Source organism: Olivibacter jilunii, assembly GCF_900607235.1.
In the GTDB taxonomy this organism is placed as follows: Bacteria; Bacteroidota; Bacteroidia; order Sphingobacteriales; family Sphingobacteriaceae; genus Olivibacter; species Olivibacter oleidegradans.
In genome coordinates, this window is record NZ_LR027848.1 from 826,940 (window position 1) to 1,057,625 (window position 230,686).

Genomic DNA, 230,686 nt, shown 5'->3' on the forward strand with positions numbered 1-230,686 from the left:
GGGCGCTTCTCTTTCCGCTTCTGCAATGCACTACAACGGGTTTATCCTTGCTGATTTTATCTTTCTCGATTAAGACTTGAGCAAGTGGAATATTTTCGCCTTTCAGATTGGATGTTTCATATTCGAACTCCTCACGTACATCTATCAGTTGAAAATCTTCATTCCGATCAATCTTCTCCTTTAGCTCCTCGACGGTTATTTCTTTCATGATCTATCTTTTTAAGAATTAATACTTGTAATCGTCAAAGCTAGGGAATTTGTTTAACTTTATTACCAAACTTAGTTAAACTTTCTTGTATACAGGAATCGGTCTACCGGTAATTTGCTTGCCTATGATATTGATCGATCTAATGACAAGTGACATTTAGGTAATTTACTAAGGAGATTAAAATTATTGCAATATTTATGTATAAAACAACAACCCCTTTGAATAAGCTTTCCTTCGTTCTCTTTTTAGTGTTGGGAGCTTGCGCCAGTCAGAAGAAAGAGCGTATTGTTAGTGTCGATCAACAAGAGGTCCATCGAATTATTTCGACGTTAGCAGATGATCGATTGAAAGGCAGGGCCGTGTTTACTCCTGAAATAGAGGAAGCCGCAACTTTTATTGAAGGGGAATTCAAAAAGGCAGGGCTACAGCCATTGAAGGCAAATGAAAATGACTTTTTACAGCGCTTTCAGGCCACTCAAATAAAACCTTCTCTTTGTGAGATTTTGTTAGACGGAAAGGAGCTGGACAGTGACGCCGGTTTTGTTCTAAGCGACCAGGCGGGTCTTAACTGGAATACCGATCCGGAAGTGCGGATTTTGTCCATAAGTGCCAGCGACAACTTTCGAAAGAAATATAAGGAGATTTCACAGCAAGATATCAATGCCATCGTTTGTGTTGACGAGAGTTTTGTAAAGGAATTTAATTATTTGAAACAGCATGCTGATAACGGGAGAATCTTATTAAATACCGATCAGAAGAAAAAAGGTTCACTTGTTTTTGTACTAAGCAAGGAACAGCCTAAGTCCTTTCGAATTAACTATACGGGTACGGTGGAGAATAAGGGACTCGCTAATGTAGTTGGTGTGCTGCCCGGGAGATCAAAACCCAACGAGTTTGTTATCTTCTCAGGGCATTATGATCACATCGGTATCCTAAAACCGATTGACCGGGATTCTATTGCAAATGGAGCCGACGATGATGCATCGGGAGTCACCGCGGTAATCAGTTTGGCAAATATTTTTGCCAAGCAAAAAGATAATGAACGAACATTGATCTTCGCTGCTTTTACAGCTGAGGAATCGGGTGGTTATGGCTCACAATATTTTTCTAAACAGCTTAATCCGGATCATGTTGTGGCCATGATAAATATTGAGATGATTGGAAAGGATGCTAAGTTTGGGGCTAATTCCATGTATCTCACCGGCTTTGAGAAATCCGATTTGGGTAAGATTCTCCAGAGAAATGTGAAGGGGACGGGTTTTTCTTTTTATCCGGACCCTTATCCTGAACAGAACCTTTTTTATAGAAGTGATAACGCGACCTTGGCAGCGCTCGGCGTTCCCGCACATACAGTTTCTACGGTTCAAATAGATAAGGATAATTACTATCACACCGTGAAAGATGAATTAGAAACTTTAGATATTAAGAACATTGTTTCCTCTATTAATGCTGTTGCGTTAGGTGCGAGATCAATTATAGCAGGAAAGGAAACGCCCACGAGGCTGGAGCCGTTAAAGAATTAAAGATCTTCTGCTATGAGCAGGTAGTCGGTTTGGAAATGAATTTCAAAGAAGCCGTCTGCTATGGTCTTGTATGCCTGATCGTGTTTTTTTTCCAACCCCTCTGTATGGAAAATAGCATCGCTGGCAAGTATGTAGACGTTTTCGCTCGCTGCCTTCCACTTTTTGAAACCAGATTTAATCGCGAAGATTTTCTGCTTACCGTTGATAAAAACCAGGTTGATAAGAGAAGCGAATTGTTGGAATAGATCCATCGAAAAGTCTTGTGAGATGATATTGACTGCATGATACCCTTTTTCAACAAGATAATTTAATGCGTCTTTTTTAAAAGAGGAAGGGTTTCCGAAAAGCATGGTAACTCCATCTTGTTCGATCCTGTGCTCGTCATTTGTAATGACAACATCGATATGAATGTCGTTTCTCGATAGCCATTGCGCACTGTCTTTATTAGCGATAACTGTTGGTGCCCATTCCAATAACTGTCCAAGAAGTTCATAGCTTAGATCGGAAAAAAATTCCACTATTAAGGCAGGTTCCTGCTTCTCTTTTACTATATGGTGGGAGGACATATTAGTGGAATTAAAAAGTTCTATGTTTGGGAAGGATGATAAGACCGTTTTAAAGTCCGTAGAGATTATTTCACGCTACGGACTTTTATAATATCTATTGATTTAGCACTTCTACAATCGGACTGCCTATACTTCCATTTGGCTCTTGAATATGTAAGAGACCAGCCACTGTAGCAGCGATATCTGTCATTTCAGTAATACGATTGGTTGCGCCGTGTTTGATTCCCCAACCCATCCATACCAAGGGTATATGCGAGTCGTAAGGATTCCAGTTGCCATGGGTCGTACCGGTAGACTTGGCTGATCCGCTATACCATTGTGGCTCAAGGACAATTTGAATCGCGCCGCTCCGCTTATAGTTATAACCGTTAATAATGCGTTCTTTTATTCGCGATGGTATAGCGGCTTCTGATACCTTGTCCATTTCTGCTACAAAAGCAACGCCCTCTAAATTCCGTAGGTATTTTACCGCTTCGTCACAAATTGCTTGCCGATCAAGATTTCTTTCATTGATAAGCGTGTTATTTAAATGAACCTGATAATTTGATAAGCTGATAACCAATTTGTCCGTATTAAACTTCGCTTTTAACTGTTCATTCAATCCTTGCTGTGCTGTTTTGGAATTGAAATACCCGCCATTACCTTGTTGGTCCATGAAGTACTGAGGATTATGGGCGGCACCATGGTCGGCCGTTAAAAATACAGTATATTGCCCTTGTCCAACGGTTTTGTCGAGGTAACTAAAGAAGTCTTCCAAATCTTTATCAAGACGGAGGTAGTTGTCTTCAACCTCTATTGAATTTACAGCGAATTGATGGCCTATTTTATCGGGAGATGATATGCTGATTGCTAAAAAATCAGTAAAACCGCCGGGATTGTTTCCCAATTCTTCATTGCTAATAGCGGCTTTTGCCAAATCGAGTGTCAACGTATTTCCATAAGGTGTCGTAGCAACCAAGCCTATTCCATTTTCTTTAAGCAGTTGAGACGTTTTAACAGGGAAAGTTGGTGATTGAGTACCTTTAAACTTTCCTTCATACGGATTATTGTCTTCAATGCTCTGTTTATAGGTTTCAATAGGGTATAACGTATTCCAGTCTTGTTTTAAATACTTTTCCGCAAGTTTTTGTTTGTTGAAATCTTTCACCCATTTAGGCAAGTCAGTCATATAGTATGAGCTACTGATCCAGTCGCCACTATTATCAAACCAATAAGCAGCATCAGCAAAATGGCCGGCTGGTAAAATAGCACCTCGATCTTTTATAGCAATTCCAATCACCTTAGAACGGAAATTGGAGGCTAATTTAAGTTCATCCGTTATGGTGGATGCCAGTAGGTTCCTTGGCGACATCTTGCCAGCTGCATTACCAACGGCTGTTCCTAATGGGATAACCGTTTCATCTTCCGTGCAATACATGCTTTTTCCTGTAGCTTGTATGATAAAGTCGTTCCCGGCAATTCCGTGGATAGCAGGTGTTGTACCGGTGTAAACCGAGCTGTGTCCGATGGCGGTAACGGTCGGGATATAATTAATATAGGTGTTTTCGCAGGAAAAACCGTTGTTTAACATGCGTTTAAAGCCGCCTTCACCATAGCGGTCGTAATATCGATATAAGTAATCCCAGCGCATTTGGTCCACCATAATCCCTACTACCAATTTAGGTCGATCTACTTCTTTGGATGTTTTTTGTTGGGCTTGCGCACTGTATAAGCTGATACAACAGCATAAAATTAAGAGTCGTTTAAATATCATATTTCAATTACTGTTTGTTTGCCGCCAAAATCGTAAATAAAGTTTTGAATTAACAACTTTGCGTGTGATTTTTCTGTTATACTAGGTTCGAAAGAATGATAAAGGGATCGGTCCCGACCGGCAGGCTCATCATCGCTAAATGAAAAAAGGCATCTGCCTGTTTAGGAGATGCCTTTTTTCTATTTGAATTTTTTAAACTAATAACCGAACGGGTTCTTCTAGCAGTGATTTAACAGTTTGCAAGAAAGCGGCCCCTGTAGCACCGTCTACTACACGGTGGTCACAGCTTAAAGTAATCTTCATGATGTTACCTGGGACAACCGCACCGTTTTTAACCACCGGTACCTGTTGTATGCCGCCAATGGCTAATATACAAGAGTCAGGTGGATTAATGATGGCGGTAAATTCGTCGACGCCGAACATACCCAGATTAGAAACCGTAAAGGTAGAGCCTTCCCAGTCTTTCGGCTGTAGTTTTTTGGCTTTAGCACGTTGTGCAAAATCTTTCACTTCAGCCGATATATGTGATAATGTCTTTCCATCAGCGAAACGGACCACAGGAACTAATAAGCCTTCGTCCACCGCAATAGCGACACCAATATTAACGTGCTCATTATAGCGAATTTTATCGCCCAACCAAGAAGAGTTAACATTAGGATGTTGTTTTAGCGCAACGGCAACAGCTTTGATGACTAAATCGTTGAAAGACACCTTAACAGGAGCAACTTCGTTGATTTTATTCCGTGCGGAAATAGCGCTATCCATGTCAACTTTCACTGTTACATAGAAATGTGGAGCAGTAAATAAGCTTTCCGAAAGACGTTTAGCAATCGTTTTACGCATTTGAGTCACAGGCTTTTCGGTAAACCGCTCTTCTCCGATAAATTGCGGAATAGTAACAGACTTACTTTCGGCGCTTGGAGCAGCAGCCGGTGCTTCAGTCTTTTGTTTAGCAGCAGGCGTGAAGGATTCGACATCCTTTTTGATGATACGGCCATTCTCTGCCGAACCTTTCAGTTCATTTAAATCAATACCTTTTTCTTTCGCAATTTTTCGCGCTAAAGGAGAAGCTTTAACTCGGGACGAGTCAGAAGAAGTAACTTCTTTGCTTTCCGCTTGGCTTGGCTCGTTTGCTGCGCTAGTTGACGCTTCTTCTTTTTTAGGAGCTTCTTGTTTCTTCGGTTTACTGCTTTTCTGTTTAAGCAAAGGCGTTACATCGGTACCTTCTTTTCCTACAATGGCAATAATATCATTAACTTTTGCTGCCTGACCTTTTTCTACTCCGATGTACAGTAAGGTGCCTTCAGCATAAGCAGTAACTTCCATGGTTGCTTTGTCCGTTTCTACGTCGGCAATTACATCATCACTTTTAATCTTGTCGCCAACCTTGAAATGCCATTCTGCAATTACGCCTTCGGTCATTGTATCACTCAGCAATGGCATAGTGATTACCGTTGCACCTAATGATTCAGCACTTACTTCTTCACCTTCATCTTCTGTTTCTTCCTGTGCCGGAGCCTCTTCTTCTTTTTTATCTTCTTTAGTTGAAGGCGAAGCGCCGCCATTACCATTAAGTAATGCCTGATAATCTTCTCCTTCTTCTCCTAATACGGCAATTACAGCATCGATAGGAACTGCTTCGCCTTCCTTAGGACCTATATATAATAGTGTGCCTTCCTGATAGGATTCAAAATCCATGGTAGCCTTATCGGTTTCAACCTCAGCAATTAAATCTCCTGAGCTAACCTTATCGCCTACCTTTTTATGCCATTTTGCAATTACACCTTCTGTCATGGTGTCGCTCATTTTAGGCATTCGAACTACTTCAGCCATAATATTATCTGGGGTTTTTTATCTATTTAAATTATTAAGATTGCACTCTTGTTAATCCATAATATATGGATAATCGTTCTGCACATACACGTCTGTATATAGCTCTTCCGGGTTTGGATACTCAGACTCCTCAGCAAATTTAACCGCTTCATCAACAATACGTTTTACTTCGGCTTCCTCCTGATCAAACCATTGCTCATCGGCATACTTATTCTCTATAATGGCGTGCTTAACCGCGGCAATTGGATCGCGCTCTTTATATTGTTCTAATTCTTCTTTTGTACGGTATTTGGCAGGATCCGACATAGAGTGTCCCTTATAACGATAGGTGCGAATCTCCAAAAACGTTGGTCCTTCCCCTTTTCTGGCACGCTGAACGGCTTCGTCCATTGCATTATGAACTGCTACAACGTCCATACCATCAACCGGAGCGCTTGGCATATCAAAGCCTAAGCCCATTTTATAAATGTCAATCATGTTAGTCGTCCGCTTAACGGAAGTACCCATCGCATAACCGTTATTTTCGCAAACGAAGATTACCGGAAGCTTCCAAAGCATTGCCATATTAAAGGTCTCGTTTAAAGACCCTTGTCTTACAGCTCCGTCTCCCATGTAACAAACGCAAACATTATCTGTACCATTGTATTTTTCGGCAAAAGCAAGACCTGCACCTAATGGTATTTGTCCTCCTACGATACCATGGCCCCCCGCGAAATTGTTTTCCTTATCAAAAAAGTGCATTGATCCACCCTTTCCTTTCGAACAACCCGTTACTTTCCCGAATAACTCTGCCATAGCCGCATTGGCGCTCATGCCTTTGGCAAGGGCATGGGCATGGTCACGATAAGCAGTGATCATGGAGTCCTCTTTACGAAGAACTGACATGGCACCTGCAACAACGGCTTCCTGTCCAATATATAAATGGCAAAAGCCTCTTATTTTTTGTTGACCGTAAAGTTGACCTGCTTTTTCCTCAAACTTACGCATAAGTAACATCGACTTATACCACTCTAGATATGTTTCTTTTGTTATTGGTGTTGAACTCATCGCTTTATGTTCGTGTACTTAATTTACTGGAAGGCAAATCTAATCAATTGTTGCGATATTCACAGAATGTACGTGAGAGAAAGTGAATTATTATTTGTTTTTCTCCTCCTTTTTTTATTCGCCTGTATGGTATATAGTACACATGTCAAAAAAATGTTAAAATTGTGTTTGCTTTTTTTGACAAAATAAAAGTTTTCATTTAGATTTGCGACACACCTGTTTTAGTGCATGGATAAACTTTTACATTAAAAAACAACATTGTTAACCTTAAACGGATAGTCAATCAAGCCAATGGGGGATAAGAATGACCTTCCTGTAAGTAAATTAACGCAGATGAAGACTGCATGTGCTCATGCAAGCTTCATTAACTGGAAAAATTTTATTCAAATGAAAAAAACGCTTTTGGTAGTATGCATACTGCTAGGTGCTCTGTCACTAAACCTTCAGGCCCAAACCTTAACTGAAAAAAATAATTCACCCGAAGATCCGGATAATTTAGCCAAAGAGTATTTCTCCCAAATAATGGGGATTGCTGCTTCAGCAACCACCAATACAAAGCTTTATCAGTTTGTTTATGATTGGATTGGCACACCCTATCGATTAGGAGGTAAAACAAAAAAGGGCATTGATTGTTCCAAGTTTGCCTACGAGCTATACGAAAAGGTGTTTAATACGTCGATCGGAAATAATTCAAGAAATATTTATACACAAGTTGATCCCATCAACAAAAATGAACTGAAGCCCGGCGACCTGGTGTTCTTCAAAATAAGAAGTAGAAGTATTACACATGTTGGCGTTTATTTGGGTGACAGGAAATTTGCGCACGCTTCTACCAGCAGAGGCGTTATGATTAGCAATCTTGATGAAGCTTATTGGAAGCGCTATTATTTCAATGGCGGCCGTATGAGCTTGAAAGCACAGAATGAGAATGCGTCGGAAGAGGAAGACGTTCTTCATTTAAATTAGCAATCGATTTTTCTAGAATCAGTCGGCTTGGCCTAATTCCACTGTTAGTAGTTTTCTATTTAGTGATTGCTCATTGGCTTATCACCTCAATTAGCCAAACGCGAGTTGGTGAGTGATGAACAAATGCGCATATCCATCCCTTTTACCTTAAAAAAAAATTTACTACTTTTATGCACAGGAATAATGCTATGGCAAGCGAAAAAATATTGATTTTAGACAAGGACCAGATTCAGAAAAAAATTACAAGAATTGCTTATCAGATTTTAGAAGATAACTTTGAAGAAAAAGAGATTGTTCTAGCGGGTGTTGCCGAAAGAGGATATGTTTTGGCCCGTCGCTTAAAAGAAGAACTAGCAAAAATTTCATTGGCGGTCGATGTCAAGCTTATCAACATTTCATTAAATAAAGTCAGTTCTACCCTGCAAGCAGAAACCGATATTTCGGTAAGTGAGGCGAAAGATAAAGTGGTAATATTGGTGGACGATGTATTGAATAGTGGGCGGACTTTAGCCTATGGTTTGGGTGTTTTTTTGAATGTTCCCTTAAAGAAGCTGAGAACGGCGGTTCTAATTGATAGAAGCCATCATAAATTCCCTGTTATAAGCGACTTCTCCGGGCACAAATTATCTACCATTCTTAATGAGCATGTTTCTGTGACACTCGAAGGTTTTGAAAACGAACAGGACGCTGCGTACCTGCATTAGATGAGTGCCCTCGGTAGGCTTCCGCCAGCAGTTGAAGGACCCTGGCGTCAACCCTTAATGCATAAGCAATATTTTATTTTTAAAGGCTATTGATCTTTAAAGTCATCCCTGGTTTGATAGATGAGCCATTTAAATTGTTCATTGCTTTTATATTATTGACAGTGGCTCCTCTGTATTTTTGGGCGATTCCGGAAAGTGTATCTCCTCTTTTAACTTTATAGGTTACGTAATTAACGGATTTTCTTTCCAAGCTCGTTTTTTTCCCTGCTGCATAACCCGGTTCGGAGATCTTTAAACGCTGTCCCGGAACAATGGCATTTCTCCTCAACCTATTCCAAACCTTCAAGTCCTGTACCTCGACTTGATATTTATTGGCAATTGAGCTTAAGCTTTCACCTCTTCTTACGCGATGATAAATAGCTTTTCTATCGGTGTTAGATGCTGTAATAACTTTTGCAGGAGCATCGGTCGGTGTATTTAAAGCTGCATACAAGCTGGCATAAGCGGTTTTATCTACCGCAGGGACGACTAAACGCTTCGGAGCCTCCGGTGTACCATTGATGATGCTCTTTTTATAGGCCGGATTTAGCGTGATCAATTGGTTCAGGTCGAGGTTTAACGCCTCTGCAATGCCTGATAATGGAATAAACTTATCGATCAAAATGACGTCGGTACCTTTCTCCGCTGTAAGGGCAGATCCGCTCCCGGAGGGTGTTGCAATTCCTAATACTTCATAGTTGTTTAGCACGAAGGTCATGGCAATAAAAGCGGGCACATAATTACGTGTTTCCTGGGGAAGATATTTTCGCACGGTCCAAAAATCAGGTTTTTCAATACCTGAGCGTTGTATCGCTCTGGCTACATTTCCTTTTCCGCAATTATAGGATGCTATTGCAAGTTGCCAATCGCCAAATTCGTTGTAAGCATCTTTTAGATAAGCCGCCGCTGCATAAGTCGCGGCATAGGGGTCTTTCCGTTCATCAACGTAGTTGTCTATATTTAAATTAAACGCTTTTGCCGTAGCAAACATAAATTGCCAAGGACCGGTTGCGCCCACCCTTGAGACCGCATGTGGATTTAAAGCTGATTCAATGATAGATAAATACTTTATTTCCTGTGGCAAATCCGTCTCTGCAAATACTTTCTCGTAAATGGGAAAATAGTACTGCGCTAACTCAAGCATTTTAGAAAGATGGTTTTTATAGCGCGGTGCCGTATAAGCATCTATATAAGATTGGACATAGCTATTGTACGTTAAGGGGATTACCTTTTGCAAAGTGTCCAGTTGCTTTTTTATATTTTGAGGGGCGAGATACCAGGAGAGATCGTGAGGGTGGGAATTTTTCCTGAGTGTAGAATCTTCGCTAGATAGAACATTCGAAGAGGCACTTAATTTCGAAGGTTCGTCGGTATCTTTGCTTGTTGTTGCCTGCGTCAATTGAACGCAAAATAGCATACCTACGGCAAATGCCGAAAATCTTTTCAATATCATGTCTTATATTTAAGGCTGTTGATTATCAAATCAGTTCATTATTGCTAAATACGTTAACATATTTTGAGCCACGCTCAAAAGAGGTTTGATAATAATTTCTTAAACAACGTTTTAATCAGCTCACTTAGTATAGTAAGTTGATTTTTTTTTGAAATAATAATAAAAAAAGCTGCTGCAACATGCTATATGTTACAACAGCTTATCCTTTATAAGAATGAGGGATTATTGTTTTTCCTCTTTAACTTCATCTTTCGTGGTTCCGGCTTGGCCCTCTTTAAATTCTCTCACACCGCGTCCTAATCCACGCATCAACTCAGGAATTTTCTTTCCACCAAATAATAATAACAAAGCAAGAACGATAATTGCTATTTCAGGCCCACCAATACCCAGTAACAAAATTGTGTTTAACATAACTCAATATTTAAAATCTTTATTCAATGACTACATTGTAGTTTTTATTCTTTCCTCAATATACGTAATCGTCTTACGTCCAGTTTACAAACTTATGTAAAAATGCTTAGATAAACAATTTTTTATCGTTTATCATTTCACCACTTGTATGGCTAATTTCCCGCTAACCAACTACTTGGGTTGATAGGCGAAGTTCCTTGCCACAGTTCAAAGTGTAAATCGGAAGTTCCTTCCGTCGCATCTACAGCTACTGTGCCAATTGTTTGTTTTACAGAAACCTTCTGATTTCTGGAAACACTGACCGTTTTCATGTTTTGATAGACAGTGAAGTAATTACCATGACGTATAATAACAGTATATTGATTTTGGAGTTGCACGATTGATGTTACAACACCATCAAATACGGCCCGTACGGCGGCACCTGCTGCTGTACGAATGGTTAAGCCGTTACTATTAACTTTAACACCTTTTCCATAAGTATATTGTCCGTAACCTTGCGTTACCGATCCGGAAGCTACCGGCCAGGGGAGTCGCCCACGATTACCTGTGAAATCTGCTGCTAATTTAGCCGCCTCTGGTGTTGACAAGAGCGCCTCTTTGTCGGTTTTTCTAGCGGTTGGCTCCGGAGCCTTCGCATTAGGGTTTTTCTTCGCCAACTCTGCTGCTCGTCGTCTTTCTTCTTCTTCTGCCTTTCGCCGAGCTTCTTCGATCTCTCTTCGGATAGCCGCCTGTATGGCACGTGCTAAACGCGCATCTTCCTGCTGCTTCTTATTCAGCTCTTGCTTATATTCTTTTTCCTTCTTGGTAAGATCGTTAAGCACTTTTGATTTAACAGATTTTTGGCCGTCGAGCGCTTGCTTCTCTTTTTCCTGGTCGCTCAGAAGTACTACTTTCTCCTTTTTATTACTCGCCAATTCGGCAATTTTTTGCTCAATACTTTTCTGCGTTTCCTCTATCTCCTTTGCTTGTTTTTTCCGGGAATCGCTGAATTGCTGAAGGTATTTAAGGCGCTTATACGCTTGATTAAAGTCGTTAGAAGCAAAAATGAACATCAATTTATTGTAAGCGCTCGAGTTGCGAAACGCAAACTGTACCATGGACGCATATCCTTTTTTGAGCTTCGCCAATTCATTCTGCAAGGAGCGGATCGTATTGGTATTTTTGGCTATCTGGCTCTCTATTAAATTGACTTCGCTATTAATCGTTTTGATTTTTTTCACCCGTAGGTTGATTTGGGCGTTAAGGGCATTTACCTGTTTGAGCGATAATGACTTGTCTTTTGATGTAGAACGTAAAGTTTGATTCAATAATTCTATTTCACGTGTAAGGGCCTCCCGCTGCTTTTTCAACTGTGCGCTCGACTGTGCCCAACTAGATAGGCCTATCCCCATAAATAACAGCAAACAGCATATTGACTTTATCCGAATCATTCTCTTCTTCAAATCATTGATGATGTATTACATTACATCGTTATTTTAACGTATTTATTGCCAACGAAAGTACTAAAATATTTTTATCTCGATAAACATTTGTTGATTAACGTATTCCACTTAAGGGCTTATATTTTGACGGAATAGTGAATGGCATCTCTACGGCCTCATTCAAAGCAATACGATTGTACTTTAGCTGTAATTCCAGTTTTACAGCGGATGAATTAGCGGTTAAACGAATATCCTTAGGTACCGGATGTTTGCCTATTAATGCAAAATCAGAATAATCCGTATTTACTTGGTGTTCCTGATTGTAAGTGCTTAAACTACAATTAGTGACCCTGAAATTGTCATCTGTTCTTACTAAGAAATTTAAATCATTTTTAAAGCCACTTAGTAAATAACCTAAATCTCCTTTTTTTGCCTCGTTCGAATAAGTCAACGCTTGATCAATCATATTGCCTACCATCATAGCCTGTAGATTACCATAAGTAATCTCTTCGGAGGCAAATTGATGTAAAAAGGCAAAGGGTTCGTCGATGTAGGTTCCGTTGATACGATTCATCATTCGAAAGCGGGTCGGCGTGATTAATACGCGAGCAGCCTCGATTCCAAAGACGGTGGTAATAGATATCCATATCGCTTCCTGGTTTTTTATCTTGATATTTAAGGTTGCATCATAGTTGTCTTTATTGATGGCAACGGCCGATTTTGCTTTAGCACTGAAGGTGTTGAAGCTCAATTGATTGTCAAGGATACCATTCACCAATACCCGATTATCCAAGGTGATCCGACTTTCTTCTTTGGTTGCGTCGACTATTACTTTTTTGCTTTTGCAAGCGACGATCAGCAAGCTAGCCGATAAAACCGTCAAAATGGATAGCTTTCGCAAATTTGAATGGTTAAAAGGCATTACTCAATATACTTTTTAGCATCGATCTTTTTAGTTAAAAGCTCCACATTTTCCCCCGTAGTTTCCCCGGTGGCTTTTGCTTCCTTCCATTTGGAAACGGCTTTTTCGATGTTACCCAGTTTAAACAATATATCACCATAATGTTCAAGGAGCGCAAAGGACTTTTCCCCTGAATTGGTGATTGCTTTTTCGATCCATTTTAAAGCTTCAGCGTAATTGCCTTGTTGAAACAGCACCCACGCGTACGTGTCTTGAAACGTCGGATTATTAGGCTCTAATTCGTTTGACTTTCTCGACATCTTAGCGGCCGCTTCTAAATTGGTTTTTCGAAGCGATAAATAGTAGGCGTAATTATTAAGCGTTCCCACGTTGTTGCTATCAATGGCAAGCGCCTCCTCATAGGCTTGATCGGACTCTGCAAACATATCCAAGGCGTGATAGGTGTCACCTAAGCTGCTATATACTTGCGTAAGCAACGGGGTGTTTTTCTCGTCAACATAATTAAGCGCGGCTTCAAAACAACTTCTTGCATCCGTATATTTCTTCTCCATAAAGAAAGCATGCCCCGAAAAAAACTGAGTTAAAGGCTGTTGCGGAAACAATGCAGAGGCTTTATAAGCATGTGCCAAAGCCTCTTTTTGCATACCTAAGCTGAGCTCTATCTGTAATAGTTGCTCCCAAATGGTATTCACCCGGCTGTTGATATCGATCGCTTTGAGATATTGTTCCCGAGCTTCCTTCAGTTGTTTTTGTTGGGCTAATATATCTCCATATAAAGCAAAAGCACGTGCATCCGTTGGATAGCTTATCGTTAATGTATTCGCTAAATCGCGAACGATAGGTGCCATTTCATTACTCTTCGGGTCAGACATGAGACTGATCAATAGGCGCATTTTCCCTTCGAAATCCATCCGTTCACTGGCAAAAGCCATTCGAAGCTCCCGAGTGGATTTTTCCTCATCTTTCAAATTGTGATAGGCATCCGCTTTACTTAAAGAAATGTAAGGATCGCCGGGGATACGTGCATGTCCTTCGTCCAAGACCTTAATAGCTTCCTTGGGCTTGTTAAGCTTTAAGTATAAGTTGGCTAAGAGTAGATATCCTTTTGTACTATCCGGTTCCTTTTCGATAATAGAGGTGACTTCTTCGATGGCCTTTTTGGGTTGTTTTTGTTTTAAGTATATCTCCTGCCGCGCAATAATGATGTTATCATCCTTTCCGAACTTTTGCTCTATTTCATGGTAAGCCTGTAGTGATTTGTCAAGCTCATTATTAAGGAAAAGGGCGTAAGCACGATCATAGAAGTACTCTTTCTTTTCGGGTTTGATGCGAATCAGCTGGTCAAAAATAGGAGGGAGGGAGTTAAAATCCTCCATCCGTTTGTAAATGTCTGCCAACAAAACCCAATACCACTCATTATCTGGCTTTAGTGTTGTTGCTTTTTTTGCATGGATGGCAGCGTCACCTAGATTTTTATCTTCCAACTCTAATCGGGCTAATTCGAAATAAGCAGCATCGTTGCTGTCGTCTAGCTTTAACAACTTGTGAAGTGTAGTTTGCGCTAGGTCAATATCTCCTCGGGCCTTTTCGTTGAGCGCCTGGTAATATAAATCCTTTACCTGACTGCTGTCTGTCGCTGTTTGCGCAAGTACCTGTTGTCCACTTATTAATAAAAGGCATATAAACCAGTATATTTTATTCTTTAAAATCATCTTACAATTGTTGTTTTAAATCGTACTCGTTTCACAATAGTCGGCCAAGTAGGGAAGTGCCTATATCCGGACTTCTCCTTTCATCGCTTTAACGCTATCGCAAAGGTTGGGCCATTATCTTCGCTTATAGCCTAATAATTGTTTAAGCTGTGGCCCCTCTTTTAAGTATATACCGATTAAGAAGAGCAAAAGCAATCCGTTACCGATTATTAGGTTCCTTCCAAATACGTAGAAAGATAACCAACTCAAAATAATTGCACATACAATATACGTCAAATTTTTAAATGTATGATAGGGAATTGGGTAATTTTTTTGTCCTAAAACATAAGAAAGAATCATCATGCAGGCATAGGTTATCATCGTAATCCAAGCTGACGCGATAAAGCCGTAAGAGGGAATAAAAACCAAATTCAACACAATAGTAACAATAGCTCCGGTACCTGAAATATAAAGACCATATTTTGTTTGATCAGATAATTTATACCAAATAGATAAACTCATATATACACCTAAGAAAATATATCCTAGTAAAAGGATTGGAACAATTGATAATCCTTTCCAATTTTCCATACTTGTTGTAAGAGAGGACCCGGCTATAAAATATTTTAAAATCTCAATATTGGCTACTAAACCAAACATGCCTATTGCCATGGCAATAACGAAATAATCCATAATGATGGCATAAGTTTGACCTGAATTTTTTTCTTTTGCTTGACTAAAGAAAAACGGCTCGGCACCTAAGCGAAATGCCTGGATGAAAATACTCAAAAATACGGCTAGTTTTGCCGACAATCCGTAGATACCGACTTGCGTTTCGGCGATATCATCCGGTAATAATTGTCCTAAAAATACTTTATCAAGGTTTTCATTTATAATAAATGAAAAGTTGGCAATCAAAATAGGGAAACTATAAGAAAACATTTCTCGCGCTAACGGGCCATTGAATCGTAATTTCAGTTTGAGCAATTCCGGGATCATGAGTAATAGTGTGACCGCGCTAGCGATTAGATTGGATAGGAAGACATAACCAACCCATTGGGGATGATACCAAGTAGAAAAGTATGGAGCAATGGATAGATCTGTCTTAATGGCCCAAGGAATGAAAACGATAAAAAATAAATTAGAGGATACAAAAATGAAAATGTTAAATAACTTAATCATTCCATATCTTAGCGGGCGTCCGTCTGCTCTGATTTTTGCGAACGGAATAACAGCGATAGCATCTAATACTAAGATAAGTGCAAAATACGTGATATACCTCGATAGATCTGGGTCCGATATATTCATAAAGTGCGCTATTTCCTGCTTAAAAAGCAGCACTAGGAGAAGGAAACATAAACTGATAGCAAGAATTATCAGAAAGGTATTATTGTAAACAGCCTGCTTATTATCCTCTTTTTTTTGAATGTAGCGGAAAAAAGTGGTTTCCATTCCAAAGGCAAGTAATGCGTTCAATAGCGAAGCATAACTATACATCGTGGTAAAAATCCCGAAGACGGCTGTGGATAGTTTTCTTGAAAATAAAGGTGTAAGGATAAAATTGACTAAACGAGCTATAATCGTACTTAAACCATAGATCATGGTTTGCCCGGCAAATTTTCGTAGTGTAGACAATTTTTGTTGACAGTTAAAATGTTAACGCTTAAGAATTTCGAAATTGTTATAGTTTTTCAGTTCACCTGAATTAATTTCAACTTTTTCGACAACAGCATGTTCCGGTCCCTCATGGCACCACTCTAAGAAATTCTCCAATCCGAAATCATCTCCTTCTGCTTCTATATAAACACTTCCGTCGGGTAAATTCTTGACAAAGCCGGTGACTTTTAACTGATTGGCAACGGCTTTAGTTGCTGCTCTGAAAAAGACTCCCTGTACTTTTCCGAAAACGGTAATATTTAAATGCTTCATTGGCACTGATACTTCTTAAGGACAGTCGAAACTGTATGTTACAAATGTGCAATTTTTTTGTAAATCAACTTGTCTCTTTTCCATAGGATTAATTATGCCGAATAGCAATTAACAGAAAATGAATGCTTTAGATTAAGGGCGTAACGGTTGAGTTTTCGCTCAGTTTTAGCCCTTGCGCGTGACTGATGAGGTTAAGGCCAGGTTTTTTGCCCTTTTCTAGACTGCCGTATTGGTGATCAATACCTAAGTATTTGGCGCCATTAAGCGTTGCCCACTTTAAGGTATCCTCAAGTTTTAAATGCGGGAAATGAGCGTGCAGTGTTAAAAGCTCCGATAAAATGCATAACTTATCGTTAGAAGCTAAACTGTCTGTGCCTAGCGTAATGGGACTGTCCTGATTCAGAAATAGGTCGATTTTTGGCAGCCTGTTTTCGATATACAGATTGGCATTAGGGCATAGACACCAGGTCACGTTTCCTGCAAAACGATCCACAAAAAAAATATCTTTCATGTTTGTGTACGTGTTATGAACAAACATAACGGGTTGCCGCTTTGGTAATAGAGGAACGATGGTTTGAATAGAATCCCTGGCTTGCGCCTTGAAGAAGCCAATATCTCGGTTTAACTTTCGATAAAAATCAATAAATTGCCCTGACTTATAGCGATAAAGCTTGTTCTCCTCTTCGCTTTCCTGATTGTGGATACTGAGCAGATTGGTTTCGGGTTTATGAAGTTGTTTTAAAAACCTGAAAATTTCTTTACATACCGAATAAGGGGCATGCGGTGTGATGGAGGACGGTAGCCCGTCGAATGATTCACAGAGCGCTAAGCCATCTCTAAACACTTCTTGCGCTTTTTCCGGTTCAAAGCACAGAATTTCTATAAAGGTATGGTAATAAAGGCTGCTTTTCTCCTTTGTTTCTTTTGAAATAGCAAGGTTTGCAATATCACCAACCGCCACAATACCATTCCTTTTCATTTCCGAGTCGGCAGATTGCATGGCCTTTACAACTTCCTTCTCGTTTGCATTCCGTTGCCCAATAACAGCTTCGATGAAAGGAATTAGCCCAGTGCCTTTGGCGAATTTACCCTTCAGATGGGAAAGTTCTAAATGACAGTGCGTGTTGATAAATCCCGGAGTAATAATACCCTTATGTTTCGTAATGGTTTTATCCGATATTTCTTTTGCTCCTGATTCATAAACACCTATAATTTCACCGTTCTCGTCCACCCCAATGATACCATTATGAATGGGTTTTGCAGAAACGGGAAGAATATAGTCTGCCGAGTAATAATTTACCATGACATCTGAGGTTCACTAAAAATATGAAGAATTCGTCTACTTTTTTTAATAATTACGGGCAATGTTAGCAAAAAATATGAAACTAACGAAATTTGTTTCACGCTTTAACACACTTGTATAACAAAGGATTATATGTTTTTGTGTTAAAAAAGCGGTATATTTGCACCGTGAAAAACATGGGAAAGAAAGTAGATATCAGATCGTTAAGCCTTGAACAGTTGAAGGAAAGTTTACTCGCTTTAGGCGAGCAAAGTTTTCGTGCAAAGCAAATTTTTGAGTGGTTATGGATGAAGTCGTGCGTAGATTTCGATAATATGACCAATCTTAGCAAAAAGTTACGCGATTCGCTGAAAGAGAATTTTATAATCAACGCTGTTCGCATCGATAAATCCCAATACAGTGCTGATAAAACCATAAAGAGCACGTTTAAGCTTTTTGACAATAATATTATTGAAGGTGTTTTAATCCCTACTCCCGACCGGATGACTGCCTGCGTCAGCTCCCAGGTGGGTTGCAGTTTAACATGCAAATTCTGTGCAACGGGGTATATGGATAGAAAGCGGAACTTAAATGCAGACGAAATTTACGATCAAGTTGTTTTAATCAATAAACAGGCAGAAGAAAACTATTCGATCCCCCTAAGTAATATTGTTTATATGGGAATGGGTGAGCCGCTACTTAATTATGCCAATGTTTTAAAATCTATCGAACGGATTACAGCTCCTGATGGACTGAATATGGCAGCAAAAAGGATAACTGTTTCAACTGCCGGAATAGCCAAAATGATTAAGAAGTTGGGAGACGATCAAGTGAAATTTAATTTAGCCCTCTCCCTTCATGCAGCGAATGACGCAAAAAGAAATGAAATCATGCCGATTAATGAGCAGAATTCGTTAAAGGCATTGGCCGAAGCGCTAAAATATTATTTTGCCAAGACAAAAAATCCCGTTACTTACGAATATATCGTTTTTAACAATTTTAACGACGAATTGGAAGATGCAGCAGAATTGGCGTCCTTCTGCAAACACCTGCCTTGTAAAGTTAACATCATTGAATATAATCCCATCGCCTTTGCAGATTTCGAGAATGCGGAAGGGGATAAAATTGATCGCTTTGCGGCGTTTCTTAGAAAAAGAGGTATAACCACCAATGTCAGAAGAAGCCGGGGCAAAGACATTGACGCTGCATGTGGACAGTTAGCTGTTAAAGAAAAACAAGAACAATTGATGTAAGCTTAAAGCTTCGAGAGAAAGTTTTAACTAACCGATGGCCAAAGCTGATACGATCATGTATTAATAGCTGCGCATACAAAATAGTAAGGTTGTCAAAGCGGGAAGCCAAGTGCGATTGATGGTCTTATGGCATTAATTATAGCCTATGATGATCCGGTATTTTCAAGCCCTTGTCTCATTACTATATCCCGAATTATGTGCGGGCTGTAAGCGATCGCTGTATGAACATGAATCGCTTATTTGCACCCATTGTCTCTATCATTTACCAATTACAAATTTCCATCTCGATCCGGCAAATGCTGCAAGCAAACAATTGTGGGGTCGGGTTCCGTTACAGGCGGTTTCTTCTTATCTTTATTATGTAAAAGGATCCACTGTTCAAAACATACTGCACCATTTAAAGTACTTCAATAAACCGGAAATAGGAAATATGCTGGGTAAACGGTATGGCGAACTGTTATACTGCTCCACTTTTCGGCATGTTGATCTCATCGTTCCGGTACCTTTGCATCCTAAAAAGCTAAAGAAAAGAGGATACAATCAAAGTGAGTTTTTTGCAAAAGGACTGAGCGAAAGCTTTAAAGTTCCGATAGAAACAGGAAATCTAATTCGACATACTCGCACAGAATCACAAACAACAAAAAGACGTTATGAACGTTACGAGAACATGAAAGAAATATTTGAAGTACTTAAACCTCAAACCTTTCAAGACAAACATATCTTGCTGGTGGATGATGTGCTAACAACAGGTGCTACCATTGAAGCCTGCGCTTATAAACTCTTGGAAATAGCTGGTGTACGTGTTAGTGTAGTGACGCTAGCCTATACCAAATAAACGTGATGGAGTTCTTCGGTCTATCATTAGAATAACATTATACTTTCTTCGTATTAACCATACTATTAATAAGGGGTTGAAAAAGGGTTGATAAGGAGTTAACAAAGGGTTAGTAAAGGTTTTATCTAGGTTAATCCCCCACTAATTCTTTATTATTACTAAATGAATACTTATTTAATGGTAAGATATGTATTGATTAATGTCGAAGTTAAGCCAACAAAAACGGGCATTCACATTGAATGCCCGTTTGTTAATTTTACGACAGATGATCTTACTGTCTATTTATATAAAGGAAATTTTGCCATTAATTGAAGCACTTCTTCATGAACCGCATCAAGCACGGCTTCGTCTTCCGGCGCGTTAATAACGCGATCAATGAATTCAACGATTTGTACCATTTCGGTTTCTTTCAGTCCTCTAGTTGTTATGGCCGCTGTTCCCATACGGATACCTGATGTAACAAACGGTGATTTGTCATCAAACGGCACCATGTTTTTGTTCGTCGTAATACCGGCTTCGCCTAATGCAGCTTCCGCTGCTTTGCCGCTGATTCCTTTGTTTCTTAAGTCAATCAACATGGAGTGGTTATCTGTACCACCTGAAATAATTTGATAACCTTTGCTAACGAAGGCATCTGCCATTGCCGAAGCGTTTTTCTTTACTTGCAAGATATAACTCATATAATCGTCGCTTAGTGCTTCACCAAAAGCCACGGCTTTAGCGGCGATGATATGCTCTAAAGGACCGCCTTGCGTACCGGGAAAAACAGCCATATCTAAAAGGGAAGACATCATTCTTATTTCACCTTTAGGAGTTTTTAAACCCCAAGGATTTTCAAAGTCTTTACCCATCATAATCATACCGCCGCGAGGTCCTCTCAGGGTTTTATGTGTCGTGGTCGTGACGATATGGCAATGCGGAAGTGGGTCCGTCAAGAGTCCACGAGCAATTAAACCGGCTGGATGTGAGATGTCAGCTACTACTAAAGCACCGATTTTATCAGCTACCTGACGAATAAAGGCATAATCCCAGTCGCGTGAATAAGCAGAAGCTCCAACAATAATTGCTTTTGGTTGTTCTCTTAACGCCGTTTCTTCTAAGGCTTTATAATCGATTAGGCCGGTTTCTTTGTCGACACCATAAAAATGAGCTTCATATAATTTACCGGAAAAATTTACCGGGGAACCATGCGTCAGATGTCCTCCATGGGAAAGATCGAACCCTAAAATTTTATCGCCCGGTTTAAGTATCGCTAAAAATACGGCGGCATTGGCCTGCGCTCCCGAATGCGGTTGTACGTTAACCCATTCGGCATTGAAAAGCTGTTTTGCGCGGTCGATCGCTATTTGTTCAATTTCGTCAACTACTTCGCAGCCACCATAATAACGCTTGCCCGGTAGTCCTTCTGCATATTTATTCGTTAATACAGAACCGGCTGCTTCCATGACCTGTTTGCTTACAAAATTTTCTGAAGCGATTAACTCAATACCTTCTTCCTGGCGTTGTAATTCTTCATTAATCAGCTCAAATATGATGTTATCTCTTTCCATTAAATATTGATATAAGTATCAGTTTTAGATAGTTGCGCAAAGATAGGGAAAATGTAGAGAATTGATAAGTGCTTTGTGCATTTATTAGCAGTTAGCTAGTTAACCACCGGCATTACCCTTTAGGTCTTAAATCTTACACCATAAACCCTATAGCTTACACCGCTTGTGCTTTCTCTTGTACCCAAAAATTGTTATATCCCAAACCTAATTGTATCTCGAGAATCTGCTGTTGAAGCATTTCCAGTATGGCTAAAAAGTTGTATACAAAATGAACCCTATTTTCAGAGTGCTGTTGAATGGCCTTAAAATCTAACTTTTGATTGATGGTTAATAGTGAGGCAATGGTTTTTTTCTGTTGTTCAATCGTATACGGATATTGTACAACAGTATGTTTTACTTCATTCGATTTGTTTAGATACGCATTCATTAATCGATCATAAACTTTCATTAATTTATATAGATCGAATGAATTCAATTCTTCTCCCGGCTCCGCCTCATTGGCTGCAATTTTGAGATTAAATGCAATGTTGCCACGCTTTTCAACCATGAAACGGTTATCTTCCAACGCTTTTAGATCTTCACAAACCGTTTTGAATTTTTTATATTCTATAAGTTTTTGTACAAGGTCTTTCTTGAGGTCAATTTCATTGCCGTCTTCATCTATTTCAGGCCGTGGTAATAGCATTTTGGCCTTAATCCGCATCAGGGTAGCAGCAACAAAGATAAATTCGCTCGCCAATTCCATGTTCAGGGCATTCATGTGGTGTATATAGCCCAAGAAATCATCTGTAATTTTAGCAATCGAAATTTCGTGTATATTAAGTTCGTCCCGCTCAATGAAAAATAGCAAAAGGTCAAAAGGACCTTCGAATTGTGGAAGCTTTATCTCAAAACCCTCTGTTTGCATGGTTCCAAAGGTACGCTTTTATTAAATATAAATTGTAACGTAGAGTAAGTGCGTTTAAAAGGAACCTTTTTATTAATCTATTTTTTTAGTATCTGTTCTTTATGCTTGATCATAAAGAACCAAACAATCAAGGCTTATGCAGGCTACCTTGCAGCTGATTGCAAAGTATCCATAGCGCGTATTGGAGCCGTTTCACTTCCTCAATCCGCTTGCATATTGCAAAATGAACAGTCGTGCAAATACTTTGCTGCTCGTTGCGTCGGTATCCTCCAAGGCCGTTTTTCCCAACACACTGGCTATATATAAGGCTAAAAACTAGTACGTTCGGTTAAAAGTAAAAGCCCATCGTTCTACTAAAGTGCCGCCTCCAAAATTTACAGTCAGCGCTGGGAGGCACTACCGTTCCTGTAAATTTTGAAGCGGCGAGCTTTCTTTGCTTCTTTTCTTTCGCGGAGAAAGAAAGAAGTTAAAATAAACGTTCTTTTAATATAAACACCTTTATGTTATAAGCGAAACCGACCAACGAGAATTCACCGAAGGTAATCTCTGGTATTAGACTTAAAGATTGATTTAGACAAAAATGAAATGTATAGCTGAAAAACAAAGCGAGTAGTTGCTTGTTGGTGAAAAATGAGCGGAACTAGCGGAAAGCTGAGATGGAACAGATCAGGAACAAAAAAAGCAGTACATAGCTAAATTGAATATTTATCCTTTACTTTGTAAACGTTTTGTTATTACCGTAATTTTGTATTTACAGGCAGAGAATGAGGACTGATTGCAGGACAAATTCTTTCAGAACCTATTTTAATATGGATTTTGAACCAGGAACGTTGCTAAAAAACATAAATAGCCCCGCCGATTTAAAAAAGCTCAGTGAGTCGGATTTAGAGAATGTTTGTAAAGAGCTACGTCAATATATTATTGATGTTGTATCTGTTTATGGCGGACATTTTGCCGCTAGTTTAGGGGTGGTGGAGTTGACGGTGGCGCTGCATTATGTACTCAATACGCCCTATGACCAATTGGTTTGGGATGTCGGCCATCAAGCCTATGGACATAAAATCCTTACCGGAAGACGAGATGTGTTTCACACCAATCGCGTATATAATGGTATCAGTGGGTTTCCTAAACGTAGTGAAAGTGAATATGATACCTTCGGCGTAGGGCATTCTTCCACTTCTATATCTGCTGCGTTAGGGATGGCGGTAGCTTCTCATTACAAGGGGGAAAATGATCGTCAGCACGTTGCGGTAATTGGTGACGGCTCTATGACAGCCGGTATGGCATTCGAAGCACTGAATCATGCCGGCATAGAGAAATCTAACTTGCTCGTCATTTTGAATGATAATTGCATGGCCATCGATCCAAATGTTGGTGCGCTAAAGGAATACTTAACGGATATTACAGTTTCAAAGCCTTATAACCGCTTTCGCGATGATATTGCTGCAGTTTTAAGTAAGATCTCCCAAATAGGGCCTGATGCGCTTGGTTTAGCCAAAAAGATAGAGAAGAGCGTTAAAGGGACTTTACTGAAAAATAGTAATCTTTTTGAATCATTAAAATTCAGATACTTCGGTCCGGTTGATGGGCACGATGTAAAACGCTTAGTTAAAATTATTGATGAACTTAGGGATATACCGGGGCCTAAACTTTTACATTGCATCACGGTAAAGGGAAAAGGTTTTGCCTTGGCGGAAAAAGATCAAACTAAATGGCACGCGCCAGGCCTATTCGATAAAATTACAGGCGAAATCAAGAAAACAGTTAGCGACAAGCCTGTAGCACCAAAATATCAAGATGTTTTCGGTCACACCTTGGTTGAACTGGCCGAGAAAAACGAAAAAATCATGGGCATTACACCGGCAATGCCTTCGGGTTCTTCCATGAATATTATGATGAAGGCTATGCCCGATAGAGCGTTTGATGTAGGTATTGCCGAACAGCACGCGGTTACTTTTTCCGCCGGTTTGGCAACCCAAGGAATGGTGCCTTTTTGTAACATATATTCAACATTTATGCAGCGGGCCTATGATCAGGTGATACATGATGTGGCTTTGCAAAATCTAAATGTCGTTTTTTGTCTCGACCGGGCAGGTATTGCGGGTGCCGATGGTCCTACGCACCACGGTGCGTATGATTTGGCATATATGCGTTGTATACCAAATATGAAGGTAGCTGCGCCTATGAATGAGGAGGAGTTGCGCAATTTAATGTACACCGCACAAATCGAAGATATGGGGCCTTTTGTGATCCGTTATCCCCGCGGACAAGGTGTCGTGCCTGATTGGAGAAGGCCTTTTAAAGAAATAACCATAGGGAAAGGACGAAAAATTTGTGACGGAGAAGATTTGGCGATATTAAGCATCGGGCATATCGGTAATGAGGTGGTAAAAGCTACCGTATCGCTTAACTCTGATGGGATTTTTCCTGCACATTACGATTTAAGATTTGTAAAGCCCTTGGATGAAGAGCTGCTGCATGAAGTGTTTCGAAAATTCAGTAAAGTAATCACAGTAGAAGACGGATGTATACAAGGAGGCATGGGAAGTGCTGTGCTCGAATTTATGGCAGATCATGGTTATCAGTCGAAAGTCGTTCGTTTGGGAATCCCCGATGAGTTTATCGAGCATGGCGAACAGAATCAGCTTTGGGCAGAGTGTGGTTATGATGCTCAACATATTATTTTGAACGCAAAGCAACTTTCCGAAGGTCGGAAAACCAATACCATGGCGGGGTAGGGAATTAGTTAGTAGCTTATAGCCTTTAGGCATTAAGTAATGGCCATGGAACCACGAAAACGTTAATAATAAAAACTGAAACTAATAAAGGGCTGATGGCCGATTTCTGAGAGCTGACCCGCTCTAAACCGACGCTAACAGCTAAAAACTATATATGTACAGAACACATACTTGCGGACAGTTAACATTAGCAGATTTAGGAAAAAAAATTACATTATGCGGATGGGTACAAAAGTCGAGAGATCTGGGAGGCATGACCTTCATCGATATGCGCGACCGATATGGCGTTACTCAACTGGCATTTAATGCTGATGACGATGAGGCCCTGCGTGCAAGGGCTCGGGAGTTGGGGAGAGAATATGTAATACAGGTAAAGGGAACGGTAATTGAGCGTTCCAGCAAAAACTTAAAGATCTCTACGGGAGAAATCGAAATAAAGGTAGCAGACTTGGCTGTACTGAATGCTGCGAAATTGCCACCATTTTTGATCGAAGATGAAACCGATGGCGGTGATGACCTTCGGATGAAATATCGTTATCTTGATTTACGACGTAATCCGGTACGCAATAATTTGGTGCTACGACACCAAATGGCACAGGCTGTTCGCTCTTTTCTTGATCAACAAGGTTTTTTGGAAGTCGAAACACCGGTGCTTATTAAGTCTACCCCTGAAGGTGCGCGCGATTTCGTGGTGCCAAGCCGGATGAATGAGGGACAATTCTATGCCTTACCGCAGTCGCCACAAACGTTTAAGCAGCTGCTGATGGTGTCGGGTTTTGATCGCTATTTCCAGATTGTAAAATGTTTTCGAGATGAGGATTTAAGGGCCGACCGACAGCCTGAGTTCACCCAGATCGACTGCGAGATGGCTTTTGTAGAGCAAGAGGATATCTTGAATTTGTTTGAAGAGCTAATAAGTTACCTCTTTAAAAAAGTTAAAAATGTAGAAATTGGTAAGCTTCCGCGCATGACCTATGCGGATGCTATGCGTTTATATGGTTCCGATAAACCCGATACACGCTTTGGGATGCAATTTGTAGAATTGAATCCGGTGTTGCAGGGCGCGGGTTTTCCGGTTTTTGACAATGCGGAATTAGTCGTTGGTATTAAAGCGGAAGGGTGTGCTTCTTATACCAGAAAACAAATTGATGCGCTCACCGATTTTGTAAAACGGCCGCAAATAGGAGCTACGGGATTGGTTTATCTTCGATATAATGAGGATGGATCGTTAAAGTCTTCGGTAGACAAGTTTTTTAGCCAGGAGCAATTACAGGCCTGGGCGAAAGCGATGGATGCTAATGTAGGGGATTTAATATTGGTAATGGCAGGAGATGCTGATAAAACGCGGAAACAGCTGAATGAGCTTCGTTTAGAATTGGGAAACCAGCTGGGACTTCGTGATAAGAATAAGTTTTCCGCCCTATGGGTTGTTGACTTTCCGTTATTGGAATGGGATGATGATACCAAGCGCTATCATGCGATGCATCATCCTTTTACTTCGCCAAAACCCGAGGATATAGCCTTACTGGATACTGCGCCTGGTGAAGTGCGGGCCAATGCCTATGATATGGTAATCAATGGAACAGAAGTAGGAGGCGGATCAATTCGTATCTTCGAAAAAGATTTACAGCAACTGATGTTCAAACATCTCGGTTTTACACAGGAAGAGGCGCAGACGCAATTTGGGTTCTTGATGGATGCATTTACTTATGGCGCACCTCCACATGGGGGCATTGCCTTTGGTTTTGATAGATTAGTTTCCATTTTTGCAGGCCTTGATTCTATCCGCGATGTTATTGCGTTTCCGAAAAATAATGCAGGAAGAGATGTAATGATCGATTCTCCAAGCAGTATTTCGCAGGAACAGCTTGATGAATTGAAGATAGAAATAAGCGCTAAGGCTTAGGGTAAAAGGTATAGGGTACTTACACCGCTAACCCTATACCTAAAGACCTTAAAAAGGTAGATCGTCATCCTTATTCTCATTGAAATCAACAGTGGTGGAATTTGGGTCACTGCTGTGGTCTGTATTGCTTGTTTTTTCGCCATTGCCGGGCGATTCAAAATCGCTTTTCCTTCCCAACATGGTGAAATTTTCTGCAACAATTTCGGTCGTATAACGTTTTACTCCTTCGCGATCCTCGTACGATCGGGTTCGCAATTTTCCTTCTATATAGACCAATTTCCCCTTTTGTAAATATTTAGCTGCAACATCTGCAAGACCCCTCCACATTACAATATTATGCCACTCGGTTTGTTCGACTTTTCTTCCATCTTTATTAAAGGTTTCCGATGTTGCCAAGGGAAAACTCGCAACAGATACATTGCCTTCTAAATGGCGAACCTCGGGATCCTTGCCTAAGTGTCCAACCAGAATAACTTTGTTAATTCCTGACATAGCTTATAAGTGTTAGTTGTTGCAAATAATATGGTCTCTTAAAAATGTGAAAATTAATTTAGGTTTAGCTAATGTATCTAAATCTTTTATAAAAACATAATTCCAGACCTTTTTTTTCGTCTTCAAGTGATTGAAATTTTTAATCTCTATGAAGGAAGCGTAAATATTCTGATGACTAAGCACATGTTTCTTTGGCGTGCTGATTACTTCTAATTCGCAGTCGCTGCCAAACAACTGTCGGAAAATCGAGGTTTCCTTCAATTGTACCAAATCTATCGCTATAGGATATTCTATTAATGGAAACTCATACATGTTCTCCCAAATATCTTTTGATCCTCGTTTTTGCATGGCAATCTTATCCTGATCTCTTACTATGAAATAGTAAAAGTATCTGTCTCGTGATGCTTTTCCTTTTATTTTAACAGGTAAGAAATTTACTTTGTTTTCACGCAAGGCATAACAACCGATGCTAATAGGGCAAACAGCACAGTTAGGCGACTGGGGTTTGCATTGGAGCGCCCCGAATTCCATGATCGCTTGGTTATAAACAGAAGCGTTGGCCTTGTCGAGCATCTCTTCTGCGATTTTGCTGAACAGCTTTTTCCCTTTTCCTGTATTAATCGCTTCACTTATACCAAAGTATCTTGCCAATACACGGAATACATTTCCGTCTAAAACAGCCTTTGGTTCATTAGAAGAAAAGGAAGCAATTGCGGCGGCAGTATATTCGCCAATGCCAGGTAATTTTATTAGGGAGTTATATTCTTTTGGAAAAATGCCGTCATATTGTTGCATGATTGTTTGAGCGGCTTTATGCATATTTCTTGCTCTAGAGTAATATCCTAGGCCTTGCCACAATCGCAGGATCTCACCTTCAGCTGCTTCAGCAAAGTCGCGAACCGTAGGATAGGCTGCAACAAAGCGGTTAAAGTAAGGAAGCCCTTGTTCCACACGTGTTTGTTGAAGGATGATTTCCGAAAGCCAGATAATATAAGGGTCCGTGGTATTACGCCAAGGAAGATCTCGTTTATTTTGATGATACCACTGAATAATCTCTTGTGAAAATAACATGAGGCAAAGGTAGTAAATAGGTTTTAGGCATAAGGTATTAGGTATTAGGCATTAGGTATTAGGCATTAGAATGTCAAAGTTAACGGCTAACCACTAATCAGCTAACACCTAAAGGCTAACAGCTAGTTTTAAGTATTAAGTTGTAAGTAATAGGTATGACCCAGGTATTAGGCATTAGGGTTTAGGGTATAAGGTAGGAGGTGTAAGGTATTAGGCATTAGGTTTTAGGGGTTAGAACGTCAAAGCGAACTGCTAACCACTAATCCCTAACAGCTGACACCTAAAGGCTAACAGCTAACCCCTAAAGGCTAACCGCTACCACCTAACCGCTAATACCTTATAAATTAGCCGTATAGTTTAATTTTTTACCTTAAAGGCTTCGCTGACAGATATTTTACATAAAAATTAACGTTTTATTTTTGTAAATCATTTAAAAGCAATACTTTTGCATCCCCAAATCGATTGATCGGGTGGTAGTTAAAGAACAAACAATTAGAAGAATATAACATGACTAAAGCAGAAATTATCGCAGAGATTTCTAACAAGACAGGTTTAGAAAAAGTAGATGTACAGGAAACTGTTGAAGCATTTTTCAAAGTAGTAAAAGGAGCTATGGTGGGTGGCGAGAATGTTTACGTTAGAGGATTCGGTAGCTTCGTTGTAAAAAAGAGAGCTAAAAAAACTGCTCGTAACATTTCAAAAAACACAGCTATTATTATTCCGGAACACTTCGTTCCTAGCTTTAAACCAGCAAAAGTTTTTGTTGAGAAAGTAAAAAACGGCAATAAATAATCTGCTTTATTCGGATATATTAATAATCATGCATAAAACGAAACAAATAATAGTCATTGCGCTTGTAGTAGTACTGATGGGAGTATTGATGGCGCAACCTATTAAGGGTTTGGTTAAGCGTGATAAAGCCGAACAAGAACAGCAAACAAATACAAGTACGGAGACCGAAGCTATCAATCTAGCTTCGGTCTCCAGTGTTGCAAAGCAAGGGCTGAACGCCTCTTTGGTAAAAGAGATTACCGATCTCGAAGCGGCTTTGTCGGCCAGTAGTGGAGAAGAGCGCATAAATTTATTAAAGAAATTAGCAGGTCATTGGGACGATCTTGCAAAACCTGCTCCCTTGGGTTTCTCATACGAGGAAATCGGTAAATTAGAATCTACATACGATAATTGGTTAAAAGCCGGAGATGCCTTTACGGCTGCTTATGAAAATTTGCAGGATACACTTGTTGCTCCTGCATTAATAGAACACGCACAGCAGGCTTATCAAAAGGCGCTAGATTTAAATCCTAAAAGCTTAGACGCTAAAACCGGTTTGGGAACTGCCATTGTAAATAAAGGCGGGGCGCCTATGCAAGGTATTGCAATGTTAATGGAGGTTGTTAAAGAGGATCCTCAAAACCTAAAAGCAAATATGAGCTTAGGGATGTTCTCTATGCGCTCTCGTCAGTTTGATAAAGCCGTGAATCGATTTAAAACGGTAATTGAAATTCAACCAAGTGCTGAAGCCTGGTTTTACCTGGCTACAAGTTATGAAAATATTGGCTTGAAGGCCGAAGCTATCAAAGCTTTTCAACAAAGCAAAGCTATAGCGGCGGATCCAAGCTTATCGCAGTTCATAGACCGTAAGGTTGATGAATTGAGCAAGTAATTAAAATAATTTATTAAAACATTTAAAAAATTAAGCTATGCCAAGCGGAAAAAAAAGAAAAAGACATAAAATGGCTACTCATAAACGTAAGAAACGTTTAAGAAAAAACAGACATAAGAAAAAATAAGCGCATCTAGGCGTGCCAGTATTCGGTAGCCTGCATCTCAAGACCTGAGGTGCAGGCTATTGTGATTGTTGGCTTTTTTTTTCATTCGTAGACGGGAATATCGTTTATGTAATGTCTGTTTTTTTATTGAACAATCTTATGGTTTAACCGAAAGAATAAGGGTTTACCACCTGGATAGCTATCCATCACGCCCTTTGTATTCTTTCTAAAAGAAAGTAGCTGTTGGTAAAGGAATTAATAGTAGATTCTTCCCCGGAAACGGGGACAACTATTGCTTTACTACAGGATAAACAGCTTGTTGAGTTAAATAAAGAACAGGTAAATAATAATTATGCTGTTGGCGACATCTATTTGGGCAGAATAAAGAAAATAATGCCCGGGTTGAATGCTGCTTTTGTAGATGTAGGCTACTCGAAGGATGCTTTTTTGCATTATTTGGATCTAGGGCCACAGGTACAGTCACTCATTAAGCTTACCAAGCTAGTAAAGAATGGCAGCTATAAAGATAAGCTGCTCAATAGTTTAAAACTAGAAAAGGATATCAATAAAGCAGGCAAAATTTCTGAGATCCTAAGTCGTAACATGTTGTTGCCGGTACAGATTGCAAAAGAGCCAATCTCAACCAAAGGGCCGCGTTTAAGTTCCGATTTATCCATCGCAGGAAGGTTTGTCGTTTTGGTACCTTTTTCTGACGCGGTTTCGATTTCGAAAAAAATTAAAAGTAACACCGAGCGAAACCGACTTAAAAAGATTGTTGAGGGAATCAAACCTCAGAATTTTGGCGTTATTATCCGTACCGTTTCGGAAGGAAAAGGAGTTGCTGAATTGGAGAAAGACCTCCGGGATTTAATCACCAAGTGGGAATCCTTCACGAAACGTCTTGCTTCTACTGATCCTGCGAAAAAAATATTGGGTGAAATGGATCGGACATCCACCATTTTGCGCGATATATTAACAGACGAGTTTTCTCATATCTATATCAATGATCCGATTATTTACGAGGAGACGAAGTCTTACATTCAGGAGATTTCTCCTGATTTGGAAAAGATAGTAAAGCTGTACAAACACAAGGATCCGATCTTTGAACACTTCGGTATAGAGAAACAGATTAAAGCCGCATTTGGTAAAATTGTTAATCTGCAGGGAGGGGCTTATTTGGTTATCGAACATACGGAAGCACTGCATGTTATTGACGTGAATAGCGGAAACCGAACGGCCAACAAAGAGAATCAGGAGGACAATGCCCTCTTGGTGAATAAGGAGGCCGCCAAAGAAATAGCCCGTCAGCTTCGTCTACGTGATATGGGAGGAATCGTGGTTGTCGATTTTATCGATATGCACAAGCCAACCAACAGGAAGGAGTTGCACGACTATTTAAAGGAATGTATGGGCAACGATCGCGCTAAACATACTATTCTCCCGCCAAGTAAATTTGGATTGGTGCAGATTACAAGGCAACGTGTTCGTCCTGAAATGACAGTGGTTACTAATGAGAAATGTCCGGCCTGTGGAGGTACCGGCGAAATTCGAGCCAGTATCGTATTAATGGATGATATTGAGAGTAATTTAAGTTATGTTTTAAACGAACAAAACGAGAAGAATATTACGCTCTGCGTTCACCCATATATTGAAGCCTTCATTAAGAAAGGCTTTATGTCCAGACGCTTGAAATGGTTTTTCCGGTACGGTAAATGGATCAAAGTAAAGGCTATTTCGTCTTACTTTATGAATGAATTCCACTTCTTAAACGCCAAAGAAGAAGAAATAAAACTATAAAGAAAAAGCCTTGCTGATTAGCAAGGCTTTTTCTTTATAGTTTTCAGCCGTCGGCTATCGGCTTCCAGCTAAATAATAAATATAAAGTTGACGGCTGAATGCTGATAGCCGAAAGCTAATAGCTATCTTTAATCCCTGCATTCGGTTTAATTGATTATTAACAAAAATAAAGCTGATAGCTAAAGCTGCCAGCTCACAGCTAAATATGGCAAAAGCGAAAACAGTATATTTCTGTCAAAATTGTGGATACGAATCGGCTAAATGGCTTGGTAAATGTCCTTCCTGCAATCAATGGAATACTTTTGTAGAAGAACTGGTTGAAAAGGGTGGGAATAAAGTGCCTGACTGGAGAAGTGGCAGCGTTGTGTCGGGGGAAAGAAAACCCAATAAAGCCGCTGTTATTCATGAGATCAACTATGAGGAAGAGGCGAGACTGAAGACCCCTGACAATGAAATGAACCGGGTGCTAGGCGGTGGGGTTGTACCTGGATCATTGGTGCTAATAGGAGGGGAGCCAGGTATCGGTAAATCAACATTAATGCTGCAACTTGCTTTAACCATACCAGGTATAAAGACATTATATGTTTCGGGAGAGGAAAGCGAACAACAGATCAAAATGCGAGCAGAGAGGCTACTCCAATCCTCAAAGGCGGATTGCTATATTCTCACGGAAACCTCTACTCAAAATATATTTAAGCAGATTGCGTCTGTAGAACCACATTTAGTTATTATCGATTCCATCCAAACCTTACATTCTTCACAGATCGAATCGACGCCTGGCAGCGTGTCACAGGTAAGGGAATGCACGGCTGAACTATTGCGCTTTGCCAAGGAATCTTCCACGCCCGTATTTATTGTGGGCCATATTACTAAAGACGGTGCAATTGCGGGACCAAAAGTGCTCGAACATATGGTAGATACTGTTTTACAATTTGAAGGAGATCGGCATCATATGTATCGGATTCTGCGGGCCGTAAAGAACCGATTCGGTTCGTCTTCGGAGTTGGGGATATACGAAATGGTTCATAATGGATTAAGGGAGGTTTCCAACCCATCTGAGATTTTGCTTTCACAGCGTGAATTTCCTATAAGTGGCGTCACCATAGCCGCTATGCTCGAAGGGATACGGCCTATGCTAATCGAAGTACAGGCACTGGTGGGAAATTCTGCCTATGGTACACCTCAACGCTCGTCAACCGGATTTGATACGAGAAGAATGAACATGTTGCTGGCGGTTCTGGAAAAGCGATTTGGCTTCCGGTTGAGCACGCAGGACGTGTTCTTAAATATAGCTGGCGGATTGCGTGTGGAAGATCCGGCCATTGATCTTGCAGTAATTGTGGCCATTCTTTCTTCGCAGCAGGATATCGCCGTCCCTACGCATATTGCCTTTGCCGGCGAAGTAGGGCTTTCGGGTGAAATTCGAGCAGTAAATCGAATCGAACAGCGAATCGCTGAAGCAGAAAAGCTTGGCTTTGAAGAGATTTATATATCAAAATACAACAACAAAGGCTTAGATACTTCAAAATATAACATTAAAATTAACTGGATGGCTAAAGTAGAAGAGATTTTTCAGGCAATATTTGGCTAGCCTACAAGATTTTTACACAATATTTTGAGTGTAAATTTTACACATGAGTTAAAAATGCTATTTTTGCTTGGGATGACTCTTTTTAAGATAATAAATATTATTGTTTTGTTGGGTTTCGTAAATACGATTACGTATTTTCCTACCTATGTGAACGATAATTTTTTTTATCAGAAGCAAGCTTTTCATGACAAGAAGCTACAGGATTTTGATGGCGACACCCTATTGGAATGTTTCTTTGACGATGTCCTCGATATACCTATGTCAGGAAAGGATGTAAGTCCGACCATTTTTTACAAAAACTACAATTTTTTAACCATTATAATATCCATATCGATTAAGATCTTGGATAGCTTTATTTTAGCGATCAAGCCGATTATAACTTCGCTGGTCAGTAGTGAAAATTACTTTGTATCAAAAGTTACCCCTTTATTAGGCTATTATATATTCTTATTTAGGCTGAAACCCTTTTAGCCCTGTTGTACCCATATCTATAGAAAATTAAATCAGGAGCCAAAATATAGGTATCCTGCCATTGCCTTTTTAGGCACGAACAACAGTCAACTAAAACAAAATACATCCTTAGAATATATTAATGAACAGATTTTATATAGGTTTATACGGTGTTGCTTTATCCGCTGCTATAGCATGCACATCAAGTAAAGGAAATAGTGATCAATCAGAAGAAAAGCGTTCGGTACCCTATACGCAACTAAAGGCCGTGGATACGATGTTATATACCGATTACGTTGCTGATATACAAGCGGTGCGAAACGTAGAGGTACGTTCCAAAATACAAGGCTTTTTAGATAAGATATTTGTCGATGAAGGGGCCTTGGTGCAAGCGGGGCAGATTTTATTTAAGATTAACGACGATGAGCAACGTGCGGATGTGTCCAAAGCACAAGCTCTTTTAAACAATGCAACCGCAGATGCGAAGACAGTGGCACTCGAACTGGAACGTGTTAAGACGTTGGTGAAGAAAAATATTATCACGAAGACAGACCTTGATGTCGCTCAAGCGCAATTAAAGGCAGCTGAGGCGAGAGTTCAGGAAGCTCGATCTGATTTACAACGGGCGCAGACACAATTGGGCTATACCAGTATCCGAGCTCCGTTCACGGGAAGGATCGATCGCATTCCACTCAAAGTGGGAAGTTTATTGAGTGAAGGAGCCTTATTGACCAGCGTTTCTGATTTGGATGAGGTATATGCTTATTTTACGATATCGGAAACGGAGTATCTACAGAATATAGCTAGGAAGTCACCGGAAAACAGTATATTATCTAAGGAAGTCAGACTTACATTAGCCGATGGACAGCACTATCCTCATATGGGAAAAATAGAGCTTGCCGAATCCGAGTTTGAAGAGCAAACGGGCACCATTTCACTTAGAGCTAGATTTCCCAACCCGGATAGGATATTAAAACATGGTGCCACCGGAAAAATACAGTTGCCGACAAAAATCACCGAATCTATCATTGTTCCTCAAAAATCGGTCTTTGAGATCCAAGATCGCGCCTATGTCTATGTGCTGGATACAGCGAATACAGTCAAAATGACAAATATTGAGCTAGGAACACGTTTTGGCCATTTTTATTTAATTCGCTCAGGACTTAAAGCCGGACAAAAAATTGTGTTCGAAGGTACGCAAAGCCTTACGGATGGTGTGGCTATCGAACCTCGTGAAGTTTCACTCGATAGCCTATTACACAGTCCGAGTCAAGGATTACAATAAATTATTTTGTTGCTTTAAGATACGTATCATGTTTGAAATTTTCATAAAACGACCGGTGCTATCACTGGTCATATCACTATTTATTACATTACTCGGGCTCCTATCGCTCTTTACGCTACCCGTTACGCAGTTCCCTGACATTGTGCCACCATCCGTCGTGGTAAATGCCAATTATACCGGAGCGAACGCGGAAGTAAGTACGAATGCCGTTGCTATCCCTTTAGAAAAAGCCATAAATGGCGTTCCTGGGATGACCTATATGTCTTCGGTTTCTACCAATAATGGTAATACTCTTATACAAGTGTATTTTGAGGTGGGAACAGATCCGGATATTGCTGCCGTAAACGTGCAAAATCGCGTAACCACCGTTTTAGACGAATTGCCGGAAGAAGTTATCAAAGCCGGGGTTACCACCGAAAAGGAAGTAAACAGTATGTTGATGTATCTCAACATCTACAGCGATGACGAAACGGCGGATGAGCGATTTATATACAACTTTACGGATATCAATATCTTAAAAGAATTGAAGCGTATCCAGGGAGTGGGGCGGGCCGAAATTATGGGCTTTAAAGATTATGCGATGCGGGTTTGGTTGAAGCCGGATCGACTCACTGCTTATCGCGTCTCAAGTGAAGATGTTATTAAAGCCATTCGGGCACAGAACGTGGAAGCAGCGCCCGGGCAAACCGGAATCGGGTCGGATAAGAGTGTTAACATGCAGCAGTATGTACTCCGCTACCCCGGTAAATTTGATCGCCCCGAACAGTACGAGAATATTCCACTACGCGCAAATCCGGACGGTTCGATTTTGCGTTTGAGAGATGTGGCAGATGTTGAATTTGGGTCTTTGGAATATGAGATGGCGTCCAAAGCTGATGGCCGTCCGTCAGCCTCTATCATGATTAAACAATTGCCGGGTTCCAACGCCAGCGAAGTTATTGATGCCATTAAGGCTAAAATGGAGGAACTTAAGGGCACTACCTTTCCTCCGGGTATGAAGTACGCGATGGGTTACGATGTGTCGCGATTCTTAGACGCTTCTATCAATGAAGTACTGCATACGCTTGTGGAAGCCTTTATTTTGGTGTTTTTGGTCGTGTTTATTTTTCTACAGGATTTTCGATCCACTTTGGTGCCGGCACTGGCTGTTCCGGTCTGTTTGATCGGAGCCTTATTCTGTATGCAAATGCTCGGATTTTCGATCAACTTATTAACCCTCTTTGCACTCGTGTTGGCGATTGGTATCGTGGTGGATAACGCCATTGTGGTGGTGGAGGCTGTGTATGTAAAAATGGAAGAAGAGCACATGCAACCCATGGAGGCGACGTTGGCGGCCATGAGGGAAATCAGCGGGGCAATTATTGCGATTACGTTGGTGATGTCTGCCGTATTTGTACCGGTGGCATTCCTCTCCGGCCCGGTAGGTGTTTTTTATCGACAGTTTTCTTTAACGCTGGCCGGATCTATTCTTATTTCAGGAATCAATGCGCTTACCTTAACACCGGCCCTTTGCGCTATCATTTTAAGATCGCCACACGATCGGCCTGAACCTAGAGGGGCCTTGGCAACCTTCTTTAGGAAATTTAATAGCGTCTATAACAGCATATCCGGAAGGTATGCCGGTCTTATCAGTCGTATCGCCGGTAGGCGCGTCATAACGCTGGTTATATTAGTAGTTTCATTCATAGCCACTTGGGGTATTTCCTCTGTTCTACCTTCCGGATTTATACCTACGGAAGATCAGGGAATGATTTACGTGAACGTTACGACGCCGCCAGGTGCAACCGTTCAGCGAACGGAGGCCGTATTGGATGAAGTAGATGCTATTGCTCGGCAAATGGAATCCGTCGAAAGTGTTTCGACGCTTGCCGGTTACAGTTTGGTAAATGAAGTTACCGGTGCTTCTTATGGGATGGGGATGATTAACCTCAAACGTTGGGAAGAGCGGAAGGAATCGGTTAGTGATATGGTAGAGCGCATGAAGAAAGAAACTGCTAAGATAACCGATGCGGAGATCGAATTTTTCCCACCGCCAACCGTCCCCGGCTTCGGTAACTCAAGCGGTTTTGAGCTACGGGTGCTAGATCGAAGCGGCAGTGATGATCTGGGCAAGTTGTCTGATGTGTTGAACACTTTTATGGACAACCTGAAGAAAGCTCCCGAGGTGGGTAGTGCGTTTACCAGTTTTGATCCCAATTTCCCTCAATATATGATTAACGTCGATTATGATGTAGCGGCTAAAAAGGGGATAAGTGTGGAGAACGCGATGTCAACCTTACAAACACTGATGGGCAGCTTCTATACCTCCAACTTTATCAAGTTTGGGCAAATGTATAAAGTAATGGTACAGGCAGGCCCGGGTTATCGGGAAAAGCCTGAAGATGTTTTGCGGTTGTTCCTTAAAAATGAAGCGGGAGAAATGGTGCCCTTTTCTAGTTTCATAAAAATGGAACGGATATACGGACCGGAGCAGCTAACCCGTTATAACATGTTTACCTCGGCCATGATCAATGGGGATGCAGCGCCCGGATATAGTAGCGGTGACGTAATTGCAGCGGTTGAACGCGTTGCTGCCGAAAGCTTACCGCGTGGATTTGAGATCGAATGGTCGGGTATGACACGCGAGCAGATCCTGTCCGGAAATCAAGCAATCTACGTGTTCGCTTTGTGTTTATTATTTGTTTATCTACTGTTATGTGCTCAATATGAAAGTTTCTTACTGCCCTTACCGGTTATTTTAAGTTTGCCGGCAGGGGTCTTCGGTGCTTTCCTATTTTTGAAGTTGCTTGGATTGGAGAACAATATCTATGCACAAGTTGCCTTAATTATGTTGATCGGTTTGTTAGGTAAGAATGCGATACTTATTATTGAGTATGCGATTTTGAAGCATAAGCAGGGCGCATCAATCTTAAATGCGGCTATCGAGGGATCTGTTGCGCGCTTACGTCCTATTTTAATGACCTCATTTGCCTTCGTAGCAGGATTAATTCCGTTGGCGATGGCTTCCGGGGCAGGGGCTTTGGGAAATAGATCAATCGGTACAACGGCAATCGGAGGGATGATTATAGGTACATTGGCCGGTGTTATTGTCATTCCCGGGCTATATGTGCTATTTGCTTCCATGAAAAAACAGAAAAAGGCTAAGAAAGTAAGTGGTATTGCAGTAGCTGTACTGGGTATTTTATTGCTTTCATCCTGTGGAGTGCAGAAGGAAACGGAGTTAACCCATCGAAAAGTTCCGGCACACTACCTCGGAAAAAATCAGACCGATACGCTCGCTAATGATAGCACCTCCATGGCAACCATCTCTTGGAGAACTTTTTTTCAAGATGAGTATTTGCTAAGGCTCATCGATACGGCTTTAGCCAATAATCCGGACATGCAGCAAGCTCTCTATCGCGTTGAAATGGCACGTGCCAATATGCGTTTGCGTAAAAATGCCTTATTCCCTTCCATCGATGCGGTTGCGGAGGCGGGACTTCGCAAATATGGATTTTATACCATGGACGGAATCGGTAACTACGACACCAATTTCTCTAATAATTTGAAAGATGACGAACGAGTGCCAGACCCCGTGCCGGACTATTTTCTAGGTTTACGTGCCTCTTGGGAAATCGATATATGGGGCAAGCTGAAGAACCGAAAGAAAGCTGCTTTTGCTCGTTTCCTAGCATCTTATGAAGGGAGAAAATTAGTACAAACGCAGCTAATAGCAGAAATCGCCGCTGCTTACTTCGAACTGTTGGCCTTGGATAATGAATTGGATATCCTCGAGAAGAATATTGCCTTACAACAAGAATCGTACGAGTTGGTGCAGGTGCAAAAAGAAGGTGGCCGGGCAACAGAATTAGGTGTGCAGCAGATGAGAGCCATTTTGATGAACTCAAAGAGTAGAAAAGAGACCGTTTTGCAACAGATAAATTCGAAGGAAAATTATTTGAATTTCTTATGCGGGCGCTTTTCTTCACCAATTGAGCGCAAGCGGGAGGAGTTAGATGCTTATCCTTTAGCAAGTGCTGTTCGGGTGGGACTTCCGGCAAAAATGTTAGCCTTGCGTCCGGACATACGGGCGGCAGAATTGAATTTACTAGCTGCGAAAGGAGATGTTAAAGCCGCCCGTGCAGCGTTTTTACCGTCGCTCAACTTTTCTCCTTATTTCGGATTTCAGGCATTTGATTTGTCTAAGCTATTTGTTACCTCGCCAAGTTCAATTGCGTATGGGTTGCTTGGAGGGTTAACGGCACCTATATTTAATCAACGCATGATTCGCTCTAATTATGAACAGGAATTAGCAAATAAAGGTATCGAATATCAGGAGTATGAGAAAACAGTGCTAAAGGCTTGGCAAGAAGTTGAAACAGAACTCAATGCGCAGAGACATCTGATAGCAAGGCGATCCTTTAACCAACATGAAGTAGATGCTCTCCGTTTGGCCGTTGACGCTTCTTCTGAATTGTTTAAAGCAGGGAGAGCAAACTATTTGGATGTTATTACCTCACAACGAAATGTACTGGATGCAGAAATCACTTTGAATAGTACCTATTTGGAATACCTCCAGTCAATTGTTAATTTATACAAAGCTTTAGGGGGTGGGTGGCAATAGCTGTCGGTAATCAGATATCAGCAGTCGGCTGTAAGCTGATTTCTGACGGCTGAAAGCTTAAGCAAATAAAAAGAAAACCCCGGCAATCGCCGGGGTTTTCTTTTTATTTGCTTAAATACATCGATTTCTCGGCGTATAGATGTCTGAAATAAGGATCGTCCAGATCTTTGATAAAGCGAATCGCTTCACCGGTAGAGCGCATTTCGGGCCCCAGCTGTTTATCAACATCCGGAAATTTATCAAAGGAGAATACAGGCTCCTTAATCGCATAACCTTCCAGTTTTCGCTCAATTTTGAAATCGCTTAGCTTATTTTTTCCAAGCATTACTTTGGTAGCGATATTGATATAAGGAACGTCATAAGCTTTGGCTATAAAAGGAACAGTACGTGAAGCCCTTGGATTGGCTTCAATTACATACACCTTACCGTCTTTTATAGCAAACTGAATATTCAGCAAGCCCTTTACGTTTAACGCCTTTGCAATTTTTCTTGAATATTCATCCATTTTCTCCTGAACAGCTGTTGACAAGCTAAAGGGAGGCAATACAGCACTTGAATCGCCGGAGTGGATGCCTGCCGGTTCGATATGCTCCATCATACCGATGATATGCACTTCTTCGCCGTCACAGATGGAATCGGATTCCGCTTCTTCTGCGCGATCAAGGAAATGGTCGATCAGTACCCTGTTTCCAGGCATATTTTTCATGATTTTGATAACCGCTTTTTCCAGCTCCTCATCATTAATCACAATACTCATTCCCTGCCCGCCAAGCACATAACTTGGCCGTACTAACACAGGATAGCCTACTTCGTTGGCAACTTTAAGTGCCTCCTCTGCGTTTTCAGCTACTCCATATTTAGGATACGGAATATCCAAATCCTTCAGTAAGTCAGAAAAACGTCCACGGTCTTCCGCTAAGTCCATATCTTCAAAAGAAGTTCCGATAATGCGGATTCCTGTTTCCTTTAGCTTTTCGGCCATCTTCAGCGCTGTTTGGCCACCAAGCTGCACGATGATACCCTCTGGCTTTTCTAAATCGATAATTTCCCGAACATGCTCCCAGAAGACAGGTTCAAAATAAAGCTTGTCGGCTATATTGAAGTCTGTTGATACCGTTTCCGGGTTACAGTTCACCATGATAGCCTCGTATCCCGCCTCTTTGGAAGCCAATAAGCCATGTACACAAGAGTAATCGAATTCAATCCCTTGTCCGATTCGATTTGGCCCTGAACCCAGTACGATAATTTTCTTTTTATCGCTCGGGATAGACTCATTCTCTTCTTCAAAGGTAGAGTAATAGTAAGGTGTGGCAGCTTGAAACTCAGCAGCACAAGTATCCACCATTTTATAGACACGCTTAATACCTAGCTCTCTCCGGCGGTTGTAAACATCATCTTCACTTACATTGCCCAATAACCAAGCGATTTGCCCGTCAGAGAATCCTTTTTGCTTCAATGTTAAAAAGAAATCTTTCGGTATATTAGATAACGAATAACGTTTTAGTTCCGTTTCCAGTTCAACAAGTTCCTGGATTTGAACCAAGAACCATTTGTCGATATGCGTAGCTTTTCTAATAGACTCCAAAGGAACGCCCATCTCAAAGGCATCCTTAATATGGAAGAGACGGCCGCTGCTTGGATGCTCCAAGCTATGCATAATTTCTTCCAAGTTTCGTAACTGTCTACCATCAGCACCTAACCCTAAACGGTTGGTTTCCAAACTTTGACATGCCTTTTGTAAGGCCTCAATAAAGGTGCGACCAATGGCCATTACTTCACCTACCGATTTCATTTGCAATCCTAGTTCCCGGTTGGCTCCTTTGAACTTCGCAAAGTTCCAACGCGGTGATTTTACGATTACGTAGTCTAAAGTAGGTTCAAAATAGGCAGATGTCGTTTTCGTGATCTGGTTTTCCAGCTCATCCAAATTATATCCGATAGCTAATTTGGCTGCAATTTTCGCAATTGGATAACCGGTAGCTTTTGAAGCCAAAGCCGACGAACGCGAAACGCGTGGATTAATTTCAATCGCTATGATGTCCTCATTTTCGGGGTTAACAGAGAACTGTACATTACATCCACCGGCAAAATTACCGATCGCACGCATCATCTTAATTGCTTGATTGCGCATCTCCTGATAGCAAGTATCACTCAATGTCATCGCGGGAGCTACCGTTATGGAGTCGCCCGTATGGATACCCATTGGATCGAAATTCTCAATAGAACAAATAATGATGACATTATCTTTATTGTCGCGCAGGAGCTCCAACTCGTATTCCTTCCATCCTAAAACCGCTTGTTCTACCAGCACTTCATGTGTAGGGGAGGCTTGGAGCCCACGGCTAAGAGCCGCTTCAAAATCTTCTTTTTTATGCACAAACCCTCCGCCGGTTCCGCCCAAGGTATAGCTGGGACGAATCACCAAAGGAAAGCCGATTTGTTGGGCAGCTTCTTTACCTTCGAGGAAGGAGTTGGCAATTTTTGATTTTGCTACGCCGACACCAATTTCAATCATTAGCTGACGGAAGGCTTCTCGATTTTCTGTTTTTTCAATGGCTGCAACATCTACACCAATTACTTGTACACCGTACTTTTCCCAGATACCGCGGTTGGAAGCTTCGATACATAGATTAAGCGCTGTTTGCCCGCCCATGGTGGGTAGCACGGCATCGATCTGACGTTCCTGAAGGATTTTTTCAATACTGTCAACGGTAAGGGGTAATAGGTAAACGTGGTCTGCGATGACCTTATCGGTCATGATCGTTGCGGGGTTCGAATTAATAATGGAAACTTCAATACCTTCCTCTTTCAATGAAAGAGCTGCTTGAGAACCCGAATAGTCAAACTCACAGGCCTGTCCGATAATAATTGGGCCCGAACCGATAATCAGCACCGAGCGAATGGAGGTGTTTTTTGGCATTTTATATGTTCAAAAGTATTAGTTATCAAAAAGAACGTTTGATAAAACAGTTTGGGAAGCTCTATGATTGTGAAGATTATTCCGACTGCTTTGTCGGAGTGCAAAGATAGGACTTTTTTGGTTTATAATTTGAAAAAAATGTAAAAAATATAAAGGCTTTTTCTTTATCCTATTTTTTTAGAATCTATTCTTTTGCTTGATCATAAAAACCAAATCCAAGAGCGCATATGTGGCAACTTGTATTGCAAAGCATTTTTCGTTAAATTTGAATATTCAATTTTATATTATGACGAATCTTAGTATTACTGATAAGCTACAGCAGCTTCCGCAAGATATGCGGCAGGAGGCAGAAGATTTTATCGATTTCTTACTGGAGAAAGTTAGCCGAATCCCTGACCATGTAAAAGAAGGTGTTCAAAAAGGACAGTTGGACGTGCAGGAAGGAAATTTAAAATCTCATGAAGAAGTAATGAATAAGTACAAAAGGTATTTATGAAATACACTGTTTATTGGACAGAAACTGCCGATAGCACCTTAGATTGTATCCTTCAAATGTCGAGAATAAATTTGGGTTTACTTCTGCTAGAAAACTAATGAAGGAGGTTGAAAGACATGTAGAATTAATAAAAGAGAATCCCTTCCTATTTAGAATTTCTCATCTTGAAAATGTAAGGAAGTGTGTAATATCGAAGCAAACGTCCTTATTTTATGAAATAAGACCTAATAATCATATATACCTCTTATATTATTGGGATAATAGACAAGAACCATTTATCGTTGATTAGTCTTTAATATTACGCAGCAATTGCTTTCCCAAATTGTACAAACCTCTTTATTAGAATGGTTTGCTGTTGTCACAGCTTTCCTTTGTTTTGTTCCCTAATTTTCGATGACTAGAAAGGTGCTGCAAAATTGGTCAATGTGGGTTGTAGTGGATATTTTATTCCGCTTTTTGTTTATAAAAATTATACCTTAACTGCGTTATTATACGGAATTTTAGCATTTACAGCCTGGCAGGGCTATTTTGATTGGAAGCGTACATGGATGATAGTAAACAACTCATAAAAATTGCGGTAGTAGGTCCGGAATCTACCGGGAAATCGCAGATTTCGACCTATTTAGCCAAGCTATACGGTACCATTTGCGTACCGGAATATTCGAGAGAGTATTGTCGAAACCTGAACCGGGAATACACGCTGCAAGATGAATTGAATATTTTTTATGGTCAGATCGCTTTAGAGCGAAGCTTGGAACCGTTGGCCTTTAATCATTTATTGATTTGCGATACAACATTTTTGACAGTAAAGGTATGGTGCGATTACCTTTTTGGCGATACACCGGAGGAGGTGAAATCTGCACTAAAAAATCATTCCTATGATTTTTATTTATTAATGGATATCGATTTACCTTGGGAGGACGATCCGTTGCGGGATTTTCCTGAACCTGAACAGCGGCAGTATTTCCTACAAGTATGGAAAAATGAGCTGACAGAACTAAAGGCCAAATACCAACTGATATCCGGCCTTGGTGAAGAACGTTTTTTGAATGCCAAGAAAGCTCTTGACAGCTTTCTACTTTAAGCGTTATGCTCCTTTCTAGGAAATAAGAGTGAAGCGATCACACTGATTGCTAAAATCCCAATGATTATGTACAACGAATGTGCTGTGGTGAATCCCCACGCCTCCAACCAATGGTGTCCAAGCATTTTTCCACCGATAAATATCAGTAGGAACGCAAGACCTACTTTTAGATAATGGAACTTATGAATGATATTTACCAATAGGAAGAACATAGACCGTAATCCAAGAATGGCGAATATATTCGAAAAGAATACAATATAGGGATCTTTGGTAACAGCAAAGATAGCAGGGATGGAGTCGACCGCGAATATTAAATCGGTAAATTCAATAACTAATAAGACTAAAAAGAGCGGTGTAATAAATTTTTTCCCGTTTTCTCTGTGGAAAAAGTTGTGTCCGACAAATTCTGGGTAGACCGAAAAATAGCGGGATGCAAAACGGACAACTTTATGGTTTTTCGGGTCGATTTCCTCTTCTTCATTTCTATTTAGGTACATGGTAATTCCGGTATATACAAGGAAAACGCCAAATACATACAGGATCCACTCAAAGCGATTAATAAGGGAGGCGCCCAAAAATATAAACAAAAAGCGCAATAAGATTGCCCCTACAATTCCCCATACCAGCACGCGATGATAAAATTTGGGAGGAACGCCGAATGAGGTGAAAATTAATACCATTACAAAGATATTGTCAACGGAAAGTGCGTATTCAACGACATAACCGGTGAGATACTCAAGGGCTAGGTTCTTCTTATATATTTCAAGGCTCGCGGCAAAATTTTCCGGTAACAGTTTAATATTGTGGAGATGTCGGCGCGTGACTTCCTGAAGATGGTCAAAATCTTGTATGTCATGTAGCTTATCGCCCCAGAACCGGAGAATTATATAAAAGCCTAAAGCAAACGCCACCCAAACACTACTCATAATCGCCGCTTCTTTAAAAGATACTTCATGATCTTTTTTATTGAAGAGCCCCAGATCAATAGCCAGCATCAGGATAATAAAAAGCAGAAAGCCAAAGAAAAACACTAATTCGTTCGCCATGGTTATTTATTTCTCTCAGTTGTAAATCGTACCAATTGTTCCAATCCCGTTTTATATTCGCTTTCGGGAAATGCTTCTAGTATGTTGAATGCCTCTGCTTGGTAGCTTAGCATTTTTTCCCGGGCATAGGCTAAGCCACCACTATTTCGTACAAATTCTATAACTTCCATTACTTTTTTTTGATCTTCGTTGTGATTTTTAACAAGATTAATGATCGTTCTCTTCTTTTCTTTGCTGGTATTGTTCAGTGCATAAATTAACGGTAGCGTAAGTTTTTTCTCCTTGATATCGATTCCGAGCGGTTTGCCCACATCATCAAAACCGAAGTCAAAAAGATCGTCTTTAATTTGGAAGGCAATACCAACCTTTTCCCCAAAGTCATGCATTTTGGTGACAAGTTCGCTTGGGGCATTGGTAGATGCCGCTCCACATGCACAACAGGAAGCAATTAACGATGCGGTTTTTTGCCGAATAACTTCAAAATAAACGCCTTCGTCAATATCAAGTCGGCGAGCTTTTTCCATTTGCAGTAATTCGCCCTCACTCATTTCGGTTACGGCCTCGTTTAAAATTCGAAGAAACTCAAAATCCTGGTTTTTTACGGATAAGGAAAGCCCTTTGCTTAAAAGAAAATCACCTACTAAAACCGCTATTTTGTTTTTCCAAAGTGCATTAACCGAAAAAAATCCTCTTCGCTGATACGAATTATCGACCACATCATCATGTACCAGCGTGGCTGTATGAACGAGTTCGACTAACGCAGCCCCTCGATGTGTAGACTCATTGATTCCGCCGCATGCGCCTGCCGCGAAAAAAACAAACATGGGCCGCATTTGTTTGCCTTTTCTCTTCACGATGTAATGCGTAATTCTATCAAGCAAGGGTACCGAGCTACGCATAGATTCTTTAAACTTTATTTCAAAATCATCGAGCTCGGTAGCTATCGGTTTCTTAATTTCCTCAAGTTTTAGCATGCATTTTTTTTTGTTAAGGTCGTCTAAAGGATTGTTTAGTCTGTCATATTGAGCTTTAATCGAACATCGCCACCCTTAGACACCTTTCATTATTGGCCTTTCCAGAAACGTGACAAACATAGTGAAAAATCGCTAGATTTATGTGATGGGGTGTAAGGTATAGGGTGTAAGGTTTAAGGTGGAGGGTATAAGGTGTAAGGTATACGGTATAGGGCGGTGTAAGGCGTAAGCTATAAGCTATAAGTTATAAGCTTTAAGTGTTAGCTATGGGGGAGGTATGGGGATTAAGGTTAAACCTTATGCCTCAAGCCTCTTATCCTTCAAAGACTTGTTTGCGCCAAATTTTTGCTTCGGTGGCTACTTGTTTATATCGATTTGCAATGCTTGAAAATAGCAAGGTTTCTTTAGTGCCCAAGGCAAGGTAACCTAGCGGAGCTAGGCTATCATCAAATAAACTGAAAACCTGGTTCTGAAGATAACTGTTGAAATAAATTAATACGTTACGGCAGGAAATTAGCTGAAACTCGTTGAATGAGCCGTCAGAGACTAGATTATGTTGACTGAAAATAATTTTCTCCGACAATTCCTGATTTAGTATGGCATGATGGTAATTGGCTGTATAGTAAGTTGAGAAATCCTGAAACCCTCCGGAAAGTATATAATTTTCCGAGTATAGCTTCATGCTTTTCAAATTAAATATCCCTTCCTTCGCTTCTTCCAATACCGCCGGATTAAGATCGGTTGCATAAATTAAAGACTTATGCAATAGATTGGCTTCTTTTAACAAAATGGCTATGGAATAGGCCTCTTCACCGGTAGAGCAGCCCGCTACCCATACGCGTATAAAGGGATAAGTCCCCAGCGTAGGTATGATTTGAGCGCGTAGAAATTTATAAAATTCCGCATCGCGGAACATCTCAGTGACGTTAACAGTAATTCCCTCAACAAAGCGCTTTAAATAAGTCTTGTCTACTTTTAAGCGATAACGCATTTCGGCGAAGCTAGGGAATCGGTCTCGTGTAAAAAGTCGGTTAACCTGACGCTTTAAGGAAGCTCTGCTATAATTGCGAAAGTCGTAGCCATGTATCTCTAGCAGATCATTAATTAGGGTTTCTAAGTCGGTATCTTCGATCGCTGGAAATTGCCACATATTATTGTAAATGTTTTCGAATCACCATAGTTAACTCATCAATGTCAATCGGCTTAGAAATATAGTCGTTCGCCCCTGCATCTAGGCACTTTTCCCTGTCGTGGCTCATTGCTTGGGCGGTGACAGCTATCACCGGAATATCTTTGATAGGTTCAGTTTTCCTGATCCGCGATGTAGCCTCGTATCCATCAAGATCGGGCATCATCATATCCATCAAAACCAGTTTTATATCCTTATTCTCTTTAAGAAAAGTTAAGCCTTCTTCAGCGCTGCTCGCAGTAATGGCCGTATAACCTCTTGATTTTAAAACAGCACTTAAGGCCAGAATGTTTAACGGTTCGTCATCAATGATGAGTATTTTGCCTCGGTTTATTGGTAGAGCCATACGCGCAACAAGGAAATTAATTGATCAATATCTATAGGTTTTGAAATATAGTCAGACGCACCGGCAGCAATACATTTCTCCCGATCGCCCATCATGGCTTTCGCCGTTACGGCTAATATGGGTAGATTTTTGAATCGGGATTCCTGCCTAATGCGCGTGGTAGTCTCGTAGCCATCCATTTCAGGCATCATCATATCCATCAAAACGATATCCACTTTATCAGCATGAGCATGCAAAGTCTGTAGCGCCTCTTTTCCATTTTCTGCGGCTAGTACATTTATTTTATATCGCTCCAGTGCCTTGGTCAAAGAAAATATATTTCGGATATCATCATCTGCGATAAGCACCGTCTTGTTATTTAGTACTTCGGTCAGTGTGCTGTTCAGTTTTAGTTTTTCCTTCTTTGGCGTGTCATTAGACTCCTCCACAAGATGCAGAAATAGCGCTACTTCATCCAGTATCCTTTCATAAGAATGCGCGGTTTTTACCACAATGGAATCTGCATATTGTTTGATCTTAATTTCTTCTGATGGCGAAAGTTGCTTGCCGGTAAAAATAATGACCGGTAAATTTTCCATCCCCGCGTCCGACTTGATGGTCTCAAGTGTTTTATAAGCTTGCGCATCGGGGATACCCATGTCTAAGATGACACAATCGGCCTCGTGACTTTTCAAACGGTTAACGCCGGAATGAATATCCTTGCTGATATCCGTTTTGACGTCAAAGCTTTCCAAATAATGTGCAAGCGCCTGTGCATGTTTTAGGTTATCTTCAATAATTAAGACCTTTCGCGGGCCGGCCGATAACGCTTTTTCCACGCGATTAAAGATCTGGCCTATTTGTTCCAGCGCCATCGGTTTCCTGATGAAATCAATGGCCCCTTTTGTGATACTTTCTCGTTTCACTTCATGGGAAGACATAATATGAACGGGAATATGGCGCGTAGCAGGGTTACTTTTGATCTCCTCCATTACCTGCCAACCATTTTTTACCGGTAATTCGATATCCAAAAGGATGGCTCTCGGCATATATTTTTCAGCAAGCTCGATCCCTAAATCACCTCTTACCGTTGTAACAACCTTGTAATCGTTTTTATGGGAGAAGTCTACTAAAGCACGCGCAAAATTGGTGTCGTCTTCAATAATCAATAAGACGTTATCACCGTCGTTAATTTGGTCACGATCGTCGGTGAGCTCGTTCGGTATTATTGGACTTAGGAAGGGTACCGGTGGCGTGGAAATCTTTTCGTAAGTTATCTTTTTATCATTATTTTTCTCAGCTTCCCGGTGAACTAAAGGAACTTCTTCCACCACCGTTTTTTCTTCCACCGGTTTAGCGACTGGAATGCTGACAATAAACTCACTGCCTTTAGTCACTTCGCTATTAATATACAGCGAGCCGCCCAGTAGTTTAGCCAGTTCTTTACTAATCGATAAGCCAAGGCCGGTGCCGCCAAATTTGCGCCGCGTAGAGCCGTCTGCTTGTTGAAAGGCCTCGAAAACCAGTTGATGTTTTTCTTTTGGTATACCGATTCCCGTATCGCGCACCGCAAAGTTTAAATACCCTTCCTTTTCTTTATTCGGATATACACTTAAGGTCACCGAACCTTTGGCCGTAAATTTAAGCGCGTTGGAAATCAGGTTTCTTAATATTTGTTGTAACCGGAGATTGTCCGTTTGAATTTTGCTAAAGGTTGTTTTATCGCAGTCAAATTTGAGTTCGAGGCCTTTATCAACAGCCATAGGACCGAATAAATTTTGCAGATCATTGATCATATCGGCAAGTGATACGTCTTCATAGGAAAGGGTCATCTTTCCGGCCTCGATTTTAGATAGATCTAGAATCTCGTCAATTAGCGTTAAAAGGCCATTTCCGGAAGTTTGAATGACCTTAGCATATTCAATTTGATCTTCCAGTAAATTTCCTTCGTTGTTTTCGCTGAGTAAGCGGGAAAGCAATAAGATCGAATTAAGTGGGGTACGAAGTTCATGCGACATATTAGCTAAAAACTCCGATTTATACTTCGTGCTTAACGCTAGGTCTTCTGCCTTTTTTTGTATTTCCAAGTTCCGCTCCAGGATCATCTGATTTTTTTCTTCCAACGCCTGCGATTTGATTTCGAGTTCCTGGTTGCTTTCCAACAATTCTTCTTGCTGTACCCTTAATTCCTCTTCAGAAGCTTGTAATTTATTTGCCTGTGCTTCCAACTCAACATTTAGATTTTCGAGTTCGGTTTGTTGCGCCTGTAGTTCTTCCGCTTGTGCTTGCGTTTCTTCCAACAATTCTTTCAAGCGGATTCGACTCTTAATAGCATGGATAGCTGCACCTACGTTGGTAGCAATACGGTTGGCAAAAGCAACTGCCGCTTCCGGTATGGTGTTGATTGATGCAATTTCTATTATACCTTCTACTTCTTTTTCATGAATCAAAGGAATAATTAACACCCATTGGGGCTTAGCCGTACCTAAGCTGGTTCGGATTTGAAGATATTCATCGGGTAATTGCTCCAATAAAACGCTTCTCTTTTCTGCGATCACTTTTCCAAGAAGAGTTTCTCCAATGGTGATCTGCTGTGGTAGTTGCGATCGGTCAGCTACGCCAATGCTGCTGATCAGCTCGAAATTTTTTCCATATTCACCTATGTAGTAAGTGCCTAAGGCAGCATCCAAATAATCAACTAAAGCCTTTAAGACGTCTAAACCGAATTCCTTCAGTTCGGATCGGCCTATAAGCAAGCCATTTACGACGCTTTCACCTGTCTGTAGCCATAACTCAGTTTTGTCTTTTTTCGAATGTCGTTCCAGCGAGTTTCTCATGTTGACGAGGGCGTTACCCAAAACGTCATGAGGGCCCTTGGCTGCAATAGGAATATCGTAATTTTCTTTCCCTATTTCTTCGGCTGCTTTCGCTAGCTCCTGGTTGCTCAGGTCGATTTTCCTGATAGATCGAGCCACAACACCCAAATCGTCTTTGGCAAAGGTAGGCAAAGCGATGTTCGTATAACCCAGGGCAATCTTGCTGGCCGCCTCTTGTAGCTCGAATAAGTGATTTGCGATATTTTTTATAACCAAATAAATAAGCACGATGGCGACTAATACACAGAAAACCAGTATAATACGTGTAAAATTACGGTCGTATATCTCTGACTCATAAACGCTGGACGCACCCGTGCCAATTGACTCAATGGTGGTGTTTAAACGTGCCTTTAATACATCCATCGCCGTAGCCGATATATTCCACCATTCGTTGGCTGTAAAGCGCTCCGGCAATGCTTTAGTATCATGTACTGTTTTAAAGAAAGCTAAAGTGGTATTGAAGGCTTGGCTGGCTTTCAGTTTATCCAAATTTTGCTCACTATAGCGTTTGTCAAGACTTTTAAGCTGGTCGATATAGGATCGAAAAAGCTCGTAGTTCATATTGAATTTTGAGAAATCCAATGTATTCAGCTTGTCGTCAGCATAAGTAAAATAAATATTTAAACGCAGAATTGCGGCATAATTAATCAGCTGAGATAGGATCTCCCGAAGTTCGATTTGCCCTCCCAAGCTTTCATTAAGATTGGCATAATCGGTAGACACCCTACTGAAAACACTGAGTCTTTCGGTAATTTTCTGATAGTTATTGAACGTCTCTTCATAACCCATTTCTCCGCTATTGATGCTTGATCGCCAATGGGGTAATTCATTTATAAATGTATAATTTGCGTAGTCGGCATTTAATCCACTGTCGATGTAGGTATTAAAATGTTGGATTGCTTCATCGGTTTTTAGCTGTTGTACATTAAGTGCGCCTTCATCTTTTGTTTTAAATATCTTATCTAAGCTCAATCGACGTTCTTGCTGTAACTGTTCGATGAGGTTGTCCGCGCTCAGCGCCAGATTGATGCGGGTTATGAAATTATTTGTCCCTTCTATTCGCTCTGTCTTTTCGTTTTCGACAATGAAAAAGAAAAATAACAGGCACATAAGCGGTACAAAACCTAGCAAGGTAAGTTTATAGTTTAGTGGAATCAGGTTAAAACGATTTTTTGTCATCGGTTTTTATTTTTCAGCACAAATTCTAGTTTAATGGCAATCGGAAATAAAAAAATGAACCTTCGTTTAAGCGGCTTTCTACACCGTGCTCGCCATGATGGCGGGCAATAATTTCTTTACATATATAAAGTCCCATGCCCAGGCCTTGAAATTTGTAAGAAGATTCTTCTACTCTATAAAATTTGTCAAATAAATGATTTAGTTTGTCGGATGGTATGCCTATTCCAAAATCGCGCACACCGATTTGGATTTTGTTGTCTTCCGTGAGCGCCGTTTCCAAATATATTTCTTTTGAATTAGGTGAGTATTTGATCGCATTGGTGAGGTAATTGATCAATACTTGTTCTAATCGCATTTCATCAGCAAGTATAGTGCTATCCACTTGGCCAATCCTTTTAAAAGCGTGTTCCGGATACATTTGACTCACATTTTCCAGTGTGTTACTGATTAACTTTTCTATAGAAACCGGCTGAAAATTAAATTTCATCTTTCCGCTCTCTATTTTGGAAATATCCAGTAAGTCGTCAATCAGTTCCCGTAATTTGTTCAGTTGAGCACTTGTTTTCCCGAGATAGGTTTTAAATTTTTCGTTGTTTTTGGCTTCCGGAAGACGCTCCAATAATTGCAAGTATCCCCTCACGCTGGTCAGGGGAGTTTTAAGTTCGTGACTGGCTATGCTAATAAATTCGTCCTTCTTATTCTCGAGCATTTTTCGATGTTCGATTTCTTGTTTAAGTGCTTCTTGCATTTCATGCATCGCTTGCGCTTGTTCAAACAGGCGATAGAAAGTTTTTACTTTTAGAAGCAAAATATCCGGATCAAATGGCTTTGTCAGGTAATCAATCCCGCCGGTTTCATATCCCTGTGTAATAAATTTCTTCTCCGTGTTTACCGCTGATAAGAAGAGTATGGGCGTGTCAACGGTCTTGCTATAGCCGGAAATCAATTCTGCTACCTCAAAACCGTCCATACCAGGCATTTGAACATCTAATATGATCAGCGCGTACGTAGTTTTAAGAACTTTTTTTAGTGCCTCTTCTCCGGATGAAGCAGTGTCAACTTTAAAGTTGTTGGTTTCTAGGAACTTCCGTAAAGAAATCAGATTCTCTTGTTTGTCGTCAACAATTAGTATCATTTCGGTGTTGGCACGATGCTGTTAGCCGTTTGTTTTATTAATATATGTTATAACTACAAGTTTAGTAAATTTTTAGGACAAGCAAAAGGATGGTTGAGTAGTTAATGGTGTGCAGTTAGTAGGGAGTAGTTAGTAGGGAGTGGGGAATAGTAATAGGGGGTATGGGACGTAAGCCCTATTCCCCAACTAACGGGTTCCCTTGTTCACTAACGAGTAGCGAGTAGTTAGTAGTGAGTAGGGAATAGTTAATAGGGAATAGTTAATAGAGGGTATGAGACGTAAGCCGTGTTCCCAACTAACATGTTCCCTTGTTCACTAACGAGTAGTGAGTAGGGAATAGTTAATAGGAGGTATGAGACGCCATGTTCTCAACTAACAGGTTTCCTTGTTCACTAACGAGTTGTGAGTAGTTAATGGTGAGTAGTGAGTAGGGAATAGTTAATAGGAGGTATGAGACGTAAGTCATGTTCCCTACTAACGGGTTCCCTTCTCACTGGCTACCAGCATACGAGCTTACAGCCTATTGCCTACAGCTTCCATCCTATAGAATCAATATCAATACTAAAATAATGATGATGATGGCTCCTACGGATAGATAAACCCCACCGCTGCCTAGGGCACGCGCTCTTTTGTTCATTTCCCGAAGCTCTTTACGGAGTGCTTTGCGCTCTGCCTTTGTCATCGTTGATTTATCCATCGCTTTAATCTCTGCCACGCGCCTTTTCATAGCATTGATCTCTCTAGCCGCTTCTTCTTTAGACACTTCTATTGTTTTAGCATTCTTGTCGTTAGCAAGAGCTGCAATTGGGGTGCTAAATGTGAAAGCTAGCATGAAAACAGTTAATAGTGCATAGATTTTTGATTTCATAAAATTGTTTTTTAGTGAAACTTTGTGCAATTGATTGGGATTATCATTACACTAGTGCATAATAATTAAAGTTAGCAATTTGTTTTACTTATTCGAAAAAAAATCGAGTAAGGAAGGAATGAAAAACAGCTTGAAATAAAATTCTTTAAATAGCGAGAACTGTTCGTCCGGTGGTAACAAACTGTTGTGCATTTCCTTTGGGAAGCGCGAAGGTTCCTGTTAAACTACCGAATGCAGGCAATAAAAGTAACGACTGCTCTAAATGAAAGCAGGGAAGCCGAAGTGTTTGCTTTCCCCTTGCTTTAAGATTGGCCGCGGGATGAACATGACCGGCAATGTTCAGTATTCCTGCCGGAACTTCGGGCAAGGGCGCATGTGAATAGAGGATAAAATCTTCCTGTAAGGTCTCCAAATGGACCTTTAAATTACCCTGTTGGTAATAGGCAAGGGGAAGTATGTCATGATTGCCCTTGATGAGAATAAGCTCTGTATGCGGATATTGGGAGGAAAAATCGACAAAATGAAGCCATGCGGCATTCTCGGAACTGTGAAATAAATCACCCAAAAAAATAATCCGCTTTGTTTCATATTTTTTCAATACATCTTGCAGCAGTTTATAATCCCGGTCGGTTCCCGCTTGTTGCGGTATGATAATGCCGGCTTTCCTAAAATGAGCAGCCTTTCCAAGGTGTATATCAGCAATTACCAAGGTTTGATTTTCAGGAAAGAAAATGCATTTTTCCGCTAATAGATATACCGTTTTATTTTTTATTCGCAGCTCCAATCGGTCTCTCATTCCAGTTGCGCTATAATCTTGTTTAGTCTATCTTCCAACGCCTCATTACTGAAACGTTCCCGGAAGGATTCTGCAAATATAGGAAAAGCAAACGGTGTCAAGCGGTCGGTTTTATTGATGATAATTTTTTGCGAGGTAATGCGATTCAGGGCATTCAATAAGCGATTGTAGTCTAACTGGAAATCAAAAACTTCGTCGTAAGCTTCTCGGAGCAGTAAATTATCGCTTTCATACTCCTCAAACACCTTAAAAAATAAACCTGAATTTGCTTGCAAATGCTTGGTTTTTATCTTTTTTCCCGGAAAGCCTTGAAAAACCAAACCGGCGATACCGGCGATATCCCGAAAACGTTTCCTTGCCAATTCGGTCATGTTGACACTCTGTTGTATATCCTCGCTTAAATTTTCAACAGAAAAAAGACCGTTGGCAATAGCGGTTTTTATATCGATTTCTTGGTCGCTTAATAATTCGAAGCCATAATCGTTGAGGGCAACAGAAAAAGTATATGGTTTTGCCTTTCCTAATCGGTGCGCAATTAAGGCAGCCATGCCCTCGTGAATAAATTTTCCTTCAAAAGGGAAGAAGAACAAATGGTGACCTTCTTTTGTTTCTGTTTGCTCCACTACCAGATACTCATTGCTAGGCAAGGTACTGCGTCTTTGCTGTTCCAGAAAAAGAGGTTTGAGAAAAGAAATTTCCGGTTCTTGGGCTGCGGAGGTTTGCCACTGATCCAAAACGTGGCGAATAGCGAAGGAAAGGTGCGTAGAGAGGGGTAAACGCCCGCCCATCCAAGAAGGAACCAGTCCCTTTTTCTTATTGGACATCCTGACAATCGCTTGCAGGTCTTTTACACGGATCAACTCTAAATTTTTGCCGGCAAACCAAAAGGTATCCCCCGGATTGAGACGCGAAATAAACCATTCCTCAATACTGCCAATATATTTGCCGCTAAGGTATTTAACGGTCATCATTGTGTCGCTTACGATGGCGCCTATACTCAGGCGATGGCGCATGGCCACCTTTTTGCTGACAACCTTATAAACCCCCTCTTCAATCACTACTTTGTGAAACTCATCGTAAGCATCTAGCGTCTTGCCGCCCTGTGTAATCATCAAGAGACATTGCGTAAACTCTTCCCAGCTAATCGATTCAAAACAGTGCGTGCTCTTTATTTCTGAGAAGACTTCCTGCGGCCTGAATCCGTCTGATACGGCTAAGGTTACCAAGTATTGAATCAATACGTCAAAAGAACGGATATAAGGAATGCGATCTTCCATCAATTGATGCTGCTCGGCATAACGGAGGGCTGCCCCCTCCATAATTTCGAGCGAGTGAGTTGGTACGAACCAAATTTTGCTCGTCGCCCCGGGTCGGTGACCACTGCGCCCGGCACGTTGCAAAAAGCGAGCAATCCCTTTGGCGGATCCTACCTGAACCACGGTGTCCACCGGCCGAAAATCCACACCTAAGTCCAGGCTACTGGTACATACCACTGCCTTTAATGTGCCGGCATGCAATGCTTGCTCTACCCATTGTCGGATTTCTTCACTTAGCGATCCGTGATGCAAGGCGAGAATACCGGCTAGATCGGGTTGGAGACGTAGCAATTGCTGATACCAGATCTCGGCTTGAGACCGCGTATTGGTAAAAATTAAGGTCGTATCGCTATTATTAACAATTTCGAGCACCTTGGTGGCCAAGTGGATGCCTAAATGACCGCCCCAAGGAAATTTTTCTAAAACATCCGGGAGTACGGTGGTTATTTGCGTTTTCTTTGGAAGGTTTGCTTTAATAATCACGCCGTCTTGCTTTCCGAGAAGAATTTGTTTGGCTTCCTCTAGGTTCCCAATGGTCGCAGAAATACCCCAAATCTGCAACTGTGGATTAAGGTCCTTCAACTTAGATAGGCCAAGCTCTGTCAGCACACCCCTTTTGCTGCCTAATAACTCGTGCCACTCATCAACTACTACAAATTGGATGCTCTTCAATCGCGACGCATAACCTTTTTGGGCTAGCATCAAATGGATACTCTCGGGAGTAGTGATAAGGACATCGGGACTTTCTTTGATTTGTCGTTGTCTTTCTTTCAGTGTAGTGTCTCCGGTGCGTAGGGCTATATCCAGTTTTAAATCGAGATCATTGTTCACTCGATTGAGCGCCAGTACCATCTCTTGCGATAACGATCGTAGGGGCGTTATCCACAGGCAATATGTTCCACGTGACACTTTCGTTTGGCTTTGCCTAAAGGCCAATAATCGCTCCAAAATACCAAACCACATGGCGTAAGTTTTACCGTAACCGGTTGGGGCATTCAGTAAACCGGAAGCGCCTTTAATTATGGCCTGCCAAGTTTCCTTTTGAAATCGGTGCGGCGACCATCGTTTAAGTTCAAACCATTTTTCAGCTAACACGTTGTTGATTATTGGTTACTCGTTAATTGTTATTGGTTATTCGTTAATAGTTGTTAATTGTAAAATACTATTTCTTTAGACATTGCTTTCCGCTTTAAGCCTTCTGTTGCTTCAGCAAAGCTAATAAATCCGCTTTTGTGTTTGCTTCCTTTGCCGGTTTATCTTTTCGCCAACGGACGATACGCGGAAAACGCAAAGCTATACCCGATTTGTGGCGGGGAGACGAACTGATTCCTTCAAAGGCGAGCTCAAAAACCAATGTTGGTGTTACACTCCTCACGGGGCCAAATTTATCAATGGTATGCCGTTTTATCCAAGCATCAACTTCCAATATCTCTTTGTCTGTCAGTCCTGAATAGGCCTTGGCAAAGGGGACCAGCTCTCCATTATCCCATACGGCAAATGTATAATCGGTATATAAATTTGCCCGTCGTCCATGTCCTCGTTGTCCATATATTAAAACGCCGTCAATCGTATAAGGCTCAACTTTCCATTTCCACCAATTGCCTCTGCGGCGTCCTGTTTCATAAATGCTTTGCTTCCTTTTAAGCATAACTCCTTCACATTGATAAGCCCTCGCCTCTTCACGTGCGCGAGCGACGTCGTGCCACGTATCGCAAGGAATGATGCCGGAAATCAGAAGAGGGATGTCCCGGGGAAGCTTTTCCAAGAGCGTCACTAACAGATTGCGTCGCGTTTCTAATGGCCGGGCGCGAATATCTTCTCCATCGTATTCCAATAGATCATAACAGATCATGATTAAAGGCGCATCAGCGAGTATTTTTTTGCTTAATTGCTTTCGGCCGGTCCGCGTTTGCATCACCGAAAAAGGAAGTACTTTTTCGTCTTTAAAAGGAAGTATCTCACCATCTATCACGGTACCATTCGGTAGTAAATCAGCCAAGGGATGAAATTCCGGAAATTTATCCGTCAATAAGTCTTCACCTCGACTCCATATATATAAACTGCCGTTGCGAACAATGATCTGTCCTCTTATGCCATCGTATTTCCGCTCAATAAACCATTCGTCCGCATTTCCTAAACTTTCAGGGTCTTTATCTAATTGATAAGCTAAATAAAAGGGATACGGTTCAAAACTGCGCTCGTCCTTCGGCATTTCTGTCAAAAGAAGTTGCTGAACGTCCGCCGTAGTGGGGTGCCAATTACCCATCAGTCTATGTGCCATTTCGCTTTCCGGTTTATCAAAAGTTATCGACAAAGCTTTAATGACTAGTTGTTTGGATACACCCATCCGGAAGTTTCCGGTAATCAATTTGTTAAAGACAAAGCGGTGGTTGTTTGGTGTATGCATCCATCTGGAAGAAAGGGCCGCTTCCATCTCTTCGTCGCTAAGATTCTTCAAATCGTGTAAAAAAGCCATCGTTTCGTTTAATGTGTAAGCCTTTGGCTCAAGCGGTGGTGGCAAACACAGTGCGATCGTCTCTGCCAAATCCCCCACTACATGATATGATTCCTCGAAAAGCCAGGCGGGAAGTTGCGATAATTGGATGGCCGCTTGGCGAAGTATGGCCGTTTTAACAAAGCGTCCGGTTGATTTACCCATTAGCAGGTATACACACCATAATAGATCTTGGTTGTGCGCCGACCTGAAGTAACGAACGAGGGCCTCCACTTTTGCATTCGTTGAGGTTGTTCGATCTATTTCTTCGAATAGCTCATTGAATGCTCTCATCCCTGTCCTCCTGCATTAAAAGGTCGTCTTCATACAACGTATCCACTTCTATGGCATTTACATGGTACTGCTCGCGGAGCCACTTGGCGTAAATGGATTTATAACCGTGTGTTACATAGATGTTTTCGGCTTCCGTGGCTGTGATTGCTAAATTTAATTGTGACCAATCTGCATGATCTGATAAGACAAATCCGCGGTTGACATTCCTTCTTCTTCTGGCGCCTCTCAACTGCATCCAACCACTACAATAAGCTACTTCGTACGGTGCAAATTTCTTCATCCAAGAAGAGTGCAAGGCACTTGGAGGCATTACCACGACATAAGGTGCTGGAATTTTTTTTATATCAGCTGATGCATAGGCGACGTTATGCAACCGGTGTCCGTCATCAATTAATCGTTGTTGAATATTTACAATGGCACCATGTGCGTAAATAGGTAAACCGGTTTTTCCGGCAACTTCAATAATACGTTGCGCCTTCCCTAATGAGTAGCCGACCATCAGTGAATTTATGTTGGCTTTTCGATTATTATCGATCCAGTTGAGCATATCCCGTTCTACTTCATAAGCTTCGGGAAAGCGATAAACCGGCAGACCGAAGGTAGACTCCGATACGAAATGGTGGCACTTTACCGGATCAAAGGGGGTAGAGATTCCATCCCTTTCCAGCTTATAGTCGCCCGACACCACCCAAACTTCTCCTTTATAACTAAGACGTATCTGTGCCGATCCAATAATGTGTCCGGCAGGGTGTAAAGAAACTTTGACACCATTTATGTCTATTTCTTCTCCGTAGCCTAAACACTGAATCGACGTCTGGGGTCCAAGTCTTAATTTTAGAAGTGTGGCGCTATCACGATGACAAAGATAATGCTTGCTACCAAAGCGCGCATGGTCTGCGTGGGCGTGTGTTATAATTGCCTTATCAACAGGAAACCATGGGTCAATATAGATAGCTGCCTGCGCACAATAAATTCCTTTGTCGTTAAAAGTAAGCATAATAGCATTTTGAGAAGGCTCTTCTCCTGACATCATTCAAGTACTTCTCCGTTCTATAACAGGTAATAGGGATTAAGGTTTGTATAGAGGAGTATACACTGTTAAGGTATAGGGTGTGAGGTATTTGGGAAGGAAGGTTTAAGGTTCAGGACGTTTTGCGTTAACGAAGGACTTTTACTTTTAACAAAAGGGATTATACCTTAAACCCTAAATATAGCCCCGTGCGTGGTACGACGGCCTCATGACATTGGACGTTAAAAAGATTTAGGATAGCCCTGAGAAAAAATCATGTTGAAATATACCTGCTTTTTCCCTAAGTTTGATGCGTTAAAGAGATATAAAAATCATCGAACGTGAAATTTTTTAAATATCAGGGAGCCGGGAACGATTTCGTTTTAATCGATAATAGGGATCAGCAATTTGATACAAAGGACACTGCCCTAGTGGCACAGCTTTGTGATCGGCGTTTTGGTATTGGTGCTGACGGACTTATGCTTCTCCAGCAGCGGGCCGGGTATGATTTTGAGATGGTGTATTATAATGCTGACGGCAACCCTAGTAGCATGTGTGGCAATGGAGGGCGTTGCATTGTGTCTTTTGCAAAACATTTGGGCATTATTGAAAAGTCAACCCGATTTTTGGCGGTAGACGGGGAGCATGAAGCCACTATAAATGATACGGCCGACTGGGTTAGTTTGAAAATTATAGACGTTGAGCATATTGAAAAAGATGGCGATGACTTTGTCTTAAATACCGGATCACCACATTATGTAAAAGAAGTGGTGGATTTAAAAAATCTCGATGTGTTTGCTGCAGGCCGGACGATTCGATATAACGCCACCTATAAGCAGGCAGGTATTAACGTGAATTTTGTAGAGGCCGTAAATGATGGGTATCAAGTACGCACCTATGAGCGAGGCGTTGAAGATGAAACGCTGGCTTGCGGAACCGGTGTAACGGCTGTAGCGCTCGCTATGGCTTGGCATCATAACCGCTTAGGGACATATAGTACCCCAATCAAAGCCATGGGAGGCGACCTCAATATTCGTTTCACTTATTTAGGAAATGGGGTTTTTAAGGACATTTATCTGGAAGGCCCTGCTAAACTGGTTTTTGAGGGTTTATATCCCGGTAATTCTTAGTCAATTTTCAATTTCTTTGAACAAATAGCCCACCTATTTGTTCCATCGTTAAGAACCAATTATAACGCGTATAGAAATATTGGATAGGTAAGAAGGACATAGGTACGCTGCAACATTGCTAAGTTGCTAATTTAACGAGTCGTATAAGGGAGCAAAAAAGAATCTCACTCTTCCGGAGATTGCGCCGTTTTATATGATAATAACTTATTTTAAAGATTCTATTGTGTGTTTTAAGGTTCTTTAAGGCATAGATTGCTATTTTTTTTAATTTTTTATAATACAAAAATTTTATCCGATGCTTTTTGTAAAAAAAACATAGCTTTTGTTTAAAAAATAGATGATAGATTTTTCATTTTTTTCTTTACTTTTTATTTTATTGATATTTAAAATACAATAAATGTGTATAAAAATGCTTTTTATGTATATTTTATTTTGTGTTTTTGTAACAATTTTTCATTTTTCTTGGATACGAATGTTATTTGAATAATATTTGTTGGAAATTTTTATTCTTTATTGTGTTTTTTACTGAAATCTATCTTTTGTAATGAATAGTTTTTGTGTTTTTGGAATTTTTTATGAAAGTTAGCGCCGTAATTGTGTATTTGAGAAAGGAATTTGTTTTCAGTAGAGCTGCTCAGCGTCGAAAATTTGTTTTAGTAATAAAGCCAGCCGAATAAAGCTGTTGATATTGCTGAAATTGTCTTACATGTTGCTTACGAGGAAGGTAAGCACTATTATATCCAATAATCATTAACCATTCAAACAAACACATGAAACAGAAACTACTCAGTTTCTTTCTTGTTAGCTTGGCTTTATTAGGAAGCCTTTATGCGCAAGAAAGAACGATTCGAGGAAAGGTCACTGCAAAGGACAGTGGCGAACCGCTGCCGGGCGTGTCCGTGATGGCGGTCGGTACATCATCAGGCTCAACAACTAATGAAGAGGGAATTTACTCCATTTCGGTTCCCGCAAATGCGAAAGCATTAATCTTCTCCTACATTGGTTTTGAGAAAGAAACGGTATCTATTGGTAACCAAACAGTGATAGACGTTGAATTATCACAGGATGCCCAGGCATTAAGTGAGGTCGTAGTGACAGCGCTAGGTATTGAACGTAAAAGAAACGAGCTGGGTTATGCCGCTCAGGAAGTGAGAAGCGAAGATATTACCCGCACAAGAGACAATAACTTCACAAATGCGCTTTCCGGAAAGGTGGCAGGTTTGGATATTAAGCAATCCGGTACAATGGGGGGCTCAACAAACGTAGTCATGCGGGGGTATAAGTCATTAACCGGGAATAATCAGGCTTTATTCGTTATTGATGGAGTTCCTGTCAGTAACGTCAACACCAATACTGATTTGCAAGAAGATGCCGATGCCCAGAATCAAGGACGTGGAGGCTACGACTACGGTAACGCCGCTGCTGACATCAATCCCGATGATATTGAGTCCATCAACGTGTTGAAGGGAGCGGCTGCTTCCGCATTATATGGATCTCGCGCATCCAATGGGGTGATTATGATTACCACCAAAAAGGGAAAGAAAAATAGTACCAATATTACGATCAATAGTGGTCTAACTATTGGTAAAATAGATAAAAGCACCTTTGCCAAGTATCAGAAAGAGTACGGAGCGGGATATGTTAACCAGTATAGCGAAGAAGGCTATGCCTCTCCCGATGGAAATTTCTGGTATGAAACCGTATTCGGTAATTCCGGACCGGCTTTGGTAGTACCCTTTACAGAAGATGCCTCTTATGGTGCAGCTTTCGATCCAAATTTGTTGGTATATCAATGGGATGCCTTTGATGAAACCTCGCCAAACTATGGCAAGGCAACTCCTTGGGTAGGTGCGCAAAATGATCCATCTAAATTCTATAAAACCGGTTTAAACTCCATGCAAAGCATCAGTATTGATGGAGGTGGTGATGTAACTACATATAAAGTAGGTTATACCCGAAACGATGAGACCGGTGTTTTGCCTAACAGTAAGATTACCAAGAACATGTTTAATCTTTCCGGATCCCATCAAATTAATGATAAATTAACGGTTAGTGCTACTGCCAATTTTTCTAGAGTAGATGCAATTGGCCGATATGGAACGGGTTATGATGGAAGAAATCCGAATCAGGGTTTCCGTCAGTGGTGGCAGACGAATGTCGATATTAGAGAATTGGAAAGAGCTTACGAGCGAGAGGGAAGAAATGTTACCTGGAATTGGTCGGATATCGACGCAACTGGACCTATTTACTCCAACAATCCTTACTGGGAGCGTTACAAAAACTACCAGAACGACAGTCGTAACCGTTATTTCGGAAGTGCCGTCGTAAACTGGAAGCCTCTGGAATGGATGGATGTAATGGGCCGTGTTACTTTTGATGGATCGAATGAGTTCCAGGAAGAACGCCTGGCAATCGGTGGTGCAGAAGTGCCGGAATACCAACGTTACGATCGTACCTATAGTGAGGCCAATTACGATTTGATGCTTAATTTCCATAAAGATCTGGCAGAAGATTTGACATTTACGGGTTTATTGGGAAGTAACTTGAGAAGAAATTATTTATCGGCTATTCGGGCACAAACGAATGGGGGCTTAGCTTATGAGGGCATTTATTCCCTTTCCAACTCCATTTTCCCGATAGAACCGCCCAAAGAACGGTATGAAAGAATCGGAGTAGACGGTATTTTTGCCAATGCCAACTTCGGTTACAAAGAAACTTATTTTATAGAAGGGTCTATCCGTCGCGATCAGTCAACTACACTTCCAACGGATAACAATGTGTATTGGTACCCCTCTGTTGCCGGTAGTTTCTTGTTTTCAAATTTATTAAAGGATTCCAACTGGCTAGATTACGGTAAATTACGGGTTAATTATGCGGAGGTTGGAAACGACGCATCGGCTTTAAGTTTGTATAATACCTACACCATTAATACACCTTTTAATGGAATTCCTATGGCTTCTATTGCTGAGGAGCTACGTAATTCAAATCTGAAACCGGAACGTACCAAAAGTTTTGAGGTAGGTTTGGAGATGAATTTCTGGGATTCAAGAGTCGGCTTTGATGCCAGTTATTATCGCTCAACCTCCTTTGACCAGATTATGGCCGTAACCGTTTCCTCAGCCACCGGATATGATCGGCGTTGGGTGAATGCGGGTTCTTTACGAAACCAAGGTTTCGAACTGAGTGCTTTTGTAATCCCGGTGCGGACCAACGATTTTTCTTGGACTCTGAATCTGAATTTCGCACGTAACCGCAATAAGATGATCGAGTTGTACGAAGGGAATAACAATTTACAGCTTGGTACCTTCCAAGGTGGTATAACCTTAAATGCCACTTTAGATCAACCCTTTGGTACTTTAAGAGGGGTTGATTATCTATATCTTGATGGACATCATGGTGACCCCGACTATCGCATAGTTGGCGAAGATGGTTACTATCTTACTTCCAGTCCGGATCAAGTGCTAGGCAATATTAATCCCGACTGGTTGGGCGGTATTCAAAACAACTTTAAGTATAAGGATTTTTCATTGTCCTTCTTAATCGATATTAAAAAAGGCGGTAGTTTATTCTCATTGGATCAATATTACGGAATGTCGACCGGGATCTATCCCGAAACGGCTGGATTGAACGATTTAGGCAATCCAAAGCGTTTACCAATCAGTCAAGGAGGTGGCGTTGTGTTGCCAGGGGTTAATCCCGACGGCTCTCCCAACGCAACCCGCGTAGAAGCCTATGACAATTCTGTAACACCTTATGGTTATGCCAATAATCCGCAAGCGGGATTTATTTACGACGCGGGATATATTAAACTTAGAGAAGTTTCGCTTACCTATAGCTTACCTAATAGGTGGCTGGCCAATACCAATTTCTTCAAAGGGATTGACTTTTCTTTAGTGGGCAGAAACCTTTGGTTAATTCATAGTAATGTACCTTATGCAGATCCCGAAGGGGGCTTAAGCTCCGGTAACTTACAGGGTATTCAAAGTGGGGTGTACCCTGCTGTTCGGAATTTTGGATTTAATGTTCGAATGAGGTTCTAATAATATTAAGATCGTATACAGATGAAAAGAATATTCTTATATATTGCGCCCCTAGTTTTGTTAGCTTCGTGCGCAAAAAACCTGGACGACTATAATGTCGATCAGAAAAATCCTGCAGAAGTTTCGCAGGCGCCACTCTTCAGTAATGCACTGAAAGAACTTACGGATGATGTAACTTCTCCGAGCGTTAATATCAATGTGTTTCGGTTTTGGATTCAGCAATGGACTGCCACGACATACCAAGACGAGCCTCGATATAACTTTGTTACCCGAAATATTCCTGAAAATTTTTGGGAGCCGCTTTATCAAGAAGTTTTACATGATCTAAAGCAAGCAAAGACTTATGCAACCGAGGATACGGAAATTGAAGACGTTCAACGGAATAATCAAATAGCTGCTATTGAAATTACTTCTGTTTATGCCTGGACGGTGCTCGTCAATACATGGGGAGATGTACCTTATACAGAGGCTCTTTCCGATATCGGCCAACCAAAATACGATGATGCAGCCACGATTTACGGCGATTTACTGAATAGATTGGATGCGGCGATAGCCATGATAGACCCGAGTGGAGAAGGTTTTGGCAGTGCAGATTTATTGTATGGTGGTGACATGGCCGCTTGGCTGAAGTTTGCGCATAGCTTAAAACTAAAAATGGCCATAACTCTTGCTGATGTAGACGAGCTCAGGGCACGTGAAATCATCACAGCTTCAGCAGCAGCTGCTTTTACGAGCAATGCAGACAATGCCGCCTTTGCCTATGTTTCGGCCTCGCCTAATAATAATCCGGTTTCCAATAATTTGAATTCTCAGTTTACTTCGCGGCAAGATTACGTAGCTGGAGGACCGTTTGTTAATGTATTGAATAGCTTGGAAGATCCAAGGCGCCCATTCTTCTTTACTACCGTTAATGGTGAATATGTTGGTGGAGGAATTGGGTCCAGTAATCAATATTCAACGAACTCCAAGCCAAGTGATAAAGTAATTGCCCCTGATTTCGAAGCACTGCTACTCGATTATTCGGAAGTAGAGTTCATTTTAGCGGAAGCTGCTGCCCGATGGGGCATCGGAGGCACACCAAGCGAGCATTATAACAAAGCGATTGAAGCATCTATCACCTATTGGGGTGGAGACGACCGCGATGTAGCGAACTATTTAGCGCAGCCAGCGGTTGCTTATGCTAGCGCTTCGGGTGATTGGAAAGAAAAGATTGGCGTTCAAAAGTGGTTAGCTTTATATAACCGAGGTTATGATGCCTGGGTAGAATGGAAAAGACTTGATCACCCTCAGCTGGAGCCTGCCTTCCGAGCGGTGGACCCGGGCATTATACCTAACCGACTCACTTATCCGGTGAGCGAACGTACACTGAATGGTACCAACGTAGACGCTGCGGCCTCAAAATTAGGAGGAGATGATGTGGTTCATAAAGTTTTCTGGGATGTGAATTAAGCGTCAATTAGCTATTATAAATTTGAAATGCCTTCCGCAAGGGAGGCATTTTTTGTTATGACGTTTTCCGTCGAAGATTCAATAAATCAAGCGATAAAGAGAAATTGCCAAAATGTTACAATTGAGACTTCTAATATTGTTCTAATGTATCTGAGCCACATTTTTTGTAACATTTTTTTATTTTTTTTGAAAATTTTAAAATAGAAGGAATATTTGCGGTTGAATTTAACATTTTTTAACATCTAGCTAATATTAAAGCTTGTTAGCTACAAGCGAATAGACGAATCTTTTATGTACTTCCAAAGAACATAAGAAGGTTTACTGAGGATACAAAAAGAAGTACTTACGATAGAGGAAATGGATACCCAAGCGAGGGCATACGTACTTATTATTAAACCAGGTGAATAGATTCTATTCAGCCAATCTTTTCTCTTTTATTTAATTGCTTATAATACCCTATTTTATATTTTAACTAAAATCAAACACATGAAACAAAAACTACTAAGTTTTTTTCTGGCGTCATTTCTGCTCTTGGGAGTGGCTTATGCGCAGGAGAGAACGATTAGAGGAAAGGTGACTTCTTCAGCAGGAGAAGCTTTACCTGCAGTGTCCGTGATTGTCACGGGTACAACTACCGGTACACAAACCAATGCAGAAGGTAATTTTAGCCTGAATGTACCCGACGGAGCAAGTTCCATCACCGTATCTTACATTGGATACACTAAACAAGTTATTAACCTAACGCAGTCGAATACTTATAATGTCGTCCTTTCGGAAGATGCTGCGCAGCTGAATGAGGTTGTTGTAACTGCATTAGGTATATCGCGCCAAAAAAAATCCCTTGGTTATTCCGTTCAAGAGATTAAAGGTGAAGATGTTTCCCAAACAAAGCAAACAAACTTTGTGAACAACTTAAATGGTAAAGTAGCAGGGGTACAAGTTGTAGGAGGTAGTGGTAACATGGGTGGATCTGCTAAAATCAGCATTCGTGGCATTAGTTCCATTACAGGAAATAACAATCCGCTTTTTGTGGTAGACGGTATTCCTATGGACAATTCGAACTTTGCTCCAATAAGCGCTACAACGGGTAAGCCAGGAACAAACCAAGCGCGCGGTGCCGGTGGTTATGATTATGGAAATACCATTCAAGACATCAATCCAGATGATATAGAAAGCTATTCCGTATTAAAAGGAGCTGCAGCAACAGCACTATATGGTAGTAGGGCACTAAACGGGGTCATTTTAATTACCACAAAGAAAGGCTCTAAGAAGAAAGGCTTGGGTGTTTCTTACAATTTTAATGCACAGATGGATAAGGTCTATAAGTTGCCTGACTACCAAAATCAATATGGAGGAGGAGCTTGGGATGATGAACTTGGCGGACCACAACCTTTTCAAAGACTATATACACCAAATGGAACTTATCAAGATGAAAATGGCGAACGTTACGATTTATTGGTAGATTATGCGAGAGACGAATCTTGGGGACCGAAATTCGATCCTAATCTGCTTGTAAGACACTATTGGTCGTTTGAAGGTGATGAGGCTGGTGTAAGTGCTCCTTGGGTGGCACACCCCAATAACGTACGCGATTTTTTTGAAACAGGCATGACCTATACAAATAACGTCGCGTTGGACGGTGCTAATGATCAAGGAAGTTTTCGCGTTGCTTATACGAATTTGAGCCAGAACTTTATACTACCTAACTCTAAATTCGAAAAGAATAACATTTCCTTTAATGGTAATTACAATTTCTCTCCCCGCCTTCATGCGGATTTGAGTGCTAATTACGCTGGAACAAAAGCAACCGGTCGTCCGGGAACCGGGTATGACGGCGCTAACGTTATGCAACAGTTCAACAACTTTGGACAGCGCAGCTGGGATATTGAACATATGCGGAACTATGAAAATCCTGATGGTTCTCAACGTACATGGAACAGAAGAGCATACGACGATCCTGCAGCGAATTACACTGACAACCCGTATTGGACACGTTATAAAAACTACCAGAATGATGGAAGGGATCGGTTCTATGGTGTTTTTGGCTTAACTTATGACATCACGGATGAATTGAAGGTAAGTGCCAAAGCGATGACTGATTTTTATACCGATATACGTCAAGAGCGGATCGCCTTTGGATCCAATGCCGTGCCATTTTACTCCCACTACGAACGTTTCAATAAAGAAGAGAACTTCGAAGCCAGAATTAGCTACAATAAGACATTTAACGATTTCAGTGTAAATGCGATGGCGGGTGTTAACAGAAGGGAAAATCAGTATCGTATCAATGGTGGACAAACAGTAGGCGGATTAAACGTAAAAGACTTTTTCAATTTGCGTAACTCTACATCTCCAGCCTTACTCATTGAACAATTGTTTCAAAACCGGATGAATTCGGTGTTCGCCAGTGCCTCATTCGGTTATAAAGATTTTATTTACTTAGATCTTACCGGAAGAAACGACTGGTCTTCAACTTTGCCTGCTAATAATAATTCATTCTTTTATCCGGCAGCATCTGCCTCATTCGTTTTCTCAGAATTGGGATCAATGCGTGACTCCGGTTGGTTAAACTTTGGAAAGTTGCGTTTCGGAGCAGCTAAAGTAGGTAACGATACGGACCCTTATCGTCTGCTGAATATCTTTGAACCGGATCAAAGTATTGGCGACAATCCAAGCTATACGCGTCCATTGCAACTCAATAATCCAAACCTGAAGCCTGAAACGGCGGTTGAATACGAGGCCGGTTTAGAGATGCGCATGTTTGACAACCGTTTTGGATTTGACTTTTCAGCCTACCATAAAACGGCAAAAGACCAAATTATTCCGTTGGCGATTTCACCGACTTCCGGATATTCCAGCAGAATTATTAATGCCGGAAAAATGCAAAATAAAGGTCTAGAATTGGCTATTTACGGTACTCCAATTAAGACAAGCGGTGGTTTCACTTGGGATGCAACTTTCAACATTGCAAGAAACGTTAATAAACTTATAGAGCTGTATACCGATCCGGTAACTGGTGAAAGAGTGACCAATCTAACAATAGGAACAGCACCTTTTATTGCTACCATTAATGCTGAAGAAGGCGAATCCTACGGAAGTATCATGGGAACTAATTTCGTGTACGACGAAAACGGCGATAAGGTTGTATTACCAAATGGATTGTATAAAGTAAGTAATGGTGTAGAAAAAATTGGAAGCATTTTGCCAGATTTTACCGGAGGCTTTATGAATACATTTAGCTACAAAGCCTTTTCTTTAGGCGTAAACTTTGATTTTCAATCAGGTGGAGATGTTTTCTCAATTACGAACCTGTTCGGTAAATCATCGGGTCTTTTTGAAGAGACCGCTGCAAATGGTATCAGAGAAAATGGAATTATCGTACCTGGCGTTAAAGAAGACGGTACCCCTAATGATGTTTCAATTGATGCATATACGCACTTTAATGCAAATGGTGGACAAAGAATTGCTGCTGAGAATGTATATGACGCGAGTTATATTTATCTAAGAGAGGTAAACCTTGGCTACAACTTGCCTAAATCTTTTGTAGAGAAATTGAGATTGCAAAGTGTTCGAGTTGCCTTGACAGGTCGGAATTTATGGCTTATGAAGTCGAATATTCCACATGTTGATCCATCGGCAATTGCTTTATCAACAGGCAATCTTCAAGGTATTGAAGGGGTATCGATGCCTTCTACAAGAACCTTTGGCTTTAATCTAAACGTAACTTTTTAATTGACAGCAAATGAAACGATATAATTATAAAATTGGCTTTCTAGCTATTTTAGGCCTAATAGGACTGGGGTCTTGTACGAAGAGCTTTGAGGAGCTTAATTATGACCCAAACAACGCACATGAGGTCAACCCTGAATATTTGTTATCCTATGCACAGAAAAACGCGATGGATAATACTTGGGATGAATGGCAGAATGGACGTTTTGGTTTACTCTACTCGCAACAGTGGTCGCAACCGGATTATACAGAAGAAAGTAGATATCAAATTAGAACCAATGTTAACTATAATCTTTGGTTGGCATATTACCATGATGTACTTAATAATTTAGAGGAAAGTGTTAAGCAAAACGAGGCAGATTTAATTAGCGGGTCGCCGAATAAATCAGCTATCTCTAAGATATTAAAAAGCTGGGCGTTTCATGTTTTGACAGATATCTATGGAGATATTCCTTATAGCGAAGCCCTTCAAGGAGAGGCTGCGCTTAACCCTAAATATGAATCATCGCAGGTCATATACGCTGATTTGTTAAAAACCTTGCAAGAGCAGGTGAGTATATTGGACGAAAGTCAGCCAAGCTATGGCTCTGGCGATAATATCTACGGAGGTGATGTTCTAAAATGGAAAAAGTTCGCGAACTCGCTTATCGTAAGAATCGCCTTGCGTATGGTAGACAAAGACACACAGGCTGCGAGAAGTGCGATTGAAGCCGCGGTGAGCTCGGGCGTTTTTCAAGGTAATGAAGATAATGCACTCTATCACTATTTAGCAAACGCTCCGAATAACAATCCAATCAACGAAAGTTACAAATCAAGAACGGGCGATTTTTCAGTTTCGAAGACGTTGGTTGACTACATGAAGGAAGTTAATGATCCAAGATTGCCTGTTTATGCAAGTCCTGCAGCCGTAAGCGGTGAATATATTGGTTATGTATATGGATCTTCCACTGTCATTAACGCTAATCAAGTTTCCTTGCCTGGTACACGTATTAGAGCAGCAGAAGAACCTGGAATTTTTATGAGCTATCCTGAAGTAGCTTTTGCTTTAGCTGAAGCAGCAGAAAGAGGTTTTAGTGTAGGGGGAACTGCCGAAGACTTTTATAAAAAAGGGATTACTGCCTCTATGAACTATTGGGGTGTTACGGATGCCAACGCTATTAACCAATATATAGCAGGAAGCCCATATAACAGCAGCGACTGGAAGAATGTGATAGGAGTACAAAAGTGGTTAGCTATGTATATGCAGGGAATTCAAGCATGGTTAGAAAGAATACGTCTTGATATCAAAAAACCTGGTGGGGCCCAATTATTTGTTGCTCCAGTTAGCGGAAGCCTTGATCAAAACGTTGATTTTGTGCCGTACAGAATGACTTATCCGGTTGAAGAGCAAACAAGAAATGCGGTCAATTATAGAGAAGCCGTTTCAAAGATCCCTGGAGGCGTTGATTCTAAAGGCGCTAAACAGTGGTGGATGCCGTAGTCCCCATATTTGTCATGTATAAACAGTGGGGCTTTCTTTAAAACTAAGAAAGCCTCGCTGTTTAAAAATCTTGCATGTTTCATCTAAATCTCTTTTGTCAATTGTACTAATCTCTTAAATTCAGGAGTTTTACAATTGATAAATTAGCTCCGTATAGATGGAGGTTCAATGACCGTTAGTTTTGTTTAAAGACAAGGGAGTTTGATATTTAGTTTGAGATGGGGATAGAGTTTTATATTGCACAAAGTATTCTACTCGTTTTTATTGATAGTATCTAGAACATTCCCTTAGCGGTAATAACAACAATTGGGATGCTATTATTTACAATATTGTTGATTCTAACGCGAACAGATGTTGCCGTTTTACTCAATACGGTTGCACCACTTACCTCGAATGATGTATTCGATAAACCGATTTCTTCAGGCAAATAGTAAATAACGGTTTGCTCTAATGGTCGTACAACAGGTTTGCCAAGTATTTGAAAATCCGCAGGGGCCCTCACTTCAAATTCAAAACCATCTATGGTATCCGTGCAGGAAAAGAATCCCATCTTTCCGCCGTTATTTCCTAGAGATTTTATTGTCACACTTGAGCCAATATTACTTCCAACGATTTGTGAGCCTCCCTTTACATACCATTTTACTGGTATGTTTATAATAAACCCACTTGCACTATATCCGATGGTTTGAGTAGTACCAACGCACATCTCTTCTTCTCCTTCAAACTGAAGAACAGACGTTTTTGTAATTTTCATATTTTTTAGGTAAAGATATGTTGGTTTTGAAACTTGACTTGATGCTCTAAATACGATATAGTTAGAGCATTCGTTCGCTGTAAAGCTCAGATTGACTGTTTTGCTTTGGTTTTTTGGAGTATTCTTTTGCCCTTGTGGAATTTTCCATGATACTACGTTATCATTAGATGTTCTTAATAAAAGTGGCTTCAATGAACAGAGATCTGTTGCGCTGCTCAAATTTAAACTCTTTAACGTGAATATCTCGAGTTCTGGGAAATAGGTTTTGCAATCTACACCCAAAAGACCACAGTCATCGTTGTACCCCTCCATATTGACTGGCACACTAATGGCATAGTTATTACCTTTGACGAAGTTATGCTTAAAGATTATATATGCATTATCTGAGAAGCCTAGCTCAAATTTTATCAGACTGTCACTTTTGCCTCGCGTCACATTCCCAGATATCTTATACAGTGTGTCGATTTTCATCGATCCGGCTGGGGTATAGTTTGGGTTAAACCGATTAATCGTTTTGATGAGTGAAGGAGTTGGTGGAATAACTGCTGCTATTTTTTGAATGGGTTGAAGCTTCGCATCGATTTGCTTATCTTCTTCTTTTGAGCACGACCAAACAAGGACTGAGCCACATGCGTCCAAAACGCTGAAAAATAATTAAGGAAAAAGAAGGAGTACGGCTAAAAAGCCGTGTGTTTTGAGTGCTTAAATCAAACATTAACCTCCGATGGTACCATCCGCTGTGCGGATAGCATGAATGCCATAAAGATAACATACCTGATGAATAAATATAAGTTTATTCAGTCAGTTATTGTCTTATTTTCCGAGGGAAAAATTCGACAGGCTGGTAAAAAAGCATGGTAGCGATAAGCACAGGAAAGGGATCAACAGCTGGGCCCACTTTGTGTCGATGCTGTTCTGCCATATAGGTGGAGCCAGTTCCGTCCATGATATCAGCAAGGGCCTTAGGATCACCACGGGCAATATCAACCACCTGGGTATAGGTCGCGTTCCTTGCAAATCAAGTCTTTCCTATATCAACAGACATCGTAGTTACGAACTCTTCAGGGACTTTTATTATAAAATGCTGGAAGAGTTGTGGCATCGGCACAGTTTCGCCCTTACGGGTCTTAAAAGACTGAAACGGATTGTATATCTGCTGGACGCCACGGTGATTCCCCTGTGCCTGAAGGTGTTCGACTGGGCTACCTACCGTAGCACCAAGGGGCAGTGAAGATGCATACGGTGCTGGATTATGATGGCTGCCTGCCGGTATTCACTGCCATCACCGAAGGAAGTGTCCATGAGATCAATGTGGCAAAAAAGCTTTCTTTTCCCCTCGGGAGCGTCATCGTAATGGACCGGGGATACGTTGATTATAAATGGCTATGTGTTTTGGACAGCAACCGGTGTTTTTTTGTTACCAGGGCAAAAACGAACATGGCCTACCGGATTGTTGAAGATAATACCGAAAAAAGTGCGGGCAATACCTTTATCCTTGCAGACCGGCTTATTACCCTTACTGCCTGGAAGGCTTCAGCGGAATACAGCGGGGAAATGCGCATGGTTGTTTATTTGGACAACACAACGGGGCAGGAATACACCTTTATTAAAAACAATCTCCACTGGAAGGCACAGACCGTGGCTGATATCTATAAAGAAAGATGGCATATCGAAGTGTTCTACAAACACGTAAAACAGCACCTGAAAATAAAATCATTCGTGGGCACAAGCGAAAATGCAGTAAAAATACAACTCTGGACTGCTCTGATTGCTGTGCTGCTCCTAAAATTCTTACAGCAGAAAGCCGGATACAGATGGTATTTGTCCAATCTGGTAACATTTATCAGACTGAATCTCTTTGTTAAAATCGGACTTATAAACTGGCTCAACAATCCTTTCTACGACCAAAAGCAGATTATAGAAATAGGGCAGCTGAAATTATTTGATGGTTAAATTTATGCCAACACCCGGGGATAGTATTCTCTGCTCAACAAAAATATCACCCTCAATAGTAGCGAACCAACAATCTTTTACCTCCAAAATTTATTTTGGACAGGTGTGGAGTAAAGCTTTATGTAGTTTGATTAATTGAAAAAAAATGTTAAATTAGCATCGACAGTGTTCTGTTTAATAATGCCTGTTCCTATTATGATTCGATTAAATACGATATTCTTCAAAATATTTTTTCTTCTTGTTGCGCTTTCTTTTATGATCTCTTGCAACAAAGATAACATCAAAACGACTGATCAAGAAGAAGGTCTAATCGTTGTGTCGTCACCTGGGAAAGTTGGTCAGTATAGTATCATTGACCAAGGCTCTGCGGTTTTGCAACCCACTAAAGTGGGTAGGCAATCTTTATTGGACTGGGAGCATATTAAATACATGCCTACTCCTGCTGGTAAGGAGCCTATTCTCGCTCCTTGGTTTAGCTTGTCACAAGATTATGATAGTAACTACATGCTCGACTTTAAAAAAAGAGACGGATGGGAATTGCTATATAATACTTTTTCAACGGAATACGAAAATCCTTTAGACTTTTTTATACTATATAATAAATATCGTGGTATAATAAGAATGTATAAATATATCGACAATACTGATATTAGTCAAATTAAAGATCTCAATGTCTTGTATAATACAATTAAGATGCATTCAGGAGGGGGGCATACCCTTATTTTTTCCGATCAACTTATTGTTGATCTCAATAAACAATCTAACAGTGTTAGTATTATTGAACCGAAAGAGGTTAAGAACAATAGTTGGTATATTTCTGAGTTTGAAGTAGCTTATGATCCTAATGTAAGCGATTCTCAGATGTTAAATTTTGTAATGGGATTTGGAAAAACAACGCAAAGTACTATTGGGAGACACGATTTTTCAGGAAGTCTGCCTTTAAGATTTAACATACAAAATCAAAGTTTTCCATATGTGGGCGGAGCAGGCGAATTATACCAAATTAACTTGAGGTCAGCTAAGGAGTTGCAGGATGCAAAAAATATTATACCAGAATTTTCTATAGATAGCAACATTCTTGACACTAATGATTCCAAAGAAATCGATCTTTTTAATGCTGTCACTGCGGACAAAAAAATGTCTCAAATGATTAAGGTAGCCACGACTGCTTCTGTTAATAATTTAGTGAATAACGCATTGATCACGACTCCAGTAGTCGGATGTCCTGGGTTTGATTGGAGTAATGGTGTTGGGGAGTTCCCAATTTTTAATGAGTCATTAGGTGTTTTTTACTTGAATAAGATGCCCGAGGTATTTTTTACAAAAACTAGCGGAGAGCTTGCTTATAAGTACCAATTAAACGAAGGCTCATTAGAATATCTTTTTAATCCGTTTGTGAGCAAGTATGCAACGATAGAAAATATAGAACAGGAAATGCTTGCTGTAGAGGATGGAGTTGAGAACGCTTTGATAAGTTCAAAAGTCTATAAAGGGAGACAACTAAGCTCCAATAAAGCCTTGGACGTAGTCGGCGTTAGAGTATCTTTCGATTTGGTACCGAGTAATGGAAGCAGCAAAGTTCATATAATAAAAACTTTTAAGGCTAATATAGTGGACAAATAGGCTTTTTTTTGAGATTTATAGAAATCATGAAAAGGTTGCCGTCAGCGTTTTTGTGTTTTCAGGCAACTCTTGTCAAAGGGGAAATTAATCATGGATAAGTTTAAACAAATGTAGAGATCTTAAAGGAACAACCATTGTGTTTTTGCCGCACTGACTTTAATCTGGCTATCCGTAAAATTGAACAACATAATCGTAATAGAGCTTGCTCTTTCGAAACTTAAATAGTAATACTGGTAGAGTAGATCGGATAGTTGCAGTCGCTCTGAGATTGTTTCTCTTGTTTTATTTAGGATTGCGGAGATGAAAATAAACGGAGCTATCAAGGTATAGGTTTCCAGTGCCTATCACTCAATAGGACCCTACGGAACAGGATAGTGATGATACAAATGGGTTTAGCACTCATCGTGGTTTTTCAGAACACTGCAAACAATGGAGAGATTAAATTCTATCGTTTCGCTCATGATATCCTGTAAACTACCATTATTAAAATTCATTTAGCTATCGAATCGGCTCATTTTTCCGATAGAAGGCTGCGTTTTATTAGTAAAATAGGTTATTTCGATTGCACTATGCCGTATTGAGGTGCTGGAATACGACACAGTGCCATCAAGGTTCGGCATCGTGCTCTTTGATTGATACGTTTTACTATCAAAGATTTGTGTTTCGCTAGTCAAATAAGCCGTCTCGCTTTCAGTTTAATTCGCTTCGCTTATAAAGGACTCTATTTTGCTAATAAAATGTGAAGTTTTAGTGGCGGTTTTCTTTGTGTTCAGGGAGGCGAAGCAAAGAAAAGTAGGAGCTCATTGAAAACATAATAAATCGAATAGCTTCTGACGCTGTTAAAATAGCGTAATTAGCAGTTATTGAATTAACCTTCATCCAATATTTGTGGTAAATAGGAAAGCGATAAAGGAAGTAAGGCGTGAGAAGCGAAGCCTTATTTTATACTGGATCCATCTTGTGAGATCGCAGAAGTGAAGACAAATCGGGAAAAGAAAAAGGAGTTGGAAGATTGGCTGGAAGGAAAAGATTAATCTTCTATACGAAATAATATAGTTAACTCTTGTTACAATTCTTATCTAATTTTAATTTTAGATGATGACTAAACATTGATGATTTGTAATTCTATGTGCTTTTTTAAATAAGTCTATATGATTGAATTTTTTTTCGGATTTTCTTTTTAAAAGTCTATCTTGCAAAGAAGCTAGACTATCCCATAGGCTGGCTTGCGGCCTTATTCTGGGGGTACTCTAAGATAATTGCTTTATCCTTGTGTTGATTCTTTTAGAAAAGATAAGTTTAGGATTTATTAAATAAACAAAATATGAAAAACCTATTTCCAGCTAACATTCTTATTTCTAGCTTGCGTTGCTTTTGTTTTGTTTCAAGGTCTGCAAGTATCAATGCCGAAGTGGCTTAGTTTTAGTTATGGTTAAATACAGTTGATGTCCAGCTCTTTAATCAATCGCTGCTATCGAGAGCATAATAGTCGGAGCTTATACTATTAGATGAACTACTTTGCTGTCGTATTTAAATTATGTGTCTTATGACTATGAAAATGACAGGTGTAAAACAAAGACACTCAAGAGATAGGTAAAGTGTGATTTTAGTGCCTTTTTGAATAACTTTATTTTGCTGATACTAATTTGTAACTTTGGATATTTAATATTTTATGTTATGTTTGATAAAATTAAAATTATGAAAAGATGTTTACCAATAATTCTAGTCTTTACGTTTGTGTTTTCATGTTCTAAGAAAGACTCGTTTGAGAAAGATAGAGACTCGAAACAAGACAGGTCTATTACCTTTGATCAGGCGATGAGCATGATAAAAAGCGGAACAAATGCTGCAACTTCGAACGTCGCGCTTTCAACTACACCAAACACGAAATCAACAACTATAAATTTTCAATCCTTTCAAGGATATGACGCTTGTACTACATCAGAAAAGACCGTTAATGGTATTACTTTCAAATCTACTCAAGGATTCTCTAAGCTTAACGTAAATAATCTTAATCCTCAGACTTATTACTATTTAAGCCTATCTACTTTACACGCCTACTCTGAATCCTTACCTGGGAGTTATGGCAGCGGTATGGCAATTAAGTATCCCTTTAAGCAAGGGTCGATATATAAAATAAAGACTACTCTTGGTGGAACAGATTATGAATGGGGGCAAACTAAAGATATTAGAAGATTTCCGACTTTACAGGCAAGGTTAACCAATAACCCAACAATTATGTCGATTTGTGCAAATTCGGGTCCAATTAATTTGACAGGTTCGTCCGAGCCGACACAGATTTTTCCCGCTATAGCTAAGGGATCTACAAAGGCAGTTGAATTATTATTTACTGCTGATAAATGTTACGATTATCTTTGGCTAAGCGCTCTTCCAAATACTTCTGGAAAATCAAACTCTACAGCAGAACTATGGAACAATATTGTTATCGAAGAACAAAATCAATTTGCAGTTGTAGGACCGGAATCTTTGACCGTTAATCAGGTTGCCACATATTCTGTTGAAGCCTTTTCTTTGCCAATTAACTCAAATTTTACATGGTCTGTTTCCGGCGATTTTCAAATAGTTGGTAGCAACGTGGGACCTTCTGTAGCGATAAAAACAACAGGCTTAGGGGGCGGGGAAATTTCTATAAGTCTTAACGGATGTAATAAAATCGTTTCGAAAGTTTATACCTCACCAATTGTTAATGAAGTTCGGTTGGAGGGGCCTTCATTTCTGTATGAACTTGGAAATTTTTCAACGTTTCAAATTGTAAAAACTGGCTCGTCAGTTAATAGAGTTATTTCGCAGGTCACCTGGACGCCACCTCCTGGCTGCTTTATTCAGGTTACATCAAATACAACAGCTGACATTAGGGCTGGTCAACCGTCACAATCTGATTACTTGATCGTTTCATTTCTAATGGATGGAGTTCCAATCACGTTAAAGAAACCTATAACAATCCAAATATTAAGCCCTAACCCTGGAGATCCAGGTACAACGACTTAGTAAGAATAATTTGTTTAGATCTAGGCGAAATATAAACAAAAGAAGAACTGGTTACATATACAATTTATCTCCTTTTTAGGAAGGGGCCGACTAAAAAGGAGATAAATTTGTCTCCTCATTCCTCGAAGAATTGTGAAGACAGGATTGTCGGTCCTCATGCGGACAACCATCTTAACTATATTTTATCGGCGTTAATTTTCTTATCGACGGCAACAACTGTCTGAAATAGCAAGTAAATGTAACTACTTTCTAAAACTACTTTGCTTTAATTTGTTATTCGCAAAAGAAGTTCTAGCATTTCAATTTGCAACTTATTTGACTATTTTGAGGTACATAGCGTTACAATTCTCATGAAATTTTAATAAGCAATCATTGGATTATTTGTATTCGTGAGTATGAGGATTTTCAATACTTTAATTACCTTGTTTGTTACAATCGCGTTTTTAAGGAAGCTAGTAAAAACGGCGCTACAAGCTTTTTTGCTGAAATTTTATCCTACATTTATGAATAGATAAAAAAAAACCTTGCAAAATATTTTCAATATCTTAATTTTGGTAACTAATTGTCAAATTTTTCTTATAATAACTTAAGTGTAACGTATTGAGATAGATTTACTTAGCCTAATTAGGATGACAAATGTAAGTGAAGAAGAATTGAGTGGATTGATCAACCTATTCTAAAGCCATTTTTCCTGTCTTTTGCGTACACTGAACTCGAATTATTATGATAAGTAGCAATTTGTATATTGTTCAACGGATCAATATCCGGGACCAAGTGAAAGGATATGCCTTGACATCATACTTGATGCGTAAACCTTATCGGGTTCAGCCTAAATATAGTCCAGTTGCTTTATATTTAATCAATTTAATATTTTAACCAAAACACAAAACACATGAAACAAAAACTACTAAGTTTTTTCTTACTGTTTACTCTCTTAATAGGAGCAGTATACGCGCAGGAAAGGAGGGTCAGCGGAAAAGTGTCTGACGAAAACGGACAGCCCCTACCAGGAGTATCAGTGGTAGTGAGCGGTTCAACTATTGGAACCCAGACCAGCAATGATGGAATGTTTTCTTTATCCGTTCCAGCAGGAGCTGTAAGCTTAACTTTCAGTTATATTGGTTACAAAACCTTAGTACAAAGTTTAAGCGCTGGAAACAATTTAGATGTAACGCTAGGTATTAACGCTTCTGAGTTATCGGAAGTTGTGGTTGTTGGTTATGGACAGCAGAGTCGAGCTTTAAGTACTCAAACAGTAGCGTCTGTAAGTTCGGAGTCTTTTAAAAATGTACCTATTCAGACTCCCCAGCAAATTCTACAAGGGCAAGCTGCTGGCGTTAATATGGTGAACTCATCGGGTGTTTTAGGTGCTGAAGCGCAAATTACCATTCGAGGTGGTTCCTCTCTAAGTGCGGGTGGACGTCCGTTGTATGTAATTGACGGTGTACCTCTAAATTCTGCTGGAGCGCAGTATACTCAAGCGCAAGGAGGTGCCTCAGCCCTTAACCCATTGATTAACATCAATCCCAATGATATTGAAAGTATGACGGTATTAAAGGACGCCTCTGCAGTTGCAATCTATGGATCAAGGGGTTCTAACGGGGTCATACTTATTACTACCAAAAAGGGAACTGGGCAAGGTAAAACAAAGATAAATGCGGATTACTTTACAGGGTTCTCCAAGCCAACTTCCTTAGAACCAATGATGAACGCTGATCAGTGGCGTCAATTTCGAACCGATTATTTGACAGCGAATAATGCCTCTGTTCCGCAATTCCCAACGACAAGTTACGATTGGATAGATAATGTTGTTAGAACGGGTCATGTGAATACCGCGAACCTCAGCGCTACTGGAGGAAGTGAAAAGACAACGTTTTTTGTTGGAGGAACGTATTCTACTGAAAGTGGTTATACGATAGGAAACCAAATGGATCGTTTATCTGGACGCATTAATTTAAATCATAAGGTCTCTGATAAAGTGAATTTTGGTGTAAATTATAATCTTTCTCACGTTGATATGGATAGAATTGGGGCAGAGAACAATACTTATGCACCACTTACATCGGCTTATTTGCAATTGCCTTATATTACACCATATGGTCCTGACGGAAAGTTTCAAAACACGGGCTTTATTGCTAATGTAATTGCTATTGAACAGACTGGTATAAATAAAAATTGGTCGGATAGAAGTACTGGTAACGCTTACGCAGAATTGGAAGTTATTGAAGGTTTGAAACTGAAGACCGATTGGGGAATTGATAACTATAAAATTGACGAAAAATATAGAGAGTCAGATTTGCTAACACCTGGTGGTTATGGATATCGTACTAATTATACCGATAATAAATGGTTGACTACCAATACGCTGAATTATAACAAAACTTTTGATGGCAGACACAACATCGGCGCATTGCTAGGTTACAGTTTTGAAAAGGCTACATTGACGCAAATATTTGTGGAAGGAACAGGTTATGCTAGCGATGGGTTGCCTAATGTTGGATCAGCATCAAATCCAGTTTCCGCATCTGAAGAGATTTTTGACTGGGCGCTTGAATCTCAGTTTGCGCGTGTAAACTATAGTTTCGATGATAAGTACTTGTTTGAAGGATCTTTTCGTCGTGATGGTTCCTCGCGGTTTGGACCGAATAAAAAATATGGAAACTTCTATGCTCTATCAGGCGGTTGGGTCATTTCCAATGAAGGTTTTTTCAATAAGGATAATAATATTGCTCAATTCCTGAAATTGACCACTAGTTATGGAACAGCTGGGAATGATAATATAGGTTATTATGATTATCTAGGCACTTTCTTAGCGGGAACCGATGCCAATAGTCAGATTGTTAATTATAATGGTGAGTCTGGGTTAGTTCCAAGCAGGGTTGCAAATCCCAATTTAAGCTGGGAAGAAACGGCTCAGTTCGATGTGGGACTAAGCGGTCGATTCTTCAACGCGATCGATATTCAAATGAATTTTTATAATAAGACATCGCGGGATCTATTGCTTAATGTACCATTACCTTTTACAACAGGATTCGCTAGTGCGTCGCAGAATGTAGGTAAACTAAGAAATAGAGGTTTTGAATTTACAATCAACTCTGAAAATATCAATCGCGATCATTTTACTTGGAGAACCTCTTTTAATATAGCGTTCAACAAGAACACGGTTTTGGAGCTACCTGAAAATAGAGACGAAGACGGAAGAAACTTTTTGGGAACAGGCGAGCAAAGAGCAATTGTAGGACATTCTAAAAATACGTTTTATTTGATACGATATAACGGAATCAACCCGGAAACCGGGGATGCGGAGTGGTTAACAAAAGATGGTACACCTACTACATCACCAACGGCTGCTGATCGGGTGATAGTTGGCAAAGCAGACCCAACGTTTCAAGGTGGTATCACTAATACCTTTACATTCAAAGGTTTTGATTTAACTGCATTTTTTAACTTTACTCAAGGCAATGATGTTTATATCGATGGCTTAGAATTTACTGATAATTTCGGATCAGGTTCCTACAATAAAAGCGTGAAGCTTTTAGACTACTGGAGACAACCTGGCGATCAAGCCTTTGCACCTGCATTGAATAGTGATACAAGAACAACCTATCATCAGCCGTCCACGAAGCAAATGATGGATGGTTCTTATTTGAGACTAAAGACGTTAACCCTAGGATATAACTTGCCAAGCAGTTTTTTGGCAAAAACAAAAATATTCTCGAGTGCGAGAATATATTTCCTCGGTCAGAATTTGTGGACTGTTAAAAGTAAGGATTTTAGAGGTGATCCTGAAATTTCAGCTAATGGAGCTAGTAATTTAACAATAGGTCAAAGTTTCTTTGCACTACCACAGGCAAAATCATACACATTCGGAGTTAATCTTACACTTTAAAATATAAGAACATGAAAATCAGATATATATATTTAACTTTTGCGATGTTGGTTTTCCTTTCAGCATGCGAAAAGAAATTAGACTTGCTTCCGCAACAGGACTTAACAGAAGAACTTGTCTTTAGTAGTCCAGAAACCACTCTAAGCGCCCTTCGGGGAGTATATAGCACAACCCAAACGTTGGAATTTTATGGTTCGATGCCTCAGGTTATTGCTGATTACATGGCGGATAATGTTGATTTTATTGGGACATTTCCAACCCTTCAACAATTAAACGATTTTGCATCTGTATCGACAAATAGTAGTGTTTATGATGTTTGGGAAATACATTATCAGGTAATCACAAGAGCTAATAAGGTAATTGCTAATGTACCAAATGTTGAGGGACTTTCGGACGAATTGAAAGCCCAGTACATCGCTGAAGCGAAGTTCTTAAGAGCACTAGCATATTTTCAGTTAGTGAATTTCTTCGCGCAACCATTTCAAGTCAGTAACGGCAACAACTTAGGTGTTCCGCTCGTTCTGGAAGACTTTACTGGAGAAGTTACCTATCCTTCGCGGAGTTCATTAAATGAAGTCCATGCTCAAATATTAAAGGACTTAGAAGAAGCTGTACCTGCGCTTCCGTCATCCTATGAAAGCGCTTCGGATACGAGGGGAAGAGCTACAAAAGGAGCTGCCTACGCCCTGCTGTCTCGTTTATATCTTTATAGAGAAGAATGGGCTCAGGTGGTTGAAGCTGCCAATAATACACTTGAGCAAGGAATATATGATTTAGCTGCAGATTTTAGCTTCTATAATGGAAATACTAGTGAAGATGTATTCACCATTCAGAATAGTGCAACAGACAATGGTAGAACAGGTGCCGGTGGCTGGGCCTCTTATTATATGCCCGCTTCTGCTGGTGGGCGAGGCGATGCTCCATTCTCTCAAAGTTTAATTCAGGCATTTGAAGCGGAGCCTGGAGATAAGCGTTTCAATTTAAAAATAGAAGGACAAACTGCTGGAATAGACTACTTTTTCAATAACAAATTTCCAGATGCAGTAAACAACAGCGACAACTCTCCTGTTATTAGGACAACGGAAGTTTACCTAAATTTAGCTGAAGCATTGGCGCATTTGAGTACAACCCCAGATGTTCAAGCGATTGATATTTTGAACAATCGTATACGGAGGAGGGCTGGACTTGGTCCTAAATCTGTACTTACGCAGAACGAACTTATTAACGCTCTACTTCTTGAGAGAAGAAAAGAGCTGGCATTTGAAGGACATCGGAGGATGGATATGCTAAGAAACCGACAGAATCTAAGAGGCGGGCAGGCCTCGGCAGCGTTTGGAGCACCAAAAACTATTCTGCCAATCCCTCAAAGAGAGATAGATAATAATCCGAGTTTACAAGGACAACAGAACGAAGGATACTAAATTTAGGAAGCGACTGCAGGGGCATCTCTGTCATTGCAGTCGCCCTATATTTAAATTATTACTTACCTACCTTTGGAATACATGACATATGTATTACCTCTAGCTTAACGCTTCTGCGATTAGGCATGTATCAGAAATAATCGATACTCTGAAAGAAGTAAATTCTAAAAAAACTTGTAAAATATTTTCAAAAGCTTAGTTTTGCTAATAAATTGTTAAATTAGTTTAATAACAGCCCTAATGTTTAGCGTATTGAGATAGATTTACATTAACCTTTTTAGGATTTTAGTATGAAGAACGGAATGTTCATCATGATTGACCTAATCCTATAGCCATATTTCTCTCTCATTTTGCCGGTAAAGGGTTCTATTATACTAAATAGTGCCTAATCTGTTCTTCCGCAGTCTTGTATATGTTGGCGAGTGAATGGATTTGCTTTAATCATCAAATCTGATGAATAAAATATTTACTGATTTCTATATGGATTTAAGTACTATCATTTTATATTTTTAATCAATTTAATTTTTAACCAAAAAGCAAACACATGAAACAAAAACTACTAAGTTTCTTTCTGTTATGTATACTGCTAATAGGCGCAGCGTATGCACAGGATAGGAGAATTAGAGGTAAAGTAACTAATGAAGTTGGAGAACCGCTTCCTGGTGTATCCGTTATTGTGGCGGGGACTACAACTGGTACGCAAACAGATTCGGACGGAAACTATGCTATAACGGTGCCTCCGACAGACGCTAAGCTTATTTTTAGCTACATTGGTTATGCTAGCCAAAATCTGGAAGTTGGGCAACGCTCTATCATCAATGTTACCTTGTCCGGTCAGGATAACTCGTTAGATGAGGTCGTCGTCGTAGCTTACGGTACAGCAAAGAAAGAAGCCATTACCGGTTCAGTTGCCACCATGAATTCGGCTGATATAAGTAAGCGTACCGTTACTAACATAACGAATGCTATTGCAGGTATGGCACCAGGTGTCAATGTCAACTCAGGCAATGGGCAACCAGGTACTGGATCAAATATTCGAATTAGAGGTTTTGGTTCAATATCTGCTTCTAACGCTCCGTTATACGTGGTAGACGGTGCGGTTTTCGATGGCGATATTGGTGATATTAACCCTAATGATATCGAGAATATATCCTTGCTGAAAGATGCATCTGCAACGGCTCTTTACGGTTCGAGAGGAGGTAATGGAGTCATTATTATCACAACGAAAAAAGGGACAGTTCAGGGAACTCAGCTTAATGTGAACCTAAACCAAGGTTTCTCTTCCCGAGGAACACCCGAATATGATAGGGTTGATGCCTACGAATACTATCCGTTAATGTGGCAAGCTTTAAGAAACAGCCTGGTGTATCCAACTTCCGGTACCGGGAAGACTCCGGAAGAAGCAGCTCTCCAAGCGAGTAATACTATTCAATCGCAACTCATTTACAATCCGTTTAACGTGCCTAATGATCAAATAGTTGGGACGGATGGAAAGCTTAATCCAAATGCTTCTCTACTTTATAACGATTTCGATTGGTATAAACCGCTTGAAAGAACAGGGAAAAGAACAGACGCCAATATGAGCGTAACGGGTAAATCGGAGAAATCTGATTACTATGTTTCTCTTGGATACCTAAATGATAAAGGGTATATCCTTCAATCAGACTACAGAAGATTTAATGTGCGTCTTAGTGCCAATTCGACTATTAAGTCGTGGTTGAAGACCGGTTTTAATTTAGCTGGGTCCACCTCAGACGGTAACTTAGCGAGTGATGCGTCAACCGACAATGCAAACAGTTATATAAACGCCTTCATGTTTTCTAGATTTATAGGCCCAATTTATCCTGTACGAGCATTCGATGGGGAAGGGAACCCAATCATGAACGAGTTAACAGGGGAGCAGTGGTATGACTACGGTTTCCATCCGGGATCAATTAATAGGCCTCAAGGAGCATATCCTGGACGCCACGTGATTTATGAAACCCAGTTGAACGAAAAACTAAATAGAAGGAATTTGATAAGTGGTAGAGGTTATGTAGAAATTAAATTTTTAAAAGACTTTACGTTTAGACCTTCAATTAGTGTCGATATCAGAGAGAATCATAATACGACCTTCTGGAATAATTTGGTTGGGGACGGCGCTTCTTACAATGGATACTCCTATAAGTTATCATCTACAACCAGATCCTACACGTTTAACCAAATTGTTTCTTATGATAAGGTGGTTGGCAAACATAGTATAAATGCTTTGGCAGGTCACGAAAATTATGATTATGATTATCGTTCCTTAACCGCAACCAAAACCGGGATTACTATTGAAGGGAACTCCGAATTTCCAAATTTTGTGACACCCTATGGCGCAGGTGGATATAGGGACACCTATAGAATTGAATCCTACTTGTCGAAGGTGGCCTATAACTATGACTCAAGATACTTTTTTGATGCTTCCTTAAGAAGGGATGGATCTTCGCGATTCGCGAAAGATTCTCGGTGGGGTACGTTTTTCTCATTGGGAGGTTCGTGGTCTATATCCAAAGAGGCATTTATGAGTAATGAGTCTTGGATCGATGATTTAAGGCTGAAAGTGTCCTATGGTCAAGTCGGAAACGACGCAACCTTAAATGCTGACGGTGATCCTACTTATTATAATTACCAATCGTTATATGAGTTAGGATGGAACAATGGTGGACAGCCAGGAGTTATACTTGCAACCCAAGGTAATCCGGCGTTAAAATGGGAATCCTCTAACACCTTGAATACCGGTGTTTCTTTTTCGTTCTTTAATAGTCGGATTTTTGGTGAATTGGAATTTTATAGAAGAGGTTCAAGCAATCTAATCTTTTCTGTACCCTTGGCGTTATCCAATCCAATAAGGAGCGTGTATAGAAATATAGGATCTATGTATAATACTGGTATCGATTTGCAATTGGGAGGTGATATTATACGCTCGAAGAATTTTACTTGGAATATGGTTACCAACTGGTCGACTATCAAGAATAAAATTACCAAAATGCCGGCAGAAACTCCCGTGGTTACCAGCGGTAATAAAAGAAGAGAGGTCGGAAGAGATTTGAACAATTTCTGGTTAAGACAGTATGCGGGCGTAGATCCTGCAGATGGAGCGGCGTTGTATGTGCCTGCTGAAGGGACAACTACGAATTTAAGAACGGTTAATGGTGTTGAATATACAACAAATTATAACAATGCTAAGTTTGACTATTCGGGTAGTGCTATTCCGGATCTAATTGGTTCCATCAACAATACCTTTAGGTATAAAAGCTTTGCTTTATCGTTCCTGATTAACTATCAGATAGGTGGTAAGTTCTACGATAGCAACTATGCTGGCCTAATGGGAATAACTTATGGCGCGGCTTTACATGAAGATATCAAGAATTCATGGACAACACCCGGTCAGATAACAGATATTCCCCGTATAGACATCAACAGTACGACGCAGTTTAATGCCGCTTCAAATCGTTGGTTAATTGATGCATCTTACATTAGTTTTAGAAACGTGAACTTATCCTACACGTTGCCATCTGAATTGACAAAGAAGTTCGACGTCTCGGCACTACGAGTTTTTGTTACTGGAGAAAACTTAGGTCTTATTTCGAAAAGAAAAGGGATGAATCCTACCGAATCGTTTGATGGTTCAAATAACACGACATATTTGCCTAGTAGAATATTTAGTGTTGGAGTAAACGTTTCGTTATAATTATTAAAAAGAAAGACATGAAAAAATACTTAATATTGTCATTATTGTTCGTATTCATCATTAGTAGTTGTAGTAAAGATTACCTTGATACTAAACCGACCGATAAGGTTGATGGCGAGTCTGTCTTCAATACGGTCGAAAACGCAAGCAAATTGCTAAACGGCATTTATCGGTTGATGTTTGAGAGAACAGAGGAAGTAACCTCAAACCAGCAAAATAAACCCGGAGTAGGCGGCATTCTATTGAATATCGACTTTATGGGCGAGGATTTAGGGATTTCTAATAACAATTGGTTCTCTTCGGAAGCATCTTGGAATGCACATCGGGTTGATAATAATATCGTGCCTCAGTATGTATATAGAACATTCTATCGAATCATAGGTAACGCAAATTATATTATTGACAATGTAGATGCGGCTGTCGGAACAGAAAGTGAAAAGGCGAGAGTTAAATCAGAAGCTATTACATTAAGAGCATATGCCTACTCATATTTAGTGCAGTTTTTTGGAAAACGATATGATGCGAATGCGAAGCCAAATTCGCAAGCTGGTGTACCACTACCCCTATCAACTAAAGACAACGATATGCCTCGTGCTACTGTTGAGGAGGTTTACGCAGCCATTGTAAAAGACTTGGAAGATGTTATTGCCCTGAACGTGACAACGCGCACAAATAAATCACATGCCAATGCGCTAGTTGCTAAAGCGTTAAGAGCCAGAGTGGCACTTACGATGCAAGACTATCCTAACGCTATAAAGTATGCAAAAGAAGTGATTGATGCTGGTGAATTTCCATTAATGTCAGAGGCGGCTTATCTTTCGGGATTCAATAATGCACCCAATTTGAGCGAAGTAATGTGGGCATCCATGCCTACTGAAGATCAAGGAGACACCTTCGGGTCGTTCTTTGGCCAAATTGCCTACAATGCCAATACTTCTTTTATGCGCGCAAATCCTAAACGAATAAATTCAGCTCTTTATAGTCAAATAGCAGCGACGGATGTTCGTAAAAAGCTGTGGGAGCCAACACCTACTGCCGATAATTTTCCTTTGCCATCAACTGCCTTTGCCAGGCAGCCTTACATGAGTCGGAAATTTGCAGTTAAAGTTGTCGGTGGCCCTTCACTAGGCGATGTGCCTTTATTGAGAAGTGCCGAAATGTACCTAATTCTCGCTGAAGCTTATGCGAGAAATGGTCAAGAAGGCGAAGCTCAAAATACCTTATTTCAGTTGACTTCAGTTCGTGACGCTAATGCTATAAAATCAACAAATTCCGGAGCTGCTCTGATTGAAGAGGTTTTGTTTAACCGACGAATAGAGTTATGGGGCGAAGGTTTTAGATGGCTTGATCTAAAACGGTTGAATTTGCCTTTAAATAGAACCGTTGTGCCAAACTTTGTCTCGGCATCAGTTGCCGGTGTTATGGAGATTCCAGCTGGAGATGTAAGATGGCAGTTTTTAATCCCTAGATCTGAGATGGAAGCAAATCCGAATATCGGAGAACAGAATCCGTAAAACAAAACAGGATTTATTAGTCCCATCAATTGGCTTAGGTTGGTTGATGGGACTTTTTTATGCGCTAATAATTCTCTACAGTTGTATTTAAAGAAGCTTTTCCATAAGTTTGGAGAAACCATAGCAAAATATGCTTTATAAATGTATTGTCATTGACGATGAACCTGATTCGGTAGAAATTATTAATGATTATATTCAGCAAATTCCTGAATTAGTTGTCTTGCAAAGCTATATAGACCCGGTAAAGGCAATGGCTGATATGGCCCAAGGAGATCCCGTGGATTTCGTTTTTATGGATATTGATATGCCTCGCATTTCAGGACTCGAGTTATCAAGAGCGATCCGAAGTAAGACAAATAAGCTTATTTTCACTACAGCGCATACTAAATACGCATTTGAAGCCTTCGAAGTGGAAGCAGATGCTTATTTGTTGAAACCATTTACCTTTGCAAAATTTGCCTTAGCTATCAATAAATTACTCAACGATAACCCTCGAGTTCGAACAGAGGACAATTCAAAGGAGTTTTATGTTAAAACTACGGAAGAACGTAATCGCTTTGTTCGCATAAAATTTGATGAGGTTATTGCGATTGAAAGTGTTAAGAACTATATTAAAATCTATACGACCACAGAGGAGATAATGACTTATCTCACCTTAAAGGAGATAAAGGAGCGTTTTGATGAAACCGATGATTTTATTCAAATACATCGCTCATTTATTATTTCAAAAAATTACATAGAAAAAGTAGAAGGAAGCTTGGTGAAGCTGCCAAAGAACATGCTTATCCCAATTGGCACTTTTTATAAGGATGCCTTTTATGACTACTTGTTGAAAAATACAATAAAGACTGGCCGTAATAACTAAGCCAGCCTTTAAACCAACCAACTAAAACTATTAAATAGATTTTGACTATACCGTCCAAGTAAAAAACTCATCTGTAAAAGTTTCTTTTTTTGCTTGGGTACTTCTCTGTGTCTTTTTAAATAAAAAGATTGTTTTTTTTGTAACTTCGATCTTTTTCATGGCTTTTCTTTTAAAATTGAGAGTTATAGTTGTGATGTCCAAAATTTTTACACGAAAGCCCGTTTAGCTTACACCAAATGAAAAATTATGGATAAACGTATCCCGAATTTTTTTACCAAGTACAAGGTTCATATTATAACTTGGTCAATTTTTATCCTTTACGAAACCATCATTCTTGGATTGGTGTCTGGTAGATTTGCTAAAATTGGATCCTATACGATCCATTATGTGCAGCATATTTTATTATTCTATTTTCATGCTCATTTTGTGCTTCCCCGAGTTTTAAGAACAAAATTTGCTGTATTGGCTTTGCCTGTTGGAATTGCAATTGAAATTGTTGTTTATTTCTTCGTTTTTTTTATCATTGAAAACGCTGCAGCTACACTTCCTGGAATATTTGGCGTTCGGAAAGTAACAATGGCCTGGGCATTGTTTATAAAGGTTTCGTGGCGGTCGCTTTATTTTATAGGCTTTTCTACCGGGTATTATTTTTTGATTAACTTATTAAGAGAGAGAGAACGGACAACCTCTCTCGAACGACAGCGATTAAATCAAATTATAGAGCAGCAGAAAATGGAGAAGGAACTGGCTAATGCACAAAATGCGTATTTAAGGGCTCAGATTAACCCTCACTTTCTTTTCAATACCCTCAATTTTATCTACAATAAAACACGTAAATCGGCTCCGGTGGCTGCAGATGCTATTTTAACTTTATCAGCCATGATGCGTTATGCAGTAGAAAGTAGTGAGGACAAGGGATATATTGCCATTGAAGAAGAAATTGAGCAGGTACATAATCTCATCCACCTACATCGACTTCGCCAAAATCACCAAATATATTTTAACATAGAAGTCGATGAACGAGTTCGCAACATATGGATGATCCCTTTAGTTCTAATTACGCTAACAGAAAACATTTTCAAGCATGGGAATCTATCCTTAGCCAATCATCCTGCAATTTTGAAGATATATACTGACCAAGAAAGTCTGTTAATTGAAACCAAGAATTTAATTAACGCCATACATAATACAAGTGGCTTAAGTAAAGGTCTGGAGAATATAGCCAAAAGACTCGAACATACCTATGGGGACCAGGCCACCTTTACTTATCGCAGTGATGGCAAAAATCATTTTGAAACAAAAGTTCAAATCAAGCTTGCTGTTTTAAACGGTTTTGTTGCGCCAGCAGCTCTTTCAGATAAAATTGGTAAATAATCAGTTCGTGGACGCGTTGATCGGTGGTAAATAGTCGGTTAACGTGCATATGGACTAAATCCCGTATTAGCTGTAAGGATTCGTTTACATTTGTTTGTTTCAGTAGAAGGGAAACTTGTTTTAATAAGGCTTGATAAGCCCTTTCAATTTTTTTTGGCAGGGATATACTCACTTTTTCTCTTTTGAGATGGCTAAATAATTCATTGATGGCTTTAAATCCTTTCATCTCTACCTTAAATTCTTCGGCAAAAGCATCACCGCCATTTTTAATAAAAGCGCTTATTTTCTTAGGATCAACATCTAATTGGTTAAGAAGATCACCCAATAGACGCAATACTAGTCTATAAGAAGTATGCTGATCAATATTGTTTTTGATTAACATGAACGTGTATTCACTATCCTTCCAAAAGCAATGTTCAGCTTGATCGATTGTGGAAACACCGTACCGTTCAATTTCTCTATGATAATTTTTTATTTGTAAATCAGAGATGATGCCACTTTCGATTTCTCGAGATAGGTGTTTGGTCAATTGAAAGATTGCTTCATGAAAGGATGTGGGGTCTGTTAGCTTGAGACGTAATCGTATATGAGGGGAAGGAGCCGAATAACGAATAAAAAACCATTTCGATATGTTAGGTTTAACTTTTTCTAAGTAAGGAGAAATGTTTTCGGTTAACAGCACATTTGAATGCAACGGATGTATATAGATTTCAACGTATAACCAGTCTTGTCCGATCATTGAAATTCGTTGATCAGCATTGATCTTCGTAAGGCCTGTCGAAAAAGTTTTATATCGGTTTGCTGTATTGTGCAAGTGAATGTTCAACTCAGATAAAAAAGGTCGTTTTTGCTTACTTTTGATTGCCGATTTTTTTGGTAACGCGGTTTCCGTGATATACAGTTCCTTTCCGCTTTTTATATATTGTAGTAAGAATTCGAGATCTTCATCTGAATCTGTATTGAATAGCAGGTATTGATCGCTATTTAAACATTTGAAGGTTGAAGGTATTCCCGCTTTTTTTAGGTATTTCTTTAGCGCCCTGATCGGTATAGACTCATTTAAAAAAGTCTCTCCGTCTATTTTCCACATCCGAGGAGAAAACACAAGGTTTTTGTAGTTAACCCGAGGATAATAGTTAAGTTGAGGAAAAATCTTATTTAAATTAATTGTTAGACTGGTAAGCAGGTGCTGATGTTGTATGTCGCATAGAAGACGAAATATCGATAAATCAGATCGTGTATAATTATAGGCGCTAGCTAAACGTGGAACGATACGTTTAGCTAGGCTTTTCGCGCGCAGGACAATTTCATTGCCTTTTACACTAATATAAACATCGTCTAGTCGTAATTGGTGTTCGTTCTCGGTCCACGTGAGCAGAGGTAGCTCATAATGATACAGGTTATCCCGTCTATTAACGCTATCGACCTTCCGCTCGGATTGATAAGCAATGTCAAAAAATATGATTTCGGGATTAGCCTCTTCCTCTATGCGCACGAGCTCTTTACTGTACCGAGTCAAACTGGGATTTTCCAAGGTAAATCGGCCTATAAGTGAATTTGCGGTAGCTCCGCCAGCCTGTTGGATTAAAATTTGGCCGTCTATCTCCTGTATAATTAGGCTAAATGTATTGGGTAATTTAGTGGCATATTTCGGAAGATTGTGCTTCGCTAGTTCTTCCAGCTGAATATCTTCCCCTTTCAAGATCCCATTTAATAAAAACTGATGGAAAGGGGTGTAAGGTATTTGTTCGTTTTCTTGTATCCGACTGCCTTTTAAAAGCTCTATTAATTCGTCTGTGTGAGGCGATGATTCCAATTCATTGTATCCCACACCTAGTTCCGGGTCCAAGGCTTCCAAGAGCGGAACTTCCCGATATTCGAATTTAAGTTGGAAAGCGCGCTTAAAATCTTCCAATGGCTTATGGACGGGTTGGGGTAAATAGTCTTTTATAAAATTGATTGCCTCCGGTATTACTTTAAACTGTTGTGTGCTAAGACTACCTTTAAGTAATGATCGGGTAGCAATTATATAGGGATTTTCTTTAAATTCTTGCCCGTCCAGTCCAACTCGCTTAAAGTAATCCGTACCGATGATATTGGGATGTAGATCAGTCAATAGCAGCTGCAATTCGATGAGCTGAATCAGAAAATCGTCTACAACTGCTAATTCTAGTTCATACTTACTGATGAGATGCTTTACAATTTTTTCTTTGGCAATAGTGGTTTTACATCGCTGCAGTACATCTTCGATAATTGCTTGTTTATCAATCGATGCAATTTCAAAGGTGCCGTCTTCCAAGGTGCTGATGTAACGTAATTGATCGCCGCAGGGGTAAACGGACGTGTTGGCCTGAAAAAATTTGGCGTTCTTATAAAGATTGGGTAGATCGGATAGTAAGGTATCTTTATGAATCCAATTCGTAAACGTATGTAACGTAGGATCTTTCTCAACGATAACTTCGGATCCCTCTCTTTCCAAGGGGACCATCGTGATGGAACCAAAGGGACCAAAAGGTGTGGCCCGGAAGCGTGCCCGATTGAAATACTTCCAGCAAGAAAACCTTACTTTCTCGGGTAGTTTATCATAATCTTCTTTTCTGGTGTCTTTAATCTGCTCATAAAGGTCTTTTGACGAAATTTTAATGGCTTCTTTCAGCTCGTCCCACTTGTCTTCTAAAGTATCTTCATATGAAAAAAGAGGGGTACGGCTAATAACGGTAGGAAGTAGTTTAAGGTCCATATGGATAACGTTTTTTATAAGACGCAGTTTTTATCCAATGGTTACATGGTAAATTAAAAAGCTTGCCTCCCGTAGGGAGGGTAAAAATTAAACCTGCCTGCGGTAGGCAGGAAGGAAAAAGTCAAAACCCCGACGGGCTCATTGATGCGTCAGGATACCTTCGGTGAACTCTCGTTGCGTCGGTTTCGCTTTCATATAGCTAAAGGTGTTTATATTAATTTGATCTCTCTTTACCTTGATGCAAAGAGAGGCAAACATCAAGGCTTTGTAAGCTACCTCGCACCTGATGGCAAAGCACCATTGGCGCGTATTGGAGCCGTTTCACTTCCTCAATCCACTTGGTATTGCGATATGAACAGACGTGTAAATGCTTTGCTGCTCGTTGCTTCGGTATCCTCCAAGGCCATTTTACCCACGCGCAGGGCTATACTTAGGGCTGAAGATAATAATACGTCCGGTTAAAAGTAAAAGCCCTACGTCTAAAACAATGCCGCTTCCTGCCTGCCTGCGATAGGCAGGAAGTGGCGATTTTATTCACTACTTCATTATTTTCAAAGGTGTTCATGGACTCCCTACGGTCGGCTCTTTGCTTCTTTATTTCGCGGACCTTCCCGTTAGGGAAAGCTTGAATGCCTTAAAAAACGAAAACTTAATGAAAAGAAAGAAAGAAGTTAAAATAAACGGTCTTTTTTTAAAGCGAACCCCTTTAATAAGGTAACGAAGCATCAATAACCCCGAAGATGGTCAAAATTCGAAAGCTTAATGCCTATCGCTTAAAGCTTATAGCCTCTATTTAAACGTGATCGACCCATATTTGGAATCAATGCGTACCTGGTTGGACGAATTTTTACCAAAGTAGCCATTATATGTTTTATGGAGTTTGGGGCCTCGTTCACTTGGATCGGGTTCTTCTTTGGTAACAACCGCATCACCCTTGTCAAATCCGCCATAACTAACGTCTACTTGATAGGAAAAATGGGCTGCCGGATCAATACGGATGGTGCTAGAAGAGTAGGCTGCGTCCAGATTGAGCTTTTGGATGCTTTTATCTAATCCGATCTTAAAACCGCCCGAGTACTTAATGTCAACGTTTCCTGAGCTGATGAGCGTGCCAATTTGACTACCTCCGCAGTAGCCGATATTTAATTGTATATTATTGGCTTCACCTAAATCCATGCTGCCGTATTTGAAATCCATCATTGCATCTTTCACGGAAAGAATTTTAGCTGAACCGTAACTGGAATGGACGCGAATATTATTACCCGACAATCTGCCGGCATTTAAGCTGCCGTAGGACACGTCTAAGTCCACATCGCCCGCTAAATCAGGTAGCACAACTGTTCCGTATTTATTGTTAATGGCGAGCGAATTGTTCTTCGGTAGAGAAATAAGGTAGTTAATCTGTACCCCTTTATTGTTCCCGCTGATTATGTTATTCCACCAACTGGATTTCCCTTTATTAATCTGCGTGCTAAGTGAAATATTGTTCGGTGATTTAGTCTCCGATATGGATACACTGTTGATAATTTCTTCGGCTCTACTTCCGGAGGCGTCTATGGCTCTAATCGTTATGTCGACTTTAATTTCGTTCTTTGTCCAAGTTTTTACTTCAACCTTTCCATAGCGGTTATTAATGCTAAGTGGGGTGTTTTTGGAGATGATATAAACTTTTTGTATCGTTTTGCTTTGCTCCACTCCATTTATGGGAGTTGCATTTTCTTGGTCGATTAGTAATCCCTCCTGTTCCCAGTCGATACCTTCTATTTTTCCTGCGATTTTATTAGCCTGTTCTTCCGAAAAGCTAGCGATCCGTTCCGCTTGCTGAACAATTCCTTCTGTATCGATTTCCTTCAGACCTTTCACTAGTTCAGTTGTCATCCGTTCGATCTTCTCGCCTGTGGCTTCCAAGCGGCGAGCTAGCTTATTTTCCTCGTCATTATTTTGTGCCATCAGTTTAAACTGACTTGATACAAGCAAGGCAATGATATACACAGAAATCTTATACCTGTTCATGAGAAGATTTATTTTCTTGTTGATGGATATAATTCAAAATTTCCAATTGCTGATTGAGAACCTCAATTTGCATCTTAAGGTTATTGATCATGGCTTCTAAAGTAAGCTCTTTATTCGGACTTTGATCTAGTTCGGTTTTAAGCTGTTTATAGTTCCGCTGCATCTTATCAATAACTTGAGTGAATTCTTGATATAGCTGCGGGTTTTTCGTAGCCATATTTGATAAAGCATCCCTTTTTTCACTAATTAAGGATGCGTATTCTACTTGCTGTTTCGCCAATATAGGGTCGATTTGACTATAATCCAGACGATTCGATGTGCGTGCTTTGTAAAGCAAAAATGCAGCACTGCATACTAATACAAACATGGCGGCCATCGATATAATGGTTCTAAGACGTAAGGATCTCTCGCGCTTTTTTAGCAAATCTTCCCCCTCGAAAACAGCTGTTATGTTCTCCCAAATCCGATCAGGTGGTAATTCATTATCAAACGCTTTCCTGTTTTCAGAAATGAATTTCTCAATATTTCCCATACCTAACATTTTTTACGAAGCTTCTTTTGGCTAAAGAGCGGCTTCTATTAATTTTCCAAACCCACATTTTTGATGATACTATTTATTTTAATTCTTGAGTATCTCCAATAGTTTTCTTTTTGCTCTTAAAAATTGCGTACGAGATGTGTTCTCGCTTATTTTAAGTATATGTGCTATCTCCTCGTGGTCGTAACCTTCCAGTAAATAAAGGCTTAATACCACGCGATAGCCATCTGCCAGTTGATTGATTGCTTCTTTTACTTGTTCTATTTGAAAACTGTAGTTGTTCTCTTCTATTTCTTCGTCCGCTACATCGTCTATATCACTGATGGATTCGAAAACAACGGTTCTCTTTCTTAGTGCGGAGAGCGATTTATTAACAACAATCTGTTTCATCCATAAGCCGAAGGTGCTTTCTTGTCTAAAGCTGTCCAATCGCTTGAAAGCGTCAATAAATGCATCCTGTAGTACGTCGGCCGCTTCGTCCGCATCGATTACAATACGCAAAGCCGTATTATACATAGCTTTTGAATAAAGCTTGTACAACTTAAACTGAGCTTGCCGATTACCTTTCTTACAGTCGGCAATCAAATCTTCATGCGGGTCGCTATAGCTGACTTCCAATGTAATTGTTTATTGTTCTTTGCCTAATAGACGCAATAGGTTTATAGATGTTGCACGTTGTTTATTTTTTTTAGTGAGTTAAGTAGGGAAGTAGTTGACCGCCTACCGCTTTTTATCGCATCAATTTTCGAGAATACCATCCTTTTTATCTATGTTTGGCTTAATTTCTTAAATCACGGAAAATATAGTGTAAGCGAGTAAATGACAGAAATCATATTAAAAAAGGGTAAGGATAAAGCAGCTTGGCAATTACATCCGTGGATTTTCTCCGGTGCCATCGCGAGGATAGTTGGAAAGCCTGCAAATGGTGATCTGGTGAGCGTTTATAACGATGATCGTGAATTTATTGCCTATGGCTACTACAACGGCGAGTCGCGCGTGGCAATACGTCTTTTGGAATGGGATCCTGCAAAAGAAGTAAATGAAAATTGGTGGAGAGAGCGAATCCAAAAGGCTGTAAAGGCGAGAAATGGTATCTTTAATGAACAGACAAATACAGCCCGGTTGATTTTTAGCGAGGCTGATTTTCTACCTGGATTGATAGCAGATCGTTTTGGCGACTTTATATCTTTACAAATATTAACTAGCGGTATCGAACGCGTTAAATCGATCGTCGTGGATGAATTGCAGAAACTGCTTAATCCAAAAGGAATTTACCAACGCGAAGATGGAGCGGCAAGGGCACATGACGGTTTAGAGGCACAAGGGGGTGTTCTTTTCGGCCAACACCCGCCTGTCTTTGTTGACATTATTGAAAATGGAATACATTATAAAGTGAACATTGCAGAAGGCCAAAAGTCTGGCTTTTATTGTGATCAACGGACCAACCGATTGATTGTAGCTCAACATGCTCCTGGCAAAAAGATACTAGACTGTTTTTGCTATTCAGGCGGATTTAGCTTAAACGCACTTAAAATGGGTGCGTCCCAAGTGTTTAGTGTGGACAGCTCGGCTTTGGCTATCGAGACCTTGATCCAAAATATTAACGAGAATGCCTTCGACAAGTCGAGGCACAAGGCCATTCAAAGTGATGTAAACAAGCAGCTAAAGGCATTTAAAGAGCAGGGCGAAAAGTTTGACCTGGTGATTTTAGACCCGCCCAAGTATGCCCCTTCCAGGAGCAGTTTAGAAAAGGCTTCCCGTGCTTATAAAGAATTGAATAGGTTGGGCTTACTGTTATTATCCAGTGGTGGTTTGCTGGCAACCTTCTCCTGCTCGGGAGCGATGGACATTGACACCTTTAAGCAGGTACTGGCTTGGGCTGCCTTGGACGCCGGCAAAGAGATTCAGTTTATTGATCAGTTCAACCAACCGGAAGATCATCCTATCAGAGCGTCCTTTCCGGAGGGCGAATATCTAAAGGGACTGCTTTGCCGCGTGCTTTAATGGATGTACTTATGGAGTGAATTTACTGGTATTATTGATTATTTTTTGACACATGCGTATCTATTTACTATCTTTTGTTCTTTTCTTTTTTGTTTTTGAAGGCTTTTGTCAATCTAATGAGAGTTTGAAGCCGATTTTTCAAATGATCAATGAAGAAGTACTTCAGCACTCGGAGGCTTATCATAATCTGGAAACATCTACCCTTCGTATAGGGCATCGCCTAACCGGTTCGGAGAACGGTGCCAAGGCTGAGCAATTTGCATATGATCTCTTCAAGTCTTACGGTTTCGACGAGGTATCCTTTCAAACGTTTAAAGCAGAAGGCTGGAGCAGGGGCGCGCTTTCTTTAAAAGTAACCGGTAATGTCGGGGAAAGAGAAATCAAAGCGGTATCCCTTGCGCATGCTCCTAAGAACGCGAGCTTGCATGCAGAAATCGTTGATATGGGCAGTGGCCTCGAGGGAGATTATCTAGTTGACCCGGATAAAGCAAAAGGGAAAATTGTACTAGCTTATTTGGGCGTTTTGCCGGACGCCAACCCACTTGCGAAAAACTTACATCGATCAGAGAAAACAGCCCTTGCCATCAAATACGGGGCAAAAGGTATCATCCTTTATAACACAGTTCCGGGAGGCGTATTACTTACGGGAACCGCCTCGGTGACTGGAAAGCTCATTCCTATTCCGGCTGTTTGTATAGGCTTGGAAGAGGGCTTGGCACTAAAGGATTCGTTGAAAAACAAAGGGCGAGTTAATGCTTCCATCGTAATGACTAATTATGCGGGCCATGTCACGGCACGTAACGTTATTGCGCGTATTAAAGGGGTGGAATTACCCAAAGAAAAGGTTGTGGTTGGCGGACATTTGGATAGCTGGGACCTGGCTACGGGGGCCATTGATAATGGAATAGGTGCGTTTGCAGTAATCGATATGGCCCGTACCTTGAAGAAACTAAACGTAAAACCAAGACGAACCATCGAATTTGTGCTTTTCATGGGTGAGGAGGAAGGCTTACTTGGATCTAAAGCTTATGTGGAGCAAGCGATACGGGATAAAAGTATCGAACACATTCGCTATATGTTGAATTATGACATGACCAATAACCCAAAGAGTTTTCAATCCAGTCTGGAAAGTAGCAGAACGTTGTTTGAGGCCATCGGAAAGCAAGTGCAAGCCATTGATACAACATTCAAAAATAATTTTGAGGGTAGAGCAGGTTTGCATAGTGATCATCAGCCGTTTATGCTGCAAGGGGTGCCTACCGGCGGCGGTGGTGATACGTATCTTAGCAAGGATGTATTAAACTGTTATCATGCGGATTGCGATCATATAAACTTAGTGGATAAACCGGGGCTTATTAATACAGTTCGTTTCGGTGCGATGCTGGCTTATGGCATTGCGGAGGCACCGGTGATTGATACTAAACGCCTTTCCGACGAGGAAGTAAAGGCACTCATGATCGAGAACAAACTGGAAGAACCTTTGCGTATCTCTGGCGATTGGCGATGGCTTGAATAGTTTTAAGTACATCTCACAACCGGCAACTCACAACTATTTTTCGTATAAAACTTTTTATCTAAGTTTGCAGCCGCAATGGGAAAAGATAAATTAAGAAAGTTTGCTGAGATCGCTACGTTTGATAATGTCCTACAGTTAGAGGAAGGAAAGGTGATGAAGGGGCAATGGGCTGAGAAACATTTTGGTAATAATAACCCAATTGTCTTGGAGCTTGCCTGTGGCAAAGGGGAGTATGCTGTAAACCTGGCAAGACTTTTTCCAGAAAAGAACTTTATTGGAATAGACTACAAGGGAAATCGCATATGGCGGGGGGCAAAAACGGCATTGGAAGATAACATTTCAAATGTGGCCTTTTTAAGAATACAAATTGAGACGCTCCTGGATTTTTTTGAAAAAGGGGAAGTAGACGAAATCTGGATAACGTTTCCGGATCCACAACCTCAAAATAGCCGTGAAAAAAAGCGGTTGACGTCCGATAAGTTCTTAAAACGCTATCATTGGGTATTAAAAGAAGGCGGCTATGTCAATCTTAAAACGGATAACGATGGTTTGCATGCCTACACATTCTCCAAAATAGAAGAGCTGGGATTAAAAGTGCACTGTAAAACAGAAGATTTATATCATTCCGAGTTTGTAAACGAGACGCTTACGATCAAAACTTATTACGAGAAAAAATACCTAGCTCACAATAAGAACATCAATTACTTGAAATTTTCTTTTAATTAATGCTAATATCACTGTAAGGGTCAAATTTTACAATATACTATCAGCTTCCTCCCTAAACAGGGATTACCTCAGTGAAATTCCATCGGTCGATTTCGCCTTTAACCTACTGATAAAGGTGTTTAGATTATAAGAACGTTTTTTTTTGTCACTTTCTTCCGCAGAAAGTAACCAAAGACTCATCGCTTGGAACTTTGCTACGATGGTAGTGCCTCAACCTGCAAGCCGCAAACTTCCTAGGCGATATTTCAGCTGAACGAAGAGCTTTTGCGGGCAGCCATAGGGGCCCCGAGTGTCGGATAAACGGCCTTGGAGGATACCGAAGCAACGAGCAGCAAAGCATGTGCACGCCTGTTCATATTGCAGTATCCAAGCGGATTGAGGAAGTGAAACGGCTCCAATACGCGCCAGTGATGCTTTGCAATCAGGTGCAAGGTAGCCTACACCGCCTTGATTTTGCTCAACTTTTATCAAGAAAAGTTGAATAAAAAAACGTTCTTTTTTAAAAGCGAATCCTGTTATTTTTAGGTGTTATATTCGACAGTCATTTAAAATAGTTATAGGAATTGAAAAAGGATGCAACAAAGGTTCACATTGCGACACAATGGTACATTGTATATAAGCGTTAATTTGCCTATGTTTGCAAAGTCAGATCTTATAAGAAACAAATGGAAAAGAAGAAGTTCTCTACCGGGCTATCTCTATGGGTTTTTCTTTGCCTTTGCCCAACGATACTCTTTGCTCAAGATAGCCTTTCTATTATACCAGCACCAACATTTTTACAAGAAAAGCCCGGATACTTTCAATACCCGGAATTAGCGGAGGTCTACGTAAGTCAAGATTTTACAGAAGAAGTTGAATTGCTCCGAACCCATCCCTATATCCATTTTGAAACGCCTCATAAGCTGAAATCCAGGAAAAAGATGCCCGAAAGCGGTATTTTTTTGCTTAAAGCCGAAGCCGAGGATCGCCTGCCCCAACGCGCTTATCAATTGGAGGTAGACACAGGAAAGATAACGATCATAGCCCATGATCGTCAAGGGGTAATACACGCTTTAGCGACACTCACCCAAATTGCTTATACGCAATCAAACGAACGCTTGCTACCGGCTGTTTCCATACAAGACGAACCTGCTTTTGTTTATCGGGGATTAATGCTTGACGTGTCTCGGCATTTTTACCCGATTTCTTTTTTGAAGCGAATGATTGATCTGATGGCCCTATATAAGTTAAACACCTTTCATTGGCATTTAACGGATGGGGCGGGATGGCGTCTGGAAATAAAAAAATATCCTCAACTGACGCAAAAGGCGGCGTGGAGAAATTATCCTCGTTGGAAGGATTGGTGGAATTCGGGACGAAGATACTTGGAAGTGGGAGATCCTAATGCTTCCGGTGGGTACTACACGCAAGAGGAAGCGCGTGATTTTGTAGGCTATGCAGCTGAAAAAGGCATTACCGTAATTCCCGAAATTGAGATGCCCGGGCATAGTGAAGAGGTTTTGGCAACTTTTCCGCAGCTCTCCTGCTCAGGTGAGGCTTATAGAAATGCGGAGTTTTGTATTGGCAATGAGGAGACCTTTTCTTTTATTACTAATGTGTTAGATGAAGTGATGGATATATTTCCTTCTACGTATATCCATATTGGGGGAGATGAAGCAGACAAGAAAGCTTGGAAAAACTGTCCCAAATGCCAAGAACGGATAAAGAGCGATAATCTTCAAAATGAAGAAGGCCTGCAGAGTTATGCGATCAAGCGGGTTGAGGCGTATTTGAAAGACAAGGGGAGAAAACTCATTGGATGGGACGAAATATTGGAGGGGGGCTTGCCCCCGGAAGCGACTGTCATGAGCTGGCGGGGAGAGCAAGGTGGGATTGAGGCGGCAAACGCGGGGCACGATGTGATTATGACGCCCGGCGCTTATCTATATTTCGACTCTTACCAAAGTAATCCAATTGGTCAGCCGGAGGCCATGGGCGGTTTCTTACCTTTAGAGAAGGTGTATTCTTATCATCCCATTCCGGCTGAAATTGCGGCCGATCAACAAAAACATATTTTAGGGGTACAGGCAAATGTCTGGACAGAATACATGCCAACGCAGGAGCAAGTTGAATATATGGTTTTTCCAAGAGCTATAGCGTTGGCAGAAATTGGATGGACACCTGCTGATAAACGGGTTTGGCAAGACTTTAAAAAGCGTTTGCAAAAACATTATTTGCTTTTGCAACGCTTGCATGTCAACTACTATCGACCTTCTTATGATGTTTCCATTGCGAGTAAATATGACATCAATAAGAAAAAGGCAACGGTAACAATTTCTTCTGAGCAATATAGTCCTGAGATAAGATATACGACAGACGGAAGCGAACCAACAATGGCTTCTACGTTATACATTGACTCCTTGTCGCTCGTAAACACAACGACTATTAAGGCAGCTGTTTTTAAAGATTCTGTCCGTTTTGGTAAGGTGGAGGATTTTACAGTTGATATCCATAAGGGAATTGGTAAAAAAATCGTTTACAATAATCAATGGAATGACAAGTATCCGGCAAAGCTGGATAGTAGTTTATTAAATGGGCAATACGGTGGTCTAAGCTACGGTGACGGTGAATGGCAGGGATTTTTAGGTGATTTTGATGTGACACTTGATTTTGAACGACGCGAAGAACTACATGAGATAAAGTTGCGGTTCATGCAGCTTGCAGGGCCAGGGGTTTATATACCGGGCAGTGTGAAAATATTAGCCTCTGATGATGGTAGGCATTTCCGTGAAATGGAAAAAATCGATAACGATGTGCCGACGACCGATCCGTCTTTACGATTTAAGACGTTCAGTTTCGATCTGGAGGGTCGACTTGCGCGTTACATTCGTATTGTAGGCCAAAATAATAGGAAAGGATTTCTGTTTACAGATGAAATTGTGGTTTATTGAGCTAGGACTGAAAGGTCTTATATGGCACCATTGGTGCAAGGCGTAAGGTAAAAGGTCTAGAGGCATAAGCTATAAACCCCGCTTGGTTGTGGTTGTATCTGTCTGCGATAGGGGGAGAATGCAACTAACTTAATAACTCTTTAATATCATCTGCAGTTAGCGATTTTACAAAGCTCTCTTCGGTTGTTATTAGTTGATTGGCTATCGTCTTTTTGCGATCTTGTAAAGCCAGAATTTTTTCTTCTACACTATCTTTTGTGATAAACTTATAAATGAACACGTTTTTCGTTTGTCCTATACGATGCGACCGGTCGATAGCTTGTTGTTCTACAGCCGGATTCCACCAAGGGTCAAGAATAAATACATAATCTGCTTCTATAAGATTTAATCCAACACCTCCCGCTTTAATGGAAATTAGGAAAAGCTTAACTTCCTCGTTATTTCTAAAGTCATTAACCACATCTTCTCGGTTTCTTGTTGAGCCGTCTAAGTAAGCATACCTGATTTTTTTCTTATCAAAATGCCGGCGGAAAATTTCCAGTTGTTTTACAAACTGTGAAAATATAAGCACTTTATGTCCTCTTGATAAGACGCTGTCCAGCGTGTGCACCACGTTCTCGAATTTGCCCGATTCTCCCTCATAGTCCTCGTCCACCATGCGCGGATGATTTGCCAGTTGGCGAAGTTTTGTTAAGCCTTGCAGTACTTGAATCTGTGATTTAACCATTAATTCGTCGAGCGATTGCTCTAGCAGAACGTTGCGATACTCCGATTTAATCTTTTCGTAATACTCGGCCTGTTCATCGCTCATTTTGCAATAAAAGATCTGCTCAGACTTGGGAGGAAGCTCTTGCGCTACCTGATCTTTTGTTCTCCTTAACACAAAGGGTTTGATAATCGCTTGGAGCTTGCGCGCCTTTTCTTCATCCTTTTTCTTCTCAATCGGAATTACAAAGTCGGACTGGAAATGAGCATGACTGCCTAATAATCCTGGGTTTAAAAAAGACATTTGCGACCAGAGATCGCCCACCGAATTCTCAACCGGTGTACCACTGAGCGTTAATCGATATTTGCTTCTTAGTTCTTTTACTGCTTTAAAGGACTTGGAACTTGGATTTTTGATGTTCTGGCTTTCATCCAAAATAATATAATGAAAATAAAATCCCTGTAATAATTCTTCATCGACACGAGCGATGCCATAGGTAGTAATAACGACATCAAATTTTCCAAAATGGTCGTTTACTTTCGGCCTATTGGTACCTGTATGAATTAATATATTTAATGCAGGTGCAAATTTCTCGGCTTCACTCTGCCAATTGTAAATGAGTGAGGTCGGCATGATGATCAGCGAGGTGCCTTGGATGCCTTTCTCTTGTAACTCTTCTCGTTCTTTTTGCAGCAATGCCAGAGTTTGCACCGTTTTTCCTAAACCCATATCATCGGCTAAGCAACCCCCAAAATGATAGTTTTTCAAAAAATGAAACCAGTTATATCCCGCTTTTTGATAACTTCTCAATGAACCTTTAAAATGGAGTGGTTGTGCAATATCGTCGATTTGTTCAAATTCCTGAAGACGCTGCAACTTCCGCTCCATACTAAGCCCTTGGATATTACTTTCACTTAGATCGTTGATTAAGCCAATATGATGTTTTTGAAGCTGAATGCTTCCTTTGTTTGCGGAATAATAAAACAGGTTATTAAATTGAGCAAACCAAGCTTCCGGAATAATCGCTATTTCTCCGGAAGGTAAAATAAACTCCCTCTTTTGATGCAGGATATGGTCTCGCAACTGAATAAAAGGAATTTCATATGGACCAAAGCGAACAATGGCATGAACATCGAACCAATCATTTTCTTCTTTTACTTCCAGATCAATCTTGGTATTACCAAGTAAATATTTCCGGTGGTTTTCTGTTTTTTGCTCGATTTGATAACCCTTATTAATCAAAAAGTCGTGGTTTACGTTAATCCAGTTAATCAATAAGTGGGTGTTAGTGGCGCCGTCGATATGTTCCGGATGTTTTTTTATATTCAGGTTGTTGAAAAGCGGATCCGGTTTTGATAACCCCAAGTTCAAAAGTTCTTGTAAATGGTCTTCCTCCCATTTTAAGGATCGTTTTACCCGATGGAAGGTGTAAAGATCTTCTGATTCTTTGTAATCCATTCGAACGGTAACCTTATGTTCGCTACCGGCATCAAAGGTATACGGGCCATATTTAAATTGCAATTGCGCAAAGGCGTCGCCATTGGCGGTATTAACAATTTTAAGCAAGGGAGATGCCTCATGTTGATAGGTTTTGATATCAAAGCCTTCCGCGTAGACGTGGTGCTTAGTGATCAACGACCGTACAAATCGATCGAAGTAATTATACTCGGTATTTCTGGGGATGCTGATATAACGCTTATTTAGGAAAGGCGATAGTTTTTTTCCGTCTAAATCTTGTTCAAAAGAATATAGCGTTCCTTCTAATAATAGCCAAGCAGGTTCATTGCTGATGATCTGCGCATTTTTGTACATAAAATCAATGCGCAGTCCCTGATACTTTATGGTCGGGAAATAACGTGTTTCTTCCGCATTTCTGCGAAAATGAAACAGTACGGAAGCAGGCTCGGGAGCAATCGTCAGTTTTTCTTCTACGGGCCATCCCTCTTTGCTCATTAGGTAAAGTGGTTTATCGCGGATAAGCTGTAAGATGGCTGCCAGTTTTTTATCTATTTTTGGACGGATATAATCAAATAATTTTTTGTCGAAGATTTTGCTGAAGAATTCGCGTGGGCGAATCGCTTTTTTATGCATCTTTTTGATGAGTTCCGATTGCTCTAGCTCGTCGAGCAGTTTAATGATTTTTAAGTCGTTGTCTTCGAGTGCGGGTGCATACTCGCGAGCGGTATTGCTAAAAATTCGCTGATAGGTAAGTGAAAATTCGCCATTTGGATTTAATTGTACAATGTGCGGCTCAATTAAATAACCCAAAAATTCATGTTGACATAACGAATAAACTAAACTATATGGTTTTTGCGTATCTATTCTTAGCATTATCTGTCGTTAAAAAAGCTTTAAATATAAGGTTTTTAATAATATATTGCGAAATATTGCCCTATTGCTCATGAAATTTTTTCTGTTTTTTTTCTATTTACTGTTAGCTGCCTCCTTGTCCGCCAGGCAGCAAGCAGACGACCTTCATAAAAACGCAATCGTGATTGATTTGCATAATGATGTTCTTTCGGAATCAATTATCACGGGAAAAGATATAACAAAGCGATTGACCAAAGGTCATACGGACTTTCCAAGGTTGAAGAAAGGGGGGGTTGATGTACAATTCTTCTCGGTATGGTGCGACGGGAAAAAATTAAAGCCCTTTCAGTATGCAAATAGGCAAATAGATGCTTTGAATGAACTGATAGAACGGAATACAGACCAAATAATCCTTGCTAAAAGTGTAGGTGATATTTATAAAGGGGTGCAACAAGGTAAAATAGTAGCGATGCTCGGGGTAGAAGGGGGACATATGATTGAAAATCAGCTTAGCAATTTGGATAGCTTATACCGTAGGGGCGTACGCTATTTAACCTTAACATGGAATAATAGTACTGCGTGGGCCTCTTCGGCAGCTGATGAGCGGAAAGGAAAGCGTCGGGGGCTGACAGACTTTGGAAGGCAGGTGGTTAGGCGGATGAACGAATTAGGCATGGTAATTGACTTGTCGCATGTAGGAGAACAGACTTTTTATGATGTACTGAAGATTACGGATAAGCCGGTTTTTGTATCACATAGCGATGTTTATTCCATTAACCCACATTACCGAAACCTGACGGATCAACAGATCAAAGCTATTGCTAAAAATGGCGGGGTTATCGGCGTGAATTTTTATGCGGATTTTTTAGATCCAACTTTTCGCCGGAATGTAAGTTTGCTATATGCAAAGCATATCAGTTCGACGGATAGCCTGCCGGTAAGTATAGATAAAAAATATCGTCTGCTTCCTGTTCAAGTACGGCAACAAGTGGCACCACCGCTATCGCTCGTTGTGGATCATATCAATTATTTGGTACAAGTAGCTGGTATTGACCACGTGGGTATCGGTGCAGACTTTGATGGCATGGACGCTACCCCGGCAGGATTGGCCGATGTAGGTGAATACCCTCATCTAACCGAAGCACTTATTGCATGTGGTTACACCGATGAAATGATTAAAAAAATATGGGGCGGCAACGTGCTGCGTGTACTTCGCGCACAAGAGTGACGATATTATTTGTCGTTTCCTGTATCGCCCTTTTTGAGTCCCGGTTTAAACCGAGGCTTAAAGCCTAAAGGTTTAGCTTCAGTGCTCGCGGCGTTGTGCTCGGTGTCTGTATTCGGATTTGTATGAGGAACCTCAGCTTTTGCTTCGGGAGCCATATTTTTTTTATCCCCCTCAGCACCGGGATTGGATGTTTGTTGCGGTTTTTCCGTAGACGTTTTATTTGTAATACCGGCTTTGAATCTAGGCTTAAATCCCGTTGGCTTCGAAATAGTAGGCGATTCATTATCAGTCGATTTGTCGGACACATCTTTCGCATCTTTTGACTCGCCCTCCACCTTACTTGCTTGGTTTGAGGGGTGGCCAGGTTCTTTCCGCAGGTGTTCGGCTGCTGTTTTATCGGTAAGGCCAGCTTTGAACCTGGGTTTGAAGCCCATGGGTTTGGATAGGTCTTTTGGTTCACCGGTCTTCTGTGTTTCAGAAGGTTCCTCTGTTTTGCCTATTTTTTCAAGTTGCTTAGGCAGCGCAGGTTCTTCTTTTGGTATTGCCGTTTCCTTATTTGTTACGCCAGCTTTAAAACGGGGTTTAAAACCGGACGGCTTATTGACATGGTCGGTAGCTGGCGCTACAGTTGGAGGGGTATCCTCACCCTTTACAGATTGATCTTCTGCATGGTCTTCTTTGGAACGCGTGGTCTGTCCCGGTTTAAATCTAGGTTTGAAACCGGTGGGCGCTTTGCTTGCACTATCCGTATCCGTTTCGGGGTTCGGAGCGGGTTTTGCTTCTCCGGTAGGTGGAGTTGCTTTAAACCGCGGTTTAAAGCCGGTAGGTTTCGCGGCTTGCGGGGATTCTGCTGCAGCAATGGCCTTGTTTTCGTCCAAAGAAGAAGTGCTAATGGGCGCCTGAGATAGGCCAACCTCTTCTTTGAGATGATAGCTTTTCCGTAAGCGGTTAAACCAGAATTTCTTTGTATGGTCGAAGCTCTTTTCGCCCATTAGCTCAAAATGACTTTTGAACTCTCTATACAATTGAGGTTCCACCTTCTCTAATTGGCGAAGGTCTATCCTTTTTTTTATAAAGAAATCTTCGAAAGTCATTCTTTTAGTATTAAGTATCTAGTATCAGGTATCAAGTATCGGGTATCAAGTACCCAAGTATCATTCTGGCTACTTACCTGCCTGCCGGCAGGTGTCTTTTATCTTGATACTACTAATTAAACCATATTATGATACACCGCTTGTACGTCGTCGTCTTCCTCAATCTTATCGATGAGTTTCATCACTTCTGCAGAAGCCTCTTCCGAAACTTCAGTTGTAGAGAGGTTAATGCGCTCTAATTTAGCACTTTTTACGTCAATGCCCTTTTCTTCTAATAGTTTTTGCATATTGCCGAAGTCCTCGAAAGACGTTTGTACTACCACAATGTCGTTTCCTTCTTCGTCTGCTTCGACGTAGAGTTCCTCCAGGCCGCCATCGATTAACTCCAATTCCAGTTCTTCTAAATTCAGGTCTTCTGTCGCCGCAAAACGAAAGATTGACTTGCGTTGAAAGATAAAGTCAAGTGAGCCCGTTTTACCTAAAGAACCGCCTGCTTTAGTGAAATAGCTTCTGATATTAGCCACTGTTCTATTGGTATTGTCAGTGGCTGTTTCGATTAAAATGGGTACTCCATGTGGGCCATAGCCCTCATAAACATGCTCTTCGTAACCTTTGGCGTCTTTCTCAGATGCACGTTTGATCGCAGCTTCTATCCGATCTTTCGGCATGTTGACCGCCTTCGCGTTCTGTATAGCCGTGCGAAGACGTGAGTTGGACTCCGGATGAGGTCCGCTCTCTTTAACAGCGATGGCGATTTCCTTTCCAAGGCGTGTAAATTGGACCGCCATCTTGGCCCAGCGTTTAAATTTTCTTTCTTTTCTAAACTCAAATGCTCTTCCCATATAATGTATATTAAGTGGTTTCTAAATTTTGTTTTAGGTTTTTTATCATCTCCTCTGTCATTGCCTTGAGATTAAATTGTGGGTTCCAGCCCCAATCTTTTCGAGCATATTCATCATTGATGGAAGAAGGCCAGCCATCTGCAATTGCCTGGCGTGGATCATTATTCGAGTAGGAAATGGAAAATTCGGGAACATGTACTTTAATTGCTTCAGCTAATTCCGCCGGCGTGAAACTCAGGCCTGTCAAATTATAACTACTTCGGATTGTTAAATTTTCAGCAGGTGCATCCATTAATTGAAGTGTACCTTGGATTGCATCCTCCATATAAAGCATTGGTAAGCGAGTTTCGGCAGAGAGGAAGCACTCATAGGTTCCTTTACTCAAAGCTTCATGAAAAATGTGAATAGCATAATCCGTAGTGCCTCCGCCCGGAGCAGCCTTCCAGCTTATTAAACCTGGATATCGGATGCTACGAACGTCTAGGCCATATTTATTGAAATAATACTCGCACCAACGTTCACCGGCCTGTTTGCTGAGGCCATATACCGTACTTGGATCCATGATGCAATATTGAGGAGTTTCCTCTTTAGGTGAATGGGGTCCAAAAACAGCGATGGAACTTGGCCAGAACACTTTGTCAACGCGGTATGTTACGGAGAGATCCAATACATTCAGTAGACCGGTCATATTTAAATCCCAGGCCAATTTGGGATTTTGTTCACCAACAGCAGACAACACAGCAGCCAAAAGATAAACTTGTGTTGGTTTGTACTTTTCGAATAGAGATTGCAGTAGTTCTTTGTCAAGAACATTCACAATTTCAAAAGGACCCTGCGATGGGGTATTAGGTTGCCTTATATCTGATGTTACTACACTTTTTTCTCCATATTTTAATCGCAAAGCAGTTGCTAATTCCGTTCCGATTTGCCCGTTAGACCCGATAATGATAATGCTTTCTTCCATCGCCCACAAACTTAGATAAATTGCCTTTCATATGCAACTGAGTAGTGAGGTGTGCAGGGAAATCGCTTTTTAAAAAAGACCGGTTTTTTTATTCAACTTTTCAAACATACGAGTTGAGCAAACCGAAGAACGTAGTGATGAGTTCATGAACACCTTTAAAAATAAACAAGAGTGAATAAATCAAGGCGGTGTAGGCTACTTTGCACCTGATGGCAAAGCATCACTGGCGCGTATTGGAGCCGTTTCACTTCCTCAATCCGCTTGGATACTGCCATATGAGCAGAGGAGCAAATGCTTTGCTGCTCGTTGCGTCGGTATCCTTCAAGGCCGTTTATCCGACACTCGGGGCCCAGTGGCTGCCCGCAAAAGCTCTTCGTTCAGCTGAAATATCGCCTAGGAAGTTTGCGGCTTGCAGGTTGAAGCACCACCATCGTAGCAAAGTTCCAAGCGATGAGTCTTTGGTTACTTTCTGCGGAAGAAAGTGACAAAAAAAACGTTCTTTTGATATGTTAACTATTGTTTGCCTAAAATTTGGTTGCCAATACGCAACTCATGCGATATTTTTTTATACCATCAACGGAGTTGTAAACTTCTACATAAACGAGGTAAATACCCACGGGAAGTCGCTGACCTGTATCGCTAACACCATCCCAAAATAGTGTGCCACTTGTACCAAGTAAATGGTTCCGGTATAAGGTTTTTACCAGCATTCCCTGTTCATTATATAGGTAGACATTCACCATATTACCGCTTTGCTGAAATCGATAATTGATTTGCAATATATCTTCGAATCCGTCATAGTCAGGTGAAAATGTCTTTGAGCTAAGCCAGATAGCGTCATGCTGCTCAGTACGTTGCTGTGAGTTTCTGTATCCCGGTGTAGCATAACCCACCGAAGCCGCTGCGGAAGTGAAATTGCCCGGTTTATTGGTGTCTTCCTCAAAACTTTGTCTTTCCAAAGAAACTCCTTTCGGATTCTTTACCAGTGGATGGTGCATGCCTTCATGATAGTCGAGTCGGTCAATGATCGTTTGGCCGTTTATAATTGCGATTGATCCGCCTGTATTGGGTAATTGAGGCATTGCCGCTATATCAATGAAAGCTGTTGGGTTTTCGGTATAATAATGATCTTTAACGATATTACCATCTTTACTTAGTACCATATATTGTTTAGGGTAAAAGGGTGTCTCTTTGGTCGCAAGAGGTCGGACGTTGATTAGACTATCCTTGTCAATAACGCGAGCGATCTGTAAGCTTTTTAAATCGATGGTTTTTTCCGACCGGTTATACACTTCAACAAACTCCACACCACTGGCTTTTGGATCGGGAAGTATCTCATTGATCAATATATCAAGTGGCTCTACCTGAGCGTGTAGTGTCGCGGTTAGTAAAGACAATAAGGATGAAGCTAATATAAGACAGATCTTATTCATTATCCAGGTTGTGGTTTGGTTTATTTCAGATGAGCTAAGATAAAAAGCTTGGTTGAGGAGGGCAAACGTTCAATCGCTTGACAAGAAGAATGAACGAACTGAACAAGGTGTTTTCGAAAAAATGAACTTTGAAGAAGCTGATCGCTAAAAACATTCCTCTTTTTAACTTTAAAATTCGTATGTTTGAAGGTTAAAAAATAATGATTCATTAAAATTTACTATTAAAACAAAAATTTAAAACAAAACAATGAAAATTGCAGTCGTTGGCGCTACCGGGCTTGTCGGTTCGGAGATGTTAAAAGTTTTAGCAGAGCGCAATTTCCCAGTAACAGAATTGATTCCGGTAGCCTCTGAAAAAAGTAAGGGTAAGGAAATTGAATTCAAGGGAAAGAAGTATAAGGTGGTTACACCCGACGAGGCAATAGACTTGAAGCCGCAAATCGCTTTATTTTCTGCCGGCGGAGGAACGTCGACGGCGTATGCACCTCAATTTGCTGCGGCAGGAATTACTGTAATTGATAACTCATCTGCATGGCGTATGGACCCTACAAAAAAACTGGTCGTTCCGGAAGTGAACGCGCATGTACTCGCATCAGATGATAAAATTATAGCAAATCCAAACTGCTCAACCATTCAGATGGTTGTCGTATTGAAACCTCTTCATGAGAAATATAAAATAAAACGTGTTGTCGTTTCCACCTATCAATCGGTAACAGGAACAGGGGTGAAAGCGGTACAGCAGCTCAACGATGAACGAGCAGGCAAAGATGGAGAAAAGGCTTATCCTTATCAAATTGACCTTAATGTGATTCCTCAGATCGATGTATTCCAAGATAACGGTTACACAAAAGAGGAGATGAAAATGATTAAGGAGACGAATAAGATAATGGGGGATGATAATATCCGCGTGACCGCTACTACGGTGCGCATCCCGGTGATGGGAGGGCATTCTGAATCTGTCAATATTGAATTTGAGAATGACTTTGATTTAAATGAGGTAAGAGATCTACTTGCAAAGCAAACCGGTGTTATCGTCGTGGATGATCCGGCTAATTTGAAGTATCCAATGCCAAAAGACGCTCATGGAAAAGATGAAGTGTTTGTTGGACGTATCCGTAGGGATGAGAGCCAGGAAAAGACACTTAATTTGTGGATTGTGGCGGATAACTTGCGTAAAGGAGCTGCTACCAACGCCGTCCAAATTGCCGAATATTTAGTGAAGCAAGGCTTGGCTTAATGCCAATAGAAAATAAAAATAAAAGGAAGATGCTTGAAAGCCATCTTCCTTTTTTATTTTTGGTGCGTCAGCATAATAAACAAAACAATGAACAAGGCCTTCTTGAGAACCCTTTTTACAATTACCTGTTTGCTTCAATTTATATTTGGAGCCGAAATTGTAACCGCCAATGAAAAGGATACATTGCGTATTATTACCTATAATATTCATCATGCTAACCCACCGTCAAAGCCGGGACTTATCGATTTAGAGGCCATAGCAGCGGTTATTAATCAAAATAAGCCGGATTTAGTTGCTTTACAGGAGGTGGATGTAAATAACCGGCGATCGGGTAAAAACCTGAACGAAGCGGCAGCATTGGGAAGCTTGACAGGGATGCATCATCATTTTGTAAAGGCCATCGACTACGAAGGGGGTGCTTATGGTGTTGCCATACTATCTAAGTGGCCTATACAACAAAAGGATAGCTTAATATTACCAATGGCTGAAGGAAGTAATGGCGAACCTCGCGTACTCGCCATTGTAGCAGTAGAGCCGAAGCCCGGTAAACCGCTTGTGTTTGCCAGCACACATCTAGACCTAAAGGAGCAGAACCGGCTGTTGCAAGCAGAGGCCATCGTTAAGAAATTGAGCACCTATTCTCAACCCGTTATTTTAGGGGGCGATTTTAATGCAAAACCGGAATCCGACGTAATTAATCATTTTGATACCTACTTTTAAAGGAGTAAAACTAGCGGTAGTGCTGCTTTTACAATTCCTGAGGTAAATCCCGATCGGGAAATTGATTTTATTATGTTCAGACCGAAAAAGCGCTTTCAGTCGGTACGGCACGAGGTGATTAAAGAGCCTTATGCCTCCGATCACCTCCCCGTAATGGTTGAATTGACTTATTGAGCGGAAAATAACTAAAGCAAAGATGGTGTTAAGTAATGCTATAAGCATACGATTTTGGTTGATTTTGATCGTTTTTTCATTGACAACTCAATCGTATGCCCAATCCCTGGAACAGAAAATAAATATCGCTTATCAACAGTTTGAAAGTAATCCGAACCTGAAGTATGGAACGGCATCACTTACCGTATTAGACGCTAAAACCGGTTCCGTTATCTTTTCTAAGAACGGAAATACAGGGCTAGCTACAGCCTCCACCCTGAAGACGATCACTTCTGCTGCTGCGTTTTACCTGTTGGGAGCAGATTACACGTATCAAACAGAATTGTACTATACCGGTCAGGTTGTAGATGGTATCTTAAACGGCGATCTAGTTATTAAAGGAAGTGGCGACCCCTCTTTAGGTAGTGACCGATTTGAGCAAACAAAGGAATCCCTGTTGTTAACACAATGGACTCATGCTATTGTGAATGCAGGGATCAAGAAAATAAACGGTAGTATTATCGGTGACGATTTGTTATATGGAGGACAAAAGGCTGGTCCGCGATGGATTTGGCAGGATTTAGGAAGTTATTATGGCGCGGGGATATCTGGGTTAAATTGGCGAGAAAATTTAGTGGACGTTCATATACTCCCGGGCCGACAGGTAGGAGCTGTCACAACCCTGCAGTCGACGGTGCCTAATGTATCGTATTTAAAAATCGTTAATGAATCTACTACGGGTAGCCCCGGTTCGGGAGATAAAGTCTATCCCTACAGTGCACCCTATTCGTCGCTCATATATCTGCGGGGTACTTACGGGATTGATTTAAAAAAGCCTATTCAGATCGCGCTTCCGGATGCCGCTTACGACGCAGCGCTAAGATTACAGTTGAATTTGGAACGCCAAGGTGTAAGCGTACGACAACCTGCTACTAGTGGCAAATTGCTTAAGCTATCGGGAAAGGAAGTGCCATCAGCAGGTAGGACATTGTTTATCCACCAATCTCCAACCTTAAAAGATCTTGTTTATTGGTTCAATCAAAAAAGTATCAATTTGTATGGTGAGGCACTCCTAAAGACGATCGCTCAACAAAAAGGGTCTGTGTTGGACACGGACGACGCGGCTGATACAATGCGCGACTTTTGGGTTAACAAACTAGGATTGGAAAAAGGGTCGATGAGAATATTTGATGGTAGTGGCCTCTCGCCCGAAAATCGTGTCACAACAATGGCCATGGCAAAAATTTTGACCTCTATTAAAAGAGAACCTTGGTTTAGCGACTATTATAAAAGTATCCCTGTTTATAATGGCATGAAGATGAAGAGCGGTACGATTGGCGGTGTACTGGGGTACACTGGATATCAAAAAGCATCTAATGGAACCGAGCTTGTGTTTAGCTTGCTCGTGAACAACTATGAAGGTACCGCTTATAATATGCGACAGCAGATGTTTAGATTACTGAATGCATTGAAGTAGTTAGAAAGTAAAAAGTAAAAAGTAAAAAGTAAAAAGTAAAAAGTAAAAAGTAAATTTTACTAACAACTAACAACTAACAACTAACAACTAACAACTAACAACTAACAACTAACAACTAACAACTAACAACTAACAAACAACTTATAGCCAAAAAATGCTATCTTTGCATCATCATGAGTTATCAACTGCGCGTTTCAATTGATAAGGATTCCGGCTTTTGCTTTGGAGTGGTTTATGCCATTGACATGGCAGAGGAAATCTTGGAAGAGGAGGGATATCTCTATTGTTTGGGGGATATTGTTCATAATGATGAGGAAGTAGCCCGCCTAAAAGCCAAGGGGCTGCGCATCATTTCCCATGAAGATCTACCTAAGCTCCGGAATGAAAAGGTTTTAATCAGAGCGCACGGAGAATCTCCTGAGACCTATAAAATAGCTCTGGAGAATAATATAACCTTGATTGATGCATCTTGTCCTGTGGTGCTAAAATTGCAGAACAGGATTAAGACATCTTACGACGATAAAGAGCGCATTCTCATCTTCGGCAAACATGGACACGCAGAAGTGATTGGCCTGCAAGGTCAGACAAATAATGAAGCAATCGTTTTTCAAGATCTGGAAGAACTTGACGCGCTTGAGTTGCCTGGTAAGTTTACCTTATATAGCCAAACGACAAAAAGTACCGATAAATTTTATCAAATTAAAGATGAGCTGTTAAAGCGGGGATACGAAGTGAAAGCAAATGATACGATTTGCAGACAAGTATCCAATCGTTATGAAGATCTGGCTAAGTTTGCAAAACAATTTAATAGAATTGTTTTTGTGTCGGGCAGAAAATCGTCTAATGGCAAGGTCCTTTATGATGTTTGTCTAAGAAATAATCCAAAAAGTATATTTATCTCTGATCCTGCAGAACTGGATGCTTCTATGTTTGGCCCAAATGAGACTATTGGCGTTTGTGGGGCTACATCAACACCTATGTGGTTAATGCAAAAAGTGAAAGAACAGTTGGAGCGTTTTTAATCGTCCGATCTTTCCATGTATCCCATTATCATATAAAGCTCACATTCATTTTTGATTAAAACCAAAGCGAATACAAATTTGTAATTTTGGGATGGAGTAATGATGCAAAATATGGCACAGGTTTTGGCGTAAAGGTCTAACTTGTCTGCAAGGACAGACTTTTACTTTACCAGTAAATGTTGTGCTGACTGCTCTTGATTGTGTAGGGAGGGATTTAAAACACTAAAATTTACAGATGAAAGCAAAAAAAGGCGTGTTGTTGATTAATCTGGGAACGCCTGATAGTCCTAAGGTACCTGACGTTCGGCGATATCTAGATGAGTTTTTGATGGATGGTCGGGTGATTGATATCGGTGTAATCCAGCGAAATCTCTTGGTACGGGGAATTATTGTTCCTTTCAGGAGTCCAAAGACTGCTAAGTTATACAATGAGATTTGGGATAAGGAAAAAGGTTCCCCACTGCTTTACATCAGTGAAGAACAGGTAGCTTTATTGCGCGAGGAACTGAGCGACGAGTACCAGATTGAACTCGCGATGCGTTACCAAAACCCTTCTATCGAACAGGCATTGGAAAAGCTTCGTTTAGCTATGGTTGACAGTATTCGCGTCATCCCCTTGTTTCCACAGTATGCATCCGCTACCACTGGGTCTGTGATTGAAAAGGTAATGCGCCTAATGAGTACGTGGCCAACCTTTCCGGAAATATCATTTGTCAATCAGTTCTATGATAACGAGTTGATGATCGAAGCTTTTGCCGACAATGGCAGATTAAAGAAACCTGAAACTTTCGATCATGTACTATTTAGCTTTCATGGCTTACCGATTAGGCAATTGAAGAACGTTGACAATTCCGGTAATCACGGTTGTGATGCCCCCAATTGCTGTGCGCAGATAAGCTCAACGAATAAATTTTGCTATGTTGCGCAATGTCATGCAACAGCACGGTTGATTGCGGAAAAGCTTCATATAGCTCCTGAAAAGTACACTGTCTGTTTTCAATCAAGATTAGGAAAGGAGCCGTGGGTTCAGCCCTATACGAGCGATGCGCTGGAGAAACTAGCCCATGAAGGTGCAAAAAGACTGCTGGTTTTCAGTCCGGCATTTGTTGCCGACTGTATAGAAACATTATATGAAATAACCGTAGAATACGGGCAAGAATTTAAGAAGCTAGGTGGAGAACATGTCGAATTGGTGCCAAGCTTAAATACCCATCCAAAATGGATAGAGGCATTAAAACAAATGGTACTCGGCGAGCAGGCAAACATACCCAATATGCAGCTTGGAGAAACAGTTGTGAATAAGTAGGATTTGAATGGGTGTGCCCGATAGGGCCGGAAAGGATTTAAATATGAGACTGATCGTTATTAATGCCTTTATACTGCTTTTAATTGATTTTTATATTTATTATGCACTTCAAAAAAGCACCATTCGATGGGCTAAAGCACGTTTTTTTAAAGCTGTTTGGTGGGGATATAGTATCGCTTTGTTCATTGGTGTTCTGGCGAGCTTATACTTCAGCCTTCCTTTGATTGTTCGATCCATTATATTGGTTGCTTTTTTCTTGACCTTTACCAGTAAGATTTTTTATGTACTAGTCTTGCTTGTAGATGATTTTAGGAGAGGCGGCGTGTGGATGACAAGAAAGATATTTGGCAGAAAAGGTGAATCGGAAGCGACGAAGCTTTCTGCGGAAACCGTTTCAACTAATGCTGATCGTATTAGTCGATCACAATTCCTAACTAGAGCTGGTATTGTTGTTGCTGCTGTGCCCTTTGCCACCTTGAGTTGGGGAATTGCTGTGGGAGGCTATGATTATAGGGTGAGACGACAGAAACTTTATTTGCCGAATTTGCCTAAAGCCTTTCACGGATTAACGATTGGGCAAATATCGGATATCCATTCAGGAAGCTTTTATAATAAAACGGCCGTTCAGGGAGGCATTGATATGCTACTTGCCGAAAAACCGGATGTCATTTTTTTTACCGGCGATTTAGTTAATAATAAGGCCGATGAAATGCGCAATTATCAGGACTTATTTAGTAAAGTGAAGGCACCTTTGGGCGTTTATTCGACATTGGGGAACCACGATTATGGAGATTATTTCTATGGGAAGGAGGATAGCCCCGAGAAACGTAAAAACTTACAGCAGGTGAAGGACATCCATAGGATTATGGGGTGGGATTTACTTTTGAATGAACATAGAAAATTGCGTGTTGATAATGAAGAGATTGGTATATTAGGAGTGGAAAATTGGGGAACCGGCAGATTCCCTAAGTATGGACGAATTGATTTAGCAAAAAAAGGTACGGAAGACCTGCCTGTAAAACTTTTATTATCGCACGATCCGTCCCATTGGCGAGCTCAAGTATTAAATAATAAGGATATCGATGTCATGTTTGCCGGCCACACACACGGTATGCAATTTGGTATTCGAGGAGATCGTTATCAGTGGAGCCCTGCAAAATACGTTTATAAAGAATGGGCGGGACTTTATACAGATGGTAACCAACAACTGTACGTTAATGTGGGGTATGGTTTTTTAGGTTATCCTGGTCGCGTTGGCATTTTGCCTGAAATCACCATTTTTGAACTAGTAAGTGAGTCTCCGGCTGTAACATAATCCTTATTTGCATGTCTTAATAGCAAATCGTTTGAGATTATGTCAGTAAAGATGCCCTATCGAGAAAATATCCGGCTTTCGTTGGAGTCCATTGCTAGCAATAAATTGCGTACTTTTTTGACCGCCTTGATCATAGCAATCGGTATCACCGCCCTGGTAGGCATTCTTACCTCCATTGATGCTATTCAAAACTCATTAAAAGATTCGTTCTCAGCAATGGGAGCCAATTCCTTTAATATTAGGAATAGAGGAATCAACGTACAAATCGGAGGCAGCGGTACAAGACCTAAAGTTTTCAAAAAAATATCCTATCGTGAAGCCTTGGCCTTCCAAAAGAAATTCGATTATGGTGCCATTGTTTCCATTAGCGCCTATGCTTCCAATTTTGCGGTTGTGAAGTACGGGAGCGAACAGTCAAATCCAAACATATCCATATTGGGAGGTGATGATCATTATTTGCAAACCGGGGGGTATAAATTGGAAAGCGGTCGAAACTTTACCCAGCGCGAGTTGGAAACCGGATCCAATGTGGTGATTATCGGGAGTGAAATAAAAAAACGTTTGTTTAAAGAGGGGCAAGACCCCTTGAACAAAATGCTGGTTATCGGTAATGCAAAATATTTAATTATAGGCGTGTTGGAAGACAAAGGATCCAGTGCCGGCATGGGGGCTGATAAGACCTGTATCATCCCCTTGTTGCGTGCGCGAGCTGTAGTGCAGGGGGAAATGCCTTCTTATACTATTACGGTAATGAGTAGCAACGCGCAGGGGATAGACCCAACAATTGGGGAAGCAACCGCTTTATTTAGAAATATTCGTGGATTGGCAGTTACACAGGAAAATAATTTTGAGATCACCAAAAGCGATGCTGTTGCCCAAATACTGGTTAGTAGTCTTACCTATGTCGCCGTGGGGGCCTTTGTGATCGGCATTATTACATTAATAGGTGCTTCCATTGGCTTAATGAATATTATGCTTGTTTCCGTAACCGAGCGTACGCGGGAAATCGGAGTTCGAAAGGCAATCGGCGCCACGCCAAAAGTGATACGAATGCAATTTTTGACGGAAGCGATAGTAATCTGTTTACTTGGAGGGATAGGCGGTATATTGCTCGGTATTTTAATTGGTAATATCGTAGCGGTGGTTGTAGGAACGAGTTTTGTCGTGCCATGGAAATGGATAATAATGGGGATTGTTGTCTGCGTGGGCGTCGGTATGATCTCGGGTTTTTATCCGGCTTCTAAGGCATCAAAACTAGACCCGATCGAGGCGTTACGCTACGAATAAGTGCCGAGAATTAAAAAAACTTGTGAAAAAAAGCAAGTTTATCTATGTTTATCTCATGGAAGAGATAAATTGGCATGATTTTGAAAAAGTAGAACTACGTGTAGGTACGATTGTAACAGCGGAAGACTTTCCGAAAGCTCGAAAGCCGGCTTATAAGTTAACCATTGATTTTGGGTCCGAAATAGGCATTCGAAAAAGCAGCGCGCAAATCACTAAACATTATACAAAAGAAGAATTGCCCGGCAGGCAAATTATTGGTGTTGTAAACTTTCCCAAAAAGCAGATCGCCAATTTTATATCTGAATGCTTAGTTACCGGATTTGCTGACGAAAATGGAGATATTGTTTTATCCACTGTTGCATCAAGGGTACCAAATGGTGCCAAACTGATGTGAGGCTTTAGTAATAGCCTTGTAACACGGAATCTTGAATTTGTTAGTAGTGAATTAATCAACGGATAGTGGCTGGCCGACAGTCTAGCTTAAAACCTGCGGTCGAAAGAGAAGATAAATGAAATATATAAATTTTGAAGATACAAGTGATTCCGTATCGGACGAATTCTTTATGAAGGAAGCTTTGCGCGAAGCCCAGAAAGCTTTTGATGCAGACGAGGTTCCTATTGGAGCCGTCATTGTACATGATGGTAAAATTATAGCGCGGGGGCATAACTTAACAGAAACACTGAATGATGTAACTGCTCATGCAGAAATGCAGGCCTTCACAGCCGCTGCGAATTACATTGGGGGTAAATATTTAAAAGATTGCACCCTCTATGTTACAATAGAACCTTGCGTTATGTGTGCGGGAGCATCCTATTGGTCTCAGATTAAGCGAATCGTTTTTGGCGCACGGGATGAAAAGAGAGGATACGCTACGATTTCAAAAGATATTGTCCATCCGAAAACTACGGTAGTAAGTGGTATTATGGAAGAGACGTGTCGGGAATTAATGCAACGATTTTTTCAGTTGAAAAGACGATAGTCTAAATTGTTAGCTGTGAACAAGGGAGAAGGGAATAGCTGTTCAAAATCCCAATTGATAATCGGACGAGTAAAACATGTTCCCTACTAACATGTTCCCAAGTTCACATCTCTATCTATTGTCATCTCCTTATAAAAACTTAATTCATAAGAACAATTCGGAGCATATATCGTTATATTTGTGTACAACAATCAGAAAATTAAAAAACATAAAATTATGGCTTTTTCACTTCCTGCGTTACCATACGCATCCGATGCATTAGAACCACATATTGATAAAGAAACCATGGAAATTCACCATGGAAAACATCACCAGGCATATGTTGATAATTTAAATAAAGCAATTGCCGGAACTGATGCGGAATCGCTTTCTATTGAAGAAATCATAAAGAATATTTCAAAATATCCTGCTGCGGTTCGAAACAACGGCGGAGGGCACTATAATCACTCCTTATTTTGGACCATATTGTCGCCTGATGCGCAAACTACTCCGAGTGGTGAGTTGGCTACCGCTATTGATGAAACATTTGGTTCTTTTGACGAATTAAAGAAAAAACTTCAGGATGCCGGAGCAACGCGCTTCGGTTCCGGCTGGTCGTGGTTGGTTGTAGATGCCTCCGGAAAGTTGCAGGTAACGTCGACACCAAATCAGGACAGTCCATTGATGGACGTTGCAGAAGTTAAGGGAACACCAATCTTAGGTATTGATGTTTGGGAACATGCCTATTATTTGAAATATCAAAACAAACGCCCTGCTTACTTAGAGGCAATTTTTAATGTTATCTGCTGGAAATCAGTTGGCGAGCGTTACGCCAATGCCAAAAAATAATGGCTCATTTGGATTTTCAAAGATTTAAAAACATGCGAAGAAGCAGTGTTTGCCTAGGCAGCACTGCTTTTTTTAATCGTGAAAGATCGGCACAGTGCTCCGGATTTATGGTTGCACAAAGTTGTTGTCACATCTGCCTGACAGCGATGAATGGCATCGCCAACATAAAACACAAATAAATGAAAGCGATAGTTCTGGACGGAATTAACTTACCCTTAACGATAAAGAATGTAAGTAAGCCTAAACTAAAAGCGAATGAAGTACTCGTAAAGCTTAAAGCTGCGGCACTTAATAGGCGAGATTATTGGATACAAAAGGGACAGTACGCCGGTTTGAAATTCCCTATTATTTTAGGTTCCGATGGTGCAGGAGTCGTAGCAGAGGTGGGGAGCGAATCGGAAAAGGAGTGGATCGGAAAGGAAGTGCTTATCAATCCCTCATTAAATTGGGGCGAAAGCGAAGCCGCACAGTCGACCACATTTCATATTCTCGGACTTCCACAGGACGGTACTTTTGCAGAATACGTAAGCGTGCCGCTCCAAAATTTACATATTATGCCACCTCACCTTACTTTTGAGGAGGCGGCTGCGATACCCTTGGCCGGGTTAACCGCCTGGCGAGCCTTATTCAGTAGAGCGCATCTGAAGAGGGGGGAACGACTACTCCTAGCGGGTGTTGGAGGCGGGGTAGCAAGCTTTGCTTTGCAGTGGGCCGTACTTGCGGGTGCAGAAGTATATGTAACATCAAGCAAGCGGGAAAAAATAAGGAAGGCGCTAGACCTGGGAGCGAAGGCCGGCGCATTGTATACCGATAAAAACTGGGCAAATAAAATACACCCTAACGATGGTTTTGATGTTATAGTAGACAGCGCTATAGGAGAGGGCTTTAATAATTATATCGAGCTTGCGAAACCAGGTGGTAGAATTGTTTTCTACGGTGCTACGGTATCAGGCAATTTACCTGAACTCAATGCGAGAAAAATATTTTGGAAACAACTGAGTATATTGGGTAGTACGATGGGTTCGCCTAAAGATTTTCATGATATGTTGGCATTTGTAAATAAGCATCAGGTAAAGCCTGTTATTGACTCAATTTTTCCTTTAGCGCATGCCGAAGAGGCTGTGAGGAAGATGGATCGTTCGGAACAATTTGGTAAACTGGTACTAAGAGTGGATTAAGTTATAGAAAGATGAAACCGAGATGTAAATAATAATAATAGACACAATGGGCAATTATTATTGACAAGCATTTACATTTTTAGGTGTCAATGAGCCTCGCGGTCGCTTCGGTTATTTACTCGAGCTCTCATTAACCATTAAAAAGAAATAATAGGATGAAAACAATAGGAATGGTTATAAGTGCTTTGTTGCTGAACGTGTTTCTCTCTTGCGCGGGAGAACCCCAACAAAAGCAAGAGAAAAATAAGGTAGTTACACCTTCAGCAAATGCCGGTCTTTTAGATACGGCGACTTTTGCCGCGGGGTGTTTTTGGTGCGTAGAGGCGCAGTTTCAACAGCTTAATGGCGTTGATACAGTTGTCTCCGGTTATACGGGTGGGTATGTTAAGAACCCCTCTTACAAAGAAGTTTGCACGGGTAATACAGGCCATGCAGAGGCCGTGAATATTATTTTCGACCCAAAAGTAATCAGCTTTGATGAGTTGATCGAGGCATTTTTTGTGGCCCATGACCCAACACAACTAAATAGACAGGGAAATGATGTGGGAACGCAATATCGATCAGCCATCTTTTATCATAATCCGCAACAGAAAGAAAAGGCATTGTATTATATCAAAAGATTAGATGAAGAACATGCCTACAACAAACCTATCGTCACAGAGGTGAAACCATACGGTGCTTTCTATATAGCCGAGGATTACCATCAAAATTATTTTAATTTGAATCGGAGCGAAGGATACTGTCAATTTGTAATAGCACCGAAATTGGAAAAATTTGAAAAGGTTTTTAAGAAGAAACTGAAAAACAATAGTGAAGGAATAAAATAATCCATTGTATTAGGTGGCATGAATAAAAAACTGCTCTTGTTGCTTTGCAAAACGCATAAACAATTCGGGAAGGCCGGATAGCGGTCCATGGGGATGGATGAAAAAGAAATTGCGCTCTATGGTGAAATCTTCTATTTCAATAATTTTTAAATGTTTTTCATGCAACTCGCGAGTGATGGCATGAATAGACAAAAAAGCAAAGCTATTACTGTGCAAAAGAAATTGTTTAATACTTTCGGTACTCGCTAAATTAACGTTTATCTGCAAGTCCTGTAGATCTACACCTTTTTCTTTTAAATGTTTAGCGATCACGTCATTTGTTCCTGAACCATTCTCGCGCATAATAAAGTCAAGCCGTGAAAGATCCCTAAATGCGAATGTATCATGCAAAGCAAGCGGATTTTCTGCACGTGTAACTAAAACAATTTCGTCTTTAAAGAGAGGTGTGTATTTCATTGATTTATTTTGTGTTAACCCCTCGATAATTCCGAGATCAATGTTTTTTTTATCGAGCCAATCTTCCACTTGTTGTGTATTGCCGTGTGCCACTTCAATATGTATACCGTCGTAATTGCGATGAAAATTCGCTAATATGAGGGGAATGATGTAGTGCGAAATAGTGGTGCTGGCACCTAATTTTAATTTTCCCGATGTTTCTCCCTTTAACTTATCAATTTCGTACGTAGCTTTATTATATTGCTCAATAATAAGACGAGCATGTTTGTATAGAATGGAGCCTGCGGCAGTTAGTTTAAGCTTGTTGCCACTTCGTTCGAAAAGAGATTGGCCGATTTGTTGTTCCAATTCCTGGATATTTTTACTAACAGCAGGTTGTGATATAAAAAGCTCCGAAGCCGTTTTTGTAAAATTCAATTGCGTAGCGGCAGTGAAAAACACTTTTATTCTGAAATCACACTCCATAAAACAATGTAGATGTCTTGATAATTGTTGGGATTAATCCCGATAAAACTTGTTTATAATTGGAAAGAGCGCTAGACCAAAACCAGCCTAGCCTCTTTTTACATCGTTTTGAAAATAAAATTAAGATAAGATATCCACAATTTTAAGCAAGCTGGGTGTAAGGGAGTCTATATGCTTGATGGCCTTATTGAATGGAGTAAATGCAATGTCACCATTGATAACGCCCGCCATTTCACCTTTACGTCCAGCTAGTAGCGCTTCCACGGCAGCAACGCCTAGACGGCTTGCCAGTACTCGATCCATACAAGTTGGGCTACCTCCACGTTGTATGTGACCCAAAATGGAAACTCTGGTATCATAATTTGGAAAATGTTTCTTCACCAGTTCGGCTATAGCGAAGGCGCCACCTTCTTCGTCACCCTCGGCCACTAATACAATTTTCGAAGATTTATCTTTTCGGCCATGAGCCAACTTTTCCAATAAAGCTTTTGAATTTGTTGCGCTTTCCGGAATTAAAATGGCCTCTGCCCCTGTTCCTATGCCACTACGAAGCGCAATAAGTCCGGAATCACGGCCCATTACCTCAATAATAAATAGGCGATCGTGCGACTCCGCTGTATCTCGGATTTTGTCAACTGCACTGATAACGGTATTGATGGCCGTATCATAACCGATGGTGAAATCGGTTCCTGCTAAATCATTGTCAATAGTGCCTGGAAGCCCCATTACCGGGATGTCGTGTTCCTCAATAAATTTTGCTGCTCCCGTGAACGTTCCATCTCCACCAATAGCGACTAATCCGTCGATTTGGAATTTCCTGATTTGTTCATAAGCCTGTTGACGTCCTTCTACGGTTCGAAATTCTTTACTACGTGCGGTCTTTAAAATAGTTCCGCCTCGTTGAATGATATTGGCTACAGATTTAGCATCCATCGGAAAGATATCTCCATTTACCATACCATCATAACCCCGCTGAATACCGAATACATTTAGATTATAATGCAAACTCGTGCGTACAACAGCACGTATAGCTGCGTTCATGCCCGGCGAATCTCCACCTGAAGTAAATACTGCAATATTTTTGATTGTGCTCATATTAATGTATAGCTGATTTGATTATTACGGACACTATAGCCTTTCTTTATAGGCTTTAATACCTGATTCAAGAAAGTCGATGTAATTTTGGGGATCATAATTCGCTCCTTGCGGAGGAACCAATACATTACCATTGCTGTCTACAATAACATATAAAGGTTGCGAATTGCTGTTGAATTTGGATGCCTGGAAATCGCTCCATTTTTTTCCGATGGTATTGATCTTTTTTTTGCTGTAAGTCGAGATGTATTGTTCGTTTTGCGGCAGCGTAGTCTTATCGTCGACAAACAATTCTGCCATAATAAATTCGTTATTTAAGAGGTTTTTTACGCGGGGATCCGTCCAAACATTTGCTTCCATTTTACGACAATTCACGCAGTTCCAACCAGTGAAATCAATTAAGACAGGCTTGTTTGTTTGTTTAGAAACCTCCAAGGCTTGTTCATAATCATAATAGGGATCAAAGCCTTTCGGAGTTCCACGTTCATGAAAGATCTCTGCATATTTTTTAGGACCGGAGTTTGTGGTAGTATGAGACGAAGCCGATATACCGGTGCTTAAGTCAAAATCTTGAGTAGCACTTGGCGGCAAGAATGCGCTGACTGACTTTAATGGGGCGCCCCACATACCCGGAATCAGATATACGACAAAGGATAGCACCACAATGGCAAAAAATGTACGCAGAACCGATAAATGTGGAACCTCACTGTCGTGTGCAAATTTGATTTTTCCTAATAGGTATAGCCCCATTAAACCAAATATTACGATCCAAAGAGCTAAAAATACTTCTCTATCCAGCCAATTCCAATGGTATGCCAAATCCACATTCGATAAAAATTTAAGAGCAAAGGCTAATTCGAGGAATCCTAATACCACTTTTACGCTATTCAACCAACCTCCGGATTTCGGTAAGGATTTCAACAAGGATGGAAACAAAGCGAACAGCGCAAAGGGAATAGCAAGTGCCAAAGAAAAGCCAAACATCCCAATGGCAGGTCCTAAACGTTCGCCCTTGGAGGCTGCATCTACTAACAAGGTTCCAATTAGCGGGCCCGTGCAAGAGAAAGAAACTAAAGCGAGGCTAAAAGCCATAAAGAAGATGCCAATAAGGCCTCCTTGATCCGATTTAGCGTCTACTTTGTTAACAAATGAGCTGGGAAGGGTAATTTCGAAAGCACCTAAAAAAGATGCAGCAAATACCACTAACAATAAGAAAAACAAGAAATTAAAAATACCATTGGTAGAAAGTGCATTTAAGGCGTCTGATCCAAAAAAAATGGTGACAAGCATTCCCAAGCCAACATAAATAACTATAATAGATAAGCCGTATAGAATAGCTTGTCCTATCGCTTTTGACTTAGACCCAGCTCTCTTCGTAAAAAAGCTAACGGTTAAAGGAAGCATTGGGAATATACAAGGCATTAAAATAGCGGCAAAACCAAAAAGCAAGCCGTTAATGAATATTTGCCAAAGTGAAACGCTATTCGCAGTATCTGTTGAAATTACCGGTTGGGCAGGCAAACCTTTAGTAGGAGTAGCTGCTTGGACTGTATCGGTATTGACGCTTGTATCTTCTGTTATATCAGTAAATTCGATATCATCCAAAGAAATGGTGTCGGTTTGTAACGTAAGCGCAGAGGCTTCGTTCATAAAAAAGCTTAAGAAAATACTAGCTAATGTAATTATAATGAATTTTCTATACATCAGTTTTAGTTTGAAGGCGTGAAATTAGTAATTATTCCTGAGAGGGTGCCAATTTTCAGGTCTCCTTATTGTAAATAAAGTACGGTTAGGTTAAGATGGGATGAAGGAAAGCGGCTTAAGCCACTTTCCCTATTTTATTGGAATATTGAAATTCACTTCATCGGGAGGTAAACATTCCCGATCGTTGCACACCATAAATTCAATGGTCCCTTTAACAGAGGTTGCGGCTTTATTGAGTTTGATTTTTTGTTGAAAGACAACCTCGTTTTCAAAGTATACAACATCCATGTCAAACACCTTCTCGAAGTGGCTTATCCCCTTCGGTTCACTGGTTTTTCCAACAGGGGTGTAATCTGTTGATTTTGTGAAAGTAAAACTGGTAGGCACCGGGCCACCGGGTTTGATGTTTTGAGAGTAAATATGCCAACCTTTATCGATGGTAGCTTTTATTAGAAGCACAGCCTCCGTTTTATTAATCTTTTTAGCAGCATAGGCCCATTTTACCGGCGTTTTAATCTGTGCGGACGCAATTAAGGTGCTGAAAATCAAAATGGCTAAAAATGCACTTAATTTTTTCATTTTAATACAATTTGTCTTTTTAGACGCTGTTGGTCAAAAAGGTTTAACTTATGTGTGAATAGTCGGCCTTGCAAACTATGGAGCGAGGACGGTGCAAACTTATAGAAAAGGAGGGGATTATGCAATTTGGTTACGTCTTCTTCGCCCCAACTTTAGTCAGTTCCGTGATTTCTCTTCTGCATACTTGGCAGGAATCCTCAAATGAACGCAATTTCTTTAATAGCGTGCTCTGTCAACTGGCCGTCAAAATCTACTATAAGTTTTCCTTCTTTGTTTACGTCAATGACTGTGCCGCTTTTGTGTTGTCCTTGCACCAGAAAATTGGCAGGCTCCCCTAATCGGTAAAGAAGGCTTCTGTAACGACTTTTTTGCTGTATTATATGTTTTTCTTTAAGGCGTTGATATTCAGTGCTTAAGTGATAGCAAAGGCTTTGCAGTAAGGTGTTTATTTCAAAATCCTGATTCAGCAGCAGCTTAAGGGAAGAAGCCCTTGCCTGATTGTCACCAAAAACGGTTTGGTTAACATTTAGCGCTATGCCAATAATGGCATGTTTCCAGCTGCTTCCCCGCAGTATATTCTCTATAAGAATTCCTCCAATTTTTTTATCTAGGTAGTAAAGGTCGTTCGGCCATTTTATACGCAGATTTTCGCCCAATATCGGTTGAAGAGTATCCGCAATTGCTAAACTAACGGCGATATTGAGATCGAACTGATCCTTTGGTAAAAGGAAGGTCGGGTTCAATAGAACACTACAAGTTAAGTTTTTACCTGGTTCACTTTTCCAAATATTGCCCGCTTGTCCCTTTCCTGCATACTGCTCTACTGCCATTATTACAGTTCCTTCAGTATATGGCGTAGAATTTGACAGGTTAGATTTAAGATAATCATTAGTTGAATTTACCCGTTGAAGAGTAATAATATTTTCTCCAACAATAAGTCCCAAAAAAGTGTTACTTTGCAAAGTCTTTGTGGCATTAAATGAAAAACTGTTCAAAACTAAAATTTTTTAATGGTAAAAGGTAAAAAGGTTAAAGAATCCACTCATCTCTCGGAGATTATTATACACGGTATCCAAGAGAAGAAAGGTAACGAAATAGTTAGATTAGACCTCCAAAATGTACATAGCTCTGTTTCTGATTATTTTGTAATATGTCATGCCGAATCGACAACCCAAGTGAGGGCGATAGCGAAAAGTGTGGAAGAGGAAGTGTATAAAGCGGTTAAACAAGATCCATGGCGAAAAGAAGGGTTAGATCATGCTGAATGGATTTTGCTGGATTACATAGACGTTGTTGTACATATCTTCAAAACGGATAAAAGGCAATTTTATGCGATAGAAGATTTATGGGGCGATGCAGAACTGAAATATTTTCAAAGTGCATAAGATCCCGAGCTAAATAAACAAAGAGGATAAAACAATTTATGAAAGATAATATGTCAAATCAACCTGGGAAAATAAAGAAAGTTCCGGGGAAGAAAATCAGCCCCAAACCTCCTAAATTCAATATCATGTGGTTATGGATAGCCATGATATTGGGTTTTATTGCTCTTCAGTACGTTTTCACGGGAGAGAGTGCGAAAGAAATTACCTATCAACGATTTGAATCTACCATGTTGAAAGAAGGAGACGTGGAAAAGTTGGTAGCATATAAGCGAAATGAGTTAATTGGTGTTGAGGTTTATATTAAAAAGGATAAACTCAATCAAGAGAAATATAAGGACGTGCGCCCAAAAAATAACGGGCTTAATCTTTCCACCGGTAGTGCGGGACCCCAGTACTTTTTTCAAGATGGATCCTTCGATGCTTTGGAGCGTAAGTTAAACGCTGCACAGCAAGGTGTTCCCGAAAATCAACGGGTGAGTGTTACATTGGAGGAGAGAAATAGTCCTTGGACCGGCTGGTTACTGTCTATCATCCTGCCCTTGGGTCTTGTGATTCTTTTTTGGGTTTTCATTATGCGCCGAATGGGTGGCGGTGCCGGTGGTGCCGGCGGTCAGATTTTCAATATTGGTAAATCGAAGGCACAGCTATTTGATAAAGAATCTCAAGTAAATATTACCTTCAATGACGTGGCGGGATTGGAAGAGGCCAAGCAGGAGGTTATGGAAATTGTAGATTTTCTAAGAAATCCCAAGAAATATACCAATCTCGGAGGAAAGATTCCGAAGGGCGCGCTATTAGTAGGATCTCCAGGAACAGGGAAAACATTGTTGGCTAAGGCTGTTGCAGGAGAGGCGCAAGTACCGTTCTTTTCGTTATCGGGATCAGACTTCGTTGAAATGTTTGTTGGGGTTGGAGCTTCGCGTGTGCGGGATTTATTCAAACAGGCGAAAGATAAGGCCCCTTGCATTATCTTCATCGATGAGATCGATGCGATTGGACGCGCTCGTGGCAAAAATAATATTGTTGGCGGGAATGATGAAAGAGAGAATACACTTAATCAACTATTGGTTGAGATGGATGGATTCGGCACGGATTCGGGTATTATCATCTTAGCTGCAACAAACCGACCGGATGTACTAGACTCGGCTTTATTGAGACCGGGGCGTTTTGATCGACAGATTTCGATCGATAAGCCGGATTTGGTAGGCCGGGAGCAGATATTTAAAGTGCATTTGAAGCCGATTAAACTGGCAGCAGATGTAGAAGCGAAGAAATTATCGGCGCAAACACCTGGTTTTGCAGGGGCAGAAATCGCTAACGTTTGTAATGAAGCCGCGCTTATAGCCGCTCGTAAAAATAAAGAATCGGTTGATATGCAGGATTTCCAAGATGCAATCGATCGGGTTATCGGCGGATTGGAGAAGAAAAATAAAATTATTTCTCCTGAAGAGAAGCGAATTGTCGCTTATCACGAAGCTGGACACGCTATAGCTGGATGGTTCTTGGAACATGCTGATCCTTTGGTTAAGGTATCCATCGTTCCTCGTGGAGTAGCCGCTTTAGGTTATGCCCAATACTTGCCGAAAGAGCAGTTTTTGTATACCACGGAGCAGTTAATTGACGGTATGTGCATGACCATGGGCGGAAGGGTTGCTGAAGATCTTACTTTTGGCAAAATTTCTACAGGGGCGCAGAATGACTTGGAGCGCATTACCAAATTAGCTTATGCAATGGTGGCTGTATATGGTATGAATAATAAGGTTGGTAATATATCGTTTAACGATAGTCAGGAGTCTCAATTCCAAAAACCTTACTCCGAAAAGACGGCGGAGCTTATTGATGAAGAAGTTCGTAAATTGATAAGCGATGTTTATGAGAAAACGCGGCAATTGCTTAGCGAAAAGTCAGGCGGACTGAAGGCCTTAGCAGAAAAGTTATTGGAAAAAGAAATATTATTCCAATCGGATTTAGAGGAAATCTTAGGCAAAAGGCCTTTCGACCACCGTACTACATATGACGAATTTGTGAACGGTGATGAAGGTTCTTCTGATCAACGGAAAGCAGCTGAGGGGCTCATGCATGAAGGTGTAGGGGACAATTCCGGAACCTTCGATAAAACCAAATCCTCCGATGAAAACAGTACAACTGACACGGTGAAATAATCGTTTTACCAAAACTAATATCAAAAGAGACGCAGCTAAGTTGGTTGCGTCTCTTTTTTTATACTACCTAATTGGTTACACAGTCTATCTTCTCTTTCAGGTTTTTAATAAAAAACTTATAACTTGCACTTTAAATAGATGACTATGCAAGAAGCTACTGCGAAGGAAAGATTGTTGAAGAAAATACGAAAAGCGTTGTTGCTAAAGCGGGATAATCCCTACCCTAATTTGGAAGAAGTGCCTCTATATAAAGAGTCTGATGAAGCCATTGAGATTATGTTCGCTCAAAATTTTACAGCCGTTGCCGGTAACTTCGTTTTTTGTGAGGATGAAATCCAACTGATAGAAAGCTTACTTGCCATTACGGAAAAGGAAAATATTAAGCGGATTTATGCTTGGGAGAGCGAGATACAAGAAATACTTGATCGGTATGAATTTCCATTCTTTAGAGGGGACGCGGAGTTTCAAAAAGCAGAAATGGGTATTACGAAATGTGAGGCACTCATTGCACGGTCAGGAAGTATTTTAGTAAGCAATGGCGGTGCTGCAGGAAGAAGATTGAGCATTTATCCTCATGTACATGTCGTAATCGCCTATATGTCGCAACTGGTAATGGATCTAAAGGACGGATTTGAAGTTGTCAAGCGAAAATACGAGCAGATACCTACCATGATCAGTGCAATTACAGGCCCGAGCAGGACTGCCGATATTGAAAAGACCTTAGTTTTAGGAGCTCACGGGCCTAAACAATTATATCTACTATTGTTGGACGACACGATTGAGTCATAACAATATACTAATATTTTTAGCCGTAATACTAAATATATTAGTATATTTGTTTATGGATACAATGCAAAATGAGGAGTATTTTAAGGGTAGGGGAGCTCAAATAAATACACACAATAAGTTTTTTAAAAACAAATATGTTTGTGAGCACATAGAGGGCTTAGATGAGCCTTTTCTGGAAAATACAGCTACTCAGATCATAGAGTCTTATCCTAAACAGATTATAAGTGAGAGTGACAGTCCGGATTTACGCTTTATGAGGTCAATAAATCCTTATCAAGGATGCGAGCACGGGTGCATTTATTGCTATGCTCGGAATGCGCATGAATATTGGGGGTATAGCGCCGGACTGGATTTTGAAAGAAAAATTATTGTAAAACGTAATTGTGCAACCCTCTTAGAGAAGGAGTTTAACGCAAAAGGTTATGTTCCTTCAACCATTATGCTGTCCGGAAATACCGATTGTTATCAGCCGCTGGAGCGCAAACTTAAGCTTACACGATCTTTGCTTTACGTTTTTTTGAAATATAAGCATCCCGTTTCCATTATTAGTAAGAATAACCTGATACTTCGTGATCTGGACATTTTAACTGAACTGGCAAAATGGAAACTGGTACATGTAGCAGTTACGATCAATTCTTTAAATGAGGAATTAAGGCAAAAAATGGAACCTAGAACGGTAACGGCTGCTGGGCGACTGAATGTGATAAAGAAATTGACGGATGCCGGCATCCCGGTCATGTTAATGTGTGCGCCAATTGTACCGGGTTTGAACAGCGACGAAATGCCGGCCCTTATTGAGCAAGCGGCAAAGCATGGAGCCACTGCAGCTTCTTTTACCATTGTAAGACTTAATGGAGCAATCGGGGAGATATTTAAAGATTGGGTTCATAAGGCCTACCCGGATAGGGCTGAAAAAATTTTGCATGGTATTGCTGCGTGTCATGGTGGAAATTTAAATGACAGTCAGTTTGGTAGGCGGATTAGAGGAGAAGGACAACTCGCCGATAGTCTGCATCAGCTATTTAAATTGTCGGTGTCGCGCTTTATGGGTGAAAATAAGCTGACCGAATTACGTAGCGATCTATTCGTTCCAACCAAGGGGAAACAATTAGGATTATTCTAACGATTAATAACAATTTTTTAGTACTTTCAACCCTATTATTTAAGATATGGAGAGTTATATCACAGAAACACCTGTTGCCAGCCTAATTTTTGTTTTTACGCTTATCACCAGTATTTATGCCTTTTCAAATCACGGTGTTCTTGAAAAGTTTATGCTGCATCCATATAGCATAAGTAGGGGAGCGCGAATATATACATTACTTACCAGTGGCATGATTCACCGTGATTGGATGCATTTATTTTTTAACATGTTCACCTTCTCTTTTTTCGGTTTTCAATTAGAAAAAATTTTGGTATCCATCAGCAGCTGGGGACATGTACAATTTGCTTTAATTTATCTGTTGAGCTTGGTTATTAGTGATATAACCACCATTATGAAGCAGAAAAACAATTACAATTACTATAGTTTGGGGGCTTCAGGTGCCATCTGTGGGGTACTTTTTAGTGCTATTCTATTTCAACCCACCTCTTATATAGGTGTGTTTTTTATTCCCATCCCTGCGGTTATTTTTGGTCCCTTGTTTTTATTCTATTGTGTGTGGGCAGCTAAAGTAGGGCGCGATAGCATCAACCATGATGCACACTTTTATGGTGCGATCGTTGGCCTTGTTGTTACGGTATTACTATACCCTCAGGTTATTGGTCACTTTTTCAGCGCCGTAGGACAACTGTTCACTTAGTCGCCATAAGTCTTAGGTAAATCAATTGCTTCACACGGGCGGAATGATCCGTTTTGATCCGCCAAAAATGTCATCGGGTTTTCAGGATCCTTAATGATTTCAAATAAGGTAAAACCCCAAGGTTTCCAGAAATTTTCCAGTACCTGTCCATATGTCTTAGCTTGAAACGTATCAAAGATGGGGCGTGTGTCCATGCCCGCTAGTGGCATAGGTTCGATATAGACGATTTTTTCGGTTGGCAGTATGGCATATTCAGGTAGCCGATTAAAGAGATAAGCAGAATAAAAAAATAAGCCACAAATCTCTTCAAACTGAATGGGATGCAGTTTTTTTCCGGATACTAACTGAAGCTTCCGCTCGTGATATCTATTATTGGCTCCGTTGTCTTGCAAGCAAGCTACAATGCCGAAATTGTTCATTCGTAATGAGAAAACCAATGTGTTAATTTCATCTCGATAACTGAATTTGTCTTCCGGACTGTCTATTTCAAATACGTTGATGCTGAAAGGTAAACTGCCTTCGAATTCCATAGATTTAATCATCGATTGCAGCATAACATGTAGATTGGAAAATTTTTTGGCTAGAACCTGCGAAAAGTTCATCGCTTCACCGCTCATATGCTGTTGCCTGATCCCAATCTGTATTTCATTGAATACAATTCCATAAAGAAGCTTTCCAATCCATTGAAACAATAATTGCTTGTTAAGTTTGATTACTTCCTGATAGCCTCCTAAAAAAGCCGCTTTTACTTCCTCTTCTAACTTTTCCAATCTATCAGAAGTGTCTGCCGAACAAGGCACCTTAAGCTTTTTGTAAGTCGTTATACTTTCGTCGAGCAACTTGAATGGCTTTTCTTCTAAATGATAATGTTGCATCAGCCAGGAAGGGAACACCTGTATTTGTTCTTCGGATGATGTTAACGTTTGCCCACTTAAAAAGCAAGTCTTATTGTCAAACGAAAATTTATGAAAGGGGTAGTATAACATTGTTAAATAGTTAATAGGGAACTTGTTAATAGTTAGTAGGAAATAGAGAACTTGTTAATAGAAATGTTGGATCGAGATAACTAATCATTTTGTCTTCAATATCTGTATAAGTTTTATCAACATTCTCTTTATATGGATAATTTCTTCTTGCAACCGGCTATTTTCAATACAGAAATTTAAGCGCTTAGCAATTTCCAATTGTGTTTCTATCTCAACGATAGATCCTAAGCTAACATATAAAAATTGTATGTATTCCTTAACAAATTGTCTTGCGGCTCCTTCTGCAATATTTGAAGGGATTGATATAGCAGCCCTTCTCATTTGACTGGTAAGGCCAAATTTTTCTTCTTCAGGAAATTTAGCGGTTAATTGATAAATGTTCTGGACAAAGTCCAAAGACTTTTGATATACTAATAAATCTTTATGGGAATTAATTTCATTCATAAGCTAACCTTGAAATGACAGCGCATATCGAAAGAGGAAAGGGCGCTTAAAGCTTTACGCTATTAACCACTCCCTTGTTCCCTATTAACAGCTAACTATATTGCTTATTATAATATTCCTGATAGGCTCCCGAGGTTACGTTATTTAGCCATTCTTCATTTGCTAAATACCAATCAACGGTCTTTTCCAATCCTTCTTCGAACTGTAAGCTAGGCACCCATCCCAAATCTTTTTGCAGTTTTGTGGAATCGATCGCATACCGTAAATCATGGCCTGCACGATCTTTAACGAAAGTGATAAGTTTTGCCGATTCGCCTGCGGGTCGTCCCAACTTCCGATCCATAATGTTACAAAGTAATCGGATCAGATCAATGTTTTTCCATTCATTATGCCCACCAATATTGTAGGTATCGCCGGCCTTTGCTTGGTGGAAAATAACGTCGATGGCACGGGCATGGTCTTCTACCCACAACCAATCCCTAACATTTTCCCCTTTCCCATAAACAGGCACGGGTTTATTGTTTTTTATATTATGAATTGCTAAGGGAATCAGTTTTTCCGGGAAGTGATGGGAACCATAATTGTTTGAACAATTTGAGATGACCGTATTAAGCCCATACGTATCATGATAGGCCCTGACAAAGTGATCGGAGCTTGCCTTTGAAGCAGAGTAAGGTGAGTGTGGGTCGTACTTCGTTTCTTCGGTGAACATACCACTTTCTCCCAAGGCGCCATAGACCTCATCTGTACTAACATGATAAAAACGTTTGCTACTATCACCTTCCCAGTATTTCCGCGCAGCATTCAATAAGTTGACAGTTCCAACGACATTGGTCAGTACAAAATCCAAGGGGTTGCTAATAGAGCGATCTACGTGCGACTCAGCAGCAAGATGGATTACGGCATCCGGTTTGACACGCTCGAACAGCTCATTGATAAATGCAGCGTCAGTAATGTCACCCTTTACGAATTCATAGTTCACCTGATCTTCTATATCCGATAAGTTGGCAAGGTTACCGGCATATGTTAATTTATCGAGGTTAATAATGTGGTATTGCGGATAGTTGTTAACAAAACGTCTTACTACGTGCGATCCAATAAATCCGGCACCTCCTGTTATAATGATATTCATGGTCTTTCTATTAAGTATGTTTGCTAAACACAATTTTATTATCCAAATGGATTTTTCTCTTTTAAATAAACTTCCCAAGCCCAAGCCGAACGCATCATTTCCTCCACATCCAATTCGGCTTTCCACCCCAATTCCGTCAATGATTTAGAGACATCTCCCCACACTTTTTCGATGTCTCCTGCACGGCGTGGGCCAATTTGATAATTCAGTTTTACGCCTGTTGACGATTCGAAGGCCCTGATAATTTCGAGCACGGACAAACCTTTACCCGTACCGATGTTGAATACTTCATAATTGGCTTTGGCCTTATGTTCTTCTAAACGTTTTATGGCCGCTACGTGTGCCTTTGCGAGGTCTACAACATGGATATAATCCCTAATGGCTGATCCATCGGGTGTATCATAGTCATTTCCGAACACGGTAACTTTTTCTCGCTTTCCAATTGCTGTCTGTGTAATGAAGGGTACAAGGTTTTGAGGTACACCTAATGGCAATTCGCCGATTAAAGCACTGGCATGTGCTCCCACAGGATTAAAATAACGTAAAGCAATGATATGATAATTGGCAAAAGCCTTGGCCGTATCGCTTAAGATTTCTTCAGCTACCTGTTTAGTATTACCGTAGGGCGATTCAGCTTTTTGAACCGGTGCGCTTTCGGTTACCGGTAATTCCTTAGGCTGCCCATAAACTGTACAGCTTGAGGAGAATACAAAATTGATATCGCGATCCTTAAATGCATTTAATAGATTGAGTAAAGAAAAGAAATTGTTTCGATAGTACTTGATCGGTTCTTCTACAGATTCGCCAACCGCTTTGCTGGCCGCGAAATGAATGAGTCCGGTGATATCCGGGTTATTCTTTACAAATTCGATTACCTTTTGTTCGTTGCAGAGGTCAAATTCATGAAACTCCGGGCTATTTCCGGTGATGGAAGCTATTTGTTTCAAAACCCCTTTATTAGAATTCGATAAATTATCAATAATAACAGGCGTGTAACCTGCATTTTGTAATTCTACAACGGTATGCGATCCGATATATCCCGTACCGCCGGTAACCAAAATTTTGCTCATATAATCGATTTTAATTAATGCTTGTTATAATACGTAAAATCTTTGTGTTTTATTTCTTTTTCGGGAAGTGATTTAAAATATTTATAAGTCTTTTGCAGACCTTCCTCCCGTCCAATCTTAGGTTCCCATCCTAGAATTTCCTTCGCTTTTGTTATATCGGGTCTTCTTTGTTTAGGATCATCGATCGGTAGGTCACGATAAACTAGTTTCTGATTCGTTCCTGTCAGTCTTATTATTTCTTCACCAAATTGCTTGATGGTTATTTCATCAGGATTTCCTATGTTTACGGGTTGTGTATAATCACTCATTAATAACCGGTAAATGCCATCTATTTGATCGTCCACATAACAAAACGAACGTGTTTGTGAGCCGTCTCCGAATACGGTTAGGTCTTCACCTCGCAAGGCTTGTCCTATAAAAGCAGGTAAAACCCTTCCATCGTTTAGTCGCATACGCGGACCGTAAGTGTTAAATATTCGAACAATCCGTGTATCCAATCCATGAAACGTATGGTAAGCCATGGTAATAGCTTCCTGAAAACGCTTAGCCTCATCATATACCCCGCGAGGACCTACCGGATTTACATTTCCCCAATATTCTTCCGGCTGCGGACTTACCGTAGGATCGCCATATACTTCTGACGTGGATGCTACTAAAATGCGCGATTGTTTAGAACGTGCTAAGCCGAGTAAATTGTGGGTGCCTAAGGAACCGACTTTTAATGTCTGAATTGGAATTTTTAGATAATCAATCGGACTAGCAGGAGATGCGAAATGTAAAATATAATCTAGGCGCCCCGGTACGTAGACAAATTTGGAAACATCATGATTGTAAAACTCAAAATTTTCCAGTTTGAATAAATGCTCGATATTTCGTAAATCCCCGGTTATTAGATTGTCCATTCCGATTACATGGAAATCCTCTTTGATAAAACGATCGCATAAATGTGATCCAAGGAAACCAGCTGCCCCGGTAATTAATATGCGCTTTCTTGACATGCTTTAATAAATGTTTGGAATATTCTTTGGCGAAGATAAACAAATTGAATATAATTGCCGTTTCTTATAAAAAACTATCAGGGCCTTGTCTGTCCTTAAAATGATTCATAATCTTCTAACAGCATGTGGATATTGTATAATTTGGGTATTTTTTTGGGACAGTTTTTTGTGCTCATTGCCGCACCCTTTAATGCGCGGGTTCGGAAATGGAAAGAAGGCCGGCAAGGCTTGTTTAAGTTGATCGCCAGTAAAGTAGACTCATCAAAGAAACACACTTGGTTTCATTTTGCTTCCTTAGGCGAATTTGAGCAAGGCCGCACTGTTTTGGAAGCCTATAGAACACATTTTCCTAACAAGCTAGTGGTAGTTACTTTCTTTTCTCCATCCGGCTACGAGGTGCGAGCTAACTATGCCAAAGCGGATTATGTGTTTTATCTCCCCGCAGACACACCCGCCAATGCCAAGAGGTTTATCGAGCTCATCAATCCAGAAGAAGTGTTCTTCGTAAAGTATGAATTTTGGCACAATTATTTTAAGGCGCTTCATAATCGGCGAATTCCCCTTTATTTAGTTTCGGCTATATTCCGGAAAGGGCAATTTTATTTCACTTGGTATGGCCGACTTTTTAGATCGACTTTGCGCTATGTGACTTTTTATTTCGCTCAAAATCAGGAAAGTGTTGCTTTGCTGCATAGTATTGGTCTTAAAAATGTTTCGTTAACGGGTGACACCCGATTCGATCGCGTGGCGCTCCTCTCGCAGCATAAACGCGAGATAGAGGTTGTTTCCCGTTTTGTTGACGGACATAAAGTTCTAGTGGCGGGGAGTACTTGGTTGCCCGATGAAGAATTGATTATGTCTTTGCGACAGGTTTATCCCGAATGGAAAATAGTGATTGCGCCACATATTGTTGATGCCGCTCATTTAAATGAAATTGATAGCCGATTTAAACAGAGTGTGCGGTTCTCCACGTTAAATAGTAGCGTTCATCCAAAAGATAATGCGAATGCTTTTGTACTAATTATAGACAACATAGGTATGCTCTCCTACTTGTATAGTTATGCAGATGTCGCTTATATTGGTGGTGGTTTCGGCGTTGGAATTCATAATATATTGGAGGCGGCAACTTATGGCGTTCCGGTAATTTTTGGCCCTCACTATCACAAATTTCAAGAAGCAAAAGACCTAATTGCAGCCAAAGCAGCTTTTAGCATTCGCAACTTACAAGAGTTTGTAGCAGTGTTTGAACGTTTGCAAGAAATAGAGATTAGACAGGAGGCGGGGAATCGAGCGTATGGCTATGTACAACAACAGGCTGGTGCTACGGCGAAGATTATCGATTATTTGGCTGGAAATCGAGAGTAGGTCCGTAGTTGGGTGCAGTGGTGGCATTTACTCGACCATTCTTGAAAGTAGAAGGAATAAGGTGCGACTAACAACTGCTAATACATCGGCTCAAATCACTTTCGCTTCTCTGATTTTCCTCCTAAAGAGCTTGCCTGGTAAATATTTACTGGCCCAAATCGCTTTAATTTCACTTCCCGCTATAAATATTTCTTCTTTTTGTTTGTCTAAATGAGGGATCAAGCGTTTCACGAACTCGGATACTGACATTGCTTTGATGTGGACATCATCTTTCTTTTGATATTTTTCACCATTGCCTATTAGTGCTTTTTCGCCCAATGAGGTGTTTACGAAACCAGGGCATACCATACTAATGTGTATGTTGTCGTCGTAGATTTCCGGTCGCAGGGATTCGAAATAACCATGTAATGCATGTTTGGATGCTGCATAAGAAGATCTAAATCGCGTTCCAATTTTTCCCATCAAGCTGCTTATAACTATGATATGCCCTCTGCCCTGTTGTTGCATGGCGGGTAATACCGCTTGGGTTATGGCTACAGGTCCCCAATAATTAATGTCCATAATCTTTTGTGCCACGGATAACTTTGTGTCTATGGCTAAGGCCCGTTGGGTTACACCGGCGGAATGGATCAATGTGTCGATTCTGCCAAATATGCGTAATGCTTCCAGTGCTTTTTCGGGCAGGGAAGTTTCGTCTTCTAAATCAAGAGGTAACACATGGACATTCATGGGATTGCCTTTGCAGGCTGCTTTTACTTGGTATAGCTTGTCTCTCGAACGGGCAGAAATGATAAGCTTAGCGCCTATAGAAGCATAGTACTTGGCCAAGCCTTCTCCTATTCCGGCTGAAGCGCCAATAATCCAAATAACTCGATGACCGGCAGGTATTATATTTTTTTTAGATCTTTTCATGTTCATATCCTTCTTCAATAAAAAGTTCGGAAGCGATGTAATCGGCCATCAATTTTCCTGAAACGGTCAGTTTTAGGCAATCGCGCTCCCTATATATTTTGTTATCTTCTTCAAACTGCTTCGCATTGCTTACAACATAGCCCAGGGCGGCACTTCCGTAGAGACGTTCGAGGTATTCTAGATCGAGCCCCCACATTGTTCGTAAAGAAGTCATGATATACTCATTGATCCGATCGATTTCAGATAATGTCTCGACCTCAGCAGGAACACGCTGATGGTTTATCGATGTTATATACTGCTGGTTGTTATTGATATTCCATTGCCGTTGTAATCCATTGAACGAATGAGCGGAAGGACCTATTCCTAAATAGGGCTTTGATTTCCAGTAATTTGTGTTGTGTTTTGCATAACGACTCGGTAATGCAAAATTTGAAATTTCGTAATGCTCATAAGCATAGCCGTCCAGCGTTTCAATGAGTTGAAGAAATTGTGCTGCCGCCTGTTCATCGTCCATTTTTTTATATTTTCCTACCTTTATGAGATGGGCTAAGGCTGTTTTTGGCTCTACTGTCAAACTGTAAGCAGAGATATGCGGAATGTGAAGCTGTACGAGTTTCTGTATATTGTTTAACCATTTTTCATCGGTTAACAAAGGATAGCCATAAATTAAGTCGGCTGTGATATCTTCAAAACCGGCATCCTGTACTCGCTTTATCGCACTATCGGCTTCTTGAGCAGTATGCGCACGGTTCATCCATTTCAGATCTTCGTCATAGAACGACTGGATACCAATACTGAATCTGTTAATGGAAGTTCTTCGAAAAGCTTCAATCTTTGTTTTGCCTAAGTCGTCCGGATTTGCTTCCAGGGTGATTTCAACCGTATTGCTAATGTCGTAATGGCGACTTGCCTCATCCAGTAAGAAACTGATTTCCGATGCTTCTAAGATCGAAGGCGTGCCTCCGCCAAAATAGATTGTATTAATTCGATCGGTGGGAAGATAGCTCGATTGTAAGCGCAGTTCTTTCGCCATGGCTTCCAACATTTCATTTTTGTACTTGATTGAAGTGCTGAAATGAAAATCACAGTAGTGACATGCTTGTTTGCAAAAAGGTATATGAAAGTAAATACCGCCCATGCCTGCAAAGTTAAGGCAATGGAATGGATTTATTCTTCATCGTTAACTCATTTTATATAGGCTTCTTTTCCGGGATCGTCCAGAAGTAAATAGTAGATTCGCCAACTTTGATTTTTTTCTCAGGCTGCCAATCCCCCATATCAAATTCGTTTGAGACAATACGCGTACCGGGTTTTAATTGTTCCAATAGTTTTGGACGCAGTTTTAAATTGACATAGGGAAGCAGATACAGCGTCACCACGGATGCTTTACTGAAATCCACGTCAAAAAGATCTTGCTGTAGGAACTGAACCTTGTCGCTAACACCTTCTTTCTGTGCATTTCGATTCGCTTCCTTAATTCTATTCGGATCTATATCTACGCCAACACCGGTGGCTCCATACTCTTTAGCTGCCGTAATAACGATCCGGCCGTCTCCGCAACCTAAATCATATATCAAGTCGTTTTTGTTTACCTGGGCAATTTGTAGCATCGCTTCAACAACCGCTGGTTTACTGGCTACGTAAGGAACATCCAAAGATTGTTCTGTCCCGGTCTTCTTAGTAGAACAGGAAAGGAGTCCAAGGCATGTTGATAAAAAAAGTATGATAGCTAGCGGAAGTTTTTCTGCTAACTTCGAACGTTTATTTAAGTCGACAACCATATAATGTGTTAAGGTCTGTGGTAAAAGTTTTGACATAAAGGTACAACAATCGTACCTAATTTCTAATGTATTTTACCTTTTAAGACGCTGTTTCACTTAAACAGCTTCTTGAACGTAGATGCGCAATGCGATCATCGCACTTTGTGATGAAATTGTTATGCATCTGATAGATTTTGAGTAAATGGATTATTACGATTTTTTAATATCTTTGGCGGGCTGTTCTTATTTCATTATCTAAAGCATATAGGTACCGCATACAGGTTAGGGACGTAATTGCCGGGAGCGTGAAATTTCAAAAGATGAATAAGAATCCCCTTGACAAAATCGTTGTTTTGAAAGATACATTGAAAAGACTACGCTATATATCTTTAAAAATTAAATAACATCTGGATGAATATCCACCATTTTATATCACAAGAAAATACGAGTTTTATCAATCCCTTATTTATCTTGTATACTTTCCCCCCAAATAACATAGCTACCCAATTTTGCGTCGTTGTTAATGACGACCCACAAGTTGAGGAATTGTACGGGCAAAATAATGTAAATACTTATCAATAATTATATACAAATGAAATACAAACGTATCCTACTTAAACTTAGCGGAGAAGCTTTAATGGGTAACAAACAGTACGGTATCGATATCGACCGTGTCGCCCAGTACGCACAAGACATAAAAGCTGTCTATGATGAAGGGGTAGAGATTGCAATTGTTATTGGAGGCGGAAACATTTACCGTGGACTGAGTGCAGAAAAAGCAGGGATGGATCGTGTGCAAGCTGACTACATGGGCATGCTGGCCACCGTCATCAACAGCATGGCTTTACAGGATGCGTTAGAAAAGGCTGGCATGAAAACGCGCCTGCTCACAGCGATAAAAATGGAGCAGATTTGCGAGCCGTTTATCCGAAGAAGGGCAGTAAGGCATCTGGAAAAAGGTAGAATCGTAATTTTTGGTGCCGGTACTGGAAACCCATACTTTACTACGGATACGGCGGCTTCTTTAAGAGCTATTGAAATCAATGCGGATGTTGTGTTAAAAGGTACTCGGGTAGACGGTATCTATACTGCCGATCCGGAAAAGGATCCTAATGCAACTAAGTTTGACCAGATTACCTTCCAAGATGTATATAATCAAGGATTGAATGTAATGGATATGACAGCCTTTACTTTATGCCAAGAGAATAAATTGCCGATTATCGTATTTGACATGAACAAAAGTGGCAATTTAGTTCGTTTAGCACAAGGCGAGCTAATAGGTACTTTGGTAAAAGACTAAGGCAGCTTAAAGGAGTGGGATGTAGGGTATAAGGCTTATGGTTAATTTGATAACCTTATGCGTTATGCCCTACATCTTCACCTTTCGTCCTTATTGAAGCAATTCCTTTAAGGCTCGGTCCACTTTATGGAAACCAAATTCGCCCAGGACCTTATCGAAGAGGTTTTTTATTTCTTTGTTTTGTAAGTTTCCGATGCTCCCTTCGTGCGTGTGCTTTACTTCCTTAATGGGTTTAAAAGTCCCTTTTTCTATTGCCAAACCGATGTTTTTATAAGCCTCTCTAAAAGGGACGCCTTGTAACACTTCATGATTCACCACTTCTACACTGAATAAGTAGTTGTATTTTGGATCCTCGAGAATATTTGTATTGACTTTAATATTGCTCAGCATTAAGTGCATCATTTGAAGGCAGTCGTTGATGGATTGAAAGGCAGGAAATAAATTCTCTTTCAGCAACTGCAAGTCTCGATGATATCCCGAAGGAAGATTTGTGGTCATCAAAGCGATTTCATTTGGCAAGGCCTGGATTTTATTGCAGCGAGCTCGGATAAGTTCAAAGACGTCCGGGTTTTTTTTATGGGGCATGATGCTGGATCCTGTGGTCAATTTATCGGGAAAACTAATGAATCCGAAATTTTGATTCATATATAGGCAGGCATCCATGGCCATTTTTGCTAGTGACGCGGCGATTGCACTCATTCCTTGTGCTAAGACTCGTTCTGTCTTTCCACGGCCCATCTGTGCGTATACAACGTTGTAGTTTAAGGTCTCAAAACCCAATAATTCGGTGGTTAATGTTCTGTTCAATGGAAAGGAAGAACCATAGCCTGCTGCGGAACCCAAAGGGTTCTTATTGCATATCTTCCAAGCGGCCAACATAAGCTCCAGATCGTCTACTAAGCTTTCAGCGTAAGCACCAAACCAAAGCCCAAATGAGGAAGGCATAGCAATTTGCAAATGGGTATACCCCGGCATTAACACTTCCCGGTATTGATTACTTAGTTCTATGAGTAGCTCGAATAAAAACTTAGTATTTTCTACAATTTGTTTGATCTCGTTTCTAAAGTAAAGTTTGAGGTCGACCAATACCTGATCGTTTCTTGAACGACCACTGTGTATTTTCTTTCCGGCATCTCCGATACGTTGCGTGAGCAATAGCTCAATCTGAGAGTGAACGTCCTCCACATGCTCATCAATTGTAAAACCACCCGTCTCAATTTCGCGATAAATCTTTTTGAGCTCTTCTTGAATAACCGCTAGTTCGTCTTTTGTCAATAGGCCAATGCTTTCGAGCATCTGCGTATGCGCCAGGGATCCTAATACATCAAAAGGAGCCAAAAATATATCAAGTGCTCGATCGTTTCCTACTGTGAATTTTTCGACCGATTGCTCTACTTCCGTTTCTTTTTGCCAAAGTTTCATATGTAAATAATTTGTCTTTGAAAGGTCATATGAATGTCCAGATTATTTTCATTCGAGTTTGTGTTTTGCAGTCATGGACATTTCATAAGAAATTAAAATTCAAAATTAAAAAGTAAAAAAGCCATTAGCCGAGTGCCAATCTCCGATTGCTGATAACCGAAAGTTAATTGCTAATAGCTAAGACCTTGCTTAGCAAAGCTACATAAAGTTCTATTCCCTCTTCAATTTCGCGAAGATATATAAATTCATCCGCACTATGAGAGCGGGCGGAATCACCGGGACCCATTTTTAAAGACGGCACCGGAATGAGCGCTTGGTCACTCATGGTGGGCGACCCATATGTTTTCCTGCCTAAAGCCACTCCCGCTTTCACAAAAGGATGGTCTTTTGTTATTGATGAAGGATTGAGTCGAGTGGATCTCGGCTGTACATCGCTTGCCACATATTGGCGGATGATAGCCAGTACTTCTTCATTGGAATAAGCATCGGTTGTGCGCACGTCCACTACATAACTGCAGGTTGCCGGGACTACATTATGTTGGGATCCGGCATTGATGACTGTTACACTCATTTTTATAGGGCCGAAGATAGCGGATTCTTTAGGGAATTTATAGGCGCGGAACCACTCAATGTCTTTCATGGCTTTATAGATCGCATTATCGCCTTCTTCTCTTGCTGCATGTCCTGACGCCCCCTGGGCCATGCAGTCAAGTACCATTAGCCCTTTTTCGGCAATGGCGAGATGCATCTCCGTGGGCTCACCTACAATGGCAAAATCTATGGGCTCTAATAAGGGAAATATCAGCTCAATTCCATTCCTTCCTGAGATTTCTTCCTCTGCAGTTGCTGCTATGCATATATTGTAATGGAGTTCTTGTAAAGGATAAAAATGTAAGAAAGTTGCGATGAGAGAGACTAGCGGTCCACCTGCATCGTTACTTCCCAAGCCATATAATTTACCATCGCTTACAGCTGCTTTAAAGGGATCGCGGGAGTAACCTGTATTCGGTTTTACTGTGTCGTGGTGAGAATTTAATAAAATTGTGGGTTTACGCTTGTCATAAAACTGATTGTAAGCCCAAACGTTATTTAACTTCCTATAACAGGGTATATCCCGCTCTTGGAAGAAGCGCTGAATTCGATCTGCTGTCCCGGTTTCTTCCTTGCTGAAAGATGGAATTTCAATTAGGTCTTTCAATAAATTGATGCTATCCCTTATTAATGCGTCCATCTTATTCCTTATATAGCCCGCCGGCCCGTTCCGCAGAGAGCTTAATGCCTTTGATAAAGGCAGAGCTAAAACCGTTATGTTCCATCTCGTTTAGGCCGGCAATTGTGCAGCCTTTTGGTGAGGTTACTTTATCAATTTCGCTTTCCGGATGGCTTTGCATTTGCAATAACAAGTCGGCCGCACCCTTTGCGGTTTGAACAGCCATCTTTAATGCATCGTGGGCATGAAATCCAATTTCAACACCTCCCTGAGAAGCCGCGCGAATACTTCTTAAGAAAAAGGCAATCCCGCAAGCACAAAGCGCAGTGGCAGAGGTCATCAAATCTTCATTGATGGTAACTACAGCACCTACGGTTTCAAATAAGCGAGTGACCTCGTCCATATGCTGCTCGTGTGCATTATCAGAGGCGATACAAGTCATCGATTGTCCAATGGCGATAGCGGTGTTCGGCATCGCCCGTATTACTTGTACAGCATCGCCCAGCTTATGACGGATATCTCGGCAGCTTACGCCTGAAATTACTGAAACAACAAGCTGTTTATCGGCAATTACGGCTCCATTGATTTGTTCCAATACTTGATTTAGTTGCTGAGGGAGAACCGCCAGAACAATGATATTAGCATCAAGAACTGCTTCTCTATTATTGTCCGAAAGCTTAAATCCAAGTTTGGCTTCCTGTGACATATTTCTGATGTTCCTTCTCGTGAGCGTTATATCGGAGGCATTACAATAAGCCTTCGCTATCAGTCCTTTTGCCAAGGATAGGCCGATGTTGCCGCTTCCTATGATGGTAATCTTAGGCATAATGTTCGTGTTGAATTATTTGCGTTAAAAAATGGTTGTTCCTGCTTGCTCATCTGTTAAATCATTCGCATGTTTAATAATTACTTTCTTGACACCTTTTGAAATGGCATCAAAAGCATTATCAAGTTTTGGAATCATGCCGTCGGCAATAATACCTTGCTCCTTTAACATGCTATAATGAGTACGATTAATTTGCGTAATAACGGAGCCTTCGTCTTCTATATCTTTTAATACGCCTCTTTTTTCGAAGCAGTAAATTAGAGAAATATCATAGTTTGAGGCGAGCCCTACGGCTAATGCAGAAGCAATGGTATCGGCATTTGTGTTTAATAACTGACCTTCTCCGTTATGGGTTATAGCGGAAAATACAGGGCATAAGCCGAGTTCGAGCAGACTTTGGATACGCTTGTTATGAATCGAAGTTGGGGTCATATCGCCCGCAAATCCATAATCGATCTCTTTGACAGGGCGTTTAATGGTGCGAATCGTGTTCCCATCTGCTCCACTTAGTCCAATCGCATCGCAGTGGTTCGCTTGTAATAGCGCGACAATGCTTTTGTTTGTCAAGCCGGCATATACCATGGTCACAATTTTCAGCGTTTCGAGATCCGTTATCCGTCTGCCATTGACCATTTTTGCCTCGATGCCTAGATCGCTTGCTAACTTACTGGCAATTTTTCCTCCACCGTGCACTAATATTTTCTTTCCTTTCAAATTGGCAAAAACGTTAGTAAACGCAGATAGCGCGGTTTCATTCTCTACAATATTGCCACCTATTTTTACGATATTTAGTTTTTCCATATGAGGGATTATATAAGTGGCTCTTATAGATTTTCCAATATCCTTTTCAATACAACCTGAGCCGCCCATACGCGATTACCAGCCTCTTGAATAACCAATGAGTCCGGACCGTCTAGTAGGGCTGATGATAATTCCAGATCCCTTCTTACCGGCAAACAATGCATCACTTTTGCATGGTTTGTTACTTTAAGCTTCTCGGGTGTGGGCATCCATTCTCTTCCTGTAACCAGTATTTTGCCATACTCTTGATAGCTCGACCAATTCTTAACATAGACGAAATCAGCGTTTTTTAGAGCCTCATTCTGATTGGTGGTGATTGTAGCCCCGTTTGTAAAGTGCTCATCGAGCTCGTATCCTTCAGGATGGGTAATAGTAAAATCTAACAATCCCTGCTCTTGGGCTTTACACATCCATTCGGAGAATGAATTGGGAACCGCTTGCGGTAATGCTTTAACATGTGGAGCCCAGGTAAGAACAACTTTTGGCTTGGCTGTAACTGTTGAAAATTTACCGTCCACTTCTTTAGACGTGGATGGCGTATGCTCTAAGATCGTAATTAAATCTGTTAAGCTTTGAAGCGGGTGACGTGTAGCACTCTCTAAGCTAACAAGGGGTTTTTTGCAGTAAGTTGAAAATTTATTAAAAAGGTCTTCGCTATAGTCTTCTTTACGATCTTTTAAGCCTGGGAAGGAACGTAAGCCCAAAACATCACAATATTCACCCATTACGGCCGCCGCCTCCCGAATATGTTCAACCGTTGTGCCATCCATCACAACGCCATCCCTGGTTTCAAGCGCCCAGCCATCCTTATCCATATTCATGACCATAACATCCATTCCCAAGTTTATAGCAGCTTTCTGTGTACTAAGTCGTGTGCGTAAACTTGGATTCAGGAAAACAAGTCCGAGCATCTTATGTTCTCCCAATTTGCGATGAGCATTCGGTGCAGCTTTAAGCGCTAATGCTTCTTTGACAATAGTTGATAAATTATCTACATCCGCTACTGAAAAAAATTTCTTCATTGAATCTCTTTTTTAATAGTTGTACGTTTTAAGTTACAGGTTGTCCGTTTTAAGCTTTAGGCACTTACGACGTGAAACTTATTACTTATAACTTCTTAATCTCTCCGATAATGCCTCCAAAAACCTGTCCGCCTCCTTCTTTCCTAAATTCAATGCAGGCAGTAAGCGGATCACATTAGGCTTTGCCTCTCCTGTAAATATATGGTTTTTAAATAATAGATCTTTCTTGACCTGATTTAGCTCTTCCGGAAGCTCGATGCCGATCATTAAACCTTCACCTCTTATTTCTTTGATTTTATCAAATCCCTTTAATTCGCTCATTAAATAGCGTCCAATTTGCAATGCGTTCTGCACGAGTTGTTCCTTCTCCATCGTCTCCAAAACGGCTAAGGCGGCTACGCATGCAAGATGATTCCCCCCGAAAGTGGTACCTAATTCACCAAACCAAGGCTTAATCTTGGGTGAAATGGAAATGGCACCTATCGGGAAGCCATTACCCATACCCTTGGCCATGCTATAAATATCTGCTTGTACGTTTGCATGGTCATGGGAGTAAAATTTTCCGGAGCGTCCGTAGCCGCATTGTACAGAATCAGCAATAAAGATTGCATTATACTGTTCGGTTAAGCTCCGTATTTTCTGAAGGAAGCTGTGGTTGGCTACCCGTATACCACCAACGCCTTGAATTCCTTCAATAATGACGGAAGATATCGCTTCTCCTTGTTCCGCAAAGATTTTTTCAAGTGCGTCTTCGTCATTGAAAGGAAGGAAAATAACATTTTCCGTCTCGTTTACCGGAGCGATAATCTTGGGATTGTCAGTTGCCGAAACCGCTAGTGATGTTCTTCCGTGGAAAGCGCCTTTGAATGCGATCACTTTTTTGCGACCATTGTAAAAAGACGCCAATTTGAGCGCATTCTCATTAGCTTCGGCGCCGGAGTTACATAAAAAAAGCTGGTAATCTTTTTTGTCAGAAACTTTGCCCAGTAGCTCAGCGAGTTGTTTTTGAAGCGGTATCTCAATCGAATTAGAGTAAAAACCTATCTTATTCAGTTGATCTGTTATACGCTGTATATAATGCGGATGGCTATGGCCTATGGAGATAACTGCGTGTCCTCCATATAGGTCTAAGTATTCCCGGCCAGTGGCATCATAAACATAAGAGCCAACTCCTTTTACAATTTCAATGGGATTTATAGGGTATACGTCAAAGAGTTTCATTGCGTTATGAGTATTAAGTTTTACGTTTTAAGCTATCGTGCTACGTATTTTTGTTATGAGCGAAATGAGCATTGCTTTTATCTGATTAATTTCGTCGTTGAGCGATTCAAAAGTTTTTTGTGATAAATAGCCTAAATCATTTGCAAGTAGTAAAAAGTATTCTGTTTCGTTTGCAGATCCTAACGAAATGCTCAAAAAGTGAATAAAATCTTTTTGGGAGGGCCTTCCACATCTTTCTGCAATATTCGCAGGTATAGAAGCTGTAGACCTCCGCAACTGACTGGTTAAACCGTATTGTTCTTCTTTAGGAAAAGCCGCGCTGATTTTATAGATATTAAGAGTAGTTTGATGCGACTTTACCCATACAATCAATTCTTTATAATTTTGCATTTTGAAGTTAAACGTATAACATACTACTTATAACTTATAACTTAAAAACCAACGGCTTTAAGCTTCAATCCAGTCGTTTCCTCCAATCCGAATAGAAGATTCATGTTTTGTACGGCTTGTCCGCTTGCACCTTTTAGAAGATTATCGATGATGGAGATAATCATCAATTTAGTACCATGTTTCTCTAAATGAATCAGTGCTTTATTCGTGTTCACCACTTGTTTTAAATCGATGTTGCCCGGACTTACGTGAGTAAATGGATGACTTGCATAATAGTGGCTATATAAATCTGATGCCTCCTCTATAGATAATGTTGACTCCAAATAAGTACAGGCTAAAATACCTCGGGTAAATGCACCACGTTGTGGCACAAAATTGATTGTTTGATCAAACGAAGATTGCAGTTGAATAAGACTTTCTCCGATCTCATGTAGATGTTGATGCTCGAAAGCCTTATATACGGAAAGGTTATTATTCCTCCAGCTAAAATGGGATGTCGGTGATAAGCTCTGTCCGGCACCGGTAGAGCCGGTTGTTGCATTGATATGTATTTCCGAAGCCAGCAGTCCTTTAGCTGCCAACGGCAGCAAGCCCAATTGAATCGCTGTAGCAAAACAGCCCGGGTTCGCGATATGCTGCGCCGTTTTTATTTTATCCCGTTGAAGCTCGGGTAAACCATAAACAAAGTTTTCCGCCTTTGACTTCAATCTGTAATCCTGGCTCAGATCAATTATCCGAATGGATTCGGCTATCCGGTTTGCCTCTAAAAATTTCCGGGCCGCACCATGACCAACACACAGAAATAAGACATCAATATTTTGGGGAAGCTCATCGGTAAATTTCAGCTCTGTATCGCCAAATAGATCAGTATGCACGGAATGAACCGGGTTCCCTGCGTTACTGTTACTATTGACAAAGGCAACTTCTACATGAGGATGATTAATGAGAACCCTTAAAAGCTCTCCTCCGGTATAGCCGGCTCCGCCAACAATCCCTACTTTTATTTTATTCATATCAGAATAGTTTTGAGTTATAAGTAATACGTTATACGTTTTTTTCTTACTCACTCGATACTTATAACTCATTACTTAAAACTTACAACTTATTAACCTTATGCCATATCATTACTTGATTTCCAAAGATTTTAGAGAATCCCTTTACATCTTCGCCAGTCCATGCATTATTCATCTCTCCATAACTTCCGAACTTACTGGACATTAAATCATGCTTGGATTCCACGCCAATTATATTAAATCGATACGGGTTTAATTCAACGAATACTTGACCACTGACCATTTCCTGTGAGCTTTGCAAAAAGGCTTCAATATCTCTCATAATAGGATCATGAAATTGCCCCTCGTGCATCCAGTTACCATAAAAAGAAGCTAACTGATCTTTCCAACTTAACTGCCATTTCGTAAGTGTGTGTTTTTCAAGTGTATGATGAGCTTTAATAATAACAACCGGTGCTGCCGCTTCAAAACCGACTCTTCCTTTGATGCCAATGATTGTGTCTCCTACGTGTATATCTCTTCCTATTCCGTATGGCTGGGCAATCGACTGCAATTTTTGTATCACTTTTACCGGACCTAGCCGTTCACCGTCAAGTGCTACCGGCTCACCTTTCTCGAATTCGATGGTAATTCTTCTGCTTTCACTTGCTGTCACTTGTGTGGGCCATGCTTCTTCCGGTAATGTTTCATGGGATGTTAAGGTTTCTTTTCCTCCCACTGAAGTGCCCCAAATGCCTTTATTAATCGAGTATTTTGCTTTTTCGGCACTGTAGGTTACACCATGATTATGCAAGTAATCGATTTCAGATTCGCGGCTTAATTTCAAGTCCCTAATAGGTGTTATGATTTCTACGTCCGGAATCAGGATATTAAAGATCATATCGAAACGTACTTGATCATTACCTGCACCAGTACTTCCATGGGCAACGAAGTTTGCGTCGATTTTCTTTACATAGTTTGCAATTGCAGTTGCTTGGCATACACGCTCGGCACTTACCGATAAGGGATAGGTTGCATTTTTTAATACGTTACCGTAGATAAGATACTTTATACTTTCGTTATAATAGTTTTGGGTTTCATCAACTGTAGCATGTGACGCAACACCGAGCTCATAAGCGCGTGCTTCGATCTGTTTAAGTTCATCTTCCGAAAATCCTCCCGTATTGACGATGACGGAATGAACTTCTAAGCCCATATCTTTGGATAGGTAAATGGCACAGAATGAGGTGTCTAATCCTCCACTAAATGCTAATACTACTTTCTTTTTCATTAGAATAATTTATTATTAAACGGAATGAACTCGCTTGCAGTACGCCGGCAAATCCATCTTATAGAATATGATGAGTGAAGGCTCTTATTGGCATAAATGAGCTCCTAACACTCGGTTATACCTGTCTTTTACAGGCTTAGCTTATATTGTAATTACTGTAAGCAGTAACGAATACATCAACTAATCGTACGCTAAAAACAAGGTAGCGATAATTTTGCTCCTTCTTCTCAAACTTAATTCGATACGTTTTAATAAGGAGTGCTTTTTTTGCATCTGTTTCAAACGTTCTTTTGCTTTCGCTTTTTGCTCAATTTTTTGTCGAAGCTCTTTTTCCTTCTCCACAGGGTCCCATAACATAGCTGTGCACATACAATTTTTACGGTCTTTACTCATTAAGATATCGTAATTTACACAACTTTGACAACCTTTCCAAAATTCTTCGTCTTGGGTTAACTCTGAATAGGGGACGGGTTCATACCCCAGCTCCGAATTGATTTTCATTACTGCAAAACCAGTGGTCAGACCAAAGATTTTTGCCTTCGGGTATTTTTCGCGCGATAAGTCAAAAATCCGCTTTTTAATAGCTTTAGCTAACCCTTCTTTTCGGAAAACCGGATTAACGATGAGGCCGGAATTGGCAACATATTCACCATGGCTCCAAGTTTCGATATAACAAAAACCTGCCCAAGTGCCATCTTTATGGAGCGCTATTACAGCTTTTCCCTCAAGCATCTTATTAGCAATATATTCCGGTTTTCGACGTGCAATACCCGTACCGCGTGCTTTGGCAGATTCCGCCATTTCATTGCAAATCTGTTCGGCATATCCGATATGCGATTCATTTGCAGGAATAACAACAAAATTTGAAGTATTCATTGAATGTGAATGACCCAAGAGAACAAAACAATAAAACACATTTTGCTCTACCGTTTGATTTTGATTACCTTTTTGTTAATTGTTTTTGATGGATACAATAACCGGACTCGCTATTGTACTTTTTGTGGAGTGGGTATGCCCTCGAATCAAGCCCGGGGCATAATGGGTCGTCGGACTCTTAAAACAAGTTTGTTGCCAATCGCTTTTATGCACGGGATTACTTGCGCACTTCCTGGATTGGAATGCTTAGCAATATTTATATGCATATTAGCAATATTCATGTTATAAAGAATCTTTCCTTATTTAATAATGGTTGCAAATGTAAAAAATAAAATTTGGTTTATGCAATATTTATTGTATAAAATTAGTAATATTTTATCGATTTTGCTTGGCAGTTTTGATAATGTTATGGCTTGACTCCCATTTTTAGGATTTCTTTAAAGGTGTAAAACGAAGGCTGTGGCGTTATATTCCATTAAAAGGTGTATAGAATGGGATACCTCTTGTAACTGAAAGGCAATATAAGAGGTATCCCATTTTCGGGAGATTACCAGAATCTTACGTAAAGCGCACTAACTAATAGTAAAGTCAATACAATCATAACCATTACGGAAGGTTCTACTTTAAACATTTTAGTGTCTAAAACGAATGCTTTGGGATTAATTTTTGGTCCTGCCAAACTAACAGCGATCATTGCAATAACAGTGAACAGAAACGAAAGGCCCATGCAAATCTGAAAAGGAATTTCATAACCACCGCGCCCGTTTGGATAAGCCGTATATAACAAAGTGTCATTTCCAAACCACGTCGGCGCGTAATTGTTAAAAACTACCGATAAAGCAAAACCCATAATAAGTCCTACGATGGCTGCAGCTCCTGTAGTTCGTTTCCAAAACATACCTAATAAAAACATTGCCAATACACCTGGACTGATAAAACCGGTATATTTTTGAATAAAAGTAAAACCGCCCTCTCCGCCGATTCCAAGCATATCGTCCCACGTGAAGAGAATTGATGCTGCAATCGCGATGATTACGGTAATTTTTCCAACATTGACCAGATTTCTTTCCGACGCATCTTTATTCATATACTTTTTATAGATGTCCATGGTGAAAATAGTGGCTATACTGTTGGCCTTTCCTGCTAACGAAGCAACAATGGCTGCGGTTAAGGCAGCTAATGATAGCCCTTTCATGCCATCAGGCAGAAAACCTAGAATAGCCGAATAGGCATTGTCAGGGTTGAAATGTCCGCCCGGTGCCATTTCTTCCTGCAAAGCGCCATTTTTGTATAGAACATAAGCGGCGATCCCGGGAAGCATAACGATAACCGGCATAAAAAGCTTCAAAAATCCGGCAAAAAGAATTCCCGTACGTGCGGTTTTTAAATCAGCACCCAAAGCGCGTTGGGTAATATATTGATTGCAACCCCAATAATTTAGATTGACAATCCATATCCCTGCTAAGTACATGCCTAAGCCGGGGAGCATAAGGTACTTATTAATTTCCTCCTGGGATGACGAAGCAGTCGGCTTTTCGATAATCATTTTAAAATGCTCCGGCGAATCCTTCATAAGTTGCGAGAAGCCGGCCAATACATCTTTGCCTAAACCAAAATGTTCGCTGACAAGTGTAAGCGCTACATAAGTTGTAGCTACGCCACCAATAATAAGTACCAGCACCTGAATAACGTCCGTAAAACCGATTACGCGCATACCGCCCAGGGTAATTACAACGGCAAAGACCGATAGAGCCAACACAATCGTATGAAAGCTTCCACCGCCGGCCAAATTATTAATAGCTAAAGCTCCTAAGAATAAGATTGACGTTAGATTTACAAAAACATAAAGGAACAACCAGAATACAGCCATGATTAGACTGGTTGTTTCATTGTACCGATTATTTAAAAATTGCGGCATGGTGAAAATCTTGTTTTTCAGATAAACAGGAATGAACCACACGGCTACAATAATAAGAGCCAGGGCCGCGATCCACTCGTAGGCTGCAACAGCAACCCCGACGGTAAATCCATTGCCGCTCATACCGATGAATTGCTCTGCCGATATATTGGAGGCGATAAGCGAAGCGCCAATTGCCCACCAGGTTAACGATCCTTCAGCTAAAAAGTAATCTTTACTACTGGCGTTCGCATTGTTTTTTTTGCGATAAATCCAATATCCATATCCCGCTACTACTACAAAATAGACGAGAAATATGATGTAATCAATTTGTGCAAATTTTCCCATAATGGAGTTAAGGTTAAAAGGTTAGCAAAAAAGGTGGCGAAAAGAGCCGTTCCGCCACCTTTTATTTTATTTTTGGATCTGATAAAACACCTCACTCCATTTCAATTCATTTTCGAATTGACCAAGCTTCGTGTTTTCATCAATTTTTACAAATTCAATACCCGCTATACGTGCAAAATCTTCCAGGTACTCACTTGTTAGATTTTGGCTATAAACGGTATGGTGCGCACCACCGGCATAGATCCAAGCGGTACATGCGGTTTTCATATCCGGTAATGGTTTCCAAAGAACGCGTGCAACCGGTAACTTTGGTATTTCATTTTGTACATCAACTCCTTCTACAACATTCACAATAAGGCGAAACCTGTTTCCCATATCCACTAATGAGGCATTCAATGCCTTTCCGCCTGCTGCATTAAAAACAAGTCGGGCCGGATCTGCCTTTCCGCCAATACCTAAAGGATGAACTTCTAAACGAGGTTTATCTTTTGCTAAGGAAGCGTCTACTTCAAGCATATGTGACCCGAGTACCATTGCATTATCAGGATCGAAGTGATACGTATAGTCTTCCATGAAAGCATTCGCTCCAGGTAGACCCGAAGCCATTACTTTGCAGGCACGAACCAAAGCCGGTGTTTTCCAATCGCCTTCTCCTGCAAAACCATACCCTTGTTGCATAAGCCTTTGGGCGGCAATACCTGGAAGTTGTACTAAACCGTGCAAATCCTCAAAGGTGTCTGTAAATCCTTTATAACCGCCTGCTTCCAGGAAGTTCTTTAAACCGATTTCGATTTTTGCTGCATCTAGTACGTGTTGCCGTTGCGCTCCGCCTTCTTTCGCGTTATCGGCAAGTATATATTCTTCTTCATATACTTTTACCAGTGCTGCAACCGCTTCATCACTTACTTTGTTTATCTCAGCTACTAGATCACCAATGGCATAAGTATTAACCGAGAAACCGAATTTCATTTCTGCTTCCACTTTATCTCCATCGGTTACAGCAACATATCGCATGTTATCGCCAAAGCGAACAAACTTCGCGCCTTGCCAATCGTTCCAAGCGGCGGCGGCCCTAGTCCAGATACCAATCTTTTTGGCAACATCTTCATCCTGCCAGAAGCCGGTCACCACTTTTCTGTTGATCCGCATCCTGGAAACGATGAACCCAAATTCCCGGTCGCCATGTGCACTCTGATTGAGGTTCATGAAATCCATGTCAATACTGTCCCACGGAATATCTCGATTATACTGCGTGTGCAGATGTAAGAGGGGTTTTTTGAGAGCGTTCAATCCCCTGATCCACATTTTTGCCGGAGAGAACGTGTGCATCCAGGTAATAATGCCAATACAATTGGCGTCTTTGTTTGCCTCTGCGATGGTGTTATATATTTCTTCCGAGTTTTTTACAATTGGTTTGTACACAATATTAACCGGAATCAGTGCTTGATCCGTCAAATAATCAGCAATCTTTTTAGCGTGCTCCGCAGCCTGCGCAAGGGTTTCAGGACCGTATAAATCTTGACTTCCTGTTATAAACCAGACGTCAAAAGTTTTTAAATTTAGCATATCTATATTTCGTTGTTCGTTATTTGTTTTGTATCAAGTATCAAGATATTCCTAGAAGTTTTCAGTTTTACGTTTATTGATTTTCCAGCCTTTGTCTGTGGCTTAGGAGCTGGGAAACAGGGGGCTTATTCCCTGTTGTAAATTTAAACTTACCACGTAAAACTCATCACTTAAAACTACTGTTGTCCATAATAAGAATCCGGTCCATGCTTCCGCTCGAAATGTTTTTTGATCAATGAATCTTTAAGGCGTGGCGCATTGGGATTAATCTGTTCCGTTAATAAGGCCATTTGTGCCACCGTTTCCAAGACAGCGCTATTGTACACTGCTTTTTCTGCGGTCTTTCCCCAAGTAAAGGGGGCGTGGTTTCCTACCAAAATCATTTCCACTTCCCGGTAATCCAATCCGTGATCCTTAAAGTGGTTAAGGATCTGAAAGCCTGTTTCATATTCATAATTACCTTTGATCATGTGATCGGCCATGGGCGGAGCACATGGAATATCGGTAGTAAGATGGTCGGCGTGTGTCGTGCCAAATATGGGAATATCCCGCTGACTTTGCGCCCACGCAGTAGCATAAGTAGAATGGGTATGGACAATACCGCCGATATTTTCCCAGTGTTTGTATAATACCGCATGGGTTTTCGTATCAGAAGAGGGTCTCATGTCACCTTCAATGGTATTGCCCTCAAAATCGACAATCACCATGTTTTCGGGACTTAATTTTTCGTAAGGCACACCACTTGGTTTAATGGCAAAAACTCCTTTAGCTCGATCGACAACGCTGACATTGCCAAATGTAAAAAGCACCAGACCTAGTTTAGGAAGCTGCATATTGCTTTCATATGCAGCCTCTCTTATATCTTGATAATTAAAATTAGCCATGAATTTTAAGCGATATGAGTTAATATATTGTCTTTTGAGGTTAACTTCTCTTCAATGAGCATACCCATTTGTGTATACTTTTCGTAGCGTAGTTTATAAATCGCAACTCTTTGCGGATTCGGGTGATATTCAGCGTCAAAGCCTTGGCCCATGGCAGACATAGCCTCTTCTACTTTGGTGTAAATGCCTGCCGCAGTGGCTGCAAACATAGCGGCTCCAATCGCACAAGTTTGTTCCGATCGATGGATTTTTATGGGCATATCCATTACATCAGCCATCATTTGCATGATAAATGGTGCTTTTCTGGCGACACCTCCCATGCCAATTAAGCCTTTAACCGGTACACCTTGTTCATTGAAGCGATCAACAATTTTCTTAGCGCCAAAACAAGTTGCTTCTGCTAATGCTCTAAAGAGCTGCACCGCGTCTGTTCCCAGGTTTAGGTCGAAAAAAGCTCCTTTAAGCGCCTGGTTAGCATCAGGTGTCCGTCTTCCGTTTAGCCAGTCGATTGCAAATTCTTGCTGAATATTAGGTTCGATCTTCTCGGCGAGTTTACTCAGTTGCGGTATAATCTGCTGTTCTAGTTGGTTCGCCAAATCGTCCAATGCCGGATTATCATTTGTTGACAAAAGATTTTTTAGTGGCCACATTAAAAGATTTTTGAACCAGGCATAGGCATCACCAAACGCAGACTGACCGGCCTCCATTCCGAGCATGCCGGGAATGACAGAACCATTTACCTGGCCACAAATACCGCTTACTAAGATGCCATCTACTTCATGGTTCGGAGCCACTAACATATCGCAGGTAGACGTGCCCATTACCTTGCTTAAATAGTATGGCTCAATTTGTCCACCCACAGCTCCCATGTGGGCGTCGAAGGCGCCAATTCCGATCACTACCGATGTGCTGAGTCCGAGTTTTTGCGCCCACTCTTCACATAAATTGCCCGCCTTTTTATCGGCCGTATAGGTATCTGCTGAAATATTGTCGGTAAAGCCATTTAGCAAAGGATCGACAGCAATAAAGAATTCGTTTGGTGGATAACCGTCAAATGACTCGTTCCAAAGGGATTTATGACCGGCCGAGCATACACCTCTTTTTATATGTAGCGCATCTTTGCCACCGGTTAGTAAAAACGGAATCCAATCGCAATGTTCAACCCAAGTGAAAATGTTGTTGGCGATCGCTTTGTCTTTACGTAAAATATGGAGCAACTTCGCCCAAAACCATTCAGAGGAATAGATGCCTCCCACGTATTGCAGGTAGTTTATATCAAATTTTTTGGCGGTTTGATTGATCTCGTCTGCTTCCTTTACGGATGTATGATCTTTCCAGAGTACAAACATTGCGTTTGGATTTTCCTCGAAAGCAGGAAGCAGTGCTAACGGTGTACCTGTTTTATCAACGGCAACTGGTGTTGATCCGGTTGTATCAACTGCGATAGCCTTTACATTGGCTGATATCTGTTCACCACTCTGCTTTAAGCAGTCTTTAATCGTATATTCCAGACCTTCAATATAATCTAAGGGATGTTGCCTAAATTGGTTGATGGAAGGATTACAATATAAACCTTTTTTCCACCGGGGGTAATGATAGATCGAGGAAGCGATCTCTTGTCCATTACGGGCATTCACGAGCACAGATCGCACCGAATCCGTGCCGTAGTCTACTCCGATAACATATGCATTGTCCATATATACTAAAGTGTATTTCGTTCTTTAATTTTTATACCCAGAGAATTACAGTGCTGTGAGTTTACGATACTAATTGGTCAGTCTGTCAATCTCTTCTGCTATTTCGTGTCAAAATAACATTTATTTTTTTAGATAAAAAAATATTATCGAAAAAATGTGCATGAAAAAAATTAAGGGTTAGGTATAAAGTTTAAGAATGAACTTATTTTATCTTTATAGGTTTCCTTATTGAGCTTGTAATAAAATGCACCCTTTTTCGAATTCTCTTTATCCTTATCTTTTTGACGAACTAATAAACCTGTTGACAAAAGTTTTCTATTAAAGTTTCTTTTATCCAATACAATATCATAAACACCCTCATAAAGAGTCAGTATTTGGGGGATAGTAAATTTTTCGGGCAGTAACTCGAAGAGTATTGGATGCAGGGCGGCTTTATAGCGTAATTTTTTCTTCGCATGTTCTACCATGCTATTATGATCAAAGATAAGTTTCGGTATTTCTTTTAGTGGCATCCACTCGGCACGATACTCCTTGCTTAACTGATCTTTGTATTTACGAATGTCAATAAGTGCATAATAAGCAATACTGATTGTTCTCTCAATGGGATCTCGATTGGGTTCGCCAAAGACCTCCATTTGCTCCATATATACATTTTCTAAACCCGTCAATTGCTTCAAGACGCGTGCAGCGGCTTCCTCAGGTGTTTCATTCGGCTCCACGAATCCGCCCATTAAGCTCCATTTATTTTTTTCAGGCTCAAAGCCTCTTTGTATAAGCAGCAATTTAAGACTTTCCCCATCAAATCCAAAGATGATACAGTCTACGGCAACAAGTAGGCGTGTTTGTTTTGAGTATTTCGTCATAATTTAAAGGTAATTAGATCGGTAAGATAATATTCATTTAAGATAATTATCGGCATTCTGTAAAAATTAGTTCCACGTTTGCATTACATGCGATAAAGATAGTCAAATTCCAGTTGCTTTATCAAATTGGTAAAGCAGACAATGTTACAAAGATAATCATTTGTTTAAACGATTAAGTATTCAAAGAAGTGTTTTTTTGACACTTTTTATTAAATGTTCCATTGACATTTAATAAAAAGCTTCTATATTCGTTCCGACCGATTACGCTTAAAACGAATAACCAATATATAAACACATGCAACGAATCAATTTAAAATTCAATTGGCGTAGCGCTTTGATAGTATACATGGCGCTTCTGCTAAGCCATTTGGGGTGGAGCCAACAGAGCACGCAAATTAAAGGGAAGGTAACTGATAAAAAAGGAGAGCCTATACCCGGTATCAGCGTAAGTCTACCAGGCTCGAAAATCGGAACTACAAGTGATCTCAATGGTTTTTATCAAGTTCAAGTACCGGCCTTAATTGGCAAGCTGGTATTTACCAATGTTGGGTATATAAAAAAAGAAGTCCCTTTAGTTTCCGGACAATTCATCTACGACATAACCTTGGAAGAGGATTTACTGGGATTGGAAGAAGTGGTGGTGGTGGGATACGGAACGCAGCGAAAAGCAGACATTACTGGCTCTGTTGCTATTGTGGATGTTGCCGAATCCAAGAAATACTTAACAAATGATATTTCCCAGCTATTACAGGGACGGAGTCCGGGTATTACCGTAAATAGCGATGGACAGCCCGGTGCCAGCCCAAATGTAAGAATTCGAGGCGTAAGCACTTTTGGTAATGCACAGCCGCTATATGTGGTAGACGGTGTTCCTGTGGGCACGTCCATACGTGATTTCAGCCCTAATGATATCGAATCGATGCAGGTCTTAAAGGACGCTTCAGCAGGTGCTATATACGGTTCTATGGCAGCCAACGGAGTGGTGATAATTACAACAAAACAGGGTAAGAAAAATACGCCGTTAAATATTGAGTATAATGGATCCTATGGGGTGGATAAAGTTTGGCAACGTATACCGGTTTTAAAGCGCACCGATTATCAGTTGATTGCCAATGAAGTAAGAACCAATGCCGGGTTACCGCTCATTCCGGGAAATGATCCATCTTCACCACTATTTATTGATAACGTGGATACGGATTGGCAAAAGGAAGGATTAAAAAACGGATCAAGGCAAAACCATAATCTCAATTTTATGGGTGGTGGGGAAAATACGACCTATAACCTTTCTTTCGACTACCTTGGTAATGACGGTACTTTTGTTGGCAATGGACCTAGTTATGATCGGTATACTGCACGCATCAATACAACTGCCAGAAAAGGTATTTTCAAAGTTGGCCAAACTTTTACCTATACACACTCGCACGAAAATACACTTACCTACAATAATACCATATTGACTGGCAGTCGCCCGCCATTGGTGATCGATTTGGTGGAAGCTATTCCAACACAAATGATTTATGATCCTAATAATAAGGGAGGTTTTGGCGGTACGGAGTCGAATATCCATGATGTTATATCGCTTAATGCAATTGCCATCAATAGTTTGTTTGAGAATTATACAGACGTCGATCGCATGTTTGCAACTGCTTATGGAGAGATCGATTTAATAAACAAGAATGGGCATAGCTTACGATATAAATTAAATTTAGGATACGACAAAACACAGGCGCGGGATTACGCTTTTCAACCTGCCTTCGATTTGGGATATTTTTTCCATTCAAATATTTCCAGATTAGACGACGGGCAACGCACCTATACAACGGGCTTGGTAGAGAACACCTTGAATTATGAAAAAAAGTTTGGAAAACATGCGCTCACGGCACTGATCGGGCAAACCTACCAGTATGGATCTGCATTAGTTCGTAGTGGACATTCAGAAGCCTTTACAGAGCCATATTTCCCAATTTTAGACAATGGAAGCAATAAAACGGCCTCCGGCACCATTGACGAAAATGCGCTTTCATCTTATTTAGGCCGTATTACATATAATTACGATGATAAGTACCTCCTGACTGCCAATATCCGTCGAGATGGATCTTCCCGATTTAGTCCTAGCAATAGGTTCGGTTATTTCCCCTCGATTGCTTTGGGATGGAAGTTGACCAATGAACCATTTTTTAAGGTATCGAAGGATATTGTAAGTGACTTAAAGCTGCGAGCGAGTTATGGCAAGCTGGGAAATCAAAATATTGGGGATTACTTATATATGAGCTATATCAATCCGAATATTGTCTACAACTTTAATGGCCAAAAAGTGTTCGGCGGACTTCAAACAAGTTTAGTGTCGCCTGATATCAAATGGGAATCTAAAGTTACCTCCAACATCGGTTTGGATGGTATTTTGCTGAATGGACTAATAGATTTTACCGTAGAATATTATCGCAATAAAACCACTGATATATTGGTTGGTGTTCCTATTCCCGGTTCAACGGGATCGGTTAATAAGGCACCGACAGTTAATACGGGAAGTTTGCAGAATTCAGGGTTTGAGTTTATGGCAGCCTATAATAAAACCCAAGGAGATTTTAATTTTAGTATTGCCGCAAATGTAAGTACAATTAAGAATAAAGTATTGGCTTTGGGTGATAATAATGAACCTATTTATGGTGCTGGCTCCAAAACGGAAATTGGAGGCGAAGTGGGACAGCATTTTGGCTATGTGACGGAAGGTATCTTTCAATCGGTCGAAGAAGTAAATGCGCATGCTTTTCAAAGTGCAGGAACAGCACCCGGAGACCTTAAGTTTAAGGATTTAAATGGAGACCATGTGATTAATGCGGATGACCGAGCCTATCTCGGAAGTGCTATCCCGGGATTAAATTATGGATTGAACTTCACTGCCTCTTACAAAAAAATAGATTTTACCTTATTTGCATCCGGTAGTTCGGGCTTTAAAATCAATAGCAGAATGTACCGAGACCTTATGTTAACGACAGATTATATTAATAGACATGAGGATATTTTGGAGCGTTGGACACCGACAAACACGAACACCGAAATCCCTCGTTTGGTAGCCAATGATCCCAATGGAAACGGACGTGACTCGGATAGAAAGGGCTGGCTGCAAGATGGAACGTATTTACGGATCAACACGGTATCACTGGGCTATACTTTACCTGATAAATTGATCAAGGGCGTTCAACGCTTGCGGGTCTATGCAACGGCGCAAAACTTATATACTTTCCAATCTTACAAAGGATACAATCCTGATTTCACTGCCGGGGTCTTTGAGCCCGGGTTTGATTTTGGTTCCTTTCCGAAGCCAAGAACTTTAATGTTGGGAGTACAAGTTGGGTTTTAATATATAATCAAAATAATTATGAAAAGATATATAATCGCACTGTTTTTATTCTCCATGTTGATGGTTGGATGCGATAAAAAACTAGATCTTAATAGTCAAAAACAAGAACAAGTAGAGACTTATTGGCAAACAGCAGAGCAAGCATCGGCGGGTGTTATCGCCATTTACAATAGTCTGATTCAAGACGGTACCTATATGCGGATGATGCCTGCTCTTACCGATGCAAGAGGAGATGATTTTGTAGGAGACAGCCCCTGGGGCGATTTGGTGCAAACGGGAAAGTTTACGGTTATGTCAACCTCCGGACCAGTAGAGTGGGTTTGGTCGCAATGGTATCAATTGATATACAGGGCAAATCAAGTGCTTACGTTTGTTCCCAAGATTGAGATGGATCAAGCATTGAAGGATCGTCTATTTGGACAAGCTCATTTTTTAAGGGGTTTAGCCTATTTTACCCTAGCAAATACTTATAAGACTGTTCCCGTTATTCTTACACCTCCTGTCGATAGGCAGGATTATTACCCGGCAACAGCCTCTGAAGAGGTTTTATGGCAACAGATTATCGACGACCTTCGTGCTGCAGTAGAGTTGTTACCGATTTCTTATAGTACGGTATCCGGGCCTGATGCCAATCAAACCGGGAGAGTTACGAAGGGCGCTGCAGTGGGAATGCTCGGGAAAGTGTTTCTCTATCGGAAAAATTGGGCAGCAGCGGCTGAGCAATTCCGATTGCTAATAGAAGGGCCAACGCTGAATACCTATCGTTTAATGACTGATTATCGAGATAACTTCAAGCCAACTAACGAAAATAATGCCGAGTCTTTATTTGAAGTCCAATTTGCCGACCCGGAAACGGTTGGAGGAACTGTCTTCAATTACGGAGGAGAGCCGAATGCCAACTGGAAGCAAGTCTCTTCTGTTGGGCATACCTATGCCATGGACGGTTTTGGTTATTCTGACTTTTTGCCTACAAGAGGACTTTATAATGAATTTAAGGAAGAGCGGACAATAGATGGTGAGCTCGATCCCAGACTGCTATCTACCATTGCTTCCTTTGAGCCAGGTGTGTCCGAATTGGCCTATGGGGATGTTTGGAAAAATCCGAAGAGCAATATCTATCCGCGTAAATATACCCATGATGGTATTCCAGGCTATACAAATGAAAATAACGGCGTGGAAAACTCAGGCATTAATTACCGTATTCTTCGGTATGCTGACGTATTACTCATGTATGCGGAAGCGCTGAACGAACTTGGCCAGACAGACCAAGCCTATCCTTATATACAACAAGTAAGAGATCGCGCGAAACTTCCTGATCTGGCGAGTGTAAAGCCGAATATGACACAAGAGCAAATGCGCGATCAAATCGCACATGAACGATTTCTAGAGCTAGCTATTGAGGGAATTCGGATTAATGACATTATCCGATGGGGCTGGTTATATGATCCGGATAAACTTGCCAAACTGAAAGAAAATGATAACGATTTTGACACCTGGCGAGCAGGAAAGGAATACCTTCCCATTCCACAGCGAGAGTTAGATCTTAATAGAAACTTGTTGCCTAATTCGGCAAATTAAAAGGAATAGCTGAATAGGATGGTTTTTAAATGTTTATTTTACATTTATTAATATTTTCCTATCTTAGACGAGCGTATAGCCAATTATTTGTTAGATACCAAAATTGATACCATGAATAAAAAACCACTTATTGCCTTACTGTCCTTGCTGATTTCCAGTACGACATTATGGGCACAAAACCTGGTGAAATTATTGCCGGGGAAAGACACCATTACCATTAATAAACATATCTATGGGCATTTTGCCGAACATTTGGGCCGTTGCATCTACGATGGCATTTATGTAGGCGAGGACAATAAAACCGTTCCACATACCAACGGTGTTCGCAATGATGTGATAGAGGCATTAAAAAAATTAAACATACCAAACCTTCGTTGGCCGGGTGGTTGTTTTGCAGATACCTATCATTGGAAAGATGGTATCGGGCCAAAAGGAAAGCGACCAAGCATCGTAAATACTTGGTGGGGAGGAGTTACTGAGAATAACAGCTTTGGAACGCATGATTTTTTAAATATGTGTGAACTTCTTGGCACCGAACCCTACCTAGCTGGTAATGTAGGTAGTGGGGAAGTACAAGAACTGGCCGATTGGGTACAATACGTCAATTTTGATGGAAAAAGCCCCATGTCCGATCTTCGGAGGGAAAACGGGCGAGACAAACCCTGGAAGGTTAAGTTCTGGGGAGTTGGTAACGAAGCGTGGGGATGCGGGGGCAATATGACGCCGGAGTATTATGCGGATGTATACCGTAAATACGCCACCTTTATGTCAGATTGGACCAATAGCGGCGGGCTGTTTCGTATTGCATCCGGAGCCAACAGCGATAATTATGAATGGACCGAAACGCTTATGAAAAAGATTCCCAAATCTTTGGTCAAGGGCTTAGCATTACATCATTATGCGGTAATTGACTGGCAAAAGAAAGGTTCAGCAACCATGTATACCGATGAACAGTATTTCAAAACGATGAAATCTGCCTGGTTCATGAATGAGCTGGTTGAGAAGCATAGTGCTATCATGGATAAATATGATCCTAAAAAAGAAATCGCGCTTGTTGTTGATGAGTGGGGTGGCTGGTACGAGGTAGAGCCCGGCACTAATCCCGGCTTTTTATATCAACAAAATACCATGAGGGATGCGATGATAGCCGGTATGACGCTCAATATATTCAACAATCATGCAGAACGGGTGCGAATGGCTAATCTGGCGCAAACTGTGAATGTGCTACAAGCGGTTATATTAACCGAAGGTGATAAGATGCTGGTGACTCCGACCTATCATGTTTTGGAAATGTACAAAGTGCATCAGGATGCTAGATTGGTTCCTATTGAAGTAAATAGCCAAGAGCTTTCATTTAACGGCGAATCAATTCCAGCGGTTTCCGCTTCGGCATCCATCGCAGAGGACGGCAATACACATATATCGTTGGTAAACATCGACCCTAAAAACCAGCAAGAAATTACGATCGACTTAAGTGATAGAAAATACAAAAATCTAAACGGACGATTACTTACTTCAAAAAAACTTAGAGATTATAATTCTTTTGAGAATCCAGGCTACATAAAACCAGAAATATTTAAAGGAGCCAAAATGAAAAATAACCAAATTTCGGTCACGCTACCGCCATTCTCTGTGGCCGTCTTAGCGTTAAATTAAAGGTACAAACGAAAGATATATAACATAATGATTCGACGGAAGTTACTGGGAGTATTTATTTTGAGTTGCGCACTCGGCTTAAGTGCGCAAGAAAAGAAATCGTTTACTATCGATATTTCACATCCTACAGGAAACATATCCCCCAATATGTGGGGGGTGTTTTTTGAGGATATTAATTTAGGAGCGGACGGCGGAATCTATGCTGAACTTATAAAGAATAGGTCCTTTGAATTCGCAGATCCTTTTATGGGCTGGAAGAAATTGGGTGAGAAGATCGGAGAGGGAACCTTCTTGGTATTGAATCGAAAAGACAAACCCAATAATCCACGTTTTTTACGGGTTAACACAAGCTTATCATCAGAAAAAGTTGGATTACAAAACGAAGGTTTCCGCGGCATGGGGATTAAGCAGGGACTTCGATATGACTTTAGTGTCTTGTATAAACAAGCTGTACCTGGCATTACTTTACGTTTACAGCTGGTGGATACCTTGGGTGCTGTAATAGGGGAGAGTACGCTTCGTCCGGAAAAAACCGGGACGGATTGGCAAAAGCAGCAGATAAGCTTCCGAGCCGCTAAAACGGAACCAAAAGCGAAACTTGTTCTCTGGTTCGAAGGGAAGGGTACGCTAGATGTAGATATGATTTCGCTTTTCCCGGAAGATACTTGGAAAAACAGACCCGGGGGCTTACGGAAAGATATGGTTCAATTATTGGCGGACATGAAACCGGGTTTTATACGATTTCCCGGTGGGTGTATCGTTGAAGGCAGAGACTTAGCTAATCGTTTTCAATGGAAAAAGACCGTTGGGCCGATTGAGGATCGTAAGCTCATCATCAATCGATGGAATACCGAGTTTAAGCATCGCTTAACACCTGATTATTATCAAAGCTTTGGATTAGGGTTCTTTGAATATTTTCAGTTGGCGGAGGATATCGGGGCCGAGCCATTGCCCATCTTGAACTGCGGTATGGCTTGCCAGTTCAATACGGCCGAGCTGGTTCCAATAGATGAACTGGATGAATATGTACAGGATGCATTGGATCTAATAGAATTTGCTAATGGGGATACCGGCACAAAATGGGGAAAACTGCGTGCCGAAATGGGACATCCGCTGCCCTTCAATTTAAAAATGTTAGGAGTAGGGAATGAAAACTGGGGTCCGCAATATATAGAACGACTTGAAGTCTTCAAAAAAGCCCTTAACGAACGATATCCGAATATTAAGATTGTAGCTAGTTCAGGTACCGATCCCGAAGGCGAACGTTTTGAATTTCTTAATAAGGAGTTAAGACGACTAAAGGTCGATTTTATTGATGAACATTATTATCGCAGTCCCGATTGGTTTTTGACCCATGCTAATCGCTATGACGCTTATGATCGCCAAGGACCAAAAATTTTTGCGGGTGAATATGCTGCCCATACTGATCGGACCGCAGGTACCGGTAACCGAAATAACTGGAAAGCGGCTATTGCCGAAGCAGCATTCCTAACCGGGGTAGAACGAAATGCAGACGTTGTCGGTATGGCTTCTTATGCACCCTTATTCGCTCATGTTGACGGATGGCAATGGACACCTGACCTTATTTGGGTGGATAATTTGCAAGCATACGGTACACCGAACTATCAAGTGCAGAAGCTATACGCTATAAACAAAGGAACTCATGTAATCTCCGTTCGTATGGATAACGTGATTCCTAGTGGTCAGGATGGTCTATATGCGTCCGCGGTACTAGACAGTAAAACCAACGAAGCGATCATTAAGGTGGTAAATCATAACGATTATCCTATCAATGGTAGTTTTAATATACAAACAAAAGAAAATTTAGCAAAAGAAGTAGAACATATTGTGTTGACCGCTGGATTAGCGGAAGAGAATTCCATTCAGCATCCCAATAAAGTCAGCCCGAAAATTGACAAGGTGACGCTTAAAGGGAAAACGATAATCTCCGACTTATCACCCTATTCTTTTCATATCTTCAAAATCAAGATTAAATAGATATGCTAAGCCGGAATCTAATTGTTGTATTTCTCGTGATTACCTGTTCTAGCTATGCACAGCAGCCGGGACAGGTAATCGTACACGATCCGGTGTTGATTTCGGCAGACGATAAATATTATCTCTTTGCTACCGGAGATGGTATTGATGTATGGTCTTCAACCGATTTGGAAAACTGGTCTAAACAGGCACCTGTTTTTCCGGAATCACCGACCTGGGCAAAGCGGGAAGTGCCAACATTTAAAGGGCATATTTGGGCACCTGATATCCATTATTTTAACGGCTTGTACTATCTTTATTATAGTATATCTGCTTTTGGAAAAAACACCTCCTGTATTGGACTAGCGACTAATCCAACTTTAAATCCGCAAGATTCGGGGTTTAAGTGGACGGACCGTGGAAAAGTGATCCAGTCGATACCTGGGAAGACGAATTGGAACGCCATAGATCCCAATCTAGTCTTCGACGAAAGTGGGCATCCATTTCTTGCATTTGGTTCCTTTTGGGACGGTATCAAATTGGTGAGACTAAGTAGAGACGGTATGCGAACGGAGGACGATTTGCTTACTATACCAACACTTGCCAGTAGAAAGATAAATCGCCGGGCACCTAATCCCCCAGCCATAGACAACAATCCAGTTGATGCAGGGGGCAATGCCGTTGAAGCTCCTTTTATCTTTAAACGGGGAGGCTATTATTATCTTTTTGCCTCCATCGATTATTGTTGCAAAGGAGCGGCAAGCACTTATAAAATGATTGTGGGAAGAGCGAAAAAGGTGACAGGACCTTATTTGGACGATCAGGGGAAAGACTTGGCTTCTGCCGGTGGTAAACTCCTTTTGGCGGGCGATAGCCGATGGCATGGCGTCGGGCATAATGCCGTAATAAAGCTTGAAGAAGACGATTATCTCGTTTTTCATGGCTATGACGCTCAGGATCAGGGTAAACCTAAATTAAGAATTGAGAAATTAAAATGGGACAACAAAGGTTGGCCTTTGTTGATTAATAATGAATTATCAAACCAATAGATAGTATAATCATGAGCAAAATAATTTACATTGCTGCAATAGCCGCGGGTCTGTTAAACGGAGCATGCAACCAGCGTACCCAACAATCTGCTGAAACGGCGGATACGGTGAAAGTTGATACAACTTCCGGTTTTAATGCTGAAATTGATGGAAAAGAGGTAAAACTGTATACATTGATAAATGGTAAGGCAAAAGCGGCCATTACCAATTACGGGGCGCGTTTGGTAAGTTTGTTAGTCCCGAATAAAGAAAATACACAAACAGACGTCGTATTAGGCTATGACAAGGCCGAAACTTACAAAGCAAATAAAGCAACTTTTTACGGTGCTATTGTAGGCCGGTATGGAAATCGCATCGCAAAAGGTCAATTTACCCTCAATGGAAAAACGTATCAACTGGAAAAAAATGACGGAGAAAATTCACTGCACGGAGGGACTAATGGTGTATATGATAGGGTATGGGATGCCGAACAGATAGATGAAAAAACACTTAAATTGACTTATCACTCGACCGATGGGGAAGCGGGGTATCCTGGTAACGTTGATATGACGGTGCTTTACTCCCTAAAAGAAAACAATAGCTTGGAAATCGATTATACCGCTACGACCGATAAACCAACTGTTTTAAATTTAACGAACCATGCTTACTTCAATTTAAATGGTGAAGGAGATTCAACCATTTTAGATCATGATTTAACCCTATATGCAGACCAGATTACACCTGTAGACGAAACCCTGATTCCTACCGGTAAATTTATGGACGTTACCGGTACGCCTTTCGATTTTAGAAAAGCGACTCCAATCGGTGCGCGTATCAATGCGGATGATGAGCAGATAGAAAGAGGGAAGGGATATGACCATAATTTTGTGTTGAACAAAAAAGAAGGCTTACAAACAGCTGCTTTGGTATATAGCAAAAAAACAGGGATTGAGATGGAAGTGTTGACTGAAGAGCCGGGCATACAATTTTATAGCGGCAATTTTATGGAGGGAGGACAAAAGATAGGCAAAGACGGGAAAGATTACGGATATCGCTCGGCCTTTTGTCTGGAAACACAACATTTTCCTGATTCACCCAACCAACCAGCTTTTCCTTCCACTGAGTTAAGACCGGGCGAGCCTTACAAGACCAAAACAATCTATAAATTTTCAATTAAATAAGATGATACGATTTAAGCAAATATGCCAGTGGATCAAGTATAGTACATCATTTCTATATTGTCTGGCTTTTATGGCCTGCCAATCGAGCTCGCAGTCGGTGTTGAAGAGCCCTGACGGGAAAATCGTCCTGACTTATAAATTGGATGCGAAAGGAAGACTATGGTATCAGCTCCGTAAAAATGATACCCTGGTGTTAGACTCGTCACGGTTGGGTGTCCTGCTTAGCCAAACTAAGTTTGACGACAAATTACAAGTAACATTTGATTCCGCCTATCACGGAATTAGCGATAACTATGTAATGTACAATGCAAAGAGAAAGCAAAATCATTATGCAGCAAATGGTCTGGTTTTGGAGTTACAAAATGAAGAAGGTCAACATTGCCGCATCATATTTCAATTAGCAAATGATGGCTTAGCTTTCCGTTATTATTTTCCTAACATAAAAGCACTCACCAAGGTTGAAAAAGAATTAACAACTTATCACTTACCAACAGGGTCGAAGGCTTGGTTACAACCTATGGCCGTTGCTAAAACCGGTTGGGAGCATACGAATCCTTCTTATGAGGAACATTATGAGCAGGAAATACCGGTAGGGACGGCGGAAAAAACAGGTGCGGGCTGGATATATCCTTCGCTGTTTAAAAGCGGCAATAACTGGTTACTTATTACAGAATCGGCTTTGGATAGCCAATATTGTGCAACCCATTTAGCCGCGCAATCGCCCAATGGAGTTTATCAAGTGGCTTTTCCTGATTCCAGGGAAGAAATAGTAAACGATGGTATTTTGCCTCGTTCAGATAAAGCGTTCTATTCTCCATGGAGGATTGTTACCGTTGGTAATTTGGCAACCATAATTGAATCTACCTTAGGGACCGACCTTGCTTCGCCCGCGATGGATACCGATTCCTCCTTTATTAAACCCGGTAAGGCCTCGTGGAGCTGGATTAATTCCAAGGACGATTTTATTACCTATGATGAACAAAAGCGGTATATTGATTTTGCGGCAAATATGAAATGGCAATATTGCCTGATTGATGTGAACTGGGATACAAAGATTGGCTACGAAAAAATCGCTGAATTATCGGCGTATGCCAGCCGGAAAGGTGTTGGGCTAATTTTATGGTATAATTCTGCGGGAGACTGGAACACGGTAAAATACACGCCAAAAGATAAATTGTTAACCCATACCGATAGGCAACAGGAGTTTAAGCGTTTAAAGGAAATGGGCATTAAAGGAATCAAGGTCGATTTCTTCGGAGGAGATGGTCAATCAGTTATTCGTTATTATCAAGAAATCTTGGAAGACGCAGCCAGCTACCAATTATTAGTAAACTTTCATGGCGCTACTTTGCCAAGAGGTTGGGCAAGAACCTACCCTCACTTAATGACTACAGAAGCTGTTCGTGGTTTTGAAATGGTCACTTTTGGTCAAGCCGACGCTGATAAAGAAGCAACGCACGCTACCATGCTTCCTTTTACACGCAATGCATTCGATCCGATGGATTTCACACCGATGAATCTTTATAAAATTCAAAGCAGTGTGCAACGCAAAACAAGTAGTGCGTTTGAATTGGCAACAAGTGTACTTTTTCTTTCAGGTATCCAACATTACGCAGAGTCACCGGAAGGAATGAAACATGTATCGGAAGATGTCCAGCATTTTTTACGTGCGTTGCCAAACAGCTGGGATGATGTGAAGTTCATTGATGGGTATCCCGGTAAATATGTAATTATTGCCCGTAAATCAGGCGATAATTGGTATATAGCTGGAATTAATGGAGAAACGCAAGAGAAACAATTGGCGCTTAACTTGTCTTTTATTGATGGAAAGCAAGGAGCGTTATTTACAGATGGGAATGGTTCGGAGCTTATAACACATCAAACTATTACGGCGACAAACAAGCTTCCGATATCGATGAAAGGAAATGGAGGCTTCGTTATGAAGTTTTAGATATTAAATGGAATCGCAAGCGAGGCAACTTAATTTACAAGTTGCCTCTTTTTATTTCATCCACGGCGTAATTAGCAGCTCTCGCTGTCAAGGCCATAAAAGTGAGTGATGGATTCTGGTTACCGGTTGAAGTCATACAGGCCCCATCTGTAACAAATACATTTTTGCAATGATGCAGTTGGTTCCATTTATTTAAAAGGGATGTATCCGGGTCGTTTCCCATGCGCACACCTCCCATGTCGTGAACTTCAAGCCCTGGATTTCTATAACCAATAGCATGTTGATCAACTGTAACAATGTCTTGACAGCCAGCGGTTTCAAGCATTTTTACTCCCTCTTGAAAGAAATCCCGAAGCTGTTTATCATCGTTTTCCGTGTAGGCGATAGATGTTATTAATAAAGGCACTCCCCATTGATCCGATTTATCGTTGCTTAATCGTACATGGTTTTCTTTGATAGGTACCGTTTCTCCTTGCATCATCATGGAAACTACCCATTTTCCAGCCTCCGTAAGCGCCTCTTTGAAAGTGGAGCCGATACCATCTGCCCGCTTGGACCACCCTTCTCTACTTGCACTGAAGGCCACCATATAACCGCGCAAAAAGTCGGTTTCCTGTTTATACACATTTCTAAAAGAGGGCATAAATACTTGGGTGGGCCTGCGACCAAAATAATATTGATCTTCAAAACCGTCTATAGAGGCCGTTATCCTTCCACGATAGTTATGAAAGGCAATGTGCGTTCCCATTAAGCCATTCAGATTGCCAAGACCATTCGGAAATTTACTCGATTTTGAGTTCAATAAAATTAAATTGCTATTTAAAGTTGCGCCATTTACAAATATAATACGGGCTTTGTATAGATGTTCCCGTTTCGTGTCACTTTCAATCGCTTTTACACCAACGGCCTTTCCTGCTTTCTCATCATACAGGATGGAATGTACGACGGTATCTGTTTTAATGGTGAGGTTCCCGGTTTTCTCCGCCCAAGGTAAGGTGGCAGCGTTTGAGCTGAAATAGGCACCAAAAGGGCAACCTCGTTGGCATAGTGAGCGAGCCATACATTTTGTTCTCCCTTGCTCCGTGTGTACTGTTTGCGGAGCCGTCACGTGTGCGCACCTTCCCATAATGACCGGTCTATCGGGAAAATGGCGATTGATTTTACTTTTAATGTATTTTTCAACTGCATTCATTTCAAATGCGGGTAGAACTTCACTGTCAGGAAGGTTGGGAAGCCCGTCTCGATTACCGGAAATACCGACAAATTTTTCTACGTGGCTATACCAGGGAGCCAAGTCGTTATAACGAATAGGCCAATCAACAGCAAATCCGTCGCGTTTTGGGGCTTCGAACTCATAATCGCTCCAGCGTTGGGTTTGCCTTGCCCACAAGAGTGATTTACCGCCCACTTGGTAACCTCGAATCCAATCAAAAGGTTTCTCTTGGATATAAGGATGCAGCGCATCCTGTATATAGAAGTGTTTCGTTGATTCATCAAATGCATAGTGTTTACTGATGGTCGGGTTCTCTTCAATCATGGTGCATGTTTTTGTATTGCCATGTTGAAAATCCCAAGGATCAAGCATCGCAGTGGGGTAATCCCGGACATGTTTTACCATTCGGCTCCGCTCGATAACCAATGTTTTCAGCCCTCTTTCACATAATTCTTTGGCTGCCCAGCCGCCGCTAATACCGGAACCAATGACAATAGCATCAAATGTATATTCCATCTTTGATTTGCAGGTTAAAATTGTCTTCTCATGCAAGCCGGATGCTCGCATCGTTGAAAATAGAGTTTTAATTTTTTATATGAAACCCTTTTTCGAAAAAAAGAGTTTCAGCTACAAATTTTTTACATGGAATGAACAGAGATTACCTTCGGCAAACTCCCGTTGGTTGGTTTCGCTTTTAATATATAGCTGAAGGTGTTTATATTATAAGAACGTTTTCTTTATTCAACTTTTCTTGATAAAAGTTGAGCAAAATCAAGGCTGTGTAGGCTACCTTGCATCTGATGGCAAAGCATCACTGGCGCGTATTGGAGCCGTTTCACTTCCTCAATCCGCTTGGGTAGTGCAACATAAACAGAGGTGCAAATGCTTTGCTGCTCGTTGCATCGGTATCCTTCAAGGCCGTTTTACCCCACACCCGAGGCCTTGTTGGCTGCCCGCAAAAACCCTCCGTTCTATTAAAATATCGCCTAGGAAATTTGCGGTTTGCACGTTGATGCACTACCGTTTGTAGCAAAGTTCCAAGCGATGAGTTTTTGGTTACTTTTTGCGGAAAAAAGTGACAAAAAAACGTTCCTTTTTAAAAGTAAAATCCTTGGTGGAATGAAGGCTAAGGATGTGAAAGCTAACTATTATATTACATTTCCTTTTAAAATAAGGTAATAAATGGTTAATATTTGATCGCCTATTACATGCATATCAAATTATATTTGCTCTTGCTAACAATTGACAATAATAAACCTCCATTTTGCTTAGGGCGATAACTTGTGATACTTGATCAGCGATTTAAGTGGCTTGAGGAGGGTACACTAAATTAATTTATAAATAGCAAAAGGAAATGATCAATACGAACTCGAAGGCCATTACGGTGCTCTCAAAAATGATGTTTGTTTTTTTATTCTTAGTACAGGTGGAAAAAATGGATGCGCAACCAAGCGACTTCTATAAGCAGACGAGCGAAATAGCTCCAATAATTATCCGATATAATCAAGATGTGCACACGATCCTCGATTTTTATTCACCGCGGGCTGCAAACGGATTTTCCTATCAACCGGTTTTGAACTCGCCCCAACAAAGAAAAAGACTGAATGAAATTAATATTCTGTATTTAAATGAACTGACTAAATTTCAGTTTGATAAGCTACAAGTTAATGGACAGGTAGATTACCTCTTATTAAAAAATCAGATAGAGGGTTATCAAGAGGAGCTAAAGGAGGAAGATGCTCAATATCAATCGATCAAACCCTTTATTCCTTTCGCAGATTCCATTTATAACTTAGAGCGTGTAAGGCTGAGGGGTGGCTCAGTGGACGGTGAAAAGATTGCCGGAGAACTGCATGCGCTATCCAAATACTTGGAAACGCGCTTAGAGGAATTATCGAAACAAACTAAAATTGACAAGAGAGAGGCTGAATTTGCACGTGGAGCCGTATCTGCTTTACAGGCAAGATTACAGAATGTTTTCAAGTTTTATAATGATTATGATCCCATGTTTACTTGGTGGGTGCCGCAGACTTACGAACAGCTTGATTCATTATTAGGAAAATACGCAGAAGGATTGGCTGCATTGGGTGAACTAAGGACCACGCAGAAACCCGATCAAAGTGGTATCAAGGGGAATCCGGTTGGTGAGGCAGCGTTGAATAAATTACTACGCCGCGAATATATACCTTACAGTCCACAAGAGCTTATTGAAATTGCAAATCAAGAGTTTGCTTGGTGTGATAAAGAACTATTGAAAGCTTCGGCGGAAATGGGTTTTGGAAGCGATTGGAAAAAAGCACAAGAACAGGTTAAGAATAGTTACGTTCCGGTAGGGCAACAACCGGAGCTGATTATAAAATTGTACAATGATGCCAAGTCATTTATAACGGAACGGGATTGGATTACTTGGCCGGAGCTGGCTGACGAAACTTGGGGGATGATCATGATGACACCGCAAAGACAGTTAGTGAATCCCTTTTTCACAGGAGGAAGAGAAATTAGTATCTCATATCCAACGTCTGGGATGTCATACGAAGATAAGATGATGAGTATGCGTGGCAATAATCCTTATTTCTCTCGAGGTACCGTACAGCACGAACTTATTCCGGGGCATCATTTGCAGTACTTTATGAATAGTCGATATAAGCCTTATAGAAGAGAATTTAGAACACCTTTTTATACAGAAGGGTGGGCCTTATATTGGGAGTTGTTGTTGTATGAAAATGGCTTCGCTAAAACTCCCGAGGAGCGTATAGGTATGTTGTTTTGGCGCATGCACCGTTGTGCCCGTATTATTTTCTCTTTGAATTATCATCTCGGGAAGTGGTCCCCTCAGGAATGCATTGATTTTCTGGTTAATCGTGTTGGCTTTGAACGTGCAAACGCAGAAGGAGAAGTAAGGCGTTCGTTTCAAGGTGGTTATCCTCCTCTTTATCAGGCGGCCTATTTACTTGGAGGAATCCAAATTATGGGTTTAAAGCATGAACTTGTTGACAGTGGAAAGATGACGATGAAGGCATTTCATGATGCGTTTATGCAGGAAAATCAGATGCCTATTGAGATGATGCGGGCAATTCTTACCAATCAAAAATTGTCTAAAGATTTCAAAACAAAATGGAAATTCTATGATTTCAAGTAAAGATAAACTGACTGTCGCCCCCTGCATGACAACAGAAAAAGAAATGCATCAAACGGGCTTTAAACCTTCTTTACGGCTCATTGATGCCACGATGCTTGTTGCAGGCAGCATGATTGGTTCCGGTATCTTTATTGTCAGTGCCGATATTACCCGTCAGACCGGTAGCGCCGGTTGGTTGATGTTTGTTTGGTTTATCACAGGTTTTATGACCCTTACCGCAGCTTTGAGCTATGGAGAACTGAGTGCTATGTTTCCCAAGGCGGGGGGCCAATATATATACTTGAAGGAAGCTTATAATCCACTGATTAGTTTTTTATATGGATGGAGTTTTTTTACAGTTATCCAAACGGCTACCATTGCGGCCGTAGGAGTGGCATTCGCAAAGTTTACCGCTTATCTTCTACCTCAATTCAGTGAAGATTTGGTGATCGCGAATTTTGGCATCCTCCAAATTTCGCCGGCTCAACTTCTCAGTATTGTGATTATTTTCTTGTTGACTTATATTAATACGCGCGGTGTAAGCAATGCTAAATGGGTACAAACGATTATAACGCTAGCTAAAATACTGTCACTGGCGCTTTTAATTATTTTTGGCTTATTAGCCCTTAAGTCAGACGTATGGCAAACAAATTGGTTAAGCGGTTCAACGTGGAACTTGCAGCGATTAAATATAGATGGCTCGATAGAAACATACACAAGCATAGCTGCCTTCGGTGCTATAGCTGCTGCCATGGTCGGATCTATTTTCAGTAGTGATTCTTGGCATAGTGTGGCCTTCATTGCCGGCGAAGTTAAAAATCCGCAACGAAATGTGGGCCTTAGTTTAGCGCTGGGAACCATACTGGTTACCTTGTTATATATGCTCACCAATTTAATGTATACGGGAGTTTTGACCCTTCCGGAGATGGCCGCTTCCGAAAAGGACCGCGTTGCGGTCACCGCTTCTCATATAATCTTTGGGAATGCAGGAACCATGATCATTGCGTTGATGATCATGGTGTCTACTTTCGGTTGTAACAACGGACTGATTATGGCGGGTGCCCGTGTCTATTATTCGATGGCCAAAGAAGGCGCGTTTTTTAAGAAGGTAGGTACCCTAAATAAGCAGGCGGTTCCCGAGGTAGCATTATGGCTGCAGGCTATCATTGCGTCGTTATGGTGTTTAAGCGGTCGCTATGGTGATCTCCTGGATATGATATCCTTTGTTGTGGTACTATTCTATATGTTAACCATAATCGGAATATTCATTTTACGAAAGAAACGGCCCGAACAACCACGACCTTATAAAGCTTTCGGTTATCCGGTTTTGCCGATTATCTATGTTTTAATGGGCTTAAGTTTTTGTATTTTATTGATTATTTATAAACCACAATATACTTGGCCCGGCTTGATCATCACTTTAGCAGGAATTCCGGTTTACTACCTGATAGCAAAGAAACAAATTGTAAAATAGGCCTCATTCTAGAATAAAGAAAGGATTCATATGAACAGAAGTATACTAAGCTTGATCGTATTTTTAACAGTCGCGCTTAGCGGATCGAATGTGTTAGCCCAGGGTACGAAAGAAGATTACAATCGAGCCAATAATTTACGAGAATTAATAAAAGGTAAAACACCTGGCTTAACTTCCAATCCAATATGGATAGATTCAACACACCAAGCTTTCTATTGTGTAACAACAGAAAAAGGTAAGCAGTTTGTGATAGCTGATTGCAGTCAGCAGAAAAAGAGACCTGCATTCGATCATCAGCAACTAGCGCAACAGCTATCAGCTTCAAGCGGCGTACAGGTCGATGCGGAAAATTTGCCCTTGACGCAGTTTAGTTATTCGATAGAGCGGAAGCGATTAACTTTTGCCGCTTATGAAAAGGGCTGGGATTTAGATTTATCTTCGGGAAAAGTGGAAGAAAATAAAGAATTTACAGCACGCTTACAGAACGGGAGAGGATACTGGGGAAAGCGATTTAAAGGTACACAGGATCGTAAGACCTTTTCACCGGACAGCCAATGGGTAGCCTATATAAAAAACTATAATGTGTATATTCAAAGAAGGAAAGGCAACGATAAGGAAGTTCAGTTGAGCTTCGATGGTTCTGCCGGGGAATACTACGATGCTTGGATGGCTTGGTCGCCCGACAGCAAAAAGTTGGCAGCCATGAAGGTCAGGAAGAACGAAGATCATACGCTTTATTTAATTGAGTCGTCTCCTGACGAGCAGCTACAACCTAAGTTACAAACGCGCGATTACCTAAAACCTGGCGATGCATTACCACAGCGTACGCCAACGTTGTTCATCGTCGAGGAAAAAAAAGTAATGGCAATGCCCGCAAGTTTGGTTGAAAACCAATACGATTTATCTTTTCCTGCATGGCGTAAAGATAGCCGTTCGTTTACTGTTGAATACAACCAACGCGGCCATCAGCGTTATCAAATAATTGAAATGGATGCTCAGACCGGCGTAGCAAGAGTGTTGGTGAATGAACAGAGTAAAACTTTTATTGATTATAGCGGAAAGAAATATCGTTATGATGTGGCGGATGGAAAGGAAATTATTTGGACTTCTGAACGCGATGGTTGGAATCATCTGTACCTCTATGATGGTTTATCCGGGAAGATCAAAAATCAAATTACAAAAGGTGAATGGGTGGTTCGGAAAGTCGTTCATGTCGATGAAAAAACGCGACAAATCATTTTTGCCGCTAGTGGTCGGGAAAAAGGACAAGATCCTTATCTTATTCAGTATTATCGCATCAATTTTGATGGAACAGAATTAAAGGCGTTAACGAATGAAAATGCTAATCATGATGCAAGTTTTTCACCGGATCATAACCTGCTTGTTGACCAGTATTCGCGGGTTGATTTAGCTCCTGTTACTTGTATAAGAGATGCGGTTACCGGAAAAGTACTGATGGATTTGGAAAGAGCTGATATCCGCCCATTAATAGCTACTGGATGGAAAATGCCGGAGGTTTTTACATCAAAAGGGCGCGATGGCGAAACAGATATATGGGGCATCATTGTTCGTCCAACTAATTTTGACCCTGATAAACGGTATCCGGTAATAGAATATATTTATGCCGGTCCCCACAGTTCCTTTGTACCAAAAAGTTTTCAGACCCTTGTTCCCTACGGTGCGCAAGAGCTTGCGGAATTGGGCTTTATTGTCGTACAAATAGATGGCATGGGAACGTCCAATCGGTCAAAGGCCTTTCATGACGTTTGTTGGAAGAATTTGAAGGACGCGGGGTTTCCGGATCGTATTGCTTGGATGCGGGCAGCCGCTAAAAAATATCCATACTTAGATTTAAGCCGAGTGGGGGTTTATGGTACCTCCGCAGGTGGACAAAGTTCCGCAGGAGCCTTGCTTTTTCATCCTGAATTCTATAAGGTCGCGGTATCCTCCTGTGGCTGTCACGACAACCGAATGGATAAAATGTGGTGGAATGAGCAATGGATGGGATATCCCATTGGTCCGCACTATGCCGAATCATCCAATGTCGAAAATGCCTATCGCCTTCAGGGAAAGTTAATGCTGATTGTGGGCGAATTGGATGATAATGTTGATCCCTCTTCTACTCTTCAGGTAGTAAACGCCTTAATTAAAGCTAACAAGAACTTTGACTTTTTAATGGTGCCGGGAATGGGACATTCCTCCGGTGGCGATTTTGGAGAACATAAAAGAAGAGATTATTTTGTAAAGCATTTGCTTGGGGTAGAACCACCGGCGTGGTAAGACAATTTAGTAACGATGATGAGTGACGAAGCGTCTCACTGCTTTTTCAATTCATATACGAAGTTTAGCTTCGGTTGCTCTCCAAAATAAGCTACTTCTTGCTCGGCGATTTTCGTAGCGCCGAGCCTGCTGACGGCTATCTGTGAACGAAGATTACCTGCGCCAACTTGAAAGTACACCCGGTTCACAAATTGAAAAGCATAAGCGAGCATCAATTTTTTCACCGCGGGATTTAAGCCTGTACCCCAAAATTGGGTAGCGAGGAAAGTGTAACCGATCTGAATGCTATTATCTTCTTCGTTATAGGAATAAAAACGAGTACTGCCTGCTACGAGGTCTGTTTCCTTATCTATAATTTTAAAGGCTCCCTTACTTTGCATAGCGCCTTCAAAAAATGTACGGAAAATAGTTTCTTGCCACCTATCTTTATTGGGATGTTGTTCCCATACCTTTTTATCCGAAGCGATGGTATATAAATCATCAAAATCGGCTTCTACTAAAGGAACTAACAATGCGCGTTCATTTTCTAAGGGAGTTTGTATTGAAAACATGATGTTACTTTTTATACGAAGGTATATATTAGTGGTTTTGTTTATGTAGTCCAATTTTTAGAAACTGAATAGTCCAGTAATTGATGTCCAAACAGTCTAAAAGTAGGGCAGGGATTACCTTCGGTGAACTCCCATTGGTCGGTTTCGTTTTAGTATATAGATGAAGGTGTTTATATTAAAGGAACATTTTTTTGTCACTTTCTTCCGCAGAAAGTAACCAAAGACTCATCGCTTGGAACTTTGCTACGATGGTAGTGCTTCAACCTGCAAGCCGCAAACTTCCTAGGCGATATTCAGCTGAACGAAGAGCTTTTGCGGGCAGCCATAGGGCCCCGAGTGTCGGATAAACGGCCTTGGAGGATACCGAAGCAACGAGCAGTAAAGCATTTGCACGTCTGTTCATATTGCAGTATCCAAGCGGATTGAGGAAGTGAAACGGCTCCAATACGCGCCAGTGATGCTTTGTCATCAGGTGCAAGGTAGCCTACACTGCCTTGATCTTTGTGTCGGTTTGGATCAAGCCAAAGCGACAAAAAAGTTGATTAATAAAAATGTTCCTTTTTTAAAGGCGAAATCCCTGGTTGAACTATCGAGAAACGTTAAAATAAGCTTACTTTAGGTCAATATTCGGTTTCAATTGAATAAGTGTCTTGTTTACATTTGTGTATTGAAGCAATTTTTTCATAAGCTAAGATATACATGAACAGAGAGATGCATATACCAACGACTGGCATTGACAAAGGGCTTACACGGAGTCTTCTATTTATACCATTTTGTATATTATTGACTTTCATTTGTTATGCGCAAGATCCATGGAAAGCTCTTGCTCAGCGGCCGGAAACTTTAGGGCTCGCCGGTGGGAAGGAGAGCTATCGTACCCAATCATTTAATCTCGTGCTCATTAAGGAATCACAGACGGTTGCGGCCTTGCAACCATTGAACGACTTAGCATTTGACTTCACGCCAGGTGATCGACTGGATTTGCGTAAGGCGGATGGACTTTATCAGTTAGGTGACATTAATTTGCGTTTAAGGCAGGTCGGATCAGTGGAATGGAAAGATTACTCGTCCGCAAAACATCGGAGTAAGGTACAGGCTTTGCCGCAAGCGGGGAAAGTATTAGCGGCGGCTGATTTAAGTTCTACTTTAGGGAATGACGTTCCGATAAAGATTAAGCGTTATTGGGAACAGGTAGATGGAAAGCTGATTCTTCGTTTTGAACTTACTAACAACACGGAACAAGGTGTCGAAATAGGAGCCCTCGGAATTCCCATGATCTTTAATAATATCTTGCACGAGCGAAGTTTGGATGAAGCACACGCAAAAAACGTTTTTTTTGATCCTTATATAGGCATGGATGCAGGGTATCTACAAGTGGCGCGTTTGAGCGGGAAGGGAGAAGCACTGTTGGTGCTTCCCTACGGCAAAACACCGTTTGAAGCCTACAGACCACTGCTAGATGATCCAACCCCGAGGGGCATTACTTTTGAAGGTTTTCACGAATGGACGGTGCATAGTAAAGCTTATGCGGAAAAGGAATGGAAGGGTGTTAGCCAGTGGAATGAACCTACTTCAGTGATCTTAAAGCCGAAGCAAAAATTAAGTTATGGATTGCAATTTGTGTTAGCAGCAGATATTACACAGATCGAGAAAGCCTTAAAAACGAATCACCGACCTCTTGCCGTAGGAATACCCGGTTATGTATTACCACAAGATGTAGACGGAAAATTATTCCTCGATTATGAAGAGAAAATCCAATCGGTTAAAGTATTTCCAGAAGGAGCGCTATCCTTAAACAGAGAAAAGGGACAAAAAGGAAACTTACAATCTTATCGCATTAAAGGAAACAAATGGGGCAGGGCAACTATAAAAATTCATTATGCAGATGGCAATGTGCAAACGATCCATTATAAAGTCATTCGACCTGAAACACAGGTGATGGATTCTATCGGCCACTTTTTGACCACCAAACAGTGGTTTGATCGAGCGAATGACCCTTTTGGGCGGAACCCATCAGTTATTTCATACGATTATGAAGAGCAAAAGCAAGTAACACAAGATCGCCGCGCTTGGGTTGCCGGGTTAAGCGATGAAGGTGGTGCCGGAAGTTGGTTGGAAGCCATTATGAAGCAATTAGTGCAGCCTAACAAGGAAGAACTGCAAAAGTTACAAGCCTTTGCGCACGAAACATTGTGGGGAAATATTCAGCACAGCGAAGGACCTCAGAAGTATGGCGTTAAAAAAAGTGTGTTTTACTATGAGCCGGACTCCATGCCAGCAGGTACTTACGATCCGAATATTAATTATAAAGTTTGGTCGGCCTGGAATAAAAAAGGGGCAGATGATGTTGGCCGATCCTATAATTACCCGCATGTAGCGGCTGCACACTGGGTGCTGTACCGACTGGCTCGGTATCATCAGGGGCTGGTAGATCGCGAAAGTTGGCAATGGTATTTAGATAAGGCTTTTAACACGAGCATGGCCATGGTGAAACAGGCCCCTTATTACGCACAATTTGGCCAGATGGAAGGAACAATATTCCTGCTTATACTACAGGATTTAAAGGCAGAGCATATGTTGGTGGAGGCACAAGAGCTGGAGATAGCTATGAAAGCACGAGCTGACCATTGGCGTACATTAAATTATCCGTTTGGGAGTGAGATGCCGTGGGATTCTACCGGACAAGAGGAGGTATACATGTGGTCCGATTATTTTGGCTATCAAGATAAGGCGGCTGTAACACTAAGTGCGATTATGGCGTATATGCCTACTATGCCACATTGGGCCTATAATGGTAATGCGCGCCGTTATTGGGATTTTCTTTATGGAGGTAAAATAGCGCGCGTTGAGCGGCAGATTCATCACTATGGTTCGGCATTGAATGCGATCCCTGTACTGAAAGCCTATCGTGATCAGCCAGAAAATCTCCGTTTATTGCGTGTGGGCTATGGAGGCCTAATGGGCGCGATAGCTAATATTACGGAGGATGGCTTCGGTCCTTCCGCTTTTCACTCTTACCCGTCTACCTTAGCAAATGATGCCTTATCAGGAGATTACGGTAGTGGTTTCTTTGGCTATGCAATCAATACGTCGAGCTATCTAGTGCGTCATGAAGATTTTGGATGGTTAAGCTTTGGTGGTAACATTAAAGAAGAAAAGGATTGGGTTGTGCTAAAGCCGACTACCGCTGCAAAATCGAAAATATTTATCGCATCGGCCAAGCTCTGGCTAAGCCTCGATGCGGGCCAATTCAGTGAAGTTGCGTACAATGTAAATACAAAAGCTATACGTATTAAGCTTGCTGCTAAAAATGCTTTTACCCCACAGGCCTTTTTGCGATTGAGCCAAGATAGTAAAGTAGCGAGCTATTCTTTGGATAAAAAGCTGGATATCGAAAGGGGCGCTTATCTGATTCCATTGTATAGCGAAGAAACGATATTAACATTGACTGATAACAATAATAACTAAGAAAAACATACTAAGATAATCTATGGTAGGGGCCGCTTCGAAAGAGGCGGTTCCCTTTTTGTTCATATTTGATGATACATTGTTAAAATCTGGTTAATTTCGGATAAATGTCTTATGTAGATTTTTGTGGAAAGCTAAGCGGATGGCTAGTGGCTAATCAATTGTAACGTATTCCATTTTTTTCCGAGAAAAATATCCGGGGGTAAACCCGAAAACTAAAAATTTTGTTTTATGTGTGTTTGACTATCCGCCGTGAGGCGGATGGTCTTTTTAGCTTTAGCGTGAGATGGACAGCATAGTAACAAATCCATACAGACTCTTTGACTGCACTAGGAGCGACGGCTACATAGTGCAGTCTTTATTTATTCATGAGGGCTTCTACCTTTACGGGTCGCCAGGAGAGTAAAATAGAGGATATCCATCCTTTCAGATTACTATTTATTTCCTGAAACTTCGCAGATATGAAAAGCATGTAACAAACTGGTTAAAAATTGAAATGTTCCTGTTAAAATCCGGCAAGTAAGGCTTCTCATTTCATTCTACATTTGAAATATAAATGTTTAAATGACATTTATATACTAACGCTATCCAATTATTTGTTTATCAGAACCGAGGAAATCACTGCGAGATCTAACTTTTGTGTATCCACACGATGTATTAACTATAATTTAAATTTGTATGCAGACAAACTACCAAACCAGTAAAAGGCGTCTCAGTTGGACGTTTTTAATGCTGTTGCTATTTTCCGTAATGCGAGTACAAGCGCAGGAACAGATAACAGGACATGTAAAAGATTCGAGAGGACTTCCATTACCAGACGTGAGTATTGTGCAAGACGGAGAGGGTATCGGTACGAAAACTGATGAATCAGGAAAATTTTTACTCAAGTTACCGAAGCTTGGTGTTAAGTTAATCTTCCGATCTATAGGGTATAAGAATTACGAGCTGGTTGTGACCAACTCAAATAATCTTGAAGTAGTGATGGAAGATGATATCGCCGGGTTAGATGAGGTTATGGTTACGGCCTACGGAACGAGCAAAAAATCGTCCTTTACCGGGTCGGCTACCGTCATTGATGCGAAGCAGCTTGAAAACGTAAACACTTCCAACGTTGCGCAAGGCTTGCAAGGTCTTTCCGCAGGTGTGCAGGTCACAAATACTTCAGGACGACCTGGAGCGAACCCAACTATTAACATACGAGGTATCGGATCATTAACGGCAGAAATGGCGCCCCTATACGTCGTCGATGGAGTTCCTTCCGACGTGAATTTAAATGCTTATTCTCCGTCGGACATCGAGTCTATCACCGTGATGAAAGATGCGGCTGCTACTTCGCTTTATGGTTCAAGAGCGGCAAATGGCGTGATTATGATTACCACGAAACGCGGCGCGAGCGGCAAAGCGAGGGTGAATGCACGGGCCGCTTGGACAACTAGTGATTTTGCCGTGAAGTTTCCTGAACGAGTATCTCCCGCCAAACAATGGGAATTGGCGTGGGAAGGCTTGTACAACGATGCGCGAGATTTTGATGGAAAATCCGATGAAGAAGCGCGAGAGTACGCGAGTAACCGGGTACCTTCTGTATTTTGGAATACGACGCCCCTCTATGATGCGAACGGTAACCTGATCAGGAATTATCGTTCGGGTTGGAACATGGATTACCCCGTGGGTTTGGACGGGAAAATAAAGCCGGAAGCGCAACGCTTATGGGATTTTGATCTGTTTGATGAAGCGTTCAACTATCGTTTAAAGCAAGATTACGGAGTGGATTTTAGCGGGGCAATGGGCGAAAATAATACCTATTATGCCTCCTTTTCCTACCTGAATGATAAGGGCGTTCATATCAGCGACGGTTTTAAACGTTACACTGGAAGAGTGGCCTTGAATTCAAAGATCAACGATTGGTTCAGTATGAGTAACTCCATTATGTTTATGAACAGTGCGGATGTAAACGGTGGCTTTGATGCACGGGTGTTTCGTGTGATGCCAACGGAATATTCAGCCTATTTATGGGACTATGAAACCAATTCATATGCGATAAGTCCTTTTACCGGAAAACCGCAACTAGATGAGGGTGTAGCTAACGGTCGTGCCTGGTGGCCTCGATGGAGTGCCTATGGAGCGTTAACAGAAGCAAAAAATAGCCAAACCGATAATTTACAAACCGTATCTGCTCTTACGTTCCGATTGTTAGACGGGTTAAGCCTGAAAACGACTTATTCGTTCCAACTGATTGACAACTTCTATAGTATGTGGAAAAGTCCTGAACGTGAGAATCAGCTGCTTCCATCAGAAGGTTATGTGCAGCGCGACAACTACCGATCTTATTCGCACACAGTTAATAATGTGTTAACTTATGATAAGACCTTCAATAACTTGCACCATATCAACGTACTCGCTGGGCAGGAAATTTATTCTTATACTACTTCTGGTTCTGGAGTAACCCGCTCAGGACTTGCGCTTCCTTACTTTAAAGAAATCTCACTTGCATCTAATGATCCAACTGCGTGGTCAACCTTTGGACGTTATGGTCTCGCCAGTTTCTTTGGTAAAGCGGAATATGATTTTGATAATCGCTTTTATATATCGAGTAGCATTCGTACTGACGGATCTTCCCGTTTTCATCCTGATCATCGATGGGGACAATTTTATTCTTTAGGTGCTTCTTGGCGTATCTCTGAAGAGTCCTTTATGGAGAATACACAAGACTGGTTACAGAACCTAAAACTGAAAGCCAGTTACGGTGAAGTGGGGAATGATCGCGTAGGAAATTACTATGCTTATCAAGCTTTATACGGGCCAACAAGCTATGTTGGAACTGTCGGTGTACGATTAAATCAGTTAGAGAATGAAAATATAAAATGGGAAACGAATATTCAAACGAATATTGGGTTTGAATTTTCAGTTTTTAACAAACTTTCCGGAAGTGTAGAATATTTCACACGTAAGTCACAAGATCTTTTGTTAAACAGGCCATTGGCCCCTTCTTTAGGAATGGATGCAATTTTAACCAATATTGGAGATGTGCAGAACAAAGGATGGGAGGTAGATCTGAATTATTCAGCCGTCCGAACAAAGGATTTTGATTGGAATGTTTCGTTAAATGCCACTAGCTATAAGAATATAATAACAAGTCTACCAAGCAAAGAGGAGCAATATAGTCAGGGTGTTGCCATTTTTAAATGGAAAGAAGGCGGGTCGCGTTATGATATTTATGCCCCCAGTTTCGCCGGTGTCAACCCCGATAATGGACATAACCAATGGTGGAAATATGAATTTGACGGAAACGGAAATATTATTGGTCAGGAAAAGACAGAAAACTACAATGAAGTGAATGTGAACGAACAACGCATCAATCAGGGTTCTGTATTGCCTGATGTTTTTGGCGCATTCACCAATAATTTTCGATACAAAAGCTTAGATCTTTCCTTTATGCTTTATTATAGCTTCGGTGGTAAGCTATATGATTACAACTACTCAGAAAGTAATGTATTGCGGGAGAATTTTGCCGCCTACGATAATTTGGATCGCCGTTGGCAGAAACCGGGAGATGTAACCGATATCGCGAAGATCTATACGTACCGTACATTTGATGCTTTTGCCAATGCGCGTTACAGCGATCAATATATATTCACTAATAATTTCGTACGCTTGAAAAATGTGATGCTGGGGTATAATTTACCGCAGTCGTTAGTGTCGAAGTGGGGCCTCTCTGCATTAAGAATCTATTTCCGAGGAGATAATCTACTCACCTTTGGCAGTGCAAAAGGCCGTGGTACGGATCCCGAGAACTATGGTAATGGTTTAGTTGGTGTAGTGGATGCTAGTTCAGGTGTTCCTGCATTAAGGAGTTATTCTTTAGGTTTAAACGTGTCTTTTTAAATGAGGCGTAAAAATATAACAAAATGAAATTTATAAATAAAACTTTAATAGGTCTATTGACAACGATGCTATTGCTAAGCACTGGTTGCGAGAAATTCTTGACAGAAGAGCCAACTTCTGATTTGACCAATACAACGGTTCTGCAAGATGTTACCGGTTTGAATTTACTGTTACAAGGTACTTATCGCATGATGCGAGATGGAAACAATGGAAGCAGTGATAATCCAGCGACATCTAGTCCTTTAGGAATTAAATTGTTATCAACCGTTTCAGGTTTGGATATGATGGTCAATCAAGAGCAGGTAGGTAATAATTGGTACTTCTATACTTATAGTAACCAACGTTACGATGCGACTAGCGGTGTCACATCTACGATGTGGACTACCATGTATAGGGTTATCAATAATACCAATATTATCTTAGAGAATGTGGACCAAGCAATAGGAGGGCAGTCAGAGAAGAACGCAATTAAGGGACAGGCCTTGGCTTTACGAGCCCGTTGTTATTTTAATTTGGTTCGTATGTATCAACACACATACATCATTGCTAAGGATAAGCCAGGTGTCCCTCTACAATTAACTTCCGATTTAAATCCAAAAGCGAGAGCAACCGTAGAAGAAGTCTACAATCAAATCATTGCTGATCTAACTAACGCTGAAACTTTATTAATAGACTTTAATCGCCCTAGTATTAATTATTACAATGTTGACGTTGTCAATTTTCTTTTGGCAGAAGTGTATCTTACCATCGAAGACTGGGTTAATGCACAAAAATATGCCAATAGAATCCGTACAAACTATGAATTGATGACGACGGGTGAATATAAAGCAGGCTTTTCTTCACCTAATAAAGAGTGGGTTTTGGGTTATGAACAAGGTTCGCAAGATTACTGGTGGTATGATTCGCCTGCCTGTTGGTTTGATTTTGGACAAAATAATGCGCCTTGGCAGGCCGAACAAATTTTACCATCCAATTATTTTGTTGAGGTAATAATGAAAGATGATCCACGAGCCCTTTTTATTGAAAATCCGTTGTACCCCGGGAAATATGCTGCCACGAAATTCCGGGAATTGCGGGACGAGCCTCCATATGGCCACCTTTACGATTTTCGGGCAGCAGAAATGTATTTGGTAGAAGCAGAAGCAGCAGCAAGACAAAATGATTTACAAACTGCTTTACAAGTGTTAAATACCCTACAGCAAGAACGAGGCGCAGCGGTAACGAGCACCTCGAGTCAAGAAGCGTTAATCGATGCCATTTTACTGGAACGGCGAAAGGAAATGTGGGGGGAAGGTCTTGAATGGTTCGATATTCTGCGCTTGCAATTATCGGTGGAACGGACAAGTGCACAAGGGCATTATCAAAATGTCAGCGTTCCAAAAAACTCCAATAAACTGATTCTCATGATACCTGAAAAAGAAGTGATTAACAACAGATCATTGGAGCAGAATCCAAACCCAAGCCAAGTCCCGGTGTTTGTTCCGTAGTTTGAAAAAGTATATTTTGAGCGTATATCTATCAGTTGTAACATAAAAACAACTGATAGATTTTTATTTGTTAACGGGATAATTATTTACATTCGTCCTAATTTTATCGTCAAATCCAAATACATGTTATGCCTCCAACAACTTTAGAGGAAATCCAAAATTTTGAAGGAAAATATCCAAAACAACTCTGGTATCTCTTTACCGTAGAAATGTGGGAACGCTTTTGCTTTTATGGTATGCGAGGGATATTGGCCCTGTTTATGGTGGATCAATTGGCTTTAAATGATCGGGAAGCGAACCTCAAATATGGTGCTATCCAGGCTTTTGTGTACGCCTTCACTTTTATGGGGGGCATCGTAGCGGATAAAGTCTTAGGTTTTAATAAATCCCTGATTTTTGGCGCTTTGGTAATGATTGCAGGTAGTACTTTAATTGCTATTTCACCAAATCATTTCTTTTATATTGGAATTTCCTTATCTATTATTGGTACAGGCTTTTTTAAACCCAATATTTCTTCGATGGTTGGTCAGCTATACAAACCCACCGACACACGGAGAGACGCTGGTTTTAGTATGTTTTACGCGGGTATTAATATTGGATCGTTTTTGGGCGGTATCCTGTGCGTTTATCTTGGAAAATACGTGAATTGGAGTTCCGCCTTTGCTGCGGCAGGTGGGGTAATGTTGATCGGACTCATTACTTTTCATTTCTCAAAAAAACAATTGGGCCCCATTGGTTTATCGCCGCTGTTACATCAACCAAAAGGAAAACGTAGACGCAATGAAATACTCGTTTATTTTCTAGCCTTACTGGCGATCCCCTGCATCTTGATCATGATTCAAAACACGCAGTATACCGACCTTTTTATGTATACAATCGGTCCGATAGCGCTAATATATTTCTTTTATGAATGGTTCAAACTGTCGGATAAGCGGTTTCGGTACCCTCTGTTAGCGGCACTGATCTTCATTATCGCTTATATTTTCTATATCGCATTCTTTGAGCAAATGGGTGGTTCTTTGAGTTTGTTCGCGGCTAATAATTTAAAACATGAGCTCCTTTTCTTCCAAATCGATCCCAACATGATCAATAATTCATCGGGAGCGCTCTTTATTGTACTTTGTAGCTCGCCCTTGGGAATGTTATGGATTTGGATGGCGAAGAAGAAGATCGAGCCCAATACCTTAATTAAGTTTGGCATCGGATTCTTTTTACTGGCTATCGGATTCTATTTGTTTTTCGCAACTCGGTTTTATGCAAATGAACAGGGTAAAACTTCTTTGAATATTTTTACACTTGCTTGGTTTTTTATCACTTTGAGTGAGCTATGCATAGGTCCAATCGGAATGTCTGTCATCACTAGATTGTCTCCCCAAAAGCTGACGGGTATGATGATGGGACTTTGGTTCCTAGGGAGCGCTTACGGGCAATATGTTGCCGGTTTATTGGGCGCGGATATGTCCATTACCGATGAAAAGGCCTCTTTATATGATAAGTTATTGGCCTATACGGAAGGTTATAAGCAATTAGCCTTATATGCCGTATGGATAGGTATTGGCTTGATACTGATTAACCCCATCATGAAGCGTATGATGCGCGCTAAATCCGGAGGTTAATCAGTCATGTAATCGATCTAAAACTTATAACTAAAGCTGGCAGCGAAGTTGCGGAGCCTCTGTGGGTTAACCGACCAATAACCTATATAATATTCCTTATTGGTGATGTTATTTAGGTTAAAGGATATGCGATAATGTGTTTGGTTATAAAACAGCCCTGCATTGAGTAATACATAACTTGGTAAATCAAATTCGCCCGTTATACTACTATCAATTACCCGATATTTACCAGCATAATTACCTCCGACGCCAACACCGAAATGCTGTAATTTCCCGCTTGTGAACCGATAACTTGCCCATAAATTCGCAAGGTTTTGTGGACCTTGACCTCCAATCGCGCGGCCGGGTTCACTATAAAAATCCGCTTCATCACCTGCTATAACCTCGGTTTTATTGTAACTATATCCAGCAATTAGATTGAGCCCCTGCATGGGGTTGGCATTCACTTCAACCTCAAAGCCCTTACTCTGAACTTTACCTCCCTGTAATGAGTTGTTTACATTAGCGGGATCCGGCGATACCCTATCTGACACCTTAATATTATATACCGATACGGTGGTATTTAAACGTTCATTGAACAAATCGGTTTTTATACCATACTCGAATTGATTAGCCAGCTCAGGTTTAAACGATTTTATGCGCGGATTACTTCCATCGGGATCAGCAACTGAACGAGGGGCTACATTGATAAAAGCGTTCATATAATTGGCAAAAAGGGACACCTTATCCAAAATAGGTTGATAAACTAGGCCAAACTTTGGAGATAATGCTGTCTGGTTAAAATCATCTTCCAGGTCGCTTTTTTCCCCTTTTGAAACGAAATGATCAACCCGTAAGCTTGCCATTGCCGATAGTGCGGGTGTAATGTTCAATACATCGGAGACATACGCACTATACGAACTGTTACTCACATTACTGTTGGCACCCCCCGTGCCTGCTAGAATCTGGTCAACGAAAGCGCGCGAGAGGTAAACAGGTGCAATCGTGTCAGTGGTACCCGGTTTGATATATTCCACTTCTGCTTGTTGTGGGGTAACTTTTCTTACGGCCGCTGTGCCTGAGCCATTATCAATAACATTTCGGCTAAAGTAGTTTAATCCTACCAATAAGCGATTCCGAAGTCCAACAATGTTGAAGTCGCCGTTAAAGTTTTGCTGAATATTGGTTACACTGGTTGTTTGTCTTTCTTTATGAAAAAATTGGTCAAAATACGAATCGCTGATTCCGTCGTCCCAGATATAGGTGTAATAACCATCAGACTTCACAGTCCCTCTTGAAATAGCCGTTTGCGAAGTCCATTGTTCTGATATTTTGTAGAGCATTTGACCCTGTAGATTAAATCGTGGATTTTTAATGGTCATGTCATTATTGGTAAATGATAGATCATTATTCAAGTTAAGTTCTTCGAGCGATTTAAATGGTAGCGGTCCGGTACGGTCTGAATGAAAAAATACAGGTGGAACGGCACGCTCTTCTTCAAGAATTTCTGCCATCAAATGGAAAGACAGTCGATCGTTTACCTCATAAACCAACGATGGAGCTATGAAAAAGGACTTCTTGAAACCCGCATCTTGGAAGCTGTTTTCATCGTGATAGGCTGTATTGATGCGCAGCGCTATTTTTTCTGTTTTACTTAAAGGGGTATTAATATCTGCTGTTACCCTGTTTAGTCCGTAACTTCCCATTTGATAAGTGATCTCACCACCGAATTCATAATATGGTTTCTTGGTGATCGTATTGATCATCCCTCCATAACTGTAGAAGCTGCCGCCGAATAAGGTGGCTGAAGGTCCTTTGATCACTTGTATTTCTTCGATATTGATGGGGTCGAGGTTTCCACTCGTTAAGCCTGGTAAACCATTGTACATAATGGGTTGAGAGTCAAATCCCCTTAATGCAAAGTAAGAGGCTCCATCACCCGCCCGCCCTGTTGATTCCCAAGTACGCGTAATGCCCGGTACATTGCGTAAAGCATCGTCAAAGTTGGTAAGCCCTTGTTCTTTCATCGTCTCTGATGATACGATGCTATATACTTGCGGGTTCTCCAATTTCTTAAGCGGCATTCGTGCAACGTAATTGTCCTTTTTATTTAGATTTTTAGTGGACACAAGCACTTCTTGCAAGGTAGCGGCGTTTTCCGCCAACGAAAAATTTATTGTTAAGGGACTGCCTGGTTTTACCTCGATCGTTTTTTCCTGTTTTTCTAGTCCTACAGAAGTTACTTTAAGCACATAGGACCCAGGAGTAACGCCCTTTATAGAATAACTGCCGAATTTGTCCGTTACCGCTCCGAGGTTAGTACCATTTACGGTGATACTCACCAATTCGGCAGGTTTTCCGTCCGAAGTACGGATGGTACCGTTTATACTGGTGACTTGGGCGAGGGCCGAGCCGTAAGTCCATAAAAAAATAAAAATAAAGAAAGTAAACCTTTGTAGCATGGGTATTTAGATTTTTGGGAGCAAATATATTATTTAAAATAAGTCTAAACAATCTATTTTAAATTATTCTAAATAAATTTTTGTTTCTATATATTTGCGGCCAAATTTTGAATATGATGCGAAAATATTTGGTTGTATGCTTAATGATGACAACCTATTTGTTACCCACTTATGCTCAGACATTACGTATCAATGGTTTTGTGAAAGATAAGAACAGACCGGTGCCCTATGCCAATATATCAATCGCGGATTCATTAAAGACCACTGCTAATACAGAAGGGGAATACAGCTTAACAGTTCATCCTGATTTAACCGCCGTGTTAAAGGTAAGGGCTGTCGGTTATGAGGACTTTTTATTAGCATTAAAACATCTTAAACTAGACACTACGATTACGATCCATTTACAAACGAAAGCCAATCGCTTGAATGAAGTTGTTATCTCTGCTACACGTAAGGCGGAGGAGATTCGTAATATCGTGTCATCAGTAACAGTAGTTTCCAAGAAAAAACTGGAAACCGAAATGGCTATCAACCCGGACTTGAGTAATATATTGGCCAATCAGGTGCCTGGTTTTGCTCCGACGGCACAGACCGGTAATAATGTCGGTCAGAATTTACGAGGGCGCCCTATGTTGGTAATGATAGATGGTGTAAGTCAGTCCTCTCCATTGCGTAATGCAGAGGTTGACATTCGCTCCATTGATCCGTCGGTTCTGCAGCAAATCGAAGTCGTAAAAGGAGCCACAGCTATCTATGGAAATGGTGCAGCAGGAGGTTTAGTTAACTATGTTACCATGGTGCCTGACACTGCCGCTCGTTTTGCCGGTAAGACACAGGTAAACGTTACAGGTTCTTTAATAGATTCAAAAAATTCACTGGGCGGTAGATTAAGTCAGCAGTTTTATGGGAAAATCAATAAGTTCGATTACGTAGTAAGTGGTATGTATGAGCAGACAGGCGAGTATAAAGACGCAGAAGGTGATGTGGTGGGCCCAAACTACAGCCTTGGTGAAACCGATAGCTATAACACCTTCATTAAAATAGGTTTTGAACCTGATACACATCAGCGATTGCAATTCACCTATAATTTATACAGCAGTTTACAAAACAGCAATTTTACACTTATAAATGGAAACATAGCGACGGGACAAAAGGCAACCGGGGTTTTAGGAAAACCTTTGGGAATACCAACAGGGGTGGATTATAACCATAACTTACATTTTGCTTACACAATAGATCACTTATTTCTGAACAGTTCGATGAATATTGATGCTTATTATGAAAAAAGAAAAGATGTGTTTTATGTGTCAATAGGGCGTTTTGATGGAGGGGATGGACAATCTTTAGCAAGCAACGATAAAAAGGGTGCTAGGTTATTTCTACACACACCCATTTTAGTTGGTAAAAGAGCAAAAGCCAATTTGTCTTATGGCTTTGATTTTTTAAAGGATAAAACGGCGCAACCGCTGGTGGATGGAAGAATTTGGGTTCCCACAATGGATATGAACAACCTTGCGCCTTTTGCACAAGCGGACTTCACTTTTTTTAATGATTTAATTCTAAAAACAGGTTTTCGTTACGAAGACGTAAAAATTAAGGTCGATGATTATACAACACTTCGTACAACGAATGCGAGCGGTGAGACACTAACACCGTCTTTTAACGTTGCCGGTGGCAACCTAAAATATGGCACCGGATTGTTTAATGTAGGTTTGAAGTATAATCGACTCAATTTATTTAGTCCTTTTGTGAGCTTCTCCCAGGGCTTCTCTGTTATGGATATTGGCTTAGCTTTAAGAGATGCAAAAGTAAATAGCATCGATAAAATAAATACGGATGCAGTAAAAGTGAATAACTATGAAGCTGGATTTGAAAGTCGATTGGATAATTTAATATTTAGTCTTTCAGCGTACAGGAGTACTTCTCAATTAGGCATTGAAGTGGTTTACGATCCGAATACTGACCTATTTAATACCGTAAGAAGTCCTGAGAAAATCTATGGATTTGAAATAGCCGCAGATTACCTTATTTCTTCGGCTGTCCAACTGGGTGCCAGCTATAGTTATACGGAAGGGAAAAGAGATGTCAATGATAACGGCAAATATAACGATCCCGAAGATATGTACTTAAATGGGAGAAGGATCTCTGCGCCAAAGATAACCGGAAACATTAGCTATAGACCTATTAAAGCGCTAAATTTAACCCTTTATTATACTGGGATTGCCTCAAGGGATCGTTTTGAAAAAAATGTAAAAGGTGCATATAATGGTAATGAAGGCCCGGTGCAGTCGTACAACCTCTTTAGTTTTTCGGGAAATTATCAAGTGAAAAGGAATACCCACATTATGGTTGGAATTGACAATATTTTTAATGAAGACTATTTTCCGGCAAGAGCCCAGTGGTTTATGCAACCGGGATTCTATTCTAAAGGAAGAGGAAGATCTTTTAGTATTGGCTTAGCGGTGAGTTATTAGCATAAAGAGGAGTGTCCGAGAACACTCCTCTTTACAGTTTATTCGATGTTAATTTTGAATACAAATGTAGCTTGCGCCGTTTTTCCTGGCTCATATTCGTAAACTAAGGCCTGTTTCACCGTATATTGGTTGCCTGGAGTCGAATGACCGGGATATTGTCCTATTGAAAAAGTAAAATTTGTGGCATTAAACTCCGAGAAAACTTTTGCGTCATTTCCCCAATTAATAACATTGCCGTTTGCATCGAACCAGTGTCCATAGCCATTGGCGGTCGTCGTCGCATTTAAATTTCCATTGCTCTCCACTGCATAGAATTTAACGCTACTTCCCATTAATTGTGTGATCTTGCCAGGTTGTAGTACAAAAGCTTGGGCAAGAGGAGTTACGTCTATCGAGACGGTCTTACCCGAGTAATTCACAGTATCTCTCGGAAAGCTTACATTATAGGTAAATGTAGTGTCCTTTGGTGTGGCATCCTCTTCTAGATCGATATGATTGATGAGTGTAGTGTTTGTAAACTTAACTTTATACGGCCACTGTTCATCATTGTTTTCGTCTTCATCCCAAGGATGTACTGCATAGGTACTAGGTGCTCCTGTTACAACAAACCATAGCTTTGCACAGTTTTCGGGAATGGTAAAATTCACTGTCTTATTAATACCCTGCTCCATGTTCCCATATACGCGGGCTCCATTAGCTAATAAAGCTACGTAACCGTACCGCCAACCTGCGCGCGAAGCGTCCACCGTATTATACCCTGTCGCATTAGGTAGACCCATGAACGCCGTTGATATTTGTGTTCCGGCAGCGGGTACCTTCAGTGGTATGATATTATAACCGGATGTGCCTGGGCAATGGTCATAAGCAACTTGAAAACTGCCATCGGCAAGTTCATTAAAATTGAAGCTATGAGCTCCAATGTAATTTTTTCCGTTTTCCCGCAAAGCATCTAAGTCCCATGTGGCAAATTTTGCTGCTGCGTCATATAATTCATCGTTTAATTGCGCATTGGAAATACCGGTTATCCGCATATAAGCTTGTATCGGGTCTTCCGGCTGTTGTGCTTCACGCCAGATTCTCCCAATGATGTCAATGCCATGCTTATTTGCCCAATAGTAATGGATGAAATAACTTGCATAACGTTGCCATTCATGATGAATATGCCGATGATAGTTTTGCGTGTAAACGGTGAAATTGTGTGAAGAGAACGCTTCCAACGGATAGCTTTGATAGGCTTGCCATTGCGCGGTCTGTTCCCAAAAACCGTTTCCTCCATTGCCACCAAAACCATATCGGAAACCCGAACCACCGCCTAAATCGCAATGAACCTGATATTGAAAACTATGCCCTATTTCATGAGCGATGGTGGAACCAACGGGTTGTGAGGTGCCCGGACTTATCCAGAGCGCGCCGATTACGTCATCGTAACCGGAACCTGTTGCTAACCATTCGTCTTGGTAATAAAGGAAAATCATCATCTTATATTTGTCGAGATTCGATTTACCCTTACCACGCTCAGCAAATTTTAATACATTGATATTTAAATCATAAAAAGATTCAGCTTTAGTTAGCAAATCATCGATATTGACCCGATATTTAGAGGGAATATCGGTTGAATTTGGATCGTTATCTCCATATTTTGCTCCCCAAAAGACAATGAAGTGTTCTGATTGCCTGCTACGAGGATAACACCAGGTGCTCGTCGTATCATTGAAGTCCATATGTTGGAATTCTTGCGGAATATAAATTGCTAAACTATCGACCTCCTCTCCGGGAACCGGATGAAAAGGATTTTTCTTACATGAAAGAACAGTGGCGAGCATAAGAAGGCAAATGAAAAATGGAACTAGCATAGCTAATCGAAAGTGCCCCACCTTCTCTGAAATGTTGATTTTTTTCATAAATAATAATAAAACTTACGTTAAACTTTGATTTTAATACTTTGGCCAATGTTGATTCTTCCATCCTTGTAGCTTGTGAAGGAAGAAGGATAAAAAGGGGTCATGAACTGTTGTGCATTGCTCATTAATTTAGTGTTACATAATAATAATCACTACTGTTTCGGATTCTGTAGTGCTTGCCTTAGTTTGAACTTAATTTATAATTGGGTATGAGCTCAGTTTATAAATGTTTTGTTGACATTTATTTGCGTTGTACGAAATTAATGACTTGCTGGCAGTTAAAACTAAAAGTATTTTAACCAATAGTAACCATTTATTTGCCAGCTATCTATTTTCGTTTCTATCGAACGTTGGTAGAAAAATAAAATAACTGTTTTAAAGACATTTATTGTTAAAAAAAGACAATAGTCTGTTAATATCTGGATGGTTGTCCATTCGCTAAGACCTTAACTTTGGTTTTTACAGTGTAAAAAGGCCTAAATAGTTGGTTTATGTTTGTTTAATTGATGTGGAAAGCCATCTCTATGGGCAAGAGATGGCTCTTCCTTATTTTTAGAATATAATGGATAAAAAAGAGATTTTTGTTTTCTTTCTACTTCTTTGTTCGCTTAGTGGATTTACGCAAGCGCTAAGGCAGAACTCGCCAAGGACTGGAAATCCCATCATACCGGGTTATTTCGCTGATCCAACTATAAAGAAATGGGGTGATACTTATTATATTTATGCCACGACGGATGGGAACGGCTTCGGATTGGGGCCATCTCAAGTATGGAAATCCAAAGATTTTGTGAACTGGTATATGGAGCCGATGAATTGGCCGAATACACCGATTTATTGGGCGCCGGATGTGAATAAAGCAAGTGATGGCAATTATTATATGTATTATAGCCAACCTTGCGAACTATATGGAGCCTCATCGAATTCGCCAACGGGCCCATGGACTCCGCTATTACCGGGAACCGAGGCAGTGATCCCGAATTATCTTGTACCCAATGTGATTACTTTAGACGGCCAAACCTTTCGGGATGATGATGGTAAAATGTATATGTTTTGGGGTACCTGGGGAATTTATCCGAATAGTGGTTGTGGCATGGGGTTGTTGAATGCCGATATGAAATCTTTTGCGAAAACGGGGATCATTCCAAATACCATTGCAAAAGACTTTTTTGAAGCACCTTTTATGTTTAAGCGAAATGGAATTTATTATTTAATGTACAGCGCTGAACATTGTGAAGATGCAAGTTATAAGGTTCATTATGTAACGAGCAAAGAGGGACCCATGGGCCCTTTTGTATATGGCAAAAACAGTCCGGTATTAGTTACTAATGAAGACGGTACCGTACATGGTCCCGGGCATAACAGTGTATTGCAGGAAGGCGATAATTTTTACATCGTTTACCACCGACATAACAATCCACACAGTGGAGGTGGTTTTCACCGACAAATAGCCGTAGATAAGCTTGAGTTCGACGAAGAGGGAAGTATAAAAAAAGTTGTGCCTACACATCAAGGTATCGGCGCATTGGCAAAAAATACCATTCAAGCCATAAATTTAGCATTTGGTAAACAGATAAGTGCTTCTTCTGTGTATAGCGATGATTTTAGAGCTGACTATGCGGCCGACGATAATAATGGGACGCTCTGGAAAGCCGCCGATAATATGCATGAAGCATGGTGGCAAGTGGATTTAGGAAAAGAAGAATGTATACGGAGCGTCTTAACTCAGTTTGAATACGCTACGTGGTACTATCAATACCTGATGGAATATTCTAACGATGGGCAGCGTTGGAAAGTTTTTGCAGACCGCACCCAAAATACGCAATGGGGTAGCCCGATGAAAGATTACGGCGATGTAAAAGCCCGTTATTTTCGAATCACCATAAAAAACACTCAGTTATCTGGACTTAATAGGGCTATCTGGAACGTAAAGATATTTAGCGAACCTCGTATTGCTTATGAAGAAGGAAAACTGTCGACACCGCAAGCTCCGGTTGGAAAGCAAGAAAGTCTGGGTCTGCTGGTCGACCTAGAGGCAGAAAAATATGCCCTACATACTGCAGATAAAAAGGTGGCTAACAAAGGTGTGTTAGGCGGCCTTTTTCGGGTAAAAAACGGAAGCTACACGATTGATTTGGTGCAGGGAAGAAAAGCTTTTGTTTTTGACGGACAAAGTTATTGGCAATCTGAAATGGCGCTCCCTCCAACCGTAGGAGGAAACAGTAGTTTCACCATCAGCGCATGGATAAATAATCCAAACATCGCGAAAGAAGAACCAATTATTCAATGGGCATCTGGCGGGAGGGACTTGACAAATGCATCATTGGGCTATGGATCCGATCCGGCCGTCGGGGGAGTAGTACATGGGGGGTGGGCTAATTTGGCTTTCAAGGATATCCCAAGTCCTAACAAATGGCATCACGTGGTGCTTGTTTTTGATGGTACGGAAGAGCGATTATATGTCAATGGCAAGTTAGAGAATCGCGGTAACCGCATGCTTTTTCTGGAAAGATCTGCCGATATATTAATTGGAACAGACAGACGTTTACAGCACTTCTTCAGTGGCGCCATTGCTTCGCTAAAAATGTACGACTATGCTTTAACGACGCAAGAGATTGAAAAATTACGGATTAGCGCTAAAAAGAGCGCGTATGTTGGATCGTTTGAAGCGAAAGATTTAGTGTTTGGAAAAGTGAAGACTTGGATAAATAAAGGCTATGGTAAATCAGGAATAGAGCTTCAAAATCAGGACGCTGAACTACTCGCTTACAAAGGGCAAATGGCGGTATACATAAAGAACGGGAGGGACGCGTTGCTTCCTTATTTAAAATCTACGCTTGATAGTTTGGCTTATTATAGCCTTGTTTTGGTATACGCAGATGGTAAACGGAAGACGAAGGATACCTGGGCATTAACGGCCCTCGTGAAACAGCGCGATGGGCTTTATTATTACCATTCGGATAAATGGGAAAAACGAAATGAGCTGAATGCGGAACTCATGAAAATGATTCCCTCAAAAGGCATTTATCTAAAATCGCTTCATTTATTGAATGAGGCTAAAGATGAAAACGAGTTAAAGCGCTGGGCAGATTCCGTGCTGAATCTAAAGCCGGACAAGCAGATTAATCCAACATATACGATTCATCCAAAATGGGTATCGGAGGAACTGGCTTTTATGGAGGTAGACACTTCGCTGGCGAATCGGGGTTATCAATTTAGTTTTCAAAATATAAATAACGACAGTACAAGTACAGCCTGGCAATCAACCACCCACTACCTTGCACAAGATTTGAATAAAACAGAAAAGCGAGCTTTTCGGTTTTTTGTAAAAAACCGTTACGGCTTTGTATGGAGTTCACAACAAATTTCGCTAAAGGATGTCGAAAAAAACCGATTTACTAGTATGCGAGAGGGCTTAGACCTCGAAAAGGATTTTGCCGGTCAGTATAATTGGGATGGTATGGAAGGAGGTTCGGCCGATAGTTTAACGATGCGGCAAGGCCAAGGCGTTGTTGAACTGGCTTCGGCAAAAACAGCTTGGGACGGTAGTAGTAATCGAGGGCCCTTTTTATATAAAAATATATCCGGTAACTTTTTGATGCAACTAAAAGTGAACGATTTGTCCGGTCTACAGCAACGCAAGCCATTGGGTCCAAATGAAGTGGGTTTGATGGTTCGTTATGTGAATGAAGAAAATGAACAGTTATTGCAAAATGGGGTGATGCTTGGTTGGGGAATAGGCAATATTGTAACGGACCTAGACCATAGGAGAAAACAACAGCATAATAATACCGGTTTCGACTTCTATCCTTATCTGCAAATTCAGCGAGAAGGTAGGTTAATCTTTGTTCGGGGAAGTAAAGATGGTAAAATATGGGTTGATTTTCCAGGAAGCCCGTATGTTAAGCCAAAATGGCTTGATAAAGTGCTGCAAGTAGGTCCATATCAAGCTAGTTATTCAGAAAAATATGGTTATGGACGTCTGTCTGATTTTAATTTGTATGAATTTCACTAGTTGTTGCTAATAATACACTTTTTCATCTGTTTTATTGTGGATGGTAGTTGGTTGTTGGTGTAAAATAACTAATAAAATAGCTTTTTTTTGATTTTATGTTAATATTCGGTTTGTTGTAGTTAATTTTTGATAATAATTCGAGGGGTTTATGTAATAGTTTTGTTAAAGTCCAGAAAAAAATAGGTAATAGCAACAAAACCAACACGAATTAATCATGAAAATCAACTATTTAATTGCCTTCATCGTAAGCTTATGGGCTTTTTTAGATGTGCAGGCGCAAACCAAGACATTAAAAGGAGCGGTAGTAGACCAATCCAAGACCCCTATCCCAGGGGTGTCTATTAAATTATCCGGAACTGCGCAAGGCACTTCCACCGATGTAAATGGGGTCTTTACCATCGATTACCGGCCGGGAGCTGTTTTGAAAATTACAGCGCTAGGCTATCGGACGCAAGAGATCACCCTTACTGCGCAATCGGTTTTAAACATTACACTTGAAGAGGATAATCAAACCTTGAATGAAGTAGTTGTAACAGCTTTAGGAATAAAAAGAGAGAAAAGGCAGTTAACCTATAGCACGCAGGAGGTTTCAGGGGCAGATATTGCCAAAACAAAAGAACCGAACCCACTTAATGCATTAACAGGAAGAGTTTCGGGTGTACAGATTACTTCTTCTTCCGGGCAACCGGGAAGCTCCTCGCGTATTGTCATTCGTGGTACGAGTTCATTAACCGGAAATAACGAGGCCTTGATCGTGGTCGATGGGGTTCCTATAAATAATGATCAAACGGCTACAAATGGTAATGGAAGTGGTATCAGTCGTTTCTCAGATATCGATCCGGCCATCATTGAAAGCATTAATGTGCTGAAAGGATCGGCCGCTTCGGCCCTATATGGATCAAGTGCCGCACGTGGTGTAGTTATCGTTACTACCAAAAATGGTAATAAAGAGCAGAAGCCAAGTTTTAATTTTAGCACACAATTTTCGCTTGATAAGGCAATTTATCCACAAGTACAATCGGTTTACGCACAAGGCGATCGCGGAGTGTATTGGAATGGAGTGGATAACGATCAGAAAACAAGCTTGGTTTGGGGCCCCCGCTTGGATACGTTGATGGTAGACGGTAAACCGGTACGTAATGTGAATCCAATGGATGCGTTTTTCCAAACAGGCAAGACCTATACAAATACATTAAGCGTACAAGGGGGAACAGATAAATCTAATTATTTTATGTCTTATTCCTACCTGGATCAGGAAGGTACAATACCAACTACGAACTATAAAAGACATGCGGCCTTTGCTAAATTCAGCAATAAGATCTATGATAATTTTACAGCCACTTTCCAGTTCAATTATGTCGCTACAACGGCGCATAGAACCCCGGAGGGTTACGGTTTAGAAGCACCCTTATGGACCGTGTATACGGCTCCTTTTTCCTGGGACCCTTTGCCTGCTACCAATGACGATGGTACACAACGTGTTTTCCGCTACTCCCGCAATAACCCTTACTGGTCTTTAGAAAATGTATATAATGATGTGCGTGGAAATCGTTTTATCCCAATCGCTACTTTTAATTATACGCCTACAGACTGGTTAACCATTACAGAACGCTTAGGGGCAGATATATACTCCGAGCAATCCAAATACCATGAAGCTCCTAGTATACCGGTGGGAACTACCGGCGTCTTACGCGACCGCAATAATAACTATCGGCAATTCAACCACGATTTGATCGCCGAGGCGCGTAAACAGATAGGAGAAGATCTAGAGGTAAGTATGTTGCTGGGCAATAATGTGTTCGCCACATATGATCAGCTCTATCAATTGGAAGGAACAGGAGGATTTACTGTTGATGATTTTGACAATATCAGTAATACCGAAAATCAGATAAGTACGGAAAATTATAGACGCTTCCGTCGCGTATCTTTTTACGCACAACCCACGGTTGATTACAAAAAAATGTTAACGCTTTCGCTTACGGGACGGATGGAACAAAGTTCCGTGTTTGATAAAGCAAACCGAACCTATTATTATGGATCGGTGTCGGGAGGTTTTGTGTTTTCCGAACTTTTAAAAGAACAAACTCCCTGGCTAAGCTTTGGTAAGTTGCGTGCTTCTTACTCAAAGGTGGGTAATGATAATGTACGTGCATACGCCACTTCGACAGTATACAACACGGCAACTAATTTTCCCTTTAACGGTGTGCCGGGATTTTTAATCAGTGGCGACTTAGGTAACACGAACCTGAAGAATGAAACAACCACCGAGCTTGAAATCGGTCTGGAAACCCAGTTTCTAAAAAATCGCATCGGCTTGGAGTTTAATTATTTTGATCGAGACCATACAGACCTCCTATCGTATATTACCTTAGCGAATTCTACCGGCTATCGCAATTCCTATATCAATGCCGGGAGTATGTATAACAGGGGAATTGAGGCTTTGTTAAATGTAACACCGGTTAAAAGTGAAGATTTTTCCTGGGACTTCACCTTCAACTTCACCAAAATAAAAAACAGGGTAACGGAACTTTATGGCGGTGCCGATCAAGTGCAGATTGGACAGACTTTTGCATTTACCGGTGACCCTTATGGCACGTTCTACGCTCCGGGCTATAGTTACAACGAGGCTGGGCAAAAATTAATAGATGATACCGGCTTACCTGTTATTGGACCGTCCCAAAAAATAGGGAATATTCAACCCGATTGGTTGGCAGGCTTAAACAACAGCTTTACCTATAAAAATTTGAATTTGAGCTTTTTCTTCGATATGCGAAAGGGAGGGGATATTATGAACTCGGATGATCGTTATGGGTTCTTTTATGGCACACCGAAGGCAACCGAGAATCGTGAAGACCGCATAGTGGAAGGAGTGAACATAAATACAGGCCAACCAAATACGGTTACTGTGTCGGCTCAGGATTACTATCAGCGACTGAATGCGATCTATGAAGCGGCTGTGCAGGATGGTACCTATGTAAAACTGCGTAATGTAAACTTAACCTACAATTTTCCTGAAAAATGGATCAAGAAAACACCTTTCCAACGGGCTTCATTAACAGCAACCGGACGGAATTTGTGGATATATGCCCCACATTTTACGGGTTCTGATCCCGAGGTAAATAGTTATGGATCCGGGAACGATGCTTTGGGTTTGTACGGAAATTCTGCCCCAACTTCCAGATCGTATAATTTCACGCTATCCCTTACCTTTTAATTGATTAGAAAGATGAAAAAGTCAATTTCTTATATCATACTCGTTGCATCATGCTTGTTTTCCAGCTGTGAGAAATTTTTGGATGTCAATGAAAATCCGAATGAACCTTCATCGGTACAGGAATCATTGTTATTGCCTGCTATCGAATATAATTTGGTGCACAATGTGGTTGCTGGCTGGGCATCTATTGATGCGGCTCATTTTATGCAGCTGATTGCTTTGAATCAGGCACCACCCAATGTAGGCACTTATTTGTTAAATCCGGCGGATTTGAATGATACCTGGCGTTATACCTATACGGATTGTTTGGAGAATCTTAAATTGATGAAAGAACAGGCGGACGAGAAAGGTAATACCATTTATAGCGGAATAGCCAGTGTTTTAACTGCATATACCCTTGCGTATGCTACCGATATGTGGGGGGATGTCCCCTATTCGCAAGCATTAAATGCTACGGAAACTTTTACACCCGCATATGATAGTCAAGAAATGATCTACAATACGATTCAGAGCTTGTTGGATGAGGGTATTGCCAGTTTACAGACAGCTGGTGGAACACTACCGGGCAACAGGGATTTTTTCTACCAAGGAAATACCACGCAATGGATTAAGGCAGCTTATACCCTAAAGGCCCGTTATTATATGCACCTTACAAAAGCGCCAAATCATACCGCAACTGCGCAGGCTCAATTAGCGTTGAGCGCCTTAGAAAATGGTATGCAAAGTAATGCAGACGATTTGCGTTTAGTGTACGATGGTACAGCGGGCAAAGAGAATAGGTGGTACAGAAATTTTCTGCCCGTTGAGACTATTATTTTATCGTCAAAAACCGTTGATTCATTGGTAAGTCGAAATGATCCGAGAATAACACAACTGATTACCCGCTCAAAGCAGAATAATACCTATTTAGGTCGTGTTATTGGCTCATCTGGTATTGGCTCGCTGGAATCTTATTCTTTAGGCGGCTCATTTTACGCAAGTGCTAATTCGCCGTTAAACCTCATTAATTATCGGGAAGCATTACTGTTGAAAGCGGAAGCTACTTTAATCTTATCAGGAGCAGAGGCAGCAGCACCCATATATCAGCAGGCTATTGAAGCAGATATGGCCCATATTGGTGTTTCGTCTAGCACCGCAATCGCAGCCTATTTAGCAAGCAGAGGAAATATCAATGCTGACAATGCTTTGTCATACATTATGGAAGAGAAAGCCATTGTCAATTTTCTGTCGCCGGAAATTTTCAACGATTGGCGTAGAACGGGTTATCCGGCAATAGATAAAGTGCAAAACGCAGTTTCTGATATTCCACGGAAAATGCTATACCCATTAAATGAGTTGACGAATAATCCGCAACCACAGCATAATGGCGATGCGCTCACGAAGCGTGTTTGGTGGGATGCTCAATAAGTTGTCATTTTTTAGCGTCAAATCTTTGATTTGGCGCTTTTTATTTGAACCAAATGGAAAGAAAATCATTTTTATCAATTGGGCTTATATTACTGTTTGTTAATGCGTCATCCGTTAAAGCGCAAATTTCCACAGAAGGGTATGTACCCTGTCAGGAGATTCCTTATTTGATGAAACAGTTTGAAGCGGATGAAGCAGCCATTTATCGCTTTTATTCTCCCTCAGAAAATGCCCCCCGTTACCGAATGGCAAAGGGCTTGGGATCGCCTGATCGGCAAGCACGATTAAGGGTGTTGAATGAGCAATACCTTAATCAACTGAAGAATGTAGATTTCGATCGATTACCGCAGGAGTGTAAAGTCGATTATTTATTATTTACAAGAGACTTAAAAGAGAAGCAAAATCAATTGGAAAAGCTTACACAGCAGATGGAACAGCTGAAAGGTCTATTTCCCTTCGCAGATAGCATTTTTACATTAGAGCGTTCACGTAGGCGCGGAAATTCACTCGATGCGGCCCGGGTTGCTTCCACTTTTTCGCATATAGCGAAAGCGATTCCTCTGCTTATGAAGAACTTGAGTGATATGCATTTAGAACCCGAACAAATTAGAGCAGCAGGAGAAGAAGCGGATTTGTTGCGGAGGACGGCAGCAAGTATTTTCCAGTTCTATGATGGTTTTGATCCGGCATTTTCGTGGTGGGTGCCCGAGGCATATCATCGTGCTGATAGCATGCTTGTACGTTATGCCGGTGTTTTTCAAAAGAAGCAACAACCAAACAAGATGGGTATTTATACACGCACCCCTATTGGTAGAGAGGAGCTGATGCGACTGCTTCAGCACGAGTTTATTAACTATAGTCCTGACGAACTTTTGGCAATTGCTCATCGGGAGATGGCTTGGTGCCAGGAGGAAATGCTAAAGGCATCTGCAGCATTAGGCTTTGGTAATGATTGGAAAGCTGCTTTGGAAAAAGTGAAAGCAAGTGCTGTACCCGTTGGACAACAACCTGCCGTAATCCGTAAGTTGTATGATGAATCGGTAGATTTCCTTAAAAAAAATGACTTAATTACGATTCCTGAACTTGCCGAGGAAACTTGGGGAATGATTATGATGTCGCCCGAACGTCAAAAGTCAAATGCCTTTTTCACGGGTGGGTGGGAAATTAGTATAACTTACCCAACCAATACAATGGATTTTGGCTTGGCAAGAATGCGCATGCTTGGCAACAATCCTTATTTTTCCCGGGCAACGGTACACCACGAATTAATAGCAGGGCATAATTTAGAATTTTTTATGAATGCCCGTTACCGAACCTATCGGAATTTTGATACACCCTTTTGGATGGAAGGATGGGCTTTATATTGGGAAATGCTGCTGTGGGATAAAGGTTTTGCGCGGACACCGGAAGAACGAATCGGTATGTTATTTTGGCGTAAGTATCGATGTGCTCGGATCATCTTCCAGCTTAACTTTCACTTGGGCAAATGGTCGGCAGAACAATGCGCTGATTTTCTAGTAGACGAAGTTGGACATGAACGGGCCAACGTGGAGAGCGAGCTAAATTGGCCTTTATCAAGGGATAGTCAGGCCTTTCCGCTTTACCAGGTATCTTATTATATCGGCGGATTACAGTTCTATGCGCTCCAGCGAGAAGTCTTGAAATCACACAAGTATACCTTAAAGGAATTTCACGATACCGTGCTCAAATTGAATGCGATGCCGGTGGAGATGATTCGAGCTATCTTGCTTGAAAAGCCTTTAACAAGGGAAAGCAAAACGGTATGGAAATTCTACCAGCACTAAATTAGACGTAAAAAGGCCGTTTTATATTGTAAAACGGCCTTTTTAGGTTGCGAACAGCTAAATTTATTCAATCAATATACCGATATAATAGTTATAAGTATCCACTTCGATATTGTCTTTGTTGGCGCCGGGTAAAGTGACTTCTTTCCAACTTCTGTCTACTTCTATAAATTGATAATCACTGTCCTTTTTACGTATCTTCACCGGCATGGTGAAATCTGCCACATCGGAAATCCAACGTGCGTAGGTCTTACCTTCTTTGAAGCGAAACTCCAGGGTAGGAATGTTCGTGTGTTTAACGTATTGTTCAAAGACAGTGCTTAGGTCGCGACCGGCATGTTGACTGATATAATTGACTACATCTTCGTAATTAACGGTTTGATGATAAAATGTTTTGTTCAATCCTCTTAATATCTGCCGCCATTTCTCGTCGTCATTTATAATGGTACGAATCATATTCAGCAATACACCGCCTTTTGGATACATATCACCTGAACCTTCTTGATTTACTCCATAGGGACCCTGCACCGGACTATCGTTTCGGATACCACTCCGGATTCCATGCACATAAGCTTGTCCCGCCTCTTTTCCATAGTTATAGTCGACAAATAGCGCCTCTGAATAATTGGTAAAACTTTCATGTATCCACATGTCCGCGAGGTCCTTCGAAGTGATGTTGTTTCCAAACCATTCATGCCCACTTTCATGAACAATAATGAAATCCCATTTCATGCCCCAACCGGTATCTGATGCATCGCGGCCGCGATAACCATTGGCGTAGCCATTACCATAAGTAACAGCGCTTTGATGCTCCATGCCGGTGTAAGGTACATCCACGAGCTTATAACTGTCCTCGTAAAAAGGATATGGACCGAACCAGTGTTCAAAAGCCTTCAACATAGGAATTACATTAAGCGGGAAGAACTTTTTAGCTTTCGCTTCGTTTTCTCTCAAAACCCAATAGTTTAAGTCCAGAGGGCCCTTTTCTCCCTGATAAGTATCTTTAAAGTTGACATAGTCGCCAATGTTAACTGAAACACTGTAATTGTTGATCGGGTTGCGTACAAACCAATCGAATTGGGTGTAGCCGTCTTTGCGGTTTGTTTTCTTGATGAGGCGGCCGTTGGAAACATCCGTCAACCCTTTTGGAACGCTCACACTGATTAGCATGCTGTCTACTTCATCCGCTTGATGATCTTTATTAGGCCACCAAACGCTGGCCCCTAGTCCCTGGCAGGCAGTCGCCACCCAAGGTTTACCATTGCTATCCTGAGAGAAAACAAAGCCACCGTCCCATGGAGCTCGTTTAGCAACCTGCGGATTGCCTGAATAAAACACTTGCATTGAATCGACCGAGCCGCGTTTAATATTAGCCGGGAAGTTTACAAATACGGCATTGTAATTACGCGTAAAAGGCATCTCCTGACCATGATAAATGACCTTTTCTACTTTTAAATTGGCAAACAGATCAAACTGTAGCCTGTCGAAGTCCATAGTGGCTTCAAATTTAAAAAGGTTGCTTCCGCTGATGAATTTGTTATCGATATCAACCTTTACGTCTAAGTGATAATACTTGATGTCATAACAAGTACGTAAAGGAGTTAATGTCCCTCTTAGCGAATCTGCCTTTGTAAAGACCGGTTGATCTTTTACCAGTAATTGGGCGGAAGTTACGATAGGCAATAATCCTAATCCAAGGACGTATCCTAATTTTTTATATAGTGTTTTAATCATGATAAAAGTAGTTTTTATTTGTAAGGCCAACGGTAGCCTACAACCTAAAACTTATAACCTAGAACGTACAGCCCACTATCTCCCTCCCGGAGGGCAGTATTGTTTTAAATAATTCGTGTACAAACGCGACAAGTGCGCAGACGTGCCCTCACCTTCCGATATCGAATGGCTGCGGTTCGGATATGACATCAATTGAAACTGTTTATTGTGTTTGACCAACTCATTGATGAGCATTTCAGCATTCTGATAATGTACGTTATCATCGCCTGTGCCGTGAATATATAATAAGTTACCTCGCAAGTTTTTAGCATGCGTAATCGGTGAGCCTTTTACATAATCTGCCTGGCTTTCAGGCGGAACGCCCATGTAGCGTTCTTGATAAATATTGTCGTACATGAGTTGGTTCCCCACAGCGGCTACTGCGATGCCTGTTTTATAAATTTCAGGATATTGAAACAATAAATTCAACGTAGAGGAACCTCCGCCGCTCCATCCCCATACGGCCACGCGAGATGAATCTACAAAATTCCATTTTAAGATTTCTTTAGCCGCCATAGCTTGGTCTCGAATGTTGATAGCACCGATGTTGCGATAAATTGCTTTTCTCCAATCTCTACCTTTAGGTGCGGGAGCCCCACGATTTTCTACGGAAATATAGATGTAACCATCATCTGCCATGCTGCCTTCATATAAACGGTTGAATCCCGCGCCGTAGGTGTCGGTAACGGTTTGTCCGGCTGGTTCGCCATATACGTAAAAAACAACAGGATACCTTTTTGTTGAATCGAACTGGCTTGGCTTAACCATCCAACCATCCATCTCTATGCCGTCTATTGTCGTAACTTTGAAAAATTCGGGCTTAGGCGTGCCTTGAGGTAGACTCCGACGAACCGTTGCGGCCAATCTTTCTTGATGATTTGGCAAACTGACAATTTCTCCTGTAAAATATGTCGTGCTGCTGCTAAATTCATGTTCAGCCAGTTTTCCATTTGGTGAAATACGGTAACTATGGGTGCCCGCTTGATCTGTTGGAGATAGTTGAGTCGCTTTACCGCCCTTTATACTTATTTGATACAGATATTTTTGTGTGGCATTTGCCGGTGAGGCACTGAAGTAGATTTTTTCATTACGTTGATCAATTAAATCTATCCCAATAACATCGTAATCTCCTTTGGTAAGTAAGGCTTCCTTACCGGTCATATCTATTTTATAAATATGTCGCCAACCATCTTTTTCGCTTACCCATAAAAAAGCCTTGCCATCATCGATCCACTCCCAGCCTGTGGGGTCGTCATCATTCCAACGCGATTTAATGTCTATCCAAGCTTGATCCTGCTCCGTATAGATCGTTTTAGTTTTGCCATCTTCAATTGAGCAAAGCATGATATGGCTTTCCTGTTGTTTACGGTCTAACTGTTGGAGAATAAGGGATTGGCCATCCGGGGTCCATTCCATGCGAGGGATGTAATGCTGTACGGGATCGCCGGGAATGTCCATTTTTTTGTTTTCTTTAGTTTTTACATCGACCACATAAATGAAGCAAGCACTTGGATTTTGTCCCGCTTTGGGGTATTCTACCGGGATAGTAAATGAATAAGTGGAGTCTGTTGTATTCAACATCAGGTAGTTGCGAATACTTCTGGCGTCAATTTTCCAATAGGCGATATGTTTGCCGTCGCTTGACCACCGGAATCCATCCCGACAGCCGAATTCTTCTTCATAGGCCCAGTCAAAAGTTCCGTTAATGATGCGGTCGGTCCCATCTTCCGTAAGTTGGCTAATATGATTTGAAGCCAAATCCTCTATATACACATTGTGCTTGCTAACATAAGCAACGCTCGTACCATCAGGGGATAACTTTGCAAACATTAGCGAAGAAGCGGGAAGCCCCTTGCCCAATTGTTTAAGTTCTTTCTTGTTAATATCATAAATCCAATAATCGCCGCGGGTATGATAACGCCAGACCCGTTTTGTATTGGTAAACAACAAGACTTTCCGGCGATCGGCAGAAATACTAAACTGTTTAACTTTCAACGGTGCGCTACTGTCTTGTGGCGTGAGCGCGGAGCCATCTAAAAAAACGGCCGGATGATTGGGATCTAATAACTTAACCTCCAAAACCTGCCCGTCCGAAATTTCATAATATCCGTTACCATCCGGTGTCCATTGTGTTTTTACGCCAGGTTGTGCAAATAAAAAATTAATGGAGAATAAGTTGCTTACAATGAAGCAGATCCATAGTAGGTGGTTTACATGTCTCATGTGTTATATAGCAATTGTTTTTTTAAATAACCGAGTTGTCTTTTCCGTGTTTAAAATAGGGCGTGGGTTCGCTTTACTAACTGCCTCTTAGTTCCTCTATCTCATCAACGGTTTTGGCTAAATAATTTCCTAAGCGTTGGTTACCTGATGAGGTTACCAAATAGTTGTCCTCAATACGGACTCCACCAAAATCAAGGTAGTGCTCCACTGCTTGGTAATTAATAAAGTCTGCTAGCTTATTAGTTGCTTTCCAACGGGCAAATAACTCAGGTATAAAATAAATACCGGGTTCAACGGTCAATACATAGCCTGCTTCCAGTGCTTTGCCTAAACGTAACGATTTTAAACCAAAAGTAGAGGTATCTTTTTTTAATGTGTCGGTATAGCCAACGTATTGTTCTCCTAAATCTTCCATATCATGCACATCAAGTCCCATCATATGACCCGTACCGCATTGGAAGAACAGTGTATGAGCGCCTGCTGACACCGCCTCGGCTGTATCACCCTTAACCAACCCAATTTCTTTTAATCCATTAAATAGTACGGTGCAAGCCTCCAGATGCACGTCAAGGAAACGCACTTGAGGGGCCACCATCGCAGAAGCCTGGTTAAAGGCTTTCAATACAATATTGTAAATTTCTTTCTGCTTCGTACTGAATTGCAGATCGACAGGGAAAGTTCGTGTTAAATCACCCGCATAGCCCATAGCAGTCTCCGCTCCGGAATCGTTCAAGACTAATTGCCCTTTTTTTAGGGTGTTATGCTGCTTATGGTTATGTAGTATTTCGCCATGAACAGATAGAATAGTTGGATAAGCTAATCTGCCGCCACCATTTTGAGCGATTTCCTGGATGGCATTGGCAATCTGCAACTCTTTCATTCCTTCTTTGGCCATCTTCATTGCATGAACGTGCATATCCACCGAAGTATTCACAGCTGATTCGATCTGGGTAATTTCTTCTTTACTTTTGATCGATCTTTGAGCGACTACCGCTTTGATGAAGGGCACGGAAGCTTTTTTTTGCTGTTCAAGAGGGGGGATGCCTAATAAATGTAAGAGCTTAATTTTATTGGTAGGCTGATAGGGGGGGAGATAACGGATGTTGCGGTTTTTTTTTAATGCATGCTGTAAATAATCTTGTAAATCCTTGGTGGGAAGGACAATACTTAAACCGCTTTTTTCACATTTTTCCCGCAAGGTTTCTTGTCGTCCCATCCATATAATTTCGTCGATCGTGAGCTCGTCTCCAAACAATATTTCTTTATTTTCATCTAAATCGATGACAGCTGCGAGCTTGGGCTCCTGAATACCATAGTAATACAAAAACGAACTATCTTGTCTGAAAGGAAAAGCGTTATCCGCGTAATTCATAGGCTGTTCATCATTTCCTAGGAATAGAAGCAGTCCTTCTGAAAATTGATTTTTAAGTTGATTTCTTCGCTGAATATAAATCGATTTTTCGAACATATCTGTATGTAATAGCTGATGGTTTTAACAAAGGTCTTATCTTTTTTGATAATAAAAAGTAATGATGCGCTTTTTTGACAAAGATCGCCCCATATAACGTCAAATTTAAAGCGTATTACCCATCAGCTGTTGATTATACGCCGGTAAAAATCGTAATTTATTTTGGGGATGGCTCTCCCTTTTTTCTCTTATATTATTCATATTTTAACTAGTTGTTTAGATTCCGGCTGTCAGTCATGCCGTTAGCTAACAAGATCCGTTGTTGCTTCTAGGCAAATAATCCGGAGCTAGTTCGAATACGCGTCAATTAACGAATAATAACCGTATTTTAACCTATTTTGTGATAACTCTTGGATTTATGGGTTAAAAATTGGTAAATTCACGTTACCTAATACACCAAACCAACGATGAAGACACTACAATTCACCATTCCAGTAGCGCATGATCGGACTGTTATTGTTCAGGAAGATTGTATGCCGCACTTCTATCCTCATTTACATCGGCATCATGAAGCCCAACTCATGTGGATCCTAGAAGGAAAAGGTACGTTGATTGCTGACAATAGCATGCATCCCTTTCAAGAGAACGACATTTTCTTGCTCGGCGCCAATCAATCGCATGTTTTTAAAAGTAATGCGGAGTACTTTGACGAGGCTCATCCGAAGCAGGTCCGCTCGATTTCCGTGTTCTTCGATCCAAACGGAAAGTTGGCTTCCTTGTTTAACTTGCCGGAGCTTTATATGCTTCAAAGCTTTGTGAAGGATTACGAAAGAGGCTTTAAAGTGCCGAATGAGTATTTTAAAGAAGTGTCAAGGCGCGTATTGCGCTTAAAGGAAGCCAGTCAAATGGATCAGCTTATGCACTTCTTTTATTTGTTGCGTACGTTATGCCATGTATCAAAGCAAGTAAATGCGTTATCGGGCGGTAAAAACTCCTCGATTTCTGAAAATGAAGGTATCCGTATTGGTTCTATTTACAATTACATAGCCCAAAACTTCACGAAGCCAATCACCTTGGAGGAAGTTGCCGATCAGGCAAATTTAACTCCTCAAGCTTTTTGCCGATATTTTAAAAAGCACACAGGAAATACTTTTGTCGCATTTTTAAACGAAATGCGTGTACACGAGGCTTGTAAAAAATTAACACACCATAAATGTGAAAGTATATCCGGCGTTGCCTATAACTGTGGATTCAATAGTATTACGAACTTTAATAGGGTGTTTAAAAGTGTAATTGGTAATTCGCCAAAAGAATACATGGTGAATTTTCAGCGAAACGTACAGTAGAGATACATTCTTTGATTTGGCTATTTACGCGAGGCAAAGTGCCTTGCTAAAAAAGTTAAAATATGCGCATGATTGATTAATACATGGATGGATACCTTTAAATGTTCGTTTTACTTTTGAAAAAAAATAAGAACTATAATGAGTAAAGAACTTTGGAAAGGAATTTATCCTGCATTATTAACTCCATTTAAAGAAAGTGGAGAGATCGATTTTGATATGTTCGGTAAGAATCTGACTGCCCAACTTGAAGGGGGCGTACATGGTTTGATTTTAGCGGGCTCATTAGGTGAAGCCAGTACGTTAACTACACAGGAAAAATACGATTTATTGACATATACCGTTAACTTTGTAACGGGTAAAGACGTTCCTGTTATTTTGGGTATTGCGGAACAAGCTACCGCTGAAGCGATCAAAATCGCCCGGAAAGCAGAGGAATTAGGTGCAGATGGATTGATGGTATTGCCACCTATGCGCTATAAGGCAGATGATAGAGAAACAGTAATTTTTTTCACAACGATAGCGAACAGTACAAGTCTTCCTATCATGGTTTACAACAACCCTGTTGACTATGGTAATCTGGTAACGTTGGATATGTTTGAACAACTGGCTACTGTACCCAATATCCAGGCCGTTAAGGAGTCTACGCGCGATTTGACCAATATCACCCGTATGATCAATCGATTTGGCGGCCGTTTTAAGATTTTAGGTGGAGTTGATACCATTACTACTGAAGCTTTACTAATGGGAGCGGATGGGATTGTGGCCGGCTTAGTGGACGCTTATCCAAAAGAAACGGTTGCGATCTATGATTATGTAAAAGCGGGTAAAATAGAAAAAGCATTAGCTATATTCCGTTGGTTTTTGCCTTTACTAGAGTTAGATATCCATGCCAAACTAGTTCAATACATCAAATTAGCGGCAACGAGTGAGGGTATTAGTAATGAAACCGTGCGTGCACCTCGCCTACCGTTAGTAGGTGAAGAACGCGAACGTATATTGAAAGTTATTGCCGATAGTAAGGTGAATAGGCCAAACTTGGAAACAAAGGGTTCCGGTAGCCTAGTTTAATTATTGAAAGGAAATAGAATGTACACAGAAACACCACAGGAACAAGTCAAGGAATTACTGCACAAGGCAGAAGAAGCATTTCAATACCTAAAAGGAAGAAGCGCAATCGATAGAGCAGGTTTAATGTATGCGATTGCAGCCAAAATAGAGGGATTGGGGACTGAATTGATCGCAACAGCAATGGAAGAGAGCCACCTTCCCGAGGCTCGTCTGATCGGAGAGAAAGCCCGGACTGTCTTTCAATGGAGAAGCTATGCCGATCATATAAAAGATGGCCTATGTTTTGAAGCAAGAATTGATACAGCGATTCCAGACAGAACACCACCGAAGCCGGATTTGCGTAAAATCAAGGTTGGGGTTGGTCCGGTAGTTGTTTTTGGTGCAAGTAATTTCCCCTTTGCTTTTTCGACCGCCGGTGGAGACACGGCGAGCGCTATCGCAGCGGGTTGCCCGGTAATTCTTAAAGCACATCCGGGACATCCCAAGACTTCAGCATTAATGGCGGAGGCTATTTTCGGCGCGATAAAAGAAGAGGGATGGCATGATGGAATTTTTTCCCACATATACGGTAATTCAAACGAGTCGGGGGCTTATCTTGTTCAACATCCTATAGTCAAATCGGTTGCGTTTACGGGCTCTTATGGAGGAGGGAAAGCGTTATTTGATTTGGCTAATCAACGAAAGGAGCCCATACCGGTATTCGCTGAGATGGGTAGTGTAAACCCAGTCTTTGCGCTGCCGGAAAAAATGGCGACTGATCCGCGAGGTTTAGCGAACCAGTATTTAAGTTCGCTAACGCTCGGTGTGGGTCAATTTTGTACCAATCCAGGTGTACTCATCGCTGTCAAGGGGAAAGATCTTGAGACATTTAAAGAAGTTCTCCGCCAAGAAGTTTTAAGTTGCCCTCCAGCGAACATGCTTCATGCAGGTATTGCTAAAGCTTACCATGCCAATAGCGAACGCATGTTAACGGAATCCACCATTCGCGTAATAGGCAAAGCAGAACAAATCGCTGCAGAAGGCCAAGGAGCTGCGCTGCTTGTTGAAACCGACGCGAAAAGCGTTGTAGAAAATGACGCTTTACTTGAAGAGGTGTTTGGTCCTTTCGGATTAATCGTGGCGTGCGAGAGCGAAGAGGAAATGCTGAATATTGCCGATCATATAAAAGGACAGCTAACAATTACTGTGGCTGCCACCGAGGCGGATGCCGTCAGACATAGTAAATTAATAAGTCTTTTACAGGATAAGTGTGGGCGATTGTTGTTTAACGGTATGCCTACCGGCGTAGAGGTATGTATAGCTATGCAGCATGGAGGGCCTTTTCCGGCAACGACAGATGCACGGTTCACCTCCGTTGGATCAGATGCTGTGCAGCGTTTTCTACGTCCCATCTCTTTTCAAAATTGGCCGAACGCACTATTGCCTGATGCCTTGAAAAATGAAAATCCCCTAGGTATTTATCGTACTGTAAATAGCGTATTGACGAAGGACGCTTCTGCGTTGTAAGTTATAAATTTTAAGGAAGGTAGTGGGGCTTTTCAAGCGAATAAAATTAATAGCTAAAATATTTAATTTAACAGCAGCTAATAGCTAAAGGCTAATTGCTACAACAATGAAAAAAACTTTTTTCTGTATAGACGCCCATACCTGTGGCTGCCCGGTACGGCTCGTTGCAGGCGGCGGCCCACTGTTGGAGGGGAATTCCATGATGGAGCGACGTTTGCACTTCATGAAAGAATACGATTGGATTCGGAAGGGGCTGATGTTTGAGCCACGGGGCCATGATATGATGAGTGGAAGTATATTGTATCCACCTTGCGATCCGGCGAATGATATCGGCGTACTATATATAGAAACCAGTGGCTGTTTGCCCATGTGTGGACATGGCACAATCGGGACGGTTACTATTGCTATTGAAGAGGGCTTGGTTGAACCCAAGACACCGGGTAAATTACGTCTCGAAACACCGGCAGGTCTGGTCTTAATTGATTACAAACAAGAAGGTAAACGGGTTAAGTCCGTTAAATTGACGAATGTTAAATCGTTCTTATACGCGGAAGGACTTGAAGTAGTTTGCCCTGATTTAGGGATGATACGTGTTGATGTTTCCTTTGGAGGTAATTTCTATGGTATCATTGATCCACAGGAAAATTTCGAGGACATCAACCGGTTTTCTGCCAGCCAACTCATTTACTACGGTAAAGTAATTCGAAAGCTATTAAATGAAAAGTATCAGTTTATTCATCCGGAGAACAGTAATATTTCGGGTCTAAGCCATATACAATGGACAGGGAGTGTTTTGGATCCTTCGTCGACTGGGCGAAATGCAGTACTTGTAGGAGAGAATGCATTAGATAGGTCTCCATGTGGCACCGGCACTTCTGCACGAATGGCTCAATGGTACGCCAAGGGCAAGCTGAAAAAAGGAGATCGGTTTATTCACGAAAGTTATATCGGGTCAAAATTTCTTGGTACGATCGAGGAAGAGGCGACGATAAATGGAAAACCGGCTATTATACCCAGTGTAGAGGGCTGGGCTTTAATTACAGGATATAATCATATCATCATTGATGATGAGGACCCTTATGCTTTCGGTTTTCAGGTGATTTAAATTCAAAAGTAAAAAGTAAAAATTCAAAAGTAAAAAAGTCTGTTATGCGTTTCAGTTTGGTTCTTGGTAAATTCAAAAAGCCGAGAACGGACAAAGAAAGCTGACAACTAGTATGCTAACACATGGATAAAGAAAATAAGGGGAGTGTTCTGATTATTGGAGGAGGTATTGCTGGATTATGTTCAGCCTATTATCTGTTAAAAGATGGTTGGAAAGTTACGCTTCTAGACAGCGGTGATTTAAAAGACAACTGTTCTTATGGTAACGCCGGAATGCTGGTTCCCAGTCACTTTACACCACTCGCGGCTCCAGGTATTGTGGCGCAGGGAATCAAGTGGATGTTTAACAGCAAGAGCCCATTTTATGTAAAACCGAGTTTGAGTGCTAATCTTATCTCTTGGGGGTTAAAGTTCATTAAACACGCGAATGCTACCCATGTTAACCGTTCTGCACCAAGTATTCGCGACCTAAATCTCCTGAGCAGTAACTTATACGACGAAATGGTGAAAACGGATGAATTCTCCTTTGAATTAGCACATAAAGGAATTCTCATGCTATATAAAACAGAGAAAATGGCAGAGGAAGAAATCCATTTGGCTGAAACGGCGAAAGCACTGGGTTTGGACGTAGAGGCTTTGTCGAAAGAGCAAGTACAATTGTTGGAACCAAATAATAAGCTTGATGTATTGGGCGCGGTACACTATCGTTGCGATGGTCATTTATATCCACAAGCGCTAATGGCGCAGCTTATTGCTTTTGTGAGACAAAAGGGTGCAGTGATACATGAGCACACTACGGTAACGGGTTTTGAATCCGGTATGGGAAAATTGCAGGCCGTTATTGCCGGAAACAAGAAGTTCAGTGCCGATAAATTTGTGATGACCGGAGGCGCTTGGTTGCCGGCAATTGCAAAAAAGGCGGGACTTCGGATTCCGTTAATGCCGGGAAAGGGTTACTCGTTTATGTATAAACCTCAGGAGCATACGTTATCGCATCCATCATTGTTACTCGAAGCGAGGGTGGCCGTAACTCCCATGCATGGTCATATTCGCTTCGGAGGAACCATGGAATTGGCCGCTTTGAACGAAGATATTAACATGAACCGCGTACAGGGCATCGTTGAAGCTATTCCCCGCTACTATCCCGAATTAAAAGTGGCTATGCCGGAGCGAAAAGACGTTTGGTTCGGTTTCCGACCTTGTTCGCCCGATGGCTTACCATACCTCGGGTACACTAAACAGTTAAAGAACTTGATTATAGCCGGAGGGGGTGGAATGATGGGACTTAGCTTAGGGCCTGCCTATGGAAAGGTCGTCTGCGAATTGGCAAATGAGCTGCCAAGTTCATCTGATATATCGCTATTTTCACCCGAACGTTTTGCTTAATTAGCCGTAAACTCACTGGCCCCGTCAGCAAATATCTGAATAGAACTTAATAATCAAATGATCAAAAGAAGCCTGCCTTACTAAGCACAGGCTTTTTTTGATCCTTGTAAGCAATTATTTCGCATTTTTCTTTTCCGTTACTTCATTACGGATGTCTTGAGCTAACGCTTTAGTTTGTTGTAATGCGCCTCTTAATCTTGTGCCAGCGGCCTTATTTCCTTTTTCGTAGAATGCAAGAGCGTCTTTTTCAGCTTGAGCAATAAGTTCTTTCAGTTTAGAGAATTTTTCCATAATACTTATAAATTTTTATGGGTTTATAAAATTAAGTTAATGATTTTGCTAAACTACGTTTTTTTATTAAAATGCAATAGGCTTTTTAAATTTTATTTGCCCCCTAACGCATTTCTCAGTGCAGTTACTTCTGCACTCGTATGTTTTGCTCCCGAAAACAGTTTCTGCGTGTCCGAATTAGCCCCGTAATAATTACTATTGGCTGTTTTATCAAAAGCTATATTAGAACCATTAATACTGATGCCGGCAAAAAGCCCCTTACTTCTCGAATAGGAATAAACTTCTGCGTCCAGTTTATAATCTGTATTGGCGCTCGTACTTCGGCCTACAGGACCTGCCGCAGCCGAAAGATCGCCACCAATGGTAAAGTCTCCGTTCTTAGCATTTGTTAAAGCTTCTTTATGCTTAAATAAAAGCACTAAATCTACTGCTTGCACCCCTGCTTGAAATCCAATACTACCACCGGTAATCGTTACAAATACCGGATCACTCCATTCTCCGGAAGCAAGTTTTACCATTGCAACACCCTTTCCTCGTTTTCCACCTATACCAAATCCTGCGTTGATCATTTTTGGGATAATGACGATTCCCTTTGAGTCTTCCAGCATGGATGCGGGTATACTTTCTTTCATGTTTGTGAAGTCTTCAAAGACACTTGCTGCTTTTTGAATCCGTTCAGCTTCTTTATCTACGATATATGACGAGCTCAGCACGCATATTAGGGCCAATAAAATTGGGGCCGCTATCCATTTTCTAATTATCTTCATACGCTTTATTAACGGTTTACCAATTAAAATAGTGTGCGCTAACTGCTATGGGTTATAAATTTTAAGTTCTATGGGTTTGAGCTTAAAACCTACAACTTATCTTGAAAGGTGGATGCGCTTATATTCCAGTGGAGTAACGCCTTTTTGTTTTTTGAAATGCCGATAGAAATTAGATACATTGTTAAATCCACATTCGAAGCAAATGACTTCCGTTGGTAAAATATTCTCGATCAATAAACGGCAAGCGTGGCTAATCCGAATCTCAATTAGAAAATCGTAATAGCTTTTTCTGGTCATCATTTTGAAGTAGCGACAAAAAGAAGTTACGCTAAGGTTGCTGATCGCCGCGATTTCTTTCAATGTTATCTCCGATTTATAATTACTAAAGGTGTAGGTATAGACTTTATTCAACCGAATGGTGTCGGCTTCATTGGGCGAAGTGAAGGCATGGTATTTATTCGTTATAAGCCTATACTCATCGCTTTCCGCTAATGTTTTTAAAATAGATAACAATAGAATAATACGTTCCAAATTTTCAGCAGTAGCACAATCATGCATTAGCTGTGCAACTTTTTTCTGCGTTTCTCCGTAAAATATCATTCCGCTCTTGGCTTTTTCGTACAATTTTGGAATAAGGTAGGCTTCCGGTATATTAATCCAATCCTTGCCCAGACAATCCGGCAAAAACTGCATAACGATGGCTTCAATATTAAAATTCGGATCTTGTTGAAAATACTCTTCTCGACAGCGCCAGGCATGAGGTAGGTTTTCGCCTAATAAAATAATTTCACCCGAAGAAAAATTGTCTATGTGATCACCAATAAACCGTACACCCTCCCCTTTAATATTGTAGTGCAACTCCAATTCGGGATGGTAATGCCAAACATTACCAAAGTTCGGCATGATATCATGATTGATGCTAAAGGAACTCTCTGATTTTACAGGAACTTTTTTTAAACGAGGTTTCATTGCGTACTTTTTTAACGAGTATCTTATAATATCCGACCAATCTATCACCACTTTATGTCATATGATAACTCGATCCTTAAAGGTATGTAAACAAGTTTGGTTAGCTTGTTATGCTTGTTATAGCATGATTTCCTCAAATGTAAGATGTTTATAGTTTCTATGCAAATATTGTATAGGATGAGGGGAAAATTGTACAACAAAGTGGTTTTACCGAGCCCTATATTTGAATTTCATTTATAGCCGGTGTAAGTCTCTAATAATAAGGAAAGATAGCGGCCATTATAAACTTTTGGGACTTCTGGGGAAGACCCATTGAAATTCATATAGAAGCTGACAATTGCGTTTTTGATGATGACAGTTCTACGAGATATAAGTGTTAATTTTCCAAACAAGATACTTTTTGGAAGCGGATGTTTGAATCAAATAGCATCTGATATTGCGCCTTTAGGCCTAAAGAAGGTACTGATCGTCAGTATAGCACCTTTATTGCCCACTATACAAAGCTTGATCAAGCAATTAGATAACATCGGGATACAAGTTTTTCTTCATACAGGAATAGAACAAGAACCTTCTTTCGATGATTTTAATCAGCTGATAAATAGCTATGTAGCGGAAGATATCGATGGCGTAATAGGTATTGGCGGTGGCAGCGTACTGGATATAGCAAAACTTGCAGCCGTGCAGTTAAAAAGTGATCAAAAGCTGGGAGCGATTGTCGGTAAAAATTTAATTCGAGAGAGACGGATTAAGCTAATCTGTGTACCAACCACTGCGGGTACGGGAAGTGAAGCTTCGCCTAATGCGATTTTTATCGATCCGGTCGACCATCAAAAAAAAGGAATAATCAGCCCTTTTTTGGTACCCGATCTAGTTTGTGTGGATCCTTTATTGACGCATAGCGTACCTGCCGGGGTAACCGCCGCTACCGGGCTTGATGCGCTTACACACTGCTTGGAAGCATATACGAATAAATTTGCTCATCCTTTTATCGATATATACGCTTTAGAAGGAATAAAGTTAATAGCAGCCAATTTAGTAAAGGCTGTTGAGGACGGTAGCCATGAGTTTGCTCGCGCGCAAGTAGCGATGGGAAGCTTATTCGGTGGGATTTGCCTTGGACCGGTCAATACGGCGGCCGTGCACGCCCTGGCTTATCCTTTAGGGACGCGTTTCCAAATAGCGCATGGCTTATCCAATGCGTTACTTCTACCCCATGTGATGACTTTTAACATTCCCGCAGCACCCGATCGTTACGCAGCGGTTGCGCTCGCATTGGGATGTGAAAAGTTAGCCGATGACCGAGGGACTGCTATGGCGGGTGTTGAAAAAATAAAGCAAATTATTCGAGCATGTAATCTTCCGGCTAGATTAAGAGATTTAAATATTCCGGAAACTTCGATACCTCAGTTGGCCGAAGATGCCATGAAAATAACAAGATTATTAGTAAACAATCCAAGGGAAATTACCATAGATGATGCAATATCTATTTATCGCGAGGCTTATTAAACGACTGACGCCTGAATGCCAAAATAGATAGATGTAAACAAAACAAAAGACTGACAGATGAAGACAAAAAAGAAATACCATGGTACCATTGTTCCCTTAGTAACACCCATAAATACAAAATATCAACTTGATAAAGAAGCGGTCGCCCGAATTTTGGAGAATTTAAAACAGTTCAATGCGTCTCCCTTTATTTTGGGTACAACCGGCGAGTCCGCATTGCTGACTAACCAATTGAAACTAGAGTATCTTGAAACAGTTGCCGGTATTCGATCAACTGAACATAAGCTATATGTTGGAATATCATCCAATTCAATGAAGGAAACCATTGATTTTTCGAAACGTTGTTTCGAGTTTGGCGCGGATGCGGTGGTTGCTACGCTTCCATTTTATTACAAGCTATCAGAACGTCAAATAAAGAAGTATTTTCTGCAATTAGCCGATCATGTGGACGGTCCAATGGTTATTTATAATATACCCGCTACCACCCATATGTCTATACCGCTAAATCTATTAGACGAGTTAAGTCTGCACGACAATATCGTAGCTACCAAAGATTCCGAACGATCAGAAGAACGTCTTCAGGAATCATTGTCTCGTTGGGCCGATAGGCCTGATTTTAGTCATCTGCTCGGTTGGGCTGCGAAGTCCGCGTATGCACTTCTACATGGTAGCGACGGTTTGGTACCTAGTACGGGGAATTTAGCGCCTTCCATTTACGACGAAATGTACAAGGCCATTGCTGAAGGCTCCGAAGAGAAAGCATACTATTATCAACGACAATCGGACCTATTGGGCGATCTTTATCAAAAAGGAAGAACCTTAGGCGAATCTCTATGGGCGCTAAAAATCCTGATGCAATCAGTTGGTTTATGTGAACCCCATGTGATGCCGCCGCTTCAAGGGTCATCCACAGAAGAAATCAATCTTTTAAAGGAGTCGTTTCAGCAACTTATTAAGGAAGAAGGAATAAAACTGAATATTTATAATCATGTCTGAGAAGCCAATTATTGGAATTACTATGGGCGATCCGGCTAGTATCGGGCCTGAAATTGCCGTTAAGGCGCTACTATCAAAAAAAGTCTATGATGCATGCCGACCGCTACTGATAGGAAATGCCAACGTATTTCAACATATCATAAATGCATTGGATATTCAGGTTTCAATCCATTCAATACAACATATAGAAGACGCAAAGTTTATTTATGGCCAACTGGATGTATATGATTTGGGACCTGTTGATTTAAATGCGATTCATTTTGGACAAGTGTCGGCTGCGGCGGGAGATGCTGCCTTTCGATCGGTAAAAAAGGTGATTGAATTGGCGATGGACGGTCAGATTGATGCCACGGTGACAGGCCCCATTAATAAAAAATCGATTAGTGAAGCTGGGCATCAATATCCCGGACATACCGAAATCTATGCACATTATACCAATACCAAAAAATATGCGATGCTATTGGTAGAAGAGCAAATGCGCGTTATTCACGTATCAACACACGTTTCCCTCCGTCAAGCCTGTGATCTGGTAAAGAAGGATCGTATTTTAGAGGTGATTGAATTGCTTCAAAACGGGCTGATCAGTTTAGGCTTAAGAAATTTAAAGATCGGTGTGGCCGGCCTTAATCCACATGCAGGCGATTCAGGACTGTTCGGAACGGAAGACGACGAAGAGATTGCCCCTGCTGTAGCGGAGGCAGGGCAGCTTGGATATGATGTGGAGGGGCCTGTACCTGCAGATACCCTGTTTTCCAAGGCCGCTACCGGCTATTACGGAGGAATTGTAGCCATGTATCATGATCAAGGCCATATTCCCTTTAAATTAACCGGATTCAAATGGAATCCTGAAAAGAAGCAGATGGATAGCGTGAAGGGAGTTAATATCACCATGGGATTGCCCATTATTCGCACGTCCGTGGATCACGGTACGGCCTTTGAAATCGCAGGCAAGGGTATTGCCAGTGAGGACGCGATGCTCTTGGCGATCGAAGCAGCAACACAATTAGCATTAAACAAAGTGTCTAGCACATGATTATTGTAATCGCAGATGATTTAACCGGAGCCACTGAATTAGGAGGGGTCGCCCTACGTTATAACCTTCAGGTAGAAATTACGAATCAAATAGACGTTTCTATAACTTCGGGAACCGATCTGTTGGTAATCAATACAGACACGCGGTCAATGGCTATAGAGCAGGCGATGGAGCGGTTGGACAACGTACTGAGATGGATAAAGACGCTTTCCTTTACACATATATTTAAAAAGGTAGATTCTGTATTAAGAGGACATATAGTTGCTGAGCTTACAGCGCAAATGCTTGCTATTGGTGCCAAACGGGCATTATTGCTCCCTGCTAATCCACGGTTAGGCCGGACAATCCGAAAGGGAAAATACTATGTGCAAGATAAACCAATTCATGAGACGGCTTTTTCGTGCGATCCCGAATTTCCTGTTAAAAATGCCAATGTCTTGGAAATGCTTGGAGCGCAAGGAGACGTGCAGATAAAATCATGGAGTGACACGTTACCTGCACATGGCCTTGTTGTAGGCGAAATAGCGACAGAACAGGACATTAGTAAATGGGTACAAATTGCACCGGAGGATACCCTGCTTGCAGGCGGGTCTTCCGCATTTATTGCTTTTCTTGAGCATAAAGCAAAGGCATTAAGGTGCGAACCATTGGAGGGAAATAAGTCATTTACAGGATTCAGGAGACCTTCATTATACATCTGTGGAAGCAATTATGAGAAAAGTATACAAAGAATTAAGGCTTGGCGTATGGTGAATGAACCTGTTTGCTACCTTCCGATCAGTAAACCGGGGGAAAATATGGATGAAGAAGAGCTCTACCGTTGGATGGAACGGGTGAAGGCTGCGCTAATGCATCATCAAAAAGCAATAATCGCCTTTGATAATGAGCTAGTATCCAGTATGCCATTAACTCCAAGCTTCTTAAGGATAAGCATGGCAAAAATGGTCGATCGCCTCTTGAATGAAGTCACCATCCAAGAACTGATAATAGAAGGGGGAGCCACGGCCGGAACGATATTAGCACATCGGCAGATCGGACAATTAAAACCAGTGGAAGAATTAGCTCCAGGGGTAATTCGCTGTAGCATATATAAAGAGCCAAAAATATGGATAACTTTAAAACCGGGTAGTTACAACTGGTATACGCTATAGCACAAATACTAACACTAAAACAACCAACATTATGACAAAAACTGCATTAGGGGCGGTGG

General features: G+C 40.9%; 165 protein-coding genes (2 of these 165 cut by a window edge). 86 read left to right on the forward strand and 79 right to left on the reverse strand.

What is annotated here, in order from left to right; translation table 11 throughout:
* Positions 1-208: the 5' portion of a rhodanese-like domain-containing protein gene (locus E0E36_RS03495; protein ID WP_013664451.1), read on the reverse strand. It extends 107 nt beyond the left edge of the window; only the first 208 of its 315 coding nucleotides appear in the window; the start codon lies at positions 206-208; its stop codon lies off the left edge, out of view.
* A gap of 197 nt (positions 209-405) precedes the next feature.
* On the opposite strand from E0E36_RS03495, the gene E0E36_RS03500 reads away from it, so the two are divergent.
* On the forward strand, positions 406-1,731 hold the full coding sequence (locus E0E36_RS03500) for a M20/M25/M40 family metallo-hydrolase (RefSeq protein ID WP_130854743.1): 1,326 nt from the start codon (positions 406-408) through the stop codon (positions 1,729-1,731).
* Here E0E36_RS03500 and E0E36_RS03505 read toward each other — a convergent pair.
* The 4 genes from E0E36_RS03505 to pdhA all read right to left on the reverse strand — a co-directional run bounded on the left by E0E36_RS03505 (position 1,728) and on the right by pdhA (position 6,930).
* The gene (locus E0E36_RS03505; RefSeq protein WP_013664449.1) at positions 1,728-2,297 is read right to left on the reverse strand and encodes a hypothetical protein; all 570 of its coding nucleotides are present in this window, start codon (positions 2,295-2,297) and stop codon (positions 1,728-1,730) included. The two genes, E0E36_RS03500 and E0E36_RS03505, sit on opposite strands and share 4 nt — an antisense overlap.
* 94 nt (positions 2,298-2,391) lie before the next feature.
* Positions 2,392-4,050, reverse strand: a complete 1,659-nt coding sequence (gene pafA / locus E0E36_RS03510) for an alkaline phosphatase PafA (protein WP_130854744.1) — start codon at positions 4,048-4,050, stop codon at positions 2,392-2,394.
* A 192-nt stretch (positions 4,051-4,242) separates the two neighbouring features.
* Positions 4,243-5,883, reverse strand: a complete 1,641-nt coding sequence (locus tag E0E36_RS03515) for a pyruvate dehydrogenase complex dihydrolipoamide acetyltransferase (protein WP_130854745.1) — start codon at positions 5,881-5,883, stop codon at positions 4,243-4,245.
* A gap of 51 nt (positions 5,884-5,934) precedes the next feature.
* Positions 5,935-6,930 (reverse strand): pyruvate dehydrogenase (acetyl-transferring) E1 component subunit alpha, encoded by a 996-nt coding sequence (pdhA, locus tag E0E36_RS03520; protein WP_013664446.1) that lies wholly within the window; start codon positions 6,928-6,930, stop codon positions 5,935-5,937.
* Between the two features lie 387 nt (positions 6,931-7,317).
* On the opposite strand from pdhA, the gene E0E36_RS03525 reads away from it, so the two are divergent.
* Together E0E36_RS03525 and E0E36_RS03530 are read left to right on the forward strand one after the other, a co-directional pair.
* Complete coding sequence (locus E0E36_RS03525) at positions 7,318-7,896, forward strand: C40 family peptidase (protein WP_041387987.1); 579 nt, start codon at positions 7,318-7,320, stop codon at positions 7,894-7,896.
* Between the two features lie 188 nt (positions 7,897-8,084).
* Complete coding sequence (locus tag E0E36_RS03530) at positions 8,085-8,600, forward strand: phosphoribosyltransferase family protein (protein ID WP_013664444.1); 516 nt, start codon at positions 8,085-8,087, stop codon at positions 8,598-8,600.
* A 79-nt stretch (positions 8,601-8,679) separates the two neighbouring features.
* On the opposite strand, the gene E0E36_RS03535 is transcribed toward E0E36_RS03530, so the two are convergent.
* From E0E36_RS03535 to E0E36_RS03570, 8 genes are all read right to left on the reverse strand, one after another.
* Positions 8,680-10,092 carry a LysM peptidoglycan-binding domain-containing protein gene (locus tag E0E36_RS03535; protein ID WP_013664443.1) on the reverse strand — a complete coding sequence of 471 codons (1,413 nt, stop codon included), beginning with the start codon at positions 10,090-10,092 and terminating at the stop codon, positions 8,680-8,682.
* Positions 10,093-10,314: 222 nt separating this feature from the next.
* Positions 10,315-10,503 carry a Sec-independent protein translocase subunit TatA/TatB gene (locus E0E36_RS03540; protein WP_013664442.1) on the reverse strand — a complete coding sequence of 63 codons (189 nt, stop codon included), beginning with the start codon at positions 10,501-10,503 and terminating at the stop codon, positions 10,315-10,317.
* A 152-nt stretch (positions 10,504-10,655) separates the two neighbouring features.
* Positions 10,656-11,933: a murein hydrolase activator EnvC family protein gene (locus E0E36_RS03545; RefSeq protein ID WP_242627116.1), complete on the reverse strand. Its 1,278-nt coding sequence runs from the start codon at positions 11,931-11,933 to the stop codon at positions 10,656-10,658.
* A gap of 106 nt (positions 11,934-12,039) precedes the next feature.
* On the reverse strand, positions 12,040-12,825 hold the full coding sequence (gene lolB1, locus E0E36_RS03550) for a lipoprotein insertase outer membrane protein LolB1 (protein WP_165446908.1): 786 nt from the start codon (positions 12,823-12,825) through the stop codon (positions 12,040-12,042).
* A gap of 20 nt (positions 12,826-12,845) precedes the next feature.
* The gene (locus E0E36_RS03555) at positions 12,846-14,558 is read right to left on the reverse strand and encodes a tetratricopeptide repeat protein (RefSeq protein WP_130854747.1); all 1,713 of its coding nucleotides are present in this window, start codon (positions 14,556-14,558) and stop codon (positions 12,846-12,848) included.
* Positions 14,559-14,672: 114 nt separating this feature from the next.
* Entirely contained in the window at positions 14,673-16,139 is a 1,467-nt protein-coding gene (locus tag E0E36_RS03560) for a lipopolysaccharide biosynthesis protein (RefSeq protein ID WP_130855145.1), read from the reverse strand.
* A 54-nt stretch (positions 16,140-16,193) separates the two neighbouring features.
* Positions 16,194-16,466, reverse strand: a complete 273-nt coding sequence (locus E0E36_RS03565; protein ID WP_130854748.1) for an acylphosphatase — start codon at positions 16,464-16,466, stop codon at positions 16,194-16,196.
* Between the two features lie 127 nt (positions 16,467-16,593).
* Complete coding sequence (locus E0E36_RS03570) at positions 16,594-17,769, reverse strand: amidohydrolase family protein (RefSeq protein ID WP_130854749.1); 1,176 nt, start codon at positions 17,767-17,769, stop codon at positions 16,594-16,596.
* Positions 17,770-17,945: 176 nt separating this feature from the next.
* On the opposite strand from E0E36_RS03570, the gene rlmN reads away from it, so the two are divergent.
* Both rlmN and E0E36_RS03580 read left to right on the forward strand, forming a co-directional pair.
* Positions 17,946-19,001 (forward strand): dual-specificity RNA methyltransferase RlmN, encoded by a 1,056-nt coding sequence (gene rlmN / locus E0E36_RS03575; protein WP_041387983.1) that lies wholly within the window; start codon positions 17,946-17,948, stop codon positions 18,999-19,001.
* A gap of 145 nt (positions 19,002-19,146) precedes the next feature.
* Positions 19,147-19,836 (forward strand): ComF family protein, encoded by a 690-nt coding sequence (locus E0E36_RS03580; protein ID WP_041387126.1) that lies wholly within the window; start codon positions 19,147-19,149, stop codon positions 19,834-19,836.
* 278 nt (positions 19,837-20,114) lie between these two features.
* Here E0E36_RS03580 and glyA read toward each other — a convergent pair whose 3' ends face one another.
* Positions 20,115-21,386 (reverse strand): serine hydroxymethyltransferase, encoded by a 1,272-nt coding sequence (gene glyA, locus E0E36_RS03585; protein WP_013664432.1) that lies wholly within the window; start codon positions 21,384-21,386, stop codon positions 20,115-20,117.
* Between the two features lie 154 nt (positions 21,387-21,540).
* Positions 21,541-22,293 (reverse strand): segregation and condensation protein A, encoded by a 753-nt coding sequence (locus E0E36_RS03590; protein WP_130854750.1) that lies wholly within the window; start codon positions 22,291-22,293, stop codon positions 21,541-21,543.
* A gap of 809 nt (positions 22,294-23,102) precedes the next feature.
* Between E0E36_RS03590 and dxs the strand changes: the two genes are divergently transcribed.
* Together dxs and aspS are read left to right on the forward strand one after the other, a co-directional pair.
* A complete protein-coding gene (dxs, locus tag E0E36_RS03595; RefSeq protein WP_130854751.1) occupies positions 23,103-25,031 on the forward strand; it encodes a 1-deoxy-D-xylulose-5-phosphate synthase in 1,929 nt (642 codons plus the stop codon).
* A 154-nt stretch (positions 25,032-25,185) separates the two neighbouring features.
* Positions 25,186-26,937: an aspartate--tRNA ligase gene (aspS, locus tag E0E36_RS03600; protein ID WP_130854752.1), complete on the forward strand. Its 1,752-nt coding sequence runs from the start codon at positions 25,186-25,188 to the stop codon at positions 26,935-26,937.
* A 48-nt stretch (positions 26,938-26,985) separates the two neighbouring features.
* Here the strand turns inward: aspS and E0E36_RS03605 are convergent, their stop codons facing one another.
* Together E0E36_RS03605 and mutY are read right to left on the reverse strand one after the other, a co-directional pair.
* Positions 26,986-27,429: a single-stranded DNA-binding protein gene (locus E0E36_RS03605; protein WP_013664428.1), complete on the reverse strand. Its 444-nt coding sequence runs from the start codon at positions 27,427-27,429 to the stop codon at positions 26,986-26,988.
* Between the two features lie 12 nt (positions 27,430-27,441).
* Positions 27,442-28,500 (reverse strand): A/G-specific adenine glycosylase, encoded by a 1,059-nt coding sequence (mutY, locus tag E0E36_RS03610; RefSeq protein WP_130854753.1) that lies wholly within the window; start codon positions 28,498-28,500, stop codon positions 27,442-27,444.
* 507 nt (positions 28,501-29,007) lie between these two features.
* Here mutY and E0E36_RS03615 point away from each other — a divergent pair.
* The 7 genes from E0E36_RS03615 (at position 29,008) to E0E36_RS03645 (ending at position 39,995) form a co-directional block, all read left to right on the forward strand.
* On the forward strand, positions 29,008-29,292 hold the full coding sequence (locus tag E0E36_RS03615) for an HU family DNA-binding protein (RefSeq protein ID WP_013664426.1): 285 nt from the start codon (positions 29,008-29,010) through the stop codon (positions 29,290-29,292).
* 28 nt (positions 29,293-29,320) lie between these two features.
* Positions 29,321-30,163: a tetratricopeptide repeat protein gene (locus E0E36_RS03620; RefSeq protein ID WP_130854754.1), complete on the forward strand. Its 843-nt coding sequence runs from the start codon at positions 29,321-29,323 to the stop codon at positions 30,161-30,163.
* A 349-nt stretch (positions 30,164-30,512) separates the two neighbouring features.
* Entirely contained in the window at positions 30,513-32,066 is a 1,554-nt protein-coding gene (locus E0E36_RS03625; protein WP_013664424.1) for an Rne/Rng family ribonuclease, read from the forward strand.
* Between the two features lie 205 nt (positions 32,067-32,271).
* Positions 32,272-33,657 (forward strand): DNA repair protein RadA, encoded by a 1,386-nt coding sequence (radA, locus tag E0E36_RS03630; RefSeq protein WP_130854755.1) that lies wholly within the window; start codon positions 32,272-32,274, stop codon positions 33,655-33,657.
* A 54-nt stretch (positions 33,658-33,711) separates the two neighbouring features.
* Entirely contained in the window at positions 33,712-34,128 is a 417-nt protein-coding gene (locus tag E0E36_RS03635; RefSeq protein WP_013664422.1) for a hypothetical protein, read from the forward strand.
* Positions 34,129-34,249: 121 nt separating this feature from the next.
* On the forward strand, positions 34,250-35,392 hold the full coding sequence (locus E0E36_RS03640; RefSeq protein ID WP_013664421.1) for an efflux RND transporter periplasmic adaptor subunit: 1,143 nt from the start codon (positions 34,250-34,252) through the stop codon (positions 35,390-35,392).
* Positions 35,393-35,420: 28 nt separating this feature from the next.
* A complete protein-coding gene (locus E0E36_RS03645) occupies positions 35,421-39,995 on the forward strand; it encodes an efflux RND transporter permease subunit (RefSeq protein WP_130854756.1) in 4,575 nt (1,524 codons plus the stop codon).
* A 103-nt stretch (positions 39,996-40,098) separates the two neighbouring features.
* Here the strand turns inward: E0E36_RS03645 and carB are convergent, their stop codons facing one another.
* Positions 40,099-42,915 carry a carbamoyl-phosphate synthase large subunit gene (carB, locus tag E0E36_RS03650; RefSeq protein ID WP_130854757.1) on the reverse strand — a complete coding sequence of 939 codons (2,817 nt, stop codon included), beginning with the start codon at positions 42,913-42,915 and terminating at the stop codon, positions 40,099-40,101.
* Between the two features lie 286 nt (positions 42,916-43,201).
* On the opposite strand from carB, the gene E0E36_RS03655 reads away from it, so the two are divergent.
* On the forward strand, positions 43,202-43,411 hold the full coding sequence (locus E0E36_RS03655; RefSeq protein ID WP_130854758.1) for a DUF2281 domain-containing protein: 210 nt from the start codon (positions 43,202-43,204) through the stop codon (positions 43,409-43,411).
* Positions 43,412-43,955: 544 nt separating this feature from the next.
* The gene (locus E0E36_RS03660) at positions 43,956-44,495 is read left to right on the forward strand and encodes an AAA family ATPase (protein WP_130854759.1); all 540 of its coding nucleotides are present in this window, start codon (positions 43,956-43,958) and stop codon (positions 44,493-44,495) included.
* Here the strand turns inward: E0E36_RS03660 and E0E36_RS03665 are convergent.
* The 11 genes from E0E36_RS03665 to E0E36_RS03715 all read right to left on the reverse strand — a co-directional run bounded on the left by E0E36_RS03665 (position 44,492) and on the right by E0E36_RS03715 (position 60,020).
* Positions 44,492-45,541, reverse strand: coding sequence for a TerC family protein (locus E0E36_RS03665; RefSeq protein ID WP_013664415.1), 1,050 nt, complete (start codon positions 45,539-45,541; stop codon positions 44,492-44,494). The genes E0E36_RS03660 and E0E36_RS03665 overlap by 4 nt on opposite strands.
* Positions 45,542-45,543: 2 nt before the next feature.
* A complete protein-coding gene (locus tag E0E36_RS03670; RefSeq protein WP_013664414.1) occupies positions 45,544-46,515 on the reverse strand; it encodes a polyprenyl synthetase family protein in 972 nt (323 codons plus the stop codon).
* 313 nt (positions 46,516-46,828) lie between these two features.
* Positions 46,829-47,665 carry a CheR family methyltransferase gene (locus tag E0E36_RS03675; RefSeq protein WP_130854760.1) on the reverse strand — a complete coding sequence of 279 codons (837 nt, stop codon included), beginning with the start codon at positions 47,663-47,665 and terminating at the stop codon, positions 46,829-46,831.
* Between the two features lies 1 nt (position 47,666).
* Positions 47,667-48,050: a response regulator gene (locus E0E36_RS03680; protein ID WP_207303710.1), complete on the reverse strand. Its 384-nt coding sequence runs from the start codon at positions 48,048-48,050 to the stop codon at positions 47,667-47,669.
* Positions 48,035-52,084, reverse strand: coding sequence for a response regulator (locus E0E36_RS03685; protein ID WP_130854761.1), 4,050 nt, complete (start codon positions 52,082-52,084; stop codon positions 48,035-48,037). Before E0E36_RS03685 ends, E0E36_RS03680 begins: the two co-directional genes overlap by 16 nt.
* A 25-nt stretch (positions 52,085-52,109) precedes the next feature.
* On the reverse strand, positions 52,110-53,219 hold the full coding sequence (locus E0E36_RS03690; RefSeq protein ID WP_130854762.1) for an ATP-binding response regulator: 1,110 nt from the start codon (positions 53,217-53,219) through the stop codon (positions 52,110-52,112).
* A gap of 541 nt (positions 53,220-53,760) precedes the next feature.
* Complete coding sequence (locus E0E36_RS03695; protein ID WP_013664409.1) at positions 53,761-54,087, reverse strand: hypothetical protein; 327 nt, start codon at positions 54,085-54,087, stop codon at positions 53,761-53,763.
* Positions 54,088-54,232: 145 nt separating this feature from the next.
* Positions 54,233-54,883, reverse strand: coding sequence for a ligase-associated DNA damage response endonuclease PdeM (pdeM, locus tag E0E36_RS03700; RefSeq protein WP_013664408.1), 651 nt, complete (start codon positions 54,881-54,883; stop codon positions 54,233-54,235).
* Positions 54,880-57,294: a ligase-associated DNA damage response DEXH box helicase gene (locus tag E0E36_RS03705; RefSeq protein ID WP_130854763.1), complete on the reverse strand. Its 2,415-nt coding sequence runs from the start codon at positions 57,292-57,294 to the stop codon at positions 54,880-54,882. The genes pdeM and E0E36_RS03705 overlap by 4 nt, the downstream gene beginning before the upstream one ends.
* Before the next feature lie 94 nt (positions 57,295-57,388).
* A complete protein-coding gene (locus E0E36_RS03710) occupies positions 57,389-58,987 on the reverse strand; it encodes an ATP-dependent DNA ligase (RefSeq protein ID WP_130854764.1) in 1,599 nt (532 codons plus the stop codon).
* Positions 58,971-60,020 carry a ligase-associated DNA damage response exonuclease gene (locus E0E36_RS03715; protein ID WP_130854765.1) on the reverse strand — a complete coding sequence of 350 codons (1,050 nt, stop codon included), beginning with the start codon at positions 60,018-60,020 and terminating at the stop codon, positions 58,971-58,973. The genes E0E36_RS03710 and E0E36_RS03715 overlap by 17 nt, the downstream gene beginning before the upstream one ends.
* A 317-nt stretch (positions 60,021-60,337) precedes the next feature.
* Here E0E36_RS03715 and dapF point away from each other — a divergent pair, with 317 nt between their 5' ends.
* The 5 genes from dapF to E0E36_RS03740 all read left to right on the forward strand — a co-directional run bounded on the left by dapF (position 60,338) and on the right by E0E36_RS03740 (position 71,824).
* On the forward strand, positions 60,338-61,126 hold the full coding sequence (gene dapF / locus E0E36_RS03720; protein ID WP_130854766.1) for a diaminopimelate epimerase: 789 nt from the start codon (positions 60,338-60,340) through the stop codon (positions 61,124-61,126).
* A gap of 770 nt (positions 61,127-61,896) precedes the next feature.
* The gene (locus E0E36_RS03725; RefSeq protein ID WP_130854767.1) at positions 61,897-65,166 is read left to right on the forward strand and encodes a SusC/RagA family TonB-linked outer membrane protein; all 3,270 of its coding nucleotides are present in this window, start codon (positions 61,897-61,899) and stop codon (positions 65,164-65,166) included.
* A gap of 21 nt (positions 65,167-65,187) precedes the next feature.
* Positions 65,188-66,615, forward strand: coding sequence for a SusD/RagB family nutrient-binding outer membrane lipoprotein (locus tag E0E36_RS03730; RefSeq protein WP_130854768.1), 1,428 nt, complete (start codon positions 65,188-65,190; stop codon positions 66,613-66,615).
* Positions 66,616-67,101: 486 nt separating this feature from the next.
* Positions 67,102-70,347 carry a SusC/RagA family TonB-linked outer membrane protein gene (locus E0E36_RS03735; RefSeq protein ID WP_130854769.1) on the forward strand — a complete coding sequence of 1,082 codons (3,246 nt, stop codon included), beginning with the start codon at positions 67,102-67,104 and terminating at the stop codon, positions 70,345-70,347.
* Between the two features lie 10 nt (positions 70,348-70,357).
* Positions 70,358-71,824, forward strand: a complete 1,467-nt coding sequence (locus E0E36_RS03740) for a SusD/RagB family nutrient-binding outer membrane lipoprotein (RefSeq protein WP_013664398.1) — start codon at positions 70,358-70,360, stop codon at positions 71,822-71,824.
* Positions 71,825-72,098: 274 nt separating this feature from the next.
* Here E0E36_RS03740 and E0E36_RS03745 read toward each other — a convergent pair whose 3' ends face one another.
* Positions 72,099-73,217: a hypothetical protein gene (locus E0E36_RS03745; RefSeq protein ID WP_130854770.1), complete on the reverse strand. Its 1,119-nt coding sequence runs from the start codon at positions 73,215-73,217 to the stop codon at positions 72,099-72,101.
* 148 nt (positions 73,218-73,365) lie between these two features.
* On the opposite strand from E0E36_RS03745, the gene E0E36_RS03750 reads away from it, so the two are divergent.
* The 10 genes from E0E36_RS03750 (at position 73,366) to E0E36_RS03795 (ending at position 91,941) form a co-directional block, all read left to right on the forward strand.
* Positions 73,366-73,809 (forward strand): DUF4372 domain-containing protein, encoded by a 444-nt coding sequence (locus tag E0E36_RS03750; RefSeq protein ID WP_256377670.1) that lies wholly within the window; start codon positions 73,366-73,368, stop codon positions 73,807-73,809.
* A gap of 2 nt (positions 73,810-73,811) precedes the next feature.
* Complete coding sequence (locus tag E0E36_RS03755; RefSeq protein ID WP_130854772.1) at positions 73,812-74,531, forward strand: IS4 family transposase; 720 nt, start codon at positions 73,812-73,814, stop codon at positions 74,529-74,531.
* Positions 74,532-74,726: 195 nt separating this feature from the next.
* Positions 74,727-76,154, forward strand: coding sequence for a hypothetical protein (locus E0E36_RS03760; protein WP_130854773.1), 1,428 nt, complete (start codon positions 74,727-74,729; stop codon positions 76,152-76,154).
* 1,677 nt (positions 76,155-77,831) lie between these two features.
* Positions 77,832-79,163: a hypothetical protein gene (locus tag E0E36_RS03765; RefSeq protein WP_168204529.1), complete on the forward strand. Its 1,332-nt coding sequence runs from the start codon at positions 77,832-77,834 to the stop codon at positions 79,161-79,163.
* Positions 79,164-80,055: 892 nt separating this feature from the next.
* Complete coding sequence (locus E0E36_RS03770; protein ID WP_130854775.1) at positions 80,056-83,052, forward strand: SusC/RagA family TonB-linked outer membrane protein; 2,997 nt, start codon at positions 80,056-80,058, stop codon at positions 83,050-83,052.
* Positions 83,053-83,063: 11 nt separating this feature from the next.
* A complete protein-coding gene (locus tag E0E36_RS03775) occupies positions 83,064-84,473 on the forward strand; it encodes a RagB/SusD family nutrient uptake outer membrane protein (RefSeq protein WP_130854776.1) in 1,410 nt (469 codons plus the stop codon).
* Between the two features lie 544 nt (positions 84,474-85,017).
* Positions 85,018-88,188, forward strand: coding sequence for a SusC/RagA family TonB-linked outer membrane protein (locus E0E36_RS03780; RefSeq protein ID WP_130854777.1), 3,171 nt, complete (start codon positions 85,018-85,020; stop codon positions 88,186-88,188).
* 17 nt (positions 88,189-88,205) lie between these two features.
* Positions 88,206-89,702, forward strand: coding sequence for a RagB/SusD family nutrient uptake outer membrane protein (locus tag E0E36_RS03785; protein WP_130854778.1), 1,497 nt, complete (start codon positions 88,206-88,208; stop codon positions 89,700-89,702).
* 130 nt (positions 89,703-89,832) lie between these two features.
* Complete coding sequence (locus E0E36_RS03790) at positions 89,833-90,567, forward strand: LytR/AlgR family response regulator transcription factor (protein ID WP_130854779.1); 735 nt, start codon at positions 89,833-89,835, stop codon at positions 90,565-90,567.
* A gap of 246 nt (positions 90,568-90,813) precedes the next feature.
* Positions 90,814-91,941 (forward strand): sensor histidine kinase, encoded by a 1,128-nt coding sequence (locus E0E36_RS03795; protein WP_130854780.1) that lies wholly within the window; start codon positions 90,814-90,816, stop codon positions 91,939-91,941.
* Here E0E36_RS03795 and E0E36_RS03800 read toward each other — a convergent pair.
* Complete coding sequence (locus E0E36_RS03800) at positions 91,877-94,681, reverse strand: lantibiotic dehydratase (protein WP_130854781.1); 2,805 nt, start codon at positions 94,679-94,681, stop codon at positions 91,877-91,879. The two genes, E0E36_RS03795 and E0E36_RS03800, sit on opposite strands and share 65 nt — an antisense overlap.
* A gap of 141 nt (positions 94,682-94,822) precedes the next feature.
* On the opposite strand from E0E36_RS03800, the gene E0E36_RS03805 reads away from it, so the two are divergent.
* Positions 94,823-95,143 carry a hypothetical protein gene (locus E0E36_RS03805; RefSeq protein ID WP_130854782.1) on the forward strand — a complete coding sequence of 107 codons (321 nt, stop codon included), beginning with the start codon at positions 94,823-94,825 and terminating at the stop codon, positions 95,141-95,143.
* Positions 95,144-95,470: 327 nt separating this feature from the next.
* Here E0E36_RS03805 and E0E36_RS03810 read toward each other — a convergent pair whose 3' ends face one another.
* The 3 genes from E0E36_RS03810 to E0E36_RS03820 form a co-directional block, all read right to left on the reverse strand.
* Positions 95,471-96,694 (reverse strand): hypothetical protein, encoded by a 1,224-nt coding sequence (locus E0E36_RS03810; protein WP_130854783.1) that lies wholly within the window; start codon positions 96,692-96,694, stop codon positions 95,471-95,473.
* A complete protein-coding gene (locus E0E36_RS03815) occupies positions 96,681-97,226 on the reverse strand; it encodes a hypothetical protein (protein WP_013664386.1) in 546 nt (181 codons plus the stop codon). The genes E0E36_RS03810 and E0E36_RS03815 overlap by 14 nt, the downstream gene beginning before the upstream one ends.
* A gap of 87 nt (positions 97,227-97,313) precedes the next feature.
* Positions 97,314-97,850: an RNA polymerase sigma factor gene (locus E0E36_RS03820; protein WP_013664385.1), complete on the reverse strand. Its 537-nt coding sequence runs from the start codon at positions 97,848-97,850 to the stop codon at positions 97,314-97,316.
* Between the two features lie 201 nt (positions 97,851-98,051).
* Here E0E36_RS03820 and E0E36_RS03825 point away from each other — a divergent pair, with 201 nt between their 5' ends.
* The 3 genes from E0E36_RS03825 (at position 98,052) to trmB (ending at position 101,478) form a co-directional block, all read left to right on the forward strand.
* Complete coding sequence (locus E0E36_RS03825; RefSeq protein WP_130854784.1) at positions 98,052-99,236, forward strand: class I SAM-dependent rRNA methyltransferase; 1,185 nt, start codon at positions 98,052-98,054, stop codon at positions 99,234-99,236.
* A 52-nt stretch (positions 99,237-99,288) separates the two neighbouring features.
* Positions 99,289-100,752 (forward strand): M20/M25/M40 family metallo-hydrolase, encoded by a 1,464-nt coding sequence (locus tag E0E36_RS03830; RefSeq protein ID WP_130854785.1) that lies wholly within the window; start codon positions 99,289-99,291, stop codon positions 100,750-100,752.
* Between the two features lie 75 nt (positions 100,753-100,827).
* Positions 100,828-101,478: a tRNA (guanosine(46)-N7)-methyltransferase TrmB gene (gene trmB / locus E0E36_RS03835; RefSeq protein WP_130854786.1), complete on the forward strand. Its 651-nt coding sequence runs from the start codon at positions 100,828-100,830 to the stop codon at positions 101,476-101,478.
* A 210-nt stretch (positions 101,479-101,688) separates the two neighbouring features.
* On the opposite strand, the gene E0E36_RS03840 is transcribed toward trmB, so the two are convergent.
* The gene (locus E0E36_RS03840; RefSeq protein WP_130854787.1) at positions 101,689-101,949 is read right to left on the reverse strand and encodes a hypothetical protein; all 261 of its coding nucleotides are present in this window, start codon (positions 101,947-101,949) and stop codon (positions 101,689-101,691) included.
* A 194-nt stretch (positions 101,950-102,143) separates the two neighbouring features.
* Here E0E36_RS03840 and E0E36_RS03845 point away from each other — a divergent pair, with 194 nt between their 5' ends.
* The gene (locus E0E36_RS03845) at positions 102,144-104,408 is read left to right on the forward strand and encodes a glycoside hydrolase family 20 protein (protein ID WP_130854788.1); all 2,265 of its coding nucleotides are present in this window, start codon (positions 102,144-102,146) and stop codon (positions 104,406-104,408) included.
* A gap of 124 nt (positions 104,409-104,532) precedes the next feature.
* Here E0E36_RS03845 and E0E36_RS03850 read toward each other — a convergent pair whose 3' ends face one another.
* Positions 104,533-107,445: a DEAD/DEAH box helicase gene (locus E0E36_RS03850; RefSeq protein ID WP_013664380.1), complete on the reverse strand. Its 2,913-nt coding sequence runs from the start codon at positions 107,443-107,445 to the stop codon at positions 104,533-104,535.
* Positions 107,446-107,515: 70 nt separating this feature from the next.
* Here E0E36_RS03850 and E0E36_RS03855 point away from each other — a divergent pair, with 70 nt between their 5' ends.
* Positions 107,516-108,652 (forward strand): dipeptidase, encoded by a 1,137-nt coding sequence (locus E0E36_RS03855; RefSeq protein WP_130854789.1) that lies wholly within the window; start codon positions 107,516-107,518, stop codon positions 108,650-108,652.
* A gap of 5 nt (positions 108,653-108,657) precedes the next feature.
* On the opposite strand, the gene E0E36_RS03860 is transcribed toward E0E36_RS03855, so the two are convergent.
* The 3 genes from E0E36_RS03860 to E0E36_RS03870 all read right to left on the reverse strand — a co-directional run bounded on the left by E0E36_RS03860 (position 108,658) and on the right by E0E36_RS03870 (position 111,552).
* Entirely contained in the window at positions 108,658-109,746 is a 1,089-nt protein-coding gene (locus tag E0E36_RS03860) for a hypothetical protein (protein WP_130854790.1), read from the reverse strand.
* Positions 109,747-109,862: 116 nt separating this feature from the next.
* Positions 109,863-110,588 (reverse strand): YebC/PmpR family DNA-binding transcriptional regulator, encoded by a 726-nt coding sequence (locus E0E36_RS03865; protein ID WP_013664377.1) that lies wholly within the window; start codon positions 110,586-110,588, stop codon positions 109,863-109,865.
* A gap of 10 nt (positions 110,589-110,598) precedes the next feature.
* Positions 110,599-111,552: an NAD-dependent epimerase/dehydratase family protein gene (locus E0E36_RS03870; protein ID WP_130854791.1), complete on the reverse strand. Its 954-nt coding sequence runs from the start codon at positions 111,550-111,552 to the stop codon at positions 110,599-110,601.
* Between the two features lie 209 nt (positions 111,553-111,761).
* Between E0E36_RS03870 and E0E36_RS03875 the strand changes: the two genes are divergently transcribed.
* A complete protein-coding gene (locus E0E36_RS03875) occupies positions 111,762-112,037 on the forward strand; it encodes a hypothetical protein (protein WP_130854792.1) in 276 nt (91 codons plus the stop codon).
* A gap of 39 nt (positions 112,038-112,076) precedes the next feature.
* Here E0E36_RS03875 and E0E36_RS03880 read toward each other — a convergent pair whose 3' ends face one another.
* Positions 112,077-112,985, reverse strand: coding sequence for a lamin tail domain-containing protein (locus E0E36_RS03880; protein WP_130854793.1), 909 nt, complete (start codon positions 112,983-112,985; stop codon positions 112,077-112,079).
* Positions 112,986-113,232: 247 nt separating this feature from the next.
* On the opposite strand from E0E36_RS03880, the gene E0E36_RS03885 reads away from it, so the two are divergent.
* The 12 genes from E0E36_RS03885 (at position 113,233) to msrA (ending at position 125,315) form a co-directional block, all read left to right on the forward strand.
* A complete protein-coding gene (locus E0E36_RS03885) occupies positions 113,233-114,222 on the forward strand; it encodes an aspartate-semialdehyde dehydrogenase (protein WP_013664373.1) in 990 nt (329 codons plus the stop codon).
* 87 nt (positions 114,223-114,309) lie between these two features.
* A complete protein-coding gene (locus tag E0E36_RS03890) occupies positions 114,310-114,942 on the forward strand; it encodes an endonuclease/exonuclease/phosphatase family protein (RefSeq protein WP_207303711.1) in 633 nt (210 codons plus the stop codon).
* A gap of 196 nt (positions 114,943-115,138) precedes the next feature.
* A complete protein-coding gene (gene dacB, locus E0E36_RS03895; protein WP_130854794.1) occupies positions 115,139-116,572 on the forward strand; it encodes a D-alanyl-D-alanine carboxypeptidase/D-alanyl-D-alanine endopeptidase in 1,434 nt (477 codons plus the stop codon).
* 173 nt (positions 116,573-116,745) lie between these two features.
* Entirely contained in the window at positions 116,746-117,594 is an 849-nt protein-coding gene (locus E0E36_RS03900; RefSeq protein WP_130854795.1) for a 4-hydroxy-3-methylbut-2-enyl diphosphate reductase, read from the forward strand.
* Positions 117,595-117,829: 235 nt separating this feature from the next.
* Positions 117,830-118,900, forward strand: a complete 1,071-nt coding sequence (gene hemH, locus E0E36_RS03905) for a ferrochelatase (protein ID WP_013664369.1) — start codon at positions 117,830-117,832, stop codon at positions 118,898-118,900.
* A gap of 43 nt (positions 118,901-118,943) precedes the next feature.
* A complete protein-coding gene (locus E0E36_RS03910) occupies positions 118,944-120,215 on the forward strand; it encodes a metallophosphoesterase (protein ID WP_242627118.1) in 1,272 nt (423 codons plus the stop codon).
* A 39-nt stretch (positions 120,216-120,254) separates the two neighbouring features.
* Complete coding sequence (locus E0E36_RS03915) at positions 120,255-121,502, forward strand: ABC transporter permease (protein ID WP_013664367.1); 1,248 nt, start codon at positions 120,255-120,257, stop codon at positions 121,500-121,502.
* A gap of 55 nt (positions 121,503-121,557) precedes the next feature.
* Positions 121,558-121,896: a tRNA-binding protein gene (locus E0E36_RS03920; protein ID WP_013664366.1), complete on the forward strand. Its 339-nt coding sequence runs from the start codon at positions 121,558-121,560 to the stop codon at positions 121,894-121,896.
* A gap of 115 nt (positions 121,897-122,011) precedes the next feature.
* Entirely contained in the window at positions 122,012-122,482 is a 471-nt protein-coding gene (locus tag E0E36_RS03925; protein ID WP_013664365.1) for a nucleoside deaminase, read from the forward strand.
* Positions 122,483-122,698: 216 nt separating this feature from the next.
* Entirely contained in the window at positions 122,699-123,310 is a 612-nt protein-coding gene (locus E0E36_RS03930; RefSeq protein ID WP_013664364.1) for a superoxide dismutase, read from the forward strand.
* A 179-nt stretch (positions 123,311-123,489) separates the two neighbouring features.
* Positions 123,490-124,488, forward strand: coding sequence for a zinc-binding dehydrogenase (locus E0E36_RS03935; RefSeq protein ID WP_130854796.1), 999 nt, complete (start codon positions 123,490-123,492; stop codon positions 124,486-124,488).
* A 155-nt stretch (positions 124,489-124,643) separates the two neighbouring features.
* The gene (msrA, locus tag E0E36_RS03940) at positions 124,644-125,315 is read left to right on the forward strand and encodes a peptide-methionine (S)-S-oxide reductase MsrA (RefSeq protein ID WP_130854797.1); all 672 of its coding nucleotides are present in this window, start codon (positions 124,644-124,646) and stop codon (positions 125,313-125,315) included.
* A 9-nt stretch (positions 125,316-125,324) separates the two neighbouring features.
* Here msrA and E0E36_RS03945 read toward each other — a convergent pair whose 3' ends face one another.
* From E0E36_RS03945 to E0E36_RS03965, 5 genes are all read right to left on the reverse strand, one after another.
* On the reverse strand, positions 125,325-126,236 hold the full coding sequence (locus tag E0E36_RS03945) for a LysR family transcriptional regulator (RefSeq protein ID WP_013664361.1): 912 nt from the start codon (positions 126,234-126,236) through the stop codon (positions 125,325-125,327).
* Between the two features lie 120 nt (positions 126,237-126,356).
* Positions 126,357-127,331, reverse strand: a complete 975-nt coding sequence (gene pfkA, locus E0E36_RS03950) for a 6-phosphofructokinase (protein WP_013664360.1) — start codon at positions 127,329-127,331, stop codon at positions 126,357-126,359.
* Between the two features lie 33 nt (positions 127,332-127,364).
* On the reverse strand, positions 127,365-128,981 hold the full coding sequence (locus E0E36_RS03955) for a protein-disulfide reductase DsbD family protein (RefSeq protein ID WP_242627119.1): 1,617 nt from the start codon (positions 128,979-128,981) through the stop codon (positions 127,365-127,367).
* Between the two features lie 183 nt (positions 128,982-129,164).
* Positions 129,165-129,614, reverse strand: a complete 450-nt coding sequence (locus E0E36_RS03960; protein ID WP_013664358.1) for a protein-disulfide reductase DsbD N-terminal domain-containing protein — start codon at positions 129,612-129,614, stop codon at positions 129,165-129,167.
* 197 nt (positions 129,615-129,811) lie between these two features.
* Positions 129,812-130,609, reverse strand: a complete 798-nt coding sequence (locus E0E36_RS03965; RefSeq protein WP_165446911.1) for a biotin--[acetyl-CoA-carboxylase] ligase — start codon at positions 130,607-130,609, stop codon at positions 129,812-129,814.
* Positions 130,610-130,624: 15 nt separating this feature from the next.
* Here E0E36_RS03965 and rsfS point away from each other — a divergent pair, with 15 nt between their 5' ends.
* The 5 genes from rsfS (at position 130,625) to E0E36_RS03990 (ending at position 135,752) form a co-directional block, all read left to right on the forward strand.
* Positions 130,625-130,999, forward strand: a complete 375-nt coding sequence (gene rsfS, locus E0E36_RS03970; RefSeq protein WP_013664356.1) for a ribosome silencing factor — start codon at positions 130,625-130,627, stop codon at positions 130,997-130,999.
* Between the two features lie 38 nt (positions 131,000-131,037).
* Positions 131,038-133,161, forward strand: coding sequence for an ATP-dependent zinc metalloprotease FtsH (ftsH, locus tag E0E36_RS03975; RefSeq protein ID WP_130854800.1), 2,124 nt, complete (start codon positions 131,038-131,040; stop codon positions 133,159-133,161).
* Positions 133,162-133,305: 144 nt separating this feature from the next.
* Positions 133,306-133,950 carry a LutC/YkgG family protein gene (locus E0E36_RS03980; protein WP_013664354.1) on the forward strand — a complete coding sequence of 215 codons (645 nt, stop codon included), beginning with the start codon at positions 133,306-133,308 and terminating at the stop codon, positions 133,948-133,950.
* Positions 133,951-134,002: 52 nt separating this feature from the next.
* The gene (locus tag E0E36_RS03985; RefSeq protein WP_207303713.1) at positions 134,003-135,073 is read left to right on the forward strand and encodes a PA0069 family radical SAM protein; all 1,071 of its coding nucleotides are present in this window, start codon (positions 134,003-134,005) and stop codon (positions 135,071-135,073) included.
* 46 nt (positions 135,074-135,119) lie between these two features.
* The gene (locus E0E36_RS03990; RefSeq protein WP_013664352.1) at positions 135,120-135,752 is read left to right on the forward strand and encodes a rhomboid family intramembrane serine protease; all 633 of its coding nucleotides are present in this window, start codon (positions 135,120-135,122) and stop codon (positions 135,750-135,752) included.
* Here E0E36_RS03990 and E0E36_RS03995 read toward each other — a convergent pair.
* The 5 genes from E0E36_RS03995 to E0E36_RS04015 all read right to left on the reverse strand — a co-directional run bounded on the left by E0E36_RS03995 (position 135,749) and on the right by E0E36_RS04015 (position 140,382).
* On the reverse strand, positions 135,749-136,738 hold the full coding sequence (locus tag E0E36_RS03995) for a hypothetical protein (protein ID WP_130854801.1): 990 nt from the start codon (positions 136,736-136,738) through the stop codon (positions 135,749-135,751). The two genes, E0E36_RS03990 and E0E36_RS03995, sit on opposite strands and share 4 nt — an antisense overlap.
* A gap of 84 nt (positions 136,739-136,822) precedes the next feature.
* The gene (locus E0E36_RS04000) at positions 136,823-137,182 is read right to left on the reverse strand and encodes a four helix bundle protein (RefSeq protein WP_130854802.1); all 360 of its coding nucleotides are present in this window, start codon (positions 137,180-137,182) and stop codon (positions 136,823-136,825) included.
* 91 nt (positions 137,183-137,273) lie between these two features.
* On the reverse strand, positions 137,274-138,314 hold the full coding sequence (gene rfbB, locus E0E36_RS04005; protein ID WP_130854803.1) for a dTDP-glucose 4,6-dehydratase: 1,041 nt from the start codon (positions 138,312-138,314) through the stop codon (positions 137,274-137,276).
* A gap of 38 nt (positions 138,315-138,352) precedes the next feature.
* Entirely contained in the window at positions 138,353-139,384 is a 1,032-nt protein-coding gene (gene galE, locus E0E36_RS04010) for a UDP-glucose 4-epimerase GalE (protein ID WP_130854804.1), read from the reverse strand.
* A 14-nt stretch (positions 139,385-139,398) separates the two neighbouring features.
* Complete coding sequence (locus E0E36_RS04015; RefSeq protein ID WP_130854805.1) at positions 139,399-140,382, reverse strand: UDP-glucuronic acid decarboxylase family protein; 984 nt, start codon at positions 140,380-140,382, stop codon at positions 139,399-139,401.
* Positions 140,383-140,505: 123 nt separating this feature from the next.
* Between E0E36_RS04015 and E0E36_RS04020 the strand changes: the two genes are divergently transcribed.
* Complete coding sequence (locus tag E0E36_RS04020; protein ID WP_130854806.1) at positions 140,506-141,747, forward strand: 3-deoxy-D-manno-octulosonic acid transferase; 1,242 nt, start codon at positions 140,506-140,508, stop codon at positions 141,745-141,747.
* Positions 141,748-141,837: 90 nt separating this feature from the next.
* Here the strand turns inward: E0E36_RS04020 and E0E36_RS04025 are convergent, their stop codons facing one another.
* Genes E0E36_RS04025 through E0E36_RS04035 form a run of 3 tightly spaced genes read right to left on the reverse strand, consistent with a single transcriptional unit; the run spans position 141,838 to position 144,476 of the window.
* Entirely contained in the window at positions 141,838-142,659 is an 822-nt protein-coding gene (locus E0E36_RS04025) for an SDR family NAD(P)-dependent oxidoreductase (RefSeq protein ID WP_130854807.1), read from the reverse strand.
* The gene (hemW, locus tag E0E36_RS04030) at positions 142,646-143,797 is read right to left on the reverse strand and encodes a radical SAM family heme chaperone HemW (RefSeq protein WP_130854808.1); all 1,152 of its coding nucleotides are present in this window, start codon (positions 143,795-143,797) and stop codon (positions 142,646-142,648) included. Before hemW ends, E0E36_RS04025 begins: the two co-directional genes overlap by 14 nt.
* A 52-nt stretch (positions 143,798-143,849) precedes the next feature.
* Positions 143,850-144,476 (reverse strand): SAM-dependent methyltransferase, encoded by a 627-nt coding sequence (locus E0E36_RS04035; RefSeq protein WP_242627120.1) that lies wholly within the window; start codon positions 144,474-144,476, stop codon positions 143,850-143,852.
* Between the two features lie 535 nt (positions 144,477-145,011).
* On the opposite strand from E0E36_RS04035, the gene pyrH reads away from it, so the two are divergent.
* On the forward strand, positions 145,012-145,719 hold the full coding sequence (gene pyrH, locus E0E36_RS04040) for a UMP kinase (RefSeq protein WP_013664341.1): 708 nt from the start codon (positions 145,012-145,014) through the stop codon (positions 145,717-145,719).
* 90 nt (positions 145,720-145,809) lie between these two features.
* Here the strand turns inward: pyrH and argH are convergent, their stop codons facing one another.
* The 15 genes from argH to E0E36_RS04110 all read right to left on the reverse strand — a co-directional run bounded on the left by argH (position 145,810) and on the right by E0E36_RS04110 (position 163,025).
* Positions 145,810-147,141 carry an argininosuccinate lyase gene (gene argH / locus E0E36_RS04045; protein WP_130854809.1) on the reverse strand — a complete coding sequence of 444 codons (1,332 nt, stop codon included), beginning with the start codon at positions 147,139-147,141 and terminating at the stop codon, positions 145,810-145,812.
* A gap of 163 nt (positions 147,142-147,304) precedes the next feature.
* On the reverse strand, positions 147,305-148,372 hold the full coding sequence (locus E0E36_RS04050; RefSeq protein ID WP_130854810.1) for a M20 family metallo-hydrolase: 1,068 nt from the start codon (positions 148,370-148,372) through the stop codon (positions 147,305-147,307).
* 1 nt (position 148,373) lies between these two features.
* Complete coding sequence (gene proC, locus E0E36_RS04055) at positions 148,374-149,177, reverse strand: pyrroline-5-carboxylate reductase (RefSeq protein WP_013664338.1); 804 nt, start codon at positions 149,175-149,177, stop codon at positions 148,374-148,376.
* Positions 149,178-149,201: 24 nt separating this feature from the next.
* A complete protein-coding gene (argB, locus tag E0E36_RS04060) occupies positions 149,202-149,978 on the reverse strand; it encodes an acetylglutamate kinase (RefSeq protein ID WP_041387970.1) in 777 nt (258 codons plus the stop codon).
* Positions 149,979-150,001: 23 nt separating this feature from the next.
* Complete coding sequence (locus E0E36_RS04065) at positions 150,002-151,000, reverse strand: Rossmann-fold NAD(P)-binding domain-containing protein (RefSeq protein ID WP_013664336.1); 999 nt, start codon at positions 150,998-151,000, stop codon at positions 150,002-150,004.
* 81 nt (positions 151,001-151,081) lie between these two features.
* The gene (locus E0E36_RS04070; RefSeq protein ID WP_013664335.1) at positions 151,082-152,221 is read right to left on the reverse strand and encodes an aspartate aminotransferase family protein; all 1,140 of its coding nucleotides are present in this window, start codon (positions 152,219-152,221) and stop codon (positions 151,082-151,084) included.
* A gap of 27 nt (positions 152,222-152,248) precedes the next feature.
* Positions 152,249-152,611, reverse strand: coding sequence for a four helix bundle protein (locus tag E0E36_RS27900; RefSeq protein WP_149105117.1), 363 nt, complete (start codon positions 152,609-152,611; stop codon positions 152,249-152,251).
* Between the two features lie 41 nt (positions 152,612-152,652).
* On the reverse strand, positions 152,653-153,624 hold the full coding sequence (argC, locus tag E0E36_RS04075) for an N-acetyl-gamma-glutamyl-phosphate reductase (protein ID WP_130854811.1): 972 nt from the start codon (positions 153,622-153,624) through the stop codon (positions 152,653-152,655).
* Between the two features lie 82 nt (positions 153,625-153,706).
* Entirely contained in the window at positions 153,707-154,894 is a 1,188-nt protein-coding gene (argG, locus tag E0E36_RS04080; protein WP_130854812.1) for an argininosuccinate synthase, read from the reverse strand.
* 180 nt (positions 154,895-155,074) lie between these two features.
* Positions 155,075-155,770 (reverse strand): N-acetyltransferase, encoded by a 696-nt coding sequence (locus E0E36_RS04085; protein WP_013664331.1) that lies wholly within the window; start codon positions 155,768-155,770, stop codon positions 155,075-155,077.
* Between the two features lie 547 nt (positions 155,771-156,317).
* Positions 156,318-158,015, reverse strand: coding sequence for a sodium:solute symporter family transporter (locus E0E36_RS04090; RefSeq protein WP_130854813.1), 1,698 nt, complete (start codon positions 158,013-158,015; stop codon positions 156,318-156,320).
* Between the two features lie 66 nt (positions 158,016-158,081).
* The gene (araA, locus tag E0E36_RS04095; RefSeq protein WP_130854814.1) at positions 158,082-159,581 is read right to left on the reverse strand and encodes an L-arabinose isomerase; all 1,500 of its coding nucleotides are present in this window, start codon (positions 159,579-159,581) and stop codon (positions 158,082-158,084) included.
* A gap of 176 nt (positions 159,582-159,757) precedes the next feature.
* Positions 159,758-160,465, reverse strand: coding sequence for an L-ribulose-5-phosphate 4-epimerase (locus E0E36_RS04100; protein ID WP_130854815.1), 708 nt, complete (start codon positions 160,463-160,465; stop codon positions 159,758-159,760).
* A 5-nt stretch (positions 160,466-160,470) separates the two neighbouring features.
* Positions 160,471-162,162, reverse strand: a complete 1,692-nt coding sequence (locus tag E0E36_RS04105; RefSeq protein WP_130854816.1) for a ribulokinase — start codon at positions 162,160-162,162, stop codon at positions 160,471-160,473.
* A 170-nt stretch (positions 162,163-162,332) separates the two neighbouring features.
* Positions 162,333-163,025 (reverse strand): NUDIX hydrolase, encoded by a 693-nt coding sequence (locus tag E0E36_RS04110; protein ID WP_013664326.1) that lies wholly within the window; start codon positions 163,023-163,025, stop codon positions 162,333-162,335.
* 295 nt (positions 163,026-163,320) lie between these two features.
* On the opposite strand from E0E36_RS04110, the gene E0E36_RS04115 reads away from it, so the two are divergent.
* From E0E36_RS04115 to E0E36_RS04145, 7 genes are all read left to right on the forward strand, one after another.
* A complete protein-coding gene (locus tag E0E36_RS04115) occupies positions 163,321-166,386 on the forward strand; it encodes a SusC/RagA family TonB-linked outer membrane protein (RefSeq protein WP_207303714.1) in 3,066 nt (1,021 codons plus the stop codon).
* A gap of 18 nt (positions 166,387-166,404) precedes the next feature.
* Entirely contained in the window at positions 166,405-167,964 is a 1,560-nt protein-coding gene (locus E0E36_RS04120) for a RagB/SusD family nutrient uptake outer membrane protein (RefSeq protein ID WP_130854817.1), read from the forward strand.
* Positions 167,965-168,075: 111 nt separating this feature from the next.
* On the forward strand, positions 168,076-169,620 hold the full coding sequence (locus tag E0E36_RS04125) for an alpha-N-arabinofuranosidase (RefSeq protein ID WP_130854818.1): 1,545 nt from the start codon (positions 168,076-168,078) through the stop codon (positions 169,618-169,620).
* 27 nt (positions 169,621-169,647) lie between these two features.
* A complete protein-coding gene (locus E0E36_RS04130; RefSeq protein WP_130854819.1) occupies positions 169,648-171,618 on the forward strand; it encodes an alpha-L-arabinofuranosidase C-terminal domain-containing protein in 1,971 nt (656 codons plus the stop codon).
* A gap of 2 nt (positions 171,619-171,620) precedes the next feature.
* The gene (locus E0E36_RS04135) at positions 171,621-172,646 is read left to right on the forward strand and encodes a family 43 glycosylhydrolase (RefSeq protein WP_130854820.1); all 1,026 of its coding nucleotides are present in this window, start codon (positions 171,621-171,623) and stop codon (positions 172,644-172,646) included.
* 11 nt (positions 172,647-172,657) lie between these two features.
* Positions 172,658-173,806: an aldose epimerase family protein gene (locus E0E36_RS04140; protein WP_130854821.1), complete on the forward strand. Its 1,149-nt coding sequence runs from the start codon at positions 172,658-172,660 to the stop codon at positions 173,804-173,806.
* A gap of 1 nt (position 173,807) precedes the next feature.
* Complete coding sequence (locus E0E36_RS04145) at positions 173,808-175,757, forward strand: glycoside hydrolase family 97 protein (RefSeq protein ID WP_130854822.1); 1,950 nt, start codon at positions 173,808-173,810, stop codon at positions 175,755-175,757.
* Positions 175,758-175,791: 34 nt separating this feature from the next.
* On the opposite strand, the gene E0E36_RS04150 is transcribed toward E0E36_RS04145, so the two are convergent.
* The gene (locus tag E0E36_RS04150) at positions 175,792-177,486 is read right to left on the reverse strand and encodes a GMC oxidoreductase (RefSeq protein WP_130854823.1); all 1,695 of its coding nucleotides are present in this window, start codon (positions 177,484-177,486) and stop codon (positions 175,792-175,794) included.
* Positions 177,487-178,324: 838 nt separating this feature from the next.
* On the opposite strand from E0E36_RS04150, the gene E0E36_RS04155 reads away from it, so the two are divergent.
* Genes E0E36_RS04155 through E0E36_RS04165 form a run of 3 tightly spaced genes read left to right on the forward strand, consistent with a single transcriptional unit; the run spans position 178,325 to position 183,842 of the window.
* Positions 178,325-180,109: a DUF885 family protein gene (locus E0E36_RS04155; RefSeq protein ID WP_130854824.1), complete on the forward strand. Its 1,785-nt coding sequence runs from the start codon at positions 178,325-178,327 to the stop codon at positions 180,107-180,109.
* Positions 180,096-181,562 carry an APC family permease gene (locus E0E36_RS04160; protein ID WP_013664318.1) on the forward strand — a complete coding sequence of 489 codons (1,467 nt, stop codon included), beginning with the start codon at positions 180,096-180,098 and terminating at the stop codon, positions 181,560-181,562. Before E0E36_RS04155 ends, E0E36_RS04160 begins: the two co-directional genes overlap by 14 nt.
* A 30-nt stretch (positions 181,563-181,592) precedes the next feature.
* A complete protein-coding gene (locus E0E36_RS04165; RefSeq protein WP_130854825.1) occupies positions 181,593-183,842 on the forward strand; it encodes a S9 family peptidase in 2,250 nt (749 codons plus the stop codon).
* 35 nt (positions 183,843-183,877) lie between these two features.
* Here the strand turns inward: E0E36_RS04165 and E0E36_RS04170 are convergent, their stop codons facing one another.
* Positions 183,878-184,393 (reverse strand): GNAT family N-acetyltransferase, encoded by a 516-nt coding sequence (locus E0E36_RS04170; RefSeq protein ID WP_130854826.1) that lies wholly within the window; start codon positions 184,391-184,393, stop codon positions 183,878-183,880.
* A 259-nt stretch (positions 184,394-184,652) separates the two neighbouring features.
* On the reverse strand, positions 184,653-184,862 hold the full coding sequence (locus E0E36_RS04175; RefSeq protein WP_130854827.1) for a hypothetical protein: 210 nt from the start codon (positions 184,860-184,862) through the stop codon (positions 184,653-184,655).
* 230 nt (positions 184,863-185,092) lie between these two features.
* Between E0E36_RS04175 and E0E36_RS04180 the strand changes: the two genes are divergently transcribed.
* From E0E36_RS04180 to E0E36_RS04195, 4 genes are all read left to right on the forward strand, one after another.
* Positions 185,093-187,861 carry a DUF5695 domain-containing protein gene (locus tag E0E36_RS04180; protein ID WP_130854828.1) on the forward strand — a complete coding sequence of 923 codons (2,769 nt, stop codon included), beginning with the start codon at positions 185,093-185,095 and terminating at the stop codon, positions 187,859-187,861.
* Between the two features lie 678 nt (positions 187,862-188,539).
* Positions 188,540-191,743, forward strand: coding sequence for a SusC/RagA family TonB-linked outer membrane protein (locus E0E36_RS04185; protein ID WP_130854829.1), 3,204 nt, complete (start codon positions 188,540-188,542; stop codon positions 191,741-191,743).
* Positions 191,744-191,766: 23 nt separating this feature from the next.
* Entirely contained in the window at positions 191,767-193,230 is a 1,464-nt protein-coding gene (locus tag E0E36_RS04190; protein ID WP_130854830.1) for a RagB/SusD family nutrient uptake outer membrane protein, read from the forward strand.
* A 128-nt stretch (positions 193,231-193,358) separates the two neighbouring features.
* Entirely contained in the window at positions 193,359-194,846 is a 1,488-nt protein-coding gene (locus E0E36_RS04195; protein WP_130854831.1) for a peptide MFS transporter, read from the forward strand.
* Positions 194,847-194,863: 17 nt separating this feature from the next.
* On the opposite strand, the gene E0E36_RS04200 is transcribed toward E0E36_RS04195, so the two are convergent.
* Positions 194,864-197,287 carry a TonB-dependent receptor gene (locus tag E0E36_RS04200; RefSeq protein WP_130854832.1) on the reverse strand — a complete coding sequence of 808 codons (2,424 nt, stop codon included), beginning with the start codon at positions 197,285-197,287 and terminating at the stop codon, positions 194,864-194,866.
* Positions 197,288-197,400: 113 nt separating this feature from the next.
* Between E0E36_RS04200 and E0E36_RS04205 the strand changes: the two genes are divergently transcribed.
* Positions 197,401-199,761 (forward strand): TonB-dependent receptor, encoded by a 2,361-nt coding sequence (locus E0E36_RS04205; protein ID WP_130854833.1) that lies wholly within the window; start codon positions 197,401-197,403, stop codon positions 199,759-199,761.
* Between the two features lie 38 nt (positions 199,762-199,799).
* On the opposite strand, the gene E0E36_RS04210 is transcribed toward E0E36_RS04205, so the two are convergent.
* A complete protein-coding gene (locus E0E36_RS04210) occupies positions 199,800-201,662 on the reverse strand; it encodes a DUF4859 domain-containing protein (RefSeq protein ID WP_130854834.1) in 1,863 nt (620 codons plus the stop codon).
* A 562-nt stretch (positions 201,663-202,224) separates the two neighbouring features.
* Between E0E36_RS04210 and E0E36_RS04215 the strand changes: the two genes are divergently transcribed.
* From E0E36_RS04215 to E0E36_RS04230, 4 genes are all read left to right on the forward strand, one after another.
* Positions 202,225-205,674, forward strand: coding sequence for a family 43 glycosylhydrolase (locus tag E0E36_RS04215; RefSeq protein WP_130854835.1), 3,450 nt, complete (start codon positions 202,225-202,227; stop codon positions 205,672-205,674).
* A gap of 214 nt (positions 205,675-205,888) precedes the next feature.
* Positions 205,889-208,888, forward strand: coding sequence for a SusC/RagA family TonB-linked outer membrane protein (locus E0E36_RS04220; RefSeq protein WP_130854836.1), 3,000 nt, complete (start codon positions 205,889-205,891; stop codon positions 208,886-208,888).
* A gap of 12 nt (positions 208,889-208,900) precedes the next feature.
* Positions 208,901-210,295 carry a SusD/RagB family nutrient-binding outer membrane lipoprotein gene (locus E0E36_RS04225; RefSeq protein ID WP_130854837.1) on the forward strand — a complete coding sequence of 465 codons (1,395 nt, stop codon included), beginning with the start codon at positions 208,901-208,903 and terminating at the stop codon, positions 210,293-210,295.
* A 53-nt stretch (positions 210,296-210,348) separates the two neighbouring features.
* Positions 210,349-212,100 carry a DUF885 family protein gene (locus E0E36_RS04230; protein WP_130854838.1) on the forward strand — a complete coding sequence of 584 codons (1,752 nt, stop codon included), beginning with the start codon at positions 210,349-210,351 and terminating at the stop codon, positions 212,098-212,100.
* A 63-nt stretch (positions 212,101-212,163) separates the two neighbouring features.
* On the opposite strand, the gene E0E36_RS04235 is transcribed toward E0E36_RS04230, so the two are convergent.
* From E0E36_RS04235 to E0E36_RS04245, 3 genes are all read right to left on the reverse strand, one after another.
* Positions 212,164-213,834, reverse strand: a complete 1,671-nt coding sequence (locus E0E36_RS04235; RefSeq protein ID WP_130854839.1) for a M1 family metallopeptidase — start codon at positions 213,832-213,834, stop codon at positions 212,164-212,166.
* Positions 213,835-213,909: 75 nt separating this feature from the next.
* A complete protein-coding gene (locus tag E0E36_RS04240) occupies positions 213,910-216,096 on the reverse strand; it encodes a S9 family peptidase (RefSeq protein ID WP_130854840.1) in 2,187 nt (728 codons plus the stop codon).
* A 76-nt stretch (positions 216,097-216,172) separates the two neighbouring features.
* Entirely contained in the window at positions 216,173-217,564 is a 1,392-nt protein-coding gene (locus tag E0E36_RS04245; protein ID WP_130854841.1) for an aminopeptidase P family protein, read from the reverse strand.
* A gap of 407 nt (positions 217,565-217,971) precedes the next feature.
* On the opposite strand from E0E36_RS04245, the gene E0E36_RS04250 reads away from it, so the two are divergent.
* The 5 genes from E0E36_RS04250 to E0E36_RS04270 all read left to right on the forward strand — a co-directional run bounded on the left by E0E36_RS04250 (position 217,972) and on the right by E0E36_RS04270 (position 223,914).
* A complete protein-coding gene (locus tag E0E36_RS04250) occupies positions 217,972-218,850 on the forward strand; it encodes an AraC family transcriptional regulator (RefSeq protein WP_013664291.1) in 879 nt (292 codons plus the stop codon).
* A gap of 138 nt (positions 218,851-218,988) precedes the next feature.
* Positions 218,989-219,918, forward strand: a complete 930-nt coding sequence (locus E0E36_RS04255) for a dihydrodipicolinate synthase family protein (RefSeq protein ID WP_130854842.1) — start codon at positions 218,989-218,991, stop codon at positions 219,916-219,918.
* 18 nt (positions 219,919-219,936) lie between these two features.
* Complete coding sequence (locus tag E0E36_RS04260) at positions 219,937-221,424, forward strand: aldehyde dehydrogenase (NADP(+)) (RefSeq protein WP_130854843.1); 1,488 nt, start codon at positions 219,937-219,939, stop codon at positions 221,422-221,424.
* A gap of 106 nt (positions 221,425-221,530) precedes the next feature.
* On the forward strand, positions 221,531-222,529 hold the full coding sequence (locus E0E36_RS04265; protein ID WP_130854844.1) for a 4-hydroxyproline epimerase: 999 nt from the start codon (positions 221,531-221,533) through the stop codon (positions 222,527-222,529).
* Between the two features lie 122 nt (positions 222,530-222,651).
* Positions 222,652-223,914 carry an NAD(P)/FAD-dependent oxidoreductase gene (locus tag E0E36_RS04270; RefSeq protein WP_130854845.1) on the forward strand — a complete coding sequence of 421 codons (1,263 nt, stop codon included), beginning with the start codon at positions 222,652-222,654 and terminating at the stop codon, positions 223,912-223,914.
* 114 nt (positions 223,915-224,028) lie between these two features.
* Here E0E36_RS04270 and E0E36_RS04275 read toward each other — a convergent pair whose 3' ends face one another.
* The 3 genes from E0E36_RS04275 to E0E36_RS04285 form a co-directional block, all read right to left on the reverse strand.
* On the reverse strand, positions 224,029-224,205 hold the full coding sequence (locus tag E0E36_RS04275) for a hypothetical protein (protein WP_013664286.1): 177 nt from the start codon (positions 224,203-224,205) through the stop codon (positions 224,029-224,031).
* Between the two features lie 92 nt (positions 224,206-224,297).
* Positions 224,298-224,972, reverse strand: a complete 675-nt coding sequence (locus E0E36_RS04280) for a lipid-binding SYLF domain-containing protein (RefSeq protein WP_130854846.1) — start codon at positions 224,970-224,972, stop codon at positions 224,298-224,300.
* 96 nt (positions 224,973-225,068) lie between these two features.
* On the reverse strand, positions 225,069-225,941 hold the full coding sequence (locus tag E0E36_RS04285; RefSeq protein WP_013664284.1) for an AraC family transcriptional regulator: 873 nt from the start codon (positions 225,939-225,941) through the stop codon (positions 225,069-225,071).
* 348 nt (positions 225,942-226,289) lie between these two features.
* On the opposite strand from E0E36_RS04285, the gene E0E36_RS04290 reads away from it, so the two are divergent.
* The 5 genes in view from E0E36_RS04290 to E0E36_RS04310 are tightly spaced (at most 57 nt apart) and all read left to right on the forward strand, a layout consistent with a single transcriptional unit that may run on beyond the window.
* Positions 226,290-227,447, forward strand: a complete 1,158-nt coding sequence (locus E0E36_RS04290) for an iron-containing alcohol dehydrogenase (protein ID WP_130854847.1) — start codon at positions 226,290-226,292, stop codon at positions 227,445-227,447.
* A gap of 57 nt (positions 227,448-227,504) precedes the next feature.
* Positions 227,505-228,443: a dihydrodipicolinate synthase family protein gene (locus tag E0E36_RS04295; RefSeq protein WP_013664282.1), complete on the forward strand. Its 939-nt coding sequence runs from the start codon at positions 227,505-227,507 to the stop codon at positions 228,441-228,443.
* Positions 228,436-229,476 carry a 4-hydroxythreonine-4-phosphate dehydrogenase PdxA gene (pdxA, locus tag E0E36_RS04300; protein WP_130854848.1) on the forward strand — a complete coding sequence of 347 codons (1,041 nt, stop codon included), beginning with the start codon at positions 228,436-228,438 and terminating at the stop codon, positions 229,474-229,476. The genes E0E36_RS04295 and pdxA overlap by 8 nt, the downstream gene beginning before the upstream one ends.
* The gene (locus tag E0E36_RS04305; RefSeq protein ID WP_130854849.1) at positions 229,473-230,627 is read left to right on the forward strand and encodes a four-carbon acid sugar kinase family protein; all 1,155 of its coding nucleotides are present in this window, start codon (positions 229,473-229,475) and stop codon (positions 230,625-230,627) included. The genes pdxA and E0E36_RS04305 overlap by 4 nt, the downstream gene beginning before the upstream one ends.
* 31 nt (positions 230,628-230,658) lie before the next feature.
* Positions 230,659-230,686, forward strand: the start of a protein-coding gene (locus tag E0E36_RS04310; protein WP_130854850.1) for a sodium:solute symporter family protein. The gene runs 1,625 nt beyond the window's last position; 28 of the gene's 1,653 nt are visible here — the first part of the coding sequence; it begins with the start codon at positions 230,659-230,661; its stop codon lies beyond the right edge, outside the window.

Excerpts from the sequence above, each read along its gene's own strand:
- E0E36_RS03500 (WP_130854743.1), top strand. The coding sequence starts at position 406 with ATGTATAAAACAACAACCCCTTTGAATAAGCTTTCCTTCGTTCTCTTT.
- E0E36_RS03505 (WP_013664449.1), bottom strand. The coding sequence starts at position 2,297 with ATGTCCTCCCACCATATAGTAAAAGAGAAGCAGGAACCTGCCTTAATA.
- pafA (WP_130854744.1), bottom strand. The coding sequence starts at position 4,050 with ATGATATTTAAACGACTCTTAATTTTATGCTGTTGTATCAGCTTATAC.
- E0E36_RS03515 (WP_130854745.1), bottom strand. The coding sequence starts at position 5,883 with ATGGCTGAAGTAGTTCGAATGCCTAAAATGAGCGACACCATGACAGAA.
- pdhA (WP_013664446.1), bottom strand. The coding sequence starts at position 6,930 with ATGAGTTCAACACCAATAACAAAAGAAACATATCTAGAGTGGTATAAG.
- E0E36_RS03525 (WP_041387987.1), top strand. The coding sequence starts at position 7,318 with ATGAAAAAAACGCTTTTGGTAGTATGCATACTGCTAGGTGCTCTGTCA.
- E0E36_RS03530 (WP_013664444.1), top strand. The coding sequence starts at position 8,085 with ATGGCAAGCGAAAAAATATTGATTTTAGACAAGGACCAGATTCAGAAA.
- E0E36_RS03535 (WP_013664443.1), bottom strand. The coding sequence starts at position 10,092 with ATGATATTGAAAAGATTTTCGGCATTTGCCGTAGGTATGCTATTTTGC.
- E0E36_RS03540 (WP_013664442.1), bottom strand. The coding sequence starts at position 10,503 with ATGTTAAACACAATTTTGTTACTGGGTATTGGTGGGCCTGAAATAGCA.
- E0E36_RS03545 (WP_242627116.1), bottom strand. The coding sequence starts at position 11,933 with ATGATTCGGATAAAGTCAATATGCTGTTTGCTGTTATTTATGGGGATA.
- E0E36_RS03555 (WP_130854747.1), bottom strand. The coding sequence starts at position 14,558 with ATGATTTTAAAGAATAAAATATACTGGTTTATATGCCTTTTATTAATA.
- E0E36_RS03560 (WP_130855145.1), bottom strand. The coding sequence starts at position 16,139 with ATGATCTATGGTTTAAGTACGATTATAGCTCGTTTAGTCAATTTTATC.
- E0E36_RS03565 (WP_130854748.1), bottom strand. The coding sequence starts at position 16,466 with ATGAAGCATTTAAATATTACCGTTTTCGGAAAAGTACAGGGAGTCTTT.
- E0E36_RS03570 (WP_130854749.1), bottom strand. The coding sequence starts at position 17,769 with ATGGTAAATTATTACTCGGCAGACTATATTCTTCCCGTTTCTGCAAAA.
- rlmN (WP_041387983.1), top strand. The coding sequence starts at position 17,946 with ATGGGAAAGAAAGTAGATATCAGATCGTTAAGCCTTGAACAGTTGAAG.
- E0E36_RS03580 (WP_041387126.1), top strand. The coding sequence starts at position 19,147 with ATGATGATCCGGTATTTTCAAGCCCTTGTCTCATTACTATATCCCGAA.
- glyA (WP_013664432.1), bottom strand. The coding sequence starts at position 21,386 with ATGGAAAGAGATAACATCATATTTGAGCTGATTAATGAAGAATTACAA.
- E0E36_RS03590 (WP_130854750.1), bottom strand. The coding sequence starts at position 22,293 with ATGCAAACAGAGGGTTTTGAGATAAAGCTTCCACAATTCGAAGGTCCT.
- dxs (WP_130854751.1), top strand. The coding sequence starts at position 23,103 with ATGGATTTTGAACCAGGAACGTTGCTAAAAAACATAAATAGCCCCGCC.
- aspS (WP_130854752.1), top strand. The coding sequence starts at position 25,186 with ATGTACAGAACACATACTTGCGGACAGTTAACATTAGCAGATTTAGGA.
- E0E36_RS03605 (WP_013664428.1), bottom strand. The coding sequence starts at position 27,429 with ATGTCAGGAATTAACAAAGTTATTCTGGTTGGACACTTAGGCAAGGAT.
- mutY (WP_130854753.1), bottom strand. The coding sequence starts at position 28,500 with ATGTTATTTTCACAAGAGATTATTCAGTGGTATCATCAAAATAAACGA.
- E0E36_RS03615 (WP_013664426.1), top strand. The coding sequence starts at position 29,008 with ATGACTAAAGCAGAAATTATCGCAGAGATTTCTAACAAGACAGGTTTA.
- E0E36_RS03620 (WP_130854754.1), top strand. The coding sequence starts at position 29,321 with ATGCATAAAACGAAACAAATAATAGTCATTGCGCTTGTAGTAGTACTG.
- radA (WP_130854755.1), top strand. The coding sequence starts at position 32,272 with ATGGCAAAAGCGAAAACAGTATATTTCTGTCAAAATTGTGGATACGAA.
- E0E36_RS03635 (WP_013664422.1), top strand. The coding sequence starts at position 33,712 with ATGCTATTTTTGCTTGGGATGACTCTTTTTAAGATAATAAATATTATT.
- E0E36_RS03640 (WP_013664421.1), top strand. The coding sequence starts at position 34,250 with ATGAACAGATTTTATATAGGTTTATACGGTGTTGCTTTATCCGCTGCT.
- E0E36_RS03645 (WP_130854756.1), top strand. The coding sequence starts at position 35,421 with ATGTTTGAAATTTTCATAAAACGACCGGTGCTATCACTGGTCATATCA.
- carB (WP_130854757.1), bottom strand. The coding sequence starts at position 42,915 with ATGCCAAAAAACACCTCCATTCGCTCGGTGCTGATTATCGGTTCGGGC.
- E0E36_RS03655 (WP_130854758.1), top strand. The coding sequence starts at position 43,202 with ATGACGAATCTTAGTATTACTGATAAGCTACAGCAGCTTCCGCAAGAT.
- E0E36_RS03660 (WP_130854759.1), top strand. The coding sequence starts at position 43,956 with ATGGATGATAGTAAACAACTCATAAAAATTGCGGTAGTAGGTCCGGAA.
- E0E36_RS03665 (WP_013664415.1), bottom strand. The coding sequence starts at position 45,541 with ATGGCGAACGAATTAGTGTTTTTCTTTGGCTTTCTGCTTTTTATTATC.
- E0E36_RS03670 (WP_013664414.1), bottom strand. The coding sequence starts at position 46,515 with ATGCTAAAACTTGAGGAAATTAAGAAACCGATAGCTACCGAGCTCGAT.
- E0E36_RS03675 (WP_130854760.1), bottom strand. The coding sequence starts at position 47,665 with ATGTGGCAATTTCCAGCGATCGAAGATACCGACTTAGAAACCCTAATT.
- E0E36_RS03680 (WP_207303710.1), bottom strand. The coding sequence starts at position 48,050 with ATGGCTCTACCAATAAACCGAGGCAAAATACTCATCATTGATGACGAA.
- E0E36_RS03685 (WP_130854761.1), bottom strand. The coding sequence starts at position 52,084 with ATGACAAAAAATCGTTTTAACCTGATTCCACTAAACTATAAACTTACC.
- E0E36_RS03690 (WP_130854762.1), bottom strand. The coding sequence starts at position 53,219 with ATGATACTAATTGTTGACGACAAACAAGAGAATCTGATTTCTTTACGG.
- E0E36_RS03695 (WP_013664409.1), bottom strand. The coding sequence starts at position 54,087 with ATGAAATCAAAAATCTATGCACTATTAACTGTTTTCATGCTAGCTTTC.
- pdeM (WP_013664408.1), bottom strand. The coding sequence starts at position 54,883 with ATGAGAGACCGATTGGAGCTGCGAATAAAAAATAAAACGGTATATCTA.
- E0E36_RS03710 (WP_130854764.1), bottom strand. The coding sequence starts at position 58,987 with ATGAGAGCATTCAATGAGCTATTCGAAGAAATAGATCGAACAACCTCA.
- E0E36_RS03715 (WP_130854765.1), bottom strand. The coding sequence starts at position 60,020 with ATGATGTCAGGAGAAGAGCCTTCTCAAAATGCTATTATGCTTACTTTT.
- E0E36_RS03725 (WP_130854767.1), top strand. The coding sequence starts at position 61,897 with ATGAAACAGAAACTACTCAGTTTCTTTCTTGTTAGCTTGGCTTTATTA.
- E0E36_RS03730 (WP_130854768.1), top strand. The coding sequence starts at position 65,188 with ATGAAAAGAATATTCTTATATATTGCGCCCCTAGTTTTGTTAGCTTCG.
- E0E36_RS03735 (WP_130854769.1), top strand. The coding sequence starts at position 67,102 with ATGAAACAAAAACTACTAAGTTTTTTTCTGGCGTCATTTCTGCTCTTG.
- E0E36_RS03740 (WP_013664398.1), top strand. The coding sequence starts at position 70,358 with ATGAAACGATATAATTATAAAATTGGCTTTCTAGCTATTTTAGGCCTA.
- E0E36_RS03755 (WP_130854772.1), top strand. The coding sequence starts at position 73,812 with ATGCATACGGTGCTGGATTATGATGGCTGCCTGCCGGTATTCACTGCC.
- E0E36_RS03760 (WP_130854773.1), top strand. The coding sequence starts at position 74,727 with ATGATTCGATTAAATACGATATTCTTCAAAATATTTTTTCTTCTTGTT.
- E0E36_RS03765 (WP_168204529.1), top strand. The coding sequence starts at position 77,832 with ATGTTTGATAAAATTAAAATTATGAAAAGATGTTTACCAATAATTCTA.
- E0E36_RS03770 (WP_130854775.1), top strand. The coding sequence starts at position 80,056 with ATGAAACAAAAACTACTAAGTTTTTTCTTACTGTTTACTCTCTTAATA.
- E0E36_RS03775 (WP_130854776.1), top strand. The coding sequence starts at position 83,064 with ATGAAAATCAGATATATATATTTAACTTTTGCGATGTTGGTTTTCCTT.
- E0E36_RS03780 (WP_130854777.1), top strand. The coding sequence starts at position 85,018 with ATGAAACAAAAACTACTAAGTTTCTTTCTGTTATGTATACTGCTAATA.
- E0E36_RS03785 (WP_130854778.1), top strand. The coding sequence starts at position 88,206 with ATGAAAAAATACTTAATATTGTCATTATTGTTCGTATTCATCATTAGT.
- E0E36_RS03790 (WP_130854779.1), top strand. The coding sequence starts at position 89,833 with ATGCTTTATAAATGTATTGTCATTGACGATGAACCTGATTCGGTAGAA.
- E0E36_RS03795 (WP_130854780.1), top strand. The coding sequence starts at position 90,814 with ATGGATAAACGTATCCCGAATTTTTTTACCAAGTACAAGGTTCATATT.
- E0E36_RS03800 (WP_130854781.1), bottom strand. The coding sequence starts at position 94,681 with ATGGACCTTAAACTACTTCCTACCGTTATTAGCCGTACCCCTCTTTTT.
- E0E36_RS03810 (WP_130854783.1), bottom strand. The coding sequence starts at position 96,694 with ATGAACAGGTATAAGATTTCTGTGTATATCATTGCCTTGCTTGTATCA.
- E0E36_RS03815 (WP_013664386.1), bottom strand. The coding sequence starts at position 97,226 with ATGGGAAATATTGAGAAATTCATTTCTGAAAACAGGAAAGCGTTTGAT.
- E0E36_RS03825 (WP_130854784.1), top strand. The coding sequence starts at position 98,052 with ATGACAGAAATCATATTAAAAAAGGGTAAGGATAAAGCAGCTTGGCAA.
- E0E36_RS03830 (WP_130854785.1), top strand. The coding sequence starts at position 99,289 with ATGCGTATCTATTTACTATCTTTTGTTCTTTTCTTTTTTGTTTTTGAA.
- trmB (WP_130854786.1), top strand. The coding sequence starts at position 100,828 with ATGGGAAAAGATAAATTAAGAAAGTTTGCTGAGATCGCTACGTTTGAT.
- E0E36_RS03845 (WP_130854788.1), top strand. The coding sequence starts at position 102,144 with ATGGAAAAGAAGAAGTTCTCTACCGGGCTATCTCTATGGGTTTTTCTT.
- E0E36_RS03850 (WP_013664380.1), bottom strand. The coding sequence starts at position 107,445 with ATGCTAAGAATAGATACGCAAAAACCATATAGTTTAGTTTATTCGTTA.
- E0E36_RS03855 (WP_130854789.1), top strand. The coding sequence starts at position 107,516 with ATGAAATTTTTTCTGTTTTTTTTCTATTTACTGTTAGCTGCCTCCTTG.
- E0E36_RS03860 (WP_130854790.1), bottom strand. The coding sequence starts at position 109,746 with ATGACTTTCGAAGATTTCTTTATAAAAAAAAGGATAGACCTTCGCCAA.
- E0E36_RS03865 (WP_013664377.1), bottom strand. The coding sequence starts at position 110,588 with ATGGGAAGAGCATTTGAGTTTAGAAAAGAAAGAAAATTTAAACGCTGG.
- E0E36_RS03870 (WP_130854791.1), bottom strand. The coding sequence starts at position 111,552 with ATGGAAGAAAGCATTATCATTATCGGGTCTAACGGGCAAATCGGAACG.
- E0E36_RS03875 (WP_130854792.1), top strand. The coding sequence starts at position 111,762 with ATGGCAAAGCATCACTGGCGCGTATTGGAGCCGTTTCACTTCCTCAAT.
- E0E36_RS03880 (WP_130854793.1), bottom strand. The coding sequence starts at position 112,985 with ATGAATAAGATCTGTCTTATATTAGCTTCATCCTTATTGTCTTTACTA.
- E0E36_RS03885 (WP_013664373.1), top strand. The coding sequence starts at position 113,233 with ATGAAAATTGCAGTCGTTGGCGCTACCGGGCTTGTCGGTTCGGAGATG.
- E0E36_RS03890 (WP_207303711.1), top strand. The coding sequence starts at position 114,310 with ATGAACAAGGCCTTCTTGAGAACCCTTTTTACAATTACCTGTTTGCTT.
- dacB (WP_130854794.1), top strand. The coding sequence starts at position 115,139 with ATGGTGTTAAGTAATGCTATAAGCATACGATTTTGGTTGATTTTGATC.
- E0E36_RS03900 (WP_130854795.1), top strand. The coding sequence starts at position 116,746 with ATGAGTTATCAACTGCGCGTTTCAATTGATAAGGATTCCGGCTTTTGC.
- hemH (WP_013664369.1), top strand. The coding sequence starts at position 117,830 with ATGAAAGCAAAAAAAGGCGTGTTGTTGATTAATCTGGGAACGCCTGAT.
- E0E36_RS03910 (WP_242627118.1), top strand. The coding sequence starts at position 118,944 with ATGAGACTGATCGTTATTAATGCCTTTATACTGCTTTTAATTGATTTT.
- E0E36_RS03915 (WP_013664367.1), top strand. The coding sequence starts at position 120,255 with ATGTCAGTAAAGATGCCCTATCGAGAAAATATCCGGCTTTCGTTGGAG.
- E0E36_RS03920 (WP_013664366.1), top strand. The coding sequence starts at position 121,558 with ATGGAAGAGATAAATTGGCATGATTTTGAAAAAGTAGAACTACGTGTA.
- E0E36_RS03925 (WP_013664365.1), top strand. The coding sequence starts at position 122,012 with ATGAAATATATAAATTTTGAAGATACAAGTGATTCCGTATCGGACGAA.
- E0E36_RS03930 (WP_013664364.1), top strand. The coding sequence starts at position 122,699 with ATGGCTTTTTCACTTCCTGCGTTACCATACGCATCCGATGCATTAGAA.
- E0E36_RS03935 (WP_130854796.1), top strand. The coding sequence starts at position 123,490 with ATGAAAGCGATAGTTCTGGACGGAATTAACTTACCCTTAACGATAAAG.
- msrA (WP_130854797.1), top strand. The coding sequence starts at position 124,644 with ATGAAAACAATAGGAATGGTTATAAGTGCTTTGTTGCTGAACGTGTTT.
- E0E36_RS03945 (WP_013664361.1), bottom strand. The coding sequence starts at position 126,236 with ATGGAGTGTGATTTCAGAATAAAAGTGTTTTTCACTGCCGCTACGCAA.
- pfkA (WP_013664360.1), bottom strand. The coding sequence starts at position 127,331 with ATGAGCACAATCAAAAATATTGCAGTATTTACTTCAGGTGGAGATTCG.
- E0E36_RS03955 (WP_242627119.1), bottom strand. The coding sequence starts at position 128,981 with ATGAACGAAGCCTCTGCGCTTACGTTACAAACCGACACCATTTCTTTG.
- E0E36_RS03960 (WP_013664358.1), bottom strand. The coding sequence starts at position 129,614 with ATGAAAAAATTAAGTGCATTTTTAGCCATTTTGATTTTCAGCACCTTA.
- rsfS (WP_013664356.1), top strand. The coding sequence starts at position 130,625 with ATGGTAAAAGGTAAAAAGGTTAAAGAATCCACTCATCTCTCGGAGATT.
- ftsH (WP_130854800.1), top strand. The coding sequence starts at position 131,038 with ATGAAAGATAATATGTCAAATCAACCTGGGAAAATAAAGAAAGTTCCG.
- E0E36_RS03980 (WP_013664354.1), top strand. The coding sequence starts at position 133,306 with ATGCAAGAAGCTACTGCGAAGGAAAGATTGTTGAAGAAAATACGAAAA.
- E0E36_RS03985 (WP_207303713.1), top strand. The coding sequence starts at position 134,003 with ATGGATACAATGCAAAATGAGGAGTATTTTAAGGGTAGGGGAGCTCAA.
- E0E36_RS03990 (WP_013664352.1), top strand. The coding sequence starts at position 135,120 with ATGGAGAGTTATATCACAGAAACACCTGTTGCCAGCCTAATTTTTGTT.
- E0E36_RS03995 (WP_130854801.1), bottom strand. The coding sequence starts at position 136,738 with ATGTTATACTACCCCTTTCATAAATTTTCGTTTGACAATAAGACTTGC.
- E0E36_RS04000 (WP_130854802.1), bottom strand. The coding sequence starts at position 137,182 with ATGAATGAAATTAATTCCCATAAAGATTTATTAGTATATCAAAAGTCT.
- rfbB (WP_130854803.1), bottom strand. The coding sequence starts at position 138,314 with ATGAATATCATTATAACAGGAGGTGCCGGATTTATTGGATCGCACGTA.
- galE (WP_130854804.1), bottom strand. The coding sequence starts at position 139,384 with ATGAGCAAAATTTTGGTTACCGGCGGTACGGGATATATCGGATCGCAT.
- E0E36_RS04015 (WP_130854805.1), bottom strand. The coding sequence starts at position 140,382 with ATGTCAAGAAAGCGCATATTAATTACCGGGGCAGCTGGTTTCCTTGGA.
- E0E36_RS04020 (WP_130854806.1), top strand. The coding sequence starts at position 140,506 with ATGTGGATATTGTATAATTTGGGTATTTTTTTGGGACAGTTTTTTGTG.
- E0E36_RS04025 (WP_130854807.1), bottom strand. The coding sequence starts at position 142,659 with ATGAAAAGATCTAAAAAAAATATAATACCTGCCGGTCATCGAGTTATT.
- hemW (WP_130854808.1), bottom strand. The coding sequence starts at position 143,797 with ATGGGCGGTATTTACTTTCATATACCTTTTTGCAAACAAGCATGTCAC.
- E0E36_RS04035 (WP_242627120.1), bottom strand. The coding sequence starts at position 144,476 with ATGTCAAAACTTTTACCACAGACCTTAACACATTATATGGTTGTCGAC.
- pyrH (WP_013664341.1), top strand. The coding sequence starts at position 145,012 with ATGAAATACAAACGTATCCTACTTAAACTTAGCGGAGAAGCTTTAATG.
- argH (WP_130854809.1), bottom strand. The coding sequence starts at position 147,141 with ATGAAACTTTGGCAAAAAGAAACGGAAGTAGAGCAATCGGTCGAAAAA.
- E0E36_RS04050 (WP_130854810.1), bottom strand. The coding sequence starts at position 148,372 with ATGGACGCATTAATAAGGGATAGCATCAATTTATTGAAAGACCTAATT.
- proC (WP_013664338.1), bottom strand. The coding sequence starts at position 149,177 with ATGCCTAAGATTACCATCATAGGAAGCGGCAACATCGGCCTATCCTTG.
- argB (WP_041387970.1), bottom strand. The coding sequence starts at position 149,978 with ATGGAAAAACTAAATATCGTAAAAATAGGTGGCAATATTGTAGAGAAT.
- E0E36_RS04065 (WP_013664336.1), bottom strand. The coding sequence starts at position 151,000 with ATGAAGAAATTTTTTTCAGTAGCGGATGTAGATAATTTATCAACTATT.
- E0E36_RS04070 (WP_013664335.1), bottom strand. The coding sequence starts at position 152,221 with ATGAAACTCTTTGACGTATACCCTATAAATCCCATTGAAATTGTAAAA.
- E0E36_RS27900 (WP_149105117.1), bottom strand. The coding sequence starts at position 152,611 with ATGCAAAATTATAAAGAATTGATTGTATGGGTAAAGTCGCATCAAACT.
- argC (WP_130854811.1), bottom strand. The coding sequence starts at position 153,624 with ATGAATAAAATAAAAGTAGGGATTGTTGGCGGAGCCGGCTATACCGGA.
- argG (WP_130854812.1), bottom strand. The coding sequence starts at position 154,894 with ATGAAAAAGAAAGTAGTATTAGCATTTAGTGGAGGATTAGACACCTCA.
- E0E36_RS04085 (WP_013664331.1), bottom strand. The coding sequence starts at position 155,770 with ATGAATACTTCAAATTTTGTTGTTATTCCTGCAAATGAATCGCATATC.
- E0E36_RS04090 (WP_130854813.1), bottom strand. The coding sequence starts at position 158,015 with ATGGGAAAATTTGCACAAATTGATTACATCATATTTCTCGTCTATTTT.
- araA (WP_130854814.1), bottom strand. The coding sequence starts at position 159,581 with ATGCTAAATTTAAAAACTTTTGACGTCTGGTTTATAACAGGAAGTCAA.
- E0E36_RS04100 (WP_130854815.1), bottom strand. The coding sequence starts at position 160,465 with ATGGCTAATTTTAATTATCAAGATATAAGAGAGGCTGCATATGAAAGC.
- E0E36_RS04105 (WP_130854816.1), bottom strand. The coding sequence starts at position 162,162 with ATGGACAATGCATATGTTATCGGAGTAGACTACGGCACGGATTCGGTG.
- E0E36_RS04110 (WP_013664326.1), bottom strand. The coding sequence starts at position 163,025 with ATGACGAAATACTCAAAACAAACACGCCTACTTGTTGCCGTAGACTGT.
- E0E36_RS04115 (WP_207303714.1), top strand. The coding sequence starts at position 163,321 with ATGCAACGAATCAATTTAAAATTCAATTGGCGTAGCGCTTTGATAGTA.
- E0E36_RS04120 (WP_130854817.1), top strand. The coding sequence starts at position 166,405 with ATGAAAAGATATATAATCGCACTGTTTTTATTCTCCATGTTGATGGTT.
- E0E36_RS04125 (WP_130854818.1), top strand. The coding sequence starts at position 168,076 with ATGAATAAAAAACCACTTATTGCCTTACTGTCCTTGCTGATTTCCAGT.
- E0E36_RS04130 (WP_130854819.1), top strand. The coding sequence starts at position 169,648 with ATGATTCGACGGAAGTTACTGGGAGTATTTATTTTGAGTTGCGCACTC.
- E0E36_RS04135 (WP_130854820.1), top strand. The coding sequence starts at position 171,621 with ATGCTAAGCCGGAATCTAATTGTTGTATTTCTCGTGATTACCTGTTCT.
- E0E36_RS04140 (WP_130854821.1), top strand. The coding sequence starts at position 172,658 with ATGAGCAAAATAATTTACATTGCTGCAATAGCCGCGGGTCTGTTAAAC.
- E0E36_RS04145 (WP_130854822.1), top strand. The coding sequence starts at position 173,808 with ATGATACGATTTAAGCAAATATGCCAGTGGATCAAGTATAGTACATCA.
- E0E36_RS04150 (WP_130854823.1), bottom strand. The coding sequence starts at position 177,486 with ATGGAATATACATTTGATGCTATTGTCATTGGTTCCGGTATTAGCGGC.
- E0E36_RS04155 (WP_130854824.1), top strand. The coding sequence starts at position 178,325 with ATGATCAATACGAACTCGAAGGCCATTACGGTGCTCTCAAAAATGATG.
- E0E36_RS04160 (WP_013664318.1), top strand. The coding sequence starts at position 180,096 with ATGATTTCAAGTAAAGATAAACTGACTGTCGCCCCCTGCATGACAACA.
- E0E36_RS04165 (WP_130854825.1), top strand. The coding sequence starts at position 181,593 with ATGAACAGAAGTATACTAAGCTTGATCGTATTTTTAACAGTCGCGCTT.
- E0E36_RS04170 (WP_130854826.1), bottom strand. The coding sequence starts at position 184,393 with ATGTTTTCAATACAAACTCCCTTAGAAAATGAACGCGCATTGTTAGTT.
- E0E36_RS04175 (WP_130854827.1), bottom strand. The coding sequence starts at position 184,862 with ATGACAAAGCATCACTGGCGCGTATTGGAGCCGTTTCACTTCCTCAAT.
- E0E36_RS04180 (WP_130854828.1), top strand. The coding sequence starts at position 185,093 with ATGAACAGAGAGATGCATATACCAACGACTGGCATTGACAAAGGGCTT.
- E0E36_RS04185 (WP_130854829.1), top strand. The coding sequence starts at position 188,540 with ATGCAGACAAACTACCAAACCAGTAAAAGGCGTCTCAGTTGGACGTTT.
- E0E36_RS04190 (WP_130854830.1), top strand. The coding sequence starts at position 191,767 with ATGAAATTTATAAATAAAACTTTAATAGGTCTATTGACAACGATGCTA.
- E0E36_RS04195 (WP_130854831.1), top strand. The coding sequence starts at position 193,359 with ATGCCTCCAACAACTTTAGAGGAAATCCAAAATTTTGAAGGAAAATAT.
- E0E36_RS04200 (WP_130854832.1), bottom strand. The coding sequence starts at position 197,287 with ATGCTACAAAGGTTTACTTTCTTTATTTTTATTTTTTTATGGACTTAC.
- E0E36_RS04205 (WP_130854833.1), top strand. The coding sequence starts at position 197,401 with ATGATGCGAAAATATTTGGTTGTATGCTTAATGATGACAACCTATTTG.
- E0E36_RS04210 (WP_130854834.1), bottom strand. The coding sequence starts at position 201,662 with ATGAAAAAAATCAACATTTCAGAGAAGGTGGGGCACTTTCGATTAGCT.
- E0E36_RS04215 (WP_130854835.1), top strand. The coding sequence starts at position 202,225 with ATGGATAAAAAAGAGATTTTTGTTTTCTTTCTACTTCTTTGTTCGCTT.
- E0E36_RS04220 (WP_130854836.1), top strand. The coding sequence starts at position 205,889 with ATGAAAATCAACTATTTAATTGCCTTCATCGTAAGCTTATGGGCTTTT.
- E0E36_RS04225 (WP_130854837.1), top strand. The coding sequence starts at position 208,901 with ATGAAAAAGTCAATTTCTTATATCATACTCGTTGCATCATGCTTGTTT.
- E0E36_RS04230 (WP_130854838.1), top strand. The coding sequence starts at position 210,349 with ATGGAAAGAAAATCATTTTTATCAATTGGGCTTATATTACTGTTTGTT.
- E0E36_RS04235 (WP_130854839.1), bottom strand. The coding sequence starts at position 213,834 with ATGATTAAAACACTATATAAAAAATTAGGATACGTCCTTGGATTAGGA.
- E0E36_RS04240 (WP_130854840.1), bottom strand. The coding sequence starts at position 216,096 with ATGAGACATGTAAACCACCTACTATGGATCTGCTTCATTGTAAGCAAC.
- E0E36_RS04245 (WP_130854841.1), bottom strand. The coding sequence starts at position 217,564 with ATGTTCGAAAAATCGATTTATATTCAGCGAAGAAATCAACTTAAAAAT.
- E0E36_RS04250 (WP_013664291.1), top strand. The coding sequence starts at position 217,972 with ATGAAGACACTACAATTCACCATTCCAGTAGCGCATGATCGGACTGTT.
- E0E36_RS04255 (WP_130854842.1), top strand. The coding sequence starts at position 218,989 with ATGAGTAAAGAACTTTGGAAAGGAATTTATCCTGCATTATTAACTCCA.
- E0E36_RS04260 (WP_130854843.1), top strand. The coding sequence starts at position 219,937 with ATGTACACAGAAACACCACAGGAACAAGTCAAGGAATTACTGCACAAG.
- E0E36_RS04265 (WP_130854844.1), top strand. The coding sequence starts at position 221,531 with ATGAAAAAAACTTTTTTCTGTATAGACGCCCATACCTGTGGCTGCCCG.
- E0E36_RS04270 (WP_130854845.1), top strand. The coding sequence starts at position 222,652 with ATGGATAAAGAAAATAAGGGGAGTGTTCTGATTATTGGAGGAGGTATT.
- E0E36_RS04275 (WP_013664286.1), bottom strand. The coding sequence starts at position 224,205 with ATGGAAAAATTCTCTAAACTGAAAGAACTTATTGCTCAAGCTGAAAAA.
- E0E36_RS04280 (WP_130854846.1), bottom strand. The coding sequence starts at position 224,972 with ATGAAGATAATTAGAAAATGGATAGCGGCCCCAATTTTATTGGCCCTA.
- E0E36_RS04285 (WP_013664284.1), bottom strand. The coding sequence starts at position 225,941 with ATGAAACCTCGTTTAAAAAAAGTTCCTGTAAAATCAGAGAGTTCCTTT.
- E0E36_RS04290 (WP_130854847.1), top strand. The coding sequence starts at position 226,290 with ATGATGACAGTTCTACGAGATATAAGTGTTAATTTTCCAAACAAGATA.
- E0E36_RS04295 (WP_013664282.1), top strand. The coding sequence starts at position 227,505 with ATGAAGACAAAAAAGAAATACCATGGTACCATTGTTCCCTTAGTAACA.
- pdxA (WP_130854848.1), top strand. The coding sequence starts at position 228,436 with ATGTCTGAGAAGCCAATTATTGGAATTACTATGGGCGATCCGGCTAGT.
- E0E36_RS04305 (WP_130854849.1), top strand. The coding sequence starts at position 229,473 with ATGATTATTGTAATCGCAGATGATTTAACCGGAGCCACTGAATTAGGA.